240 protein-coding genes, 7 tRNA genes and 3 pseudogenes (1 of these 250 only partly in view) are annotated in these 218,991 nt (G+C 62.6%); 99 read left to right on the top strand and 151 right to left on the bottom strand.

Translation table 11 applies throughout. The features are described from left to right. The 33 genes from FJ428_RS25540 to rpsL all read right to left on the bottom strand — a co-directional run. Positions 1 to 292 carry the 5' end (the start) of a replication-associated recombination protein A gene (locus FJ428_RS25540; RefSeq protein WP_140632698.1) on the bottom strand. Its footprint begins 1,016 nt before the window's first position, so only the first 292 of its 1,308 coding nucleotides appear in the window; its start codon is at positions 290 to 292; its stop codon lies beyond the left edge, outside the window. 45 nt (positions 293 to 337) lie between these two features. Next, positions 338 to 1,828, bottom strand: a complete 1,491-nt coding sequence (locus FJ428_RS25535; RefSeq protein ID WP_140525519.1) for a DegQ family serine endoprotease — start codon at positions 1,826 to 1,828, stop codon at positions 338 to 340. Positions 1,829 to 1,989: 161 nt separating this feature from the next. Next, on the bottom strand, positions 1,990 to 2,421 hold the full coding sequence (rplQ, locus tag FJ428_RS25530; RefSeq protein ID WP_140501279.1) for a 50S ribosomal protein L17: 432 nt from the start codon (positions 2,419 to 2,421) through the stop codon (positions 1,990 to 1,992). Positions 2,422 to 2,464: 43 nt separating this feature from the next. Next, a complete protein-coding gene (locus FJ428_RS25525) occupies positions 2,465 to 3,475 on the bottom strand; it encodes a DNA-directed RNA polymerase subunit alpha (protein ID WP_023682599.1) in 1,011 nt (336 codons plus the stop codon). 101 nt (positions 3,476 to 3,576) lie between these two features. Next, a complete protein-coding gene (gene rpsK / locus FJ428_RS25520) occupies positions 3,577 to 3,966 on the bottom strand; it encodes a 30S ribosomal protein S11 (RefSeq protein ID WP_006205444.1) in 390 nt (129 codons plus the stop codon). Positions 3,967 to 4,122: 156 nt separating this feature from the next. Continuing rightward, positions 4,123 to 4,491: a 30S ribosomal protein S13 gene (rpsM, locus tag FJ428_RS25515; protein WP_006205445.1), complete on the bottom strand. Its 369-nt coding sequence runs from the start codon at positions 4,489 to 4,491 to the stop codon at positions 4,123 to 4,125. A 191-nt stretch (positions 4,492 to 4,682) separates the two neighbouring features. After that, positions 4,683 to 5,291, bottom strand: a complete 609-nt coding sequence (locus FJ428_RS25510) for an adenylate kinase (protein ID WP_140501277.1) — start codon at positions 5,289 to 5,291, stop codon at positions 4,683 to 4,685. Further along, positions 5,288 to 6,628 (bottom strand): preprotein translocase subunit SecY, encoded by a 1,341-nt coding sequence (gene secY, locus FJ428_RS25505; RefSeq protein ID WP_140501275.1) that lies wholly within the window; start codon positions 6,626 to 6,628, stop codon positions 5,288 to 5,290. Before secY ends, FJ428_RS25510 begins: the two co-directional genes overlap by 4 nt. Before the next feature lie 191 nt (positions 6,629 to 6,819). Further along, a complete protein-coding gene (gene rplO / locus FJ428_RS25500) occupies positions 6,820 to 7,293 on the bottom strand; it encodes a 50S ribosomal protein L15 (protein ID WP_140501273.1) in 474 nt (157 codons plus the stop codon). 22 nt (positions 7,294 to 7,315) lie between these two features. Continuing rightward, the gene (gene rpmD / locus FJ428_RS25495; RefSeq protein WP_006205449.1) at positions 7,316 to 7,513 is read right to left on the bottom strand and encodes a 50S ribosomal protein L30; all 198 of its coding nucleotides are present in this window, start codon (positions 7,511 to 7,513) and stop codon (positions 7,316 to 7,318) included. Between the two features lie 24 nt (positions 7,514 to 7,537). Continuing rightward, on the bottom strand, positions 7,538 to 8,101 hold the full coding sequence (gene rpsE, locus FJ428_RS25490) for a 30S ribosomal protein S5 (RefSeq protein ID WP_006333394.1): 564 nt from the start codon (positions 8,099 to 8,101) through the stop codon (positions 7,538 to 7,540). Between the two features lie 147 nt (positions 8,102 to 8,248). Next, positions 8,249 to 8,608 carry a 50S ribosomal protein L18 gene (rplR, locus tag FJ428_RS25485; RefSeq protein WP_140501271.1) on the bottom strand — a complete coding sequence of 120 codons (360 nt, stop codon included), beginning with the start codon at positions 8,606 to 8,608 and terminating at the stop codon, positions 8,249 to 8,251. 139 nt (positions 8,609 to 8,747) lie between these two features. After that, entirely contained in the window at positions 8,748 to 9,281 is a 534-nt protein-coding gene (gene rplF, locus FJ428_RS25480; protein WP_140501269.1) for a 50S ribosomal protein L6, read from the bottom strand. A 92-nt stretch (positions 9,282 to 9,373) separates the two neighbouring features. Further along, positions 9,374 to 9,772 carry a 30S ribosomal protein S8 gene (gene rpsH / locus FJ428_RS25475; protein WP_006205453.1) on the bottom strand — a complete coding sequence of 133 codons (399 nt, stop codon included), beginning with the start codon at positions 9,770 to 9,772 and terminating at the stop codon, positions 9,374 to 9,376. Between the two features lie 12 nt (positions 9,773 to 9,784). Beyond that, a complete protein-coding gene (gene rpsN / locus FJ428_RS25470; RefSeq protein WP_013895695.1) occupies positions 9,785 to 10,090 on the bottom strand; it encodes a 30S ribosomal protein S14 in 306 nt (101 codons plus the stop codon). Between the two features lie 27 nt (positions 10,091 to 10,117). After that, positions 10,118 to 10,696, bottom strand: a complete 579-nt coding sequence (rplE, locus tag FJ428_RS25465) for a 50S ribosomal protein L5 (protein WP_023717521.1) — start codon at positions 10,694 to 10,696, stop codon at positions 10,118 to 10,120. Continuing rightward, positions 10,689 to 11,003, bottom strand: a complete 315-nt coding sequence (gene rplX, locus FJ428_RS25460; RefSeq protein ID WP_006205456.1) for a 50S ribosomal protein L24 — start codon at positions 11,001 to 11,003, stop codon at positions 10,689 to 10,691. Before rplX ends, rplE begins: the two co-directional genes overlap by 8 nt. 12 nt (positions 11,004 to 11,015) lie before the next feature. Beyond that, the gene (gene rplN, locus FJ428_RS25455) at positions 11,016 to 11,384 is read right to left on the bottom strand and encodes a 50S ribosomal protein L14 (protein ID WP_006205457.1); all 369 of its coding nucleotides are present in this window, start codon (positions 11,382 to 11,384) and stop codon (positions 11,016 to 11,018) included. Positions 11,385 to 11,469: 85 nt separating this feature from the next. Continuing rightward, on the bottom strand, positions 11,470 to 11,709 hold the full coding sequence (gene rpsQ, locus FJ428_RS25450) for a 30S ribosomal protein S17 (protein ID WP_010909280.1): 240 nt from the start codon (positions 11,707 to 11,709) through the stop codon (positions 11,470 to 11,472). Between the two features lie 11 nt (positions 11,710 to 11,720). Continuing rightward, positions 11,721 to 11,921 carry a 50S ribosomal protein L29 gene (rpmC, locus tag FJ428_RS25445; protein ID WP_006205459.1) on the bottom strand — a complete coding sequence of 67 codons (201 nt, stop codon included), beginning with the start codon at positions 11,919 to 11,921 and terminating at the stop codon, positions 11,721 to 11,723. A 13-nt stretch (positions 11,922 to 11,934) separates the two neighbouring features. After that, positions 11,935 to 12,348, bottom strand: coding sequence for a 50S ribosomal protein L16 (rplP, locus tag FJ428_RS25440; RefSeq protein ID WP_027026963.1), 414 nt, complete (start codon positions 12,346 to 12,348; stop codon positions 11,935 to 11,937). A gap of 27 nt (positions 12,349 to 12,375) precedes the next feature. Next, complete coding sequence (gene rpsC / locus FJ428_RS25435; protein ID WP_140501263.1) at positions 12,376 to 13,104, bottom strand: 30S ribosomal protein S3; 729 nt, start codon at positions 13,102 to 13,104, stop codon at positions 12,376 to 12,378. After that, positions 13,104 to 13,493 carry a 50S ribosomal protein L22 gene (gene rplV / locus FJ428_RS25430; RefSeq protein ID WP_006205462.1) on the bottom strand — a complete coding sequence of 130 codons (390 nt, stop codon included), beginning with the start codon at positions 13,491 to 13,493 and terminating at the stop codon, positions 13,104 to 13,106. Before rplV ends, rpsC begins: the two co-directional genes overlap by 1 nt. Positions 13,494 to 13,495: 2 nt before the next feature. Then, positions 13,496 to 13,774, bottom strand: coding sequence for a 30S ribosomal protein S19 (rpsS, locus tag FJ428_RS25425; protein ID WP_006205463.1), 279 nt, complete (start codon positions 13,772 to 13,774; stop codon positions 13,496 to 13,498). A gap of 16 nt (positions 13,775 to 13,790) precedes the next feature. Continuing rightward, a complete protein-coding gene (rplB, locus tag FJ428_RS25420) occupies positions 13,791 to 14,624 on the bottom strand; it encodes a 50S ribosomal protein L2 (RefSeq protein WP_140501261.1) in 834 nt (277 codons plus the stop codon). A 22-nt stretch (positions 14,625 to 14,646) separates the two neighbouring features. Further along, positions 14,647 to 14,940 (bottom strand): 50S ribosomal protein L23, encoded by a 294-nt coding sequence (locus FJ428_RS25415; RefSeq protein WP_006205465.1) that lies wholly within the window; start codon positions 14,938 to 14,940, stop codon positions 14,647 to 14,649. Further along, positions 14,937 to 15,557: a 50S ribosomal protein L4 gene (gene rplD, locus FJ428_RS25410; protein ID WP_140501259.1), complete on the bottom strand. Its 621-nt coding sequence runs from the start codon at positions 15,555 to 15,557 to the stop codon at positions 14,937 to 14,939. Before rplD ends, FJ428_RS25415 begins: the two co-directional genes overlap by 4 nt. Next, the gene (gene rplC / locus FJ428_RS25405) at positions 15,557 to 16,285 is read right to left on the bottom strand and encodes a 50S ribosomal protein L3 (RefSeq protein WP_140501257.1); all 729 of its coding nucleotides are present in this window, start codon (positions 16,283 to 16,285) and stop codon (positions 15,557 to 15,559) included. Before rplC ends, rplD begins: the two co-directional genes overlap by 1 nt. A gap of 61 nt (positions 16,286 to 16,346) precedes the next feature. Next, positions 16,347 to 16,655 carry a 30S ribosomal protein S10 gene (gene rpsJ, locus FJ428_RS25400; protein ID WP_006205468.1) on the bottom strand — a complete coding sequence of 103 codons (309 nt, stop codon included), beginning with the start codon at positions 16,653 to 16,655 and terminating at the stop codon, positions 16,347 to 16,349. Positions 16,656 to 16,721: 66 nt separating this feature from the next. Beyond that, positions 16,722 to 17,897 carry an elongation factor Tu gene (gene tuf / locus FJ428_RS25395; protein WP_140515452.1) on the bottom strand — a complete coding sequence of 392 codons (1,176 nt, stop codon included), beginning with the start codon at positions 17,895 to 17,897 and terminating at the stop codon, positions 16,722 to 16,724. Positions 17,898 to 17,962: 65 nt separating this feature from the next. Continuing rightward, entirely contained in the window at positions 17,963 to 20,053 is a 2,091-nt protein-coding gene (fusA, locus tag FJ428_RS25390) for an elongation factor G (protein ID WP_140558709.1), read from the bottom strand. A 29-nt stretch (positions 20,054 to 20,082) separates the two neighbouring features. After that, positions 20,083 to 20,553, bottom strand: coding sequence for a 30S ribosomal protein S7 (gene rpsG / locus FJ428_RS25385; protein WP_008875664.1), 471 nt, complete (start codon positions 20,551 to 20,553; stop codon positions 20,083 to 20,085). A 65-nt stretch (positions 20,554 to 20,618) separates the two neighbouring features. Next, on the bottom strand, positions 20,619 to 20,990 hold the full coding sequence (gene rpsL / locus FJ428_RS25380) for a 30S ribosomal protein S12 (protein ID WP_006333356.1): 372 nt from the start codon (positions 20,988 to 20,990) through the stop codon (positions 20,619 to 20,621). A gap of 483 nt (positions 20,991 to 21,473) precedes the next feature. On the opposite strand from rpsL, the gene FJ428_RS25375 reads away from it, so the two are divergent. Together FJ428_RS25375 and FJ428_RS25370 are read left to right on the top strand one after the other, a co-directional pair. Beyond that, on the top strand, positions 21,474 to 21,755 hold the full coding sequence (locus tag FJ428_RS25375; RefSeq protein ID WP_140501636.1) for a transcriptional regulator: 282 nt from the start codon (positions 21,474 to 21,476) through the stop codon (positions 21,753 to 21,755). Between the two features lie 159 nt (positions 21,756 to 21,914). After that, entirely contained in the window at positions 21,915 to 22,841 is a 927-nt protein-coding gene (locus FJ428_RS25370) for a Gfo/Idh/MocA family oxidoreductase (RefSeq protein ID WP_140558708.1), read from the top strand. Between the two features lie 49 nt (positions 22,842 to 22,890). Here FJ428_RS25370 and FJ428_RS25365 read toward each other — a convergent pair whose 3' ends face one another. The 12 genes from FJ428_RS25365 to tuf (FJ428_RS25310) form a co-directional block, all read right to left on the bottom strand. Beyond that, positions 22,891 to 23,556 (bottom strand): O-methyltransferase, encoded by a 666-nt coding sequence (locus FJ428_RS25365; RefSeq protein WP_140671687.1) that lies wholly within the window; start codon positions 23,554 to 23,556, stop codon positions 22,891 to 22,893. An 85-nt stretch (positions 23,557 to 23,641) separates the two neighbouring features. Then, positions 23,642 to 27,838: a DNA-directed RNA polymerase subunit beta' gene (rpoC, locus tag FJ428_RS25360; protein ID WP_140501630.1), complete on the bottom strand. Its 4,197-nt coding sequence runs from the start codon at positions 27,836 to 27,838 to the stop codon at positions 23,642 to 23,644. A gap of 135 nt (positions 27,839 to 27,973) precedes the next feature. After that, positions 27,974 to 32,110, bottom strand: coding sequence for a DNA-directed RNA polymerase subunit beta (gene rpoB / locus FJ428_RS25355; RefSeq protein WP_140501628.1), 4,137 nt, complete (start codon positions 32,108 to 32,110; stop codon positions 27,974 to 27,976). Between the two features lie 267 nt (positions 32,111 to 32,377). Continuing rightward, on the bottom strand, positions 32,378 to 32,755 hold the full coding sequence (rplL, locus tag FJ428_RS25350) for a 50S ribosomal protein L7/L12 (protein ID WP_027146630.1): 378 nt from the start codon (positions 32,753 to 32,755) through the stop codon (positions 32,378 to 32,380). Between the two features lie 54 nt (positions 32,756 to 32,809). Beyond that, on the bottom strand, positions 32,810 to 33,328 hold the full coding sequence (gene rplJ, locus FJ428_RS25345) for a 50S ribosomal protein L10 (protein WP_140515456.1): 519 nt from the start codon (positions 33,326 to 33,328) through the stop codon (positions 32,810 to 32,812). Positions 33,329 to 33,735: 407 nt separating this feature from the next. Continuing rightward, positions 33,736 to 34,434 carry a 50S ribosomal protein L1 gene (gene rplA / locus FJ428_RS25340; RefSeq protein WP_140501624.1) on the bottom strand — a complete coding sequence of 233 codons (699 nt, stop codon included), beginning with the start codon at positions 34,432 to 34,434 and terminating at the stop codon, positions 33,736 to 33,738. A gap of 4 nt (positions 34,435 to 34,438) precedes the next feature. After that, complete coding sequence (gene rplK / locus FJ428_RS25335; protein WP_140501622.1) at positions 34,439 to 34,867, bottom strand: 50S ribosomal protein L11; 429 nt, start codon at positions 34,865 to 34,867, stop codon at positions 34,439 to 34,441. 175 nt (positions 34,868 to 35,042) lie between these two features. Further along, complete coding sequence (nusG, locus tag FJ428_RS25330; RefSeq protein ID WP_140501620.1) at positions 35,043 to 35,570, bottom strand: transcription termination/antitermination protein NusG; 528 nt, start codon at positions 35,568 to 35,570, stop codon at positions 35,043 to 35,045. A gap of 27 nt (positions 35,571 to 35,597) precedes the next feature. Next, a complete protein-coding gene (gene secE, locus FJ428_RS25325; RefSeq protein ID WP_013531408.1) occupies positions 35,598 to 35,801 on the bottom strand; it encodes a preprotein translocase subunit SecE in 204 nt (67 codons plus the stop codon). 399 nt (positions 35,802 to 36,200) lie between these two features. Then, positions 36,201 to 36,276, bottom strand: a tRNA-Trp gene (locus FJ428_RS25320). 211 nt (positions 36,277 to 36,487) lie between these two features. Next, positions 36,488 to 36,970: a group II truncated hemoglobin gene (locus tag FJ428_RS25315; protein WP_140564602.1), complete on the bottom strand. Its 483-nt coding sequence runs from the start codon at positions 36,968 to 36,970 to the stop codon at positions 36,488 to 36,490. A gap of 206 nt (positions 36,971 to 37,176) precedes the next feature. Continuing rightward, positions 37,177 to 38,352, bottom strand: coding sequence for an elongation factor Tu (tuf, locus tag FJ428_RS25310; RefSeq protein WP_140515452.1), 1,176 nt, complete (start codon positions 38,350 to 38,352; stop codon positions 37,177 to 37,179). A gap of 293 nt (positions 38,353 to 38,645) precedes the next feature. Here tuf (FJ428_RS25310) and FJ428_RS25305 point away from each other — a divergent pair, with 293 nt between their 5' ends. Continuing rightward, the gene (locus FJ428_RS25305) at positions 38,646 to 39,533 is read left to right on the top strand and encodes a DMT family transporter (RefSeq protein WP_140525525.1); all 888 of its coding nucleotides are present in this window, start codon (positions 38,646 to 38,648) and stop codon (positions 39,531 to 39,533) included. Positions 39,534 to 39,770: 237 nt separating this feature from the next. Here FJ428_RS25305 and FJ428_RS25300 read toward each other — a convergent pair whose 3' ends face one another. Then, positions 39,771 to 40,028: a GlsB/YeaQ/YmgE family stress response membrane protein gene (locus FJ428_RS25300; RefSeq protein WP_140525526.1), complete on the bottom strand. Its 258-nt coding sequence runs from the start codon at positions 40,026 to 40,028 to the stop codon at positions 39,771 to 39,773. Positions 40,029 to 40,157: 129 nt separating this feature from the next. Between FJ428_RS25300 and FJ428_RS25295 the strand changes: the two genes are divergently transcribed. Then, entirely contained in the window at positions 40,158 to 40,616 is a 459-nt protein-coding gene (locus tag FJ428_RS25295) for a YidB family protein (protein WP_140584198.1), read from the top strand. 83 nt (positions 40,617 to 40,699) lie between these two features. On the opposite strand, the gene FJ428_RS25290 is transcribed toward FJ428_RS25295, so the two are convergent. Together FJ428_RS25290 and FJ428_RS25285 are read right to left on the bottom strand one after the other, a co-directional pair. Then, positions 40,700 to 40,773, bottom strand: a tRNA-Gly gene (locus FJ428_RS25290). 90 nt (positions 40,774 to 40,863) lie between these two features. Next, positions 40,864 to 40,948, bottom strand: a tRNA-Tyr gene (locus tag FJ428_RS25285). Between the two features lie 197 nt (positions 40,949 to 41,145). On the opposite strand from FJ428_RS25285, the gene FJ428_RS25280 reads away from it, so the two are divergent. After that, the gene (locus FJ428_RS25280; RefSeq protein ID WP_140880444.1) at positions 41,146 to 41,991 is read left to right on the top strand and encodes an RNA methyltransferase; all 846 of its coding nucleotides are present in this window, start codon (positions 41,146 to 41,148) and stop codon (positions 41,989 to 41,991) included. 46 nt (positions 41,992 to 42,037) lie between these two features. On the opposite strand, the gene FJ428_RS25275 is transcribed toward FJ428_RS25280, so the two are convergent. The 3 genes from FJ428_RS25275 to gcl all read right to left on the bottom strand — a co-directional run bounded on the left by FJ428_RS25275 (position 42,038) and on the right by gcl (position 45,749). Beyond that, positions 42,038 to 42,925: a 2-hydroxy-3-oxopropionate reductase gene (locus FJ428_RS25275; protein ID WP_140880443.1), complete on the bottom strand. Its 888-nt coding sequence runs from the start codon at positions 42,923 to 42,925 to the stop codon at positions 42,038 to 42,040. Between the two features lie 223 nt (positions 42,926 to 43,148). Next, positions 43,149 to 43,946 carry a hydroxypyruvate isomerase gene (gene hyi, locus FJ428_RS25265; protein WP_140880442.1) on the bottom strand — a complete coding sequence of 266 codons (798 nt, stop codon included), beginning with the start codon at positions 43,944 to 43,946 and terminating at the stop codon, positions 43,149 to 43,151. A 21-nt stretch (positions 43,947 to 43,967) separates the two neighbouring features. After that, entirely contained in the window at positions 43,968 to 45,749 is a 1,782-nt protein-coding gene (gcl, locus tag FJ428_RS25260) for a glyoxylate carboligase (protein WP_140880441.1), read from the bottom strand. A 211-nt stretch (positions 45,750 to 45,960) separates the two neighbouring features. On the opposite strand from gcl, the gene bhcR reads away from it, so the two are divergent. Further along, positions 45,961 to 46,782: an HTH-type transcriptional regulator BhcR gene (gene bhcR / locus FJ428_RS25255; RefSeq protein WP_140493574.1), complete on the top strand. Its 822-nt coding sequence runs from the start codon at positions 45,961 to 45,963 to the stop codon at positions 46,780 to 46,782. Here bhcR and FJ428_RS25250 read toward each other — a convergent pair whose 3' ends face one another. The 4 genes from FJ428_RS25250 to FJ428_RS25235 all read right to left on the bottom strand — a co-directional run bounded on the left by FJ428_RS25250 (position 46,783) and on the right by FJ428_RS25235 (position 48,528). Then, positions 46,783 to 47,142 carry a hypothetical protein gene (locus tag FJ428_RS25250; RefSeq protein ID WP_140493579.1) on the bottom strand — a complete coding sequence of 120 codons (360 nt, stop codon included), beginning with the start codon at positions 47,140 to 47,142 and terminating at the stop codon, positions 46,783 to 46,785. A 215-nt stretch (positions 47,143 to 47,357) separates the two neighbouring features. Further along, the gene (locus FJ428_RS25245) at positions 47,358 to 47,663 is read right to left on the bottom strand and encodes a BA14K family protein (RefSeq protein WP_140517624.1); all 306 of its coding nucleotides are present in this window, start codon (positions 47,661 to 47,663) and stop codon (positions 47,358 to 47,360) included. A gap of 219 nt (positions 47,664 to 47,882) precedes the next feature. Then, positions 47,883 to 48,092 carry a hypothetical protein gene (locus FJ428_RS25240; RefSeq protein ID WP_140880440.1) on the bottom strand — a complete coding sequence of 70 codons (210 nt, stop codon included), beginning with the start codon at positions 48,090 to 48,092 and terminating at the stop codon, positions 47,883 to 47,885. Positions 48,093 to 48,360: 268 nt separating this feature from the next. Then, on the bottom strand, positions 48,361 to 48,528 hold the full coding sequence (locus tag FJ428_RS25235; RefSeq protein WP_140880439.1) for a hypothetical protein: 168 nt from the start codon (positions 48,526 to 48,528) through the stop codon (positions 48,361 to 48,363). A gap of 158 nt (positions 48,529 to 48,686) precedes the next feature. Between FJ428_RS25235 and FJ428_RS25230 the strand changes: the two genes are divergently transcribed. The 3 genes from FJ428_RS25230 to FJ428_RS25220 all read left to right on the top strand — a co-directional run bounded on the left by FJ428_RS25230 (position 48,687) and on the right by FJ428_RS25220 (position 49,457). After that, a tRNA-Thr gene (locus tag FJ428_RS25230) sits at positions 48,687 to 48,762 on the top strand. A 192-nt stretch (positions 48,763 to 48,954) separates the two neighbouring features. Then, a complete protein-coding gene (locus FJ428_RS25225) occupies positions 48,955 to 49,203 on the top strand; it encodes a hypothetical protein (RefSeq protein ID WP_140880438.1) in 249 nt (82 codons plus the stop codon). A 59-nt stretch (positions 49,204 to 49,262) separates the two neighbouring features. Continuing rightward, complete coding sequence (locus FJ428_RS25220; protein ID WP_140880437.1) at positions 49,263 to 49,457, top strand: hypothetical protein; 195 nt, start codon at positions 49,263 to 49,265, stop codon at positions 49,455 to 49,457. Between the two features lie 156 nt (positions 49,458 to 49,613). On the opposite strand, the gene FJ428_RS25215 is transcribed toward FJ428_RS25220, so the two are convergent. After that, positions 49,614 to 50,654 carry a hypothetical protein gene (locus FJ428_RS25215; protein WP_140880436.1) on the bottom strand — a complete coding sequence of 347 codons (1,041 nt, stop codon included), beginning with the start codon at positions 50,652 to 50,654 and terminating at the stop codon, positions 49,614 to 49,616. A gap of 474 nt (positions 50,655 to 51,128) precedes the next feature. Between FJ428_RS25215 and FJ428_RS30415 the strand changes: the two genes are divergently transcribed. Continuing rightward, positions 51,129 to 51,281 carry a hypothetical protein gene (locus FJ428_RS30415; RefSeq protein WP_181167388.1) on the top strand — a complete coding sequence of 51 codons (153 nt, stop codon included), beginning with the start codon at positions 51,129 to 51,131 and terminating at the stop codon, positions 51,279 to 51,281. 44 nt (positions 51,282 to 51,325) lie between these two features. Here the strand turns inward: FJ428_RS30415 and FJ428_RS25210 are convergent, their stop codons facing one another. From FJ428_RS25210 to FJ428_RS25175, 8 genes are all read right to left on the bottom strand, one after another. Continuing rightward, positions 51,326 to 52,285: an acyltransferase gene (locus FJ428_RS25210; RefSeq protein ID WP_140880435.1), complete on the bottom strand. Its 960-nt coding sequence runs from the start codon at positions 52,283 to 52,285 to the stop codon at positions 51,326 to 51,328. A 70-nt stretch (positions 52,286 to 52,355) separates the two neighbouring features. Further along, positions 52,356 to 54,131, bottom strand: a complete 1,776-nt coding sequence (locus tag FJ428_RS25205) for a sialate O-acetylesterase (protein ID WP_140880434.1) — start codon at positions 54,129 to 54,131, stop codon at positions 52,356 to 52,358. A 1-nt stretch (position 54,132) separates the two neighbouring features. Next, positions 54,133 to 54,351 carry a hypothetical protein gene (locus FJ428_RS25200; protein ID WP_140880433.1) on the bottom strand — a complete coding sequence of 73 codons (219 nt, stop codon included), beginning with the start codon at positions 54,349 to 54,351 and terminating at the stop codon, positions 54,133 to 54,135. Beyond that, the gene (locus FJ428_RS25195; protein ID WP_140880432.1) at positions 54,348 to 54,665 is read right to left on the bottom strand and encodes a hypothetical protein; all 318 of its coding nucleotides are present in this window, start codon (positions 54,663 to 54,665) and stop codon (positions 54,348 to 54,350) included. Before FJ428_RS25195 ends, FJ428_RS25200 begins: the two co-directional genes overlap by 4 nt. Then, a complete protein-coding gene (locus FJ428_RS25190) occupies positions 54,662 to 57,583 on the bottom strand; it encodes a hypothetical protein (protein ID WP_140880431.1) in 2,922 nt (973 codons plus the stop codon). Before FJ428_RS25190 ends, FJ428_RS25195 begins: the two co-directional genes overlap by 4 nt. Positions 57,584 to 57,756: 173 nt before the next feature. Then, positions 57,757 to 58,326 carry a DUF2569 family protein gene (locus FJ428_RS25185; RefSeq protein ID WP_140880430.1) on the bottom strand — a complete coding sequence of 190 codons (570 nt, stop codon included), beginning with the start codon at positions 58,324 to 58,326 and terminating at the stop codon, positions 57,757 to 57,759. A gap of 56 nt (positions 58,327 to 58,382) precedes the next feature. After that, complete coding sequence (locus FJ428_RS30410; protein WP_181167387.1) at positions 58,383 to 58,748, bottom strand: hypothetical protein; 366 nt, start codon at positions 58,746 to 58,748, stop codon at positions 58,383 to 58,385. Positions 58,749 to 58,945: 197 nt separating this feature from the next. Next, positions 58,946 to 59,560, bottom strand: coding sequence for a TetR/AcrR family transcriptional regulator (locus tag FJ428_RS25175; protein WP_140671697.1), 615 nt, complete (start codon positions 59,558 to 59,560; stop codon positions 58,946 to 58,948). A gap of 91 nt (positions 59,561 to 59,651) precedes the next feature. Here FJ428_RS25175 and FJ428_RS25170 point away from each other — a divergent pair, with 91 nt between their 5' ends. From FJ428_RS25170 to FJ428_RS25150, 5 genes are read left to right on the top strand one after another with little or no spacing between them, the layout of a single operon-like run. Then, a complete protein-coding gene (locus FJ428_RS25170; protein WP_140558699.1) occupies positions 59,652 to 60,743 on the top strand; it encodes a spermidine/putrescine ABC transporter substrate-binding protein in 1,092 nt (363 codons plus the stop codon). A gap of 9 nt (positions 60,744 to 60,752) precedes the next feature. Further along, a complete protein-coding gene (locus FJ428_RS25165; RefSeq protein WP_140517631.1) occupies positions 60,753 to 61,592 on the top strand; it encodes an ABC transporter permease in 840 nt (279 codons plus the stop codon). A 1-nt stretch (position 61,593) separates the two neighbouring features. Beyond that, positions 61,594 to 62,376, top strand: coding sequence for an ABC transporter permease (locus FJ428_RS25160; protein ID WP_140880428.1), 783 nt, complete (start codon positions 61,594 to 61,596; stop codon positions 62,374 to 62,376). Then, positions 62,373 to 63,437 (top strand): ABC transporter ATP-binding protein, encoded by a 1,065-nt coding sequence (locus FJ428_RS25155; RefSeq protein ID WP_140880427.1) that lies wholly within the window; start codon positions 62,373 to 62,375, stop codon positions 63,435 to 63,437. The genes FJ428_RS25160 and FJ428_RS25155 overlap by 4 nt, the downstream gene beginning before the upstream one ends. 2 nt (positions 63,438 to 63,439) lie before the next feature. After that, the gene (locus FJ428_RS25150) at positions 63,440 to 64,201 is read left to right on the top strand and encodes an MBL fold metallo-hydrolase (protein ID WP_140880426.1); all 762 of its coding nucleotides are present in this window, start codon (positions 63,440 to 63,442) and stop codon (positions 64,199 to 64,201) included. Between the two features lie 18 nt (positions 64,202 to 64,219). Here FJ428_RS25150 and FJ428_RS30405 read toward each other — a convergent pair whose 3' ends face one another. Then, positions 64,220 to 64,384: a hypothetical protein gene (locus tag FJ428_RS30405; protein WP_181167386.1), complete on the bottom strand. Its 165-nt coding sequence runs from the start codon at positions 64,382 to 64,384 to the stop codon at positions 64,220 to 64,222. 318 nt (positions 64,385 to 64,702) lie between these two features. On the opposite strand from FJ428_RS30405, the gene FJ428_RS25145 reads away from it, so the two are divergent. Next, a complete protein-coding gene (locus tag FJ428_RS25145) occupies positions 64,703 to 65,476 on the top strand; it encodes an NAD kinase (protein WP_140493621.1) in 774 nt (257 codons plus the stop codon). Between the two features lie 203 nt (positions 65,477 to 65,679). After that, positions 65,680 to 67,263: a DEAD/DEAH box helicase gene (locus FJ428_RS25140; RefSeq protein ID WP_181167385.1), complete on the top strand. Its 1,584-nt coding sequence runs from the start codon at positions 65,680 to 65,682 to the stop codon at positions 67,261 to 67,263. A 71-nt stretch (positions 67,264 to 67,334) separates the two neighbouring features. On the opposite strand, the gene FJ428_RS25135 is transcribed toward FJ428_RS25140, so the two are convergent. Together FJ428_RS25135 and FJ428_RS30905 are read right to left on the bottom strand one after the other, a co-directional pair. Next, positions 67,335 to 67,940: a hypothetical protein gene (locus tag FJ428_RS25135; RefSeq protein WP_140494984.1), complete on the bottom strand. Its 606-nt coding sequence runs from the start codon at positions 67,938 to 67,940 to the stop codon at positions 67,335 to 67,337. A gap of 155 nt (positions 67,941 to 68,095) precedes the next feature. Then, positions 68,096 to 68,227, bottom strand: a complete 132-nt coding sequence (locus FJ428_RS30905; RefSeq protein WP_263483010.1) for a hypothetical protein — start codon at positions 68,225 to 68,227, stop codon at positions 68,096 to 68,098. 54 nt (positions 68,228 to 68,281) lie between these two features. On the opposite strand from FJ428_RS30905, the gene FJ428_RS25130 reads away from it, so the two are divergent. After that, a complete protein-coding gene (locus tag FJ428_RS25130) occupies positions 68,282 to 68,866 on the top strand; it encodes an HXXEE domain-containing protein (RefSeq protein ID WP_210239750.1) in 585 nt (194 codons plus the stop codon). 102 nt (positions 68,867 to 68,968) lie between these two features. Here the strand turns inward: FJ428_RS25130 and FJ428_RS25125 are convergent, their stop codons facing one another. The 7 genes from FJ428_RS25125 to FJ428_RS25095 all read right to left on the bottom strand — a co-directional run bounded on the left by FJ428_RS25125 (position 68,969) and on the right by FJ428_RS25095 (position 76,580). Next, positions 68,969 to 69,619, bottom strand: coding sequence for an OmpA family protein (locus FJ428_RS25125; protein WP_140493627.1), 651 nt, complete (start codon positions 69,617 to 69,619; stop codon positions 68,969 to 68,971). A gap of 152 nt (positions 69,620 to 69,771) precedes the next feature. Next, positions 69,772 to 70,140, bottom strand: coding sequence for a GFA family protein (locus FJ428_RS25120; RefSeq protein WP_140493629.1), 369 nt, complete (start codon positions 70,138 to 70,140; stop codon positions 69,772 to 69,774). A gap of 126 nt (positions 70,141 to 70,266) precedes the next feature. Further along, entirely contained in the window at positions 70,267 to 70,638 is a 372-nt protein-coding gene (locus FJ428_RS25115; RefSeq protein WP_140493631.1) for a hypothetical protein, read from the bottom strand. A gap of 308 nt (positions 70,639 to 70,946) precedes the next feature. Continuing rightward, positions 70,947 to 71,366, bottom strand: a complete 420-nt coding sequence (locus FJ428_RS25110; RefSeq protein WP_140517633.1) for a GFA family protein — start codon at positions 71,364 to 71,366, stop codon at positions 70,947 to 70,949. A gap of 37 nt (positions 71,367 to 71,403) precedes the next feature. Continuing rightward, a protein-coding gene (gene prfB, locus FJ428_RS25105; RefSeq protein ID WP_140493636.1) for a peptide chain release factor 2 occupies positions 71,404 to 72,535 on the bottom strand; the annotation gives its coding sequence in 2 pieces (ribosomal slippage) (positions 71,404 to 72,468 and positions 72,470 to 72,535; 1,131 coding nt in all). A 124-nt stretch (positions 72,536 to 72,659) separates the two neighbouring features. Further along, on the bottom strand, positions 72,660 to 75,116 hold the full coding sequence (locus FJ428_RS25100) for a penicillin-binding protein 1A (RefSeq protein ID WP_140493638.1): 2,457 nt from the start codon (positions 75,114 to 75,116) through the stop codon (positions 72,660 to 72,662). 213 nt (positions 75,117 to 75,329) lie between these two features. Further along, positions 75,330 to 76,580: an N-acetylmuramoyl-L-alanine amidase gene (locus FJ428_RS25095; protein ID WP_140880425.1), complete on the bottom strand. Its 1,251-nt coding sequence runs from the start codon at positions 76,578 to 76,580 to the stop codon at positions 75,330 to 75,332. A 650-nt stretch (positions 76,581 to 77,230) separates the two neighbouring features. Here FJ428_RS25095 and FJ428_RS25090 point away from each other — a divergent pair. After that, the gene (locus tag FJ428_RS25090; protein ID WP_140880424.1) at positions 77,231 to 80,185 is read left to right on the top strand and encodes a ribonuclease E/G; all 2,955 of its coding nucleotides are present in this window, start codon (positions 77,231 to 77,233) and stop codon (positions 80,183 to 80,185) included. A 92-nt stretch (positions 80,186 to 80,277) separates the two neighbouring features. On the opposite strand, the gene FJ428_RS25085 is transcribed toward FJ428_RS25090, so the two are convergent. Together FJ428_RS25085 and FJ428_RS25080 are read right to left on the bottom strand one after the other, a co-directional pair. Continuing rightward, on the bottom strand, positions 80,278 to 81,207 hold the full coding sequence (locus FJ428_RS25085) for a glutaminase (protein ID WP_140880423.1): 930 nt from the start codon (positions 81,205 to 81,207) through the stop codon (positions 80,278 to 80,280). A 4-nt stretch (positions 81,208 to 81,211) separates the two neighbouring features. After that, positions 81,212 to 82,360, bottom strand: a complete 1,149-nt coding sequence (locus FJ428_RS25080; protein ID WP_140558692.1) for an aminotransferase class I/II-fold pyridoxal phosphate-dependent enzyme — start codon at positions 82,358 to 82,360, stop codon at positions 81,212 to 81,214. Positions 82,361 to 82,506: 146 nt separating this feature from the next. Between FJ428_RS25080 and FJ428_RS25075 the strand changes: the two genes are divergently transcribed. The 6 genes from FJ428_RS25075 (at position 82,507) to aat (ending at position 87,831) form a co-directional block, all read left to right on the top strand. Further along, the gene (locus FJ428_RS25075; protein WP_140522130.1) at positions 82,507 to 83,898 is read left to right on the top strand and encodes a M48 family metalloprotease; all 1,392 of its coding nucleotides are present in this window, start codon (positions 82,507 to 82,509) and stop codon (positions 83,896 to 83,898) included. Between the two features lie 62 nt (positions 83,899 to 83,960). After that, entirely contained in the window at positions 83,961 to 84,764 is an 804-nt protein-coding gene (locus FJ428_RS25070) for a DsbA family protein (protein ID WP_140522128.1), read from the top strand. Positions 84,765 to 84,909: 145 nt separating this feature from the next. After that, entirely contained in the window at positions 84,910 to 85,344 is a 435-nt protein-coding gene (aroQ, locus tag FJ428_RS25065; RefSeq protein WP_140522126.1) for a type II 3-dehydroquinate dehydratase, read from the top strand. A gap of 26 nt (positions 85,345 to 85,370) precedes the next feature. Then, a complete protein-coding gene (accB, locus tag FJ428_RS25060; RefSeq protein WP_140561025.1) occupies positions 85,371 to 85,832 on the top strand; it encodes an acetyl-CoA carboxylase biotin carboxyl carrier protein in 462 nt (153 codons plus the stop codon). Between the two features lie 10 nt (positions 85,833 to 85,842). Beyond that, positions 85,843 to 87,186 (top strand): acetyl-CoA carboxylase biotin carboxylase subunit, encoded by a 1,344-nt coding sequence (accC, locus tag FJ428_RS25055; protein WP_140493663.1) that lies wholly within the window; start codon positions 85,843 to 85,845, stop codon positions 87,184 to 87,186. Between the two features lie 27 nt (positions 87,187 to 87,213). Beyond that, positions 87,214 to 87,831 carry a leucyl/phenylalanyl-tRNA--protein transferase gene (gene aat / locus FJ428_RS25050; RefSeq protein ID WP_140517639.1) on the top strand — a complete coding sequence of 206 codons (618 nt, stop codon included), beginning with the start codon at positions 87,214 to 87,216 and terminating at the stop codon, positions 87,829 to 87,831. Positions 87,832 to 87,843: 12 nt separating this feature from the next. Here aat and FJ428_RS25045 read toward each other — a convergent pair whose 3' ends face one another. From FJ428_RS25045 to FJ428_RS25035, 3 genes are all read right to left on the bottom strand, one after another. After that, a complete protein-coding gene (locus FJ428_RS25045) occupies positions 87,844 to 88,227 on the bottom strand; it encodes a hypothetical protein (protein WP_140561024.1) in 384 nt (127 codons plus the stop codon). Positions 88,228 to 88,301: 74 nt separating this feature from the next. Further along, complete coding sequence (locus tag FJ428_RS25040; protein ID WP_181167384.1) at positions 88,302 to 88,859, bottom strand: DUF2155 domain-containing protein; 558 nt, start codon at positions 88,857 to 88,859, stop codon at positions 88,302 to 88,304. A 114-nt stretch (positions 88,860 to 88,973) separates the two neighbouring features. Further along, positions 88,974 to 89,372, bottom strand: coding sequence for an NADH:ubiquinone oxidoreductase subunit NDUFA12 (locus tag FJ428_RS25035; protein ID WP_140493670.1), 399 nt, complete (start codon positions 89,370 to 89,372; stop codon positions 88,974 to 88,976). 230 nt (positions 89,373 to 89,602) lie between these two features. Here FJ428_RS25035 and panB point away from each other — a divergent pair, with 230 nt between their 5' ends. Both panB and panC read left to right on the top strand, forming a co-directional pair. Next, positions 89,603 to 90,445 carry a 3-methyl-2-oxobutanoate hydroxymethyltransferase gene (gene panB / locus FJ428_RS25030; RefSeq protein ID WP_140631707.1) on the top strand — a complete coding sequence of 281 codons (843 nt, stop codon included), beginning with the start codon at positions 89,603 to 89,605 and terminating at the stop codon, positions 90,443 to 90,445. After that, positions 90,442 to 91,293 (top strand): pantoate--beta-alanine ligase, encoded by an 852-nt coding sequence (gene panC, locus FJ428_RS25025; protein WP_140880422.1) that lies wholly within the window; start codon positions 90,442 to 90,444, stop codon positions 91,291 to 91,293. Before panB ends, panC begins: the two co-directional genes overlap by 4 nt. A gap of 57 nt (positions 91,294 to 91,350) precedes the next feature. Here the strand turns inward: panC and FJ428_RS25020 are convergent, their stop codons facing one another. Beyond that, positions 91,351 to 91,845: a GNAT family N-acetyltransferase gene (locus FJ428_RS25020; RefSeq protein ID WP_140558684.1), complete on the bottom strand. Its 495-nt coding sequence runs from the start codon at positions 91,843 to 91,845 to the stop codon at positions 91,351 to 91,353. 4 nt (positions 91,846 to 91,849) lie between these two features. Then, positions 91,850 to 93,349, bottom strand: coding sequence for an Asp-tRNA(Asn)/Glu-tRNA(Gln) amidotransferase subunit GatB (gene gatB, locus FJ428_RS25015; RefSeq protein ID WP_140493678.1), 1,500 nt, complete (start codon positions 93,347 to 93,349; stop codon positions 91,850 to 91,852). A 279-nt stretch (positions 93,350 to 93,628) separates the two neighbouring features. Here gatB and FJ428_RS25005 point away from each other — a divergent pair, with 279 nt between their 5' ends. Next, positions 93,629 to 93,886 carry a YjhX family toxin gene (locus FJ428_RS25005; protein WP_140561018.1) on the top strand — a complete coding sequence of 86 codons (258 nt, stop codon included), beginning with the start codon at positions 93,629 to 93,631 and terminating at the stop codon, positions 93,884 to 93,886. Positions 93,887 to 93,930: 44 nt separating this feature from the next. Here the strand turns inward: FJ428_RS25005 and FJ428_RS25000 are convergent, their stop codons facing one another. After that, positions 93,931 to 94,362: a CBS domain-containing protein gene (locus FJ428_RS25000; RefSeq protein WP_140493682.1), complete on the bottom strand. Its 432-nt coding sequence runs from the start codon at positions 94,360 to 94,362 to the stop codon at positions 93,931 to 93,933. Positions 94,363 to 94,449: 87 nt separating this feature from the next. Further along, positions 94,450 to 95,208, bottom strand: a complete 759-nt coding sequence (locus FJ428_RS24995) for a rhomboid family intramembrane serine protease (protein WP_140522115.1) — start codon at positions 95,206 to 95,208, stop codon at positions 94,450 to 94,452. Between the two features lie 401 nt (positions 95,209 to 95,609). Here FJ428_RS24995 and FJ428_RS24990 point away from each other — a divergent pair, with 401 nt between their 5' ends. From FJ428_RS24990 to FJ428_RS24980, 3 genes are all read left to right on the top strand, one after another. Continuing rightward, a complete protein-coding gene (locus FJ428_RS24990; protein WP_140493687.1) occupies positions 95,610 to 96,242 on the top strand; it encodes a PAS domain-containing protein in 633 nt (210 codons plus the stop codon). Positions 96,243 to 96,361: 119 nt separating this feature from the next. Further along, on the top strand, positions 96,362 to 96,979 hold the full coding sequence (locus FJ428_RS24985) for a PilZ domain-containing protein (protein ID WP_140493689.1): 618 nt from the start codon (positions 96,362 to 96,364) through the stop codon (positions 96,977 to 96,979). Positions 96,980 to 97,172: 193 nt separating this feature from the next. Next, positions 97,173 to 97,781 carry a transglutaminase-like cysteine peptidase gene (locus FJ428_RS24980; RefSeq protein WP_140517647.1) on the top strand — a complete coding sequence of 203 codons (609 nt, stop codon included), beginning with the start codon at positions 97,173 to 97,175 and terminating at the stop codon, positions 97,779 to 97,781. 161 nt (positions 97,782 to 97,942) lie between these two features. On the opposite strand, the gene FJ428_RS24975 is transcribed toward FJ428_RS24980, so the two are convergent. Then, complete coding sequence (locus tag FJ428_RS24975; protein WP_140493693.1) at positions 97,943 to 98,470, bottom strand: gamma carbonic anhydrase family protein; 528 nt, start codon at positions 98,468 to 98,470, stop codon at positions 97,943 to 97,945. Between the two features lie 42 nt (positions 98,471 to 98,512). Next, positions 98,513 to 98,833: a hypothetical protein gene (locus FJ428_RS24970; protein ID WP_140522113.1), complete on the bottom strand. Its 321-nt coding sequence runs from the start codon at positions 98,831 to 98,833 to the stop codon at positions 98,513 to 98,515. Between the two features lie 102 nt (positions 98,834 to 98,935). On the opposite strand from FJ428_RS24970, the gene FJ428_RS24965 reads away from it, so the two are divergent. Further along, complete coding sequence (locus tag FJ428_RS24965) at positions 98,936 to 99,667, top strand: hypothetical protein (RefSeq protein ID WP_140880421.1); 732 nt, start codon at positions 98,936 to 98,938, stop codon at positions 99,665 to 99,667. 50 nt (positions 99,668 to 99,717) lie between these two features. Here the strand turns inward: FJ428_RS24965 and FJ428_RS24960 are convergent, their stop codons facing one another. Both FJ428_RS24960 and cysE read right to left on the bottom strand, forming a co-directional pair. After that, positions 99,718 to 99,921, bottom strand: a complete 204-nt coding sequence (locus tag FJ428_RS24960; RefSeq protein ID WP_019857879.1) for a DUF3126 family protein — start codon at positions 99,919 to 99,921, stop codon at positions 99,718 to 99,720. Between the two features lie 147 nt (positions 99,922 to 100,068). Next, a complete protein-coding gene (cysE, locus tag FJ428_RS24955) occupies positions 100,069 to 100,917 on the bottom strand; it encodes a serine O-acetyltransferase (RefSeq protein ID WP_140493699.1) in 849 nt (282 codons plus the stop codon). A gap of 124 nt (positions 100,918 to 101,041) precedes the next feature. Between cysE and FJ428_RS24950 the strand changes: the two genes are divergently transcribed. Further along, on the top strand, positions 101,042 to 101,647 hold the full coding sequence (locus FJ428_RS24950; protein ID WP_140558493.1) for a hypothetical protein: 606 nt from the start codon (positions 101,042 to 101,044) through the stop codon (positions 101,645 to 101,647). A 43-nt stretch (positions 101,648 to 101,690) separates the two neighbouring features. On the opposite strand, the gene FJ428_RS24945 is transcribed toward FJ428_RS24950, so the two are convergent. Genes FJ428_RS24945 through FJ428_RS24935 form a run of 3 tightly spaced genes read right to left on the bottom strand, consistent with a single transcriptional unit; the run spans position 101,691 to position 103,610 of the window. Continuing rightward, positions 101,691 to 102,458, bottom strand: coding sequence for an alpha/beta hydrolase (locus tag FJ428_RS24945; RefSeq protein WP_140558495.1), 768 nt, complete (start codon positions 102,456 to 102,458; stop codon positions 101,691 to 101,693). A 20-nt stretch (positions 102,459 to 102,478) separates the two neighbouring features. Continuing rightward, positions 102,479 to 103,042 carry a DUF192 domain-containing protein gene (locus tag FJ428_RS24940; protein WP_140522103.1) on the bottom strand — a complete coding sequence of 188 codons (564 nt, stop codon included), beginning with the start codon at positions 103,040 to 103,042 and terminating at the stop codon, positions 102,479 to 102,481. Positions 103,043 to 103,064: 22 nt separating this feature from the next. Continuing rightward, positions 103,065 to 103,610: a cold-shock protein gene (locus FJ428_RS24935; RefSeq protein ID WP_181167391.1), complete on the bottom strand. Its 546-nt coding sequence runs from the start codon at positions 103,608 to 103,610 to the stop codon at positions 103,065 to 103,067. 268 nt (positions 103,611 to 103,878) lie between these two features. On the opposite strand from FJ428_RS24935, the gene gloA reads away from it, so the two are divergent. Beyond that, entirely contained in the window at positions 103,879 to 104,319 is a 441-nt protein-coding gene (gloA, locus tag FJ428_RS24930) for a lactoylglutathione lyase (RefSeq protein WP_140880420.1), read from the top strand. Between the two features lie 129 nt (positions 104,320 to 104,448). Further along, positions 104,449 to 104,742, top strand: a complete 294-nt coding sequence (locus FJ428_RS24925) for a DUF2218 domain-containing protein (RefSeq protein WP_140522099.1) — start codon at positions 104,449 to 104,451, stop codon at positions 104,740 to 104,742. A 31-nt stretch (positions 104,743 to 104,773) separates the two neighbouring features. Here FJ428_RS24925 and FJ428_RS24920 read toward each other — a convergent pair whose 3' ends face one another. Both FJ428_RS24920 and ilvA read right to left on the bottom strand, forming a co-directional pair. Continuing rightward, positions 104,774 to 105,328, bottom strand: coding sequence for a DUF1697 domain-containing protein (locus tag FJ428_RS24920; RefSeq protein ID WP_140880419.1), 555 nt, complete (start codon positions 105,326 to 105,328; stop codon positions 104,774 to 104,776). Then, a complete protein-coding gene (gene ilvA, locus FJ428_RS24915; protein WP_140558502.1) occupies positions 105,325 to 106,581 on the bottom strand; it encodes a threonine ammonia-lyase IlvA in 1,257 nt (418 codons plus the stop codon). Before ilvA ends, FJ428_RS24920 begins: the two co-directional genes overlap by 4 nt. A 408-nt stretch (positions 106,582 to 106,989) precedes the next feature. Between ilvA and FJ428_RS24910 the strand changes: the two genes are divergently transcribed. After that, entirely contained in the window at positions 106,990 to 108,063 is a 1,074-nt protein-coding gene (locus FJ428_RS24910) for an alpha/beta hydrolase (protein WP_140637954.1), read from the top strand. A 142-nt stretch (positions 108,064 to 108,205) separates the two neighbouring features. Further along, positions 108,206 to 109,366 carry an alpha/beta hydrolase gene (locus FJ428_RS24905; RefSeq protein WP_140584166.1) on the top strand — a complete coding sequence of 387 codons (1,161 nt, stop codon included), beginning with the start codon at positions 108,206 to 108,208 and terminating at the stop codon, positions 109,364 to 109,366. A gap of 21 nt (positions 109,367 to 109,387) precedes the next feature. Here FJ428_RS24905 and ade read toward each other — a convergent pair whose 3' ends face one another. Further along, a complete protein-coding gene (ade, locus tag FJ428_RS24900; protein WP_140493720.1) occupies positions 109,388 to 111,199 on the bottom strand; it encodes an adenine deaminase in 1,812 nt (603 codons plus the stop codon). 185 nt (positions 111,200 to 111,384) lie between these two features. Between ade and FJ428_RS24895 the strand changes: the two genes are divergently transcribed. Further along, the gene (locus FJ428_RS24895) at positions 111,385 to 112,050 is read left to right on the top strand and encodes an outer membrane protein (RefSeq protein WP_140517657.1); all 666 of its coding nucleotides are present in this window, start codon (positions 111,385 to 111,387) and stop codon (positions 112,048 to 112,050) included. Between the two features lie 628 nt (positions 112,051 to 112,678). Then, the gene (locus FJ428_RS24890; RefSeq protein WP_140558505.1) at positions 112,679 to 112,969 is read left to right on the top strand and encodes a hypothetical protein; all 291 of its coding nucleotides are present in this window, start codon (positions 112,679 to 112,681) and stop codon (positions 112,967 to 112,969) included. A 172-nt stretch (positions 112,970 to 113,141) separates the two neighbouring features. Here FJ428_RS24890 and FJ428_RS24885 read toward each other — a convergent pair whose 3' ends face one another. Continuing rightward, positions 113,142 to 113,378 carry a hypothetical protein gene (locus tag FJ428_RS24885; RefSeq protein WP_140558506.1) on the bottom strand — a complete coding sequence of 79 codons (237 nt, stop codon included), beginning with the start codon at positions 113,376 to 113,378 and terminating at the stop codon, positions 113,142 to 113,144. 480 nt (positions 113,379 to 113,858) lie between these two features. On the opposite strand from FJ428_RS24885, the gene FJ428_RS24880 reads away from it, so the two are divergent. Further along, positions 113,859 to 114,158, top strand: coding sequence for a DUF1236 domain-containing protein (locus tag FJ428_RS24880; RefSeq protein ID WP_140880418.1), 300 nt, complete (start codon positions 113,859 to 113,861; stop codon positions 114,156 to 114,158). A 173-nt stretch (positions 114,159 to 114,331) separates the two neighbouring features. On the opposite strand, the gene FJ428_RS24875 is transcribed toward FJ428_RS24880, so the two are convergent. Both FJ428_RS24875 and FJ428_RS24870 read right to left on the bottom strand, forming a co-directional pair. Continuing rightward, positions 114,332 to 114,417: transfer RNA gene (locus FJ428_RS24875), tRNA-Leu, on the bottom strand. A 134-nt stretch (positions 114,418 to 114,551) separates the two neighbouring features. Further along, positions 114,552 to 115,130, bottom strand: coding sequence for an NUDIX domain-containing protein (locus FJ428_RS24870; RefSeq protein WP_140522089.1), 579 nt, complete (start codon positions 115,128 to 115,130; stop codon positions 114,552 to 114,554). 153 nt (positions 115,131 to 115,283) lie between these two features. On the opposite strand from FJ428_RS24870, the gene FJ428_RS24865 reads away from it, so the two are divergent. From FJ428_RS24865 to FJ428_RS24855, 3 genes and pseudogenes are all read left to right on the top strand, one after another. Beyond that, positions 115,284 to 116,387 (top strand): NADH:flavin oxidoreductase/NADH oxidase, encoded by a 1,104-nt coding sequence (locus FJ428_RS24865; RefSeq protein ID WP_140880417.1) that lies wholly within the window; start codon positions 115,284 to 115,286, stop codon positions 116,385 to 116,387. Positions 116,388 to 116,517: 130 nt separating this feature from the next. Then, positions 116,518 to 116,795, top strand: a pseudogene (locus tag FJ428_RS30980) (DUF982 domain-containing protein). Positions 116,796 to 116,825: 30 nt separating this feature from the next. Next, positions 116,826 to 117,065 (top strand): DUF2188 domain-containing protein, encoded by a 240-nt coding sequence (locus FJ428_RS24855; protein WP_140493732.1) that lies wholly within the window; start codon positions 116,826 to 116,828, stop codon positions 117,063 to 117,065. 107 nt (positions 117,066 to 117,172) lie between these two features. On the opposite strand, the gene FJ428_RS24850 is transcribed toward FJ428_RS24855, so the two are convergent. After that, entirely contained in the window at positions 117,173 to 117,469 is a 297-nt protein-coding gene (locus FJ428_RS24850) for a hypothetical protein (RefSeq protein WP_140494988.1), read from the bottom strand. A gap of 171 nt (positions 117,470 to 117,640) precedes the next feature. Next, positions 117,641 to 118,240 (bottom strand): NAD(P)H:quinone oxidoreductase type IV, encoded by a 600-nt coding sequence (gene wrbA / locus FJ428_RS24845; protein WP_140671730.1) that lies wholly within the window; start codon positions 118,238 to 118,240, stop codon positions 117,641 to 117,643. 174 nt (positions 118,241 to 118,414) lie between these two features. On the opposite strand from wrbA, the gene FJ428_RS24840 reads away from it, so the two are divergent. From FJ428_RS24840 to FJ428_RS24805, 8 genes are all read left to right on the top strand, one after another. Beyond that, a complete protein-coding gene (locus tag FJ428_RS24840; protein WP_140517664.1) occupies positions 118,415 to 119,158 on the top strand; it encodes a competence/damage-inducible protein A in 744 nt (247 codons plus the stop codon). Positions 119,159 to 119,239: 81 nt separating this feature from the next. Continuing rightward, positions 119,240 to 120,073 (top strand): universal stress protein, encoded by an 834-nt coding sequence (locus FJ428_RS24835; RefSeq protein WP_140493736.1) that lies wholly within the window; start codon positions 119,240 to 119,242, stop codon positions 120,071 to 120,073. A 113-nt stretch (positions 120,074 to 120,186) separates the two neighbouring features. Continuing rightward, positions 120,187 to 120,687, top strand: a complete 501-nt coding sequence (gpt, locus tag FJ428_RS24830; RefSeq protein WP_140493737.1) for a xanthine phosphoribosyltransferase — start codon at positions 120,187 to 120,189, stop codon at positions 120,685 to 120,687. Between the two features lie 209 nt (positions 120,688 to 120,896). Continuing rightward, on the top strand, positions 120,897 to 121,385 hold the full coding sequence (locus FJ428_RS24825) for an NUDIX hydrolase (protein WP_140493739.1): 489 nt from the start codon (positions 120,897 to 120,899) through the stop codon (positions 121,383 to 121,385). A gap of 107 nt (positions 121,386 to 121,492) precedes the next feature. After that, on the top strand, positions 121,493 to 121,804 hold the full coding sequence (locus FJ428_RS24820; protein WP_140493741.1) for a PilZ domain-containing protein: 312 nt from the start codon (positions 121,493 to 121,495) through the stop codon (positions 121,802 to 121,804). Between the two features lie 666 nt (positions 121,805 to 122,470). Further along, positions 122,471 to 126,238, top strand: a complete 3,768-nt coding sequence (locus FJ428_RS24815) for a vitamin B12-dependent ribonucleotide reductase (RefSeq protein WP_140880416.1) — start codon at positions 122,471 to 122,473, stop codon at positions 126,236 to 126,238. A gap of 6 nt (positions 126,239 to 126,244) precedes the next feature. Next, positions 126,245 to 126,445: a type II toxin-antitoxin system HicA family toxin gene (locus FJ428_RS24810; RefSeq protein ID WP_140517667.1), complete on the top strand. Its 201-nt coding sequence runs from the start codon at positions 126,245 to 126,247 to the stop codon at positions 126,443 to 126,445. Between the two features lie 4 nt (positions 126,446 to 126,449). Further along, complete coding sequence (locus tag FJ428_RS24805) at positions 126,450 to 126,656, top strand: type II toxin-antitoxin system HicB family antitoxin (protein ID WP_140880415.1); 207 nt, start codon at positions 126,450 to 126,452, stop codon at positions 126,654 to 126,656. Between the two features lie 50 nt (positions 126,657 to 126,706). On the opposite strand, the gene FJ428_RS24800 is transcribed toward FJ428_RS24805, so the two are convergent. Both FJ428_RS24800 and FJ428_RS24795 read right to left on the bottom strand, forming a co-directional pair. Next, positions 126,707 to 127,333 carry a hypothetical protein gene (locus FJ428_RS24800; protein ID WP_140517669.1) on the bottom strand — a complete coding sequence of 209 codons (627 nt, stop codon included), beginning with the start codon at positions 127,331 to 127,333 and terminating at the stop codon, positions 126,707 to 126,709. Continuing rightward, positions 127,326 to 127,847, bottom strand: a complete 522-nt coding sequence (locus FJ428_RS24795) for a hypothetical protein (RefSeq protein WP_140517670.1) — start codon at positions 127,845 to 127,847, stop codon at positions 127,326 to 127,328. Before FJ428_RS24795 ends, FJ428_RS24800 begins: the two co-directional genes overlap by 8 nt. A gap of 206 nt (positions 127,848 to 128,053) precedes the next feature. Here FJ428_RS24795 and FJ428_RS24790 point away from each other — a divergent pair, with 206 nt between their 5' ends. Continuing rightward, the gene (locus FJ428_RS24790; protein ID WP_224519152.1) at positions 128,054 to 128,392 is read left to right on the top strand and encodes a hypothetical protein; all 339 of its coding nucleotides are present in this window, start codon (positions 128,054 to 128,056) and stop codon (positions 128,390 to 128,392) included. A gap of 10 nt (positions 128,393 to 128,402) precedes the next feature. Here the strand turns inward: FJ428_RS24790 and FJ428_RS24785 are convergent, their stop codons facing one another. The 10 genes from FJ428_RS24785 to FJ428_RS24740 all read right to left on the bottom strand — a co-directional run bounded on the left by FJ428_RS24785 (position 128,403) and on the right by FJ428_RS24740 (position 137,166). Continuing rightward, on the bottom strand, positions 128,403 to 129,377 hold the full coding sequence (locus FJ428_RS24785; RefSeq protein WP_224519151.1) for a DUF3592 domain-containing protein: 975 nt from the start codon (positions 129,375 to 129,377) through the stop codon (positions 128,403 to 128,405). A gap of 173 nt (positions 129,378 to 129,550) precedes the next feature. Further along, a complete protein-coding gene (locus FJ428_RS24780; protein ID WP_140656016.1) occupies positions 129,551 to 130,633 on the bottom strand; it encodes a GH25 family lysozyme in 1,083 nt (360 codons plus the stop codon). Between the two features lie 172 nt (positions 130,634 to 130,805). Then, on the bottom strand, positions 130,806 to 131,588 hold the full coding sequence (locus tag FJ428_RS24775) for a phosphodiester glycosidase family protein (protein ID WP_140880414.1): 783 nt from the start codon (positions 131,586 to 131,588) through the stop codon (positions 130,806 to 130,808). A 132-nt stretch (positions 131,589 to 131,720) separates the two neighbouring features. Then, entirely contained in the window at positions 131,721 to 132,347 is a 627-nt protein-coding gene (locus tag FJ428_RS24770) for a transglutaminase-like cysteine peptidase (RefSeq protein ID WP_140880413.1), read from the bottom strand. Between the two features lie 209 nt (positions 132,348 to 132,556). After that, positions 132,557 to 133,429, bottom strand: a complete 873-nt coding sequence (locus FJ428_RS24765; RefSeq protein ID WP_140880412.1) for an undecaprenyl-diphosphate phosphatase — start codon at positions 133,427 to 133,429, stop codon at positions 132,557 to 132,559. A gap of 251 nt (positions 133,430 to 133,680) precedes the next feature. After that, a complete protein-coding gene (locus tag FJ428_RS24760) occupies positions 133,681 to 133,878 on the bottom strand; it encodes a hypothetical protein (RefSeq protein WP_140493757.1) in 198 nt (65 codons plus the stop codon). A gap of 244 nt (positions 133,879 to 134,122) precedes the next feature. Further along, positions 134,123 to 134,518 carry a GFA family protein gene (locus FJ428_RS24755; RefSeq protein ID WP_140564659.1) on the bottom strand — a complete coding sequence of 132 codons (396 nt, stop codon included), beginning with the start codon at positions 134,516 to 134,518 and terminating at the stop codon, positions 134,123 to 134,125. A 148-nt stretch (positions 134,519 to 134,666) separates the two neighbouring features. After that, positions 134,667 to 135,623, bottom strand: a complete 957-nt coding sequence (locus tag FJ428_RS24750) for an alpha/beta hydrolase (RefSeq protein WP_140880411.1) — start codon at positions 135,621 to 135,623, stop codon at positions 134,667 to 134,669. Positions 135,624 to 135,829: 206 nt separating this feature from the next. Next, positions 135,830 to 136,078, bottom strand: a complete 249-nt coding sequence (locus FJ428_RS24745) for a ParB N-terminal domain-containing protein (RefSeq protein ID WP_006206067.1) — start codon at positions 136,076 to 136,078, stop codon at positions 135,830 to 135,832. A 128-nt stretch (positions 136,079 to 136,206) separates the two neighbouring features. Then, a complete protein-coding gene (locus FJ428_RS24740) occupies positions 136,207 to 137,166 on the bottom strand; it encodes a LysR family transcriptional regulator (protein WP_140493763.1) in 960 nt (319 codons plus the stop codon). A gap of 135 nt (positions 137,167 to 137,301) precedes the next feature. Here FJ428_RS24740 and FJ428_RS24735 point away from each other — a divergent pair, with 135 nt between their 5' ends. The 9 genes from FJ428_RS24735 to FJ428_RS24695 all read left to right on the top strand — a co-directional run bounded on the left by FJ428_RS24735 (position 137,302) and on the right by FJ428_RS24695 (position 145,780). Continuing rightward, on the top strand, positions 137,302 to 138,084 hold the full coding sequence (locus FJ428_RS24735) for an ABC transporter substrate-binding protein (protein ID WP_140880410.1): 783 nt from the start codon (positions 137,302 to 137,304) through the stop codon (positions 138,082 to 138,084). 62 nt (positions 138,085 to 138,146) lie between these two features. Continuing rightward, on the top strand, positions 138,147 to 138,794 hold the full coding sequence (locus FJ428_RS24730; RefSeq protein WP_140880409.1) for an amino acid ABC transporter permease: 648 nt from the start codon (positions 138,147 to 138,149) through the stop codon (positions 138,792 to 138,794). A gap of 11 nt (positions 138,795 to 138,805) precedes the next feature. Continuing rightward, complete coding sequence (locus FJ428_RS24725; RefSeq protein ID WP_140561000.1) at positions 138,806 to 139,465, top strand: amino acid ABC transporter permease; 660 nt, start codon at positions 138,806 to 138,808, stop codon at positions 139,463 to 139,465. Further along, positions 139,462 to 140,226 carry an amino acid ABC transporter ATP-binding protein gene (locus FJ428_RS24720; RefSeq protein ID WP_140880408.1) on the top strand — a complete coding sequence of 255 codons (765 nt, stop codon included), beginning with the start codon at positions 139,462 to 139,464 and terminating at the stop codon, positions 140,224 to 140,226. Before FJ428_RS24725 ends, FJ428_RS24720 begins: the two co-directional genes overlap by 4 nt. Positions 140,227 to 140,234: 8 nt before the next feature. Next, positions 140,235 to 141,875: a N,N-dimethylformamidase beta subunit family domain-containing protein gene (locus FJ428_RS24715; RefSeq protein ID WP_140880407.1), complete on the top strand. Its 1,641-nt coding sequence runs from the start codon at positions 140,235 to 140,237 to the stop codon at positions 141,873 to 141,875. A 1-nt stretch (position 141,876) separates the two neighbouring features. Continuing rightward, positions 141,877 to 143,262 (top strand): aspartate aminotransferase family protein, encoded by a 1,386-nt coding sequence (locus tag FJ428_RS24710; protein ID WP_140880406.1) that lies wholly within the window; start codon positions 141,877 to 141,879, stop codon positions 143,260 to 143,262. A gap of 4 nt (positions 143,263 to 143,266) precedes the next feature. Beyond that, positions 143,267 to 144,196, top strand: coding sequence for a 3-keto-5-aminohexanoate cleavage protein (locus tag FJ428_RS24705; RefSeq protein WP_140880405.1), 930 nt, complete (start codon positions 143,267 to 143,269; stop codon positions 144,194 to 144,196). Positions 144,197 to 144,248: 52 nt separating this feature from the next. Next, complete coding sequence (locus tag FJ428_RS24700; RefSeq protein ID WP_140493779.1) at positions 144,249 to 144,755, top strand: GNAT family N-acetyltransferase; 507 nt, start codon at positions 144,249 to 144,251, stop codon at positions 144,753 to 144,755. Next, positions 144,752 to 145,780: a histone deacetylase family protein gene (locus FJ428_RS24695; RefSeq protein ID WP_140880404.1), complete on the top strand. Its 1,029-nt coding sequence runs from the start codon at positions 144,752 to 144,754 to the stop codon at positions 145,778 to 145,780. The genes FJ428_RS24700 and FJ428_RS24695 overlap by 4 nt, the downstream gene beginning before the upstream one ends. A 133-nt stretch (positions 145,781 to 145,913) precedes the next feature. On the opposite strand, the gene FJ428_RS24685 is transcribed toward FJ428_RS24695, so the two are convergent. Both FJ428_RS24685 and FJ428_RS24680 read right to left on the bottom strand, forming a co-directional pair. After that, positions 145,914 to 146,981, bottom strand: coding sequence for an aldo/keto reductase (locus tag FJ428_RS24685; protein ID WP_140880403.1), 1,068 nt, complete (start codon positions 146,979 to 146,981; stop codon positions 145,914 to 145,916). Between the two features lie 121 nt (positions 146,982 to 147,102). Beyond that, positions 147,103 to 147,570 carry a hypothetical protein gene (locus FJ428_RS24680; protein ID WP_140494990.1) on the bottom strand — a complete coding sequence of 156 codons (468 nt, stop codon included), beginning with the start codon at positions 147,568 to 147,570 and terminating at the stop codon, positions 147,103 to 147,105. Positions 147,571 to 147,958: 388 nt separating this feature from the next. Between FJ428_RS24680 and FJ428_RS24675 the strand changes: the two genes are divergently transcribed. Beyond that, a complete protein-coding gene (locus FJ428_RS24675; protein ID WP_140880402.1) occupies positions 147,959 to 148,123 on the top strand; it encodes a hypothetical protein in 165 nt (54 codons plus the stop codon). A gap of 58 nt (positions 148,124 to 148,181) precedes the next feature. Here FJ428_RS24675 and FJ428_RS24670 read toward each other — a convergent pair whose 3' ends face one another. Continuing rightward, positions 148,182 to 148,688, bottom strand: coding sequence for a DUF1993 family protein (locus FJ428_RS24670; RefSeq protein WP_140880401.1), 507 nt, complete (start codon positions 148,686 to 148,688; stop codon positions 148,182 to 148,184). A gap of 142 nt (positions 148,689 to 148,830) precedes the next feature. Between FJ428_RS24670 and FJ428_RS24665 the strand changes: the two genes are divergently transcribed. Continuing rightward, positions 148,831 to 149,868 (top strand): DUF1176 domain-containing protein, encoded by a 1,038-nt coding sequence (locus FJ428_RS24665; RefSeq protein WP_140522071.1) that lies wholly within the window; start codon positions 148,831 to 148,833, stop codon positions 149,866 to 149,868. 16 nt (positions 149,869 to 149,884) lie between these two features. Here FJ428_RS24665 and FJ428_RS24660 read toward each other — a convergent pair whose 3' ends face one another. The 7 genes from FJ428_RS24660 to FJ428_RS24625 all read right to left on the bottom strand — a co-directional run bounded on the left by FJ428_RS24660 (position 149,885) and on the right by FJ428_RS24625 (position 156,393). Further along, the gene (locus FJ428_RS24660; protein ID WP_140880454.1) at positions 149,885 to 150,733 is read right to left on the bottom strand and encodes an alpha/beta hydrolase; all 849 of its coding nucleotides are present in this window, start codon (positions 150,731 to 150,733) and stop codon (positions 149,885 to 149,887) included. 236 nt (positions 150,734 to 150,969) lie between these two features. After that, on the bottom strand, positions 150,970 to 152,580 hold the full coding sequence (locus FJ428_RS24650; protein ID WP_140880400.1) for a molybdopterin-binding/glycosyltransferase family 2 protein: 1,611 nt from the start codon (positions 152,578 to 152,580) through the stop codon (positions 150,970 to 150,972). Further along, positions 152,577 to 153,281, bottom strand: a complete 705-nt coding sequence (locus tag FJ428_RS24645; protein WP_140880399.1) for an XdhC family protein — start codon at positions 153,279 to 153,281, stop codon at positions 152,577 to 152,579. Before FJ428_RS24645 ends, FJ428_RS24650 begins: the two co-directional genes overlap by 4 nt. A 6-nt stretch (positions 153,282 to 153,287) precedes the next feature. After that, positions 153,288 to 153,626, bottom strand: a complete 339-nt coding sequence (locus tag FJ428_RS24640) for an XdhC family protein (RefSeq protein ID WP_140493798.1) — start codon at positions 153,624 to 153,626, stop codon at positions 153,288 to 153,290. Between the two features lie 57 nt (positions 153,627 to 153,683). Further along, positions 153,684 to 154,928, bottom strand: a complete 1,245-nt coding sequence (locus tag FJ428_RS24635) for a VWA domain-containing protein (RefSeq protein ID WP_140880453.1) — start codon at positions 154,926 to 154,928, stop codon at positions 153,684 to 153,686. A gap of 11 nt (positions 154,929 to 154,939) precedes the next feature. Beyond that, on the bottom strand, positions 154,940 to 155,869 hold the full coding sequence (locus FJ428_RS24630; RefSeq protein ID WP_140493800.1) for a MoxR family ATPase: 930 nt from the start codon (positions 155,867 to 155,869) through the stop codon (positions 154,940 to 154,942). Continuing rightward, the gene (locus FJ428_RS24625) at positions 155,866 to 156,393 is read right to left on the bottom strand and encodes a flavin reductase (protein WP_140493802.1); all 528 of its coding nucleotides are present in this window, start codon (positions 156,391 to 156,393) and stop codon (positions 155,866 to 155,868) included. Before FJ428_RS24625 ends, FJ428_RS24630 begins: the two co-directional genes overlap by 4 nt. 180 nt (positions 156,394 to 156,573) lie before the next feature. Here FJ428_RS24625 and FJ428_RS24620 point away from each other — a divergent pair, with 180 nt between their 5' ends. Then, positions 156,574 to 157,647, top strand: coding sequence for a branched-chain amino acid ABC transporter substrate-binding protein (locus FJ428_RS24620; protein ID WP_140522069.1), 1,074 nt, complete (start codon positions 156,574 to 156,576; stop codon positions 157,645 to 157,647). Then, the gene (locus FJ428_RS24615; RefSeq protein WP_140880398.1) at positions 157,647 to 158,666 is read left to right on the top strand and encodes a P1 family peptidase; all 1,020 of its coding nucleotides are present in this window, start codon (positions 157,647 to 157,649) and stop codon (positions 158,664 to 158,666) included. Before FJ428_RS24620 ends, FJ428_RS24615 begins: the two co-directional genes overlap by 1 nt. A gap of 11 nt (positions 158,667 to 158,677) precedes the next feature. On the opposite strand, the gene FJ428_RS24610 is transcribed toward FJ428_RS24615, so the two are convergent. Next, on the bottom strand, positions 158,678 to 158,932 hold the full coding sequence (locus tag FJ428_RS24610; RefSeq protein ID WP_140493808.1) for a DUF2171 domain-containing protein: 255 nt from the start codon (positions 158,930 to 158,932) through the stop codon (positions 158,678 to 158,680). Between the two features lie 138 nt (positions 158,933 to 159,070). On the opposite strand from FJ428_RS24610, the gene FJ428_RS24605 reads away from it, so the two are divergent. The 3 genes from FJ428_RS24605 to purB are packed head-to-tail and all read left to right on the top strand — an operon-like array spanning position 159,071 to position 161,684. Next, the gene (locus tag FJ428_RS24605) at positions 159,071 to 159,796 is read left to right on the top strand and encodes a DUF2259 domain-containing protein (protein ID WP_140880397.1); all 726 of its coding nucleotides are present in this window, start codon (positions 159,071 to 159,073) and stop codon (positions 159,794 to 159,796) included. Next, entirely contained in the window at positions 159,793 to 160,317 is a 525-nt protein-coding gene (locus tag FJ428_RS24600) for a hypothetical protein (RefSeq protein WP_224519150.1), read from the top strand. Before FJ428_RS24605 ends, FJ428_RS24600 begins: the two co-directional genes overlap by 4 nt. A gap of 59 nt (positions 160,318 to 160,376) precedes the next feature. Continuing rightward, a complete protein-coding gene (gene purB, locus FJ428_RS24595) occupies positions 160,377 to 161,684 on the top strand; it encodes an adenylosuccinate lyase (RefSeq protein ID WP_140762381.1) in 1,308 nt (435 codons plus the stop codon). 58 nt (positions 161,685 to 161,742) lie between these two features. Here purB and FJ428_RS24590 read toward each other — a convergent pair whose 3' ends face one another. Continuing rightward, complete coding sequence (locus FJ428_RS24590; RefSeq protein WP_140493814.1) at positions 161,743 to 162,555, bottom strand: VOC family protein; 813 nt, start codon at positions 162,553 to 162,555, stop codon at positions 161,743 to 161,745. A 244-nt stretch (positions 162,556 to 162,799) separates the two neighbouring features. On the opposite strand from FJ428_RS24590, the gene FJ428_RS24585 reads away from it, so the two are divergent. Continuing rightward, complete coding sequence (locus FJ428_RS24585; protein WP_140517696.1) at positions 162,800 to 163,354, top strand: alpha/beta hydrolase; 555 nt, start codon at positions 162,800 to 162,802, stop codon at positions 163,352 to 163,354. Between the two features lie 23 nt (positions 163,355 to 163,377). Here the strand turns inward: FJ428_RS24585 and FJ428_RS24580 are convergent, their stop codons facing one another. Next, entirely contained in the window at positions 163,378 to 164,151 is a 774-nt protein-coding gene (locus FJ428_RS24580; protein ID WP_140493818.1) for an HpcH/HpaI aldolase/citrate lyase family protein, read from the bottom strand. Between the two features lie 163 nt (positions 164,152 to 164,314). After that, positions 164,315 to 164,635, bottom strand: coding sequence for a DUF1476 domain-containing protein (locus FJ428_RS24575; protein WP_140880396.1), 321 nt, complete (start codon positions 164,633 to 164,635; stop codon positions 164,315 to 164,317). Positions 164,636 to 164,910: 275 nt separating this feature from the next. On the opposite strand from FJ428_RS24575, the gene purC reads away from it, so the two are divergent. From purC to FJ428_RS24550, 5 genes are all read left to right on the top strand, one after another. Next, entirely contained in the window at positions 164,911 to 165,705 is a 795-nt protein-coding gene (gene purC, locus FJ428_RS24570) for a phosphoribosylaminoimidazolesuccinocarboxamide synthase (RefSeq protein WP_127282327.1), read from the top strand. 69 nt (positions 165,706 to 165,774) lie between these two features. Further along, a complete protein-coding gene (gene purS / locus FJ428_RS24565) occupies positions 165,775 to 166,014 on the top strand; it encodes a phosphoribosylformylglycinamidine synthase subunit PurS (RefSeq protein ID WP_140517697.1) in 240 nt (79 codons plus the stop codon). 59 nt (positions 166,015 to 166,073) lie between these two features. Further along, the gene (gene purQ / locus FJ428_RS24560; RefSeq protein ID WP_140656050.1) at positions 166,074 to 166,742 is read left to right on the top strand and encodes a phosphoribosylformylglycinamidine synthase subunit PurQ; all 669 of its coding nucleotides are present in this window, start codon (positions 166,074 to 166,076) and stop codon (positions 166,740 to 166,742) included. A gap of 41 nt (positions 166,743 to 166,783) precedes the next feature. Beyond that, positions 166,784 to 167,194 (top strand): hypothetical protein, encoded by a 411-nt coding sequence (locus tag FJ428_RS24555; RefSeq protein ID WP_140517698.1) that lies wholly within the window; start codon positions 166,784 to 166,786, stop codon positions 167,192 to 167,194. Between the two features lies 1 nt (position 167,195). After that, positions 167,196 to 167,852 carry a Pr6Pr family membrane protein gene (locus FJ428_RS24550; RefSeq protein WP_140671745.1) on the top strand — a complete coding sequence of 219 codons (657 nt, stop codon included), beginning with the start codon at positions 167,196 to 167,198 and terminating at the stop codon, positions 167,850 to 167,852. Positions 167,853 to 167,870: 18 nt separating this feature from the next. Here FJ428_RS24550 and FJ428_RS24545 read toward each other — a convergent pair whose 3' ends face one another. Then, positions 167,871 to 168,116, bottom strand: coding sequence for a DUF1127 domain-containing protein (locus FJ428_RS24545; protein WP_140493830.1), 246 nt, complete (start codon positions 168,114 to 168,116; stop codon positions 167,871 to 167,873). Between the two features lie 94 nt (positions 168,117 to 168,210). Here FJ428_RS24545 and FJ428_RS24540 point away from each other — a divergent pair, with 94 nt between their 5' ends. The 6 genes from FJ428_RS24540 to FJ428_RS24515 all read left to right on the top strand — a co-directional run bounded on the left by FJ428_RS24540 (position 168,211) and on the right by FJ428_RS24515 (position 174,900). After that, positions 168,211 to 169,617, top strand: a complete 1,407-nt coding sequence (locus tag FJ428_RS24540; RefSeq protein WP_140880395.1) for a PLP-dependent aminotransferase family protein — start codon at positions 168,211 to 168,213, stop codon at positions 169,615 to 169,617. Positions 169,618 to 169,831: 214 nt separating this feature from the next. Next, the gene (gene purL / locus FJ428_RS24535; protein ID WP_140880394.1) at positions 169,832 to 172,063 is read left to right on the top strand and encodes a phosphoribosylformylglycinamidine synthase subunit PurL; all 2,232 of its coding nucleotides are present in this window, start codon (positions 169,832 to 169,834) and stop codon (positions 172,061 to 172,063) included. A gap of 49 nt (positions 172,064 to 172,112) precedes the next feature. After that, entirely contained in the window at positions 172,113 to 172,646 is a 534-nt protein-coding gene (locus FJ428_RS24530; protein WP_140583355.1) for a hypothetical protein, read from the top strand. Positions 172,647 to 172,768: 122 nt separating this feature from the next. Then, positions 172,769 to 173,002 carry a BolA family transcriptional regulator gene (locus FJ428_RS24525; protein ID WP_140493839.1) on the top strand — a complete coding sequence of 78 codons (234 nt, stop codon included), beginning with the start codon at positions 172,769 to 172,771 and terminating at the stop codon, positions 173,000 to 173,002. Between the two features lie 153 nt (positions 173,003 to 173,155). Continuing rightward, positions 173,156 to 173,491 carry a Grx4 family monothiol glutaredoxin gene (gene grxD / locus FJ428_RS24520; protein ID WP_013532137.1) on the top strand — a complete coding sequence of 112 codons (336 nt, stop codon included), beginning with the start codon at positions 173,156 to 173,158 and terminating at the stop codon, positions 173,489 to 173,491. A 140-nt stretch (positions 173,492 to 173,631) separates the two neighbouring features. Then, positions 173,632 to 174,900, top strand: coding sequence for a multidrug effflux MFS transporter (locus tag FJ428_RS24515; RefSeq protein WP_140493841.1), 1,269 nt, complete (start codon positions 173,632 to 173,634; stop codon positions 174,898 to 174,900). A 47-nt stretch (positions 174,901 to 174,947) separates the two neighbouring features. On the opposite strand, the gene FJ428_RS24510 is transcribed toward FJ428_RS24515, so the two are convergent. From FJ428_RS24510 to rpsD, 3 genes are all read right to left on the bottom strand, one after another. Then, positions 174,948 to 175,775 (bottom strand): inositol monophosphatase family protein, encoded by an 828-nt coding sequence (locus FJ428_RS24510; RefSeq protein ID WP_140522050.1) that lies wholly within the window; start codon positions 175,773 to 175,775, stop codon positions 174,948 to 174,950. Then, the gene (gene ttcA / locus FJ428_RS24505) at positions 175,765 to 176,658 is read right to left on the bottom strand and encodes a tRNA 2-thiocytidine(32) synthetase TtcA (RefSeq protein ID WP_140493845.1); all 894 of its coding nucleotides are present in this window, start codon (positions 176,656 to 176,658) and stop codon (positions 175,765 to 175,767) included. Before ttcA ends, FJ428_RS24510 begins: the two co-directional genes overlap by 11 nt. 129 nt (positions 176,659 to 176,787) lie before the next feature. Beyond that, positions 176,788 to 177,405 (bottom strand): 30S ribosomal protein S4, encoded by a 618-nt coding sequence (gene rpsD / locus FJ428_RS24500; RefSeq protein WP_140493847.1) that lies wholly within the window; start codon positions 177,403 to 177,405, stop codon positions 176,788 to 176,790. 482 nt (positions 177,406 to 177,887) lie between these two features. Between rpsD and FJ428_RS24495 the strand changes: the two genes are divergently transcribed. After that, positions 177,888 to 178,094: a hypothetical protein gene (locus FJ428_RS24495; RefSeq protein ID WP_140583357.1), complete on the top strand. Its 207-nt coding sequence runs from the start codon at positions 177,888 to 177,890 to the stop codon at positions 178,092 to 178,094. Between the two features lie 167 nt (positions 178,095 to 178,261). On the opposite strand, the gene FJ428_RS24490 is transcribed toward FJ428_RS24495, so the two are convergent. Genes FJ428_RS24490 through FJ428_RS24480 form a run of 3 tightly spaced genes read right to left on the bottom strand, consistent with a single transcriptional unit; the run spans position 178,262 to position 180,211 of the window. Continuing rightward, entirely contained in the window at positions 178,262 to 178,447 is a 186-nt protein-coding gene (locus FJ428_RS24490; RefSeq protein WP_140493851.1) for a DUF3008 family protein, read from the bottom strand. Between the two features lie 59 nt (positions 178,448 to 178,506). After that, on the bottom strand, positions 178,507 to 179,295 hold the full coding sequence (gene murI / locus FJ428_RS24485) for a glutamate racemase (protein WP_140493853.1): 789 nt from the start codon (positions 179,293 to 179,295) through the stop codon (positions 178,507 to 178,509). Then, positions 179,288 to 180,211: an RNA methyltransferase gene (locus FJ428_RS24480; RefSeq protein WP_140493855.1), complete on the bottom strand. Its 924-nt coding sequence runs from the start codon at positions 180,209 to 180,211 to the stop codon at positions 179,288 to 179,290. The genes murI and FJ428_RS24480 overlap by 8 nt, the downstream gene beginning before the upstream one ends. A 213-nt stretch (positions 180,212 to 180,424) precedes the next feature. On the opposite strand from FJ428_RS24480, the gene FJ428_RS24475 reads away from it, so the two are divergent. Further along, positions 180,425 to 181,636 (top strand): NADP-dependent isocitrate dehydrogenase, encoded by a 1,212-nt coding sequence (locus FJ428_RS24475; RefSeq protein WP_140493857.1) that lies wholly within the window; start codon positions 180,425 to 180,427, stop codon positions 181,634 to 181,636. Between the two features lie 87 nt (positions 181,637 to 181,723). Further along, positions 181,724 to 182,350 (top strand): glutathione S-transferase N-terminal domain-containing protein, encoded by a 627-nt coding sequence (locus FJ428_RS24470; protein WP_140880393.1) that lies wholly within the window; start codon positions 181,724 to 181,726, stop codon positions 182,348 to 182,350. A 153-nt stretch (positions 182,351 to 182,503) separates the two neighbouring features. Here FJ428_RS24470 and alaS read toward each other — a convergent pair whose 3' ends face one another. Both alaS and recA read right to left on the bottom strand, forming a co-directional pair. Further along, positions 182,504 to 185,170: an alanine--tRNA ligase gene (gene alaS, locus FJ428_RS24465; RefSeq protein ID WP_140880392.1), complete on the bottom strand. Its 2,667-nt coding sequence runs from the start codon at positions 185,168 to 185,170 to the stop codon at positions 182,504 to 182,506. A 303-nt stretch (positions 185,171 to 185,473) separates the two neighbouring features. After that, positions 185,474 to 186,571 carry a recombinase RecA gene (gene recA, locus FJ428_RS24460; RefSeq protein ID WP_010909075.1) on the bottom strand — a complete coding sequence of 366 codons (1,098 nt, stop codon included), beginning with the start codon at positions 186,569 to 186,571 and terminating at the stop codon, positions 185,474 to 185,476. A 282-nt stretch (positions 186,572 to 186,853) separates the two neighbouring features. Between recA and FJ428_RS24455 the strand changes: the two genes are divergently transcribed. Both FJ428_RS24455 and FJ428_RS24450 read left to right on the top strand, forming a co-directional pair. Next, positions 186,854 to 187,798, top strand: a complete 945-nt coding sequence (locus tag FJ428_RS24455) for a carbohydrate kinase family protein (RefSeq protein WP_140518330.1) — start codon at positions 186,854 to 186,856, stop codon at positions 187,796 to 187,798. A gap of 46 nt (positions 187,799 to 187,844) precedes the next feature. After that, positions 187,845 to 188,762, top strand: a complete 918-nt coding sequence (locus FJ428_RS24450) for a pseudouridine-5'-phosphate glycosidase (RefSeq protein ID WP_140518331.1) — start codon at positions 187,845 to 187,847, stop codon at positions 188,760 to 188,762. A gap of 126 nt (positions 188,763 to 188,888) precedes the next feature. Here FJ428_RS24450 and FJ428_RS24445 read toward each other — a convergent pair whose 3' ends face one another. Continuing rightward, positions 188,889 to 189,212 (bottom strand): TfoX/Sxy family protein, encoded by a 324-nt coding sequence (locus tag FJ428_RS24445; protein WP_140493867.1) that lies wholly within the window; start codon positions 189,210 to 189,212, stop codon positions 188,889 to 188,891. Positions 189,213 to 189,304: 92 nt separating this feature from the next. Between FJ428_RS24445 and FJ428_RS24440 the strand changes: the two genes are divergently transcribed. After that, positions 189,305 to 189,802: a GFA family protein gene (locus FJ428_RS24440; RefSeq protein ID WP_140583375.1), complete on the top strand. Its 498-nt coding sequence runs from the start codon at positions 189,305 to 189,307 to the stop codon at positions 189,800 to 189,802. 161 nt (positions 189,803 to 189,963) lie between these two features. On the opposite strand, the gene sufA is transcribed toward FJ428_RS24440, so the two are convergent. From sufA to FJ428_RS24405, 7 genes are all read right to left on the bottom strand, one after another. Then, on the bottom strand, positions 189,964 to 190,344 hold the full coding sequence (gene sufA, locus FJ428_RS24435; protein ID WP_006206001.1) for a Fe-S cluster assembly scaffold SufA: 381 nt from the start codon (positions 190,342 to 190,344) through the stop codon (positions 189,964 to 189,966). Between the two features lie 101 nt (positions 190,345 to 190,445). Then, positions 190,446 to 190,838 (bottom strand): SUF system Fe-S cluster assembly protein, encoded by a 393-nt coding sequence (locus FJ428_RS24430; RefSeq protein ID WP_140547766.1) that lies wholly within the window; start codon positions 190,836 to 190,838, stop codon positions 190,446 to 190,448. 5 nt (positions 190,839 to 190,843) lie between these two features. Beyond that, a complete protein-coding gene (locus FJ428_RS24425) occupies positions 190,844 to 192,079 on the bottom strand; it encodes a cysteine desulfurase (protein ID WP_140624753.1) in 1,236 nt (411 codons plus the stop codon). Positions 192,080 to 192,262: 183 nt separating this feature from the next. Beyond that, complete coding sequence (gene sufD / locus FJ428_RS24420; protein ID WP_140515796.1) at positions 192,263 to 193,531, bottom strand: Fe-S cluster assembly protein SufD; 1,269 nt, start codon at positions 193,529 to 193,531, stop codon at positions 192,263 to 192,265. Positions 193,532 to 193,556: 25 nt separating this feature from the next. Continuing rightward, the gene (sufC, locus tag FJ428_RS24415) at positions 193,557 to 194,312 is read right to left on the bottom strand and encodes a Fe-S cluster assembly ATPase SufC (protein WP_140624752.1); all 756 of its coding nucleotides are present in this window, start codon (positions 194,310 to 194,312) and stop codon (positions 193,557 to 193,559) included. Positions 194,313 to 194,338: 26 nt separating this feature from the next. Then, positions 194,339 to 195,856 carry a Fe-S cluster assembly protein SufB gene (gene sufB / locus FJ428_RS24410; RefSeq protein WP_140493879.1) on the bottom strand — a complete coding sequence of 506 codons (1,518 nt, stop codon included), beginning with the start codon at positions 195,854 to 195,856 and terminating at the stop codon, positions 194,339 to 194,341. Between the two features lie 185 nt (positions 195,857 to 196,041). Continuing rightward, entirely contained in the window at positions 196,042 to 197,205 is a 1,164-nt protein-coding gene (locus FJ428_RS24405) for a cysteine desulfurase family protein (protein WP_140880391.1), read from the bottom strand. Between the two features lie 241 nt (positions 197,206 to 197,446). Here FJ428_RS24405 and FJ428_RS24400 point away from each other — a divergent pair, with 241 nt between their 5' ends. Together FJ428_RS24400 and FJ428_RS24395 are read left to right on the top strand one after the other, a co-directional pair. Beyond that, a complete protein-coding gene (locus FJ428_RS24400; RefSeq protein ID WP_140493883.1) occupies positions 197,447 to 198,121 on the top strand; it encodes an alpha/beta hydrolase in 675 nt (224 codons plus the stop codon). A 15-nt stretch (positions 198,122 to 198,136) separates the two neighbouring features. Further along, positions 198,137 to 198,787, top strand: a complete 651-nt coding sequence (locus FJ428_RS24395; RefSeq protein WP_140556931.1) for an FMN-binding negative transcriptional regulator — start codon at positions 198,137 to 198,139, stop codon at positions 198,785 to 198,787. A 17-nt stretch (positions 198,788 to 198,804) separates the two neighbouring features. On the opposite strand, the gene FJ428_RS24390 is transcribed toward FJ428_RS24395, so the two are convergent. From FJ428_RS24390 to FJ428_RS24375, 4 genes are all read right to left on the bottom strand, one after another. Beyond that, entirely contained in the window at positions 198,805 to 199,473 is a 669-nt protein-coding gene (locus FJ428_RS24390) for a phosphatase PAP2 family protein (protein ID WP_224519198.1), read from the bottom strand. Between the two features lie 190 nt (positions 199,474 to 199,663). Next, a complete protein-coding gene (locus tag FJ428_RS24385) occupies positions 199,664 to 201,313 on the bottom strand; it encodes a glycosyltransferase family 39 protein (RefSeq protein WP_181167381.1) in 1,650 nt (549 codons plus the stop codon). A gap of 43 nt (positions 201,314 to 201,356) precedes the next feature. Further along, complete coding sequence (locus FJ428_RS24380; RefSeq protein WP_140493889.1) at positions 201,357 to 201,689, bottom strand: lipid-A-disaccharide synthase N-terminal domain-containing protein; 333 nt, start codon at positions 201,687 to 201,689, stop codon at positions 201,357 to 201,359. Beyond that, positions 201,682 to 202,416, bottom strand: coding sequence for a glycosyltransferase family 2 protein (locus FJ428_RS24375; RefSeq protein WP_140880390.1), 735 nt, complete (start codon positions 202,414 to 202,416; stop codon positions 201,682 to 201,684). Before FJ428_RS24375 ends, FJ428_RS24380 begins: the two co-directional genes overlap by 8 nt. A 299-nt stretch (positions 202,417 to 202,715) precedes the next feature. Here FJ428_RS24375 and tyrS point away from each other — a divergent pair, with 299 nt between their 5' ends. Continuing rightward, positions 202,716 to 203,969 carry a tyrosine--tRNA ligase gene (tyrS, locus tag FJ428_RS24370; RefSeq protein ID WP_140515784.1) on the top strand — a complete coding sequence of 418 codons (1,254 nt, stop codon included), beginning with the start codon at positions 202,716 to 202,718 and terminating at the stop codon, positions 203,967 to 203,969. A gap of 7 nt (positions 203,970 to 203,976) precedes the next feature. On the opposite strand, the gene FJ428_RS24365 is transcribed toward tyrS, so the two are convergent. Next, positions 203,977 to 207,366, bottom strand: coding sequence for a DUF3971 domain-containing protein (locus FJ428_RS24365; RefSeq protein WP_140880389.1), 3,390 nt, complete (start codon positions 207,364 to 207,366; stop codon positions 203,977 to 203,979). 95 nt (positions 207,367 to 207,461) lie between these two features. Between FJ428_RS24365 and FJ428_RS24360 the strand changes: the two genes are divergently transcribed. Together FJ428_RS24360 and FJ428_RS24355 are read left to right on the top strand one after the other, a co-directional pair. Then, positions 207,462 to 207,929 (top strand): peroxiredoxin, encoded by a 468-nt coding sequence (locus FJ428_RS24360; RefSeq protein ID WP_140631601.1) that lies wholly within the window; start codon positions 207,462 to 207,464, stop codon positions 207,927 to 207,929. Between the two features lie 159 nt (positions 207,930 to 208,088). Beyond that, the gene (locus tag FJ428_RS24355; protein ID WP_140631598.1) at positions 208,089 to 209,393 is read left to right on the top strand and encodes a M23 family metallopeptidase; all 1,305 of its coding nucleotides are present in this window, start codon (positions 208,089 to 208,091) and stop codon (positions 209,391 to 209,393) included. 36 nt (positions 209,394 to 209,429) lie between these two features. On the opposite strand, the gene FJ428_RS30400 is transcribed toward FJ428_RS24355, so the two are convergent. Next, the gene (locus FJ428_RS30400; protein WP_181165117.1) at positions 209,430 to 209,579 is read right to left on the bottom strand and encodes a hypothetical protein; all 150 of its coding nucleotides are present in this window, start codon (positions 209,577 to 209,579) and stop codon (positions 209,430 to 209,432) included. 167 nt (positions 209,580 to 209,746) lie between these two features. Between FJ428_RS30400 and FJ428_RS24350 the strand changes: the two genes are divergently transcribed. From FJ428_RS24350 to FJ428_RS24320, 7 genes and pseudogenes are all read left to right on the top strand, one after another. Continuing rightward, positions 209,747 to 210,910 carry an ROK family transcriptional regulator gene (locus FJ428_RS24350; protein WP_140631596.1) on the top strand — a complete coding sequence of 388 codons (1,164 nt, stop codon included), beginning with the start codon at positions 209,747 to 209,749 and terminating at the stop codon, positions 210,908 to 210,910. Next, positions 210,910 to 211,674, top strand: a complete 765-nt coding sequence (locus tag FJ428_RS24345; protein WP_140493903.1) for an ATP-binding cassette domain-containing protein — start codon at positions 210,910 to 210,912, stop codon at positions 211,672 to 211,674. Before FJ428_RS24350 ends, FJ428_RS24345 begins: the two co-directional genes overlap by 1 nt. A gap of 39 nt (positions 211,675 to 211,713) precedes the next feature. Further along, complete coding sequence (locus FJ428_RS24340) at positions 211,714 to 212,754, top strand: sugar ABC transporter substrate-binding protein (protein WP_140515774.1); 1,041 nt, start codon at positions 211,714 to 211,716, stop codon at positions 212,752 to 212,754. 105 nt (positions 212,755 to 212,859) lie between these two features. Next, positions 212,860 to 213,855: an ABC transporter permease gene (locus tag FJ428_RS24335; protein WP_140556947.1), complete on the top strand. Its 996-nt coding sequence runs from the start codon at positions 212,860 to 212,862 to the stop codon at positions 213,853 to 213,855. Next, positions 213,852 to 214,637, top strand: coding sequence for an SDR family oxidoreductase (locus FJ428_RS24330; protein ID WP_140631593.1), 786 nt, complete (start codon positions 213,852 to 213,854; stop codon positions 214,635 to 214,637). The genes FJ428_RS24335 and FJ428_RS24330 overlap by 4 nt, the downstream gene beginning before the upstream one ends. Positions 214,638 to 214,794: 157 nt before the next feature. Then, positions 214,795 to 214,998, top strand: coding sequence for a CsbD family protein (locus FJ428_RS24325; RefSeq protein ID WP_140880388.1), 204 nt, complete (start codon positions 214,795 to 214,797; stop codon positions 214,996 to 214,998). A gap of 379 nt (positions 214,999 to 215,377) precedes the next feature. Further along, positions 215,378 to 215,783 (top strand): annotated as a pseudogene (locus FJ428_RS24320) (methyltransferase); the annotation flags it as partial. A 178-nt stretch (positions 215,784 to 215,961) separates the two neighbouring features. Here FJ428_RS24320 and FJ428_RS24315 read toward each other — a convergent pair. Next, positions 215,962 to 216,038, bottom strand: a tRNA-Asp gene (locus tag FJ428_RS24315). Between the two features lie 216 nt (positions 216,039 to 216,254). Here FJ428_RS24315 and FJ428_RS24310 point away from each other — a divergent pair. After that, positions 216,255 to 216,330 (top strand) — tRNA-Val (locus tag FJ428_RS24310). Positions 216,331 to 216,356: 26 nt separating this feature from the next. On the opposite strand, the pseudogene rbsK reads toward FJ428_RS24310, so the two are convergent. From rbsK to ugpC, 3 genes and pseudogenes are all read right to left on the bottom strand, one after another. Then, a pseudogene (gene rbsK / locus FJ428_RS24305) lies at positions 216,357 to 217,286 on the bottom strand (ribokinase). 4 nt (positions 217,287 to 217,290) lie between these two features. Next, positions 217,291 to 217,743 (bottom strand): RbsD/FucU family protein, encoded by a 453-nt coding sequence (locus FJ428_RS24300; protein ID WP_140515764.1) that lies wholly within the window; start codon positions 217,741 to 217,743, stop codon positions 217,291 to 217,293. A gap of 27 nt (positions 217,744 to 217,770) precedes the next feature. After that, on the bottom strand, positions 217,771 to 218,820 hold the full coding sequence (ugpC, locus tag FJ428_RS24295) for a sn-glycerol-3-phosphate ABC transporter ATP-binding protein UgpC (RefSeq protein ID WP_140493922.1): 1,050 nt from the start codon (positions 218,818 to 218,820) through the stop codon (positions 217,771 to 217,773). Positions 218,821 to 218,991: the final 171 nt, after the last annotated feature.

Below are 218,991 nucleotides of genomic sequence, written 5' to 3'. Positions count from 1 at the left end.
ACACTTTCTTCAGGTCGGCTACGCCGGAGAAAACCGCCGAAATCTGCTCGAAGGCAAGGCTGGTTTCACCGGCAAGCAGGCGCGCCACCGTGGTCTTGCCGGTGCCGGGCGGCCCCCAGAAAATCATGGAGCCGAGCGAACCGGAATTAATCAGCCGGGTCAGCGCACCATCGGGGCCGGTCAGATGCTCCTGGCCGACGACCTCGCCAAGGTTTTTCGGGCGCAGCCTGTCTGCCAGCGGCCGGCCTGGCGGCGCCTTTTCCGGTTCATCGACACTGAACAGATCGGCCATGCACTTCTTTTTGGGTTTGGAGCGCGATCTCTTCAGCGATCGAGCTCAGTAACGCAACACCTGGCGCAGTATCTGCCCGCCGCGCTCGACGGTAAAGCGCCACCAGCGCGTATCCTGCTGGGAAGCCTGCGCCAGCGTCGCCGCCGTATCGATTGTCGTGCCGTTGACCTCGCGCACGATGTCGCCCGGCTGGAAGCCGAAATCGGCGGCCGGCGAATCGCGATTGATGTCGACCACGGTGACGCCCTTGATGTCGGTGCGCAGGCCGAGCTTCTGAGCCAGCCGCGGCGATAATTCCGCAACCTTGGCGCCCGAGAAGGGGCTGCGGCCATGCAGCGTCACCTCCGAGGGTTTTGCACCCTCGGGCGCGCGTTCCAGCGCGATGTCCATCGCCGCCTGCTGGCCTTTGGTCAGCACCGCGAAATTGGCCTTTGTACCGATCGACAGCGTCGCCATGCGATAGTCCAGTGCCTCGATGCTCTCGACCGGCTTGCCGTTGATCTGCAGGACGACATCGCCAGGCTTCAATCCGGCCTTGCCGGCCGGTCCGGACGCGTCAACGGACGAGACCAGCGCGCCGGCAGGCTTTTCCATGCCGAGCGATTCAGCGATCTGCGGCGTCACCGCTTCGAACTCGGCCCCGATGTAAGGCCGCTCGAAGAAATCGAGACCGGCCTTGGCGGCATCGGCGAAAGCGCGCACCATATTGGCAGGAATGGCAAAGCCGATGCCGATCGAGCCGCCGCTGCGGCTGAAGATGGCGGTGTTGATGCCGACCAACTGGCCGCCCATGTTGATCAGCGCGCCGCCGGAATTGCCGGGATTGATGGCAGCGTCCGTCTGGATGAAATAACCCGAATCCGAAACGCCTATATGGCTGCGGGCAAGTGCGGAAACGATGCCGCTCGTGGTGGTCTGCCCGACACCGAAAGGATTGCCGATGGCCAGCACCAGGTCACCGACTTCGAGCGCATCGGAATCGCCTATGGCGATGACCGGGAATGGCTTGTCCGATTCGATCTTGAGCACGGCAAGATCGAGCGTCTCGTCCTTGAGCATCACCTTGCTGGTGAATTCGCGCCCGTCGGCGGTCGCGACCTTCACCTCGTCGGCATTCTTGATGACGTGGAAATTGGTGACGATGACGCCACTCGGATCGACAAGCACGCCCGAGCCCAGCGAGGACTGCGCGCGCGGCTGCGCGCGACCGAAGAATTCTTCGAAGAACGGATCGCCTTCGAAGGGCGAAACGACCTTGGCCGTTTGCGAGGCATAGACATTGACCACGGCTGGCGCCGTCTGCTTGACCAATGGCGCGAACGACAACTGCACCTCCTCACGGCCGAACGGCACGCGCTTGTCGGGGCCCGAGGTGGCGTTTTCGCCCTCGACGCCGTGCAGCAGGTCGGTGAGCACGTCGGAGAGGCCCGGATCGGCTTTGGGGGCATCCTCGGCCAATGCCTGCCGGACTGTCGGCGTGGTTGCGAACGCCATAAAGGCGCAGAGCAGAACCAGGGACAGTCTTTTAGCGCGCATTGCGAATCCTCCGTGCGAGTTGGGGCGCATTGTCCCGACGAATGTGCAAAATGAAAGGCTAAGGCGATTAAATCGAATTATTTTGACGCAGGAGCAGCCGAGGCGGCCAGAATATGAAAAAGGGCCCGCAGGCCCCTTTAAATCATTTGAAAAGCGAAGCCTTAAGCGGCTGCGGCTTCCGCATCGGTGCCTTCGGCTTCGAGGCGGGCGCGGTCGCCGGCGCCCTTGGCCTCCGTGTCGCGGTCTACGAATTCGATGACCGCCATCGCGGCATTGTCACCGTGGCGGAAGCCCGCCTTCATGATGCGCAGATAGCCGCCGTTGCGGGTGGCGTAGCGCGGCGCGATGGTGTCGAACAGGCGCTTGACGACGCCTTCATTGCCGATCTGCGCGATCACCTGGCGGCGGGCGTGCAGGTCGCCGCGCTTGCCGAGCGTCACCAGCTTCTCGACGATCGGACGCAGGTCCTTCGCCTTGGGCAAGGTGGTGACGATCTGCTCGTGTTCGAGCAGCGACACGGCAAGGTTGGCAAACATCGACTTGCGATGGCTTATGCTGCGGGCGAACCGGCGGCCTTTAAATCCATGGCGCATGGCTCTTCTCCTTCATTCCGGGTTCGAGAAGCTCCTCGGAGCCTCAATATTGATCTTCGTAACGCTTGGCGAGGTCTTCGATGTTTTCCGGCGGCCAGTCCGGCACTTCCATACCGAGGTGCAGGCCCATCGCCGCGAGGACTTCCTTGATCTCGTTCAGCGACTTGCGGCCGAAGTTCGGGGTACGCAGCATCTCGGCTTCGGTCTTCTGGATGAGATCGCCGATGTAGACGATGTTGTCGTTCTTAAGGCAGTTGGCCGAACGCACCGAAAGCTCAAGTTCGTCGACCTTCTTGAGCAGCGCCGGGTTGAAGGCGAGCTCGGTGACGGCTTCGGTGGCGACTTCCTTCTGCGGCTCGTCGAAATTGACGAACAGGCCAAGCTGGTCCTGCAGGATACGGGCGGCGAAAGCCACCGCGTCCTCGCCCGAGATCGAACCGTCGGTCTCAATGGTCATGGTCAGCTTGTCGTAGTCGAGGACCTGGCCCTCACGGGTGTTCTCGACCTTGTAGGAGACCTTCTTGACCGGCGAATAGAGGCTGTCGACCGGGATCAGGCCGATCGGCGCATCCTCGGCGCGGTTGCGGTCGGCCGGCACGTAACCCTTGCCGGTATCGACAGTGAATTCCATACGGATTTCAGCGCCCTCGTCCAGCGTGCAGATGACGTGATCCGGATTGAGGATCTCGACGTCGCCCACCGTCTGGATGTCGCCGGCGAGAACCGCACCCGGGCCCTGCTTGCGCACAACCATGCGCTTGGGGCCGTCGCCTTCCATGCGGATGGCGATTTCCTTGATGTTGAGGACGATGTCGGTCACGTCCTCGCGCACGCCGGCGATGGACGAGAATTCATGCAGGACGCCGTCGATCTGTACGGCGGTGACTGCCGCGCCGCGCAGCGAGGACAGAAGCACGCGACGCAACGCGTTGCCGAGCGTGAGGCCGAAGCCGCGTTCGAGCGGCTCGGCCACCAGCGTGGTCAGCGTCTTCTTCTTCGACGAGAACTCGATCTTGTTCGGCTTGATCAGTTCCTGCCAATTTTTCTGGATCATGATGCTTTCCTTCCGTTGACCCGCCACCATCCAATCGTGGCGGGCGACCTGGAAAACCGCGGAGGAACGCTTCTGGCGTTCACGCGGCGTTCGGTAATTCCTTAAACGCGACGCTTCTTGCGCGGACGGCAGCCATTGTGCGGGATCGGGGTCACATCACGGATCGAGGTGATGGTGAAGCCAGCCGCCTGCAGGGCGCGCAGCGCCGATTCACGGCCGGAGCCGGGTCCGCAGACCTCGACCTCGAGCATGCGCATGCCGTGTTCCTGGGCCTTCTTGGCAACATCCTCGGCAGCCATCTGGGCGGCGAAGGGGGTCGACTTGCGCGAACCCTTGAAGCCCTGGGCGCCGGCCGACGACCAGGCGATCGAATTGCCCTGTGCGTCAGTGATGGTGATCATGGTGTTGTTGAAGGTCGAATTGACGTGGGCAACGCCCGACGAGATGTTCTTGCGTTCGCGACGGCGAACACGAGCGGCTTCCTTGGCCATGGTATTCCTTTCAGTTGATCTCTACACCGCCGTAATGCCAGCGGCTCCACCTTGGTAAGGGAGTGGGGAATAGGGCAGTAAGGGAGTAGGGAAAGTGCGACCCGATTGCCGGGCATTCCCTACTGCCTTACTCCCCTACTCCCTTACTGCCCTAAATTACTTCTTCTTGCCGGCGATCGACTTGGCCGGGCCCTTGCGGGTGCGTGCATTGGTGTGCGTCCGCTGGCCGCGAACCGGCAGCGAGCGACGGTGACGCAGGCCGCGGTAGCAGCCGAGGTCCATGAGCCGCTTGATGTTCATCGACACTTCGCGGCGCAGGTCGCCCTCGACCTGATAGTCGCGGTCGATCGTCTCGCGGATCTGCAGCACTTCCGCGTCGGTCAGCTGGTTGACGCGGCGCTCGGCCGGGATGCCGACCTTGTCGACGATTTCCTGGGCGAACTTCTTGCCGATGCCGTGAATGTACTGAAGCGCGATGACAACGCGCTTGTTGGTCGGAATGTTGACGCCGGCTATACGAGCCATGTTCTTCTCATCTCCATATGGGCCGGACGAGCCGGCGCTGTCTGCGTTGCCCCGCGTCCGGTGGAGGCCGGCCCTTGCGGGAGTTTCCTGGTCAAAAACGGCTGCCCCGCCCTTGCGGGCAAGCAAACTCCATGCCTGACAGGAAGACGGGCCGCCATACCCCAGCGGACCGCTTCAGTCAAGCACAATCGCTATTTGGCCGAGGCGGCCTCTTTCACCGTCGCCGCGAGCACGGCTTCGATCTCCGACGTCACGGCATCGATACCAGCCATGCCGTCCACGCTCTTCAGCCGGCGCTTGGCATAATAATAGCCGATCAGCGGAGCGGTCTTCTTGTAATATTCCCGCAGGCGCTCCTCGAACACCGCCGGATTGTCGTCCTTGCGCACCGGCTGACCGGCTGCCTTGGCCTCATCGGCGCGCTTGACGATGCGGCCGACCAGCGCCTTGTCATCGACGACAAGCTCGATGACGGTGTCGAGCGCGATGCCACGTTCGTCAAGCATCGATTCAACCGCATCAGCCTGCACCAGCGTACGCGGGTAGCCGTCGAGGATGAAACCATTGGCGCAATCGGGCTGGTCAATGCGCTCGGCCACGATGGCGTTGACGATGGCATCCGAGACCAACTCGCCGGCATCCATGACCGCCTTGGCGCGCTTGCCGACTTCGGTACCGGCCTGGACCGCGGCGCGCAGCATGTCGCCCGTGGAAAGCTGGGGGATGCCGTGTCTCTCTACCAGTCTTTGTGCTTGTGTCCCCTTGCCCGCTCCTGGCGGCCCAAGCAAAATCAACCTCATCTGGCTTTCTTCCCCCCGCGCAGCTTCGACTTCTTGATCAGGCCTTCATATTGGTGCGCGATCAGGTGGCCCTGAATCTGCGCAACCGTGTCGAGCGTGACACTGACCACGATCAGAAGCGATGTGCCACCAAGGTAGAATGGTACGCCAGTCGCCGAGATCAGGAACTCCGGCAGCAGACAGACCAGCACCAGATAGATGGCACCGACGACAGTGATGCGGGTAAGAACGTAGTCGATATAGTCGGCGGTGCGCTCGCCCGGACGGTAGCCGGGGATGAAGCCGGAGTGCTTCTTGAGCTGGTCGGCGGTGTCCTTCGGGTTAAAGACGATCGCGGTGTAGAAGAAGGCGAAGAACACGATCATCGCCGCGTAGAATAACATATAGAGCGGCTGGCCATGGCCGAGCGAGGCCAGGATGGTGCTGGCCCAGGCCGGCATGTTCGTCGTCTGCGAGAAGCCGGCGACGGTGGCCGGCAGCAACAGCAGCGACGAGGCGAAGATCGGCGGGATGACGCCCGACGTGTTGAGCTTGAGCGGCAGGTGGGAAGTGTCGCCCTGGAACATGCGATTGCCGACCTGACGCTTCGGATACTGGATCAGCAGACGCCGCTGGGCGCGCTCGAAGAAGACGATGAGCGCGATGACGACGATGGCCAGCACGATGATCGCCAGGATCAGGCCGGTCGACAGCGCTCCGGTGCGGCCGAGTTCCAGCGTGCCGGAAATGGCATGCGGCAGGCCGGCGACGATGCCGGAGAAGATGATCAGCGAAATGCCGTTGCCGATGCCGCGCGCGGTGATCTGCTCGCCGAGCCACATCAGGAACATGGTGCCGCCGACCAGCGTGACGACGGTCGAGATGCGGAAGAACATGCCGGGATCGCTGACGATGCCGTTGCCGCCTTCAAGCCCGACCGAAATACCATAGGCCTGCACCAGCGCCAGGAGCACCGTGCCGTAGCGCGTGTACTGGTTGATGACCTTGCGGCCCTGCTCGCCTTCCTTCTTCAGCGCTTCCAGCGACGGGATGACCGAGGTCATCAGCTGCATGATGATGGAAGCGGAAATGTAAGGCATGATGCCGAGCGCGAAGATCGCCATGCGTTGCACGGCGCCGCCGGCGAACATGTTGAACATGCCCAGCACGCCCTTGCTCTGCGAAGAGAAGGCCTGCGCGAAGGCATCGGGATTGATGCCGGGAAGCGGGATGTAGGTGCCGAGGCGGTAGACGAGCAGCGCGCCGACGGTGAACCAGATTCGTTTCTTCAGGTCCTCCGCTTTGGCGAAGGCTGAGAAATTCAGATTCGAGGCTAGTTGTTCAGCAGCCGAAGCCATGCCCGATTCTCCGCTTGGTCACGCTTGATGGCCCTAAGGTCAGGCGGCGCGTGTCACCGAAGCTCACGAGATAAGCTCCGGACTGTAAACATGCAAGCGGCCGCGTTGACGCGGCCGCCATATTGAACAGGTCGAAGCGCGATCGAAAGCAAAACCGGATCCGGCCTTGCCGAGCGCGCTTCAAATTGCTGTTACTCGGCGGCCGCCTCTTGCGGCAGCTTGACCGAACCGCCGGCCTTTTCGATCTTCTCGATCGCGGCCTTGGAGGCCCCGGCGACGTCAAAGGCGAGCTTCGCCTTGAGATCGCCGTCCGACAGCACGCGCACGCCGTCCTTCACGCGACGGATGACGCCGGCGGCTACCAGCGCCTCGGCCGTCACGGTCGCCTTCGCATCGAGCTTCTTGGCGTCTACAGCGGCCTGGATACGGGCCAGCGAGACGACGGTGAAGCTCTTGGCGAAGATGTTGTTGAAGCCACGCTTCGGCAGGCGCCGATAGAGCGGCATCTGGCCACCCTCGAAGCCGTTGACGGCGACGCCGGAGCGCGCCTTCTGGCCCTTGACGCCGCGACCGGCAGTCTTGCCGGAACCGGAGCCGATGCCGCGGCCGAGACGCTTCTTCGAATGCGTCGCGCCGTCCTTGTCACGCAGATCGTTGAGTTTCATCTTGCTTCTCCTGCGCCTGTGCTCAGCCCTCGTCCACGACGCGGACGAGATGCTGGACGGCAGCGATCATGCCGCGCACGGAAGGCGTATCTTCCAGCGTGCGCTGCTTGTGCATCTTGTTGAGGCCGAGGCCGACCAGCGTCGCGCGCTGTTCCTTCGGGCGACGGATCGGCGAGCCGATCTGCTCAACGGTGATGGTCTTGGTTGCTTTCTTGGCCATGGTCAAAATCCCTGGTCAGATCGACTATTCTTCAGCCGCGACGGCGGTGCCGCGGCGGGCCTGAAGGGTCGAATACTTGATGCCGCGCGCGGCAGCCACATCCTTGGGATGCATCTGGCTCTTCAGCGCGTCGAAAGTGGCGCGAACCATGTTGTAAGGGTTCGACGAACCCATCGACTTGGCGACCACGTCATGCATGCCGAGCGTCTCGAAGACGGCACGCATCGGGCCGCCGGCGATGATGCCGGTACCTTGCTTGGCGGCGCGCAGGAGAACACGGCCGGCGCCCCAGCGTCCCTCGACATCGTGGTGCAGCGTGCGGCCCGAGCGCAGCGGCACGAAGATCATGTCGCGCTTGGCCGATTCGGTTGCCTTGCGGATGGCTTCCGGCACTTCGCGCGCCTTGCCGTGACCGAAGCCGACGCGGCCCTTCTGGTCGCCGACGACGACGAGTGCTGCAAAACCGAAGCGGCGGCCGCCCTTGACGACCTTGGCGACACGGTTGATGTGGACGAGCTTGTCGACCATGCCGTCATCGCGTTCTTCACGATCGCGGCCGCGGCCGCCATCCCTACGTTCCTGTGCCATATCCTGTTCCTTGTTCTTTTCCGGAAGCACGGGTTGCTGAATGCCGACGCCTCATTGCGGGTCGCCGACGGTGAAAATCATCACTCCCTTGCATGATCCGTTTCGAAAAGTCTGCAACTTTCTGCCGACTTTCGGTCCGGATCAGGCTTAGAAGCTCAAGCCGCCTTCACGAGCCGCCTCGGCCAGCGCCTTGACGCGGCCGTGATAGATGTACGGGCCGCGGTCGAAGACGACTTCCTTGACTCCCGCCTTGGCGGCACGCTCGGCGATCAGCTTGCCAATCGCGGCAGCGGCAGCGGTATCTGCACCGGTCTTGAGCGAACCCTTGAGGTCCTTCTCGAGGGTCGAGGCGGCAGCGATGGTGTGGCCCTTGGCGTCGTCGATGACCTGGACGTAGATGTTCTTCGACGTGCGGTGAACCGACAGGCGCGGACGCTCGCCGGCGACCTTCTTGATCTGGCGGCGGACGCGCTGCGCGCGGCGCTGAGTGGCTTCCTTGGTACCCATGATGGTCTTCCTTGCCTTCAGAAAACGGGGGCCGCCCTGTGCGGTAGGCGAAAGCGCCTCCCGCGACCGCTCCCCGCGGCGTTACACTTCCTGGCTTGGCCCCTTCCGAAAAGTCTGCACCTTCCCGGGGCCAAACCCACTACTTCTTCTTGCCTTCCTTGCGGACGATCTTCTCGCCTGCATAGCGGACGCCCTTGCCCTTGTAGGGCTCGGGACCACGGTATTCGCGGATTTCCGCGGCCACCTGGCCGACCTGCTGCTTGTCGATACCGGCAACGGTGATTTCGGTCGGCTTCGGCACGGTGATGGTGATGCCTTGCGGCGTCTCGTAGACGACGTCGTGGCTGAAGCCGAGCGCCAGCTGCAGGTTCTTGCCCTGCAAGGCGGCGCGATAGCCGACGCCGGTGATCTCGAGCTTCTTTTCGAAGCCGTCCTTGACGCCCTGCAGGATGTTGACGATCTGCGTGCGCGACATGCCCCACTTGGAGCGGGCAGTCTTGGACTGGTCGCGCGGCTCGACAGCGATCTCGCTGCCTTCCATCTTGACCAGCACTTCGTCGTTGACCACGAACTTCAGCTCGCCCTTGGGGCCCTTCGCCGTCACGGTCTGGCCGTTGACGGTCGCGGTCACGCCCTGCGGCAGCGAAACGGGTTTCTTTCCAATACGAGACATTTTGTTGTCCTCGTCACTTCTCTTGTTTCAGGTCTCTGTCTTCGGAACGATCCGAAGACCGGATTCCATTTTTTCGGGATCACGCTGCCGGATCAGAAGATCTGGCAGAGGATCTCGCCACCGACATTCTGTTCGCGCGCTTCGTGGTCGGCCATCACGCCCTTCGGCGTCGAAAGGATGGCGATACCGAGGCCGTTGGCGACATGCGGGATCGACTTGGCCGAAACGTAAACGCGGCGGCCCGGCTTCGAGACGCGGGCGATTTCGCGCACCACCGGCGCTCCGTCGAAATACTTCAGCTCAATCTCGATTTCGGACTTGCCGTTGTCGAAATCGGTCTGGCTGTAGTCGCGGATATAGCCTTCAGCCTTCAGCACGTCGAGGACGCGGGTGCGCAGACGCGAGGCCGGCGTCGACACGCTCGACTTCTTGCGGCCATAGGCGTTGCGGATGCGGGTCAGCATATCGCCGAGAGGATCGCTCAATGACATGTTATGTCCTCCTTACCAGCTCGACTTGACCAGGCCCGGGATCTGGCCGTTATTGCCGAGATCACGAAGCGCGATGCGCGATACTTTGAGCTTGCGATAGTAGGCACGCGGACGGCCGGTGACTTCGCAGCGGTTGCGGATGCGGATCTTGGCCGAGTTGCGCGGCATGGCGGCAAGCTTGAGCTGAGCGCGGAAGCGCTCCTCCATCGGCTTGGACTGGTCCATGATGATCGCCTTCAGGGCAGCGCGCTTGGGACCGTACTGGTCGGCAAGCTTGCGGCGCCTGTTGTTCTTCTCGACTGAGCTGGTCTTTGCCATTTCAGATTTTTCCTTTTCTCGCTGCCGTTACTGGCGGAAGGGGAAGTTGAAGGCCTTGAGCAGTGCCCTGGCTTCGTCGTCCGTCTTCGCAGTCGTACAAACGATGACGTCCATGCCCCAGATCTGATCAACCTTGTCGTAGTTGATCTCCGGGAACACGATGTGTTCCTTGATGCCCATGGCGTAGTTGCCACGGCCATCGAAGCTCTTCGGATTCAGTCCGCGGAAGTCGCGGACGCGCGGCAGCGCGATGTTCACGAGGCGGTCGAGGAACTCGTACATGCGTTCCTTGCGCAGCGTGACCTTGGCGCCGATCGGCATCTTCTCGCGGACTTTGAAGCCTGCGATCGAATTGCGGGCGCGGGTGACGACGGCCTTCTGGCCGGCGATCATCGCCAGATCCTCGGCCGCGATCGAAGGCTTCTTCGAATCGCCGGTCGCTTCGCCAACGCCCATGTTCAGCACGATCTTGTCGATGCGCGGAACCTGCATCTCGTTGTCGTAGCCGAACTGCTCCTGCAAGGCCTTGCGGATGGTCTCGTTGTAGACCTGCTTGAGGCGCGGCGTGTTCTGGGCAGTCGCCTGCTTGGTTTGAGCCTTAGCCATTGATGACTTCTCCCGAGCGCTTGGCGACGCGCACCTTCTTGCCGTCCTTCTGGAAGATGAAGCCGACGCGGGTCGGCTTGCCATCCTTGGGGTCGGCCAGCGCGATGTTCGACAGCTGGATCGGCGCTTCCTTGGTGATGATCCCGCCCTCTTGGGACTGGGACTGCTTCTGGTGACGACGGATCATGTTGACGCCGCGCACCAGCGCGGTGTCGTCCTTCGGCTGAACCGACAGGACTTCGCCCGAACGGCCCTTGTCCTTGCCAGCCAGCACGACGACCTTGTCGCCTTTTCTAATCTTCTGCATTGGTCCGGCTCCTTACAGCACTTCAGGCGCGAGCGAGATGATCTTCATGTGGTTCTTGGCGCGGAGTTCGCGCGGAACCGGTCCGAAGATACGCGTGCCGATCGGCTCTTTCTTGTTGTCGACGAGAACGGCCGCGTTCTTGTCGAAACGGATCACGCTGCCGTCCGGGCGGCGGATGTCCTTGGCCGTGCGAACCACGACCGCCTTCATCACATCGCCCTTCTTCACGCGGCCGCGCGGGATGGCTTCCTTGATCGACACCACGATGATGTCGCCTACGGAAGCGTATTTCCGCTTCGAGCCGCCCAGCACCTTGATGCACATGACACGACGGGCGCCGGAATTATCCGCGACGTCGAGGTTTGTTTGCATCTGAATCATGACTGGCCGCCTTCTTCTTTTCTAACGGGACGGGTTCTTCACCCCTCCCCGGTCTGTCCAAAATTCGTTTGTTTACGCCCAGAGATCAGGCTTGGTCCGAAGACACGACGATCCAGCGCTTGTCCTTGGAAATCGGCTTCGATTCCTGGATGAACACCTGATCGCCAACCTTGTGGGCGTTGTTCTCGTCGTGCGCCTTGTACTTCTTGGTCATGCGCACGGTCTTCTTCATCACGGGATGCGTGAAGCGCCGTTCGACCTTGACGACAACCGTCTTCTCGTTCTTGTCGCTGACGACGGTGCCCTGCAGAATGCGCTTTGGCATGGTTTTCGTCCTTAAGCCTTCTTAGCCGCGGACTTTTCCGCAGCGATGGTCTTGATACGCGCAATGTCCTTGCGGACCTGCCTCACGCGCGCGGTCTTTTCGAGCTGGCCGGTCGCCTTCTGGAAGCGCAGGTTGAACTGCTCCTTCTTCAGGCTGGCCAGGTCGTCGGTCAGCTGGTCCTGGGTCTTGGTCCGGATGTCTTCGGCTTTCATGATCAGCCCGTCCTTATTCTGCGATGCGCTGTACGAAGCGCGTCCTGACCGAGAGCTTGGCCGCGCCGAGACGCAGTGCCTCACGGGCGGTTTCTTCATTGACGCCGTCGATCTCGAACATGATCCGGCCCGGCTTGACGCGCGCCGCCCAGTAGTCGACCGCGCCCTTGCCCTTGCCCATGCGGACTTCGGTCGGCTTCGAGGTGACCGGCAGATCCGGGAAAATACGGATCCAGACACGGCCGGCGCGCTTCATCTCGCGGGTGATCGCGCGGCGGGCCGCTTCGATCTCGCGCGCGGTGACGCGGTTCGGCTCAAGCGCCTTCAGCCCGAAACCACCGAAATCCAGGTTGGTGCCGCCCTTGGCGGTACCGTGGATGCGGCCCTTGAACTGCTTGCGGAACTTTGTGCGCTTTGGCTGCAGCATCGTTCTAACTCCAAATTCCTAAATGTCTCAGGCGTTTTCGCGACGACGACCGCGTTCGCGATCACCACCACCACCGCCATGCGCATGATCGCCCTCGGTCGCGCGGCGCTCCGAAGCCATCGGGTCGTGCTCGAGGATCTCGCCCTTGAACACCCACACCTTGACGCCGCAGATGCCGTACGCCGTATTCGCCTCGGCCGTGCCGTAGTCGACATCGGCGCGCAGCGTGTGCAGCGGCACGCGGCCTTCGCGGTACCATTCCATGCGCGCGATTTCGGCGCCGCCGAGACGGCCCGAGCAGTTGATGCGGATGCCTTCGGCACCGAGGCGCATCGCCGACTGCACGGCACGCTTCATGGCGCGGCGGAACGCGATGCGGCGCTCGAGCTGCTGGGCGATCGACTGCGCGACCAGGGTCGCGTCGATCTCCGGCTTGCGCACTTCGACGATGTTGAGGTGCGTCTCGGACTTGGTCATCTCCATCAGCTTCTTGCGAAGCTTCTCGATGTCGGCGCCCTTCTTGCCGATGATCAGACCCGGGCGCGCGGCATGGATGGTGACGCGGCACTTCTTGTGCGGACGCTCGATCACAACCTTCGAAATGGCAGCCTGCTTGAGCTCCTTCTCGAGGTACTTGCGGATCTTGATGTCCTCATGCAGCAGCTTGCCGTACTCGCCGGTGTTCGCGAACCAGCGCGAATCCCAGGTGCGGTTGATGCCGAGGCGAAGACCGATCGGATTGACTTTCTGGCCCATTATGCGGCCTCCCCTTTTTCTTCGACTTCACGAACGACGATCGTGAGGTGCGAGAACGGCTTCTCGATACGGCTGGCGCGACCACGGCCCCGGGCATGAAACCGCTTCATGACGATCGACTTGCCGACATAGGCTTCCGCCACGATCAGCGCATCGACGTCGAGGTCGTGGTTGTTTTCCGCGTTGGCGATTGCCGATTCCAGCGTCTTCTTGACCGTGCCGGAAATCCGCTTGGCCGAGAATTCCAGGTCGGAAAGCGCTGTCGCGACCTTCTTGCCGCGGATCAGCGCGGCAACCAGGTTCAGCTTCTGCGGGCTGATACGGATCGTGCGCAGTACGGCGCGCGCTTCGTTGTCAGCAAGCCTGCGCGGAGCTTTGGCCTTGCCCATGATTATTTCCTCTTCGCCTTCTTATCCGCGCCGTGACCGTAATAGGTCCGCGTCGGAGCGAATTCACCGAACTTGTGACCGACCATGTCCTCGTTCACCGAGACGGGAACATGCTTCTGGCCGTTGTAGACACCGAAGGTGAAGCCGACGAACTGCGGCAGGATGGTGGAGCGACGGCTCCACATCTTGATCACCTCATTGCGACCACCTTCACGAACCTTGTCCACCTTCTTGAGAAGGTAGCCGTCGATGAAGGGGCCTTTCCAAATAGAACGAGTCACTTGGCGTTACCTCTTCTTAGCTCTTGCGCTGATGGCGCGAGCGCAGGATGAACTTGTCGGTCGCCTTGTTGGACCGCGTCTTCTTGCCCTTGGTCGGCTTGCCCCACGGCGAGACCGGATGGCGGCCACCGGAGGTGCGGCCTTCACCACCGCCATGCGGGTGGTCGACCGGGTTCATGGTCACGCCGCGATTGTGCGGGCGCTTGCCACGCCAAACCGTGCGGCCGGCCTTGCCGTCGTTGATGTTGCCGTGGTCCGGGTTGGACACGGCACCGACGGTAGCCATGCAGGAGCCGTGAACGACACGCTGCTCGCCCGAGTTGAGGCGCAGGATCGCCATGCCCTGGTCGCGGCCGACGAGCTGGGCGTAACCGCCAGCCGAACGGGCGACCTGGGCGCCCTTGCCCGGCTTCAGCTCGATGTTGTGGACGATCGTGCCGACCGGCATCGAGGCCAGCGGCATCGCATTGCCCGGCTTCACGTCGACCGCTTCGCCAGCCACGATCTTGTCGCCTGCGGCAAGGCGCTGCGGAGCGATGATGTAGGACAGCTCGCCATCGTCATACTTGATCAGCGCGATGAAGGCGGTGCGGTTCGGATCGTATTCAATGCGCTCGACCGTGCCGACGACGTCGAACTTGCGGCGCTTGAAATCGATGATGCGGTACGAACGCTTGTGACCGCCGCCGATGAAGCGTGCAGTGATGCGGCCGTAATTGTTACGGCCGCCCGACTTGGTCAGGCCCTCGGTCAGACCCTTGACGGGCTTGCCCTTGTAGAGGCCCGAGCGGTCGACGATGACCAGCTGACGGGTGCTCGGCGTTATCGGGTTGAATTTTTTAAGTGCCATTGTCCTGTCCTCGCGGCCTTGCTCAGAGACCCGTCGCGACGTCGATCGACTGGCCGTCGGCCAGCGTCACTACCGCCTTCTTGACGTCGCTCTGGCGGCCGATCGTGCCGCGGAAGCGCTTGATCTTGCCCTTGCGGACAAGCGTGTTCACGGCCATCACCTTGACGCCGAACAGCGCTTCGACGGCGGCCTTGATTTCCGGCTTCGACGCCTTCTTGGCGACGTTGAAGACGACTTGGTTCTGCTCGGAAGCCATGGTCGACTTTTCGGTGATCGCCGGGCTGACGATTACGTCGTAGTGACGAAGGTCGGTCATTTAAAGCGCTCCTCGAGAGCCTCGACGGCGGCCTTCGAAAGGACCAGCGTGCCGCGGCGCAGAATGTCGTAGACGTTGATGCCCTGAATGGGCAGCACGTCGATGTTCGGGATGTTGGTCGCGGCCAGCTTGAAGTTCCGGTCGAGCTCGGCGCCACCAATCACCAGGGCGTTCGTCAGGCCCAGCGTCGCGAAATTCGCGATCAGCGCCTTGGTCTTTGCCTCGGTCAGCTTCAGCTCGTCGATGACGATGATCGACGCGCTCTTGGCCTTGGCCGAGAGAGCATGCTTGAGGCCGAGCGCGCGGACCTTCTTCGGCAGCTCGTGCTCGTGGCTGCGAACGACCGGGCCGTGAGCCTTGCCGCCGCCGCGGAACTGCGGAGCGCGTGCCGAATGGTGACGGGCGCGGCCCGTACCCTTCTGTTTGTACATCTTGGCGCCGGTGCGCGCGATCTCGGCGCGGCCCTTGGCCTTGTGCGTGCCCTGCTGCTTCTTGGCGAGCTGCCAGCGCACGACGCGCTGCAAAATGTCCTCGCGCGGATCAAGGCCGAAAATCTCCTCGGATAGTTTCACCTTGCCGGCGTCCTTGCCGCCCAGCGTTGTGATCTTGAGATCCATTATTCCGCTCCCTCTGTGGCCGGAGCCTCATTCTTCGTGCCCATACCGGCAGCAACTGGGCGGATCGCGGCGGGCTTCGGCGCATTGGCCGGAAGCGCCACCTTGGCGGCGTCGCGAACCAGGATCCACGCACCCTTCGACCCGGGAACCGCGCCGCGGATCAGGATCAGGCCGCGGTCGGCATCGGTCGAGACGATCTCGACGTTCTGCGTGGTGACGCGCGTGTCGCCCATGTGGCCGGCCATCTTCTTGCCCTTGAACACCTTGCCGGGGTCCTGGCGCTGGCCGGTCGAGCCGTGCGTGCGGTGCGAGACCGAGTTACCGTGGGTCGCGCGGCCACCACCCATGTGGTGGCGCTTGATGACGCCCTGGAAACCCTTGCCGATCGTCGTGCCGGTGACGTCGACCTTCTGGCCGGCGACGAAATGCTCGACGGTGATCTCGGCGCCGACATCGATCATGTTGTCGGCGGAGACGCGGAACTCGGCAAGTTTGGCCTTCGGCTCGACGGAAGCGGTCGCGAAATGGCCGCGCATCGCCTTCGACGTGTTCTTCACCTTGGCAAGGCCAACGCCGAGCTGAACGGCGGTGTAGCCATTCTTCTCCTGCGTGCGCTGCGCCACGACCTGGCAGTTCTCCATCTGGAGAACGGTGACGGGAACATGTTCCCCGGCATCGTTGTAGATGCGGGTCATTCCCACCTTCTTTGCAATCACACCTGAACGCATCGGTTCAATTCCTTTAGAGTTCCGGGCCAGGGGCACCGCCCCTTACCGCGCTCTCATTCCCTTAGAGCTTGATCTCGACGTCGACACCGGCGGCCAGATCGAGCTTCATCAAAGCATCGACGGTCTGCGGGGTCGGATCGACGATATCGAGCAGACGCTTGTGCGTGCGCATCTCGAACTGCTCGCGGCTCTTCTTGTCGACGTGAGGCGACCGGTTGACCGTGAACTTTTCGATCCGCGTCGGCAGCGGAATGGGGCCGCGGACGTTGGCACCGGTGCGCTTGGCCGTCGACACGATTTCGCGCGTCGAGGCGTCGAGCACCCGGTGATCAAACGCCTTCAGGCGGATGCGGATATTCTGTCCGTTCATGCGTCACTTCCTTGTTCTGGCGCGGCGCGGGCACCCGCGCCCGCGACAGATCGGTTTAAGTCCAAATTACTCTTTGATGGTGACGACGATGCCGGCACCGACGGTGCGGCCGCCTTCACGGATGGCGAAGCGCAGCTTCTCTTCCATCGCGATCGGCACGATCAGCTCGACGTCGACCGTGATGTTGTCGCCAGGCATCACCATCTCGGTGCCGGCCGGCAGCGACACGATGCCGGTCACGTCGGTGGTGCGGAAGTAGAACTGCGGACGGTAGTTGGTGAAGAACGGCGTGTGACGGCCGCCCTCGTCCTTGGTCAGGATGTAGGCTTCGGCCACGAACTTCTTGTGCGGCTTCACCGAACCGGGCTTGGCCAGAACCTGGCCGCGCTCGACACCTTCACGGTCGACACCGCGCAGCAGCGCGCCGATGTTGTCGCCGGCCTGGCCCTGGTCGAGCAGCTTGCGGAACATCTCGACGCCCGTGCAGGTCGTCTTGGTGGTCGGACGAATGCCGATGATCTCCAGCTCCTCGCCGACCTTGACCACGCCGCGCTCGACGCGACCGGTCACGACCGTGCCGCGGCCCGAGATCGAGAACACGTCCTCGATCGGCATCAGGAACGGCTTGTCGAGCGGACGGACAGGCGTCGGGATATAGGCGTCGACCTGAGCCATCAGCTCGCGGATCGCGTCCTCGCCGATCTTCTTGTCCGAATCTTCCAGAGCCGCCAGCGCCGAACCCTTGACGATCGGAATGTCGTCGCCGGGGAACTCGTTCTTGGTCAGCAATTCGCGAACCTCGAGCTCGACCAGCTCAAGCAGCTCGGCGTCGTCGACCTGGTCGACCTTGTTCAAGAACACCACGATCGACGGTACGCCGACCTGGCGGGCCAAAAGGATGTGCTCGCGGGTCTGCGGCATCGGGCCGTCGGCGGCCGACACAACCAGGATCGCGCCGTCCATCTGCGCGGCACCGGTGATCATGTTCTTCACATAGTCGGCGTGGCCGGGGCAGTCGACGTGGGCGTAGTGGCGGTTCTCCGTCTCGTACTCGACGTGAGCCGTCGAAATCGTGATGCCGCGCGCCTTCTCTTCCGGCGCCGCGTCAATCTGGTCATAGCGCTTGTATTCGCCAAAATACTTGGTGATCGCTGCCGTCAAAGACGTCTTGCCATGATCAACGTGGCCAATCGTGCCGATGTTCACATGCGGCTTGGTGCGCTCGAATTTACCTTTTGCCATGTGATGTCTCCATTCCTGCTCGCCCGTACGGGCTCTTAATTAAGTTGCCGCAGCACCCTGTCGGGTTACGCGTATTTCTTCTGGACTTCCTGGGCGACCGCGGTCGGGACCGGCTCGTAATGGTCGAACTGCATCGTGTAGGCCGCACGGCCCTGGCTCATCGAGCGCAGGTTGTCGACGTACTTGAACATGTTGGCGAGCGGCACCATCGCGTTGATGACGACTGCCACGCCGCGGGCTTCCTGGCCCTGGATCTGGCCACGGCGGCCGTTGAGGTCGCCGATGACACCGCCGACATAATCTTCCGGCGTCACGACCTCGACCTTCATGATCGGCTCGAGCAGCTGCACGCCGAGCTTCGGCGAAGCTTCCATAAAGCAAGCGCGGGAAGCGATTTCGAATGCGAGCACCGAAGAGTCGACGTCGTGGAAAGCGCCGTCGATCAAGGTAGCCTTGACGCCGATCATCGGGAAACCGGCAAACGGGCCGGAACCCATCTTGCTCAGCAGGCCCTTCTCGACACCCGGGATGTATTCCTTCGGCACAGCGCCGCCGACGATCTTGGACTCGAACACGAAATCCTCGCCCTCGGGGTTCGGCTCGAAGACGATCTTCACGCGAGCGAACTGCCCGGTACCACCGGTCTGCTTCTTGTGCGTGTAGTCCTGCTCGTGCCTGCGGGTGATCGTCTCGCGATAAGCCACCTGCGGTGCACCGACATTGGCCTCGACCTTGAACTCGCGGCGCATGCGGTCGACGATGATGTCGAGGTGCAGCTCGCCCATGCCGGAAATGATGGTCTGGCCGCTTTCCTCGTCGGTCTTGACGCGGAAGGACGGATCCTCGGCAGCCAGGCGATGCAGCGCGAGGCCCATCTTTTCCTGGTCGTTCTTGGTCTTCGGCTCGATCGCGATCTGGATGACCGGATCGGGGAATTCCATACGCTCGAGGATGACCGGATGAAGCGGATCGCACAGCGTATCGCCGGTGGTCGTGTCCTTGAGACCTGCGAGAGCGACGATGTCGCCGGCATAGGCCTCTTCAACGTCGGCACGGGAATTCGCATGCATCTGCAGCATGCGGCCGATGCGCTCTTTCTTGCCCTTCACGGTGTTGTCGACCGAGATGCCCTTGGTGAGCTTGCCCGAATAGATACGGGCAAAGGTCAGCGAACCGACGAACGGGTCGTTCATGATCTTGAACGCCAGCATCGACAGCGGCTCGTTGTCGTCGGCGTGACGCTCGATCTCGGCGTCGGTCTTGGCATCGACACCCTTGATCGCGGGCACATCGGCCGGCGACGGCAGGTATTCCACGACGGCGTCGAGCAGAGGCTGCACGCCCTTGTTCTTGAATGCCGAGCCGCAGAACATCGGGAAGAACTTGACCGCGATGGTGCCCTTGCGGATCAGCGCGCGGATCTCGTCATTCGACGGCATCTTGCCTTCGAGGTAGTTCTCAAGAGCCGTCTCGTCCATCTCGACGGCGGCCTCGATCATCTTCTCGCGGTATTCCTCGGCGCGAGCCTTGAGGTCGGCCGGGATCTCGACGACGTCCCAGGCAGCGCCCAGCGTCTCGTCGCGCCAGACCAGCGCGTTCATCTCGACCAGGTCGACGACGCCCTTGAATTCGGTCTCGGCGCCGATCGGCAGCTGCATGACGACAGCCTGCGCACCGAGGCGTGAGCCGATCATCTCGACCGAGCGGTAGAAGTCGGCGCCGGTCTTGTCCATCTTGTTGCAGAAGATCATGCGCGGCACGCGGTACTTGTCGGCCTGGCGCCAGACGGTTTCCGTCTGCGGCTCCACACCGGCATTGGCGTCGAGCAGCGCGATGGCACCGTCAAGCACGCGCAGCGAACGCTCGACCTCGATGGTGAAGTCGACGTGTCCGGGCGTGTCGATGATGTTGAAGCGGTGCATCTTGCCGTCACGGCCCTTCCAGAAGGTCGTGGTCGCGGCCGACGTGATCGTGATGCCGCGTTCCTGCTCCTGCTCCATCCAGTCCATGGTCGCGGCGCCGTCGTGCACTTCGCCGATCTTGTGCGACTTGCCCGTGTAATAGAGGACGCGCTCGGTGGTCGTCGTCTTGCCGGCGTCGATATGCGCCATGATACCGAAATTGCGGTAGTCTTCGATTTTATATTCGCGGGCCATCGTAACTGCCTCTCAGTCTCTTTCGCGCTTTACCAGCGGTAGTGCGCGAAGGCGCGGTTGGCTTCAGCCATCTTGTGGGTGTCTTCACGCTTCTTCACGGCGGTGCCGCGGTTGTTGGCCGCGTCCATCAGCTCGCCGGAGAGGCGGTCGACCATGGTGGTCTCGTTGCGGTTGCGGGCCGCGGCGATCAGCCAGCGGATGGCCAGCGCCTGACGGCGCTCGGGGCGCACGTCGACCGGAACCTGGTAGGTGGCGCCGCCGACGCGACGCGAACGCACTTCCACATGCGGCGCGACATTGTCGAGCGCCTGATGGAAAACGGTGACCGGCTCCTGCTTGGTCTTCGACTGGACCTGGTCGAGCGCGCCGTAGACGATGGTCTCGGCAACCGACTTCTTGCCGTCATACATGACGGCGTTCATGAACTTGGTGACGATCAGATCGCCGAACTTGGGGTCCGGATTGATCTCACGCTTTTCTGCACTGTGACGACGGGACATGGCTTTTGTCTCTCAATCTCTCATAGCCCGGCGCGCAGTCAAAAAAGCGCCGAAGCCGGAAAACCTTACTTCGGACGCTTGGCACCGTATTTCGAACGGCGCTGCTTGCGGTTCTTCACACCCTGCGTGTCGAGCACGCCGCGGATGATGTGGTAACGGACACCCGGAAGGTCCTTGACGCGGCCGCCGCGGATCATGACCACGGAGTGCTCCTGAAGGTTGTGACCTTCGCCGGGGATGTAACCGATCACCTCGAAACCATTGGTCAGGCGGATCTTGGCCACCTTGCGCAGCGCCGAGTTCGGCTTCTTCGGCGTCGTTGTGTAGACGCGCGTGCAGACGCCCCGCTTCTGCGGGTTCTGCTGCATGGCCGGGACCTTGTTGCGCTTCACCGGCGCAATGCGCGGCTTGCGGATCAGCTGGTTGACGGTAGGCATTAAACCCTCTTGTCTCTCAATTCCGTGTCTCGTGCCGGTCAAGGCTCGCTCAAAGCGCCATTTCCATACGCAAATTCGGGCCACAAACCGCGCCTTGCGGTCTTGCCCGAACAAATCGCAGAGGAAGCGGATACCGCTTCGTGCACGCCGGAAATGTCTTTTCGCTCGTAAAACGAACCCTGTTTGAGGCAAACTCCAAAGCGTGTCGCTTCGGAAGGGAGAGCCTCACATCGGTTCTGACTGGGCGGCTTCTACTCGCAAGCCCGCGTACCGTCAACCCCGGAGCGGCAAATATTGCATTGAAGCCGGGGCTTGGCAGCCATGCGTAAACCGCATGTAATTTTCTTTCGTAATTTTGCAAGGGCGAGGAAGAAAGTGCCAAGCCTTTAGCAAAGTGAATGGCTTTTGGCTGTTGCGCGGCGCGGCTTCATGCGAAAAAGCCGCATGAACAGTCAAAGCCCCTCGCCGCGAAGGAATCGGCCCGTGAACGACAACGAGGAACGCCCGGTCACCATCATCACTGGCCGGGTGTGGAAGAGAAAAGGCGGCAAGCCGGAAGGCGTGCACGTCATGCTGGTTGCGCCCGATGACGATTCGGCGGTGCGCCGTGCGCTCGAATCGCTGGCGGCGGAGGGTTACGCCGAAGCCGAGCTCGACCAGATCGGCGACATGGAGGGCGAGCCCGACGAGGAGCCGCATCTTTCGGCCTTCCAGGGGGCGCTCGAAGGCGAAGTGTCGATCGTGACCTTCGATGTGCCGATCTGAAAGCGTGCCGGCCCTCGCCGTTCGAATCGGCGCTGGAGCCTTCCAACGAGTGAAAGGCTGCAGCTCCGGCAAAGACGGAGTTGACCTTTCGGCTTCGGCTTGCCCGGGGCAAGTGTTCTGATAAGAAGCGCTCACCATTATCCAACAGACGGAGCGGCCGTGTCCCAGCCCATCAAGATAGGCATTGTCGGTGTCGGCAAGATCGTCCGCGACCAACACCTTCCGGCGCTCGCCAAGGACCGGGACTACCGGCTGATCGCCGCTGCCAGCCGGCATGGCAAGGTTGAAGACATCCATAATTTTCCCGATATCGAGACGATGCTTGGCGCTGTTCCCGAACTCGACGCCGTCTCACTCTGCATGCCGCCGCAATTCCGCTACGCTGCGGCGCGCACCGCGCTCGAGGCGAAGAAGCACGTGTTCCTGGAAAAGCCGCCCGGCGCCACGGTCAGCGAGGTCGAGGACCTGAAGGCGCTGGCGACGAAACAGGGCGTGTCGCTGTTCGCCAGTTGGCATTCGCGCTATGCGCCGGCGGTTGAAGCGGCGCGGACTTTTTTGGCCGCGACGCAAATCAAATCAGCGGCAATCGTCTGGAAGGAAGACGTGCGCCGCTGGCACCCGAACCAGGACTGGATCTGGCAGCCAGGCGGCTTCGGCGTCTTCGATCCAGGCATCAACGCGCTGTCGATCGCGACCTACATCCTGCCCGCCATGTACATCACCTCGGCCGCGCTCGACTTCCCGGAGAACCGCGACGCGCCGATCGCCGCCCAGGTCGCCTTCCGCGCGGCGAACGGGTCGGCGGTGACGATGGATCTGGATTGGCTCCAGACCGGGCCGCAGAGCTGGGACATTCTCGCCGATACCGATGCCGGCAAGATGGTGCTCTCGGGCGGTGGCTCGAAACTCGCCATCGACGGCCGCATTGTCCATGAAGAACCGGAATCGGAATATCCTGAACTCTACAGGCGTTTCGCCGAAATCGTGCGCGCCGGCACTTCCGATGTCGATCTCGCGCCCCTCCAGCATGTCGCCGACGCCTTCATGCTCGGCAAGCGCAATGTGGTCGAGGCGTTCTTCGACTGAACAGCGACTGTCGCCCGGATCGCGGATCCGGTCCGCCTATCGCAACAACTCAATCGACAATCGCTATGGCGAACCCGTCATAGCCCTTGGCGCCGACAGTCTGGATCGCGGTGCCGTCCAGGCGCTTGTCGCCGCCGATGAAGGAGAACGCCGCGCGTGCACCTTCGACGTTGGCGTCGCGACCATCCTCGTCGAGCACCGTGCCGTCGCGGATGACGTTGTCGCAGACGATGACCGTTCCCGAGCGCGACAGCCGCATGGCCCAGGAGAGGTAGTTGGGGTTGTTAGGCTTGTCGGCGTCGATGAAAACGAGGTCGAACGGCCCAGCGTCTTCGGCCCCCAGCGCAGCGAGCGACTGCAGCGCCGGCCCGACCCGCAGATCGACCTGTTCGGAAACCCCTGCCCGCTCGAAATTCGAACGCGCGACCTTGGCGTGGTGCGGATCGAGTTCGAGCGTCACGATTTTTCCGCCGGCCGGCAATCCCCGCGCCATCCAGATGGTGGAATAACCGCCCAGCGTACCAATCTCGAGCACCTTTTTCGCGCCGCGAATGCGCACCAGCAGCGAGAGCAGCTTTCCTTGCGTCGCCGAGACGTCGATCGCCGGCAAGCCACCGTCGCGGTTGGCCGCCAGGACCGCGTCGAGAACGGGATCCGCCTCGAAGAGCGAGGAAACGATGTAGTTATCGACAGCCGTCCAGGTTTTCATGCTCATCTGCCTTCCTCGATTGTTCGTTGAAACGAAAAAGCCGCCGGGTTGCCCCGGCGGCCTTGTTGCCTGAGATTTCGTGCCGCCGCGCTTACTGCGCGGCGGTTGTCATGTCGGCCAGCATCGGCTCGGCGACTTCGACACCGGAGGCCTTGCGGCGCTCGTCGATGATCAGTTCGTCGCGCGAGGTGGCGATGCGGCGGATCTGGCTCATCGTGCCGCCGGTACCGGCCGGGATCAGCCGGCCGACGATGACGTTTTCCTTCAAGCCCTGCAGCATGTCGGTCTTGCCGGCAACCGCGGCTTCCGTCAGCACCCTGGTCGTCTCCTGGAAGGAGGCGGCCGAGATGAAGGACGGCGTCTGCAGCGAGGCCTTGGTGATGCCGAGCAGCACCGGCTGGCCTTCGGCCGGCTTCTTGCCGTCCTCGATCAGGCGCTCGTTGACCTCTTCCAGCTCGATCACGTCGACGTGGTCGCCCGGAATATAGGTCGAGTCGCCCTGCGTGGTGATCTCGACCTTCTGCAGCATCTGGCGAACGATCACCTCGATGTGCTTGTCGTTGATCGACACGCCCTGCAGACGGTAGACTTCCTGGATCTCGTTGACGAGGTAGGACGCAAGCGCCTCCACGCCCTTGATCGCCAGGATGTCGTGCGGCGCCGGATTGCCGTCGAGGATGTAGTCGCCCTTCTCGATGACGTCGCCGTCCTGGAGATGGAACGGCTTGCCCTTCGGGATCAGGTATTCGACAGGCTCAAGCGTCGAGTCATGCGGCTCGATGATGATGCGGCGCTTGTTCTTGTAGTCGCGGCCGAAGCGGATTGTACCATCGATCTCTGCGATGATGGCGTGATCCTTCGGACGACGGGCCTCGAACAGCTCGGCAACACGCGGCAGACCGCCGGTGATGTCCTTAGTCTTGGCGCTTTCCATCGGGATACGCGCCAGGACGTCGCCAGGGCGAACCTGAGCACCCGGCTCGACCGAGAGAATGGCCTCGACCGAGAGCAGGAAGCGGGCATCGCCGCCCTTCGACAGCTTGCCGACCTTGCCCTTGGCGTCCTGAACGACGATCGCCGGCTTCAGGTCGTTGCCGCGCGGCGTCGAACGCCAGTCGATGACCTCGCGCTTGGTGATGCCGGTCGACTCGTCGGCCGTTTCCTGGACGGAAATGCCGTCGACCAGATCCTCGAACGCCACCTTGCCCTCGATTTCGGTGAGGATCGGGCGGGTGTAAGGATCCCATTCGGCGATGCGCTGGCCGCGCTTCACCTTGTCGCCATCGTCCACGAAGATGCGCGAACCATAGGTGACGCGGTGCGTGGCGCGCTCCTTGCCGGCCTCGTCGAGGATCAGCACCGCCATGTTGCGGCCCATGACCATCTGCTGGCCGTCCGAGTTGCGCACCACGTTGCGGTTGCGGATCTCGACCTTGCCCTCATAGGAGGCTTCAAGGAACGAGCTATCCACCACCTGCGCCGTACCGCCCATGTGGAAGGTACGCATGGTGAGCTGGGTGCCCGGCTCGCCGATCGACTGCGCCGCGATGACGCCGACGGCCTCGCCCTGGTTGACCGGGGTGCCACGGGCCAGATCGCGTCCGTAGCAGACCGCGCAGACGCCGACCCGGACTTCGCAAGTCAGCGCCGAGCGGATGCGGACCGACTGCACGCCGGCCTTCTCGATCTGCTCCACGTCGCGCTCGTCCATCAGCGTTCCGGCCTTGACCAGCAATTCGCCGGTCACCGGATGGTTGATGTCGTCGAGCGCGGTGCGGCCCAGCACGCGCTGGCCGACCGAAGCGACGACCTGACCGGCATCGACGATCGGCTGCATGGTGAGGCCCTTGTCGGTGCCGCAATCCACGGAGTTGACGATGCAGTCCTGCGCCACGTCGACCAGACGACGGGTGAGGTAGCCCGAGTTCGCCGTCTTCAAGGCGGTGTCTGCCAGGCCCTTGCGGGCGCCGTGGGTCGAGTTGAAGTACTCGAGCACGGTCAGGCCTTCCTTGAAGTTCGAGATGATCGGCGTCTCGATGATTTCACCCGACGGCTTGGCCATCAGGCCGCGCATGCCGGCGAGCTGGCGCATCTGGGTGGGCGAGCCGCGCGCACCGGAGTGCGACATCATGTAGATCGAGTTCATCGGCTTCTGACGACCATTGTCCTCGAACTCGACCGCCTTGATGCGGGCCATCATTTCGTCGGCGACCTTTTCCGAGCACTTGGCCCAGGCGTCGACGACCTTGTTGTACTTCTCGCCCTGCGTGATCAGGCCGTCATTGTACTGCTGCTCGTATTCCTTGGCCAAGGCCTCGGTGTCCGACACCAGCTTGATCTTGGTATCCGGGATCAGCATGTCGTCCTTGCCGAACGAAATGCCGGCGCGGCAGGCATGGGCGAAACCGAGCGCCATGATGCGATCGCAGAAAATGACCGTCTCCTTCTGACCGCAATGGCGGTAGACGGTGTCGATCATCTTGGAGATGTTCTTCTTGGTCATCTCCTGGTTGGCGGTCTCGTAAGGCACGTTGACGTTCTTCGGCAGAAGCTCGCCGATGATCATGCGGCCAGGCGTGGTGTCGTAGATCTTCGACACGACCTTGCCCTCGGCGTCGACCGAACGGAAGCGGCCCTTGATCTTGGCGTGCAGGGTCACCGCCTTGGTCTCGAGCGCGTGCTGGAGTTCGCCCATGTCGGCAAACACCATGCCCTCGCCCGGCTCATTCTGGTTGACGATCGAGAGGTAGTAGAGACCCAGAACCATGTCCTGCGACGGCACGATGATCGGCGCGCCGGAAGCCGGGTGCAGGATGTTGTTGGTCGACATCATCAGCACGCGGGCTTCCAACTGCGCTTCCAGCGACAGCGGCACGTGGACCGCCATCTGGTCGCCGTCGAAGTCGGCGTTGAAGGCCGTGCAGACCAGCGGATGCAGCTGGATCGCCTTGCCTTCGATCAGGATCGGCTCGAACGCCTGGATGCCGAGGCGGTGCAGCGTCGGCGCGCGGTTCAAGAGCACCGGATGCTCGCGGATGACCTCGTCGAGGATATCCCAGACTTCCGGACGCTCCTTCTCGACCAGCTTCTTCGCCTGCTTGACGGTCGAGGAGTAACCCTTCGCGTCGAGGCGGGCGTAGATGAAGGGCTTGAACAGTTCGAGCGCCATCTTCTTGGGCAGGCCGCACTGGTGCAGCTTGAGCTCCGGACCGGTGACGATGACCGAACGGCCGGAATAGTCGACGCGCTTGCCGAGCAGGTTCTGGCGGAACCGGCCCTGCTTGCCCTTGAGCATATCCGACAGCGACTTCAGCGGACGCTTGTTGGCGCCGGTGATGACGCGGCCACGGCGGCCGTTGTCGAACAGCGCGTCGACGGCTTCCTGCAGCATGCGCTTTTCATTGCGCACGATGATGCCGGGGGCACGCAACTCGATCAGCCGCTTCAGACGGTTGTTGCGGTTGATGACGCGTCGATAGAGATCGTTGAGGTCCGACGTCGCGAAACGTCCGCCGTCCAGCGGGACGAGCGGGCGCAGGTCCGGCGGAATCACCGGAACCACCTTCATGATCATCCATTCCGGACGGTTGCCGGACTCCATGAAGTTCTCGACGACCTTGAGCCGCTTCAGATACTTCTTCTGCTTCAGCTCGGACGTGGTCGAAGCCAGCTCCGAACGCAGGTCGCCGGCGATCTTCTCCAGGTCCATGCCGGCCAGAAGGTCATGAATGGCCTCGGCGCCGATCATGGCGGTGAAGCTATCCTCGCCATATTCGTCGACGGCGATCATGTACTCTTCCTCGCTGAGCAGCTGGTGCTCCTTCAGCGCGGTGAGGCCGGGTTCGGTGACGATGTAGTTCTCGAAGTAGAGGACGCGCTCGATGTCCTTCAGGGTCATGTCGAGCAGCGTGCCGATGCGCGAGGGCAGCGACTTCAGGAACCAGATATGGGCGACGGGTGCCGCCAGCTCGATATGGCCCATGCGCTCGCGGCGAACGCGCGACAGCGTGACTTCGACACCGCACTTTTCGCAGATGACGCCCTTGTACTTCATGCGCTTGTACTTGCCGCACAGGCACTCGTAGTCCTTGATCGGGCCAAAAATGCGCGCGCAGAACAGACCGTCACGCTCCGGCTTGAAGGTGCGGTAGTTGATGGTCTCCGGCTTCTTGATCTCGCCGAACGACCAGGACAGAATCTTCTCAGGGCTGGCGAGCGATATCCGGATGGAATCGAACACCTGCGCCGGCGCCTGGGGATTGAAGAGATTCATGACCTCTTGGTTCATGCCGTTCTCCTTTCGGGGTCCTCGAAAACCCCTTGCATCTGATGCGGGGCAAATGCCCGCTGAGTGGTCGGCCCACCGGCCGAAGAATTTGGTGCACCCGGTCGCGGGAGCCTCTCCCGCGACCGGGTGTCTTGTTTATTCCGCTGCGTCGGGCAGCCGAACCGGGGCTTCGTCGAGCTTGGTGTTCTCCAATTCGACGTTGAGGCCGAGCGACCGCATCTCCTTGACGAGAACGTTGAAGCTCTCGGGAATGCCGGCCTCGAAGGTGTCGTCACCGCGGACGATCGCCTCGTAGACCTTGGTGCGGCCAGCGACGTCGTCCGACTTCACCGTCAGCATTTCCTGCAGCGTATAGGCGGCGCCGTAGGCTTCCAGCGCCCAGACCTCCATTTCGCCGAAGCGCTGGCCGCCGAACTGCGCCTTGCCGCCCAGCGGCTGCTGGGTGACGAGCGAGTACGGACCGATCGAACGCGCGTGGATCTTGTCATCCACGAGGTGGTGAAGCTTGAGCATGTAGATGTAGCCCATCGTCACCTTGCGATCGAACGGCTCGCCGGTGCGTCCGTCATAGAGCTGCGACTGACCGCTGGTGTGCAGGCCCGCCTGCTCCAGCATGACGTTGATGTCGGCCTCGTGCGCGCCGTCGAACACCGGGGTTGCGATCGAGACGCCGCGGCGCATCTGCTCGCTCAGGCGAACGATGCTCTCGTCGTCATACTCGCGGACCGGCTCGTTGCGGTCGTTGGCGGGCATGAAGCTCTCCAGCGTCTTGCGCAGCGGCTTGATGTCGCCGGCAGACTTGTAGGCGTCGATCATCTCGCCGATCTTCCTGCCCATTCCGGCGCAAGCCCAGCCCAGATGCGTTTCCAGGATCTGGCCGACATTCATGCGGCTCGGCACACCCAGTGGGTTGAGCACGATATCGGCATGCGTGCCGTCCTCGAGGAAAGGCATGTCCTCGACCGGAACGATGCGCGACACGACACCCTTGTTGCCGTGACGGCCGGCCATCTTGTCACCCGGCTGCATCTTGCGCTTCACCGCCACGAAGACCTTGACCATCTTCATGACGCCCGGAGGCATTTCGTCGCCGCGCTGCACCTTCTCGACCTTGTCCATGAAGCGCTGTTCGAGTGCCTTCTTGGAATCGTCGTACTGGCCGCGCAGGGCTTCCAGTTCGCTCTGGAGCTTTTCGTTCTCCACGGCGAACTGCCACCACTGCGAACGCGGATACTCGTCGAGCGTGTCCTTCGACAGCGTCGAGCCCTTCTTGAAGCCCTTCGGTCCGGCGATCGCTTCCTTGCCGACGAGCACGTCGGAAAGGCGCGCGTAGACGTTGCGATCCAGGATCGCCTGCTCGTCGTCACGGTCCTTGGCGAGGCGTTCGATCTCCTCGCGCTCGATCGCCATGGCGCGCTCGTCCTTCTCCACACCGTGGCGATTGAACACGCGCACCTCGACGACGGTGCCGAAGGTGCCCGGAGGCATGCGCATCGAGGTGTCGCGCACATCGGATGCCTTTTCGCCGAAGATGGCGCGCAGAAGCTTTTCTTCCGGCGTCATCGGGCTTTCGCCCTTCGGCGTGATCTTGCCGACCAGGATATCGCCCGGCTGAACTTCGGCACCGATATAGACGATGCCGGCTTCATCGAGGTTCTTCAGCGCTTCTTCCGAGACGTTCGGAATGTCGCGCGTGATTTCCTCCGGTCCGAGCTTGGTGTCGCGCGCCATGACCTCGAACTCCTCGATGTGGATCGAGGTGAAGACGTCGTCGGCGACGATGCGCTCGGACAGGAGGATCGAGTCCTCGTAGTTGTAGCCGTTCCACGGCATGAACGCGACCAGCACGTTGCGGCCGAGAGCCAGATCGCCGAGCTCGGTCGAAGGACCGTCCGCGATGATGTCGCCCTTGTTGACCCGGTCGCCCATGCGCACCAGCGGACGCTGGTTGATGCAGGTGTTCTGGTTCGAACGCTGGAACTTCATCAGCCGGTAGATGTCGACGCCGGACTTGCCCGGATCGAGGTCTTCCGTGGCGCGGATGACGATACGCGTCGCGTCCACCTGGTCGACGATGCCGCCGCGGCGGGCGCCGATGGCGGCGCCCGAATCACGGGCGACGATCGGCTCCATGCCGGTGCCGACGAACGGCGCTTCGGCGCGCACCAGCGGCACGGCCTGGCGCTGCATGTTCGAGCCCATCAGCGCGCGGTTGGCGTCGTCGTTCTCAAGGAACGGGATCAGGGCCGCGGCCACCGACACCATCTGCTTGGGCGAAACGTCCATCAGGTCGACGTTTTCGCGGGGCGCCATCATCACCTCGCCGGCACTGCGGCAAATGACGAATTCGTCGACAAAGCGGCCATCCTTGTCGAGCTCGGCATTGGCCTGCGCGACATGGTGCTTGGCCTCTTCCATCGCCGACAGATAGACGACGTCATTGGTCAGCTTGCCGTCGACGATCTTGCGGTACGGGCTCTCGATGAAGCCGTACTTGTTGACGCGCGCGAAGGTGGCGAGCGAGTTGATCAGGCCGATATTCGGGCCTTCCGGCGTCTCGATCGGGCAGATGCGGCCGTAATGCGTCGGGTGCACGTCGCGCACCTCGAAGCCGGCGCGCTCGCGGGTCAGACCGCCCGGTCCAAGCGCGGAGAGACGGCGCTTGTGGGTGATCTCCGACAGCGGGTTGGTCTGGTCCATGAACTGCGACAGCTGCGAGGAACCGAAGAACTCGCGCACGGCGGCAGCCGCCGGCTTGGCGTTGATCAGGTCCTGCGGCATGACCGTGTCGATCTCGATCGAGGACATACGCTCCTTGATCGCGCGCTCCATGCGCAGCAGGCCGACGCGGTACTGGTTTTCCATCAGCTCGCCGACCGAACGCACGCGGCGGTTGCCGAGATTGTCGATGTCGTCGATCTCGCCCTTGCCGTCACGCAGTTCGACCAGCGTCTTGACCACGGCCAGGATGTCGTCCTTGCGCAATACACGCACGGTGTCCTCGGCCTTGAGTTCGAGGCGCATGTTCATCTTGACGCGGCCGACGGCGGACAGGTCGTAGCGCTCGCTGTCGAAGAACAGCGAGTTGAACATGGCTTCGGCGGTTTCGAGCGTCGGCGGCTCGCCGGGGCGCATGACACGATAGATGTCGAACAGCGCGTCCTGGCGGCTCTCGTTCTTGTCGACGGCGAGCGTGTTGCGGATGTAGGCGCCGACATTGACGTGATCGATGTCGAGGATCTGGATCTCGTCCTCGCCGGTGCCAAGCAGCACCTTCAGCGTCTTGTCATCGATCTCGTCGCCGGCCTCGAGGAAGATCTCGCCGGTGGCGTAATTGACGATGTCCTCGGCGAGATAGTTGCCGAGCAGGTCCTCGTCGGTCGCCTTGATCGCCTTCAGGCCCTTTTCGCCGAGCTGGCGGGCCTGGCGGGCGGTGATCTTCTTGCCGGCCTCGACAACGACCTCACCCGTGTCGGCGTCGACAAGGTCGCCGACGGCCTTCAGGCCGCGGAAACGATCGACGTTGAACGGAATGCGCCAGTGATCGCCGGCGCGCTTGTAGGTGATCTTGTTGTAGAAGGTCGACAGGATCTCTTCGCCGTCCATGCCGAGCGCCATCAGCAGCGACGTCACCGGAATCTTGCGGCGACGGTCGATGCGGGCGTGCACGACGTCCTTGGAATCGAACTCGATGTCGAGCCACGAACCGCGATAGGGGATGACGCGCGCGGCAAACAGGAGCTTGCCCGACGAGTGCGACTTGCCCTTGTCATGGTCGAAGAAGACGCCCGGCGAGCGGTGCATCTGCGAGACGATGACGCGCTCGGTGCCGTTGACGATGAAGGTGCCGTTCGAGGTCATGAGCGGCATGTCGCCCATGTAGACGTCCTGCTCCTTGATGTCCTTGATCGACTTCGCGCCGGTATCCTCGTCGATATCGAACACGATCAGGCGCAGCGTCACCTTCAGCGGCGCGGCATAGGTGAGGTCGCGCTGACGGCATTCGTCAACGTCGAATTTCGGTCCTTCGAACTCGTACTTCACGAACTCCAGCATCGAGGAGCCGGAAAAATCGGAGATCGGGAAGACCGACTTGAAAACAGCCTGCAGTCCCTCGTCCGGACGTCCGCCCTTAGGCTCGTCCACCATCAGGAACTGGTCATAGGACGCCTTCTGAACCTCGATGAGGTTCGGCATCTCCGCAACTTCCGGGATCTTTCCGAAGAACTTGCGTACGCGTCTGCGGCCATTGAAAGTCTGGGTCTGGGCCATCGTCGCTCCTTAGCTCTAAACTCGGGGCGAGCCTCGCCGCGGCTCGCCTTGCATCCGAACCGCCTGGGCAGCGGCTCTCTGTCTGTTCTCCGGCCCCATTACCAAACTACTTGGCGGCGGCCGGCTAAAACGGGAGAAAACCCGTTTCCTGAGGGCCGGTTTTCGGCCCTCAGGAAAGAGGTTTTCGTACATCTCGCGCTACGCAGCCTCCCCAGGTCACCCGAGGGGAGTGGCGGACGGCGCGAGACCGTCCGCCGATTGTTACGCTTACTTCAGCTCGACCTTAGCGCCGGCTGCTTCCAGCTGGGCCTTGAACTTGTCGGCGTCGGCCTTGGAAACGGCTTCCTTGACCGGCTTCGGAGCCGCTTCGACCAGGTCCTTGGCTTCCTTGAGGCCAAGGCCGGTGATGGCGCGGACTTCCTTGATGACGTTGATCTTCTGAGCGCCGGCATCGGTGAGGACGACGTCGAATTCCGTCTTTTCCTCGACCGGAGCAGCGGCAGCGGCAGCGCCGCCGGCAGCGGCAACAGCCACCGGAGCAGCAGCCGAAACGCCCCACTTTTCTTCCAGAAGCTTCGACAGCTCAGCCGCCTCGAGGACGGTCAGCTTCGAAAGGTCGTCTACGATCTTTGCGAGATCAGCCATTGTTGTATTCCTTCATAAGGTTCGAACGTGTGTTTGTGATAGCGAGGAACGGCCTCATGCCGCCTCGTCCTTCCGGGCGTAAGCGCCGATGACACGCGCGACCGAAGCCGCGGGCGCATTGACGATCTGGGCGATCCGGGTTGCCGGCGTGGCGATCATGCCAACCAGCCTGGCGCGCAGCTCGTCGAGCGACGGGAGTGTGGCGAGTGCCTTCACACCGTCGGCGTTGAGCGAGGTGGTGCCCATTGCGCCGCCGAGAATGACGAGCTTGTCATTCCCCTTGGCGAAATCGGACGCGACCTTCGGCGCCGCAATCGGATCCTCCGAATAGGCGACCAGCGTCTGTCCCTTGAACAGATCGATGATCGATGCGGAGTCCGTGCCCTGAAGAGCGATTTTGGCGAGACGGTTCTTCGCGACTTTAACGGTGCCACCGGCAGCGCGCATTTTCGACCGGAGGTCGTTCATTTGCGCGACGGTGATACCGGCATAGTGGGCCACGACCACTGAACCCGCGTTCGAGAACGCATCGTTCAGGCCCGTGACGAGTTCGCGTTTTTCCGCTCTGTCCACTGCCTATCTCCAGTTGACCCCCACCCTGCTAACGGGAACATTCCCATTCACGAGGACAGGCGTCGGGTTGCCTTTTGCCGGCCGGGCCATCCAGTAACGGATCTCCCGAACAGCGCTCGAGGATCCTGCCCCCTTTCGCCACATCGCCGGCAAGCCGGACGATGCGCAGACAAAAGGCAAACACGGTTCGAACCTTTCATTGGAGCGCTTGCTCCGTTGTCAGGTCTTCACCCGTCTCATGCAGGCCCACATGAATTAAGGCCCCCCTTTTCAATCAAGGCCGGGCCGCCTGCAATCTCGGACAGGATGTCCGGAAACCTTTCGGCTCCCGGTACCGGGCCCAGAACGATCCAGGCCCGGAATTCACTTACGGATCGGCCCGTTCAGCGGCCGATCCAAACGGTTAATCAGGACGCCGCGAGCGTCGAGACGTCGAGCTTGAGGCCCGGGCCCATCGTCGAGGTGACGGACACCTTCTTGACGTAGTTGCCCTTGGCACCAGCCGGCTTTGCCTTGGTCACCGCATCGGCGAAGGCGCGGACGTTTTCTTCCAGCGCCTTGACGTCGAACGAGACCTTGCCGACGCCGGCGTGAACGATGCCGGCCTTCTCGACGCGGAACTCCACAGCGCCGCCCTTCGATGCCTTGACGGCGGCCGCGACGTCGGTGGTGACCGTACCGACCTTCGGGTTCGGCATCATGCCGCGCGGGCCGAGCACTTTGCCCAGACGGCCGACGAGCGGCATCATGTCCGGCGTGGCGATGCAGCGATCGAAATCGATCGTGCCCTTCTGGACGATGTCGACCAGGTCCTCCGCGCCGACGATGTCGGCGCCGGCGGCCTTGGCTTCCTCGGCCTTGTCGCCACGGGCGAACACGGCGACGCGGACCGAGCGGCCGGTGCCGTTCGGCAGGTTGACCACGCCGCGGACCATCTGGTCGGCATGGCGAGGATCAACGCCGAGATTCATCGCGACTTCGATCGTCTCGTCAAACTTAACCGTCGAGCGATCCTTGAGCAGCTTCAGCGCGTCACCCAAGGTATAAGCCTTGTTGGGATCGATGCCTTCGCGGGTCTTCGATACACGCTTTGCAATCTTTGCCATGATCTCAGCCCACCACTTCCAGACCCATCGAGCGGGCGGAGCCCTCGACCATGCGCATGGCCGCCTCGACGTCGTTTGCGTTCAGATCCTTCATCTTCTGCTCGGCGATGGCGCGGACCTTGTCGCGGCCGATCGTGCCGGCCTTGACCTTGCCCGGCTCCTTGGAGCCCGACTTCAGGTTAGCGGCCTTCTTCAGGAAGTAGCTCACCGGCGGCGTCTTCATGACGAAGGTGAACGACTTGTCCTGGTAGTAGGTGATGACGACCGGAATCGGCGATCCCTTTTCCATTTCCTGGGTCTGCGCGTTGAACGCCTTGCAGAACTCCATGATGTTGATGCCGCGCTGACCAAGCGCCGGGCCGATCGGGGGCGACGGCGTAGCCGAGCCCGCGGCAACCTGGAGCTTGAGCTGGCCTGCAATTTTCTTAGCCATCTCTATTCCTGCCTTTGTCTATGCCGGCCCCTCGATCTGGGAAAACACCGGCTGTTGCAGTCTGGTGGTGCGGTTCCTGCGGCCGGCTAAAGCCGCATTTGCCTCCCACCGTTCTCAGGCCGCGCGTTGCCGCGCCGCCTCCCCTGACCACCGGAACGGCGCCAGGGATTTCGGATCAGCCTTTTTCGACTTGTCCGAATTCCAGATCGACAGGCACGGCGCGCCCGAAGATCGAAACTTCCACCTTGAGCCGCGCCCGCTCCTCGTCCACTTCCTGGACGAAGCCGTTGAAGGACGCGAAGGGGCCATCCGAGACGCGGATCGCCTCGCCGATCTCGAAAGTAACCGAGGGCTTCGGGCGCTCGACGCCTTCCTGCACCTGGTTCAGGATGCGCTGCGCCTCGGCCTCGGTGATCGGCACCGGCTTGGAGTCGCCCAAAAACCCGGTGACCTTCGGCGTGTTCTTGACCAGCGAGAACACGGCGTCGGTCAAGTTGGCCTTCAGGAGCACATAGCCCGGAAAGAACTTGCGCTCGGCGTCGACCTTGCGGCCGCGACGAACCTCGACGACCTTCTCGGTCGGCACGACGATCTGCTCGATATCGGCGGACAGGCCCTTCTGCTTGGCCTTGTTCTCGATGTCCTCGGCGACCTTCTTCTCAAAGTTCGAATAGGCGTGGACGATGTACCAGCGCGTAGTCATTTCACGACTTCTCCGTAATCGCCGGACTTAGCGTCCAATGCCCAGAATCTGTTCGACCGCGAGGCCCATGAGCTGATCGGCGGTGAAGAAAAAGATCATCGCGATCACAGCGAAAGCCAGAACCATCACCGTCGAGATCATCGTTTCGCGTCGCGACGGCCAAGTCACCTTGGCGGTCTCCGCGCGAACCTGCTGGAGAAAGACGAAAGGATTTGTGGTTTTCGAAGCCATATGCCGCTCTGTCTTCAAGACCCGTTGGCCGGGTCTCCTGGATGATCCCGCTGGCCGGGACGTGCCGCCTGGGTCCACTTTCGCGCCGAATCAGCGCAATCATTTCGCCCATGCAAATCAGACGCGTAAAGCCGGCTTCCCAGCTCCACGCGTCGCGTGTCTGTTTCGTCTACATAAAACCGATTCTTGATCCACGCAAGTGGCAAGTGTCCGCTTTATGACCAAACACCGCCTCGGAACCATCCAGTCGTTCCGTCCCGGCTATGGCGCCCTTATGCCTCAATCAGCTTAATATGGCAAGCCGGTCGTCGATTTTCAAAGGGCGGCCCGCAGAAATATCGTTTCTGACGGCCATTTAGGAAATGGCTGAGTTTTTGTTTGACGTGCCATTTCTTGAAATGGCACGGGCAGCAGGGCTCGAACCTACGACCTGCGGTTTTGGAGACCGCCGCTCTACCAACTGAGCTATGCCCGTACACGTGCGCCTCGGCGCAGCAGGGGCTTCCTAAAAGCTTCCGCGCGCTCTGTAAAGAGCGGTTTGCAAGCAAACGCGCCTTCATCCCCTTTCCCGGAAATCGGGATGGTCGACGACCAGCCCGCCGCCATCGATCTCCGGTTTCATGCTCGAGTGCGCCGGCATGCTGTTCGCGGAGATCTTGCCTGCCGGCCCGTGTATCCGTTGGACGCTATTTGGTGTCCGGGACCCGGTAAGGCCCGCCGGGCACGCCCCAGCCCCAGGCCGGCATCGGCTCGGTCTCCGGGTCGCACGTTTCGCCGAGATTGGAATTCATCCTGGCGAGCCGCGATCCCCACTCGACATAGCCCATGAAGGCGGAACGGAACTCCGGATCGTCAGGCAGCCCGACGGCATCCGCGGCATCGGCCAGCAGGTTGATCCAGCGGCGGCGCTGCTCCTCCGTCAAATGCTTGCCCAGGTGATGCATCACCATCTCGCGGTGGCCGCCGAATTTTTCGCTGTAGGTTTTCGGCCCGCCGAAAACCTCGCCGATAAAGGCCGCGACATGGGCGGGATGGTCGGGCGACATATGCTTGAACACCGGCCCGACGACCGGATCCTGCGCCACCTTGTCATAGAAGGTCTGCGTCAGCCGGTTGAGCGCTTCGCTGCCGCCGGCCCATTCGTACAGTGTCGGAACATCCTGGCTCATACTTGACCTCCGCCCAGCGCCGCCTGCAGCGACGATAGCGGAAAAATCGAGCAAGCCTCAACCTGCCTCGATGGCCAGTTCGATGACGCGGCTACCGTTCGACCGCGTGTCGGCCCCGGCATGCCAACGGCTGACCTTCGGTCGCCGACAAAAAGGGCGGCCCGAGGACCGCCCTTCCTTCTCGATCCGGCTGATGCCGGTGTCGATTACTCTTTGATGGTGACGACGATGCCGGCACCGACGGTGCGGCCGCCTTCACGGATGGCGAAGCGCAGCTTCTCTTCCATGGCGATCGGCACGATCAGCTCGACGTCGACCGTGATGTTGTCGCCAGGCATCACCATCTCGGTGCCGGCCGGCAGCGACACGATGCCGGTCACGTCGGTGGTGCGGAAGTAGAACTGCGGACGGTAGTTGGTGAAGAACGGCGTGTGACGGCCACCCTCATCCTTGGTCAGGATGTAGGCTTCGGCCACGAACTTCTTGTGCGGCTTCACCGAACCGGGCTTGGCCAGAACCTGGCCGCGCTCGACACCTTCACGGTCGACACCGCGCAGCAGCGCGCCGATGTTGTCGCCGGCCTGGCCCTGGTCGAGCAGCTTGCGGAACATCTCGACGCCCGTGCAGGTCGTCTTGGTGGTCGGACGAATGCCGATGATCTCCAGCTCCTCGCCGACCTTGACCACGCCGCGCTCGACGCGACCGGTCACGACCGTGCCGCGGCCCGAGATCGAGAACACGTCCTCGATCGGCATCAGGAACGGCTTGTCCAGCGGACGAACAGGCGTCGGGATGTAGGCGTCGACCTGAGCCATCAGCTCGCGGATCGCGTCCTCGCCGATCTTCTTGTCCGAATCTTCAAGAGCCGCCAGCGCCGAACCCTTGACGATCGGAATGTCGTCGCCGGGGAACTCGTTCTTGGTCAGCAATTCGCGAACCTCGAGCTCGACCAGCTCAAGCAGCTCGGCATCGTCGACCTGGTCGACCTTGTTCAAAAACACCACGATCGACGGCACGCCGACCTGGCGAGCCAAAAGGATGTGCTCGCGGGTCTGCGGCATCGGGCCGTCGGCGGCCGACACAACCAGGATCGCGCCGTCCATCTGCGCGGCACCCGTGATCATGTTCTTCACATAGTCGGCGTGGCCGGGGCAGTCGACATGGGCGTAGTGGCGGTTCTCCGTCTCGTACTCAACGTGAGCCGTCGAAATCGTGATGCCGCGCGCCTTCTCTTCCGGCGCCGCGTCAATCTGGTCATAGCGCTTGTATTCGCCAAAATACTTGGTGATCGCTGCCGTCAAAGACGTCTTGCCATGATCAACGTGGCCAATCGTGCCGATGTTCACATGCGGCTTGGTGCGCTCGAATTTACCTTTTGCCATAGTCTCTTTCCTTGGACGGCCTGGACCTTCAGTTCAGTCGAATGCGGGGCGATTAGCGACAAAGGCCAAAAAACACAAGCGTCTTTTGCCCGGGCGCCTTCTCACTCGGTCCGAACCCGTGATCCGATTGCGGGGATATGGCGCTGATATAGGAACGTGCCGCATGAAATGGAATGGCCTAAACCCCTGCGCAATCGCGCCGGCCTCCCGCGCCCCGCTCGTCGGTCGCTGTCGGATTTGTCGGCGCTTCATGGCCCATTGCGGCGGTGTTCCCACTCTGATTTCCTGCACCGATGCATTTCATCCCGACAGCCGTTCGCGGCCCCCTGTTCATGATCGTCTCGACCGGGTCGTATCTCATCAACGATACGATGATGAAGCTCGCCACGGCGGGCCTGCCGTCCTATGAAGTGCTGTTCCTGCGCGGCGCAGCGGCAGCGCTCTGGGGCTTTCCGCTGCTGCTTGCGCTTGGTTATGGCAAACAGATCCCGCTGATCTTCGACAAGCGCGTGCTGCACCGCAACCTGCTCGAACTGGCCGCCATCCTTTGTTACGTCGTGGCGCTCGCCAACATGCAGATCGCCGATTCCACCGCCCTCGGACAGGTCACGCCGCTCTTGATGCTGGTCGGCTCCTCCATCCTGTTCGGCGAGCGGATCGGCGGCCAGCGCATGGCGCTGATCGGTCTCGGCTTCATCGGCGCGCTGATGGTGGCGCAACCGACCATGCAGGGCATCTCGGTCTACGCCTTGCTGGCGCTCGGCAACGCGGCATTGTCGGCCGCGCGCGATCTCACCGGCAGGCGGGTTCCGGCCGAGGTGCCGGGAATGATCGTGGCGATTTCCGCCGTCGTCGTGGTGCTTATCGGCGCCGGTGCGGCACACCTGGTTTCAGAGCGCTGGATCATGCCCGGAGCACATCATTTGCTGCTCATGGCCGGAGCCGGGTTCTTCCTGATCTTCGGCCATTTCTTCATCTTCATGGCCTATCGCGTCGGGCCGACCAGCGCAGTGGCGCCGTTCTACTACTGCTTCACCGTCTGGGCGATGATTTCGGGCCTGCTGGTGTTCGGACAATTTCCCAACGCACTGGCGATCTGCGGCATCCTTCTGGTTGTCGGCAGCGGACTGGCCATCGTCTCGCTCGACCAGCGCAGGCGCCGGCTGACTGTCGTCGCCTAAGTCGGCTCCAGTTGCGGCCGATTATCGCCGGGGGTCTCGCCGCAAGCTCAACACGCTGTCCGCGATATCCTCAAGAGGGTCAGATAAGACGCGCCAGACGGCGCTCCGCGGTGGCAAACACCGCCGATGAAGGACAGGACGGGCGCATGACCCGAGTGCGGGATCCGGTTTCGGGGAAGCTCATGCACGAGCGGACAGGTAGAAATCCCATCCCGAACTATCGGAATGGGACTGGTGCTAAATCGGCCGCTTGCCGGCGAACTGGTGGTAGGCCCACAACACGACCACGGCGCCCACCACCGCGACGATCAGGCTGTATATGTTGAGACCGGTCACGCCCGACGCGCCGAAAGCGCTGAAGATCAGGCCGCCGACAATGGCGCCGACAATGCCGAGCACGATATCCATGATCATGCCCTGGCCGCTCTTGTTGACGATCTTGCTGCCAAGAAAGCCGGCGATGACTCCCAGAATAATCCAGCTGATGATTGACATTTTTCCTCTCCAATCCCCTGCCGCGTCCATCATTTTCATATGATTGTCAAAAGCTCAAGCCAGCTTGAAATTCCGCCCGATTGCGTCATTGTGACGATGGGACGGGCTTGGTTGACAAGGAGATCCACGATGGGACTGTTTGACAATGCCGTTCCGGGCGGCAACATCACCAAACCCCTGATGATCGCGCTTGGCGCGCTGTTGGTCGGAAAGATGCTCAGCGGCAGGAGTGCCGAACAGCCGGAGCAACCCCAAGCTCCCGTACCGGCCGAGCCCGGTGAAACCACGGCCGGCGATGGCGGCCTGCTTGGCGGACTGGGCGGCCTGCTCGACAAATTGAAGAACTCCGGCCACGGCAACGTCGCTGATTCCTGGGTCGGCACCGGCCAGAACCAACCGATCAACGCCAACGACCTGGGCAACGCGATCGGACCGCAGGTCATCCGCGAGATCGCGCAACGGACGGGGCTCGACGAGCAGGAACTGCTCAAGCAATTGAGCACGGCCTTGCCTGGCATCGTCGACAAGCTGACGCCGAACGGCCAGGTGCCCCAGCAACACCAGGTCGCGTCGGCCTTCAACAGCTGAAGCCAGTGGACAGCCATCCTCTGGAGCGCTGCGCGACCTGGCCGCGCAGCGTTTCAGCTTGCCGATGGCTGGGGTTGGAAATCTGGAGCGGGTAGCGGGAATCGAACCCGCATATTCAGCTTGGAAGGCTGCTGCTCTACCACTGAGCTATACCCGCGCCGTGCACTGAAGTACCGGATTCCAAGGAGAAGCGCCATGCGCTTTTCGCCTCCGATGCTTTCACGTTTCAGGGCTTCCGGGCCGGCAGTGGTGGAGAGGGTTGGATTCGAACCAACGTAGGCTAAGCCAACGGATTTACAGTCCGTCCCCTTTAACCACTCGGGCACCTCTCCAGTCTGCCGCCGGAGCCATGCAACGAGGCATTCTTGCCGATCCGGACCCGAGTATCACTTCTCCGAAATCAGCGAAGCGCCTTATGGCGGCAAGGTCAGTGGGTGTCAACCGCGTGGGAAGGGTTTTTCGATGTTGTTCGCCGGCTGCGGCGACGGGCCATATCCCTGGCCGCCGGAGACCGCTATAGAAGCCGGCCATGAGCAACAAGACCGGCACCCCGAAAGACACCCACTACGCCAAGCTGCGTCGTGCACACCGCGACGAGAAGAGCGGCGGCGCGCCGGCATTCCGGCCGCGCCAGCCCATGCCGCCGGGCGAGAACGCAGCCGACGGGCTGGTGCGGCTCTATGGCCTGCATACGGTGCGCGCGGCACTCGACAACCCGCGCCGCAAGATCCGGAAAATGCTGGTGACGCGCAATGCCGCCGAGCGGCTGGGACTGGCCGACCTCGCGGCCCTGCCCTTCAAGGCGGAGTTGGTCGAACCCAGGGACATCGACAAGATCACGGGTTCGGATGCCGTGCATCAAGGCGTGCTGATCGAGGCCGAGCCGCTGAAGCCCAAGCGCCTCGACGCTCTTGGCGACACAAAGCTGGTGCTGGTGCTCGACCAGATCACCGATCCGCACAATGTCGGCGCCATCCTGCGCTCGGCGGTCGCCTTCGATGCCGGCGCGCTGATCACCACGGCGCGCCACAGCCCGCAGGAATCGGGCGTGCTGGCGAAATCAGCCTCCGGCGCGCTCGAACATATCGACCAGATCGAGGTGAAGAACCTGGCCGACGCGCTCGCGCAACTGCACGAGGCCGGCTTCCAGACAATCGGTCTCGATTCGGACGGCCCGGCCGAACTCGAAACGAGCTTTGCCGGCGACAAGCTTGCCCTGGTGCTGGGCGCGGAAGGCAAGGGCCTGCGCCAGAAGACGCGCGAGACGGTGACGACACTGGCTCGCCTCGACATGCCCGGCGCCATCCGCTCGCTCAACGTGTCGAACGCGGCGGCGGTAAGCCTTTATGCGGCACGGAAATTCTTGAGGCAGTAGGGCAGTACGGCAGTAGGGTTTCCAAATCGGCCGGAACGGGCGGCTCCTACTGCCCTACCTCATGCCCGGCCATCCGCTCCAGCGCCCTGACCAGGGCCGAGTGATCCTCCCTGGCGCCGCCATTGGCGGTGCAGGAATTGAACAGTTGCTGGGTGGTCGACGTGTTGGGCAGGGAGACGCCGAGCGCCCTTGCGCCTTCCAGGGCGAGGTTGAGATCCTTCTGGTGCAGTTCGATGCGGAAACCCGGCGCGAAGGTGCGCCTGACCATGCGTTCGCCATGCACTTCGAGGATGCGCGAGGCGGCCAACCCGCCCATCAGCGCCTGCCTGACCTTGGCGGGGTCGGCGCCGGCTTTCGAAGCAAAAACAAGCGCTTCGGCGACGGCTTCAATGGTCAGCGCGACGACGATCTGGTTGGCGACCTTGGTGGTCTGGCCGACGCCGTTCGGTCCGACCAGGGTGATGTTCTTGCCCATCTTCTCGAAAACGGGCCTGGCGCGCTCGAACGCCCTCTCCTCGCCGCCGACCATGATGGTCAGCGATGCGGCCTTGGCTCCCACCTCGCCGCCCGAGACCGGCGCATCGAGATAGTCACAGCCCAGTTCGTTGATTTTTTTGGCGAAGACCTTGGTCTCGATCGGCGAGATCGAGCTCATGTCGATGACCAATTTGCCTTTGGAAAGACCTGATGCGACGCCGTTGTCGCCGAACAGCACCTCGGCCACCTGCGGTGTGTCGGGCACCATGGTGATGATGATATCGGCGGCCTTCGCCACGGCGGCATGGCCGGTGACCGACTTCAGGCCCCTGGCGACGAGATCGGCCCGCGGTTTGGAGCGATGGTCGCTGGCGATCACCGTGTAGCCGGCGTCCAGCAAATGTCCCGCCATCGGCGCGCCCATGATGCCAAGGCCGATGAAGCCGATGGTTTCCATTGTGGTTCTCCGTCTTGTTGAGGTTGCGTTCCTTCACGCCCCCCTCTGGCCTGCCGGCCATCTCCCCCACAGGTGGGGAGATTGGCAGTTTCGGCGCTGGCCCCAACTTTCCCGGTTCAAAATTTAGCGAAGCCGCCGGTGACATCCAACCTCCGCCCTTGGTGGGGGAGATGGCCGACAGGCCAGAGGGGGGCGTGAAGGAACGCGAGTTCGATTTCGACGGCTAAGCCGCGGCACTTCCCTGCCCGGCCAGCTCCCTTAACCAACCCAGCCCTTGCTCAGTTCCGGCCTTCGGCTTGTATTCCGCGCCGACCCAGCCGGAATAACCAATGCGGTCGATATGCTCGTACAGGAAGGGATAGTTGATCTCGCCCGTCCCCGGCTCGTGACGGCCGGGATTGTCCGCAAGCTGGATATGCGCGATGCGGCCGAGGTTTGCCTCTATGGTACGGGCGAGATCCCCCTCCATGATCTGCATGTGGTAGATGTCGTATTGCAGGAACAGGTTCTTCGAGCCGACGCGGTCGATCAGCGCCAGCGCCTGGTCGGAATAGTTGAGGAAGAAGCCTGGAATGTCGCGCGTGTTGATCGGCTCGATCAGCAATTTGATACCGGCCTGCTCCAGTTTCTCCGCCGCGAAGGCGAGGTTCTCGGCAAAGACATCCTCGAGCACCTTGCGGTCGACACCGGCGGGCGCGATGCCGGCCAGGCAATTGACCTGTGAGCAGCCGAGCGCCTGCGCGTAGGTGATCGCCTTGGCGATGCCCTGGCGGAATTCCGGCACTCGGTCCGGCAAAACGGCGATACCGCGCTCGCCCTTGCCCCAGTCGCCCGCCGGCAGGTTGAACAGCACCTGTGTCAGGCCGTTCTTCTTCAGCCGCGCGGCCACCACCTCGGGGGCATGGTCGTAGGGGCCTATATATTCGACGCCTTTGAAGCCCGCGCGGGCAGCTGCGTCAAAACGTTCGAGGAAGTCATGCTCGCCAAAGAGCATCGAAAGATTGGCTGAAAAACGCGGCATTCTTTTTGTCCTTCTTCCGTCCTAGTCGAGCATGACGATCGCTGTCGGGGCATCCTCTTGATGTTCGGCAAGGTCTTCGAATTCGGTGATCTTGTCGATCTCCGTGCCCATCGAGATATTGGTGACGCGTTCGAGGATGAATTCGAGCACTACGGGAACCTGATGCTCCTTCATCAGCCGCTGCGCCTCCTTGAAGGCACCGGCGAATTCTTCCGGTTTGCGCACCCTGACCGCCTTGCAGCCCATCGCCTCGGCAACAGCGACGTGGTCGACGCCGTAGCCGGCCTCGGGATCGTCCGATCGGTTGATATTCTCGAAAGCAAGGCTGACCTCGTAGTCCATCGAGAAGCCGCGCTGCGCCTGGCGGATCAGGCCGAGATAGGCATTGTTCACGACGACGTGGATGTAGGGCAGCCTGTGCTGCGCGCCGACCGCCAGTTCTTCGATCATGAACTGGAAGTCATAGTCGCCCGACAGCGCCACGATGGTGCGGTCGGGATCGGCGGCGCGCACGCCAAGGGCTGCCGGCAGTGTCCAGCCGAGCGGGCCGGCCTGGCCGCAATTGATCCAGTTGCGGGGCTTGTAGACATGCAGGAACTGCGCGCCGGCGATCTGCGACAGGCCGATCGTGGTGACGTAGGTGACGTCGCGCCCGAACGCCTTGTTCATCTCCTCATAGACGCGCTGCGGCTTGAGCGGCACCTGGTCGAAATGCGTCTTGCGCTTCATGGTCTTCTTGCGGCCTTGGCATTCCTTCGCCCAGCCCGACCAGTCGCGCAGTCTTCCGGCCGTTTTCCATTCGGTAGCGACGTCGAGCAGTATCTTCAGTGCGGCACCCGCATCCGAGACGACGCCGAGATCTGGTGCGAACACGCGGCCGATCTGCGTCGGCTCGATGTCGACATGGATGAACTTTTTTCCCTTGGCGTAGACATCGACCGAACCGGTGTGGCGGTTTGCCCAGCGGTTGCCGATGCCGAACACGAAGTCGGCCTCGAGCATCGTTGCGTTGCCGTAGCGGTGCGATGTCTGCAGCCCACACATGCCCGCCATCAGCCGATGGTCGTCGGGGATCGCGCCCCAGCCCATTAGCGTCGGGATGACCGGCACGCCCGTGATTTCGGCGAACTCGATCAACAGGTCCGACGCATCGGCATTGATGATGCCGCCGCCGGCGACGATCAGCGGCTTTTCGGCGGCGTTGAGCATCGCCAGAGCCTTTTCGGCCTGGGCGCGCGTCATCGCCGGCTTGAACGGCGCGAGCGGCTCATAGGCGTCGATGTCGAACTCGATCTCGGCCAATTGGACGTCGACCGGCAGGTCGATCAGCACCGGTCCCGGGCGCGAAGACCTCATCAGGTGGAATGCCTTCTGAAGCGCCATCGGCACGAGATAAGGCTCCATGACCGTGACCGCCCATTTGGCGACGGGCGACGCGATGGCGGCGATGTCGACGGCCTGGAAATCCTCCTTGTTCAGCCGCGCCCGCGGCGCCTGGCCGGTGATGCAGAGGATCGGGATGGAATCGGCTGATGCCGAATAGAGCCCGGTGATCATGTCGGTGCCGGCCGGGCCTGACGTGCCGATGCAGAGCCCGATATTGCCTGCCTTGGCCCTGGTGAAGCCTTCGGCCATGTGCGAGGCGCCCTCGACATGACGGGCCAGCACATGGCGGATCGTGCCCCTCGCCTTCAGGGCCGAGTAGAGCGGATTGATCGCCGCTCCCGGCACGCCGAAGGCGCAGGCGATGCCTTCCTTTTCGAGAACGAGAACCGCAGCATCGACAGCGCGCATCCTGGCCATTGTTCCGACCCTCCACAGGGTGATTGTTGGATAACCGAGAATGTCAGCAAGCCCGCTATTTTTCAATTTTTTCAGAATATTTTTTCATTTCTAAGAAACTGCCGTTGTCATTTGATTTCCTTTCTCTTTTTGTTTTTCAAATAGTGGCAATGCAGAACGCGTGAAAAACTTTTTCATTGTCCGTTCGGGAAAATCGGGCATGATGGCGTAAATGGAAACCGCTGAAAAACGCCAGCGCGGCCGGCCGCGCGCCTTCAACGGCCCGTCGGAAGCGGCTTCGGTGCAGTCGTTGGACCGGGCCTTGCGCATCCTGGCCATCGTTGCCGAAGGCAGCGGGCTGTCGCTGAGCGAGATATCGGCTCACAGCGGCCTGGCTGCCTCCACCGCCTACCGTATGCTGACGACGCTCGAAAACCACGGCATGGTCGAGTTCGACAGTTCGGACCAGCTTTGGTCGATCGGCGTCGAGACCTATCGGATGGGCGCGGCGTTCCTGCGCCGCCGCAAGCTGGTCGACCGCGCGCGCATCGTCATGCAGGAGCTGATGGAGAAAACCGGCGAGACCGCCAATCTCGGCGTCGCCGAGGACGATTGCGTGGTGTTCGTCAGCCAGGTCGAGACGCACCAGGCAATTCGCGCCTTCTTCCGACCGGGCACGCGGAGCCCTTTTCACGCATCCGGCATCGGCAAGGCGGTGCTGGCCCATCTCGAGCCGGAGCGCGTCGGAGCCATCCTGCGCAAGGCCGGCCTGCAGCGCTTCACCGACAGGACGCTGTCCGACATCCCTGCTCTCGCGCACGATCTCGCGACGATCAAGCTGCGCGGCTGGTCGGTCGATGACGAGGAACGGCATCCAGGCATGCGCTGCGTGGCATCAGCCATCTTCAACGAATTCGGCGAGCCGATCGGCGGAGTCTCGGTGTCGGGCCCGACGGTTCGGGTGACGCCTGAACGGCTGGCCGAGATCGGCCCGCTGGTGCACAGCGCCGCGGCCGAGGTGACCAAGATGATCGGCGGCGTGCAAACCGGATGATCAACCTGCTCCGGGCAACGCGCTTCTGCTCGCAAGATCGAAGAAATCGAGCAGGATCGCCATGCCGACACCGCAGGCGGTGAAGACAAGGCCGGTGATGAAGATCCGGTTGGCGCGTTCATAGGCGCTCAGCCGCAGGCACTTTGTGTCGAGCAGAAGCGACAGTGCCCGCATCTGCAAGGCGATGCCGGCCAGGATGGGCAGCACGGCGACGAGATGATAGGTCTGCCACGGGATCGGATTGGCGGCCCAATGCGTGATGAATCCCAGCGAAAACGCCAGCAGGATGCCGACGGCCGTGACCGTGCCGTTGCGGAAAATAATCTCGACCTGTTCCTCTTTCGGGTCCTGCTCGTCCAAGGATCACCCTCCCCCATATCGCCCGCAGATTATCGCCAAGCAGATTAGGCCTTCGGGAAATGCCTGTACATTGCCGATCGCATCGACAAAAGCCGATGACCGAGGGTTCAGGCGTCTCCGTGAAAGTCGGCTAATCCAACAGGTGTGCCGCCATCCAAGCGTAGAAAAGGGGCTCGCCTGAGCCCCTCTTCTGGTGCTGAACGGTGCTCCTCCTCTCAGAGACGGCAGTAATGGCGATAGCCGTCGTAACCGATGTAGGTGTCGGAGTCCGGATCGTAGCTCGAATAGCGATCGAAGCAGCGGCGGACGTGCCACGAGCCGCCGCCCTCGTCGACGTAGACGGTGCGGGGCTGGGCAAGCAGGCTGCCCAGGACAAAACCCCCGACGCCGGCGGCGATGCCGATGCCGAGGCCATGGTGGTGGTGATGCGAATGAGCCGCCGAGGGCTGAACGGTGCCGACCAGAGCGGTGGCGGCGACGGTGGTGGCGATGAGGCTGGAAACGAGTGCGCGCTTGAACATGATGATCTCCTTGCTTCGTTTGGAGAGGCGACCCATCCGCCTCTTGATCATCTGTCGTTCGGCACAAGAAAAAGGTTCGAATCTTTTTTGAACGTGAACCGAGGAGGTCGTGCTGACGGCGGCCTGCAAGGGCCTGGCTAGACATTGATCGCCCGCCCCTTTTGCCCAACGAAAAAAGGGCGGCCGAAGCCGCCCTTTCGGGAGAATTGGGTCCCTCCATCAAAGGAAAATGATCACCTTGCCGTGCTTGTGGTGATGATGGTTGTGGTGCTTCCACCAGAACTTCTTGAAGTGCTTCTTGTGATGGTGGTGGTGATGATGATGGTGGCCGTGCACGCCGTGGGCTGACGACGTGCCGACGGTGCCGGCGAGCGCGCCGGTGGCGACGAAGATGGCAACGAGGCCTGAGACGAGAGTGCGCTTGAACATGATGATCTCCTGGATCTTTTGATCGAGGCGACCCATTCGCCTCTGACCATCAGTCGGCGAGGCGCAGGAAAAGGTTCGAAAGGCCGAAGAAATGTTTTAGCGAGTAGCGAGTAGCGAGTAGCGAGTAGCGAGTAGCGAGTAGCGAATAGCGATAGCGATAACGATAGCGATAGCGATAGCGATAGCGATAGCGATAGCGATAGCGAAGCGGACCAGGAGGGATCTCGCCTGTCTACTGCCTATTGCCTACTCGCTACTGCCTACCCACTCACCCCATGCCCGTGACATGGCGCAGCCAGAAGGCGAGCGCGATGAAGCCGATGATGGTGGTGACGCCGGTCCAGTCGATATTGGCGTTCTTGACGCTCCTGATAAGCTTCACCAGCAGCATCCAGGCTATGACGACGATCGGCAGGATGATGACAAATCTGATCATGCGGCAGCCTCGCCCAAGCAATTGCACCTGCCGTAGAGATAGGAAGCGAATTGGCCGTTTTCAGGATGCCGTGCCTGTCGGCCGGCAGCGTTCATGAGCGCCTCAAAACCGACATTTGTCTTTACTGGCGCCGCAAATATGGCTAACCGGTGCCGCATGCCCTTGTAGCTCAGCTGGTAGAGCAGCGGTTTTGTAAACCGAAGGTCGCGGGTTCGATTCCTGCCGGGGGCACCACCCTTCGCTCGGTCCGTTCCGGACACATAGGTTACGGTTTATACCGGAGACATGGGTAACACTGTAGCGCGCAAAATCAGTTGGCACCTCCGCGCAACTTCATTTGGCACTAACTCCCTGTCCGAATCGCTGGCGAGGTGATACGGCGTCGAACGCAAAATGGACCCTCTTAAAGGTTGGCGGAGACCTGTAATGAACGAAGCTCAAATCCAAGACCTAGCTGCCCTGAAGATCATCGTTATCGCACTGATCGCGGAAGTCAGCGGCAAGGAGGCCAACTCGCTTGAGGCTCAGGCCATGGTTCACAGGATTAAGACGGCCTCACTGCGAACCGCCGACAACGTTACTATCTCAGTTGATCCGGGCCAGTCAGCTGAGGCATTCCGGGCGACGGTCAAACAAACAATCGGGCAGTATTTCGACGGTCTTAGCTTCAGCTAGGGCGCATGGCCATAGGCAACCCCCCTTGACGGATGCGAGCCCCAGCTCAGAATGCGAGCATGGCCGCTCAGCGATATGATCTCAGGAAAGAGCCGGATGGCACATGCACCGTGTTCGATGTCTTCACCGGGCAGCCTTACGAGCGGGGAGCCTTCGTGGCCGTGGGTCTGCCTATGGAAAGCGCTGATGATCTGACCGACCTGGTCAACGCCGTGGACAGGAAGCGGCGAGCCGACAGAGGCGACGTTCGGTAGCGCCATGCTCTGGTTTTCACCTCCTGTACCGGTCAAGACAAGGCGCGCCGGCATGACGCGCGAGGTTAGCAGCATCGAGGCGGCCGCCGAGGAACTCCCTTTGCGTTCCTGGCTGCGGCCAAGGCCAGCGGGATGCTGCGTGACAATCGGTAGGCATCACCCGTACTCCGGATGAAAATGACTTAGCTCAGTATTACCCCTGTTCAGCGGAACCAGCCGGGGCCTAAGCTCAGTGTCCCAATGTTTTATAATGGCGTGGTTGTGGTCGATGACCGCCTCTGCGGCGTCTGCAACCTGATCGCTAGTTGGAACAGGTTGACCCGTCAGCCTCGCCCAAGCGACGTTCACCTCATGAAGCGCCCGCACGTGGGCATTGTCGAAGGCGGGAAGGCCATATGCTTTGGCTTGGCGTCCGGCGCCAAATATCACGAAATTCGATCTTACAAGGGCCGGTGGATGGTGCTGTTCCATTGGTTCATCGCTGGCCGGCTCGATTGCCTCGGTGAGCCGCCAGAGTAGGAGGAGGCCGGTGGTGAACAACGCGTGCAAATGTTCACCCCCTTCCTCAAGGCCTTTGTTATATCCTTGGATCTGGTGAGCCTCGATGGCCGCCGTTAGCCACATGAGCATTGCACAATTGTCCGCATCCCATTCCATCGCTTGGAAGTCTAGGTTGGAAACACCTGGGACCGAATCTTGGTTTTCCTCCATCGCCAACAGCGGTTGGGAACTTTTCACCAAGTCAACGTGACCGTTCCTGATGTGTACGAACTCATGGAGAGCCACATATCTGGTCAGCATAACCGTAAGACGAAAAGCGAAGGCCAGCCGATCCGTTCCAATCACGTTGTCGAAGATCTTGCCCTGATTGTAGAGAGACATTGACGGACCGTTCGTACCCAGCCGGATGGGTTCACTTTCATAACGCCTGCCAACACCGGGAAAGATGCCAGGGTCCGAAAAGCACGCGATCAGCAGGTTCAAAATCCTAATCGGGATTCCGGTGTTGATGGCGACCACAGGTTGCCCGCACGAGATATCTGCCAGAGCATTCCATCGATCATCATCTACCAAACCGATAACAAGACGCGGCAGACTGGATACTATGGCGGACATCCCGGACGCGTCGGCAAGCAACGCCGCCTCAACTGCCCTAATCAGCATTGCCGTTCCGCCATCAAGCTCCCCGGTATCCACGGGAAGTCGCCCACTGGCTTTGCAATACCCCTTAAAGAATGCCGCCGCCCTGTTCCGTTGCTCTCTGTTTCGCTTAGCCTCACCCATTGTTCCCCTCTTCTGCCGAGTTTGATCATAGCTCCTTCATGAGGGCGGTTGATCCCGCAAGCTCCTTTGCGGGCCGGCCTTTTCCCACCTGGCAAGGTATACACAAGATCGACCTCCTGCACATCGAAGCCGGCGAACGCCTCGCGGATCGGCAAGCGCCGCCTGGCGGAGCGCCTGGTGGGGCGCATCGCGACCGTGCCTCATGCCACCTATCCTGTCTATCAAACGACGTGAGCCGGCCGGCGGCCGAACCGGGTCGACGGCTGTAAAATGGTCTTGAAGGGCCATTTAAGGGCTTTCGAGAATCAGTCACCGTGCCCGATGCCCAAACGGGCCGGGTGCGGCGGTTAAACTTCTTGGCTGCCGGGAGGGTTGAAGGAAATAGCGATGGAAACTCAACTGGAAGTCTGGAGCGGACGGCTGCTGAAACTATGGCAGGAATGGGCGCCCGCCATGGGCGTCGTTATCGCGATCCTGGTCTGCCTGGTCTGGACGGTCTATCTGCCGATCGTCGGATTGCGGCATCTCTTGGGGTACTAGACTAAAGGGCCGGGAATAGGGGCTTCCGTGACGCGGGATCATTGCTATTCGGCTGGCTGCGTCGCCAATGATCTAGCTTGCCCAGCTCTTATCGCATCCCGTATCCGCGCAACGGGCCTGTCGACAAGAAGTACGATCGCGCTCGACAGTGCGAGGATGAGCGGCAGACTCACCCAAAACAAATCCCAGCCCGGCTGCATGTTCATGAAAGTCGCTACGTGCCAGTGGCATAAAAATACAGGGTAGGCCAAGTCGCCTATCCACTTGTCATAGCGCTGCCAAGCGGAGAATTTTCGATCGCAGGCCAACAAGGCGTAGCCACTTAAAACACTGGCCCCGTAGAGTTTCCAAACGGCGAAACCGGTCATGTTCACGAACACGACCCATAGGACCAGGGCCCCGAACGCAATCCCAACATGCGCTCGATGCAGTTGCACCTTCACCGAACTCAAGGCAGCACCAAGTGCAAAGCAGAACGCCGGGCCGTAGTATCCATTGTATGCAGAAGTAACATCATTGCGCCACGACAGCCAAACGGCGATGACGATGCCGCAGGCCAGCCACAGGCGGATGTGCCGCACGGTCAAGATCATAGCCAAATACCAGGCCAGTTCCATGTTGAGCGACCAGGACGGCGGGATGAGCCGTATCGGATAGGCAGTCTCGTTAAGGGGCAGCAGGCCGAAAATCGATATCTGCCTGATCGCCGCATCGAACGAGTTCGGCACAGCTATCGCCGCGTTCAACGGGCTTCCACCGTGAAGAGCTATCCAAAGCCCGAGAAGGGCAACAGCCCAGTAGGCGGGATAGAGGCGCAGGGCCCGGTTCAAGACGAATGCAAGCGGCCGACCCCTATATGAGCCTTGGAGCACTCGAGCGATCAGATAGCCAGAAACGGTGTAAAAGCCAAACACGGCCAACATGCCCGGCTGGCCGGGATATTGCTGCACAAGGTGTGCGACAAGCACTCCGATGGCCAAAAGGAAGCGTAAGGCACCGATCATTTTAAGCTTTCGGCCAAGGCATCTAGAGCGAAAGTCGTAATGGCCATCGATGCCCGACGCAAGCCAAGCATCAACTGCCCTGCATCATTACCCAGTTTACCCCGTCGCTGACGAGCTTGACCCAGGCTCCGGCAGTGGCTCCGAGAATGCCGATATTCAACGTGCCTGAGTTCTTGCCAACGACATTTGCGGATGCCGACACAACGGCCTGCGCCTGTCGGTTCAAGAAGTTGAGCTCTCGCCCCAGAAACGTCGCCGGACTCGGCAACGTCACCGTCATCGCCGATGCCTTGTTGCAGATCAACCAGTTGTCGCTGTCTGCCACGGCAAAATCATCCGTCTTTGTGACTGGCACTCCCCGTGAGAAGCCCTTCAATATCTGCAAACCTTCGCCGTAGCCTGTAAGTATCTGGTTCAGCGTGGTGCTGCCATGAGGGGTAGCGTACAGCGAAAAAGCGGTCCCTTGCGCCGAGGCTGACCAATTCTCTATCGCGTAAAAAGTAAACCCACCGCGCGAGCTGCCGCTGTAGTTGGTGGCGTCGTAAGCGCCAAATATGCCCACGGACATAATTACATCACTGGCGAGCAATGCCGACCGTGCCGCTGGCGTGCCGTTTGCCCGGCGGCCAAGAAACTGAGCAATGCCCCCAAAACCGTCAAAAGTGACGCGCGATTGCACGCCATCAACGCCGCCGATATGCAACACGGTCCCGGCTGGCGGGGCCGGAAGTGGTGCAGCGTTGCCATTGATCGTGACCGCGCCGGTGAGCGGGTTGACATAGACCTTCTGCGCAACTGCCCGCCCAACTGCGAACGCCAGCTTGCCGGCTTGCTCATATCCGCTCGCATTGAGGTGGGTATAGCCAAACGTAGGATCCCAAAAGGCGACAGGCAGGGAACCGGTGTTGACGAACTTCCGAAACTCCGGCTCGATGGATGCCAGCAGGGCAAGCATGTTGTTGAACGCGTCCAGCGGCGTGCCGTAGACGATGCTGGTGCCCATGATCGTTATCGGCGTCGCATAGGGGAACCAGGTTTCGGCCCTGAACCGCGCGACAACGGTGTTGAAGTCGCTGAAATAGGTGGTGGACCCCGCCATGGCGTCCGATTCCCCCTGCCACCACAGGAAATTGTCGATCTTGGAGGCTCCGATCACGGCCAGCGCGGCTTCGATATTGTTCTTGCAGCAGCCGTACATGTCAGGTGCCGCCGCGCCGGCCATCCATTGCGCGATCGCCAGCGAGCCTTGCCCCACCTTGACCAAATAAACCGTGGCGAGCGGGTTCGCCTTAGCAACCTCGTTGGCATACGAATAATCGTAGCCCATCGTGGTGGCATCCATCGGATTGAATCCCGTGCCGATGTGCGTGGCCGCGTCAACAGCGCCGTCATGATTCCAGAGGTAGAGATTGGGCTGCGGCGTCCACGAATAGGCTGGGTGCCGAGCGGTGTTCGACTGGCCGGTACTCAGGATGACGATCGGCGCCACATCCGAGATGTCGCCGATGCCAGAGGCGAGGTCGCCGGTCAGCGCCGCCAGTTCCGCGAGGTTATCGTTCGAAAGCTCTTGGATCAGCGCCGCCGCCTGCGCCGGCAAGCGCGAGCCATCCGGCTGAAAGCGGATGCGGTAGGCGGAATTGACAAGCGACGCGCCCGGCCAGTCCTCGTCCAGCACCAGATGCGTGTCATCAGGCACGGACGCGATCACCACGCCGTAGCCGGCGCGCATGAACACATCGCCTGGTCTAATACCGGCAACCTTCCATGAGGTGCCGACGCCAGTTACAGCAGTGTCGCCAGCGTCGACGGACGCTGCCCCCGCCACCCAATCATCTACGACAGCCATGTCAATTCACCTTTGGCTTTTTGGACGCCGCTTCCACCGGCTCCGCCGTGGCAAGTTTGGCTTCCAGCTCGGCCACCCGCGCCTTCAGGTTCGCGTTACTCTGCGCGAGGAACAGGATCCGGTTCTTGGATGTCTTCGCCGCCGCATCCAGCCGCTCGACCTCCTCCTCCAGCGCGACTTGCATTGAGATCGTCACTTTCTCGGGCTCATTGGTTGTCATTTCGGGGTCTCCGTATCTGCGGTTTTCAGCTGTTCATTTTCCCGCTCGGCTTCGGATTGCATCTCACGGAATTTCAATGTCCGCAGCAGCCCAGCCTCAAGCGCATGAAGGACGATGGCGTCAGCATCCTCGGTGTCGATGCCGACTTTCACCGCGGCAACGATGCATGCCCGCCAGACCGGTTCCGGCAGGCCGGCGACGACAGCGCCGGCTCTTTCCACAACCATGCTTTTCAACCATTCGCGGGGCTCGACGACATCGAGCGCCAGGGCGGCGTATTGACCCTCTGTGATTTTGAGCGTGATCGTCTTCATTTCTTCCACCAGCTTGCCGTGATGCTTGCCGTAAGCGTGATGCCGGCGCCGCCGCCCAGCACGTGCTTCTCATCGATCCTGTAGGTAAAGGTTCCGGCCGGCGCGCCTGCGTCGAGGAACACGGGTTCGTAGGTTCCGGTGGCCGTCCAAACGACTCCTCGTATTACCGTGTCGACACCGGAGACCGTCCTGACAAGCTGGTAAGTGATCGTTCCAGAGCCCCCAGACCTCGTGCTGTTCATTTGAACAAACACCAGGACAGGTATACCGCCGGTGTTGTTTACCGTGATGGTGCACCTGGTAACAAAGCTAGCCTGATCGAAGCCGGTCGATGTGAAGAAGGAGTCCGTGTCCCAATCGGTGATAGCGTTGCCGGCGATCAGGTCGGTGATGACCGTGCCGTTCTGCAAGACCACGTTGGCATCGAGCGACTTCGCCGAAATATTGCCGGCCGTCAGGTTCCGGATGCGCGCGTTGGCGATGAAGGCGGTGCCGCTATCGAACAGCGCAGTGACCGCACCGCCGGTCATGATGACAAGCTGGTCGGTGTCCATGACGATGCGCGAGGCCGACGCCGTGGCCTCGAGATAGAACCCCGAGGAGTGGAACGTGCTACCCGACGTCACGCGGTTCTCAATGGCGGAGCGCGAGGACCAGCCGGCCGCCGGCGTGTAGCCCGTCCCCATTCGGAAGGTGGCGCCGGCCGAGACGTCGCCATAGCTGGCCTGCAAGGCGGTGATGGCCGAGGAATTGACGGCGATCGTGCCGCCTTGTGCCGTCACCGTCGTCGTGAGCGACGAGACGGCGATTGCGGTAGCGGCAACGCCGGTCGAAGGATTGTAGACCGTGTTTTGCAGGGCGGTGATCGCGGCGCCCTGCGAGGTGATGCTGCCGCCCTGTGCCGTCACAGTGGTTGCCAACGCCGACACGGTCGAAGCCGTTGCCACAACACCTGTCGACGGATCATTGACCGTGTTCTGCAAGGCAGTGATTGCAACGTTGGCAGAGGTGATCAGGTCACCCTGGACCGACGTCAGGCTTTGCAGAGTGGTCACGGCAGAATTGGTCACCTCCAGGCCGGTCGCAAGATCGGTCTGGGTCGTCTGAAGCGTCGTGATGTCCGTGACGATCGCCGAGCCCGGCCCGGTCGCGACCGTGATCTCTTCACGAAACAGCGCCACGGAATCGTCGGTGGTGGACCGCAGTTCCCGCCGCAGTTCCTGCTTGTCGGAAAAGCCGACGAGGAAGTTGCCGGCGCTGTTCGTCGACACCGCCTGCAATTGTTCAAGGACATCGCGAACCGCATTGCCGGTGAACGCAAGGAGGCCCTTAACGTCCTGCGCGAACTGGTCGAGGTCGATCGGGTAGAACGTGTTGCCGGTGACATCCGCCGTGGTCAGCCAAGGCGTGAAGGTCTTGAAGCGATCGGGAACCGTCGTGATCGTGGCCCTAGCCGTATAAAATACGCCAGGCGAGACGTTCTTCGAGGTGATGTAGATGCCGTCTTCGGGAGTGTCGCAGGTGTCCTGGTAGACCTGATCCGGAATATCGTCCCGGTAATAGAATATCCGGACGGCAATGATCGTGGGATCATTCGGCGGATCCCACGCAAAGCGAAGCGCGGGAACCTCCTGGCCGCCGGCACCGGCGATGGTCCCGACCTCGACCCTGAAATTCTGCACCGTGGTCAGGATCGACGGGTTGATCGGCGGGCTCGGCGGGACGACGATCGGGCCGGGCTCGATGTCGCCGTCGTCGTAAATGTCTGCGCCGGTTTCGGAGAGGCTAAGCGTGACCCTGAGGTGGTCGCCGCCATCCCATTTGTTGATCATCCACTCGCTGCCTTCGAGCGTGATCCAATCGCCCTCCGCCACCTTCAGGCCGACACGCCGGCTGACGGGGATGGTCTGCGTTCCGCCCTTGCGGTTCTGGCGATAGCGGATCGTCAGCAGGTATTGGGCGATGTCTGGGTCGGAGACCTGGAGGAAGTCGTTCGACGTGCCGCGCGGCGCCCCATCGGCGGCGATATCGGCATTGACGACGATCGGTTTGAGGCTTTCGGCCGCCCAGAATTTCTCGATCGAGGTGAACTGCCCGGAAAGCTGGTTGTAAAGGTCGTTCGCCGACTTGTCGTATTGTGTATCCGGCCGGGGCCGATCGAGCGGAATATCGTCGGCCGTGATCTCCAGCACCGGGATCTGCGGCGCGCCGGCGATGACGCCTGACAGGCCACGCCGGTTGACGGCATAGCCCGCCATGGCATCCTCGAACTCGGCGAGGATCTGTGTATGATCATCGTCCGAATTGACGAAGAGGCTGCACTGGTAGGTCGGCTTGGTGAGTTTCAGGAGCTCGACCTTGTGGCGGACCTTCAGGTGCTTGATCGCGTGCTGGAAGGTGCGCACCGGCGGCATGGGAACGGTCTTTTCAAGGCCCTTTGAAACCACCGTCAACGTGTCGCCGAATTCCGCCCGGCACTGCGTGCGAATGTCGTCGGCGCAAAGGTGCGGCCGATTGGCGATCTGTCCGAGGATGAACATGCGCACGGCGCCGCCATGGGCGCTTTCGAGCACGCCGGTTCCCTTCCGGGCCGCTGCCGGATCGTGTGCCAGCGCGTCGGCCCTTCCCTTGCGCTTCTCGTTCTGCCAGCGGGCGAGCGATCGCTTGGAGATCGAGGGGATGATGGCGCGGGCGAACTCTCCAACGGCGATCGAGCCGGCGTTATACTTGTCGGTGAAGACCTGCACGCGGGTGGCGTAGCCGAGTTGCAAGCCGCGGCTGAAATTCTCGAAGGCGGCGACGATCGCCAGGCGCGCGTCGCGCTCCTGCTTCGCCCGGCCGCTCAGGCTTGCGTCTGGATCCGGCTTAACGGGAACCGGCAGCGCGATCGGCTGCGAGTGCCGCTGGCGATAACCCATCTATCCGGAATGAACTGTCACCCATCTCTCGGGAAGGGCACTCTTCAAGCTTCGGGTGGCAGGCCACCCAGCCCGTTATAAGAACACCAGATCTCGCAAAACGAAGGAGTGTCCTCCGAAGCCTGTCGCAGGAGGACTGCTCATGCGAAGAGGCGAAACCCAGCGGACTTTCGCTAGGAGGCTGTCGCAACCTGGCCGGCTGCCACTTCGCCGCCGAACGTGTTCTTCACCCTGACGGACTTGTAGACGTAGGCGACCCAAGCCCCGGTGAGGATGAACGACAGGACGGGTGTCGCCAGCGCATCTCCAGCAAGGATCTGGCTCACCGGGACGCCCAGAGTTGATGAGATCAAGATCGTGTCCAGGACGAACACAACCGGTATCGCAATCCACTGAACCAGAAACAATTGTGGAAAGCGTCGGCTTCGCCGCAGCATCGAAATGAGCACAACCAGTTGAAGCGCCAGAAATGCCAGATTGAGGGCAACCTCGCTATAAACCGCAACCAGTCCATTTGGCAGGGGCATGAGTTGCCGGTAACCCTCGGCCGAATTGGCCAAGTCGGCGAGCGTGCGCAGCGGCGACAACACCTGGCCGATCGCCAGTAGCATAAGCCAGCCACCGAATCCTACAAGAGCCGCCGGGCCCTGTGACGGCTTCACGGCTGAGCGAACCGCAAAGAAAACAGGCACGCCGATGATCAGCAGTACGATCGCCCAATGCCAGATTGAAAACGTCCCCATTTACCATCTCTCCCCTTCGCCCGCCCCTATAAGTTGTAACAGATTTCAAATTCAACTCAAGAGGCGACTTCGCGTGCAATGAGGTCGGTGCCGAAGCGGCGACTTTCTCCTGCTGTCCTGAGTCTCGAGCCCCAACCCGGAACCAAACCCGGCCGGGGAGGGTTAACGACCGAAGGGACCGCAAACTCTGTAGCGGAACAATGATCGAACTCTTGGACATGGAACTGGCCCAAGCCAGGCAGCGAATTGGCCGAGCTGAACTTGCCCTCAAACGCGCGGAAGAAATGTTGGACCGAGACTGTGGCGTCGGCATCAATCTCGCGCTTTGCAGCAGGATAAGGTCCGCGCAGCAGCGCGTCACCGAAGCGCGAGAGCGCCTGACGAAGATCGATCCGACCGATCACTGATTTTACCTGCGTCACTGCGGCCGCGCGTCTGCTTTCCCTTCGGTCGATGCTTCGAAGGGATCGCTGGTTAGGCCAGCGGCTACGCTGTCAATCCCCGCAACATCAAGCCGCTAGGACGCGAGCCCTGCGGTGTAGACGGGCGCCGCCGTTGGCACTCATCGTCAGTCACGCTGGCAGCGGAAGCTAGTTTCATGCAGCGGTCGCTTCCATCCTCACACCCCGATCGCCGCCACCAGGATCCGGTTCTGCCGTCGGATCGCCGCGCGCAGTTCCGCTATCCTTGCCTCGTCGCGCTTCACGAACTCGATGAACATCATGTTCATGTTGTTGAAGACCAGCTCACCCACCGCCTGCCCGTCGATGTCGCGCCGCACCAGGCCGATCTCCTGCAGCCTTGCGATCAGGGCACGGATCTGTTGCGTCAGAGCGCGGTCGAGCGCCGTGTAGGCTTGGCCGAACGGGCTGTCGGGCAGTTGCGTCGAGATCGCCATCGCCTGGCGCCACATTTCCTTGCTGAGATAGTGCAAGGAGTGCTCGATATAGATGCCGATCAGCGTGTCCAGCGCATCGCCGACATTGGCCGGTGGGCTGTCGACCACGCCTCGCCCGGCATTCAGCACCTCGTTGACCTCCATGGAGACGATGGCGCCGAGGATGTCGCCCTTATTCTGGTAGTAATTGTAAATCGTCCCGATCGACACTTCGGCCTGGGCCGCGATCACCTCGATCTTGGCGCCTTCATAGCCGGCCTCGCGGAAAAGCTCGGCCGCCGCCTCGATGATGCGGCGGTGCCGGTCGGCCTTTTGCCTTGCCCTCAATCCACTCATACCGGCTGTCTGCCACAAAAACAGAATTGACTCAATTTTAGAATTGGTTCAACTTTTTGCAAGAAGCCACAAAGGCAAGGGAGAACACTCGATGTCCGCACGATCCGCAGCCAACAATCCGCTTTCAATCCTGAAGAGACATCTGGGCGCCGCTTGCGGCGCCACGGCGCTGGTGCTCTCAGCAGCCGGCGCCAGCCAGGCCGCCGATCTCAACGCCCTGATCTGGTGCGATCATGCCGACCCGGCGCTGCTGCAGCCCTTCGAAGAGGCCAACAACGTCAAGGTCAACGTCAAGGAATTCGAGGGCACCGGCGCGGGGCTCGCCATCGTCGAACAGTCGCAACCCGGCGACTGGGACGTGATGGTGATCGACAGCATCGACGTGCCGCGCGGCGTGGAAAAAGGCCTGTTCGAGCCGCTGCCGGAGGACAAGCTGCCGTTGGGCGACCTCTTTCCGCAGGTGAAGATGGACAACTCTACCGTGGTCGGCGGCAAGCGCTACGGCATCACCGAAAAGTTCGGCTACAACACGATCGGCTTCAACAAGACCAAGGTCGACCCGGCCGACATGCAATCCTTGGCGTCGCTGACAAGCGACAAGTACAAGGGCAAGGTCGCCATCTACGATTATTACCTGCCGGTCATCGGCATGGCGGCACTCGCCATCGGCAAGAAAACGGCTGAACTCACCGAGGCCGATCTTCCCGCCCTCAAGGCCGAACTGCTCAAGATGAAGGCCAACGCCAAGCTGGTCGGCGAGGTGACCGCCAGCCAGACAGCGCTCGCCACCGGTGAAGTCGATATTCTGGTCGGCGGCGGCGAATGGGTGACGGCGGGCCTGGCCAAGGAGAACCCGGCGCTGGACTTCTCGATCCCCAAGGAGGGAGCGGTGCTGTGGTCGCAGTCGCTGGCCATGTTCAAGGACTCCAAGAACAAGGACGTGGCGCTGAAATTCATCCAGTACATCATGAGCCCGGAAGGCCAGGCGCGGCTTGCCACCTCGTCCTGCTATTGGGGCATGCCGGCGAACAGCAAGGCGGCACTCACCGACGACCAGAAGAAGATCCTGCGCTTCGACGAGCAGCCCGAATTCCTTGCCCGCGCCCAGGCCTATCCGGCGCCGAATGCCGATCTCGACAAGAAGATGCAGGACATGTGGACCGAGATGCTGCAGGCGCAGTAGACGGCCGTCGTGAGCAGCACCGCGAACAAGGCCCTGCCCTGGGCGCTGGTTACGCCGGCGCTCGGCTGGACCTTGCTGTTCTTCGTGTTGCCTTTCATTGCCATGGGGCTTTCCAGCCTGACGTCGCATGAGGGCGGCGGCTTCACATCAGCCAATTACAGCCAGTTCTTCACCAATCCTGCCTATTGGCAAGCGATGGTGAATTCGCTGGAGGTGACGGCGATCGTCACCGTGGTCTCGGTGCTGCTCGCCTATCCTTTCGCCTGGATCCTGGCCGAACAGGTGCCGGAACGCTGGCAGCGGCTGGCGCTGATGCTGGCCGTGCTGCCGTTCTGGACGTCCTATGTCGTGCGCTCCTATTCCTGGCTTCTGGTGCTGGCGCAGAACGGCGTCATCAACCGGACGCTGACCGGCATCGGCTTGACCAGCGAACCGCTGCAGCTCGCCAATACGCGCTTCGCCACCGTGACCGGCTTCGTGCATTTCTTCGTCATGCTTTTGACGCTGACGATCTTCGCCAATTTGAAGCAGCTCAGTCCGAGCTACCGCAAGGCCGCCGCTGATCTCGGCGCCGGGCCAGTGCGCACCTTCCTGCATGTCATCCTGCCGCTGACCTTGCCCGGCATCATGGTCGGCGCCTTCCTGACCTTCGTGCTGTGCATCGGCGACTACATCACGCCGCAGATCCTCGGCGGCAACAACGAGCTGGTCATGCCGCAGCTGGTGATGATGCAGATCGGCCGGCGCGGCGATTTTCCGCTGGCCTCGGCGCTCTCGATCATCCTGATGGCGGTCGTGACCATCGCCTATCTCGCCTGCGCCCGCTGGCTGAAGATCGAGCGGGCCTGAGATGCGCCTGATCGTCCGAACCGCTTCCTGTCTCTACGCGATCGCCATCTATGCCTTCATTTTCCTGCCGGTGGTCGTGCTCGTGCTGTTCTCGCTGCAGGCAACCTCCTTTCCAATCCCGCCCTTCACCGGCCCGTCGCTGCGCTGGTACCAGGCCGTCCTGTCCGATGCGCGGCTGACCTCGGCGCTGGTGAACTCGCTGCTGGTGGCCGTCCTTTCGTCGCTCGCGGCCGTCACGCTCGGCTTCCTCAGCGCCTGGGCGTTCGCGCGCTTCGTGCTGCCGGGTTCGGCCCTGCTGCGAGGGTTGATCACGCTACCGCTTACCGTCAGCTATCTCATCATCGGCATGGGGCTGCTGGTGCTGTTCAACTGGGCCGGCGTGCCGAAATCGCTGATGGCCGCCGGCATCGGCCATGTCGTGATCAACCTGCCGCTCTGCTTCGCCATCGTGTACAGCCAGATGGGCGACCACCAGATCAACATCGAGCGCGCCGCGCGCGATCTCGGCGCGCCAGAATGGAAAGTGCTGCTCTTGATTACTGTGCCTGTCATGGCGCCGGCCATCTTCGCCGGCTTCTTCCTGTCGATGACCTTTTCCTGGGACGAATTCGTGATCTCCTTCCTGCTGACACGCTTCGAAACCACGCTGCCGGTCGAAATCTGGAATCTGCTGCGCTCTGGCCTCAACCCCAAGACCAACGCAGTCGGCTCGCTGGTGTTCGCCGTTTCCATCGTGCTGGTGGTGCTGTTCGAATTGACATTGCTGCGGAGGAAGCCGGCATGAGCGCGCCCCTGGTCGACATCCGCGGGATCTCGCACCGTTTCGGCCAGCTGGCGGTGCTGAAAGACGTATCGCTGCGGATAGAGCCCGGTAGCTACACCATCCTGCTCGGACCGTCAGGCTCCGGCAAGACGACGCTTTTGTCGATTTTGGGCGGCTTCGTCACACCGAGCGAAGGCAAGGTGTTCATCCGAGGCGAGGACTGCACCGCCGTTCCGCCGGCAAAGCGCCCGACAACGACGGTGTTCCAGGATTATGCGCTGTTTCCGCATATGAGCGTCGGCGGCAATGTCGGTTTTGGCCTGCGCATGCAAGGCGTCGATGGCGCGACACGCGCCGCGCGGGCGCGTGAGACGCTGGCGCTGGTCGGGCTGGATGCCGCCTTCGACAAGAAGCCGCACCAGCTCTCCGGCGGCCAGCGGCAGCGCGTAGCGCTGGCGCGCGCACTGGTGATCGAGCCGGCGGTGCTGCTGCTCGACGAGCCGCTCGGCGCGCTCGACCTCAAACTGCGCCGGCAGATGCAGGATGAGCTGAAAGCAATTCAGAAGCGCGTCGGCACCGCCTTCATCCACGTCACCCACGACCAGGAAGAAGCTATGGCGCTGGCCGACCACTGTGTTGTCATGAATGATGGCCGCATCGAGGACGAAGGGCCGCCCGAACGCGTGTATGCGCGGCCAAAGACACGCTTTTCGGCGACTTTCATGGGCGAGAGCACCATTCTTCGCGGAACGGTGGCGGAGATGATGGACAGGACAAGCACTGTCGCAACACAGGTCGGGCCGGTCTCGGCGTCCGGAGCGTTGCCGGTGGGATCGGCGGTTGCCTTGGCCATCCGGCCGGAGCACCTTGCCCTGGGCGCGACCTCAGGCGCCACAAAGCTGGGAAAGGCGCAGGTCAGCGACGTCGTGTTCCAGGGCAGCTTCAAGCGCGTGCTCGCGGTCTCCGCTGAAGACGCCACGCTGCAATTCATCGCCAAACTGCCTGCCACGTCCGCCATGCAGCCGGGCGACACGGTCTCGGTTTCCTGCGATACAGACAAGATCATCCTGCTGACGGATTGAACATGGGCATGCTTGCGGTCGTCGACGCACCTGACTGGTACGAAACCATCCGCATGGGCGACGGTGTCACGCTGATCCACGAGCCATGGATCAAACCGTTCTTCCGCTGTAATATGTGGCATGTGCGCGGTCGCGACCGCGACCTGCTGTTCGATACCGGGCTTGGCCATTTCAGCCTCAGGCGCCATGTGCCGCTGGTCAGCGAGCGCAAGCTCACTTGCGTCGCCAGCCACACGCATTTCGATCATATAGGCTGCCACCATGAATTTCCCGACCGCTGCGTGCACCGCGCCGAGGCGGAGATTCTGACCGATCCGCGCAACGAATGGACGGTGGCTGACCGCTACGCCAATGAAGAGATGTTCGATCGCCAGCCACAAGGTTGGGATACGGCGCGCTATCGCATCATGCCCGCCCCGGCGGACCGCCTGCTCGAACATGGCGATATCGTCGACCTCGGCGATCGCGCCTTCGAGGTGATCCACACGCCCGGCCATTCGCCAGGCGGCATCGGGCTGTACGAGAAGAAGACCGGCATCCTGCTTTCCGGCGACATCATCTATGACGGCCCGCTGATCGACGACGTCTACCATTCCGATATCGATGATTATTTGGGGACGATGTTTGCCATGCGCGGCCTCGACGTCTCGGTCGTGCATGGCGGCCATTTCCCGAGTTTCGGCAAGGTGCGCTATCGCCAGCTGATCGACGAGTATCTGGCACAGAAACGCCAGGCCGGCTGCCATCTGCAACCACGCTCCTAGCAGTCAGCTTGTTTTGACCTACAGCGCCCTTTGCGGACAAGGCATTCCGGCAGCATCGCCGCAGCGCGAGGCCGTGGGCAAGGGCCTGAGGCTTGTTTCTTCCGAGCGGCGCACCAGTTCGGCGAAGACAAGCGCGAAGCTTCCCAGCACGACGGAGATGATGATCAGGCGTGTTACCAGCAATATGTTGGTCCCGGCTGGCGCGTGTCCCCGGAATCGGGCTCGACTCTCGAAGGATTCACGCACGATCAAAAGTGCCACAGCGTCTTTCGTATCCTGAAAGGCATAAGATCGCTGTGGGCGCCCCCACGCCACCATGCCGGCTAACATGATCGATGCGGCTTTACGAGAGTTTAAGCCCGGCCTTAACCATCACATTGGCTCGTTCCCTGATATGATTCGCGACTGCCGGTTCGAACCGCACGTCTGCGGGCTCTCTTTGCACACAGGCCCGCCCATGCTACCCCGGCCCAGCCGCCAACCGGTCACCGTCGGGGAGCCATGAGCAAAGCCGCCAACAGCATCGCCTTCGTCTCGTCCGGCACGCCTGACGCCAAAGCGGCGCTGGAAAGCCTGTCGGCGCGCTATGGCCAGCATTCGGTCGCGGAAGCCGATGTCGTCGTGGCCCTGGGCGGCGACGGTTTCCTGCTGCAAACTTTGCGCGATACGATGGGAACCGGCAAAAAGGTCTACGGCATGAACCGTGGCACCATCGGCTTCCTGATGAACGAATATCGTTCCGGAGGTCTCGCCGAGCGCATCGCGGCCGCGGTCGCCGAAACGATCCGTCCGCTGGAGATGCAGGCCGTTACCTCGGATGGCGAAACCGTCTCGGCGCTGGCCATCAACGAAGTGGCGTTATGGCGCCAGTCCTATCAGACGGCCAAGATCCGCATCACCATAGATGACCAGGTACGGCTCGAGGAACTGAATTGCGACGGCGTGATGATCGCCACGCCGGCTGGCTCCACCGCCTACAATCTTTCGGCGCATGGGCCCATCCTGCCGCTCGACGCGCCGCTGCTGGCGCTTACCCCCGTCAGCCCGTTTCGCCCGCGCCGCTGGCGCGGCGCTTTGCTTTCCAACAAGGCAACCGTGCGCTTCGATATACTAGAGGCGGAAAAGCGGCCGGTGAACGCCGCCGCCGACCATACGGAGGTCAAGGCCGTAGCTTCCGTGACGGTGAGGGAATCTGCGACGGCGACCGCAACTTTGCTGTTCGATCCCAATCACTCCTGGAACGAACGCATACTGGCGGAACAGTTCCGTTATTGAGCCGATATTGAGCCGGCGCGCGGATAAGCGGCCGGATCAGACATAGTAATTAAGGTTACGACTTCACAATCGAGCCATTGCCGGCCGTTTGTGTTGACAAATCGCGGGCTTGCGCCTAGTTGCAGTGATGATCTTGCGGGCGCGCGGCGCCTGCCGCGACGGATGCCGTTGCGCTTCCCCGAACAGCCAAAGACAGCCAGAACTTGTCCTCAGACACCCAGACCGCTCAAGAAGCGTTGACTTTCGCGGACCTCGGCCTATCGCCGAAGGTCCTTTCCGCAGTCACCGACGCCGGCTACCTCAAGCCGACGCCGATCCAGGCCGGCGCCATTCCGCACGCGCTTCTGGGCAAGGATGTGCTTGGCATAGCACAGACCGGTACCGGCAAGACGGCCTCCTTCGTGCTGCCGATGCTGACACGACTGGAAAAGGGCCGCGCCCGCGCCCGCATGCCCCGCACGCTGATCCTGGAGCCGACCCGCGAGCTTGCGGCGCAGGTCGAGGAAAACTTCATCAAATACGGCAAGAACCACAAGCTCAACATCGCACTGCTGATCGGCGGCGTGTCGTTCGACGAACAGGACAAGAAACTGGAGCGTGGCGCCGACGTGCTCATCGCGACGCCCGGCCGCATGCTCGACCACCGCGAGCGCGGCAAGCTCTTGCTCAACGGCGTCGAGATCCTCGTCATCGACGAAGCCGATCGCATGCTCGACATGGGCTTCATTCCCGATATCGAGCGTATCTGCGAGATGATCCCCTTCACCCGGCAGACGCTGTTCTTCTCGGCGACGATGCCGCCCGAGATCACCAAGCTGACCGAAAAGTTCCTGCACGCGCCGGTGCGCGTCGAGGTTTCAAAGGCCGCCTCCGCCGCGACCAACATCATCCAGCGGCTGGTGAAGTCCGGTTCCAAACCCTGGGACAAGCGCGAGACGCTGCGCAACCTGATCAAGGCCGAGGATGCGGAGCTGAAGAACGCCATCATCTTCTGCAACCGCAAGATCGAGGTGTCGGAGCTGTTCCGCTCGCTGCTGAAATATGACTTCGACGCCGGCGCGCTGCATGGCGACATGGACCAGCGCGCGCGCATGCAGATGCTGGCCAATTTCCGCGACGGCAAGCTGCGGTATCTGGTCGCCTCCGACGTGGCCGCGCGCGGCCTCGACATTCCCGATGTCAGCCACGTCTTCAACTATGACGTCCCGATCCATGCCGAGGATTACGTCCACCGAATCGGCCGTACCGGCCGCGCCGGGCGCTCCGGAAAATCCTTCACCATCGCGACCAAGTCCGACACCAAGTACATCGACGCCATCGAACGGCTGATCGGCACCAAGATCGAGTGGCATGACGGTGACCTGTCGACGGTGGTGGCCAGCGAAGGCGAGGACGAAGCACCGCGCCGTGGCCGCGGTGCGCCGCGGCGCGCCGGCCGCAAGGACGACGACCGCAAGGACAGGGGCGAGCGCAAGAGAGGCGGACGCCAGGCCAAGCACGGCGAAGACGCGGCACCGGAAACCGTGCGCGAGGAACAGCCGGTCGCGACCGAGGAAACGGTCGCCGGCACTGGTGAGCGGCGCACGCGCAAGGACGCTATCCGCTCGGAAAATTCCGAGCGCAAGAGCTCCGCGGCGCGCAGCGAGCGACGTGCACCGGAGCGCGGCGACACCAGGCCGCAGCGCGATGACCGTCGCCCTGCCCGCAACCGAGAAGACGAAAACGACGCCACCGTTGGCTTCGGCGACGACATGCCGGCCTTCATGCGCATCGTCGCCAAGGGCTGACCGACGAGTGGTTCCAAGACAAGACGGCCATCCGGCTTGCCCTCCCGGCAAGCTCCTGGCTGGGCTGGCCGTTACATCGGCCCAGGCATCATCTTGGTCGGTTTCTCCAACATCGGAAACTCGGCCTTGTTGCATTTCACGTTCGGGTTCGTCGGACTGAACATGCCGTTCGGATTATCACCCAGCCAGGCGTGAAGATCGTAGTGGACGAACTCCCTCGGGATGAGCGGATAGTGTCCCTCCATCGGACCCATGAAGGTTTGGCCAAACAGCTTCGGTGGCTCTTTGACGTCCGGCGTCAGCGGCACAAGCCATTCCGCCCCGACCAGGCGCAGACCGTTTTTCGTCGGCTCGTAGATCAGCACATTGGGGCGCATCGGGTCGAGTTTTTGGCCGACACTTGGGACGTTGACGAAATGGATGCCCATGGCGCCTTTCGGGTAGTACATCGCTCCGGATATCTTTTCTCCGCTATAGTAGACGCAGCCGACCGTCGACAGATAAAGGTCGCGGACAGCCGCGGTGTAGTCCTCATATTTGGCGAGCGACTTTTTCAAGGCCTCGATGTCAGCTTTGTTGGCATCCTCGGCTCGAGCCGCCGCGACGCCCAACCATGCGCTTACAAGACCTGTTAAAGCGAAGACGCCGCAGCGCCCAAGGCTGGCTGTTCTTGTCATGCATTCCTCCCAGATTTTTTTGATCTGGCCGTGCAAGACCGAGGCTGAAAAAGAAAATGCTTATTGCGCGGCCAAGTGTACCGCCTCATCCCCTCCGGAACAGCGACGATGCTATTCCTTTCCATGGCTGCGGGAAAGCGGTTATTTAGGACTGGCTAATTCTCTGGCACGCCAATCTCAATCTGAGCGCGGCGGTCGCGGCCGGTGAAGCTGTTGCCGTCATCGCCGAGCGACACCACCGTTGGCTTCGGCGACGACACGCCGGCCTTCATGCGCATCGTTGCCAAGGTCTGATATCGTCGTGTGTTGCAAGGACGCGCGGCCTCGCCGAAGGTGGCGTGATGAAGCGTCTGGTGGAAGATTGGGTCTATGGTGGCGTGCTCGCCGGCCTCACCCTGTGCGTGGTGGCGATCGGGCTGGCTGCTCGATTGGAGACAGCCGAGCTCGCCGTCTTCCTGCTGATCCCGATTTACATGCTCCACCAATACGAGGAGCACGCCGAGGACCGGTTCCGGCTTTTCGTCAATAAGATGCTCGGCGGCGGGGCGCCGCTGCTTACCCGCTTCGATGTCTTTGTGATCAACGTACCGGGTGTATGGGGCATCTACTCCCTGGTTTTCACCCTCGCTGTCACGGTCAATGCCGGGATAGGGCTGATCGCCGCCTACACCACCCTGATCAACGCTTTGGTTCACGTCGCGCAGGCCATCAGGATGCGCAGCTACAACCCCGGGCTCATCACCGCAATTGTCTTGTTCGTACCCGCATCCATCTGGTCGATCCTGACGCTTTCCGGTTCGGGAACGGGCTTCCATATCCTTGGACTTGCGGTCGGGCTGCTCATTCATGGACTGATCGTTGCCCATGTCGTCCGGCGGCAGCGCCTGACCCAACGAGCGACGGTCGATAAGCCGACCTCACCGTAAGATCATGGAAGAACCCGGGGGCCGCAGGCCTGGCCGTCGGTCGCATTTTGCAAACAAAAACGGCCCCTTGCGAGGCCGTTTTTGCATTCTGATCGATGCTGCTCAGGTGAGCGGCGAAAGCTGGATCTCGACGCGACGGTTTTGAGCGCGACCCTCGGCGGTGGCATTGGACGCTACCGGACGGGTCTTGCCGAATCCCGTGACGGCGAAGCGGCGCGAATCGACGCCCTGGCCAGCCAGGTAGTTGGCGACCGCCAGCGCGCGGCGCTGCGACAGATCGAAATTATGCTGGTCGCCGCCGGTCGAATCGGTATGGCCGAACACGTCGACCGTGGTCTGCTTGAACTTCTTCAGCACCAGCGCGACCGAATTCAGCACCTGGTAGAAGCCGGGCTTCACCGCATCCTGATCGACGTTGAAGGTGATATCGGACGGCATATTGAGGATGATCTGGTCGCCGGAGCGGGTGACGCTGACGCCTGTGCCCTCCAACTGCCGGCGCAGTTCGGCTTCGTTCTGGTCCATGGTGGCGCCGATGGCGCCGCCGGCCAGCGCCCCGATGCCGGCGCCGATCAGCGCGTTGCGACGATCATTGCCGCCCGCAAGCAGGCCAAGGCTGGCGCCGGCCAAGGCGCCGAGGCCGGCACCGGCCGCCGTGTTGGAAATTTTCTGGTCGCCGGTATACGGATCGGTGGTGGTGCAGGCGCTCACCAGCACAGCCGTCGCCACGACGACGAGCACGGTCTTCTTCATAGGATTGTCCCTCTCCAAGTCACGCCTTGCGATGGCGCCAAATCAGCCCTTCGCGCGACTTGTACCATGAAATGCGGCGAAAAGCGGAACGGGAAAACACCGGCAACGGCTTTTCCCCGGGGCACGATTTTCCCGATTGGGCGTCCAGGAATCTACCAGAGATTCTTGCCGTCGATGGCCACCACTTCGACCTTGTCCAGGTCGAAATCGTCGAACAACCGCGAGTTGACGCTGATCTTGGGATTGTCGAAATCCGGCTCTCCGCTCGACCAGTCCGGTGTTTCGGTGAAGGTCCCGCAGCCGCAGGTGTCGCAAAAACCGTGCTTAACGGTCTTCGATCCCCACTGATAGAAGGAAACATTCTTCTGCGGCGTGAGGAGTTTGAACTGCGCAGGAGTGTAGTAGGCCCAAAGCGAGCCGCGTTTCGAGCAGAACGAACAAGTGCACTGCGTCAGCGTCTGCGGCGCTTGCGAAACCTCGAATATCGTCGCCTTGCAGTGGCAGCTTCCCTTGATGGTCATGGACGTCACCTCTCCCTTGTCCGCCGCCCGCAGGCAACGCAACACAAAGGAGCGGTCCTGGCAACCGTCCGTCAGCAGGCCCCCGCCCATCGCGGTCCGGGCCGGTCGCCGCTGCGCCTTTCGGGCTTAGTAGGAACGCGGCGGCACGAACAGGCAGATCGTCTTACCCGCGTCGAGACCCGCTTGATGCGCGCACCAGTGGAATTCGCCGTCCGGGCTGTCCTTCACACGCTTATCGGTCATGGGGACAACTTCCCCCGTGCCGGCGATCACATAACCCTCGGGTTTTTCCAAAACCTCGCCCGTATGGGCCGTGCGGCAATCGTAGTTAGCGCAGCATGCGAATGGATAGCTCCAACCCAGCGGCTTCGCCGCTGTAGGCTTGGCGTCGTGGGCGAAGGCAGGCGCCATCGGCAACGCAATCGCTGCGATTGCAAGCAGGCAGAGCATGAGTCGGCCCACCGCGGCCCGAGCCGATTTTGATGGGGCAGCAGACATGGAAGCGCTCCTTTCGACGAGCATCAAGCGTTTCGCTTGCCCGTTCCTGAAACGTGTCTTCCCAGCGGCCGGATCGTCAGCAGGCATTTCTGCCGCGCCCGGCCATAGATGCTTTTGTCTCCCCTCGACCATGGATGGTGGGCCGATTTGTGAGTCGGCGCAAGAAACCACTGCATGCCGATGTCGCAGGCTGAATGCCGCGCATCGGCAACAGAAAACAGGCGCCGTCTCTCGATTGGATAGGCAGGCACAACCATGCCCAGCAGACGGGATCGCAGATAACGAGATTCAGCGAGAGAAGTTCCGGCCTATTCGCCAGCAGGTCCTGTGATCACGTGTTCGTCATACTGCGGCAGGCCGTCGCTGATCGTGTACCATGGCGCCTTGGAACCGACGAAGATATGCTCGGTCGGGCGGATGCTCGGGTTGTCGACGAGCGTTCCCATCGCGACATGGACGAAGGCGCCCTGGCGCACGACCGAATAGAGCAGCGAACCGCACCGCTTGCAGTGCGCGTCATGGCCGTTGTCGTCGCCGAAGACCAGCAACATGTCGTGGCCCTTGGTCAGGACAAACTTGGCGCGTTCGATGCCCGCGAAGGGCTTGAAAGCCGAACCTGTCGTGCGCCGGCAGTTCGAGCAATGGCAATTCGCCGCGTACAGGAACTCGTCAGCGACCGCATAGTGCACCGCGCCGCAGAAGCACTTTCCAACAAGCTTGCGAGCCATCATCCAATCCAAATGTGTGGCACTGTAGGCGCCGGCCCTAATCCAGGTCCGCCACCGCTTCCCCAGCACCACCCTCGATGCGTTGCGACAGCGAGGCTTCCATGAAGTCATCGAGGTCGCCATCGAGCACGCTCGACGGGCTGGTGCTTTCGACACCTGTGCGCAGATCCTTCACCAGCTGATAGGGCTGCAGCACGTAGGAGCGGATCTGGTGACCCCATCCAATGTCGCTCTTCGATGCTTCGGTGGCGTTGGCGACGGCTTCGCGCTTCTTCAGCTCTTCCTCGTAAAGCCGCGAGCGCAGCATCTCCCAGGCCTTTGCCCGATTTTTGTGCTGCGAACGTTCGGCCTGGCAGGCGACCGCTATGCCGGTGGCGAGATGGGTAATGCGCACCGCCGAATCGGTGGTGTTGACGTGCTGGCCGCCTGAACCGGACGAACGATAGGTGTCGATGCGCACGTCGGATTCGGAAACGTCGATCTCGATCGTATCGTCGATGACGGGATAGACCCAGACGCTGGCGAAGGATGTGTGCCGGCGCGCGTTGCTGTCATAGGGTGAAATGCGCACCAGGCGATGGACGCCGGATTCCGTCTTCAGCCAACCATAGGCATTGTGGCCCTTGATCAGCAGCGTCGCAGACTTGATGCCTGCCTCTTCGCCGTCATGCACTTCCAGCACCTCGACCTTGAAGCGGCGGCGCTCGGCCCAGCGCGTGTACATGCGCAGCAACATCGAGGCCCAGTCCTGGCTTTCGGTGCCGCCGGCGCCTGCGTGGATTTCGAGATAGGTGTCGTTGGCGTCGGCTTCGCCCGACAGCAGCGTCTCGACCTGGCGGGCCTTCGCCTCGCCTTGCATCGAGCGGATCGCTGCCTCAGCCTCGGCAACGACGCTCTCGTCGCCCTCTTCCTCGCCGAGTTCGATCAGGCCGATATTGTCTTCCAGCGCCTGGGTCAGGCCCCTGACCGCCGCGATGCCTTCCTCGAGGCCCTGGCGCTCGCGCATCAGCTTCTGCGCTTCCAGCGGTTCGTTCCAGAGGCTGGCGTCCTCGGCGCGGACGTTGAGATATTCAAGCCGCTTTATGGCCTGATCCCAGTCAAAGATGCCTCCTCAGCAGGGTAATTGCCTGCCTGATCTCGTCGACAATATTCTGCGTTTCCGCGCGCATGGCCTGATGTTTTATCCTGTTGCTGAAAGTGACGCCTGGTCGGCGCGATACATAGGGACGGCGCCGCCGCCTGTAAAGCAAATTGGACCGGCCCAGGGCCGGCCCAATCCTGCATGCATACCCGTCAGTAGAGGCCGCCGCCGCCCGACTGGATGGCCTGGTTGGCCTGAGGCGACAGCGCGCCGCCGGAGGCATTGGACCCGTCAGCGCCCATGCCGATCACCCAATAGCTGTCGGCTGGCCCGGTGCCCGGCTTGAAGGCCTCGATGATGGTGCCGGGATCGCCCGAATTGGCCCGCATGCCGGTCTTGCGGTTGATGGCGACCAGATTCATGCCTTCGGGAACCTTGAAGTCGACATTGGGCGTGCCATCCAGCGCCACGCGCATGAAATCCTTGAAGATAGGAGCGGCGAGGCCGCCGCCGGTGGCGCCATGGCCAAGGCCGCGCGGCGTGTCGTAGCCCATATAGAGGCCGACGACGAGGTTTGGCGTGTAACCGATGAACCAGGCGTCCTTTTCGTCGTTGGTGGTGCCGGTCTTGCCGGCGATGTGGCGTCCGAGCTCGGCGATGGTGGCGCCGGTGCCGCGCTGGACGACGCCTTCCATCATCGAGGTGATCTGGTAGGCGGTCATCGGATCGAGAACCTGTTCGGAATTATCGACAAGCTCAGGTTCGGGCTGGTTCTGCCATTCGGCCGCGTTGCAGCCTTCGCAGCCGCGTTCGTCCTGCTTGAAGACGGTCTTGCCGTAGCGGTCCTGGATACGGTCGATCAATGTCGGCTTGATCGACTTGCCGCCATTGGCCATGATCGAATAGGCCGAAACCATGCGCATCACCGTCGTCTCGCCGGAGCCCAGCGCCATCGGCAAATACGGCGCCAGATGGTCATAGACGCCGAAACGCTCGGCATATTCGACGACCAGCTTCATGCCCATGTCGTTGGCGAGGCGCACAGTCATCAGGTTGCGCGACTTTTCGATGCCGGAGCGCAGGGTTGCCGGACCAGCGACCGTGCCGTCGTAGTTCTTCGGCGTCCAGGTCGTGTTGCCGCTCTGGATGGTAATCGGCCCGTCCATGATCACCGACGCCGGCGTATAGCCATTGTCGAGCGCCGCGGAATAGACGATCGGCTTGAACGAAGAGCCGGGCTGGCGCATGGCCTGGGTGGCGCGGTTGAACTCCGACTGCGCGTAGGAGAAGCCGCCGACCATGGCCAGCACGCGGCCGGTGTGTGGATCCATGGCGATCAGGCCGCCTTCCACTTCGGGGACCTGGCGCAGGCTGTAGGCGTCGTCGGAGCCTTCGTTCTTCTGGACGAAGACGACGTCGCCCGGCTTCAGCACATCGGCCGGCGACTTGGCCCTGACCGTCTTGCCGCCGACCACATGGCGCATGGCAAAGCCCATGTCTTCCTTGCTGACGGTGCCTTCGACGCGCTCCTTGACGATGTCGCCCGACGCCTGGCGTGCCGGCTGCAAGCCAATCGACAGGCCGGATGCCGAACTGTCGAGCACGACCGCGAGCTTCCATTCGGGAACGTCTTCCAGCCCCTTCACATTGCCCAGCGGCACACCCCAGTCGCCGGACACGTCGATCGTCTTTAGCGGCCCGCGGTAGCCGCGCAGCGTGTCGTATTTGATCAAGCCGTTCTGCATCGCCTTGCGGGCGATGAGCTGGATCTTCGGGTCGAGTGTGGTGCGGACGGACAGGCCGCCTTCATAGAGCGCGTTCTCGCCGTAGCGGGCGATGATCTGGCGGCGCACCTCCTCGGTAAAGTATTCGCCGGCGAACAGATAGGTGCCGTTGCGGCGCGGCGTGACGCCGAGAGGCTCCGCTTTGGCCTTGTCGCCTTCCTCGCGCGTAACGTAGCCGTTCTCGACCATCTGGTCGATGACCCAGTTACGGCGCTCAAGCGCGCGGTCGGCATGCTTGAAGGGGTGATAATTGTTCGGCCCCTTGGGCAGCGAGGCCAGATAGGCGGCCTCGGCCACGGTCAGCTCGTTCACCGACTTGTCGAAATAAGTGAGCGCGGCACCCGCCACGCCATAGGCGCCGAAACCGAAGAAGATTTCGTTGAGGTAGAGTTCGAGAATGCGGTCCTTGGAATAGGCCTGCTCGATGCGGAAGGCGAGGATCATTTCCTTGATCTTGCGCTCGTAGGTCTGGTCCGAGGTCAGCAGAAAATTCTTCGCCACCTGCTGGGTGATCGTCGAGGCGCCAACCTGACGCCTGCCCGAGCCGAAATTCTGCAGGTTGACGATGATAGCGCGGCCCAGGCCGGTCACGTCAATGCCGGGGTGGTTGTAGAAATTCTTGTCCTCGGCCGACAGGAAGGCCGCCTTGACGCGGTCGGGGATGGCCTGGATCGGCAAATACAGGCGCCGTTCGCGCGCGTACTCGGCCATCAGCGCGCCGTCCGAGGCATGGATTCGGGTGGTCACCGGCGGCTCGTACTTGGCCAGCACCTCATAGTCGGGCAGATCCTTGGACAAATGCCCGATATAGATGGCAACCCCCGCCGCGACCAGCAGGGCCAGCGTCGTGCCGATACCGAAGAAATAGCCAATGAGACGAATCATGCCCGCTCCAGTCCTTGGTTCGGGAATTTCCTAAACGAAGCCGCCTTCCGCGCAAGCATTCGAGCCGGTCCCAACCCGTAATCGAAAACCCATGTCGCTACCATGTGGGCAAAATACGGCAAGGCCGGATTTCGCGGCCGTGAGTCGGAAATAAAAGCGTCGGGTGTTGTCGCCGCGCAACGCTGCCTGTGGTTGCAGGCGTCGTCAGGCATTTCAGCCCCCGGTTCCCGTTCCGGCACGCGCGGAAGCGAACAGCGCGACGGCGTTGGTGATGCTTTGCGCCGCCTTGCCGCGCCAGTCGGCGTTGAGCAGTTGCGCCTCGTCCTTGGCATTCGAGAGATAGCCGAGTTCGACCAGCACGGAGGGGACGTCAGGCGCTTTCAGCACCTTGAATCCCGCGGAACGCTGCGGATTGTTGATGAGGCCGACGCTGGTCGACAACTGGCCGACCAGCGTGTGGGCGAAACTCATCGAGAAGGTATGGGTCTCGCGGCGGATCAGGTCGATCAGGATATCGGTGACTTCCTTGTTGTCGTCCTGGATCACCATGCCGGCGAACTGGTCCGAGAGATTTTCGCGATCGGCAAGCGCCTGCGCTTCCGGATCCGAAGCCTTGTCGGAAACGGTATAGACGGTCGCGCCACGGATGCCCTTGAGGCTGATAGTGTCGGCATGAATGGAGATGAGCAGGTCGGCCTCATGCTGGCGAGCGATGCGCACGCGGTCGTCCAGCCGCAAATATTCGTCGGTGTCGCGCGTCATGAAGACATCGTATCTGCCGACGGCGGCGAGCTTGTCGCGCAGTTCCGTGGCGAAAGCCAGCGTGACGTTCTTTTCGACGGTGCCGTTCAGGCCCTCGGCACCGCCATCGACGCCGCCATGGCCCGGATCGATGACGACGGTGAAGCGATGGCCCGGATTGGAGACCGGCCCGGTGCCGACCCGCCCGCCCTTGTCGGTCGAAACCGTGGAACCGGTGGTCAGCGCCTGATTGGCAAGGGCAGTGTCGAACTCGCGTTCGGAGGCCGCCGACATGTCGATGGCGATGCGGTAGCCCGCGCCGTCCTCGTTCTTGAGAACATCGAGCTTGTCGACCGCGAACGGCCCCTTGCCGGTGAGAACCAGCCGCGACACGCCTGCCTCCAACTCACCCAGGCGCACGCCCTTGACCAGCCCGCGAGGCTTCAAATCCTTGGCATCGATGGCTAACTTCGTATTCGCCAGATCGATGACCAGACGATTGGGCCCGCGCAAAAGGAACCATTTGACGTCGGGCTCACGGTCGAAATCCATGACGATGCGCATCTTGGTGGCATCGCCCGCCATCTTGTAACCGGTTGCCGTGAGCGGGGCATCGGCGGCGTTGGCGACCAACGAGATGGTCATCGACAGCAGGAGGCAGAAGATCGCGAGCAAACGGCCGCCGGCACGACTGCCCTTGTCTATGAAGCCTGCCAGTCCCATCTCTTTGCAGTCGCTCCCGGTTTGGCGCCAAGGCGCCCGGTCATGTAGTCGAAGTGCCGGTTAGGCCGCGAACTCGATTAACGATTGGTATCCAGAGAAGGTTAACCAAGCCTTTTCACGCGAGGCCCGGACCCGTGCTTACGTGGCGGAACCGCTTTTGCCGGCGTCGGAAATCGGGGTTGCCTTCCAACCCGCCAAATCATAAAAGCGATAGTGGATCACTGCAATCCTGGAACCGCCCTCCTCCGCAGCTTCCCGCTACAGGTGAGACGAAAGGCGGCTCCTTTCGCTCCATGCGAGAAGGGTTCAGGTGATCGCGACGAATTTCGCAGGTGTGCGCCCGTGGCGGGGGAATCGCCTGCGTGAGGAAAACGGCCGGGTTTGTCCCGCGCCGGCTCTGTATGAGCAAACAAGCTGGTCCGGTTTCCGGGCTTTGGTTCAAAAGGTTCTGCTGGTGACGATGGCTTCAAGCGCAATCATGGAAAGGTCCGCATCAAACCGCGCCAATATGGCTGCGGGCGGCACCGCCATGGCGCGCAGGCACCGTCCGGCGGACATTCAGACATCCGGCACCCACATTCATCCAGACACACAGCAGCGGCCCTTGCGCCGCAAGCTGCGGCTGACGGCTGCCGGGGGGAAACGAAATAATGCCCAACAAAATGCTGATAGACGCCTCCCACCCGGAGGAAACACGCGTTGTCGTCGTACGCGGTAATCGTATCGAAGAATTCGACTTTGAATCACAGGACAAGAAGCAGCTCAAAGGAAACATCTATCTCGCCCGCGTAACGCGCGTCGAACCCTCCCTTCAGGCAGCCTTTGTCGAATATGGCGGCAACCGTCACGGTTTCCTCGCCTTCAGTGAAATACACCCCGACTACTACCAGATCCCCGTCGCCGACCGTCAGGCGCTGCTGCGCGCCGAAGCGCAGGAAGCCGAGGACGAGGACGATGAGGACGGCGAAGGCGACGACCGCCAGAGCCGTGATCGCGGCCGGCGCGGACGCCGGCGCGGCGGCAAGGGCCGCGACCGCGCAGAACACAAGCGCGACGCGGGCGGGACCGATGCCGACGAGGCAACCGAAACGGCCGGCGAGGCAGGCGACGCCGACAATGGCAATGACGCCGTCTCGGAGAACATTTCCCACGGTTCGGAAACCATCGAACATGCGGCCGATATCCCGGAACAGGCCGCGGATGCATCCAATCATGGCGAAGCCTCTCCCGAGCAGAGCGACGAATCGTCCGGACAGGACGAAGGCGAGACCCGCGAGGGCGGCCCGACGTCGATCGCCGCCTCCGTCGACGCCGATGTGATTTCCGAACCCGTCCCGCTGACGGAACAGGGCAGTGAATCCAGGGACGATGATCGCGGCATGCTGGAAGAGGTTCAGTCTTCGCATCCGGACGATCACGAGGTCGAATCGGTCGGCGCCGAGGATGCCCTGGAGGAAGCGCGCAACCGCCGCAAGCCGATGCGCCGCCAGTACAAGATCCAGGAAGTGATCAAGCGCCGCCAGATCCTGCTGGTGCAGGTCGTCAAGGAAGAGCGCGGCAACAAGGGCGCAGCGCTCACCACCTATCTGTCGCTTGCCGGCCGCTATTCCGTGCTGATGCCGAACACGGCGCGCGGCGGCGGAATTTCGCGCAAGATCACCAGTGCTGTGGACCGCAAGCGCCTCAAGGAAGTGGTCGCCGATCTCGAAGTGCCGCAAGGCATGGGCGTCATCCTGCGCACCGCCGGCGAGAGCCGCACCAAGGCCGAGATCAAGCGCGATTATGAATATCTGATGCGGCTTTGGGAGAACGTGCGCAATCTCACGCTCCAGTCCACGGCCCCTGCCCTCGTCTACGAGGAAGGCAGCCTGATCAAGCGTTCGGTGCGCGACCTCTATAACAAGGACATCGACGAGATCCTCGTCTCCGGCGAAGAGGGCTACCGCGAGGCCAAGGACTTCATGCGCATGCTGATGCCGAGCCACGCGAAGGTGGTTCAGCCGTTCCGCGATACGACGCCGATCTTCGTGCGCAACGGCATCGAGGCGCAGCTTGACCGCATGCTGCAGCCGCAAGTGACGCTCAAGAGCGGCGGCTACATCATCATCAACCAGACCGAGGCGCTGGTCGCCATCGACGTCAATTCGGGCCGCTCGACCAAGGAGCACTCGATCGAGGACACCGCGCTCCACACCAATCTGGAAGCGGCGGAGGAAGTCGCCCGCCAGCTCAGGCTGCGCGACCTTGCCGGCCTGATCGTCATCGACTTCATCGACATGGAGGAGAACCGCAACAACCGTGCCGTCGAGAAGCGGTTGAAGGATCATCTCAAGAACGACCGCGCGCGCATCCAGGTCGGCCGCATCTCGCATTTCGGCCTGATGGAGATGTCGCGCCAGCGCATCCGCGCCAGCGTGTTGGAATCGACCATGAAGCCTTGCCCGCATTGCGGCGGCACCGGCCATGTGCGCTCCGATTCGTCTGTCGCGCTGATGGTGGTCAGGGCGATCGAGGAGTTCCTGCTCAAGGATTCGCGCAGCCACATCACGGTTCGCACGCCCGCGGCGACCGCGCTCTATGTGCTCAACCACAAGCGCGGCACGCTGGTGGAACTGGAAAGCCGCTTCGGCCTGACCATCACGCTCGAGGCCGACGACACGGTCGGTTCGCAGCATTATGCGATCTTCCGCGGCGCGCTGGCCGAAAAGCCTGAAGGCTTCGTCGAGGCACGCACCCTGCCGGCCTATGTCGAACCGGAAGAGCCCGAGGATGAGACCATCGTCGAGGAGGAAGACGAAGCACCGGCCCAGGCCGAACAGCCGCGTCAGCCGCAGCAAGGTCAGCACCAGCAGAGGCCCGGCGAAGAGGGCGAAGGCCGCGACCGCAAGCGCCGCAAGCGCCGCAGACGCCGCGGCGGCAAGGATCGCGATCGCGAGCATGGCCACATCGACGGCGCTTCCGTGTCCGCGCAGACCGACGATTTGTCCACGTCGGAAAGCCCGGTGAGCCGTGACGAGGCGGAAGCCGGCGACGAGGCTCCGGTCCCCGCGGTCGGAACTGCCGAAACGGCGGAAGCATCCGACGAAGGCCAGGGCAAGAAGCGTCGCCGCGGCAAGCGTGGCGGCAAGCGCAACCGGCGCGAGGACGGCGAAGGCGAGGCCGAGGCGAGCGCCGATGAAGCGACCGAACCTTCCGGGGTCGATGCTTCCGAAAGCGAGCCTGCGATCGAGCCGGTAACCGTCGTGGCTGCGGAAGAGCCGGTGGCTCCAGTGAGCGACGAGGCGACGACCGCCGAGAAGCCCAAGAAGCCGCGGCGCGCAGCCAAGCCGAAGAAGGCAGCCGCCGAGGCTGTCGCCGAGGAGCCGATCGCTGAACTGGCCGTTCCGGCACCCGCCGAGACGCCAGCCACGGCATCGGACGAGGCAGCGGCAGCGGTAGCGACCGCCGAGGAAACACCGAAGGCCCGTCCGTCGCGACGCAAGCCGGCGGCCATCGATGCGCCGGTCGTGCCGGTGGTTTCCTCGACCGTCGCCGAAGAGCCGGAAACCAAGACCGAAGAGAAGCCGAAGCGCGCCGGCTGGTGGCAGCGGAAAGGCTTCTTCTGAGATTTCAGCCCGTTGAACTGACTTCCTGAACAAAAAATCCCGCGCCGGTCGAAAGACGGCGCGGGATTTTTCATATCTGGTTTGCCGGAACGTTACGGCGCGAAGATCGACCAGTTCATCATCCTGGCGAGCTTTTCCAGGGCGATCGAGCCCAGCCTGGAATTGCCGTTGGCGTTGAGGCCGGGCGACCAGACGGCGAGCGAGGCGACGCCGGGCACGATGCCCAATATGCCGCCGCCGACGCCGCTCTTGCCCGGAATGCCGACGCGGAAGGCAAAATCGCCGGAGCCGTCATAGTGGCCGCAGGTCAGCATCATGGCGCCGATGCGGCGTGCCCGCTCGACCGACACCACGGAATGTCCGGTCGCCGGATTTTTGCCGCCATTGGCGAGGAACCGGCCGGCCATCGCCAGCTGCCGGCAGCTCATGGCGATGGCGCAATGATGGAAATAGACGCCGAGCGCCAGCTCCGGCGCATGATGAAGATTCCCGAAGGATTTCATGTAGTTGGCGAGCGCGAAGTTGCGATAGCCGGTGGCGCGCTCCGACGCCGCCACCTCGCGGTCGATGATGATGGTCTCGTCGTCAGCGAGGAACTGGATGAAGCGCAGGATCTCGCCGATCGCCTCGCGCGGCTGGTGGCCGGCAAGCAGGATGTCGGAAATGACAATGGCGCCGGCATTGATGAAGGGATTGCGCGGAATGCCGTTCTCATGCTCAAGTTGCACGATCGAGTTGAACGGATTGCCCGAAGGCTCGCGCCCTACCCGCTTCCACAGCGCGTCGCCGACATTGCCCAGCGCCAGCGTCAAGGTGAACACTTTCGAGATGCTCTGGATCGAAAAGGGCTGGTCGGCGTCGCCCGCCATCAGCACACGGCCGTCATTGGTGACGGCTGCGATGCCGAATTTCTTCGGATCAACCTTGCCGAGCTGCGGGATATAGGTGGCGACCTCGCCGCGATCGGTGCGTTCGGCCATTTCGACCGCGACTTCGGCCAGGGCCTGCTCGAGTTCCGGCATGGATCTACCTCAGCCAGCGTTCGATGCGCGCCAATGCCTCGACCATGTCGTCATGGCTGCCGGCATAGGAGAACCGCATGGTGCGGTGCCCGGCCTGGGTGTCGAAATCACGGCCGGGCGTGGCCGCGACATGCGCCTCGGCCAGCATCTTGCGGGCGAAAGCCATGCTGTCATTGCTGTGCCGGGTGACGTCGCAAAAGGCATAGAAGGCGCCATCCATCGGTGCGGCCAGCGGAAAGCCGAGCTCCGGCAGACGCTTCATCAGGAGCTCGCGGTTCCAGGCATAGCGACCCTTGACCGCTTCCAGCTCCTCGGTAGCGGCAAAGGCCTCGATTGCGGCGACCTGCGACAGTTCCGGCGGCGAGATGTAGAGGCTCTGCGCAATGCGCTCGATGGGCCGCACCAGCGCTTCCGGCAGCACCATCCAGCCGATGCGCCAGCCGGTCATGCAATAGTATTTCGAGAAGGAGTTGATCGCCGTGACACCGGTGCCAAAGGCGAGTGCCGTGGTGTCGGGCGCCGCATAGGCCAGCCGGTGGTAGATCTCGTCGGAGATGACGGCAATGCCGAGCGCCTCCGCCGTCCGGACCAGGTCCGCGAGATCATCGGCCGGAATGACCGCGCCGGTCGGGTTGGCGGGACTTGCGAACAGCACGCCCTTCAGCGGTTTTTCGCGATGCGCGGTCTCCAGGTGAGCGGCATGAAGATAGGCCGCGTCGCCGAGCTCTATCTCGATCACTTCGATGCCGAGCGCCGCCATGATGTTGCGATAGGCGGGGTAGCCCGGCGCTGCGATGGCGACCCGGTCACCAGGATCGAACATTGCCAGGAAGGCGAGATTGAAGGCGGCCGAGGATCCCGTGGTGACCGCGATCCGGTCGGGCGCGACATCAAGCCCATAGTGATCCCCATAGTGTTCCGCGATCGCCTTGCGCAATCCAGCCAGGCCCAGCGCATCGGTATAGCCAATGCGCCCGTCCTGCAAAGCCCTGGCCGCCGCGGCACGAACGCGGGCCGGAGCCGGATCGGACGGCTGGCCGACGGCCATGGAAATGACCGGCGCGCCCGTCGCTCTCAGCCGGTTCGCCTCGGCCAGCACATCCATGGCGTGGAAGGGTTCGACATTGCCACGGCGTGAGAGCGAAACGACCATTTTGACCTCGATCCGACGATTGAGCGCGCCACATCCTGGCGCATGCGCCGCACAAATGCCCGATTGGTGTGAGGATCACAAGTTGAGGAAGTTTTTCCGGTGCCGACTTTTCATCTTTCGCCCGCTCGTCTACCAGTGGACACGTCATGTTGAGCCGACCCAAATCGATGGTTGCCCGGGCAGCGCGCGTCGTTGCGACGCTTTCGCTTGGCGTCGCCGTCGCGGTGTCTGGTTCCATCAGCGCCTTCGCCCAGAACGTGCCGGTGGTGCGCGATGCCGAGATCGAGGCGCTGGTGCGCGACTACGCCCGCCCGATCTTCAAGGCCGCCGGTCTGGCGAATGACGGCATCGACATCGTCCTGGTCAACGACCAGAGCTTCAATGCCTTCGTCACCGGACGCCGGCTGTTCATCAACACGGGCGCCTTGATGGAAGCCGAAACGCCCAACGAGATCATCGGCGTCATCGCCCACGAGGCCGGCCACATCGCCGGCGGCCACCAGCAGAAACTGCGTGACCAGCTCGAGCGCGCCAAGACGATGGCCATCATCGCAACCTTGCTGGGCGCTGGCGCCATGGTCGCCGGGGCGACCACCAACAGCCGCGGACTTGCCGGCGCCGGCGTGGGCGTGGCGGCTGGCGGCGGCGAGATGGCGCAGCGCAGCATTCTCGCCTATCAGCGCACCGAGGAGATGACGGCCGACCGCTCGGCGATCACCTATCTCAACGCCACCGGCCAGTCCGGCATGGGCATGCTGAAGACGTTTCAGCGTTTCCAGACGGCCTTGTCGCTGTCGGGCGCGCAGGTCGATCCCTACCGGATCAGCCATCCAATGCCGCGCGATCGAATCTCCAACCTCGAAGTGCTGGTCAAGCAGAGCCCCTATCTCGACAAGGTCGATGCGCCGGCACTGCAATTGCGCCACGACATGATGCGGGTGAAGATCGCTGTCTACATGGAAGGCCAGGCCGCCGCGTCGCGGCTGATGCGAAAGATGCAGGGCAGCCTTGCCGCGCAGTATGGCGAGGCCCAATCGGCCTATCTTTTCGGCAACATCGCCACCGCACTCGCCAAGACCAACGCCTTGATCAAGGCCCAGCCCGGCAACGCCTATTTCCAGGAATTGCGCGGCGATATATTGATGAAGGCGAACAAGCCCAAGGAAGCTGCCGATGCCTACGCCAAGGCGGTCAGCCTCGACAAGGCGCGATCCGGATTGCTGCCGGTTTCGCTCGGCCAGGCGTTGATGGCGACGGGCACCCCAGACGCTCTGAAAAAGGCCGTGGTGCAGATCAACAACGGCTTGCGACGCGACAAGGAAAATTCCGTGGGATACCGCTATCTGGCGCAGGCCTATGGCGAACTGGGAGACATACCAGGCGCCGAGCTTGCCACGGCCGAGGGTCATTTCTATTCCGGTAACTACAAGGATGCGAAGATCTTCGCCATGCGAGCGCAGCAGCAACTCAAACGCGGCGAGCCGCGATGGATTCGCGCCCAGGACATCATAAACTACAAGCCGTCGGGCAAGGTATAATGAACCTTCCGGCCGTGCGCTGCGACGCAGCCAGGCCAGAAAACAGGCAAAGGAACGGAACGATGAAAAAGGCACTGCTGCTGGGCACCACGGGAGTTGCGATAGCCCTTGCCATGCTGGCGTTCGGTTTCGTGGCCGGCAGCCCGCAAATCGCGGAAGCCGGTGCGGCGCAACCGCTTCAGACGGCAGCGGACGATACCAAGATCGACCGCACCGAGGTCGAAGGTATCATCCGCGATTATCTCCTGAAGAATCCGGAAGTGCTGCTGGAAGTCCAGGATGCGCTCGAGGCCAAGCAGAAGGAAGAGCAGCGCATTGCCCATCTCGGCGTCATCAAGGGCGCCAAGGAGCAGATCTTCAACTCCTCCTTCGACGGCGTGGTCGGGAACCCGAACGGCAAGGTCACGATCGTCGAGTTCTACGACTACAATTGCGGCTTCTGCAAACGCGCCATCGAAGACATGCAGGCGCTGACCAAGGCCGATCCGGACCTGCGTTTCGTGCTCAAGGAGTTCCCGATCCTCGGCCCGGATTCGCAGAAGGCCAGCGTCGTTTCGATGGCCTTCCACCTGATGATGCCGCAGAAGTACGGCGAGTTCCACAATGCGCTGCTCGGCGGCCAGGGTCGCGCCACCGAGGCGGCGGCGATCAAGGTCGCGCTTTCGCTCGGCGCCGATGAAGCGACGCTGCGTGAAAAGATGAAGGACCCGTCCATCACCGAAGCCTTCTCCAAGACCTACGATCTCGCCAACAAGCTGGCGATCACCGGAACGCCGTCCTATGTCGTCGGCAACGAGGTCGTGTTCGGGGCGCTCGGACAGGAAGTCCTGGCGGAGAAGATCGAGGCGGCGAAAGCCGCGCTTTGATCGGCCGCGGGTTTTCTTCACGGGCGCATTTCCGCCTGTTGTGGACAGTGAAAGAACGCACTTGCGCTCTTTCCGCGGGCGTCTATGCCCATTATAGAGGGCCCAGCGCCGGTTTGACGCCGGTGCCGGAAAAGGTCGACATTTTTTGAAAACGGTTTTCGTCCTGAACGGTCCCAATCTCAACGCGCTCGGCAAGCGCGAGCCAGGCATCTATGGCGGCAAGACGCTTGCCGCCATCGCGGAGGACTGCAGAGAGGCGGGCGCGGCGCTCGGGCTCGAAATCGATTTCCGCCAGTCGAACCACGAGGGCGACCTCGTCGACTGGATCCAGGAAGCCGGCGACAAGGCCGTCGGCATCGTCATCAATCCCGGCGCCTATAGCCACACGTCGATCGCGATTCACGACGCCATCCGTTCCGTGGCGCCGCTGCCGGTCGCCGAGGTCCATCTTTCCAATATCCATGCGCGGGAACCATTCCGCCACGTCTCCATGGTCGCGCCGGTCGCTGTCGGCATGATCTGTGGCTTTGGGCCGCTCGGCTACACGCTGGCGCTGCAGGCGCTGGCCGCACGCCTATGACCGGCCAACAAACAGAAGGCTCGAAAATGTCGATAAAGAAGACCGGTGTTGACCAGCAGCTGATCCGCGACCTCGCGGGCATACTGAACGACACCAATCTCACGGAGATCGAAGTCGAGCTGGGTGACCTGAAGGTGCGCGTATCGCGGCAGGCGCCGGCGGTTCACGCGATAGCCGCGCCGCAGCCGGCCTTTGCGCCGGCGCCGGCGGCGCAATCTGCCACCGCAGCCGTTCCGGCCGCGGCCGACGTGTCGAAAAACGCCGTGGCCTCCCCCATGGTCGGCACTGCCTATCTAGCGCCCTCGCCGGATGCCAAGCCGTTCATCGAGATCGGCCAGAACGTCAAGGAAGGGCAGACGCTGCTGATCATCGAAGCGATGAAGACGATGAACCAGATCCCCTCGCCACGCGCCGGCACGGTGACGGCGATCCTGTTCGAGGACGCACAGCCGGTCGAATACGGCATGCCGCTCGTCGTGATCGAGTAGAGCGGCCCTAATGTTCCAGAAGATTCTCATCGCCAATCGCGGCGAAATCGCGCTTCGGGTGCTGCGTGCCTGCAAGGAGCTTGGCATCCAGACGGTGGTGGTGCACTCGACCGCCGACGCCGACGCCATGCATGTTCGGCTCGCCGACGAGAGCGTATGCATCGGGCCACCGCCATCGCGCGACAGCTACCTCAATATCCACCAGATCGTCGCCGCCTGCGAGATCACCGGCGCCGACGCCGTGCATCCCGGCTACGGTTTCCTGTCGGAGAACGCCAAGTTTTCAGACATATTGGCCGCGCACAACATTACCTTTATCGGTCCGACCGGCGACCATATCCGCATCATGGGCGACAAGATCGAAGCCAAGCGCACCGCCAAGCGCCTCGGCATTCCGGTGGTTCCCGGCTCCGATGGTGCGGTGACCGAGGAAAAGGAGGCCAAGCGCATCGCCGCAGAGATCGGCTATCCCGTGATCATCAAGGCGTCGGCCGGCGGCGGCGGACGCGGCATGAAAGTGGCGCATACCGAGGCCGACCTCGAAGTCGCCTTGCAGACGGCCCGCTCGGAAGCGGGCGCGGCCTTCGGCGATGACGCCGTCTATATTGAAAAGTACCTGCAAAAGCCGCGTCATATCGAGGTTCAGGTGTTCGGCGACGGCTTTGGCCGGGGCGTGCATTTCGGCGAGCGCGACTGCTCCTTGCAGCGCCGCCACCAGAAAGTCTGGGAAGAGGCCAACTCACCCGCCCTCAACGCCGAGGAACGCTCGCGCATCGGCGATATCTGCGCCAACGCCATCGCCGACCTCGGCTATTCCGGCGCCGGCACGATCGAGTTCCTCTACGAGAATGGCGAGTTCTATTTCATCGAGATGAACACGCGCCTGCAAGTCGAGCATCCGGTGACGGAGGCTATCACTGGCATCGATCTGGTGCATGAGCAGATCCGTGTCGCCTCGGGCGGCGGTCTTTCGGTCAAGCAGGAAGACATCCGCTTCCAGGGCCATGCCATCGAGTGCCGCATCAATGCAGAGGATCCGCGCACCTTCACGCCCTCGCCCGGCACGATCACCCATTTCCACACGCCAGGCGGCCTTGGCATCCGTGTCGATTCCGGCGTCTATTCAGGGTACAAGATCCCGCCTTACTACGACAGCCTGATCGGCAAGCTGATCGTGCACGGGCGCAACCGCGTCGAATGCATGATGCGGCTGCGCCGGGCGCTGGACGAATTCGTCGTCGACGGAATCAAGACGACGTTGCCTCTGTTTCGCGACCTCGTCGGCAACGCCGACATCGCCAATGGCGACTATGACATCCACTGGCTGGAAAAATATCTGGCCAAAGGCGAATAGCCCCGGACTTGCCGCTATAATGAAGCGATGACTCGCCCCTACGCGCCAGGCTATCGTATCCCGACCGACCTTCTGCTCAAGGCCTACGCCTCGGGCGTCTTCCCGATGGCCGAAAGCGCCGCCGATCCGGAAGTGTTCTGGGTGCGGCCGGAGACGCGCGGCATCATTCCGCTCGACCGCTTCCACACGCCGAAAAGTCTGAAGAAGGCGCTTCGGCGAAACCTCTTCGACATCCGTTTCGACTTCGATTTCGAGGCGACGATCGATGGCTGCGCCGAAAGGCGCGAGGAGCGCCGTTCCACCTGGATCAACGCGCCGATCCGCGAGGCCTATGTGCAGTTGCATCGCATCGGCCATTGCCATTCTGTCGAGGCCTGGCGCGAGGAGCGGCTGGTCGGCGGCCTCTACGGTGTCTCCCTGGGGAGGGTGTTCTTCGGCGAAAGCATGTTTTCCCGGGAAACGGATGCTTCGAAGATCTGCCTTGTGCATCTCGTCGAACGCCTGCAGGCGCGCGGTTTCGCGCTGCTCGACACGCAGTTCACCACCGAACACCTCAAGCGCTTCGGCGCAATCGACGTGCCGCGCGGCAAATACGAGAAGATGCTGGCCGACGCGCTGAAGGGTGAAGCGGTGTTTTTCCCCTGATGATCCAGCCCGTCAGCGGACCTTCGTTTCCAGCGGAGCCTGCGAATGGAACATCATCTTCCAGCCGTTGACGCGATGGACATAGCCGGTGCTGACCAGCGCCGCGTAGGCTTCGCCATTGCCCCTCACGGCATGCGCCTCATAGGCCAGGATGACGATGTCGCTGCCTGGTTCGACCACGCCTTTGAGATCGATCTCGAGATCACGCCATCGCTTGGGATCGGCGGCGGTTTCGGCGAGATCGGCATTGCTCATGGTCTGGGCCATCTGCGGAAATGCCACGAGGCACTCGGTGTCGGCATTGGCCGCGAAAAATGCCGAATCGCCTGTCCAGAAGCCCTTTTCGAGCTCAAGCAGTTCCTTGATGCTGGCGGTGATCCGCTTTCTGGCAGACATCGGAAAATCCTCCCGGCGCGCATCGTATGGCCGTCAGGGCCCCAACGCGTTGCCGTCAGGGCGGTTCCGAAGGATCAGTTGGCGTTGGTCGTAGGCGGTTCCGTGGCTTCCGGCTCGGTCGCAGCCGGAGCGGTCGTGGCATTCGGCTGGGCGGTATCGGACTTGGCCGCGTCGGTCTTGGCCGCATCGGGCGCTGGCACATCCGACTTCTGCTTGCAGGCCTTCAGCCAGACGTCATAGACGGCATGCTCGACGGCATTGAGACCAGGGCTTTCGGCAAACATCCAGCCGGTGAAGATGCGGCGGATCTTGCGGTCGAGCGTGATCTCGTCGACTTCGACAAAGGAATCGGTCTTCGGTTCCTCATTCTGCGGCCGGGAGTAGCAGACGCGCGGCGTCACCTGCAAAGCACCGAACTGCACCGTCTCGTCGATATAGACGTCGAAGGTGATGATGCGGCCGGTGATCTTGTCGATGCCGGCGAATTCGGCGACCGGGTTGGTGATTCGGTCCGCCCCCGGCGCCGGCGCGGCTGCGGGCGGCGTTGGCGAAGCGGCAAGTGCCGCGGTGCTAACGGTGAGCCCGGCGGCTACCATCAGTGCGCCCATCGATGTCAGGCTGGAAATGCTCATGCAGGGATACCGGTGGTTAGCGCCCGGGTGATTCTCTATCACAAAGGCTAGTCGCCGTTTTCTGATCAGCAAGCAGCTAAACACCAATTGTGGCGATAAAGGATCGACGCCCGCTTATGATCCGGGCGTCCAGGCGTCGTAGTCGCCGGTGACCTGCGGGCGGTGCTGGTTGGTCAGCACCGAGCCCTTCGGACGATAGGCTGAGGGCGAGCCGGTCAGGTTCGGTTGATGCGGTTTCTGCCAGTCGCGCGGCTTGTAATCGTCGCTCGGCGGCGCGACGTCGACGCGGTGATGAATCCAGCCGTGCCAGCCGGGCGGGATAGAAGAAGCCTCGGAATAATCGCGATAGATGACCCAGCGGCGCGTGCGTCCTTCGGAATCGACACCGCCTTCGTAGTAGACGTTGCCCACCTCGTCCTGCCCGACCTTCCTGCCGTGCCGCCAAGTGTGCAGGCGCGTGCCAAGCGTCTGGCCGTTCCACCAGGTGAAAAACTGCGTAAGGAAAGTCTTCATCTTCAAACCCTCGCGCCGATGGCGTCCGTTTCCTGCTTATGGCGTCAGCCCTTCGTGAAGGCAAGGGGCTTGCCGCCAAGAGGGCGCAAATGGCGCGCCGGTAAGGCGACACAAGCCTGTGATGCATTGCCGGCGCCGTATGGTGCTTGCCAAGCACCCTCAGCCTTTCTAAAGCTCTGCGCGCGCCCCGTGCGGGTATCCGGCCGACCGTTGGCCGAGGGAGGTGACGATTGGCCAGGAAATCGCCGACCGCCGACATTCGCATCGGCGCCGATGCCATTCGCCGCCGAAAGCGTGACGTGCCGATCGTCTGTCTCACCGCCTATACCTACCCCATCGCCCGCCTGCTCGACGAGCATGTCGATCTGCTCCTCGTCGGCGACAGCGTCGCAATGGTCCTGCATGGCCACAAAACGACGCTGGGCGCCTCGCTGGAGATGATGATCGCGCATGGGCAAGCGGTGATGCGCGGCTCGGCCAGGGCTTGCGTCGTCGTCGACATGCCGGCCGGCAGCTATGAGGATTCGGCGGCCCAAGCGGTTGCCTCGGCGCGGCGTATCGTTGGCGAAACCGGCTGCCAGGCTGTGAAACTCGAGGGCGGCGTCGGTATGGCCCGGCAGATCACCGCAGTCGTCGATGCCGGCATCGCGGTCATGGGCCATATCGGCCTGCTGCCGCAATCCGTCGAGAAGGATGGCGGCTACAGGATCAAGGGCCGGACCGACGAGAATGCGGCAGCGCTGTTTGCCGATGCGCGCGCCGTCGAAGAAGCCGGCGCCTTTTCGATGGTCATCGAGGGCACGGTCGAAGCGGTCGCGGCCGAAATCACCCGCCGCATCGCCATTCCGACTATCGGCATCGGCGCGAGTGGCGTTTGCGACGGCCAGATCCTGGTCATAGACGACATGGTCGGGCTCACCGTCGACCGCGTGCCGAAATTCGTCAAGGAGTACGCCGATTTGCGCAGCGTGGTCTCGCAGGCGGCCGCACGTTACGCCAGCGAGGTACGAGACCGGACATTCCCCGGTTCCGAAAATGTGTTTTCGGCCACCTTGGGCAAGGACAACCGATGAGCCGGCCCCTCGTCGTCGACACGGTCGCCGGCCTTCGCGCGCGGATCCGCGACTGGCGGCGCGACGGCCTTCGCGTCGCCATGGTGCCGACAATGGGCGCCTTGCACGAAGGGCACCTATCGCTGGTCAGGATCGCGCTTGAAAGAGCCGAGCGCTGCATCGTCTCGATCTTTGTCAACCCGACGCAGTTCGCGCCGAGCGAGGATCTCGACAAATATCCACGTCAGCTCGCCCGCGATCTCGACCAGCTGGCTTTGGCCGGAGCCGATCTTGCCTACACGCCTGGGGTTGGTGAGATGTATCCTGCCGGCTTTGCCACCAAAATCTCGGTCGGCGGTCCCTCCGCCGGGCTCGAATCGGATTTTCGACCGACTTTTTTCGAAGGCGTCGCCACCGTCGTGGCGAAGCTGCTCCTGCAGGCGTCGCCCGACGTCGCGGTCTTTGGCGAAAAGGATTATCAGCAATTGTGCGTCGTCAGGCAGCTCTGCCGCGACCTCGACCTGCCCGTCGAAATCATCGGCGCGCCGACGATCCGCGACGCGCATGGCCTCGCCATGTCATCGCGTAACGCCTATCTCGGTGAGGCCGAACTCCAGATCGCCCGCCGGCTCAACGTGATCCTGCGCAAGGCAGCCGCGGCGCTGGCGGCCGGCGCCGACCAGAACGGCGCGACAGGCGAAGCCAGCCGCGCCCTACTCGCGGCCGGCTTCCACAAGATCGATTATGTCGAAGCTCGCGAGAGCCGGACGCTGGCGCCGTGGCGCCGCGGGCACGAGGGCCGCCTGCTCGCCGCCGCCTGGCTGGGCAAGACCAGGCTGATCGACAATGTGGACGTCTCCACCACTTAGGCTGCGGCTCGACCGCTGAATTCGACCGCCGGATTGCGCACCCGAAAAGGTCCGCCGCTATGCGGCAAGCGGCCTTTCATAGACGAGGGCCGGGATAGCGGATTGGGCCGAACCGCAATTGTCGGTGCGGCCGGTCTGGACGAAGCCGTTCGCCTGGTAGAAGGCAATTGCGCGCGTGTTCTTCTCTTCCACTTCCAGCCGGATGGCGCGGGCCTCAGGGAAGCTTTCGATGATCTCGTCGAGAAGCATGCCGCCGATGCCCCGGCCCTGCAGGCGGGGCTGCACGTAAAGCTGCTTCAGCATGATCAAGCCGCCGCCATCGACCGCTTCGGCAAATGCCATGCCGCCAATGCGCTGGCCATCGTCGGCGACGAGGAACTCGCTGTTCGGCTTTGCCAGCCGCGCCGCGAGCGAGGCGATCGAATGCCACGCATCGGTGATCTCTGTCACCCGTTCGGCGCCGTAGATGGCGTCGTAAGTCGCATGCCAGGTCTCGACCAGCAGCGCCCGGATGGCGGCGAGGTCGCGATCCCCGGCGGTGCGCACGAACATGGCGTTACTCGATGCCCAGCTTGGCCTTGACCAGGTCATTGACGGCCTGCGGGTTGGCCTTGCCGCCGGTCGCCTTCATCACCTGGCCGACGAACCAGCCGGCCATGGTCGGCTTGGCGCGCGCCTGCTCGACCTTGTCCGGGTTGGCGGCGATCACCTCGTCCACCGCTTTTTCGATAGCGCCGGTGTCGGTAACCTGTTTCATGCCGCGGCTCTCGACCAGTTGGCGCGGGTCGCCGCCCTCGTTCCAGACGATCTCGAACAGGTCCTTGGCAATCTTGCCGGAGATGGTGCCATCCTTGATCAGGTCGATGATAGCGCCGAGCTGGTCTGGCGAAACCGGAGCGTTTTCAATGTCCTTGCCAGCTTTGTTCAATTGTCCGAGCAGGTCGTTGATGACCCAATTGGCCGCGAGCTTGCCGTCGCGGCCGGCGGCCACCTTCTCGAAATAGTCGGCGATCGGCTTTTCCGACACCAGGATCGAAGCATCGTAAGTCGAGAGGCCGAGCGAAGAGATCAATCGCGCCTTCTTGTCGTCGGGCAGTTCCGGCAACTCCTTGGCCAGCGCTTCGACATAGGCCTGGTCGAACTCCAGCGGCAACAGATCGGGATCGGGAAAATAGCGGTAGTCGTGCGCCTCTTCCTTGGTGCGCATCGAACGGGTTTCGCCCTTGACGGCGTCGAACAGCCGCGTTTCCTGGTCGATCGTGCCGCCATCCTCGATGATGGCGATCTGCCGGCGCGCCTCGAAATCGATCGCCTGGCCGATGAAGCGGATCGAATTGACGTTCTTGATCTCGCAGCGCGTGCCGAATTCGCCGCCCGGCCGGCGCACCGAAACATTGACGTCGGCGCGCATGGAGCCTTCGTCCATGTTGCCGTCGCAGGTGCCGAGATAGCGAACGATGGTGCGCAGCTTGGTAACATAGGCCTTGGCTTCGTCGGCCGAACGCATGTCCGGTTTCGACACGATTTCCATCAGCGCCACGCCGGAGCGGTTGAGATCGACATAGGACATGGTCGGATGCTGGTCGTGCATCGATTTGCCGGCATCCTGCTCCAGATGCAGGCGCTCGATGCCGACCTCGATGTCCTCGAACTCGCCCTGGCGGTCGGGCCCTACGGAGACGATCACCGTGCCCTCGCCGACGATCGGCTGCTTGAACTGCGAAATCTGGTAGCCCTGCGGCAGGTCCGGGTAGAAGTAGTTCTTCCGGTCGAAGACGGACTTGTGGTTGATCTGCGCCTTTAGCCCGAGGCCGGTCCGGATCGCCTGCTTGACGCATTCCTCGTTGATGACGGGCAGCATGCCGGGCATTGCGGCATCGACCAGGCTGACATTGGCGTTGGGGGCGGCACCGAACGACGTCGAAGCGCCGGAAAACAGTTTTGCTTCCGATGTCACCTGCGCATGGACCTCGAGCCCGATGATGATTTCCCAGTCGCCGGTGGCGCCGGGGATCAGGCGTTTCGCGTCGGGCGTGCGGGTATCGATGATGCTCATGGTGGCCTGCGTAGTAGAACGATGGAAACGTGCGTTTTGCACATCCTGATTTGCAACTTCGCTAGTGCAAACCGCCTCCCGAGACAAGCGTAAAGCCGCCCGCTGGCCTTTTCCGCCGCTTTCGCCTATAGGCCATCCATCCCAATGGAGAGTGGATGTCCACTTACGCTCAGTCCCGGTAAGGCCCTGACCTCATAGCGAGGCAGGGCAGAAAACCTGAAACCCCGCGCCGCGAAGCTTCGCGGCGGCGGCTTTTGTTGTTTTCCCGGAAACTCTCCCATGGATATTTCGCGTATTGAACAACGCGTTCTGCACCTGCTCGCGCAGGGCGGACGCATTGAGATCGAAAAAAGTGAGAAGAAACGGATCGCCTCCGTCAAATGCCTGACCCGCGACGGCTGGCACTACCCCGACGTCGATCTCGACCTGTTTCGGAAGCTGAAGCGCAAGAAGGCGGTTTCGTCGTCGGGCGGCGGCCCCTACCGCATCACGCGGCGCGGGCTCCAACTCGTCCGCTCCGAACTCGACAACAGGTAACTATCGCCCGCCGGCCGTTTGCGCGGCCGGCGGTTGCTTGCCGCTCAGGCGGTAGCAATATAGGCGCGGATTTCCTCAGCCTCGCGCTCGACATCCTCGATACGACGCTTGACCACGTCGCCGATCGAAACGATGCCGTCGAGCATGCCGTCCTTTTCCACCGGAAGATGGCGGAAGCGGCCCCGGGTCATGATCTCCATCACCTCGTTGACGGTGTGATTCTCGTTGCAGATCTTCACTTTCGGCGTCATCGCGGAACGAACGGCTATGTCGAGCGCGGCAGCGCCTTCCCTGGCGACGACGCGCACGATGTCGCGCTCGGACAGGATGCCGACGATCTTGCGGTCTCCATTGGTGATGACCAACGCCCCGATCCTGTGTTCGGCAAGGATGCGGATGGCTTCGCTCAGTTTTTCGTTCGGCCCGAGCGTCAACACGTCGTGGCCTTTTTGCTCGAGAATGGCCTTAACCGTCATGGCGTCCTCCTCTACTTTGCCAACCGGTTCCTGCCCTGACCGGCTTTCACGTAAGAGTGAACATCGTGCGCCGCGATCGGTTGCATTTCAAGTGCGGTGGTCGGTCGTCTCCCAATCGAGCGGCTGCCAACGCCTGTCGAACCAGCGCAAGCCGAAGAAGCCGGCGACAAAGCCGCCAATATGAGCCTCCCAGGCGATCTGGCTGTCGACGCCGGGGGCGAAGCCGACAAGGCCGGTGACAAGATTGATCATCATCCAAACGGCAAGGAAGATCATCACGCCACGCGAGCGCAGCACCATTGCGATCGGCAGCACGGGGCCGGCGAAAGCGGCTTTGCCCGCCGAACGATCCGTACGGAAGCCAAAGCGTGCCGCCGCTCCCATCATGCCCGATATCGCACCGGAAGCCCCGACCAGCGGCGCTTCGCCATATGGATGCATGGCCCAGAAAAGCGCCACTGAAGCCAGTCCCGTCGCGGCGAAGAACAACGCGAACCAGAACGCTCCGAGCCGATTGGCCAACGGCGAGCCAAAGGCAGCGAGCCAGACCATATTGATGGCGATATGCGCAAATCCACCATGCATGAAGGCATAGGTGAAGGGCCGCGTGAACAGGAACCAGTCGAAGCCGTATTGGCCGGTGTAGAGGACAGGGATGAAGGCCCCATCGTAAAGCAGTGTCATTTGCTGAGCATCACTCAGCACGTATTGCTGCAACAGGTAGATGGCCACGCAAATGGCGATCACCGCCAGCACGATCGGCGGCAGGTTGAAGATCGGCTCGCGACGCGGCTCGGGCTCGCGATCCGCCTGTTCTATTTCCGGTGGGCTTACAGGTTCACTCATGCGCACTAGCACTCGGTCCAGGATTCGTTGTTGCGAGCATCTAGACCACTGCCCGCCGGACCACAAAGGGCGAATCGCCGAGCGCGAATCAAAAGTGCCGAATCAAAAGAAAGCCGTCCAAGGTTTCCCTTGAACGGCTGTCGAGTCCCCTGTTCCCCCGAACTCTTGACTGAAGTGCTGCCGATCGTCGCGAAACGACCGCTTCTGGAGTGGTTTTTGTGTGCCACGCGGCTCGACCGGGCGCAACGTAAACCACTTGTTAACCTTAACGGCCCCGACCCGTGAACAAGTGTTAACGACGCTGGCACGCTTCCTGCTCCGCAACGCATGTAGGTCATCGGAGGGCGCCCTTCTGTTCACCGATGGGACATCAGACGACAGAATGCGCGGAGCTGCTTAGCATGAACCAGAACGGATCGATCACGCTGTTCCAGTATTGGAACCGCTTGCGTGATGGACGCCCAGCCCCGAAGCGCTCGGAAGTGGAGCCGGCCGATATCAAGTCGCTGCTGGCCGACACCTTCATCCTGGAAAGGGACACGCGTGGGCAAGCGGTGTTCCGGCTGGCCGGCACAAGGCTCTGCGCCTCCTATGGCCGCGAACTCAAGGGGTTCTCCTTTCCCTCGCTGTGGCGCGAGAAGGACCAGCGGCTGGTCTCGAAGCTGATCCATGGCGTGTTCGACCAGAAATCCGTCGTGCTGATCATGTTCGAGGGCTTCAGCCGCAACGGCCGTTCCAACAAGTTCGAACTGCTTGCCTTGCCGCTGGATGGCGGCGTCGAAAACCCGCGTTGCCTTGGCGTGATCAGCGCTGTGGAGAAGCCGTTCTGGCTGGGCGCCGACCCGCTCACGGACGCGTTGATCGATTCGATCCGTGTCATCGATCCCGAAAAAGAGTTGCTGGCGAGCCGGCCGGCGATCGACGTTCCCTCGCTTGTTCCCGCCGAACTGGAGGCGCCCGAAACCATCTCCGCGCTCGGCCGAGCGCGCCGCATCCGCCACCTCGTCGTCTTCGATGGCGGGCGCGAGGAATAGTTGACGATCCTACAGCCCCGCCTGCCCGTTTTTCCCCTTTGTTAACCCGCTTTGCTGTAGTTCTGGGATGAAGTCCCTGGCATCGGCGCGCGGGGATGCCAAACGGGGTGTAGGCAGTCATGAGGTCAGCGGCGGTCGACTACGCGCCGTCCCAAGCTGAGAGACGTAACTTTCAGCGCGTCCGGGTCAAGATATACGGGCGCTTCATGCTGGAAGACCGCACCGAACATCCTTGCCAGGTCGTCGATATGTCGCCGGGTAACGTCGCGTTTCGCACGGACCGCATCGGCATGCCCGGTGAAAAGGTCATCGCCTATGTCGACCATATCGGCCGCATAGAAGGCGTCGTCACCCGCACCTTGCAGGACGGTTTCGCAATGACGGTGATTGCGTCGGACCGCAAGAAGGACAAGCTCGCCGCGCAATTGACGTGGCTCGCCAACAAGCACGAGCTAGATCTGCCGGAAGACCGCCGCCACGAGCGCGTCGCCCCCCGCAACCCGACCAGCATCCTGCAGCTCACCGACGGGCGTCAGTACCAGTGCCGCATCATCGACCTGTCGCTCTCCGGCGCCGCGATCGAGATCGATGTCAAGCCGGCGATCGGCGTCCAGGTCATGCTCGGCACCATGCGCGGACAGATCGTGCGGCATTTCGAGGATGGCGTCGCCATCGAATTCGCCGTTATCCAGCGGCCTGAGACGCTCGATTCGGAATTCAACACGCCGCGCGCCTGACAAGGCCCAACAGCGTCCAGATCAAAACCGGCCGCGCGGCCGGTTTTTTGTATTTTACGACAACGATTGACCACTCAAAAGTTTCAAATTTGATACCTATTCTAGGGACGTTTTACTCAATATCTACTGCGCGCTTTTGCGTCGAATAAATCCACCTGTGGCAATGTCTCCCTCGAACGGGGAGACAAAAACAATGAAGAAAACGAGAGGCAAGCTGTTGCTGATGGCAATGGCGATGCAGCTTTCCGCTTGGGGATCAGCATATGCCGCGGGACCGGCCTATATGCACACCGGCGGCCGCACCACACAGCCTGTCGGACACTATGAATTCTGCCAGCGCATACCGGGCGAATGCAGCGAGCGGACACCCAAGGGGGCGCCGGTCGAACTGACCCGCAAGCTGTGGGCGACGATCCTCAGCATCAACAATTCGGTCAATACCCGCGTCAAGCCGCGCACCGACATGGAAAACAACGGCGTCGAGGAATATTGGGCCTATCCCGACAATGGCTATGGCGATTGCGAGGACTACGCGCTGGAAAAGCGCCGCGAGCTGATGGACGCCGGCGTTCCGGCCGGCAACCTGTTGATGACGGTCGCGCGCCAGCCGAACGGTGACGGCCACGCGGTGCTGACCGTGCGCACCAGCCTCGGCGAATTCATCCTCGACAATCTGGAAACCAAGGTCCTGTCCTGGACGGACACCGACTACACCTACCTCAAGCGACAGTCGGATACCAATTCCGGCGTCTGGGTGACGATCAACGACGGCCGCGCCGACGCGGTCGCCAGCGTCCGCTGAAGGCGTCGATCCGGCACGCGTGAACCAGAGACCAGGCGCTACGCATCAACGCGATGCGCCTAAGGAGAAACCCGGTCGAGTCCCCACCCTCCCCGTCCCAACGACCGGGTCTAAGGAGCCGGCCCCGTCCCCGGGCCGGCTCCGCCATTTCTGGCGGAGGCCTAGACCTTCTCCAAACCCGCCTTGAAGCGCCTGCCGTTGGCGACATAGTGCGCGGCCGAGGCCCGCAACCTTGCAATCGCAGCCTCGTCCAGGACCCTGATCGCCTTGGCCGGCGAGCCGACGATCAGCGAATTGTCCGGGAATTCCTTGCCTTCGGTGACCAGCGCGCCGGCGCCGACCAGCGAATTCTTGCCGATCCTGGCGCCGTTGAGCACGATTGCGCCCATGCCGATCAGGCTGTTATCGCCGATGGTGCAGCCATGCAGCATGGCGCGGTGGCCGATCGTGCAGCCTTCGCCAATGGTCAGCGGGAAGCCGGGATCGGTGTGCATGACCGTGTGCTCCTGCACGTTGGTGTCGGCGCCGATCACGACAGGTTCATTGTCGCCGCGGATGACGACGCCGAACCAGAAGCCGGCATTGCGGCCGATGCTGATGTCGCCGATCAGCGTCGCATCGGGCGCGATCCAGTTTGAGCCCGCATCCGCGAAGTTCGGTTCGGTGCCATCGATCGCATAAAGCGGCATTTCTGGTCTCCGATTCGTCTCAAGCCTGGAAGTCGAACGACCCTAGGTTGACACCTCCCAACACGCAACGGCCACAAGAACGATGCCGAGCGCCAGCGTCCAGGCGACCGCCGTGCAGCCACAGGAAATCAGCGCCACCGACGAAATGCGACCCTCGCGGCGGGCGTCCAAGGCATCGTTGACCAGCATGAACGGCCCGGCGCACGCCGTGGCGGCGAGCGAACGCAGTACGTGCGCGGAGGACACATAAGGCTCGGTGAACGCGACCTTGCGCCCGGCAACCAACTCCATCGCCGATCCGACCAGCCCGCAAGCCGTCAACCCGACAAGAAAAGCGAACGCAGTTAGCTCAACCGGGCCCATCTTTACCTTCCGTTTACCATGAAATCGCACAGTCGCTGGAAGGACTGCAAGAGCCGTGCCGTGCGATGCGTGCCGTCACGGGACAGGAATCCGGGGACAGAGATGAAGCAGGCAGCGATCGCCGACGACCCCCAATTCACCGTGGTCGATTCCACGCTGATGAAGCGGGTGTTCTACGCCTTCGCAGCACTCGCCCTGCTGTCGGTCGCAATCAGCCTGGGCGGCAAATGGTTCGGCCATTCGATCGCCATGGCCGGCTACACGGATGATGCGACGATGCGCAAGGTGGTGATCGGCAACAATGTCATCGCCGTGCCTGCCAACTTTATCCGTTTCGAACAGGCGCGGCGCGACGGCATCGCCTCGCGGCTCGACCTCTACCTGCGCTATCCCCAGATGGATGGCTACAGCGAAGCTGCCCGCGGCGATTTCAATCACACGGGGCCAGCCAAAAGCATCGTCTTCCTGTCCTTCGAACAGCAGATGATGTCTCGCGACATGAGCGGACGTTTCGGGCCGATCTACAGCGCGTTGATCGTGCAGCCCGGCACGGCAGGTCCGGGCGGCACGACGATTTACGGTTTCAACGCGAAATCAGGTTACCTCAACGAGGTGCTCGTTGTCGGCAACCGGCCCGGCAAGGACCCGTTCGTGGCCCGCTGCCTGAGTGGGCCGGCAGCCGAACAATCGCTGGCGCCTTGCGAGCGCGACATCCATGTCGGCGAGGATCTCAGCCTCACCTATCGCTTCCCGAAGGAATTTCTGGGGGATTGGCAGGCGCTTGACGCGGCAATCACCGCCGAGGCCGGGCGTGTCCTAAAGGCCGGACGTTGACGGGAAAGGCCGGTCGCGTTTGCGTCCGGCATCGCCATGGGATGCAAGGATCAGCCCAGATCGATGTCGAGGATCGCCATCGAGAAATTGTAGTCGCCGTCATCCTCGTCCTTGAAGACGATGCCGAGGAATTCGTCGCCGACATAGACTTCGGCCGAATCCTCCTTGCGCGGCCGTGCCTTGACCTCGAGCTTGGGATTCTGGAAGACGCGCTTGAAATAGGCGTCCAGCTTTCTGATTTCGTCAGGCTTCAACAGTCTTCTCCGATCATCGGGCTTGCTCGTTTGAACGGCGCTTCTGACACGTCGACGATGGCCATGTAAAGGCAAGCTCGCCGTATTGCACGGCAATCGGACCCGTCGACGCGAGCAGTGCGAAACTCCCCGACGCCCTCAGTAAAATTAGATGTCGAAGCTGACGACCTGGTCCATCGTCTGCGACGGCAGAAGCTGGTCCATCTGGCGCGACGGCTGGTCGCAGCCGGTCTCGCCGACGACGCGAGCCGGCACGCCTGCGACCGTCTTGTTATGCGGCACCGGCGACAGCACCACCGAACCGGCGGCGATCTTGGAGCAATGGCCGATTTCGATGTTGCCGAGAATCTTGGCGCCGGCACCGATCAAGACGCCACGACGAATCTTGGGGTGACGGTCTCCGCCGGCCTTGCCGGTGCCGCCGAGCGTGACACCGTGCAGGATCGACACGTCGTCCTCGATGACCGCTGTCTCGCCGACGACCAGGCCGGTGGCGTGGTCGATGAAGATGCCCTTGCCGATGCGGGCCGCCGGATTGATATCGGTCTGGAAAACCGAGGACGAACGGCTTTGCAGATAGAGCGCGAAATCCTTGCGCCCCTGGTTCCACAGCCAATGCGCCAGCCTGTGGGTCTGGATGGCGTGAAATCCCTTGAAGTAGAGCACCGGCATGATGAAGCGGTCGCAGGCCGGATCGCGGTCGTAATAGGCCTGGATATCGACACGCACGGTGGTCGGCCAATCCTTGTCGTCGGCCAGCATCGACTTGAAGGTCTGGCGGATGAGATCGGAACCTATGTCCTGGTGCGCCAACCGCTCGGCCAGCCGGTGGATGACCGCCTCCTCCAGGCTCTCCTGGTTGAGGATGGTCGAATAGAGGAAGGCGGCGAGCAGCGGGTCGCGATTGACCGCGTCCATCGCTTCGTCACGGATCGAGCGCCAGATCGGATCGACCGGCTGCAACGCGCTGTGTCGGGAAATGCTGATGCTGTTCATCGACGTCGTCCTGCCGCCTTGCCTAATATCGGGCCGCACATATAAGCCAGATCATAGCACGATTGAACTCAATTTTCCTTAGTGCTCTGTCAAATGGATTTGGTTCGCGGGAATTCAAGCCGCCATGGAAAATGAACTCTTGCTCGACAATGCCCTCAAACGCGAGCTTTCCGCCCACTATAAGGGACAGGATCGCCACTACCACAACCTTGCCCATATCGAGGCGATGCTGGCGCTCGCCGGCGAGTACCAGAAGCTGCTCGGCGATCCCGAGGCCGTCGAGGCGGCGATCTGGTTCCACGACGCCGTCTATGACAGCCGGGCCAAGGACAACGAGGCGCAAAGCGCAGCGCTCGCGGAAAAAAAGCTCGCGGGCCGCATCGACGCCCAGCGCCTCGGCTGCATCTGCGCCATGATCCTTGCCACCGCAACACACCAGTTGCCGGACTTCGAAGACACGGCCGCGGTGCGTGACGCCGCTCTTTTCCTGGACATGGACCTGTCGATCCTCGGCGCAGCGCCGGATGCATTCGATGCCTATGAGCGCGCGATCCGCGCCGAATATCAATGGGTGGAGGAGCCGATATGGCGGGCCGGACGTGGCGCGGTGCTGAACAGCTTCCTGACACGCCCGCACATCTTCCACAGCGAGGAATTCCGCCGGCGCTTCGAGCAGCAGGCTAGGCTGAATCTCACCCGGTCGCTCGAAGCGCTGCAAAAACCGGCGTGATATCGGGCTTGTGCCTTTCGGTTTATCGGGCTCTTACGCCGGGTCAAAGCGGATTTTCGGCGTAGAATTCCAGCACACGCCGCTTGAAGGTCTTGTCGCCGACGGCCAGCATATGGTCACGGCCTTCGATGTGGAAAGCCTTGGCGTTGGGCATCAGTGCGGCAAGTTCGTCGGGCGAGCCGCCAATGTCATCGGTGGTGCCGACGGCGATCAGCGTCGGCTGGGCGATCCGGGCAATTTCATCCTCGCTCAGCAACTCGCGAGAGGTGGCGATGCAGGCCGCGAGCGCCCGGCGGTCGCTGCGAGTCTGGTCGGCGAAGGCGCGAAACGAACGGCCGCGGGGATGAGTGGTCTTGGCCGGATCGTCGGCAAGAAGGGCTGCCGCGATCGGATCCCAATCGCCGACGCCGTCGATCATGCCGATGCCGAGACCGCCGAAGACCAGCGTCGCCACCTTGTCGGGATCCGACAGCGCCAGGAATGCCGCTATCCTCGCGCCCATCGAATAGCCCATGACATGGGCGCGCCCGATGCCGAGATGATCGAGCAAAGCAGCCGCGTCCGAGGCCATCCGGGCCGGGGTGTAATCTGCCTCTTCGTAGCTTTTCGATGACGAGCCGTGGCCGCGATTGTCCAGCGCAATGGCGCGGTAGCCGTCATCGTTCAGCGTCTTGAACCAGCCGGGCGAAACCCAGTTGACGTAATGGCTGGAGGCAAAGCCATGGATCATCAGCACAGGATCGCCCCGGCCCGATTCCGGCTGGCGGTCGAGGAAGGCGATATCGAACCCGTCATGGGAAAAAAACTGCATCGGCTATACTGCCCGCGTCCTCAACCGCCACCGCCGTTCGGCGCATCGCCATTGTCCGATGGCGGCACCTCGGGGCCTGATATGGTGCCAACGGCCGGATGGCGCACCAGGTCGCCATAATCGATACCGTTCCTGGCGGCGGTGCCCGCCTTGAGCTCAAGCACGAAGCGCACCGGCACGCCGGGCGAAATCAGCGCCTGGGATTGCGGCTCGCCGTGCTTGACCGCCCGGATCTTGCCATCCTGGCCGATAAAAACCAGGTCAAGCGGCATCGGCGTGTTCTGCATCCAGAAGTTGACCTGCTGCTGCATGTCGAAGACGAACAACATGCCGTGATCGTCCGCCATGTCCTGGCGATACATCAAGCCGGCCTCGCGTTCAGCATCGGTGTCGGCGATTTCGATGGAAAAGGAGCGATCTCCGCCTTTCGTCGCCACGACCAGCGGCGTCGGGTCCACCGGCAGGGTCATCACCCGGCTGTCGGCCGCCGTCGGTGCAGGCAAATAGAAATAGGCGCCCGCGGCGACGATGACGGCAGCCAGGACGCACATTGCGCCCGCCGTCAGCCAGTTCCTATGTGTCATGCGAAAATCCTCGGCAACCGCCCTAATGCGCGACCGGCAAGGTTCCCATATCGGGGTGGATTTCGGCAGCCATAAGGCCTTTGTCGCCGCGCCCGAAGCGGACAAGCACGACCTGCCCCGGCCGAAGCTCGGTGATGCCGTAGCGACGCAAGGTTTCCATATGGACGAAGATGTCCTCGGTGCCCTCGCCCCGGGTCAGGAAACCAAACCCCTTGGTGCGGTTGAACCACTTCACCAAGGCACGTTCCAGCCCGCTTTCGGGTGTCACCGAGACATGGGTGCGCTGTTCCTGCATTTCCGCGGGATGGACCGCTGTGGTGACATCCATCGAGAGAACCCGGAAAGCCTGCAATCCGCGCTCGCCCTGCTTGACGAGGCAGACAACGCGCGCTCCCTCCAGAGCAGTCTGGAAACCATCCCGTCTAAGGCATGTCACATGGAGGAGGATGTCGCCTGAAACGCCGTCATCCGGGAGGATGAAGCCATAGCCCTTGGCTACATCGAACCACTTGATGGCGCCGGATATTTCGGTCAGATCGACGGCATCGCCGCCTTCCTCGCGCTTCATGGCGTCGCCAGGGGTTTCGGACCGCCCCGTCAAAGAGGCTTTTTCCCCCATAAGAATGCCCCCTTTTTTCAAGAACACCGCAACTGATTCTTGACACCAGATTAACACTGCGGCTTCCGGTGAGTGCAAGACCTGACGTGCCTTTTTTCACGGTTCATTATGCGAATACCGGATTTGTTCTTTGGCGGCGCCGGCAGCCGCCTGGGATTTGCCCTTTGGACGGCCCACCCCTATGTTGCGCCGCAACCCAACAAGTCGAGGAAATCACATGCGCTATCTGCACACCATGGTTCGCGTCGCCGACATCGATGCTTCGCTCGATTTCTACTGCAACAAGCTCGGCCTGAAGGAAGTGCGCCGCTACGAGAACGAGCAGGGCCGCTATACGCTGATCTTCCTGGCCGCGCCGGAAGACGAGCAAAGCGGCATCGACGAGAAAGCACCGCTGGTCGAGCTCACCTACAATTGGGACCCGGAAGACTACAAGGGGGGCCGCAATTTCGGCCACCTCGCCTATGAAGTCGACGACATATACGCCACCTGCCAGCGGCTGATGGACAGCGGTGTCACCATCAACCGGCCGCCGCGCGACGGCAACATGGCTTTCGTCAAGTCGCCGGACGGAATCTCGATCGAACTTCTGCAGAAAGGTCCGGCGAGGGCAAAGGCCGAACCGTGGGCGTCGATGCCGAATACCGGAAGCTGGTGATCGATCACCTTTTAGAGCGGTCGGCAGCCGGCCTATGGCGGCGGGCGAGCTTGCGCCTATCTATCCGGCGATAGCGCCCGCTTCGAAAGCGGCCGCCGTTTCGTGCGTTTCACCCTCGGAGATCCCTTCATGACGATCAGCCATGCCGATGTCACCACCGCACATGCAAGCCGTTATCTGCAGCAATTGTGCAAACATTGGGCGCACAAATTCCCCGTGGAATTCGATCCCAACCATGGCGCCATCGACCTTTCGCTCGGCCGCACCATCATGGATGCCGATGGAGCTGCGCTGCACATCACCGTATCGAGCGACGACCCCGGCTCTATCGAACGCCTCGAAAGCGTCGTCGCCGACCACATCAAACGCTTTGCGTTTCGCGAGGAGCTGACGTTCGACTGGAAACGCGCCGAGGCGGCGTAGGCTCTTGTCTGCGTATTACGGCAGGCATTAATCAGCCGCCGCCGGGCTTGCCGGCCATCTCCAGCAGCGCCAGCACCGAGCGCCAGTTGCGCGCAGTGCCAGGTACCTTCAGTACGCGTGGGATCAGATTGGCAAACACCGATTTGCCCAGTCCGCCGGGTGCATGCAGGTAAAGCACGTCGCCCTTGATCTCGAACCGCTCCGGACCCGTACATTTTTCGGCCAGCCGCGCCGCCTCCTCGGCGGTAGGCGCGCGCTCCAGCGCATACGCGTGCAGCTTTGTCGGCTCCTCGGCAATCTCCGGATAGGGATTTTCCCTGACCAGCCGTTCGACCCAGCCGAGATCGCGCACCATGATGCGCGAATGAAAACCCCATTTCTCCTCGAAAGCCGCTTCGATCTGTTTGGTCAGCGTGGCGGCGTCACCTTCCTTGGCCCGGAACACCGCATTGCCGCTCTGCACGTAGGTAGCGACATCGCAAAACCCGAGATCCTCCAAGAACGCCCGCAACTCGGCCATCCTGACGATGCGGTTGCCGCCGACATTGATGCCTGAAAACAGGGCGATGAAGACGTTTCTGCTCATATGATGAACCCGGCCAATGTCTCGTTGTCGGTGATATCCTGATACTGGACGCCTTCGGCCTCGAAATTCGATTTCAGCAGGTCGAAATTGCGGCGATCCTTGGTTTCGATGCCGATCAGAACCGAGCCGAAATTGCGTGCCGACTTCTTCAGATATTCGAACCGGGCGATGTCGTCGTCCGGCCCCAGCATTTCAAGGAAGTCGCGCAGCGCGCCCGGCCGCTGCGGAAAGCGGATGATGAAGTATTTCTTCAGGCCCTCGAAGCGCAGTGCCCGTTCCTTGACGTCCGGCAGCCGTTCGAAATCGAAATTGCCGCCCGAAACCACGGCCACGATGGTCTTGCCGCGGATTTCCTTCCTGGAAAAATCCTTCAGCGCATCGATAGCCAGCGCGCCGGCCGGCTCCAGCACCACGCCCTCGACATTGAGCATCTCAATCATGGTCGCGCAGAGCCGGTTTTCCGGGATCAACCGCACCGTGTCGGCGGCGAAGTCCTTGAGGTGCCGCAGGGGCTCACGGCCGATTTCGGCGACCGCCGCGCCGTCGACGAAATTATCAACCTTGGCGAGTTTGAGCCGTTTTCCCGCCGCAAGGCTCTCGCGCAGGCTTGGCGCCCCTGCCGGTTCGCAAAAGACGAAGCGCGCCTCACGCCCCTGATCGGCGAAGTAGTGCGTCACCCCTGCGGCCAGACCTCCGCCGCCGACCGGCAGCATGACGATGTCGGGCATGCCCGCGCCGGGCATCTGGTGGGCGATCTCATAGGCGACCGTCGCCTGTCCCTCGATGATGTCCTTGTGGTCGAAGGGCGGCACCATATGAGCGCCGGCGCTTTCGGTGAATTCGATGGCGGCGCGATAGCAATCGTCGAAGAAATCGCCGACGAGCCTGATCTCGACGAAGTCGCCGCCGAACAGCCGCGTCTTGTCGATCTTCTGCTGCGGCGTCGTCACCGGCATGAATACAACGCCCTTTTTGCCGAAATGGCGGCAGACGAATGCAAAACCCTGCGCATGGTTGCCTGCGGAAGCGCAGACGAACAGTTCGGCCTGGTTGCCCTCGCCCAGGGCCTTGCGGAAGAAGTTGAAGGCGCCGCGGATCTTGTAGGAGCGCACCGGGCTCAGGTCCTCGCGCTTCAAAAGCACCCGCGCGCCGGTCTTCTTCGACAGATAGTCGTTCTCCTGCAGCGGCGTTTCCGGAAAGATCCGGCGGATCGCGGAAGCAGCGGTGGCAACACGGGAAGAGAAGCTGGTCATCGGAAAGCCACCTTGAACGCATGTCGTTTGGGAACGTCTATCATCGATTGGCCGCGGAACGACCGTTTGTCGCGAGCCTTGCCGCCGAGCAACCCGATTCCGTCTATTGCACAGGCGACCCCGTGAAACCATTGCCCCGTCACTCATGTTCCCAAGCGGTCGGCATTTAGTGACACATTTGCTGTCAGTTGGAGGCGATCGTTAATGTAATTCTTGAAATTCATGCGGGTGCCAAGCCCCGAAAGGGCCCGCCCTGATGCCAGTCTGGCTTTCGTGCAACACTGCGGCGGCGGTCGCGAGACGCCGACCGCTTTTCGGCTGGGCACGACTTACTTCCGCCGCACTTGCGCTGTCGGGGGAGACTTCGCGGAGGCGATTGGCCTTTCGGGCCGGAGTGGAATTTCAGACGTGCCGTTGAAGACGATTTTTGCCATTGGCCTAGCCTTGCTTGTCGCGGGTTGCGCGGGACAGCAGACTCAAGAGCTGCTCGGCAGCGCCATCGTGGCAGCGCCGGTGACCGAGATCGCCGGCAATCACAGCATCTTCATCGCCACCACGCGCAAGAAATCCGACGATCCGAACAAGGTCTTCGACGGCGAGCGATCGGCCACGCTGAACTACGCCCGCGTCAACGTCACCGTGCCCGGCATCCACCAGACCGGGCAGATCGAACGCCGCTCGCGCGGCAAATCGAACGATCCGGCCAAGTACTTCATGGCCTCCGAGGTCGTCGGCTACGACACCCAGCCGAAATTCGCCAGTGCGCTGAGTGCTGACATCGCGGCGCGCGGCGACCGCGTCATGGTCTTCGTCCATGGCTACAACACCGGCTTCGACGACGCCGTCTACCGCCTGACCCAGATCGTCCACGATTCCGGCTATCCCGGCACACCCGTGCTGTTTTCCTGGGCATCCGGCGCCAAGACCACCGACTATGTCTACGACAAGGAAAGCGCCAGCGCCGCGCGCGACCAGCTCGAGGTGACGTTGCGTATGCTGGCGCAGACCGGGGCGCGGCGCATCGATATCGTCGCCCATTCGATGGGAACCTGGGTGACCATGGAGACGCTGCGCCAGCTCGCCATCACCGGCGACCGTGATCTCGGCGGCAAGCTCGGCGACGTCGTGCTCGCATCGCCCGACATCGATGTCGACGTGTTCAAGAGCCAGATGCGCCGCTATGGCAAACCCAACAAGCCGTTCATCCTGTTGTTGTCCGATGATGACCGCGCGCTCCGGCTCTCCGGTCTGATTGCCGGCGCGCGGCCGCGCGTCGGCGACTACAAGGACGCCGCCGACCTTGCATCCTACGGCGTAACGGTCGTCGACCTCTCCAAGATCAAGGGAGCGGACAGTTTCAACCATACGAAATTCGCCGACAATCCCGCGCTGGTGAAGATGATCGGCCAACGGCTGCGCGAAGACGATGGATTTGCCAGCGACCGCGACGTGACCGACCGCATCAGCCTGCTCGGCCAATAGATGCATCGCCGCGGGTTCGCGTGGCCCGCTCGGCCTTGCGACAGAGTCGACCAACTTTGAACTGGACCGCGCCGGCCTCTGGCCTTATCGAAATATCCAGCGACGTCACGCGTTTGACGTCCTCCTTTGCGGGAGCCGGCGTGTGACGGTGCATTCGAAGAGTTTCGTCGTCATTGCGTTCACGCTGCTGGTCGCAGGCTGCGCCGGCCGAAACACGCACGATCTGCTGAACAGGACGACGGTTGCCGTACCCGCGTCCGACATCGCGGCCACCCACGAGATATTCGTCGCCACCACCCGCCAGAAGGCGACCAAGGACCCGCGGCAGGTGTTCGACGGCGATCGCTCCTTGACCACCAGCTTCGCCCGGGTCGACGTCACCGTGCCGAAAAGTCACAAGGTCGGCATGATCGAGCGTGTCCGGGGGTCTGCCAACAGCAATCCAGCCAAGGATTTCACCGCCAAGGATGTCGCGTTCTATGCGGATGCGCCGCAATTCGCCAAAGCGGTCGGTGCCGACATCGCCATGCGCGGCGACCGTGCGCTGGTTTTCGTGCACGGGTTCAACAATGGTTTCGACGACGGTATCTACCGGCTGACGCAGATCGCGCACGACACGAAATATCCGGGCACGCCGGTGCTGTTTTCCTGGGCTTCGAGCGGCAAGACGACGGGCTACATCTACGACAAGGAGAGCGCCAACGCGGCGCGTGACGACCTTGAGGCAACGCTCAGGATGCTGGCCAAGACGCGGGCTAAGAGCATCGACATCGTCGCCCATTCGATGGGAACATGGGTGACCATGGAGGCGCTGCGCCAGCTTGCCATCACCGGCGACCGCGATCTCGACGGCAAGCTTGGTTATGTCATCCTGGCCTCGCCCGACATCGACGTCGACGTGTTCAAGAAACAGATGATCCGCTACGGCAAGCCGGACAAACCGTTCGCCATCCTGCTTTCCGCGGACGACCGGGCGCTCAAACTGTCTTCCCTGATTTCGGGCGACAAGCCCCGCGTCGGCGACTATGGCGACGCGGCCGATCTGGCCAGCTATGGCGTGTCTGTGGTCGATCTCAGCCAGACCAAGGGTGGCGACCGGCTGAACCACGCCAAATTCGCCGACAATCCGATCCTGGTTCAGTTGCTCGGCGACCGGCTGCGGGCCCCGGCCGGCCTGGCGTCGGACGAACCTCCAGTGCAGCTCAACAATCTCGGCCAAGGCCTCGGCAAGGCCGTCGGCTCGGTTGCCGAGATCGTCATCACCACGCCGTTCAAGGTGCTGACGATCGCCACCGGCGGATGAGCGAAGCGACCGCAACTGCTCTTATACGAAGAGGTCGACCTTCTGGAAGGTCGTCACGTCGATCAGGCCGACATCGGAAATCCTGAGCTCCGGAATGACGACCAGCGCCAGCAGCGAGTGCTGCATGTAGGCGTTGTTCAGCGAGCAGCCCATCTGGCGCATGGCCTCGGTCAGTTTGTCGGCCTTGGCCGCGACGATTTCGGCCCGCTCGTCCGACATCAGCCCGGCGATCGGCATTTCGACCAGTGCCAGTTCCTTACCCTTGGAAAACAGCACGACGCCGCCACCGACCTCGCCCAGTCGGTTGACCGCCAGCGCCATATCCCGCTTGTTGGTGCCGACGACGATGATGTGGTGGGCATCATGCGCCACGCTCGACGCCATCGCGCAATCGCCGATGTAACCGAAGCCGGAGACAAAGGCATTGGTGACGCCGCCGGTACCCCTGTGGCGCTCGACCAGCGCGATCTGGCAGACGTCGTTGCGGCGATCCATGGCGACCAGCCCGTCCTCGACGGCGAGATCCGCTTCCAGCGCCCGCGTCGGTGCCTGATTTTCGATGACCCCGATGACCCGGACCCGGACTTCGTTCGCGCCGTTGGGTGCCGTGATGTCGAAATCGTGGGCCTTCAGCTTCTTGCCGAGCTTGACGGTGTTCTTCGCCGCCTTGGGATAGTCGTAGACCGGAATGTCGATGTCGAGCTTGCCGGCCTTGGCCAGCCTGACGCCACGCGCATAGACCTCGTCGATGGTCATTTCGGCGAGATCCGAGACGATCAAAAGGTCAGCCAGCCGCCCCGGCGCGATCGATCCGATCTCGCGCTCCAGCCGGAAATGCTGAGCGGTGTTGAGCGTCGCCATCTGGATCGCGGTCACCGGTTTCAAGCCCTGGCTGATGGCGTGGCGGACCACGCGGTCCATATGCCCCTGGTGAACCAAGGTGCCGGAATGGCTGTCGTCGGTGCACAGGATGAAATTGCGCGGATCGATGCCGCCCTCGGTAACCGCCTTGATCTGCGAGGCGACGTCGTACCAGGCCGAGCCCAGCCGAAGCATCGCCTTCATACCCTGGCGCACGCGGGCGATGGCATCTTCGGCGCGCGTGCCCTCATGGTCGTCCTCCGGGCCGCCGGCGACATAGCCATGGAACGGCAAGCCGAGATCGCGCGAGGCATAGTGCCCGCCGACGGTCTTGCCGGCTTTCACGGTCGCGGCGATCTCGCCCGACATCACAGGATCGTTGGCGGCGACGCCAGGGAAATTCATCACCTCGCCCAGCCCGATGATGTTTTCCCAGCCCATCGCCTCGGCGACGTCGGCGACCGTCAGTTCGGCGCCGGCATGTTCGAGCCCGGGGGCCGAGGGCACGCAGGACGGCATTTGGACATGCACGTTGATCGGCATGGCGACGGCCTCGTCATGCATCAGCCGCACGCCGGGCAGGCCGAGCACATTGGCGATCTCGTGCGGATCGATAAACATCGAAGTCGTGCCGTGCGGGATCACCGCGCGGCAGAATTCGGTCACCGTCACCATGCCGCTCTCGACATGCATGTGCGCGTCGCAAAGACCGGGCACCAGATAGCGCCCGCCGGCATCGACCACCTTGGTGCCCTGCCCGATGGCATGGCCGGCATTCGGGCCGCAATAGGCGAAGCGGCCGCCGGCAATAGCGATGTCGGTGCCGGCTACGATCTCGCCGGAGTGAACATTGACCCAGCGCCCGTTGCGGATGACGAGATCGGCGGGTTTCCTGCCCATGGCGACATCGACCAGATGCGTTGCCATTTCAGTCCATGGTCTGGGTTTGCTGCCCGACGGCGTGTTCGCCATGAAGCGACTCCTGTTTGCCCGACTGTGCCAAGCCGCCACGGTTTTGACCAGCCTCACACTTTCTCCCGATTGTTCCAAGACCGACGGAGAGCGTAAATCGGCCGCACAGAAATGCGATTCCGTTTTGCCGCAAATCGGGTTACCGTGCCTGCCAGGATCTTCCAGCTCTTCGTTCGGGCAGTTCGATGCGTCGCCTAATGCTTGCAAGTGTCGGTTTTCTTGCCGCTCTGGCCGCACCGGCTTTCGCAGCCGAACCTGTGGCCGATGTGCCGATGACCGCCCCCGGTTTCGACTGGACCGGCTACTATGCCGGCCTGCAAGGCGGTTATGGCTGGGGCAGTTCCGACATCTCGGGAACCGAGGGCGAGCCGTTTGCCGCCTCGCCAGACCTCGACGGCGGTTTCGTCGGTGGCCATGTCGCCGGTCTGTGGCAATTCGACGAGGCTGTGCTCGGCGCCGAAGCAGAGCTTAACTATTCCTCGGCAAAGGGCGCCGAAGAACTGGGTGCGGGAAATCTGCTCGGCACGGATGTCAAGTGGTTCGGTTCCATCAATGCCAAGGCCGGCTATGCGATGGATCGGTTCCTGATCTACGGCATCGGCGGCGTCGCCTTTGCCGGCATCGAAACCTCCCAAGATGCCGGTACTTCGTTCGACAACACGCGAACCAGCATAGGCTGGACGGTTGGGGCCGGCGTCGACTATGCGCTGACCGACAGGTTCGTCGTCGGGGCGCAGTATCGCTACTATGATTTCAGTAAGGAGCATTTTGATGCGCCGGACGATTTTCTCGATCGCGACCAGAATGTGAAGCTGAATACGGTCGGCATCAATCTGAGCTACAAGTTCTGAGCCCCATCGCCGCGCCCGGTCACCGGGCAGGATCATGCTCGATCTCGCATGGTCCGCGACGGCAATTCTACGGCAATTCCAAGGACTGAGGGGCCGGCGTCCCCAGTGGGCGGGGGGATGGGTTGGGCCTGGTAGACGCCGGCCTCGACGGATCAGATCCGCCGCGCAGACACCGTATCATTGCCTGCGGCGCGCGGAATTGCGTGATCGCACCAGTATCACCATGCCCGCTTGTCTGAACGTCACCGGCGCAGCACTTGATGCCGCGTGCCGTTTTTATGATCCTGCCCTCGCACGCAGGCGCGCGTCCGCCATCGCAGTACCCGCGCCCGATCGCGCAGTGAACACTCAAAGAATTGCATCGAGAAAAGAGCCATCGAACCCGCAAGTGCGGACGAAGGTCCAAGAACATCAGCAAGACCTTGGTCCGAATACCTACAGCAGAGGTCCGATCAGCTCTCCTGCAAGGAACGTACTCGCATTCCTTTCATTTGTTGAACGGGTGCAGCAATGGTCCTTCATGTGCCAACCCCCTGCTCAGTTCGCAGGCAGAAAGCTCAAATCGAGATCTCGTGCGGCTTGAGCTGTCGTGAAACTACCCCGAGGGATCTGGAATGGAGAAACACTTATGAAAGCGATTTTTCTGACAAGTGCCATGGCGCTCGTTTTCGTTGCAATGCCGGTTGTCGCTTCGGCGGCAGAAGCCGACGTCGTCATCAAAACCCATCGCCATCATCACCGTCACGTGGCAGTGATCAACGATCAGGGCCATCGCCTCCATCATCGGCGCCATGGCACGGTGGCTTTCTATGACCAAGGTCGCCGGCATCATCGCCGCGACACCGTCGTCATAACGGGCTCAACTGAACGCCGTCACCACCGGCGTCACCCAGTGGTGATCTACGACAGCAACGACTAATATTGTGCAATCCGGCCCGGCTGATCGCCAACCCTGCCGGGCCGTGCCCGCGAGCGGCGGACCGACAACAAGGGAAGGAAGCCAGGCGGGTCTTCCCTGTTGAAAATGAGTGCTTAATCGCAGCCCGGGTATGAGAGGCCGGTCGTGCTCTCCAGCTTGAGCTTCTGGTCCCTCAAGAGGGCGCCAGTAAAAAATAAGCGCCGGCGACCAGTGTCGATGTCAAACAAATCGCCATTGCCACGACCACCTTGGTCGCGAAGCGCTCAGCTCTCGCGCAAAGCGCGTCAGCAAAATCGTCGCTCTGGATACTTTTCAAGAGCGGCTTGGTGTCGACGCCAGCCATGTGATTGTCGTTGTCGGGGATTGTGACACGGTCACGGCCATCAGTTTTGATGGAACCAGGGGTCATGCTTTGCCTCACGAAGCGTCGGATTGACATCAGCCACCATTCGACGGAGCTGCCGGATTCGCCGATGCGGACGGCACTTTGGCTTTGGGAGCGTCAATCTTGACGCCGAATATTTTTTCCGCCTGCCAGAACAATGGCCACGGCAGCGCTGCCGCCAGAATTTACCACAGCGGGCCCGGCTGCCATGATCGGCCTCCAGTTGAAAATCATTAGCAAACGCAACGCACGCTTCCTACCGGCGGTTCCACTGCTAGGGCTTGGGTCCTATTGAACATGCGACCAAAGTCAGATCGTGGCGCGCAAAAGGCCCAAACCCACGGTTGTTTGGAACTCACGCGTCTAAGAGCGATTGCCTGACAGGCCATCGAACGATGGTTCCCCTGATCGATGGCCAGCATTGGGAGCCCTTGCCAACCCTGGCAATCCTTCGGGCGCCACCGCGCTTCGCGTCAAGCCCAACGAGAGAGAAAGGAAGCAACAATGAGAACCGATCTTACAACCGTCGTAGTGGGATTCCTGCTGCTTGCCGGCATCGGTGCCGCCGCCGCACAGGATGTGGTCATTCAGCCGCAGGACGAAACCGTCATACAAGAATACGTAAAGAAACAGCCTCTGGCCTCAGTCAAGATTCCCGGCGTCGAGCTCAACGTCGGGACCGCCCTGCCCGACACGGTCGAGCTTCATGAAATTCCCAACGTCAAATATCGCTACGTCGTCGTGGACAATCACACCGTCGTCGTGGATCCCGGCACACGCAAGATCGTAAAGATTATCCAGTGAGCGCTTGAACGCCACGATCCGTCGTTTCAGGTCGGCGGATCGTGGCAACGTTCGCCGAGGGCCCATAGCCGACGGCGCGCCTCGGCGCACGGTCGCCGAGCCGCCGCTAAGAGACCCGGGTGGCACCCGTTGGTGGCGGCTAGGCTCTGCAGAGCATTGAAGTAGAGTTAAGGTGGTGCGGACGACGGGAATCGAACCCGTACGATCAGAGATCGAGGGATTTTAAGTCCCTTGCGTCTACCAATTCCGCCACGTCCGCGCGCCTTTCGTTTCAACTACCTAGGCGATCTCGTCAATCGGGGCCATGCAGTCCCCAAAAAGCGTTGTGCAAAACACGTTCGTTTTCATTCGCCCCGCACCGATTCTTCGTCCCGCAGGGGCGACCGGTATCGGTCAAACAGCGATCGGATGGAGCTTCAGATGCTGGATCAGGATGATGGTCTTGGCGTCGATGATGCGGCCATCGGCAATGCCGGCCAGAGCCTCGTCGAGCGGCATTTCCAGCACCTCGATGTCCTCGCCTTCGTCCGCTGCGCCGCCACCGGCCGAAATGCGGTCGGCGGGCGAATAGAGGGCGGTGAAGAACCAGAGCCGCTCGGTGACGCTGCCCGGGCTCATATAGGGCGAAAACAGCCGCTCCACATGGTTCAGCCGATAGCCGAGCTCTTCCTCCGCCTCCTTGCGGATGCAGGTCTCCGGATCGTTTTCGTCGAGCAGTCCCGCGCAGGCCTCGACCAGCGGTTCGCGGTGGCCTGTGACATAGGCGGGATAGCGGAACTGGCGCACCAGGAGCACGGTTGAACGCTGGGGATCATAGGGCAGGATCACCGCGCCATCGCCGCGATCGTAAGTCTGGCGGATTTGTGTCTCCCATTGTCCGTCGCGGCGACGGTAGTCGAGGACGGTCTTCTTCAGAATCGCCCAGTCGTCGGATAGGATTTCTTCAGAACGGATGCGGATACGATCTTCCATCGGCTGCCTCCACGTTGCCCGGGAGGCGTAGCCGCGAACCGGCGTTCACGCAATCGGGGCAGCGGTTGGTCCAGTAAGCATTTCACTCTCTCGTGTGTGGCATGGCGGCGATCGATCGCCTAAATAGCGCATCCTATTCCCGGAGTTTCGTTCATGACCACATCGCTTTTCCAGCCGATCACGCTCGATGGCTTGAGCTTTCCCAACCGCATCGCCGTCGCGCCGATGTGCCAGTATTCGGCTGAGGACGGCTCGGCGAGCGACTGGCATCTCCACCACTGGATGAACCTGGCAATGTCCGGCGCCGGCATGGTCACGGTCGAGATGACCGATGTCGAGCGGCGTGGCCGCATCAGCCATGGCTGCCTCGGCCTCTATTCCGAAGACAATGAAGCCGCTGCGCGCCGCGCCCTGGACGCAGCAAGGCGCGTGGCCGCACCCGGCACCAAATTCGGCACTCAGCTTGCCCATGCCGGCCGCAAGGCCTCGAACCGCAAGCCCTGGGAGGGGGGCGGACCGCTGCAGCCGAACGAGGATCCCTGGCAGACCGTCTCGGCCTCGGCAATCGCCTACGATACCGGCTGGAACGTGCCGCGAGCGCTGGAGGAAGAGGAGATCCTCCAGCTCATCGAGCGGTTCGCCGAGTCGGCGAGGCGGGCCGAACGCGCGGGCTTCGACTTCATCGAGCTGCACGCGGCGCACGGCTACCTGATCTTCCAGTTCCTGTCGCCGCTCTCCAACCAACGCACGGACCGCTGGGGCGGCTCGCTGGAAAACCGCATGCGTCTTGTCGTCGAGATCGCCAAGGCGGTGAAAAAGGCAGCGCCAAAACTGATGCTGGGCGCCCGGCTGTCGGTCAAGGATTGGGTCGATGGCGGTTTCGACGTCGAGGATGCGATCGAAGTGGCGAAAGCGCTGAAGGCCGAAGGCGTCGCTTATCTCTGTTGCTCGAGCGGCGGCAATTCGCCCTTGCAGAAACTGCCCTCCGGCCCCGGCTATCAGGTGCATCTGGCGGAAGCCGTGCGCAGGGGCGCCGGCATCCCTACCCGCGCGGTCGGTCTGATCGACGATCCCAAGCAGGCAGAGGCGATCATCGCCGAAGGCCGCGCCGACATGGTTGCGCTGGCGCGCGCCTTCCTCGCCGACCCGCGCTGGGGGTGGCGAGCGGCCGCCACGTTCAGCGAGACGATCCATCCCGCGCCGCAGCTCGCGCGCTCGGTGACGACGATGCAGCACTGGATGAAGGCGGCGGGCTGAGCGACCCTTCCGAGAAGGGCGGAACGCGTCGTCGAACGACCGCGCAATGGAGCTTCCAAGGAGGTCTGGGACGTTTGGGCGCAGGCTGAGGACACGGTTGCAACCAAATTGACTGCTTTGCGTTGCGGCCATGATGGACAACAAGCCTTTTGAAACACCGGTCGTGGTCGAACTCGGCCATGTCGGCAAATATCGCCACATCCGCAGTACCAAGAGGCGGCGGAGTGCCTGATGACGGTTTGGCCGCTCAATCGCGGCCCCCGTCATCGTGATGCTCTCGACACTTGCCTCAAAGTGCTGGAAGGTTATCGTTCGACAGCGGATGCGCGCCGGGCCCTTATCGAAGCCGCCAGGGAATCGGAAGTGCTGGTGCCAGACGACAAGCTGTCCGACGACCGCCTGCATTGAGCGGACGGACCTTTAAACCGGAGGTTTTTGATGGCGAAGCTGACTTACAAGATAGTCGAGCATGACGGCGGCTGGGCCTACAAGGTCGGAGCGACCTTCTCGGAGACGTTTCCCACGCATCAGGACGCGTTGCGGGCCGCCGAGATCGCTTCAGCCGAGCAGCAGGTCGCGGGGTCGACGGACGGCATCCAGTACGAGGATGCCGACGGCAAATGGCATGAGGAACTGGCTGATGGACGCGACCGGCCGCAGACCGAGGTTTCCGACTGATCTTTCAGCCCAAAGCCCGATCGCCCCAAAGGCCGGCCGCCCCGGAGCGCCGACCGCGGACGTCGGGAGAGAAAACGTCCTACGGTCAGCAGGGAGCTTACGGCTGATTATTTGCCGCAGTACTGGTCATTGACGTTGCCTTGAGCATTGGCGTCCGGACCTGGAGTGTTGTGAGCACATGGGCCCATCCCACCGGTATTGCCTTGGGTGCTCAACCCGGAGCCGTATGCGTTGATGCTCCCGGTGGTGCTCTGGTCGATGGCTGATGAATCCTCATTGCCGAACAGCGACCAATTGTTCCACCAACTGTCATGGTTGTAATACCTGCCGTCAGTCGACTGCGCCATCGCCGATGTGGCAAGACCGGCCGTCAGAACGAATGCCGCGAAAAGCTTTTTGTACATTGGATCACTCCGTTTTGTCTTCGTCGCCTTGGGTGCGACACGGGGCAAACCAGTCATCAGCCGAATGGTTCCTTGAATTCGTTGTGAAGCGTCGGTGAAGCGACGATCCACGGCGTGGACCACAAGCATCGCCAGCAGGAGCAACGCCGGCAGGCACCGGCGGCACAACGATCAGCCGTGCAGCTTCGCGGCGATTTCGGCGACGCGCCCGCCCTGGAACTTCGCGCCTTCGAGTTCCTGCGCCGAAGGCTGGCGCGAACCGTCGCTGTCGCTTGTGGTGGTCATGCCGTAGGGCGCCCCCCCACGCACGACATCGTTGCCCATCTGAGCCTGATAGGCATAGGACAGGGGAACGATGATCATGCCGTGGTGCTGAAGCATGGCCTGGGTGCTGATCAGCGCCAGTTCCGCGCCGCCGTGCTGGGTCGCGGTCGAAGACATCACCGAGCCGATCTTGTTGATCAGCGCGCCCTTGCCCCATAGCGGGCCGGTCTGGTCGAAGAAGTTCTTCAGTTGCGCGCACATCATTCCGTAACGCGTCGAGGCGCCGACGATGATCGCGTCATAGTCGCTCAGTTCCAGCGGGCTGGCGATCGCCGCTTCCTGGTCGAGCTTGTAGTGGGCGGCCTTGGCGACCGCTTCGGGCACGAGTTCGGCGACGCGCTTGATGGTCACCTCGGCACCGGCTTCGCGAGCGCCTTCGGCTGCGGCCTTGGCCATCTGCTCCATGTGACCCCAGCTCGAATAGTAGAGAACAAGTACTTTGGCCATTTGCGTCTCCTTGACGTGATGATCCTCGCCCGCCCCAGCCACGCCAGGGTACTTAGGGCGCCAATATTCGGGGAATACCGCGTATGCGGGCACAGTTTGTTCACCGGTCGGATGGCATTGCCGCTGGCCGCGTGCCGCGCTATTTCAGGCGACCCGTTTTTGCCGGAGCCATCGATGTCCGAAATCGTTACCGCCGCCATGCTCGTCATCGGCGATGAGATCCTGTCCGGCCGCACCAAGGACAGGAATATCGGCCATCTGGCTGACATCATGACGGCCATCGGCATCGACCTGAAGGAGGTGCGCATCGTTCCCGATGAGGAAGACGAGATTGTCGCCGCGGTAAATGCGGTGCGGGCTCGCTATACCTATGTGTTCACAACCGGCGGCATCGGCCCGACCCATGACGACATCACAGCCGATTCGATTGCCAAGGCCTTCGGCGTGCCGTGCGAATACGATGCCAAGGCCTATGCCCTGCTGGAAGCAAGCTATGCCGCTCGCGGCATCGAATACACCGAGGCCCGCAAGCGCATGGCCCGAATGCCGCGCGGCGCCGACCATATCGACAATCCGGTGTCGGTCGCGCCCGGATTCCGCATCGGAAATGTCCACGTGATGGCGGGCGTGCCCTCGATCTTCCAGGCCATGCTCGACAATGTCGTGCCGACGCTGAAAGCCGGCACGAAAATGCTGTCGGCAGCGGTGCATTGCCCGTTCGGCGAAGGTCTCGTCGGCGGGCCGCTGGGCGAGATCCAGAAAGCGCATCCGGACACGATCATCGGCTCCTATCCGAAATACGGCGACGGCAAGTTCTGGACCGAACTGGTGGTCCGTGCCCGCAGCCAGCAGGCCCTGGACGCCGCGCGCGCCGATGTCGAGGCGATGGTGGCCGGCTTTGCCAGCAGCGCGAGCTGATCCGGTCCAGGCCGGAACCAAGCACAACGCGGCGACGTTTCCTTGCCGCGGGCGGATCGCTCGCAAAATGAGGGGATCACCATGCGCTTCAAGACCATCGTCGCCATTCTGCAGAACGAGCAGGACGCGGAGCGCGTGCTCGACTTCGCCATTCCGCTTGCCGGCCGCTTCCAGAGCCATCTGATCGGCATCCACGCCGAAGCGCTTCCGGTGCCCTACACGTCGGCCACCGGCTTTCCCGACACCGAGTTCCTGCAGGTTTCGGCCGACATGAACCGCGAACGGGCCGAAAAGCTGCGGGCCGCGTTTCTCAGGCATATCGAGAATTCCGGCCTGTCCTTCGAATGGCACAGCCTGGAGAGTTTTTCCGGCGACAGCGCCCTGACCGGCATTTCAAGCGTGCGTGCCGCCGACCTGATCATCGCCGCGCAGCGCGAGACGGGCGGCGATGCGAGCGCCGACGTCGACACACTGGTCTACGACGCCGGACGGCCGGTGCTGGTAGTGCCGCACCTGGGTCCGCTGATCACCACCTTCAAGCGTGTGCTGCTTGCCTGGAACGGCAGCAAGGAGGCCGCACGCGCCGCCTTCGATGCGCTGCCCTTCATCATCGAGGCCGACAAAACCGACATTCTGGTCATCGATCCGCCGGACACGCTCGATGAACGCCCCGAGGCCGCCGGAGCGGAAATCGCTTCCGCCTTGTCGCGTCATGGCGCCAGCGTGAGTGTCTCGGTGCAGAGATCGGGCGGCACCTCGGTCGACGAGGTGATCCAGACCAGGATCGCGGAGACCGGCGCCGATTTGCTGGTGCTTGGCGCCTACAGCCACTCGTGGCTGCGCCAGCTCCTGTTCGGCGGAGTGACGCGCTCCGTGCTGCGCACCGCGCCGGTGGCGGCTTTCCTGTCGCGGTAAGTTCACAGTGTCGTTTGCGGCCGCTCTTGCCAAGCGCGAGGTTTTCCAGTTACTTCCGCGCGCATTCCCCTGTTTTCTGCGCGCGACCGCGCGTGCTGCGGAGTGCGCGAAAGATGTCCCTTCCCGAAAAAGCCTTTCCGGTCTCCTGGGACCAGTTCCACCGCGATGCGCGCGCGCTCGCCTGGCGGCTTGCCGGCACCAACAAGGCGCAATGGAAAGCGATCGTCTGCATCACGCGCGGCGGCCTCGTGCCGGCGGCGATCATCTCGCGGGAGCTTGGCATACGCGTTATCGAGACGGTCTGCGTCGCCTCCTATCATGACTACAGCAGCCAGGGTCAGCTGCAGGTGCTGAAGGAGGTCACGCCGGCCCTGCTTGCCGACGACGGCGCGGGCGTGCTGATTATCGACGACCTGACCGACACCGGCAAGACGGCTGGCATCGTGCGCGCCATGATGCCGAAGGCGCATTTCGCCACCGTCTACGCCAAACCGAAGGGGCGGCCGCTGGTCGATACTTTCGTCACCGAGGTCAGTCAGGATACCTGGATCTATTTTCCCTGGGACATGGGCTTCACCTACCAGAAGCCGATCGCCGACGATCACGCCGGCTGATTCGCGGCAAGCAACCTGCTGCAAATCGAGCCGCAGGGAAGTCTCATCCACTAGGCAAAGGGTCTCGCGAGGCTGGCTGGCGCGCGGAAATCGGCGTCTATTGGCGAAAATCGGCCATCCTGATGAAAGTTTTTACTTTTATTGCCGATAATTAGCCGTAAGATTCGTGAGACGGCAAACGATTCTGGAGGCTGGGGCTAGCTTCTCCGATGCTGACGAGGCCAACGACGCACAACCATCTGGCCGAAAGGGTCCGGCGACTCTTCGGCACCGCGCCGTGCCGTCTGCAGGTAGCCGCCCTGCCCTGGCGCGAAACCGGAAACAGCGTCGAGATCATGCTGATTACCAGCCGCGATACCGGCCGCTGGGTGCTTCCGAAGGGCTGGCCTGAAGCCAGGGAGCCGCTTTGCGAAGCCGCGGCGCGCGAGGCTGTCGAGGAAGCCGGACTGCGCGGGACGATCTCGCATCTCGAGGCCGGCCGCTACTTCTACGCCAAGGCCCTGGCCTCCGGCGAGGAAGTGCCATGCGAGGTATTGGTGTTCCCGCTGCATGTCGACAAGGTCGCCGACCATTGGAAGGAAAAACGCTCCCGCACCCGCAAATGGGTCAGTTCGAGCGAAGCGGTGCGCATGGTCAACGAACCGGATCTTTGCCAGATCATCGCCTATTTCTGCGCCGACCCGCGTCGGTTTGCCTGAACCGGGACCGGCCGCGCCACCAAGCAGCTCGGACGGGGGCGCCTGCGGCGTGAATGCTTTTCTAATGAAGACGTAATAGGATCTGATCCGATCCTGGCGTTTTACCGATGACAAATCCCGCAAATCCCAATCCAGAGAGATCCGACGAGCACAAGCGCGAGCATCGCCAGCGCGTGCTCAAGGGCGGCACGATCATCACGGGCATCTCGAATTCGGAAGTTGGCTGCACGCTGCGCAATCAAAATGAAGGTGGCGCCGAACTCAAGGTTCCGCCCGAAGCAACGATTCCGGATCATTTCCTTCTCTATGTGCCCGTCGACGGCATCGGCTATCGATGCGAGGTCCGCTGGCGCCGCAACGGCCGGATCGGGGTGCACTTCACCGGAACCGAGCCGAAGCCCAGGACGCATTACGGCTGATCCGCGACGTCGGATGCGCCAGATGGTCTGTGCCTGGATCACGCCCCGGAGCCGTCGCGAAGCCTGACAAGCGCGTCTTTGTCCCCTCGGCCGGGGGCTACCGCGGCAGCTCCATTCTATCCCCGTTATCCACATGTGTGACACACAAGATGTTGAGGTCACAAAAGCTACGCAAACGAATCCTTGACGGCGCAAAACGAGTCGCCTTTTATAGGCCATGCGCTCCTGTTGAGAGCGCGACCGGAAAGTTCTGAGCCCGGTCTTTTTCCCGGATTATGTGCGTTTTTCCCCACATTTCCGCCTGTTTACGAGGCTGGCGGAAGCGTTGGGATTGTGGGGCGTGGGCGATAAAAGGGAGAATTGTCGGACTGGAATAAATTGTCTGTTAACACTATATTTAGTGTTTGCAGGCAGGTTCGACGCTAGATAATGTGAATTTCCCTCGAGTGAGGGAATCGGAAAAAATCAGTTTTGAGGGACCCGCGGGTTCGTCGGTGAGTTGGACAGGCGCTTCGCAAGAAGTTTGACCAGCAAGGCGGACGAAGACCGCGAAAATGGAGAGCCGGCCGTTTTCGAACGCCGGCAGACGGCGGACATGCGCGTTTCGCATTGGGAGCAGAAATCTCCTGACGAAAGCGCTATATATAGACAAAAGGGACCGGACCAATGCGCATCGAGCGTCGTTTCACCAGACAGGGACAATCGGCTTACGCGGAGATCGAATTCCGCAAGGCGCTCTCCGAGATCAAGAATCCGGATGGCTCGGTGGTGTTCCGCTTGGACAATATCGACGTGCCGGCGCAATTCTCCCAGGTCGCCGCCGACATCCTGGCGCAGAAATATTTCCGCAAGGCCGGCGTCCCCGCGCGGCTGAAGAAGGTCGAGGAGAACGATGTTCCCTCCTTCCTGTGGCGCTCAGTCGCCGACGAGGCCGAACTTGCCAAGTTGCCGGAAGCCGAGCGCTACGGGTCCGAGATCGACGCCCGCCAGGTCTTCGACCGGTTGGCCGGCACCTGGACCTATTGGGGCTGGAAGGGCGGCTATTTCAAGTCGGAGGAAGACGCGCGCGCCTTCCGCGACGAGCTTGCCTATATGCTGGCCACCCAGCGCGTGGCGCCGAACTCGCCGCAATGGTTCAACACCGGCCTGCACTGGGCCTATGGCATAGACGGCCCGAGCCAGGGCCACTTCTATGTCGACCCGTTCACCGGCAAGCTGACGAAGTCGAAATCCTCCTACGAGCACCCGCAGCCGCATGCCTGCTTCATCCAGGGCGTGCAGGACGACCTCGTCAATGAGGGCGGCATCATGGATCTGTGGGTGCGCGAGGCGCGCCTGTTCAAATACGGCTCGGGCACCGGCTCCAATTTCTCGCTGCTGCGCGGCGAGGGCGAAAAGCTGTCCGGCGGCGGCCGTTCGTCCGGCCTGATGAGCTTCCTCAAGATCGGCGACCGCGCCGCGGGCGCCATCAAGTCGGGCGGCACGACGCGCCGCGCCGCCAAGATGGTCATCGTCGACGCCGATCACCCCGACATCGAGGAATTCATCGACTGGAAGGTCAATGAAGAGCAGAAGGTCGCCTCGCTGGTGACCGGCTCCAAGATCGTCAAGAAGCATCTCGAAGCGATCATGAAGGCCTGCGTCAACTGCGAAGGCCATGACGACGACTGCTTCGACCCCGCCGTCAACACCGCACTGAAGCGCGAGATCAAGGCGGCCAAAAAGGACGCGGTGCCGGAGAACTATATCTACCGCGTCATCCAGTTCGCCAAGCAGGGCTACACCTCGATGTCGTTCAAGACCTACGACACCGACTGGGATTCCGACGCCTACCTCACCGTGTCGGGCCAGAACTCCAACAATTCGGTGTCGCTGAAGGACAATTTCCTGCGCGCCGTCGAGGATGATGCCGACTGGCATCTCACCGCCCGCAAGGACGGCAAGGTGCTGAAGACGCTGAAGGCCAGGGATCTCTGGGAAAAGATCGGCTACGCCGCTTGGGCATCCGCCGATCCGGGCCTGCACTTCAACACGACGATGAACGACTGGCACACCTGCGCATCCGCCGGTGCGATCCGGGCATCCAACCCGTGCTCGGAATACATGTTCCTCGACGACACGGCCTGCAATCTCGCCTCGATCAATCTGCTCCCCTACCGCAATGCCGACGGCACGATCGACATCGCTGCCTATGAGCATACGGTGCGGCTATGGACCATGGTGCTGGAAATCTCGGTCATGATGGCGCAGTTCCCGTCGAAGGAGATCGCCAAGCTCTCCTACGACTACCGCACGCTGGGCCTCGGCTATGCCAATATTGGCGGCCTGTTGATGACCTCGGGCATTCCCTACGATTCCGATGAGGGCCGCGCCATCTGCGCCGCGCTCACCGCCGTCATGACCGGCACCGCCTACGCCACCTCGGCGGAGATGGCGTCCGAGCTCGGCGCCTTCCCCGATTACGACCGCAATGCGCAGAACATGCTGCGCGTCATGCGCAATCATCGCCGCGCCGCCTATGGCGACAAGGACGGCTACGAGAAGCTGGCCGTCAACCCGGTGCCGCTGGTCGCTTCCGACCTCAAGCAGCAGGAGTTGGCGACGCACGCCAAGGCTGCTTGGGACCGCGCCATCGAACTCGGCGAGGAGCACGGCTATCGCAACGCGCAGGCGACCGTCATCGCGCCGACCGGCACGATCGGGCTGGTCATGGATTGCGACACAACAGGCATCGAACCCGACTTCGCGCTGGTGAAGTTCAAGAAGCTCGCCGGCGGCGGCTATTTCAAGATCATCAACCGCGCCGTGCCGGAAGCGCTGCGCACGCTGGGCTATTCGGAAAGCCAGATCGCCGAGATCGAGGCTTACGCCGTCGGCCATGGCAATCTCAACCAGGCGCCCGGCATCAACCCCGGCTCGCTCAAGGCCAAGGGCTTCACCGACGACAAGATCGCGGCGCTGAATGCCGCGCTGAAGTCGGCCTTCGACATCAAGTTCGTCTTCAACCAGTGGACGCTGGGCGCCGACTGGGTGAAGGAGACCTTTGGCTTCACCGACGAGCAGCTCAACGACTTCTCGTTCGAGATGCTGCCGGCGCTGGGCTTCTCCAGGAAGGACATCGAAGCCGCCAACATCCATGTCTGCGGTGCGATGACGCTCGAGGGAGCGCCCTTCCTCAAAGCCGAACACCTTCCCGTGTTCGACTGCGCCAGCCCCTGCGGCAAGATCGGCAAGCGCTCGCTGTCGATCAACAGCCACATCCAGATGATGGCGGCGGCACAGCCTTTCATTTCCGGCGCCATTTCCAAGACCATCAACATGCCGAATGACGCCACGGTGGAGGACGCCAAGAACGCCTACATGCTGTCGTGGAAGCTGGCGCTGAAGGCCAACGCGCTCTACCGCGACGGCTCGAAGCTCTCGCAGCCGCTCAATGCCTCGCTGCTCGCCGATGGCGAGGAGGACGAGGACGAGGCGATCGAACAGTTGGTCGCCGCGCCTGCCGCGCAGCGTGCGGTGCAGGTCACCGAAAAGATCGTCGAGCGCGTCGTGGAGCGTCTCTACCGCGACCGCGAAAAACTGCCGAACCGCCGCAAGGGGTATACGCAGAAGGCGGTCGTCGGCGGCCACAAGGTCTACCTGCGCACCGGCGAGTTCGACGACGGGCGTCTCGGCGAGATCTTCATCGACATGCACAAGGAAGGCGCTGCCTTCCGGGCGATGATGAACAATTTTGCCATCGCCATCTCGCTCGGCCTGCAATATGGCGTGCCGCTGGAGGAATTTGTCGAAGCCTTCACCTTCACCAAGTTCGAGCCGGCCGGCATGGTGCAGGGCAATGACGCGATCAAGAACGCGACGTCGATCCTCGACTACGTGTTCCGCGAACTTGCGGTCTCTTATCTCAACCGCCACGACCTCGCCCATGTCGACCAGTCGGATTTTGACAAGACGGCACTTGGCCGCGGCATCACCGAAGGCAAGGCCACGCCGTTCTCCAAGGGCCTTTATCGCGGTGCCTCGCCGGTCAAGCTGGTGTCGGGCGCCGAGCCTAAGGGATTTGGCGGGTCTGGCCCGGCCACGGCCCCTGCCCGCGTGGCGCCGACGGCCTTCTCTGGCTCCAACGTGCTGGCGCTGAAGCCGGCGAGCGACGAGGCCATCGCCTACAAGCGCGACTATGAGGAACGCGCCAGGGAACTGGTCGAGGACATCGCCGAGGAGGAAGCCGAGGCTTCGGGTGCCGAGGGGCTGTTCTCCAACGCCGCCGCGCACGAAGCCGCGGAAGCCAAGGCGCTCGCCGCCACCCGGCGCCAGCAATCGCTGATGCAGGGCTACACCGGCAACGAATGCTCGGAATGCCACAACTTCACCATGGTGCGGAACGGCACCTGCGAGAAGTGCGATACGTGTGGAAGCACGAGCGGGTGCAGCTGAGAGCTGATGCCGCCTCGGCTTACAGTCCGCGAAGTCATTCGCTTGCTGGAGACCGATGGCTGGTATCTGGTTGCAACCAAGGGCAGCCATCGCCAATATAAGCACAAGATAAAAGCCGGCCGCGTCACCGTGGCCGGCAAGTCGTCTGAAGAGGTTGCACCAGGGACATTGAACAGCATCCTCAAGCAGTCCGGGTTAAAGGAGTGACGACATGCGTTACGCTGTGGTGATTGAAAAAGCAGGAGATAATTTTTCTGCTTATGTGCCGGACCTGCCCGGCTGTATCGCGACCGGCGCGACGGTGCCTGAGGTGGAAAACGAGATTCGCGACGCAATACGCTTTCATATCGAGGGCTTGCGTGCCGATGGGTTGGATGTGCCCGAAAGTGTCAGCCTGGCAGAATATGTAGAGGCATAGAAGGCGCCGCTGCGATCCTTCCAATCCAGATCAGCCTCTGACCTCAGCACCTATTCCGCCGGCAACACTCGCAGCGTCTGCTCATCAAACAGCGGCTCGTCCTGGCCAATCCGGACAAACAGCAGCTTTTGCGCCGCACCCGCCGGTATCTCGAAATACTGGATGCCATCGGGCATCTCGCCCCAGTCGCCGCAGGGCGGTTCGGGGACCTCGTTGGGGTCGGCAAGTGCCTTCAGCTCTTTCGCGTAGGCGGCGTCGGGGCTGAATGTATAGCGTTTGACACCGGCGGGCACGGTTCCTTCCGTGTAGGGGGCGAGCACGCAGCGTGCGCCGACGGCGTTGTCGGTCTTTTCCAGGAACAGCCGCTGCAACGCGGCTTCGGCAGTTTCGCCGGGCTTGATGTCGAATACCTCAACCAGAGGATCGGCCGCGCCGCCATCGCTGTATTTGACGGCGAGCGCCTCGCCTGCGAACTCAAAGTGGATCTGGCGGAAACCGAAATCGCAGCGCTGCACCCAGGCGGCGAGCCCGACGGTTTTGTCGGTCAGCCTTTCCCAGGCGCATTTGTCGATGGGCGGGCGCGACGGCGCCGGTTCATCCGCTCGTGCCACGGCCGATATTGCCACGGACGCAAACAGGGCGCTGCCCCAGACGATCGATATCATGGCGCTATTCATCGCTGCATCCTGTCAAAGTGAAGACATCCCACGCCGAGCCACCGGGGTTGGCGTTGGCGAAGTCGACCCAATCGGTGAAAGCCACGCCGAAATCCGGCAGCAGCAGCCCTTTCGGCGCCGGCGTCGCTTCGCGCGAGTTCAACTGCTCGGCGCCGCCTCCGGTCAAGGCATAGACTTGGCCCTCCCATATCCTGCACAGGCCGCTGCCGTCCTGCAGCCCCGCTTCGCGGTCATCGTCGGTGCAGGGATGGCGGATGGTGCCGAGCGGCAACGAATTCCTGCCGTTGGTCCAGGTGATATCGGCCGGGAGGCGGATATCGGTCTTGGGCACGGCCAGCGAAAACACCTGCGCCGTCAGTGCCGCCGGCTCATTGGCGAGCGGCCGGAATTGCATGACCGCACCGGAGCGCTGCTCCCGATAGGTGGCATGGCTCAGCAAGCATTCCCCGGCGTTCGCCACCTGCATCGAACTGAGCAGACCCGCGAAGACGAAGGCCAGTTTACGGGTGATCATCAAATGTCCCTGGGAAAGCGTTGTGAAAGCCAAATGCTGGCCGCATACCGTCCCGCACAGTCGCATCATCCACGCAAAAGCATAAGCGAAATCCGGAACGGCTGCATTGTCGGCTCCTTGGACGAAAACTTATCTCTCGCAACCCAACAGCCTGTATGGTCGAGCGCACTGATCGAGGGGTGGTGATGCGACGTTTGGTGATTACGATGGCAATGTCCGCATTCGCGACTGGTGCTGCGCTGGCGGCGTCGCCCTATGTCGGGACTTGGTCCAGCGACCGACTGAACTGCCACGCGGCCGCCGACATCCAACGCCAGACCGTCTACTCCGTAGACCGAGCGGCCCTGTCGCTGCCCGAGTTCGGCTGCGAGCACGCGTCATTTCGCAAGTCGCCGACCGGCTGGGTGGTACATGCTAGCCGGTGCTACGGATCGTACCCGTCACTGGAGGAGCCCTTCACTCGTGTCATCCATATCGAGAGGCATGGCGCCACGATGCGGTTCACCTGGCCTGGCTTCGACAGCGGACTTCTTGTGCATTGCTGAGGCGTTCGCGTCAGACCAGCCCGACCAGAAAAGCAGCGCTGCCGAGAAAGCCAACCGAACAGACCCACAGCACCCACAATCCGAGCACCCTGCATTCGAGCACCGCCGAAGCAGGGTTGGCGGGGTCATAGTGCACGTCCACCTTGGTGCCCTCGACATAGCGCCGCGCCTGAGCCCCGACGAGGCCTGGCAACGAAGCCGTCACGCTGGCGCCGAAAGCGACGCGATCGGCACTGTATCGCTGGCCGGCGACGCCATAGCTGTAGACGATGCGGGATTTGAAAACAGTACGCCAGGGCCGATAGCTCCCGGTCCGCTCGCGGGTTTTGATCGCCTGCAGGCCCGACGCGTCGATGCGGCCGACGGCGACCGGCCATTTTGCCGCCTGCTCGGCCATCGATTTCTGGACGAAGCCCATGCGCAGGACAAACAGGCCCATGAACAGCAACAGAGCCGCCGCACCGACATACTGCGGCTTGGGCAAATACGGGCCGATCGCCTCCAGGACACCGCCGACGGAAAACACCAACACCAGGGCGCCGACCACCAGCCCGGCGGAAAGCTGCACCATGAATTTGAAGGCGCCCTCCGGCATGGTGCGCTCGATCACGGCCTTGGCCGGATCGACAGGGTTATAGAAGACGGTCACGGCTGCGCCGCGGGGAAATCGCGCAAGGGTTTCGGCGACTTCGAAATTCCCCAGATTTTCCTGCACGCTGTAGTGCGAACTCTGAAATGTCTTCTTATCCACCTTGTACTCGAAGGTGATCGCCGGAAAATTGCGGATCTCGGTGGAATCGCTGCTGTCAGACCCGGAGCCGGAGCTTCGGACCTCGCGCGCTTCGACGCGCGAGGAGATGATCTTTCCCGGCGCCGGCAACCAGCGGCTGACCGCTTTGACCTCTCGCCATTTCAGGAAAGTGACGATCGACAGCCCGCCGGCGACCGCGCAGGCAAAGCCGACCAACAGAAATTTGAGTTCCAACTCATCTCCCCCGGAGTTCAGGAGCCCGCACATAGACATCATGACGACGGCAATGTCTTGCTTATTCGCTGAAACGGCCGAAGCCTCCGCGGATGCTCATCATCGTCTCCCATTTGCTGGCCAAACCGGCGGAGACCTGGGAGAGCGAAGCACGCCAAGCCTGATGGCTTGTTTCAATCCGCGTCGGCCACCATCTGCCGGCCGCCGGCCCAGGCGCGCCATTGCCGTTCGTCGCCGTGGAAGACGTTGAGGTCGATGCGGCCGGTTACGCCATGCGACAGGCCGGAGCCGGAATATTGCCAGAACAGCCATTTGCGGCCGGGATAGACTTTTGAGGGGTGCTGTGCCACGGCGCGCAGCCAGAACGAATAATCGAGGAATTCGCCGCGAAGATTGTCGCGGTAGAAATCGGGTGCGGTGTAGATGATGGGCCGCTGGCCGTAATGGCGTTCAAGCTTGTCCATGAACACCTGCATCTTCTCCAGCACCTTTTCGCGCGACGGGCGCCGCTTGCAGCTGGATTCGCCGTTCCATTCGACGTCAATCACCGGCGGCAAGGCGCCCTCGACCCTGGGCACGTTGCGGATGAACCAGTCGGCCTGCTCGCCGGCGGTGCGGCACCAGTAGAAGAAGTGATAGGCGCCGCGCTTCAGCCCTGCGGCGTCGGCGTTGCGCCAATTCCTGGTGAACATCGGATCGAGATGGTCGCCGCCGTCGGTCGCCTTGATGTAGGCGAAGTTGGCGCCTTGGGCGCGCAGCTTCTCCCAGTTGACGTTGCCTTGCCAGCGCGACACGTCGACGCCATGCACGGCAAGGTGGCGGGGCGAGGAGCGGCCGAAATTGATCGGCTTGGCATCGCGAAAGCCGTAGCGCGTGACAGGCCCGGCCAGCATCGGCGGTGCCGCCCGTGACAAGAGCTTCGGCGGCGATACAAGCGCCGCCGGCTCGACGACCGGCGGCTCGACGCTGTCCGGCAGGTCGGGCGCCGGAAACGCCACCGTCTCTTCCTCCGCCAGGCCATAGGGCCGGACATTCTCGTCCACCGGCGTGGCTTCCGCCACCCTCCGTTCGGCTGCCATTCTCCGTTCGGCCTTGGTCACTGGGGCGGATGCGATCGGCGCGCTTGGTCGCACCACCGAGTTGGTGATCTCGTTCGACGGCTTCTGGATGTCCAGCGCGTCCATGCCGGATGTCGACGAGCAGCCGGCAAGGCACAGCGTTGCGATCACGAAACTGACGGCGCCTGGTAACCGCATCTGGACCTGTACTCAAACACAACAGACCGAAGGCAACGGCCGACGGACAAACCAGGTCTAGTTATGAACGAGAAATTACCAATAAAGATTGAATCAAGTTTTTAAGCATGTTCGGCACGGTTGCGGGTGTGGGCCGTGCGCGACGACAAGCGCAATCTACGCCTGCCCCATCCTATCGCCTGAAGACGCCGATCATCGGCCCCAGGTTCCAGTAGTCGTCATTGCGGCCGATGGCCGGCGCGAGCAGGCTCGATATCGACCCGTCGAGGAACAGCGCATTGTCGCAGCCGAGCCCGTCGCGAAACAGGCGCGCGAATGCATGGAATGTCACCGTGCCATTCGAAATGGCGAAGACGACGACGCCGTCCTTTCGCACCCCGACACCGTCGCGCGTCTTGCGCGAGGTGCTGTCGGCCCGGAATTTCTGGTGCAACTTGCCGTTGATCACCAGCATCGGCCCGGACTGCGTGGCATAATCGGTGGGCGGACGCTTCTTTAGGAAATCCCTTGTCGCGCGGACCGCGGCCTTGCCGTCGCTGATGTAGAAAATACCATTGGGCTGGAGCGAAAAATTGCCTCTTCCCGACCCGACCTTCGCTGAGGCCAGTTCCTGCCCGCGCTCGACATACAGGCCGACCGGCGCGAGATTTGGATGGTACATTCCGGCATTGATGGCGAACAGCATCGTGCGCCCGGCCCGCCGCTGGGCATCGTCGAGATTGTGCAGCGAGTGATAGGGCTTGCCGGCCGGATCCTTCCAGAACAATTCGATCCGATATTGCCTGGGATCGACCTCGCAGACCAGGTAGCTGGTGGCCTCGAACACGAGGTCGCGGCACGGCGGCAACGAGGCGAACCATTGGCCGACCCCCATGATCGCCGCCGCCGACGGCAGCGCGATCTTGATCAGCGCGAGCAGTAATGGCGCGGATTGGAGGACAGTCAAAAGATCCATGCGCGCACCGGATTTCCAGTTCCAACGAGCCGCCGCCAGCATTCGCCGGCACGACGCAAGAACGGTCCCAAGCGGGAATGGATCAAACGGCCAAGGTCGAAGTGCGGCTGCCGACGCAAGACATCGGCGACATCATTGAACAGAGCTGACGAGCCGCTCGTCGCCGCCAAGGATGGAAACCCAGCGACCGCTGTTGTCGCTCGCCTGTCTCTTCAGGTAGCGATAGCCTGTCTGGTTCCAGAGGCGAACCTTGTCGCTGAGATTGTCGAGGACGAAATCGCCCTTGTCGGTGCGCACCGTAAGCACGGCGTGGCCTTCGCCGTCCGGCTTGCGCACCACCGTCATCAGCAGATTGGCAATGGCAATGCCGGCGGCCTGGAGTTCGCGCTGCTTTTCAAGCGCGTAGTCTTCGCAGTCGCCAAACCCGTTATCGGGGTAGGCCCACCACTCATCCTTGCCGTAATTGTCCATGTCGCTCATCGGCTTGACGCGGGTGTTGACCGAGAGATTTACGGCGGAAATTTCCCGCAACAGCTGGCCGGTCATGCTCTCCGGAGCGTTGGCGGGCGAGCGGATGGAGCATTCGGCAGAATGGACCTTGCAAAAGTCATAGTGCCCGATCGGCTGGGAGGTTTGCCCGCCGATGGTCATGGAAAGCGGTCCCGCATTCGCCAAACCCGCGGCCGAACAAAAAGCCGTCAGCGCAAACGCAAACCCCAAACCCCTCGCCTTGCGGCGCAAACCCACCGAGGATGCCATACGGCCCCACCCATCTATTTTTGTTAACAGAACGTTAAAGATGGATTTTGCCTGGAGTCAATGAAGGCGGCCGATCACATCTTTGTCGATCGACGCATGCCCGACCGGGGTTGCGCCGAAGCAACACCGGCTCGCACGTTCCTGGGGTTGCCTTTTAGTCCCTTGTCTGAAGCCGGCGGAAAACCTCTGCGCGCTTTTCCGGAATTGCTTCAAGCAAGCCATCCCATCGCCAGGCCCAGCAGCAAGGCGATGCCGAGCACGCCGCGATAAATGACGAAAGGCCAGGCTGAGAAGCGTTCCAGCACGCGCATCAGGCCCCATATGGCGAAGAAGGCGGATAGCGAGGCGACGACCAGGCCGACTGCGAGGATCGACCAGCCATGGGCATCGAGATGCGCCTTGTGCAGTTCCCAGAGCTCCTTGAGACCAGCGAGTGCAATGGCCGGCAGCCCAAGAAGGAATGAAAAGCGCGCCGCTTCTTCCCGCTTGAAGCCGAGCCCCAGTGCTGCCGTCAAGGTCGAACCGGACCGCGAGACCCCCGGGATCAATGCGCCGATTTGGGCGATGCCGACGAGCAGCGCATCAGCCATGGACGCCTGGGCCATGGTGCGCGCATGGCGGGCGCGGAGTTCGGCCAGCGCCAGCAGGAGTGCCATGACGATGCAGGCCCAGCCGATCACCCCGAGGCCGCGCAGCGGCGAATTGCAGGCGTTGAGAAGGCCAGACAGAGCCACGCCGGCGATGACGATCGGGATCGTCGCCAGCACGATCCAGAGCGCCAGCCGGAAATGTCGGTCGGCCAAATCGCGCCGTTTCAAGGCATTGACCGAACCGGACAGGATGTCCCTGACATCGTTCCAGAAGTAGCTGATCACCGCGGCGAGGGCCGCAAGCTGCATGGCGGCGGAGAAAGCGGAGCCGGGATCTTGCCAGCCCAGCACCGCCGGGACGACGCGCATGTGGGCGGTCGAGGAAATCGGCAGCAGTTCGGTGATGCCTTGCACCAAGCCGAGAAATGCGACCTTGGCGTAGCCCAGGCCGACAAAGCCCATGTCCATGCCTTGCATGCAGCTGCCGGCCATGTCGAATTCCATATATGAGAGATCGAGTGCGCTGAAGACGACCGCTGGCGATCGGCCCGGGCAAGCCATACCGCCATGGGCCGGAAAATCAATTTACGGATTTGTGAACTGGCGCCCGGGAATGGGTCACCGAGTGCGGAAGGCGTGTCGAATATCAACACCGCGCCGCCTCGGCGCGCTGGCAGCGCCAGGCAGTGTCCAGACCGGGCCGGCGGGCCGGTCTGCAAAAACTGGAGGAAATCACGATGCGATCAGGGGCACAGCCAGAGTTTCTGGCACGCCCTGGCGATCACGTGCGCCGGCGGGACAACCGGCTCCTCGACGGAAGGCCGACGCGCCCGTTCGAGCAGCATGCGCACCTGTTCCGGGCGCACACGATCGCGCTCCATCACAAGCAGGACCATCGGATCGCTCAAAAGCTCGTCCAGGGTACTGATGCTGTCGTTCATCCGTCGTCTCCTCGAATGCCGGCCCGCACCGGTTAAATAGGGAGACAATGATGGCTCGCCAATGACGCTTTGCCGGCTTTCGCGTGACTGTTTCGGTTATTTCGTGACTGTTTCGATTAATTTTTGTCACGGTCACGTAATTTCACCCTTCTGTTGGCCCGCTTCATCCGGCACAGCTCATCGGTTTCGGCGCTCAAGCGCCGATCCACCTTCTTTCATAAGGCGGGAAGGGAGGCCGGAGGCCTCAGGCAGGCGGCGCGCCTTCGTGCTGCGGCAAGCCGTCATCGAGCACCACCCAGGGCTGCTTGGAGGCGGTCCAGATGTGCATCTGCGGCTTGAAGACGGACGGATCGTCGAGTGACCCGGTGGTGACGCCTATAATGCCGGCGGCATCGCGCCGCGAAAACATCGTCGTACCGCAGCTTGGGCAAAACCCGCGTTTAATATCCGGCGAGCTGTTCGCGGTCGCCAACGGCCCTTCGACCGTCACATCGTCGATGCGAAACAGCACACGCGCATTGAAGGCGGCGCCGATCGCCTTTTGACAAAGCCGACAATGGCAGATGCGTTCGTTGACGGGCTCGACGTCGGCGCGATAACGCACCGCCCCGCACAGGCATCCGCCCTGATAGTTAGCCATTGCCGTATCCATTCCCGAGAAGATTTGATGCGAGACTATCGAGGCCGGATATCGGGTCAATTCAAAAGCATTGATACGATCCCATCGACTGCAGCGATAAAACTGCCGGCCGCCTCGAGGGAGACCGCCGGCAGCCAATGCCGGCAAGCTATTCGGTTTCGCCGACCACCTCGTCCCAGCTCTTCACCTTGGTCTCGCCGTTGAGGAACGGCAGCGCGGCGGCCGTCAGCTCTGGAGCGAAGAAGACGTCGTAGTGGGTGCGATTGGGCAGGATCGCCAGGCGGTTCCGCGACAGGTTTTCACGCATCCAGCCCGCGTCCTTCAAACCACCGCCGAGCATCTGGTAGAACTTGATCTCGTGCTCGGGCTTGTACATGTCGCTGTCGCCGTAGGCCAGCATGACCGGCATCTTCAGCTTGGGAACATCGGCCGAGTAGTCGTAGTTCTGGCGCATGAAGTTGCCGAGCGTATCGAGCAGCTTCGGGAACTCCTCGGGATGCGGCGCCACGGCGACGTAGGATTTGTACATCGGCGTGTCCTTCATGAAATCGGCCGCTGCCGCGCTCACTTGCGCCTGCTGCGGGCGCATCTCGTCATAGAAACCGTCGGCGGCATAGCCGGTCGAGACCAGCACAAGCCGGCGCACCGTTTCGGGGTGCTGGACGGCCATCCGGAAGGCGACACCGCCGCCCAGAGAATAACCCATGACGTCGACCTCGCCGTAACCAAGCCGTTTGACGATATCAGCCATGTCGTCGCCCATCGCCTCCAGCGTGAACGGCCGGTCGCCAAGCGCGGTGCGGCCATGGCCTTGCAGATCGATGGTGATGACAGTGCGATGTTCGGCAAGCTTCGGCAGAATGGGGGCGAACATGTCCGCTGTGCCGAGACCGCCATGCAGCAGAAGCAGCGGCTCGCCTTTGCCGTGGACGGCATAATAGTAATTCAGGCCGTTGATCGGCAGCAGGCCGGATTTTTCAGGCTTCGGCGGTGTCTTCGCTTCGGTCATCATGGCAGATTTTACCTCTTTTGCGTTGGTGATGCCCGGACAGGCGAGAAGCGCCGCGGCCGAAGCAAGAATGGCGAAAAGCAGGGCTTTGGACATATCAATCTCCTCCAGTCTGTCCGTGTGTCGGTGCGTTCTTGAGCTGGCTGGTGCATCGGCCCCAACCCGCGCGAAAACCGATCGAGAATATTGGTCTGACCGGCTTCCGTCCCAAGGACGAACCAGCGAAATGCAAACCGACATCATCAAGGAGAAATTCTGGGGCTTTCCCGTGGATGGGGACCAACGGCGAAATCGAGGACGCGTCAGTGGCGCTTGGCTTGCACCAGATAGGCATCGATCTCGGTCTCGCCGAGCCACTTGGCCGCTTCCAGCCGATGCAGGCCTTCTACCAGGATATGACGCTTGCCGTCGTGACGGACCTGGATCGGCATCTTCATGCCATTTTCCAGAATGTCCTCGGCGAGATGACGGACCGTCTCGGGATGCAGCGTCTTCTTACGCGCCGTCGGCACGTAGATGTCGTCGACCTTGACCTTCTGCACTCTGAGCATGTCGACCCCCCGGGCGGAACGCCGCCTTGTCCTGAGATAGTCGCTTTGTTGACGAGGGCCAAGGGCGTGGCGACGAATAGGGCGGAGGCAACCGGGTTTGTCTGCCGCCGCGCAGTCGATATTGCGTATCAGCCTTTGTAGATACGGTCCTCGAGCGGCGTCTCGGCAATCAGCGCCTGCAGCCCTGATAGCAACGCCTTCTCGGCGCGGTTCATCGCCTTGTCCGGATTGACCAGCAGGAAGATATCGATGGCCGGCGGCGCATCATAGGGCGGCAGCCGCCACAGCGCGCCGTCGGCCACATCGCGCCGCGCCACATGCAGCGGCAGCGGGCCGATGCCGAGCCCGGCGACGATCATGCGCCGCACCTCCTCCAGGCTCGACGAAACGCCCACGACATCGGCGTTCAGCCGTGCTTCGCTACGCAACAGTGCGACCGGCCGCAGCGCATCCGAAATATGGTCGGTCTGGAACGATACTGACGGCTCGTCGCGGAGATCGGCGAGCGTCAGTCCGGTTTGCCCATAGAGCCTGTGCCGCGGCCCGCAAAAGAAGCCGAAGAACTCGCGATAGACCATGTCGTATTGCAGCGCCGGATCGCGCTGGCTGACCAGGCAGACGCCAAACGAAGCACGGCGCTCCCTCACCTGCTTGGCCACTTCGGTGCTTGCCGCGACCGAAATGGTGATGCTGGCGCGCGGATAGTTGCGGTGGAATTCCGACAGCGCCCGATCGAACAGCGGCGAGACCACATGGCTGGCGGTCGCGATCATGACGTGGCCGGTGACATCGTCGCTGATGCCGCGCATCAAGAGCGGCAGCTGCGATATGGTGCCGAACACCTCGATGCTCTGCTCGTAGAGAAGCCGTCCAACCTCGGTGAGCTCGAAGCGCGTCGCATCGCGTTCGACCAGCCGCCGGCCGACCCGGTCTTCCAGCCGCCGCAGCGCATTGCTGACGCTTGGCTGCTTGAGGTTCAGCCTCTCGGCGGCACGCGTGATGCTCTTCACCTCCGCGATGACGACGAATGTCCGCAAAAGGTTCCAGTCCAGATCCCAGACCAGCCGTTCGGGGCGCGGCAATGCCATTCCTGATATCTATGCTCCCTATTTCCATTATCTATTTGCGCAATGCTACCGCAAAGGCAATCATTGCCGTCAGGAGTGCGCCCCAACGCCTCCCAAGAACAAGCCTTCGCGCTCCATCCAGAGGACAGGTTTCAAATGAACAAGATATTTTCCGGCATTGCCGTCGCGGCGCTGCTGTTTGCGTCTTCCTTCGCTAACGTCTCGGCCAGGGCCGATGACCTCGAGAAGGTCAAGGCGGCGGGCGAATTGAAGATTTCCATGAGCGGGCAGTATCCCCCCTTCAACTTCGTCAACGACCAGAACGAGGTCGTCGGCTTCGACGCCGATATCGGCAAGGCCATCGCCGAGCGTATCGGCGTCAAGGGCACCATCATCACGACCGCCTGGGACGGCATCATCGCCGGCCTGCTCGCCAACAAATACGACACCGTGGTCGGCTCGATGACGATCACGCCGGAGCGTGAGAAGGTGGTCGATTTCGTCGGCCCCTACTATCACGCCGGCCGTGCGGTTTTCGTCAACCAGGATTCCAAGGTGCAGAGCCTCGACGAACTTAAGGGCAAGACCCTTGGCGTGACGCTCGGCGAAACACATGAGAAATGGGCGCGCCAACAGGGCGGCTGGGACATCCGCACCTATAAGGGGCTGCCGGAATTGCTGCTTGAGCTGAAGGCGGGCCGCGTCGACGCCATCGTCGTCGACAACATTCCGGTCATGGTCGCCGTCAAGGAGACCGGCGAGAAGGTACGCAAGCTCGACACGCCGGGTATCGAAGGCGGCAGCGTCGCCATCGGCATCGCCATCCGCAAGGACAATCCCGAGCTCAAGGCCGCCATGCAGAAGGCGCTGGACGGCATGATGGCCGATGGTACCTACGAGAAGATATCGATGCACTGGGTCGGCAGCGACATCCGCTAACTTCGCCAGGCTTCGGCGGTCCAGGCCGCCTGAAGCCGAAAGCCACTGCGCCGGGCCATTCCATGGATTTCTCCTTGATGCAGCGCGTCTTCCCGTTCTTCGTGGAAGCCGCCTTGGTGACGCTGGAACTGACAGCGCTGGCCCTGGTTCTGGGGCTGGCCGTGGCAGCACTGGCCGCGACCGCAAGAATGTCGAGATCGGCGGTCCTGCGGGCCATCGGCACGCTCTATGTGAGCCTGTTCCGTGGCACACCGTGCCTGATCCAGCTCTTCGTGCTCTATTTCGGCGGTCCGCAGATCGGCATCAATCTGGATCCGTTCGCGGCCGGCGTGATCGGCCTCGGCCTCAACATCGGCGCCTATATGGCGGAGTCAATCCGAGGCGCGGTGGTGGCGGTCGACCGGGGCCAGACGGAGGCGGCCCGCACAATCGGATTCGGCCGGTCCCAGACCTTGCGCAAGGTGGTGCTGCCGCAGGCCGCCCGGCTGATGATCCGCCCGCTTGGCGTCAACACGGTCGCGCTGTTGAAAGGCTCGGCCCTGGTGTCCACCATCTCGGTCGTGGAATTGACCTACACCGCGCAGCGCTTCATCGGCTCCACCTACAAGCCGTTCGAAATCTTCGGCGTCGCGGCCCTGCTCTACATGATCATGGTCTATGCCGTCGCCCGCATAGTCGAGATGCTCGACAAACGCTTCGCGATCGTCTGAGGCAGAACACGATGCAAGGCCTGGATTTCACAGTCATCGCGCCCTACTGGGATCTTCTGCTGACCGGCGCCTGGTGGACATCAGTGCTGACGGTCTCGGCGGGAGCGCTCAGCTTCGTCGGCGGCATCTTCTTTGCCGTGATCGTACTTTACGCGCCGGCAATCCTGGCCTACCCCGTACGCGCCTTCATGTGGGTATTCATGGGCACGCCGCTGCTATTGCAGCTCTTCCTGATCTATTTTGGCCTGGTGCAGGTCGGCATCGACATCCCTGCGCTTGCGGCCGGCATTGTCGGCCTTGGACTGCATTTTGCCGTCTACAATGCCGATGTCATCCGCGCAGGCATCGTGGCCGTCGATGTCGGCCAGACGGAAGGCGCGCGCAGCATCGGCTTCGGCAAGTGGCAGACGCTGCGCCACGTCGTGATACCGCAAGCCATCCGCAACACGGCGCCACCGATCGGCAGCAATTTGATCGCGCTGTTGAAGGAATCCTCCATCGTCTCGGTCATCGGCATTGCCGAACTGGTTCACTCGGCGCAACTGGCAATCAGCGAAACGTTTCGCCCTTTCGAATTCTACATCACTGCCGCCGCGCTCTACTACATTCTCAACCTCGTGCTCGAAGCGGCCCTGCATCGGTTCGAAAGACATGTGGAGGTTTCCCGATGAGCACGCAGCGGCCAATGGTCGAGGTCCGCGGCGCACGCAAATCGTTTGGCGCCGTCGAGGTCCTCAGAGGTATCGACCTGTCGGTCGAACGTGGGCAGATCGTCGCCATCATCGGCCCGAGCGGCTCCGGCAAGAGCACGCTGCTGCGTTCCATCAACCATCTCGAGGGTTTGAACAGCGGTGAGGTCTGGCTGGACGGCCTGCAGGTCAACCAGAAGCTGCATGGCCAGGCGTTCGAAAGGCACATCAACAAGGTGCGCCAGCAGATGGGCATGGTGTTCCAGCACTTTAACCTGTTCCCGCATTTGACCGTGATCGAGAACATCACGATGGGGCCGGTGATCCTGAAAAGCATGCCGAAAGCCGAAGCTCGTGCGCTGGCGCTTGAACTGTTGTCCAAGGTCGGGCTCTCCGACAAGATCGACGCCTATCCCTCGCGTCTTTCGGGCGGGCAGAAGCAGCGCGTGGCGATTGCCCGCGCGCTGGCCATGCAGCCCAAGGTGATGTTGTTCGACGAGGCCACCTCGGCACTCGATCCGGAGCTGGTCGATGAGGTCAACGCGGTGATGAAGCAGCTTGCCGCCGAGCACATGACCATGCTCATCGTAACGCACGAAATGCGCTTTGCCGGCGAAGTGGCCGACAGGGTGCTGTTCATGGATGGCGGCATGGTGGTGGAAGAAGGCCCGCCGGGCGACATCTTCCGCGCCCCGCAAAAAGAACGCACCCGCACCTTCCTCAAAAAATACCTTTCCGCCTGAGTACGACGATGACCAGATTGACCACTGAATTCCCCGATTTCGGACTGACGCCGGAGCAGCGCCGGCACGCAGTGCGCGGCCACTATTATGAGTGGCCGGGCATGGATGGCGAGCGCGGCGAAATCTGGTGCTATAGCGACCGCTTTTCCTACCGCGCCGGCGAGACAGTGACGCTGCATGTCAGCTCGACGGCTCCGTCCTTCAGCATGACGATCGTCCGCGACGGCGGCACCGAGACAAAGGTGTTCGAGAAGTCCGGCATTGCGGCGCGTTGGCAGGAAAGTCCAGACCAGTGCTCGGCCGAAGGCTGCGGCTGGGAAGCCTCGTTCGAATTCAGCGTCGGCAGCGACTGGCCGTCCGGCGCTTACCGGGTGACGCTGACTGCTGAAGGCCGCGACGGCAAGCCGATCCAATCCCATCATCTTTTCATCGTCGCGCCCCTGCCCGGCAAGAAGCCAGGCCGTGTGCTGCAGGTGGCGGCGACAGGCACCTGGCTCGCCTACAACACCTGGGGCGGCTCCAATCACTACCAGGGCATCACCGGGCCGGACCGTAACGAATATTCTCCGATCGTCTCGACGCAGCGCCCCTGGTGCCGCGGCTTCGTCGTGCTGCCCAAGGAGGCGCCGCGTGTGCCGTTGGAAGTCGCGGTGCCGCCGAAGACAGTGCCGCGCTATCCACACATGGAATGGGCGCTCGCCACCGGCCATTCGAAGAAATACGCATCGTCGGGCTGGGCGAGCTATGACAGCCACTTCTTCCGCTTCGCCGAACGGGCGGGCTACGCCGTCGATCTCGCCAGCCAGCACGATCTGCATTTCTCGCCCGACATTCTCGATGGCTACGACTGCGCCGTCTTTGTCGGCCATGACGAGTACTGGACCTGGGAAATGCGCGATGCGGTCGACAGCTACGTCGAACGTGGCGGCCATGCGGCGCGCTTCGCCGGCAACTTCATGTGGCAGACGCGGCTGGAGGATGAAGGCCGGCGGCAGGTCTGCTACAAATACCGCGCCCGAGCCGAGGACCCCGCCTATCGCGGCGGCGACGTCACCCGCGCCACCAATTCCTGGGAGGCGCCCGGGATCGGCCGGCCGGGTTCGGCGACCTTCGGGCTCAACGCCACACGCGGCCTCTATGCCGGATGGGGCGGCTGCGCGCCACGCGGCGTGCGCGGCTTTCCCGTGTATCGGCCCGAGCACTGGGCCTTTGCCGGAACCGGCATCTACTATGGCGACCTGCTTGGCGCCGACAGCCATGTCTATGGCTATGAGGTCGACGGGCTGGATTTCGAAATCCGCGGCGGCCTTGCCTACCCGACCGCGACCAGCGGCGCACCGGACGGCTTGCAGGTTCTCGCCGTCGGCATGGCCAGCCAGGTCGAGGAAAGCGCCGATATCCCGATCGAGGATCAGTTTCTCACCGACGAGGATGGTCGCTTCAGCGCCGAGACGCTGTTCGGCGATCGGAGCGACGCCAATCTGGAAAAAGTCAAACGCGGCAACGGCATGATCGTCAATTTCCCGCGCGGCAAGGGCGAGGTCTTCCACGCCGGAAGCTGCGAATGGGTCGCCGGCCTGCTGAGGCAGGACCCGATGGTCGAACGCGTTACCCAAAATGTCCTCGATCGTTATCTCGGAAAGTCCTGACATGTCGAAAGCCCAGACCGCCGCCCCGGACACCGAAGCCCGGCGCCAATCGCATCTGTTCTATCTCTCCAGCCTGCGCCGGCCGCTGATCGACCGTGCCGAGGGCATCTATATGTGGACGCAGGACGGCCGCCGCTTCATCGACGGATCAAGCGGCCCGATGGTCGCCAATATCGGTCATTCCAACCGCAATGTGCTCGACGCCATGAAGCGGCAGATGGACCGCGCCACCTTCGCCTACCGGCTGCATTTCGAGAACGAACCGGCAGAAGAGCTGGCGCGTGAGCTGGCCGGCAAGCTGCCCGAAGGCATGGATCGCATCTTCTTCGTCTCAGGCGGCTCGGAAGCGACCGAATCCTGCATCAAGCTGGCGCGGCAGTGGGCGGTGGCCACCGGCCAGGCCAGCCGCTGGAAGGTGATCACGCGCTTCCCCTCCTATCACGGCGGCACGCTGGGTTCACTGTCGATCACCGGCGACTACGCGCTGGCCGAGACCTTCACGCCAATGATGCGGGTGATGCCGACCGTGCCGGCACCGGCGGCCTGGCGCGACCGCAACAATCTCTCGATGGAACAGCGCGGTCTCCGCTATGCCGACATGCTGGAGGAGAAGATCCTGGCCGAGGGGCCGGAGAGCGTGGTCGCCTTCATCATGGAACCGATCGGCGGCGCGGCGACAGCGGCGCTTGTCGCGCCGGACAGTTATTATGGGCGCATCCGCGAAATCTGCGACCGCTACGGCATCCTGCTCATCCATGACGAAGTGATGAGCGGCGCCGGCCGCACGGGAAAATTCCTCGGCGGCGACCATTGGAACTGCAAGCCGGACATCGTCGCGCTATCAAAAGGCCTGGGATCGGGTTACGCGCCGCTCGGCGCGCTGGCGGCGCCGATGCGGCTGGTGCAGCCGCTGCTCGCCTCCGGCGGCTTCCAGCACGGCCATACCTATGCCGGCAATCCGCTCGCCTGCGCCGCAGGGCTGGCCGTGCTCGGCGAAATGGACCGCCTCGACCTGATCGCCAATGCCGCCGCCATGGGCGATGTGCTGATGGACGGATTGCGAGAGCTAGCCGAGCGCTTCCCGTTCATCGCCGACGTGCGCGGCAAGGGCCTGCTCACCGGCGCCGAGATGCTTGCCGATCCCGAAACGCTGCGGCCGATCGACCAGAGCAGGAAGGCGACGCAGCGCCTGCTCGACCTCGCCTATGAGCGCGGGCTGATCATCTACGGCCGCAAGGTCAAGGGCGGTGTCGACGGCGACAATTTCATGGTCGCACCACCGATGATCGTCACCAGCGAGCAGGTCGGCGAGATCATCTCCATCATCGGCGACTCGCTCGAAGTCCTGGCTGCCGAACTCGACCTTCCGGTCGAAGGCCGGGGATAAAACAATGGCGCCGAGAAAGGTCATCATCACCTGCGCCGTCACCGGCTCGGTGCATACACCGTCCATGTCGCCTTATCTGCCGGTAACGCCGGACCAGATCGCGGCGGATGCCATCGCCGCGGCCGAGGCCGGCGCCTCGATCCTGCACTTGCATGCCCGCGACCCAAAAGACGGACGGCCTACGGCCGATCCGGACGTGTTCATGCAGTTCCTGCCGCGCATCAAGCAGGCGACGTCGGCGGTGATCAACATCACAACCGGCGGCTCCTCCCTGATGACGCTGGACCAGCGGCTGGCGGCACCTTTGCGGGCCGAGCCCGAAATGTGTTCGCTCAACATGGGCTCGATGAATTTCGCGCTGTTCCCGATGCTCGACAAGCCAAGGGAATGGCAACACGAATGGGAACCGAAGTTGCTGGAAGCCACACGCGACACGATCTTCAAGAATACCTTCGCCGACATGGAGGGCGTTCTCGAGAGACTGGGCAAGGGCTGCGGCACGCGTTTCGAATTCGAGTGCTACGATGTCGGCCATCTCTATTCGCTGGCGCATTTCCGCGACCGGGGGCTGGTGTCGGGGCCGCTGTTCATCCAGTTCGTGCTGGGTATTCTTGGCGGCATTGGCGCCGATCCGGACAATCTCATCCATATGAAGCGCATCGCCGACAGGCTATTCGGCGACAGCTACCAGTTCTCGGTGCTGGCCGCGGGCCGCCACCAGATGCCGCTGATCTCTATCGCCGCGGCCATGGGCGGCAATGTCCGTGTCGGGCTGGAAGACAGTCTCTACGATGGCCGCCAGTTGGCGAAATCCAATGCCGATCAGGTGCGCCGTATCCGTGGCATTCTCGATGGACTGTCGCTGGAGGTTGCCACGCCGGCCGAAGCACGCGACATGCTGGCGCTGAAGGGTGGCGACAGGGTAGCGTTTTAATGCGACTGGCTGAGATGATAGTGCTCCGTCACACCTTGGCTCCCTGCTTGCCATGACAAGTCCGGAAAAAATCCTCCTCCGCCCCGGACGAATCGAAGACGTCGAAACCATCCATGCCGCAATTCTGAAGCTCGGCACCCATATCGGCGCGCCCGAAGAAATCGTCTCAACGCCAGACGATCTCAGGACCTGGGGCTTTGGCGAAAGACCTGCCTTCTCGACCCTGATCGCCGAAGTCGATGGCGAATTCGCCGGACTGTGCCTCTATTTCCCGATCTTCTCGACCTGGATGGGGCGGCCCGGCGTCTATGTGCAGGACCTCTATGTCGAGGACCGGTTTCGCGGCCGCAGGATCGGCGAGCGCCTGCTGCGGCGCGTCGCGGCCGAGTGCCGCAAGCAAGGCGGCGCTTATCTCAGATTGTCCGTCGATACCGACAATGAGAGCGCAAAGGCCTTTTATGAACGGCTGGGCATCGCCTGGTCGAGCTACGAGCAGACGCAGAAGATCATCGGCGACGCTTTCTTCGCCTTTGCCGACGCGCCGGAGAAAAAAGAATGAAAGCCTTCTACGCGCAGGAGCAGAAGCGCCACGACCCCAAGGCTTTCCTTTCCAGCGGCGCCCCGCAGCCCAATCCGGAAAAGCCGGAGCGCGTCGAGAGATTGTTAGCAGGCGCAAAATCGGCCGGCTGCACGATCGAGCGGCCGCGCAATCACGGACTTGGTCCGGTCGCGGCGGTGCACACGCCCGAATATCTCGATTTCCTGGAGCATATCTACACGCGTTGGCAACGCATCGAGGGTGCCTCGGCGGAAGTGATCCCCAACATTCACCCGATCGTGCGCAACGGCTCCTATCCGGCCTCCGCGGTCGGCCAGGCTGGGTACCACATGGCCGACACGGCCTGCCCGATCTCTGGCGAGACCTGGCAAAGCGCGCTGTGGAGCGTCTGGAGCGCGGTCGAGGCGGCGGAAGCGGTGATGGCGGGCGCGCCGGCCGCCTATGCGCTTTGCCGCCCGCCCGGTCACCATGCGTTCGCCGATGTCGCCGGCGGCTTCTGCTTCATCAACAATTCGGCTGTGGCGGCGCAGGTACTGCGCAAACAGGCGGCACGCGTGGCGATCCTTGACGTTGACCTGCATCACGGCAACGGCACGCAAGGCATTTTCTATGCGCGGCCGGACGTGCTCACCGTCTCGCTGCATGCCGATCCGGTGCGGTTTTATCCGTTCTTCTGGGGACATGCCGACGAGCGCGGCGAAGGCCCCGGCCTCGGCTATAATTTCAACCTGCCGCTGCCACGCAAATCCGCCGACGCGGCGTTTCTGGAAGCGCTTCAGGTGGCGTTCCAGCGCATCCGCGCCTTCGCGCCCGACGCGCTGGTCGTGGCGCTCGGGCTCGACGCGTTCGAGGGTGATCCGTTCGGCGGGCTTTCGGTGACGACGCCAGGTTTCTCGCGCATCGGCGAAGCCATCGCCAAGCTCGGCCTGCCGACGGCAATCGTCCAGGAAGGCGGCTATCTCTGCGACGAACTCTGTGACAACCTCACCGCTTTCCTGACCGGGTTCGGCACCAAGGCACGCTGACAGGTCGAGCTGCGCCTGCGATCTCTATCGGTCAGAGCGAGAGCGGGAAATTTTCCACGCAATGTTTCGATCGGAAAATCCACCATCGTCTCCATCCCGCTGTTATTCCCCGACAATTCAACTTCCGAGTCGATCAAGGACAGGGATTGCCGACCCGCTGGTGAATGGCGTCGATCGCCTTCTGCATCTCTTCGGTCCAGACGACCTCCACTGAAGACAGCGCCATTTCCAGCTGCGAAATGGTCGTGGCACCAATGATGTTCGACGTGACAAAGGGCCGGCTCGATACATAGGCGTTGGCGAACAGCGCCGGCTCCAGGCCGAAGGAGCGCGCCAGCTCGTTGTATTCAAGCTGCGCCTCGGCGGCATTGGGCGTCTCGTAACGCTGGCCGCGGTTGAAGAGCTGCGAGCGCGACCCCTGCGGGCGCGCGCCGTGATCGTATTTGCCCGAGAGATAGCCCTGCGCGAGCGGCGAATAGGCAAGCAGCGAGACCTCTTCGCGATCGCAGACTTCGGCGAGGTTCACCTCGAAGGTCCGGTTGACCAGATTATAGGCGTTCTGGATCGAGGCGACCCGTGGACCAATAGCTTTGTCAGCCTCTGCAATGAAGCGCATGACGCCCCAGGAACTCTCGTTGGACAGGCCGAAATGGCGGATCTTTCCGGCCTTCACCAGGTCATCGAAGACGGCAAGCGTCTCCGCGATCGGCGTTTCTCCGGTCGGCGCCCCGACGGAATCAGCGCGGCGCGCCACGGCCCCGACGCGCGTCGGATTGGCGCCCCAGGGTATGTCCCGCTCCGGCCAGTGGATCTGGTAGAGATCGACATAGTCCGTGCCGAGCCTGGCCAGGGACTTGTCGACGGCATCGAAGATATCGGCGCGCACCAGCTGCGACGGCCTGTCGCCGCGAAACCAGCTGTTTGCGGTGCGACCGACGACCTTGGAGGCGAGTATCACCTTGTCGCGGTTGCCCTTTGCCTTCATCCAGCTGCCGATGATCTTCTCGGTCCGCCCTTGCGTCTCCGCCTTGGGCGGGATCGGGTAGAGCTCGGCAGTGTCGATGAAATTCACCCCGCGCGAAAAGGCCAGGTCCATCTGGGCGTGGCCGTCGGCTTCGGTGTTCTGCTGGCCCCAGGTCATCGAACCGAGGCAGATCTGGGTGACAAGAAGATCGGTCCGACCGAGACGGCGTTTGTGCATGGAAGTGTGCTCCGGCGGGAAAAGCTTGCGCGGCTGCGCGGGGAAGGAATTTTCATCCTACAAGAAAGCAGAGGCGCTCTCCAAGCCTCGGCAAACCGACTTTTGCGTGAACCAGACTGCGCTAGCGGCGAGCCCCTGCCAGGGCGCGCCGCTTGGCCTCGTCGATCAGCATGTTAGCCACCTGCATGCGGATCATGGCGCGCTGGCGCAGGTGCGGCGCGACGCGATCAGGATGGTTCGAAAAGGCGAAGCTGCGGCGCATGCGGCCAAAATCGGCTACAGCCTTAGGCGTGTCCAATCCCAATTCCACGGCAATCGATTCGGGATCGATCGGCGGCAGTTTTTCTTCGGGCCTCGTCTCTTCACCCGCAAGTGCCAGCTTCGCATGATCGAGCAGAGCCGCGAATTCTGCGGCGAGATCCGCGCCTGCCTCGCGATATTCCGTGGCAAATCCGCTGCCAGAAACCTTGATGCGGCCGGAATGGAGCTCGTCGGCGACGGAAAGATAGTCAAACGGAATCGACGGGCGAGTGGCGGCCTCTTCGCCTCCCCCGTCCTTGTCGGAGGCAACGAAGAGATCATCGAGCAACGAAGCGAAATCCCGCTTGGCGCTGGTAACGATGTCAGCCTCCCCAGTCTCACGGTGTGTCCGAGACATCCACCTTAGGGTCCGCTCGTTAAAAATGCATGCCGCCGATTTTAACAATTGAAAGCGTTGACGAGACTGGACCGCAGCCCCGTCACTCACAAAAAGCCAGGCCGCACTTTCGGCAGTCCGCAATTCGCGGAAGCGGCGAGGAAAAACCGGCCATCTGCCAGCGAGAGGGATACGATTCGCGATCTGCGAAAGTTTCAGGCGATGCAGGATCATGGCAGAAAAATTTTGCAGAGCATGGCAGGCATGCAAATGCTGCACTGCACAATCGTCACGAATCCCCTATATTCGGACGCTGGGAGGTCCAACAGGGGCCTGGATTATGGGGTTCTTCACTGAAATGTTCGCGCGGCCACGGCCGCAGGAACATCTGCGTTATCGTGCCGCGCTCGCGCTGCTGCATTCCATGAGCAATGGGGACCGCGCCGACATCGGCATCAAGCCCGCCGATTTCCCGCGCATCGCCCGCGAAATGTCCGTTCGCTAGTTCGGCCAGCCAGGGATATTCCGGCTCCGGACGGGCAACGTCTTGACGACGTGATCCGTCAACGCGAGCCCAGGAACGTTGCCTTGCCCAGCGGCACGCCATTATGGCGAAGAATGTCGTAGGCGGTGGTGAGGTGGAAATAGAAGTTGGGCATGGCCAGATGCAGGAGATACTGCAAACCGGCCATCGAGACCTCGCGCCCGCCGAGCCTGACCTCGACAATCCGCTCGTCCGAACCTTCCAGATCGGCCGCGGAGAACGTCGCCAGATGGTCAAGCGTCTTGGCGATGCGCGCATGCAAATCGGCAAAGCTCGCCTCGTTGTCCTCGTATTTGGGAACCTCCCGGCCGGCGAGCCGCGATGGGGCTCCCTTGGCATGGTCGGTGGCGATCTGCACCTGCCTGGTCAAGGCGAACATGTCGGGCGCCAGCCGCGCCGTCAGGAACACCTGCGGGTCGATCTTGCGCTCGCCGGCGTTTTGTTCGGCCGTAGACAGCACGCTGGACAGCGCTTTCAACCGGGCCGAAAACACAGCCACCGATACTTCATACATGGATAGGGTCACGCAATAATCTCCCGGGGCAGTTGAAGCGCCGCGAGCGCGAACTAGCGCCTTCCCGGGCGATTCTTCAAGCGATACCCGCAAGGCGTCACCACGTCGCCGCAATCACCGTGGTAGAATCTCCGTTACCGCGTGGAGATTCCCGATGAGACACGCTTTTCTCGCAGCGACTGCCTTGTTCTCCCTTGCCTCGATCGCCCAGTCGGCACCTGCCGACGAGGCGCCCTACGTCGATGACAGGTCGAGCGCCGAGGCAGTTGTCCGCTCGCTCTACAGTGCCATCAACCGGCATGAATTCGCACGTGCCTGGGGTTATTATGGCGATACCAAGCCGGCCAAGGACTTCGACAGCTTCGTCAAGGGCTATGACGGTACCGACAAGGTGGATGTCAGGACCGGCGCCGTATCCAACGAGGGCGCGGCAGGCAGCATCTACTACAGCGTGCCGGTCGCCATCCAGGCAACCGACAAGAAGGGCGAGGCGAAGGTCTTTGCCGGCTGCTACACGCTGCGCCAGGTCAATGCCCAGATTCAGGCGCCGCCATTCCAGCCGATCTTCATCGACAGCGGGGCGCTGAAGCCGTCGAGCGCGGATTTCGAGGAGGCTGTGCCCGCTAGCTGTGGCGACGGCCCGCCACCTCCGAAAAAGGATGCAGCGCTGGAGCAGGCCAAGAAGGCTTTCCTGGCCAGCTATAGCGACCAATGCGACAAGGATCTCGCGGCCAAGGAGCCGGAGATTTTTTCCATCAAATACAGGGACAAGGATGCGGCGGCCGGCGATCCCGACAAGGAAACGCGCCTGTTCCATTTTTCCTGCTCGGCGGCCGCCTACAATGAAAGCTCGATCTACTACATGACCGACGAGGCGAACGGCGTCAGGCAATTGCAGTTCACCGAACCGGAGATGGACATCCGCTACGTGAACAACGACAGCGAAGGCAAGGTCGAATCCATGCACATCGTCGGCTTCCGGACCACTGGCTGGGCGACCAATTCCAGCTACGACCAGGACGCCCACACGATCACCACCTTCAACAAGTGGCGCGGCGCGGGCGATGCCTCGTCAGCAGGCACCTATCTGTTCCGCAACGGCGATTTTTCGCTCGTCCAGTACGACGTCGACGCTTCCTACGACGGCGAGGAGAACCCGCAGACGGTTGTCGACTACAACACCGCTCCTTGAGCCGTGCGGCGTCTGATCAGGGCGCCTTCGACAGCATCCAGTTCAACGCGCCGCGCCAGTCGACCATGCGGATGGGGGTGCCGTGCGTGCCCGTCTCGAAGCGCACGAAGCGGGTCGGATAGGCTTTCGATTTGGCAATGATGGACCGGAAGAAGGATTCCTGGTTTGCCACGGGAAAGACCACGTCATGGCTGCCCTGACCGAAGAAAACCGGCACGTGCCGCCTGAAGGCTGGGCTGGAGAAGAAACTCTCGTCCCAAAGCGAGCCAAGCAGCAGAAGCCCGTCGATTTGCCCGCCCGTGTCCGTGCGGGCGGCAAGCTTCCAGCACAATGCGCCGCCCATCGAGCCGCAGGCGACGAAGATCTTCGCGCCCGGCGACTGTTGCGCATAGTGATCGATCAGCGCCGCGACCTGTGCCGCGCCCTTGTCGCCGAAATCGGGGAAGTCAGGGCTGAGATAAAGGCCGCCATTGCCTGCCATCAGGTTTTTGATGCGGTTGAAATTGCCGCCGAAGGTGAAGTCATCGATACCTTGCTTGCGGCTGCCGCCCTGCCCGTGCAGGTAGAGCACGATGACGGAAGCCCCTTGCGTCTTGCCTACGGCGATGTGCCGGACGTCGCCGGCATCGGTTTTCAACAGCAGATCCTGCTGCACCTTGCGCACACCGGTATCGGTATACTGCGCATGCACGCGCTTTTCCGGCACCTCGTCGCGCCGGTTGATGTCGCGCATCTCGCGGTAGTCGATCACCGTGTAGTCACCGTTGGTGTCTGACGAGAGCGTAGCGGGATAGGCGAACAGATCGTCCTTGAAGGGTTTTAGTTGGAGAGCAGAGGCCTGGGCAGCAGAAAACAGGAAGAATATCGAAATCAGAAAGGCAGGGAACGTGAGCACCCCCCTCTGGCCTGCCGGCCATCTCTCCCTCAAGGGGGGAGATTGGATATCATTTCGGCTTTCGCCAATCTCGAAGGCCGGCAGAAGGGCACAGCCACCGAAACTGGCAATCTCCCCCTTTGAGGGGGAGATGGCCGGCAGGCCAGAGGGGGGTGCGACGGTACGATTAGCCATGCCCAAGGCATGCGTTTTTCGACTTCGCTTTGTCAATCCTGCAGCACGCCGCCGGCGCCCTCAAGCGCCTCGCGGGTGTCGACATCGACGGATGCGCCCTCGCCGATCTCTACATCGACGACGTCAAGTCCTCCGGCCTCGACTAGGTGGCGTGCGCCGGTATCACCTTCGAGATGGGCGACAGCCGGGAACAGCGAGCGCGGCAGAAGTACCGGGTTGCCGCGTTTGCCAAGGTGCGAGGCGCGGACGACCAAATTGCCTCCCGCCCCGCGAAACGCATCGATCAGCCGGTCGAGATCGCCGGTCGAGACACCCGGCATGTCTCCGAGAACGATCATCGCACCGGCGGCATCTCCCGGCAGATAGGCCATACCGGCTTTCAGGGAGGTGGAGAGCCCATCGGCAAAATCGGGATTGTCGGCGAAAGTCACGTCCAGGCCCGATAACGCGCCGCGCACCCGCTCACGCTGGTGGCCGGTAACGACGATCGTGCCCGAAGCTTTCGAGGCGAGCGCACGCTCTGCTGTACGGCGGACCAACGGTTGGCCGTCGAAAAGCGCCATAAGTTTGTTCGGCCCGCCCATGCGGCTCGAACGGCCTGCCGCCAAAAGCACGATCCCGACCTTGAGCCGGCTTACGGCCGGCAGCGGTTCGCGCGGCTGCGGGCGTGTCGGGATTTCCATCAGCAGGCCGCCGACGCCCATACCGGCGATGTCGGTCGCCGTTACGTCGAGGCCGGCGATCAGCCGGTCGAGCACCCAGTCGAAGCCATTCTCCTTGGGGCTGCGGGCGCAGCCCGGCGCGCCGATGATCTGCTTGCCGGCGAGCCTGCCGAGCACCAGTAGATTGCCGGGGTCGACCGGCATGCCGGCGCGGATGACAGTACCGCCCGCTTCCTCGATCGCGGCCGGAACGACGTCGGCGAAATCGCTCATGGCCGAAGCGCCGAAGATCACGACAATATCGTTATCGCGCGCCAGCGAGGCGGCCGCCTCGGCAACCGGCGCAACCTCGTGCGGCGTGCGGCGCTCGGCCGTCAGCCGCCCGCCCGAACGCGCCAGCCGTGCCTCGGTGACGCGCAACGTCTTATCGAGCACGCTCGGCTTGACGCCCGGCAAGACGGTCTGGATGACACCGACACGAATGGGCCGATAGGCATTGACGGCAAAGATCTCGCCGCCGGCGCAGATTTCCAGTACGGCATCGACCAGCGCCGACCCGACGGCGAAGGGAATGATCTTCACGGTTGCCACCATCTGGCCCTTTTCGACCGGCGCATGCTGGCCAAGCGTGGCGATGGTGATGGTTGGATCGACGGCATTGATGGCGTCGATCATCGCGCTGTTGACGGTGAAGACGCCAGCGGCTTGGGCATGGAGGTTGACCCGCCCGGTCGCGGCAGGCTTGGCCTCTACGTTGCGGTGGCGCATACCGGTCGCGATCCGTTCGGCGGCGGCGTCTTCGCCCAGATCGCCGGGAGAAAGCACGGCCGCGACGACTTCGCTGATGCCCGCCGCTTTCAGCACCCCGACATCCTCTGCGCTCAGCCGATGCGCTTTGCGGAAACGTCGCTCGCCGACCGTCGTCGCGTGCGCAAGCATGACGCCTTCGGCCTGTTCGATAGGAACCGGGCCGAATTTCACGCCGCGGCGTCCCTGGCTTCAAGGCCGCGCGAACGAAACGCGTGAATGACCTGCGCCAGCACGGCGACGGCGATCTCGGCGGGGCTGGCCGCGCCGATGTCGAGACCGATCGGCGCCCGGATGCGGGCGATCTGCTCGGAACTGGCGCCCAGTGCCAGCAGGCGCTCGACACGCTTGGCATGGGTTTTCCTGCTGCCGAGCGCCCCGACATAAAAGCATCTGGCGTCGAGCGCCGCTTTCAACGCGAAATCGTCGATCTTGGGATCGTGGGTGATGGCAGCGACTGCCGTGTAGCTGTCGAGTGGCTGTCGTTGCAGGACCTCCTCAGGCCATTCGGCGTGCAAAGCGACATCGGGAAAGCGGTCCGACGTGGCAAAAGCCGTGCGCGGATCGATGATCTCGACTGGATAGCCGGCGATCCTGGCCATTGGCGCCAGCGCCTGGCTGATATGCACGGCACCGATCACCACCAGGCGAGGATGCGGCAGATGCGCGTTGAGAAAAAAGGTCCGCCCTTCCGCTTCGACGGAGCCGGAATTCCCGGTGCGGAACGCCTTGCTGATCGCGGCACCGAGATCGCCGGCGACCGGATCGCCCTCGCGCACGACACGGTCGCGGCCGTCACCAAGATCGGTGACCAGGATCGCGGCGCGGCGCGCGCGGCGCTCGGCGTTGAGTGTTTTCAGCGCATAGGGATCCATCGAAGATCAGCCTAGCCTTTCCACATACACTTTGATGCGGCCGCCGCAGGAAAGGCCCACCTGCCAGGCGGTCTCGTCGGCGACGCCGAATTCCAGCATTCTGGGCTTGCCGGTGCCGATGACGTCCATGGCATCCGTCACCACGGCGCCTTCGACACAGCCGCCCGAAACCGAGCCGTGGAAATTGCCGTCGGCGTCGATGACCAGATGGCTGCCGGCCGGGCGTGGCGCGGAACCCCAGGTCTCGACAACGGTCGCGATGGCGACATCCTTGCCGTCCTTCATCCAGCCTTCCGCGATGATCAGCGGGTCACGGGCCTCGTCGAGATAAATGCTGTCGCTCATCGTTGCTTCTCTCAGGGTCTGTTTTTCCCGGAAATATGTGTCTTCAGCAGCATATGGCTACGCGGCGCGCCTCGCGCCACCCTCCATCCATCGCCGCGGATCGACGGCATATCCAGGCTTCCGGTCCAGCGAAGCGCAGAGATCGGCAAGCGCGTCGAGATTGTGCACGGCACGGAATTCATCGACATGCGGCAGCATCGCCCTGACGCCGCGGGCGCGCGCCTGGAAACCGTCGAAGCGCAGCAAGGGGTTCAGCCAGATCAGCCGCCGGCAGGATTTGTGCAGACGCTCCATTTCCTCCGACAGGCCGTCGACCTCGTCTCGCTCCAGCCCGTCGGTGATCAAAAGCACCACCGCGCCCTGTCCTAGCACGCGCCGCGACCATATCAGGTTGAACTCGGCCAGCGTGTCGCCGATGCGCGTGCCGCCCGACCAGTCCTTGACCGCGGTGGAACAGTCGGCCAGGGCGGCGTCGGGATCGCGATGGCGCATCTGTCGGCTCAGATTGGTGAGCCTGGTGCCGAAAACGAAAGTGTGCACGCGCCGGCGCTTTTCCGTCAGAGCATGCAGGAAATGCAGGAAGATGCGCGTGTACTGGCTCATCGAACCGGAAATGTCGGCAAGCACGACCAACGGCGGATACACTTCGCGGAGCGAGCGGAATTTCGGCAGGATCAGTTCGCCCCCAGTGCGTGCGGCCGAGCGCATCATGGCACGCGGATCGATGCGGCGACCGTGCGAATCGGCCTTGAAACGGCGCGTCCGCACCATATCGAAGGGCAACCGCAGTTCGGCGATCGCTTTCCTGGCGTCGGCCATCTCGGCGGCATTCATCTGAGCGAAATCCTTGGCCCTCAGCACCTCGTTGCCGGAGAAAGTAAAGCGCGCGTCGACCTCGATCTCGGGGATTTCCTGCGCCGGCTGGTTCCTGCTGTGGCCTGCGAACATGGCCTGGCTGACACGGCTTTCGGCCGCGCGTGGCTTCTGCTTCTCCATGGTATCGGGCGCCACCGGCGATAGCATCGCCAGCATCTTTTCGATCAGCTCACGCGACTTCCAGAATAGCCGGAAGGCCTCGTCAAAGATGGCATGGTCCTCATGCCGCGACACCAGCACGGCATGCAGCGTCCAGTAGAAATCGTCGCGCGCGCCGATGCCGGCGGCAAGTACCGCCTCGATGGCATCCTTGACCGAGGCCGGACCGACGCGCATGCCTGATTTGCGCAAGACACGGGCGAAATAGACGATGTTGTCGGCGATGTGACCGTCGACAGTCGCCTCCCTGGGTTCCGCGCGAGGCATGGCCATGAGCCCTACTCCGCCGCCGAAAGCTCGGCCTTCACCTCGTCGAGGATACGCCGGCCTTCGCCCTCGCCGATGCGGGCAATGTCGTCCTGGTATTTCAGCAGCACGCCGATCGTGTCGGAGACGGTTTCCGGGTCGAGCGCGACCTTGTCGAGTTCGGTCAACGCGCCGGCCCAGTCGATGGTCTCGGCAACGCCCGGCATCTTGAACAATTCGATCTGGCGGAGCTTCTGAATGAAGGAGACCACCTCGGCCGAAAGCCGGCTGTTCGCCTGCGGCACCTTGCGGCGCACAATCTCCAACTCCCGCTCGGCGCTGGGATAATCGACCCAGTGATAGAGGCAGCGCCGCTTCAGCGCGTCATGGATTTCGCGGGTGCGGTTGGTGGTGATGATGACGATCGGCGGCTCCTCCGCCCTGATCGTGCCGAGTTCGGGCACCGTCACCTGGAAATCGGAAAGGATCTCGAGCAGGAACGCCTCGAACGCCTCGTCGGTACGGTCGAGCTCGTCAATCAGGAAAACCGGGGCGGCGCCGGCCTTGCCGGTCAGCGCATCGAGCACCGGACGGCGTATCAGGTATTTTTCCGAGAAAACGTTGCGCTCCATGTCGGAGCGGTCGACCTTGCCGGCCGCCTCCTCCATGCGGATCTCGATCATCTGCGCGGCATAGTTCCACTCATAGACGGCGGACGAGACGTCGAGACCTTCATAGCATTGCAGACGGATCAGCCGGCGGCCGAGCGCCTCTGCCAACACCTTGGCGATCTCGGTTTTGCCGACGCCGGCCTCGCCCTCGAGGAACAGCGGCCGCTTCATGCGCAGCGACAGGAAAAGCACGGTGGCCAACGACCGGTCCGCCACGTAGTCCGCGCCGGTCAAGAGATCGAGCGTCTCGTCGATCGTCCGCGGCACGGGGCGCGGTTTTAGCTCGGTCATTCCTTCTCCGTGGACGCCTCTGCCCCGCTTTCCAAAACGTGGTAGCCGCGGGCGTGATAGATCAGCGGCCGCAAATTATCGCCCATGCGCAGGCCTGTCACCTTGCCAAAAAGCACACGATGGGTGGCCAGGTCCTTGGTGTCGATCAGTTCGCAGTCGAACACGGCGAGCGCGCCCTTCAAGGTCGGCGCGCCGGTGGAGATCACATCCCACTCGCCGAGCGCGAAACGTTCCTCGACCGGCAGGCCGGTGATGCCGGAAAAGCCGATCGACAGCGGCTCCTGGTGCGAGGCAAGCGTGTTCAAGGCAAACCTGCCGTTTTTCACGAACGGCTCGTTCTTGGGATTTTCACGGTTCAGGCAGACCAAAATGGTCGGCGGCGTATCGGAAACCGAACAGGCGGCGATGACCGTCGCGCCACGCTTGCCGGCCGGCCCGTCGGTGGTCACCACATGGACGTGACCGGCAAAATGGCTCATCGCGTCGCGATAGGCCTGCGGTCCTATGTCGTTCTTCTTCAACACCGGAGATTTTCCATAGCCTGAACCCTACCGCTATATATGGCTAGATATGACATGCCACAAGCGAAGTGCTTGGCCCATATCCCGAAATTCGCGTGTTGCGCCAAGACCGGGCAGCCTTTAGGTCTTGGCGGGAGTGGCGCCGGGACCATCCGGGCTCGCTTGGAGGAAGTCTTCGACAGGATGCGACCCGGGGCAACGATATCTGCCGCGCTGGCCTGGCTGCTGCTAACCGGCGCCGCCAACGCCCAGACGCTGCTCGTCGGCGTTGCCGCGCCGCTCTCCGGATCCTCGGCGATCCTTGGCAGGCAGATCGAAGCCGGCGCCGAAGTGGCGGCCCAGGCGAACGGCATCGAGCTCAAGACCATCGACGATGCCTGCACGGCCGATGGGGGGGCCGCGGCAGCCCGGGAATTCGCGACCGCCAAGGTCAATGTCGTCGTGGGATTTCTCTGTACGGAAGCGATCGAGGCGGCGATGCCGATCTTGAAGGACGCAGGCATCGCCGTCATCACCGTTGGCGTGCGAACCGAAAGCCTGACTGACCGTCGTCCCAAGACCGGCTGGCCGGTCTACCGGCTCGGACCGAGGGGCGACGACGAGCGCAATGCCGTCGCCAACACCCTTACCCGGCTTTGGCAGAACGAACTGTTCGCCGTCATCGATGACGGCACCATCTACGGCCGTGAGATCGCCGAGACGTTGCGGGCGGCGGCCGAACAGGCGGCGCTGAAGCCGGTGTTCGTCGATACGTTCCGGCCGCAGCTCGACAACCAGATCGGTCTGATTGGCCGGCTAAAGAAGGCCGGCGCAACCCATGTCTTTGCCGGTGGCGACGGCGACGACATCGCCATCATGGGTCGCGACGCCGCGCAACTCGACGCCGGCATCGTATTCGCCGGCGGCGAGAACCTGCGCACGCCGCCCGGAGCGGTGCCCTATGCCACGGGAACACTGATGATCGCTCCCCCCGAATGGGCCGATGTCGCCGATCCCAAGGTGTTCAAGGCGTTCGCCTCGCAAAAGATCGTGCCGGACGGCTACACGCTGCCGGCTTATGCGGCGGTAGAAACCGCCAAGGCGGCGATGGCGGAAGCGGCAAGCTCCGGCAGGCCCCTTGCGGAAGCGCTCATCGGGCATGATTTCACCACGGCGATCGGGCCGGTGCGCTTTGATGCGAAGGGCGACCTCAGCCGGAATCCGTACCGCGTCTTCCGGTTCGATGGCGCCCGCTTCGTACCGCTGGAAAGCAACTGATGTTTCGCACCGGCCCGCGCAACCTGATCACCGATGTCGCCGGTCTCAGCGTCGGCAATGCCTCCGATGCCCGACTGAAATCCGGCGTGACGACGGTCCTTTGCGACGAACCGGCCGTAGCCGGCGTCCAGATCCTGGGCGGTGCGCCGGGCACGCGCGAGACGGACCTGCTCGAACCCCACAATTCGGTTGAGACGGTCCATGCCGTGGTGCTGTCGGGCGGGTCGGCTTTCGGCCTCGACGCAGCGTCCGGCGTACAGGCAGCACTGCGCGAGCGTGGCATCGGCTTCGAGGTCGGCGGCTTTCGCGTGCCGATCGTGCCGGCGGCGATCCTGTTCGACCTGCGCAATGGCGGCGACAAGGACTGGGGCCGCTATCCGCCATACCGCGACCTCGGTTACGAGACGGTGCAGGCCGCCGGTTCGGATTTCCAGATCGGCACGACCGGCGCCGGCACCGGCGCGCTGACCTCCGGTCTCAAGAGCGGGCTTGGCTCGGCTTCGACGCTGCTTAACAATGGCGTCACCATCGGCGCGCTGGCGGCGGTCAATCCGATCGGCTCGGTGACCATCAGCCGAAGCCGCCATTTCTGGGCGGCTCCGTTCGAGATCGGCGATGAATTCGGCGGGCTTGGCTATCCCTCGCCAATGCCGGACGACGCCAAAAGCATCCTCTTGAAGTTTCGCGACAAGACGTTCACGGGCAAGGCGGATGCCGGCGGCAACACCACCATCGCCGTTATCGCCACCGATGCCGTTCTCACCAAGGCCGCCGCAAAGCGCCTGGCCATGTCAGCGCATGACGGTTTCGTGCGGGCCATATGGCCGACGCACACGCCGGCCGATGGCGATCTGGTCTTCGCGCTGGCGACCGGCAGGAGCGGTATCCGGCTCGAAGCCGACGCGGCAATCGACCTTTATGCCGCGGCAGGCGCCACGATGGCGCGCGCCATCACGCGCGGCGTTTTCGCCGCGACGCCCGCCGAGGGCGATCTGTTTCCGGTCTGGTCTTCGCGCTGACTTATACGCGATCAGGTGGGGTCGGACTTTTCTTCCTCGAAAGTGACCGCGACGTCGGAATTCGCCGACAGCCAGACCTTCTTTCCCTCGACCTCCGCGACAAGGCTCAGGGGAATGAAATGATGGTGCCCCTTATGCGTGCCCATACCGCTGTCGGACTTGGTCAGCTTGATCCGCTGCCCCTCGACTTTGTCGACCGTGCCGACATGAACGCCATCGGCACCGATCACTTCCATATGCTCACGAATTTTGCTGGTGTCGGTCATGGTGGTTCTCCATTGGGACTGCCGACAATAACAGACGAGGCCGCGATTGGATGCATGGCGCTTGCTTTATCGGGCAGCGCGACGCCGGTATCTTGTCGTGATAGGGAATGGCGATATCGTTGGCCGGCGGAAAACCTCATGCAAAACCTTCTTCTGTTTGCCGTTTGCCTGCTTGCGCAGTTTTGCGCAGTCGTCGCCGCCCGGGCCGGGGATGTCGCCGAGCTTGAAATCCTGGGCTTCACCAAGGACGGCGGCATCTTCGCGTTCGAAGAATATGGCGTGCAGGATGGATCGGGATTTCCCTACGCCAATCGCTATTATATCGACACCAGCAACGACAGCTTTCTCCAGGGAACGCCTATTCGCGTCCGGCTCGACGACGAGAACGCCACGTTGACGGCGGCTCGTATTCAGGCCCGCGAGAAGGGCGAAGCGGTCGTCAGCCAGGCGGAGTTGGCCGCGAACAAGGGCATCACCGCAGGCTTCAACCCGGTAACGGAGATGTCCGCCGACCCGCATCGGATGGCGGTCAATCCGCGTCCGATCTTCTCGCCAGTCGACCAGCCGCTCGAGTTCCGGCTGGACGAGATCGGCATGAACGAGACTAAGGGCTGCGAGAGCCAGGGTGAGATCAATGGCTTTCGGCTGCTGCGCGTCGAGGCGCAAGCCGGCGGTACGACGAAGCTGTTGCACGAGGACAAATCGATCCCCAAGAGCCGGGGTTGCCCGAGCGGCTACCGCATCGGAGCCGTGCAGACATTTTCGATGGACAATCCCAGCGCCTATGCGGTGCTGATCGCGGTGCGCCAATATGGCTTCGAAGGCCCGGACTATCGCTGGATCGCGGTGACCGGCCGCCCGTGACACCGCTCGTCCACCCCGCCAGGCGTCATCGCGCCCTGGGCCGCCTCCGCGGCGCCATACCAACGCCGGGCACGGCGCTGCTCGGCGCGCTGCTTTGGGCCGCCACGATGGGCGCCAGCGCGCTCCTCAACCTGTTGCTGGAAAGTTGGGTGACGCCAGATAAAATCCGCACCGTGACGCTGCTGTTTGCAGGCGGCGGCGCTCTGGCCTTTCCTGTTGGCCTGTTCGCGGCACGGCTGGTCTCGCGCGGAAGGAGCTGGGAAGTCGCCTTCGCGGCGGCATTCGTGGGTCTCGCCGCCGCGACGATCGGCCTGACCGCCGGGCTGTATGCCCTGCAATACCGGTCCTACTATGCCGCATGGCATGCACCTACCTTCACCCTCACCTGGGGGCTTCAGTTCGTCTTCACGATGGCGGTGGCGCTCTACCAGTTCGTGGTGCTGGGCATCAGGCTCTATTTCCCGATCGGGTTCCTCGCCTTGTTTGCCGCCAGCCTCTGGTTTGCGCGGCGGCGGCGTTGAGCATTTTGTCCGCCTCTGTTAGGACGCGGGCAAATTTCTCGACACGTCAGGACTGACCGATGATCCCTCGCTACTCCCGGCCGGAAATGGTGGCCATATGGTCGCCCGAAACCCGGTTCCGCATCTGGTTCGAGATCGAGGCTCATGCCTGCGACGCGCTGGCCGAACTCGGCGTCATCCCGAAACAGGCGGCGAGGACCATCTGGGAAAAAGGCAATGCCGCGAAGTTCGACGTCGATGCGATCGACGAGATCGAGCGCGTCACCAAGCACGACGTCATCGCTTTTCTCACCCATCTCGCGGAATTCGTCGGACCCGACGCCCGCTTCATCCATCAGGGCATGACATCCTCGGACGTTCTCGACACGTGTTTCGCGGTGCAGCTCACGCGTGCCAGCGACATGCTGCTGGCCGACATCGACGCGCTGCTTGCGGCGCTGAAACGCCGCGCCTTCGAGCACAAGGATACCGTCACCATCGGCCGCAGCCACGGCATCCATGCCGAGCCGACCACCTTCGGCGTCAAGCTGGCGCAAGCCTATGCCGAATTTTCGCGCTGCCGCGAGCGGCTCGTGCATGCTCGCGAGGACATAGCCACCTGCGCCATTTCGGGAGCGGTCGGCACCTTCGCCAATATCGAGCCTTATGTCGAAGAGCATGTCGCGGCAAAGCTCGGGTTGAAGCCGGAGCCGGTATCGACGCAGGTGATCCCGCGCGACCGCCATGCCATGTTCTTTGCCACGCTCGGCGTCATCGCATCGTCGGTGGAGCGGCTGGCGATCGAGATCCGGCATCTGCAGCGCACCGAGGTGCTGGAAGCCGAAGAGTATTTTTCGCCTGGCCAGAAAGGTTCGTCGGCGATGCCGCACAAGCGCAACCCGGTGTTGACCGAGAACCTAACCGGCCTTGCCCGCATGGTGCGCTCCTTCGCGCTGCCGGCGATGGAGAATGTGGCGCTCTGGCACGAGCGCGACATTTCGCATTCCTCCGTCGAGCGCATGATCGGGCCGGATGCGACGGTGACGCTGGATTTCGCGCTGGCGCGGCTGACCAGCGTCATCGACAAACTGCTCGTCTATCCCGACAACATGCTGAAGAACATGAACAAGTTCCGCGGCCTGGTGCATTCACAGCGCGTGCTGCTGGCATTGACGCAAGCCGGCGTCTCCCGTGAGGATGCCTACCGGCTGGTGCAGCGCAATGCCATGAAGGTGTGGGAGCAAGGCGCTGATTTTCTTGAAGAACTACTGGCCGACAATGACGTCACCGCCGTCTTGCCGGAAGCCGAGATCCGCGAGAAATTCGACCTGGGCTACCACACCAAGCATGTCGACACGATCTTCCGGCGGGTGTTCGGAGAGGCCTGAGGGGCTTTCCTTCTCCCCGTCGCTACGAGGAGAAGGTACCGCAGGACGTAACTGCCGATCACGCTTTGCCGGGAACGGTCCTGATCACCGTGCCCCACGGATCTTCGCGGGTCGTTTCACTGGCCACGTTGTCGGACCGCATCTCGACCCAGGCAAGGCCTGACCGGGTCGGATCGCGGCGGCCGGCGCCGGCGCTCTGCCACGCATTGGCGCCGATATGATGATGGTAGTGGCCTGACGACAGGAACACAGCCTGGCCGCCATACTTCGCCACCGTGTCGAAGCCGAATTCCTGGTTCCACCAGGCTTCCGCCTCTTCCGGCCGGCCGACGCGCAGGTGGACGTGGCCGACAATGCTGTTTTCAGGCGCTCCCTGCCAGCCCGCGTCGCCCGCCGGCACTTCGGCGACGACCGAAGGAATGTTCAGCCGTTCGGTCGCCATCGCGATCTTGTCGCCGTTCCACGTCCAGTCCTGCGGACGGCGATCGGCATAGATCTCGATCCCGTTGCCCTCGGGATCGGTGAGGTACAGCGCTTCGCTGACCAGATGGTCCGAAGCGCCCTCTATGGCGATCTTGTCTGATATGGCGTGGTTGATCCAGCGGCCGAGATCGGCACGGCTGGGCAGCAGGAAAGCCGTGTGGAACAGGCCGGCGCTGCGCGGATCGTCAGGCTTGGCCGAGGCGTCCGGCTCCAGCACCAACAGCGGACGGTTGGCGGCGCCCAGGGTGATCGCGCCATCGGCGCGGCTCAATTCCTGCAAGCCGACAACAGCGCGATAGTAGGCCGCTAGGCTTTCGGCGTCGCGCGCCTTCAGCCCGACCCGGGCAACGCTCACCGGCGTGGTGGCGGCAAAGGGCAGTTCGCTCATGATTGTCTCCGTTGCGGCGACGCTTTGGCATAAACCCCGAGGTCAGGAGCCCGGCGCCGGCGATCATTGTACATCGTGTCAGCACCAAATGCGGTCCTTCACGGCTGTTTCTTTCCAGAGGACAAATCGGCGATCGTGATCGTTCACACAAGACAGCGAAAAGCGAACATGGTGTTCACCATTGCAAGCAGGAGCGCGTCCATCGACGGTTGCATGAGGCAATCACGCTCGCTATCTCAGCGCCATGAAAGTCAAAGACGCAGATATTCTCATCATCCCGGGCTACACTAACTCCGGACCCGAGCACTGGCAGACCCGCTGGCAGTCAAAGCTGTCGACCGCGCGGCGCGTCGAGCAGGCGGAATGGTCGAAGCCCGTGCGCGATGACTGGACGGCGAGCGTGGCAAAAGCGGTCAATGAAGCCGAGAAGCCCGTCGTCCTCGTCGCGCATTCCCTTGGCGTTGCCGCGGCGGTGCAAGCCGTCCCGCAGTTTCGCAAGCCGGTCGCCGGCGCATTCTTCGTGGCGCCGCCCGATGTCGCCAATCCGGAGGTACGGCCAAGGCACCTGATGACGTTCGGCCCCTACTCGCGCGAGCCGTTGCCCTTCCCGTCCATGGTGATTGCCAGCCGCAACGATCCGTTCTGCGCCTTCCACGTCGCCGAGGACATTGCCGGCGCCTGGGGATCTCTGTTCATCGATGCCGGTGAAGCCGGTCACCTCAACACCGATTCAGGCTTCGGCCCATGGCCCGAAGGTTCGATGACCTTCGCCAAATTTCTCACCGAACTGAAGGCCTGACGACCCCGACCGGATCGCGGCTCTCAGCCGCCGATCGAATCCTTGATGCCTTTCAACAGCGTCTTCGCCCCTAGTGAAATCAGCGCGTGCTCGGACCCTGTGGCCAGCAGGCGGTAGCCCATCGCCACGACGCGGCCGGCGATGGCCGGTTCGATGACGTAGATCGCCGCATGTTTGCCGGCCTTGCGGGTACGCTCGGCGATCGAACCCACCGTTTCCATCATGCTTTCGAGCGTCGAATTGACGGTCGTGCCGTTCGACCAGGCAATCGAGAAGTCCGATGGCCCCAGGAAAATGCCGTCGATACCGGGTGTATCGAGGATGCCGTCCAGCGCATCGAGCGCCGCCCGCGTCTCGACCATGGCGAAGGCCATGGTGCGCTGGTTGCTGTCGCGCAGCCATTCGGCATGATCACCCTTGCCATGGCGTGGGAAGGCATAGGTGGGGCCCCAGGAGCGCTCGCCCACCGGCGGGTATTTCATCGCCGCAGCGAACAGTTTTGCATCCGCCACCGAGTTGACCATCGGCGCAATCACCGCCTCGGCGCCGAAATCGAGCGCCCGGCTGGCCATGTCGAAACGGCCGACGGGAATACGCACCAATGCCGGCTTGCCGGTGGCAAGCACGGGCGCCAGGCCGCGCAACACGCTGTCTTCATGATGGCCGCCATGCTGCATGTCGAGCGTGACCGCATCGAAGCCCTGCCTGGCAAGGATTTCGACGGTCAGCGCGTCCGGCACGCCTGACCATGCGGTGACCAGCGTTTCATCGGCCGCAAGGCGGGATTTCAGGGACATCGGCTCTTTCCTCGCTAAGGATCGCAGTTTCAGCCGGAAACGACGGGAAACGCAAAGAAAAACCGCCCGGCTGGGCCGGGCGGTCGATTGGTCCAGTCATTCTTTTGCCGCAGGTTCCGTCGCAAAATTGTGGGACATTTTTGCGGAACCTGCTTCGGCCGGATCAGGTGTTCTTGATCTGCTCGATGGCCTGCGCCATCAATTCGTCCATGGTGCGGCGGATCTGATGGTCCGACTGGCTGACGCCGGCAGCGTCGAAATCCTTGCGGATCTTGCGGAAGACGTCGTGATCGCCGGCTTCCTCGATATCGGAAACAACCACTTCCTTGGCGTAGGCACCGGCCTCGGCGCCGGATTTCCCGAGCTTTTCCGCGGCCCACAGGCCGAGAGCCTTGTTGCGGCGCGCCGACGCCTTGAACCGAAGCTCCTCGTCGAACACGAATTTGCGCTCAAAACCCTCTTCGCGATCCTTCATGTTGCTCATGGCGTCCCTCCGATGGAAATCGATTCGCTGGCATTGATGAATATGTGATGGCGAAGCACAAACCAAAAGGCTGGCGGCCGGTCAATACGCTTCGTGGCTTGCTGCGCTGCGGCATTTCGGTCCCGAAAGCAGTTGATTGAAAGGATTTGCCGATTGAGCAAACAAGGCGATTACGATAGACACCGGCATTGAACGCCACCGTCGCCACACTAATTTAGGCAGACGGACAGGAACTGGTCGCTTGCCGCCTGCCCGCAAATCCAGAGAAAAATCAAATGAAAAATCGCCGCCGCATTTATGAAGGCAAGGCCAAGATACTTTATGAAGGCCCTGAGCCCGGGACGCTGATCCAGTTCTTCAAGGATGACGCAACCGCGTTCAACAAGAAAAAACACGAAGTCGTCGATGGCAAGGGCGTGCTTAACAATCGCATTTCCGAGCACATCTTCAATCATCTCAACCGGATGGGCATTCCGACCCACTTCATCCGCCGGCTCAACATGCGCGAGCAGCTGATCAAGGAGGTCGAGATCATCCCGCTCGAAGTGGTGGTGCGCAATGTCGCCGCCGGTTCGCTGTCCAAGCGCCTTGGCATCGAGGAGGGCACGGTCCTGCCCCGCTCGATCATCGAATTCTATTACAAGGCCGATGCGCTCGACGACCCGATGGTCTCTGAAGAGCACATCACGGCCTTCGGCTGGGCGAGCCCGCAGGAAATCGACGACGTCATGGCGCTGGCCATTCGCGTCAACGACTTCCTGTCCGGCCTGTTCATGGGCGTCGGCATCCAGCTCGTCGATTTCAAGATCGAATGCGGACGCCTGTTCGAGGGCGACATGATGCGCATCGTCGTCGCCGACGAGATCTCGCCCGATTCCTGCCGGCTGTGGGACGTGGCGACGCAGGACAAGCTCGACAAGGACCGTTTCCGCCGCGACATGGGCGGCCTCGTGGAGGCCTACCAGGAAGTCGCCCGCCGTCTCGGTATCATGAACGAGAACGAGCCGCCGCGTCCAACCGGACCGGTGCTCGTCGCGTCGAGCGAGCCGCCGAAGGGCATGAAGCACTAATTGCCAGCAACGGGCTTGCCGGAAACGGCAGGTCCGGCGCAGACCGATACCGATCATTCAGGAGCATCGATGAAAGCCCGTATCACCGTAACCCTCAAGAACGGCGTGCTGGACCCGCAAGGCAAGGCGATCGAGCATGCGCTGTCGGGGCTAGGTTTTGACGGCATCGGCTCGGTGCGGCAGGGCAAGGTGTTCGACGTCGAGCTCGCCGGGACCGACAAGGCCAAGGCCGAGGCCGATCTCAAGGCCATGTGTGACAGACTGCTGGCGAATACGGTGATTGAGAACTATAGTGTGACGCTTACCTGAGGTTGTGCCGGAGGCACGGGTGCCCCAACTTGCCGAAACCAGAGGCCTTACGAACCAAAATGAAATCAGCCGTCGTCCTCCTGCCTGGCCTTAACCGCGACCGCGATATGATCGCGGCGCTGACCAAGATTTCCGGTAAGGCGCCAGCCACGGTCTGGCAGACCGACACCGAAATCCCGGATGTCGACCTGATCGCCATTCCCGGCGGCTTCTCCTTCGGCGACTACCTGCGCTGCGGCGCGATCGCGGCGCGCAGGCCGGTGATGCGGGCGGTTGCTGAAAAGGCGGCCAAAGGCGTCATGGTCATCGGCGTCTGCAACGGTTTCCAGATCCTGGTCGAGGCCGGCCTGCTGCCGGGAGCGCTCATGCGCAACTCCTCGCTCAAATTCGTCTGCCGGCAGGTGAAGCTCGAGATCGCCAACGCCAACACCATGTTCACCCGCCGCTACCAGCCGGGCCAGATCATCCGTTCGCCGGTGGCGCATCACGACGGCAACTACTTCGCCGATGCCGAGACGCTTGCACGCCTGGAAGGCGAAGGCCAGGTGGTGTTCCGCTATGCGGACGGCACCAACCCCAACGGCTCGATCAACGACATCGCCGGCATCATCAGCAGCCAGGGCAATGTGCTGGGCCTGATGCCTCATCCCGAGAACCTGATCGAAGCGGCACATGGCGGCAATGACGGCCGGGCGTTGTTCGAAGGCGCGCTCGGCATCGCCGCCTGATATCTTCCGAAATTCTTTCAGAACCTGGGGGCGGCCTGACGATGAGACTGACGATTGCTCGCTTTGCTCTCCTGGCTGCCGCCGGCCTTGCGCTGGCATCCTGCCAGTCGGGTCCGAAGAGCGCTCCGCCGCCTTCCGGCAAGAGCGCGGCGCTGCTGGCCATGGAACAGGTGGCGATCTCCGCCCACAAATGCTGGATCGCCAGCAAGGACCCGGCCTTCAAATCCTACCAGATGGCCAATGAGCTGAATTCGTTCAGCGGCACGCCGCGCTTCCTGCTGGTGCCGGCCAAGCATTATGGCGGCAAGCCGCTGCTGGTGGTGCAGGCGCAAGGCAATTCGAGCCGTGTAGACGTGTTCGGTCCGCTGATGGCCGAGCCGCTCGGCGCGCGCATCGGCTCCGACATCGCCCGCTGGCAGGCCGGGAATCCGGCCTGCGCCGCCGCCGCGTAAGATGGGCCGGCTGCTGCAGGTCGCGGGTCTGGTCGCAGGGCTGGCCGGTCTTTTCCTGCAGTTCTCGATCACCGTTCCGGCCTCGATGGAAGCCGGCCGCGGCCTGATCGGTTCGGTCGTCTTCTACTTCAGCTTCTTTACCATCCTGACCAACATCGGTGCGGTGCTCGTCCATGCGTCGCTGCTGTCGCCCGCCGGCCATGCCTGGTTTCCGGCCTTTGCCGGAGCGCGGATGCGGGCAGGCGTCGCCGTCGCCATCACCGTGGTCTTCATGGTCTACGCCACCGTGCTGGCACGCCTCTGGCAGCCGCAGGGCCTGTTCCTGCTGTGCGACGTGCTGCTGCACTATGTGACGCCTGCACTGTTCGTGCTGTGGTGGCTGGCCGCCGGTGCCGACGGCAAGACGCGATGGCGAGACGTTTCCTGGTGGATGCTCTATCCGCTCGCCTATCTGGCCTATGCGCTGGCGGGGGCGTCCATAACAGGCGAAGTGCCCTACCCGTTCCTCGATGTCGCCAGGTACGGCATCGCCAGCGTCGCCATCGCCTCGCTGGCCATCACCGCCCTTTTCCTGGCGCTGTGCGTTGGCGCCGTGCTTGCGGACCGCGGCCTGTCGCGGATCAGGGCGCCAGTTGTGCAGCCACGCCAGCAGGATTGAACACAGCATCGCGCCTGTTCATTCCCAGAATGGCCTGATCCCTTCGCGATGGGCGTCGCAGCGGGAAATGCCGATGTCCTTCAACTGGTCGTCGGTCATGTCCAGCAAGGCGAGCCGGCTGCGCCTGCGCTCCAGCAGGCCGTCGATCCAGCGCCCCAGCGATTTGACCATACGCACGATGCGGCTGACAAAGCCGCCGCGGTCCACAGGTCGCGCGGCGAACAATCCTGCGGTTGTCTGGCTGATTGTCTCGATTGTATCCATCTTCGCTCTACCAAAGCTGCAAATTGCACTCTTTTATTCCACACAACGCATGTGAATTGACTCATCGTTCGACGCAATATACAAAATTGTCACCATGACAAATTGGCTTCCCGACCTCACGGCCAGCTCCGGCCCGCTTTATCAGCGCCTTGCTGACAGCATTGAGTCAGATATCGACCGCGGCGTGATCGACGCCGGGGCAAAGCTGCCACCGCAGCGGGATCTCGCCTATGACATCGGCGCAACCGTCGGCACGGTCGGCAGGGCCTATCAATTGCTGCGCGAGCGCGGGCTGGTCAGCGGCGAGGTCGGGCGCGGCACCTATGTCCTCGGCCGGCAGAACGCGAGGCCCGACTTCATAGCGCCGGACGCGCAAGGCACGCGCGACATCGATGCGCCGCGCGGCAAGCTGCGCTTCGACAGCACCGCGGCGCCCGATGTCGGCCAGGGCGCCATCGTCACCGAAGTGCTGTCGCGCACGGCTTCGGATCATGCGCATGAGATTTCGAGCTACACGCGGGATTTTCCCGAGCGCTGGTTCGAGGCCGGCGCCAGTTGGCTGTCGCGCAACTCGTTTCGACCGAGCGCCGATACGATCGTGCCGACGCTCGGTACCCATGCCGCTGTCATGGCGGCGATCGCCGCACTGACCACGCCCGGCGATTACGTCGCCTTCGAGCACCTGACCTATTCGCAGATTTCGCGCAGCGCCGGCCTGATCGGTCGTCGCACGGCGCTGGTGGCATCGGACCATCAGGGTCTCGACCCCGACGATTTCGAGCGCGTCTGCGCGCAAAAGCATCCGAAGATGATCTTTCTGATGCCTACGGTGCAGAATCCGACGCTGGCGATCCTGCCGGCAGCGCGACGTGAGGCAATCGCGCGGATCGCGCGTGAATACAATGTCGTCATTATCGAGGACGATCTTTACGGCGGCCTGACCGAAGATCCGACGCCAATGCTGGCCGACTATGCACCCGAGCGCACCATCGTCGCAGGCGGCCTGTCGAAATCGGTAGCGGCCGGCGTTCGCGGCGGCTGGCTTTCCTGCCCGCCTGCTTATCGCCATCGCATCCGTGTTGCCCATAAGATGATGACCGGCGGCATGCCTTTCCTGCTGGCCGAGGTGAATGCCCGGCTGGTGCTGTCGGGCCAGGCCGCGGACATACGCAAACGCGCCATCGCCGAAATCAACGCCCGCACCGCCATCGTGCGCGAGACTTTGGCCGGCTTCGAATTCAAGTCGCGGGACAATATACCCTTTGTCTGGCTGACCTTGCCCGACCCCTGGCTTTCCGGCACGTTCAAGAACGCCTGCCTCGAGCACGGCGTGCTGATCGACGACGAAGACGAGTTCAAGGCGGGCCGTTCCGAGCAGGTCTTCCACGGTGTGCGCTTCGGCATTTCGCAGCCGAGGCAGCGCAAGGACATCGCGGACGGCGTTGCGGCGATCCGGAGGCTCCTCGACGAAGGCCGCGCCGGCTACGACAGTTTTTCCTGATCCGCATCGCCTTGGAGCGCCGGCGGTTCAGGATGCCTCCAGGCAAGACCCGAGGCGCATCGGTTGAGTCCGGTCCGGTGGGACGCGCGTTCAAGGCGCCGTGGCTTTCTCCGGATTCAGCCACTTTTCGTCGGTCCATGGGTGTATCGGCCGCAAAGCTTGCGATAAGAGGAGACTCAAAATCCCAAGCTCCCACGGATAAAAACCGCCGCCCATGACCATTTCCAATTCCGTGCCGATCACGCCCGAGCTCATTGCCGCGCACGGGCTGAAGCCAGACGAATACCAGCGCATCCTCGACCTCGTCGGGCGCGAGCCGAGCTTCACCGAACTTGGCATCTTCTCGGCGATGTGGAACGAGCATTGCTCGTATAAATCCTCGAAGAAATGGCTGCGCACGCTGCCGACGACCGGCCCGCGGGTCATCCAGGGACCGGGCGAGAATGCCGGCGTGGTCGATATCGGCGACGGCGACTGCGTCGTCTTCAAGATGGAGAGCCACAACCACCCCTCCTTTATCGAGCCCTACCAAGGGGCGGCGACAGGCGTCGGCGGCATATTGCGCGATGTCTTCACCATGGGCGCGCGGCCGATCGCGGCGATGAACGCCTTGCGCTTCGGTGCTCCCGATCATCCCAAGACCAAGCACCTGGTGGCGGGAGTGGTTTCCGGCGTCGGCGGCTACGGCAACTCCTTCGGCGTGCCGACGGTCGGCGGCGAGGTCAATTTCGACGCCCGCTACAACGGCAATATCCTGGTCAACGCTTTTGCCGCGGGTCTTGCCAAGACGGACGCGATTTTCCTGTCGGAGGCCAAGGGCGTCGGCCTGCCGGTCGTCTATCTCGGCGCCAAGACCGGTCGCGACGGCGTCGGCGGCGCCACCATGGCCTCGGCCGAATTCGACGACAAGATCGACGAGAAGCGCCCGACCGTGCAGGTCGGCGATCCCTTCACCGAAAAGTGCCTGCTTGAAGCATGTCTCGAACTGATGGCGTCCGGTGCGGTCATCGCTATCCAGGACATGGGTGCTGCCGGCCTTACCTGCTCGGCGGTCGAGATGGGCGCCAAGGGGGATCTCGGCATCGAGCTCGAGCTCGACAAGGTTCCGGTGCGCGAGGAGCGCATGAGCGCCTACGAGATGATGCTGTCGGAAAGCCAGGAGCGCATGCTGATGGTGCTGCGCCCCGAAAAGGAAAAGGAGGCCGAGGCGATCTTCCACAAATGGGGGCTCGACTTCGCCATTGTCGGCAAGACGACCGACGATCTGCGCTTTCGCGTCCTGCATCAGGGTGATCAGGTTGCGGACCTGCCGATCAAGGATCTCGGCGACAAGGCACCGGAATATGACCGTCCGTGGATCGAGCCGAAGAAGCCGGCGCCGCTTGCGGCCAATGACATTCCGCAGGCCGATGTCGCCGACGCACTGCTGAAGCTGCTCGGCGGCCCTGACCTGTCGTCGCGCCGCTGGGTGTGGGAACAGTACGACACGCTGATCCAGGGCAATTCGCTGCAGCTTCCCGGTGGCGATGCCGGCGTGGTGCGGGTCGAAGGCCATCCGACCAAAGCGCTGGCTTTCTCGTCGGACGTGACGCCGCGCTATTGCGAGGCCGATCCCTATGAGGGCGGCAAGCAGGCGGTGGCCGAATGCTGGCGCAACCTGACCGCCACCGGCGCGCTGCCGCTGGCCGCCACCGACAATCTCAATTTCGGCAATCCGGAACGGCCGGAGATCATGGGTCAGTTGGTCGGCGCGGTGAAGGGCATTGGCGATGCCTGCCGCGCGCTCGGCTTCCCGATCGTTTCGGGCAATGTCTCGCTCTACAACGAAACCAATGGCCAGGGCATCCTGCCGACGCCGACCATCGGCGGCGTTGGGCTGATCGCCGACTGGTCGAAGATGGTGCGGGCCGGCTTCGCTGCGCAAGGCCAGATGATCCTGCTGGTCGGCGCGCCGGCCTCATGGGGCACGCATCTCGGCCAATCGGTCTACTTGCGCGACATCCACGGCCGCAGCGACGGCCCGCCGCCGCCGGTCGACCTCGACCATGAAAAGCGTGTCGGCGACCATGTGCGCGCCCTCATCGCGTCCGGCATCGTCACCGCGGCTCACGACGTTTCCGACGGCGGCATTGCGGTCGCGCTGGCCGAGATGGCGATGGCATCAGGCATCGGCGCGACCGTCCCCGGACTGGCCGGCACCGATCCTATTCCGGTTTGGTTCGGCGAGGACCAGGGCCGCTATCTCCTGACGGTGTCAATCGATCCAGACAGTAAGGACTGGGACGCGATCCGCAAACAGCAAAGCGAACTCGCCATTTTCGCGCCCTGGATCGGCTCGACCGGCGGCGACACGCTGAAACTCGGCGAGGCACGGGCGATCCCGCTCGGCGAATTGACCGCCGCGCACGAAGGCTGGTTCCCGCGCTTCATGGATCAGGCCATTTGAGCAGAGCGTGATCCCGAAAAGTGGGAACCGATTTTTTTCGGAAAAGATCATGCTCAACCACAGGAAACTGGCCGTCCGGGCACTGCTTACAGTCGTCTTCTGGCCATCGCTGTTCTTCTTCTGGTTTCTCGGCCCGTTCGTCTTTTTCCTGCTGTCGACGACATCGAGCGAGGTCTGTGCCCGGTTGGAAACACGCGCGGAGTTCCTCGCCGCGGCCAACGACACGCTTCCGATGCTTGGCCTGCAAAACCTTTTCTATGCAGTTCCGCTTGTCTGCCTGGTGCTTTGGAGCCGGCTTCTGCCGGACCGGGCACGGACAAGGCACATCTTCACCTGCATAAAACTTTTCGCCGTTGCGGCCGCATTGGGGGCACTGTGGGAGTATGGCTCCTCGCTGGCCTGCGATGGCTACGGCCAGCCGTTCTTCTCGCCCGTCTGGCGGATGACCGCCTACCTGCCGATTGCCAACCTGGCGATCAACCTTCCCCTCTATGTGCTGACCTTCAGCCTTGGGCGGACCTTCTCGACGCCCGAGGACGACCCCGCAGACGACGCCGGCGGTCAGAGCGAGGACGCGTCGTGAGCCACAATCGCGCTGGGGCTGGACGGAACGGCTTCAATCCCGGCCGGAAAGGCTTTAGGTTCACTCCGACTCTCATCGCACGGGCAGCCATGCCGCAGCCCGCCCGAAAACAGGAACTTGCCATGGCAATGGATGCCCGCGACATCGAAAAACTGATCAAGGAGGGCATCCCGGATGCCAGGGTGACCATCCGTGACCTTGCCGGCGACGGCGATCACTATGCGGCCGAAGTCGTGGCCGAGAGCTTTCGCGGAAAAAGCCGCGTGCAGCAGCACCAGATGGTCTATGACGCGCTGAAGGGCAATATGGGCGGCGTGCTGCACGCGCTGGCGCTGCAGACGAGCGTGCCGGACTAGGGGCTTCCAACGCCAAAGTCGCTTGGCCCAAAACGCCGCATCTTTTGCGCCATTCAGGCCACGACGCCGCTAAAGTCTTGTTTCGGGCAACCTATGGGTTTATCTGAAGGAAAAGCTTCGAGCCTGACTCCCACAGGCGGGAAAGGATATTCCATGAGCGGCATCAACGACTACATTGACAACGAGGTGAAGGGCAACGACGTCGTGCTTTTCATGAAGGGCACGCCCGGTTTCCCGCAATGCGGATTTTCCGGCCAGGTTGTCCAGATCCTCGACTATATCGGCGCCGACTACAAAGGCGTGAACGTGCTGGATTCGGCCGAGCTGCGCCAGGGCATCAAGGAATACTCCAACTGGCCGACGATCCCTCAGCTCTACGTCAAGGGCGAATTCGTCGGTGGCTGCGACATCGTGCGCGAAATGTTCCAGGCGGGCGAGTTGCAGACATTCCTTGTCGAGAAGGGCGTGAGCGTCAAAGGCGCCGCCTGATTTCGGTTGGGCATGTCGCCGTCGACATGCCCTGAGCACGGGGCAGCCCCGCCTCGGCAATTTTGCGTCCGGGACCCGGACCAGGACGAGCCAATGCGCCGGGCCACCGGCGCGTTTTCGTTTGAGAGATCGGACTTGCCGTGGACCAGCAGACGTCAGCACCGCAATCGGCAAGCAAATTGCCCATTCCGCGCTGGGAGTTCATCGCGCTGTGCGCAGCGCTGATGGCGCTCAATTCGTTGGCCATCGACATCATGCTGCCGGCGCTGCAGCAGATCGGCGCCTCGCTTGGCGTCGAGAACGAAAACCACCGGCAATATGTCATCACCGCCTATATTCTGGGTTTTGGCGGCGGACAGCTGTTTTTCGGACCGCTCTCGGACCGATTCGGGCGCCGTGCGCCGCTTGTCGCCGGCCTGATCATTTATGTGGCGGCGGCCGCCGCGGCCGCCATATCGCCAAGCTTTGAAACGCTTCTACTTTGCCGGGCCGTGCAAGGCATCGGTGCGGCCGCGACCCGCGTCATCGCCGTCTCGATCGTGCGCGACACGTTCGATGGCCGGCGCATGGCCGAGGTGATGTCGCTGATCTTCATGGTGTTCATGGCGATCCCGGTGATTGCTCCCGGCATCGGCCAGTTCATCATGCTGTTCGCGACCTGGCATTTGATCTTCGTCACCATGGCCGTCGGCGCGCTTGTCGTCTCGGCCTGGTCGCTGCTGCGCCTGCCCGAGACGCTACATCCGGAATATCGCCGGCCATTGACCGTCAATGCCATTGTCGGCGGGTTCCGCATCGTGCTGACCAACCGCGTCGCGATCTGCTATGCCTTCGCCAGTACGTTCATCTTCGGCGCCATGTTCGGCTTCATCGCCTCGGCGCAGCAGATTTATGTCGACATATTCAATGTCGGCGAATTGTTTCCGGTCATCTTTGCCGGCGTTGCCGGCGTGCTCGCCTTCTCCAACTATCTGAACTCGCGTCTTGTCGGCCGCATCGGCATGCGCCGCCTGTCGCAGAGCGCGCTGCTGTTGTTTCTGGTCATCAGCCTGGCCTGGCTGGTCGTTTCGCTGGAAATGAAGATGCCGCTCTGGCTGTTCGTCACCTTCTTTGCCTGCGCCATGCTCCCTTTCGGTGCGCTCGGCGCGAATTTCAATGCCTTGGCTATGGAGCCGCTTGGTCAGCTGGCCGGCACGGCCTCGTCCATCCTGGGCTTCATGCAGACGTTTCTCGGCGGCATTCTCGGCACGCTGATCGGCCAGGCTTTCAACGGCACGGTGACGCCATTGGCCGCCGGCTTCTGCAGCGTCTCGGTCGCAGCCCTGCTGATGATCTTCATCGCCGAACGCGGCAAGATGTTCCAGCCGCAGAATCAACCCGTCTCGGGGCACATTGCCGATCTGCATTGAATTGTCGCCTTTGCGGCGCTCGGCTGGGTAATCGAATTGGCAGCCGGCTATTGCGCCCAGAGTTCGCTGCGCAACTCGCGCCAGCTTTCCCGGTCGGGTGCGACAAGCAGGCCGCCGCCGACATGCGACGGTAGGTAGGCACTGGCGTCGAAACGCGCGGCGTGGCCGCCGGCCTCGGCATGAATCAGGACACCGGGCAGATGGTCCCACGGCATCAGCTTGTTGTAGACGACGAAATGGGCATGGCCGCTGGCCAGCAGGCGATATTCATGCGCGGCGCAGCGATAGGCGAATTGCGACAGGATTTTCGTCTGGTTGCGCGCCAGCCGCGACCGCTCTGGTTCGGCCATGTACTGCCAGGAGACGGAGCCGGTCATTCCCGAGATCGGCACGGGCGCCGCGACACGCACTTTTTCCAGGTTGCCATGCGCGTGCCTGATATGGCTGCCGGCGCCCCTGGCGCCGATCAGCCAGTCCTTGCCGACCGGATCGTGGATGATGCCTGCGACGGTCTCACCCCGGACCACGACACCCAGCATGACGCCGAACAACGGCACGCCGGAAGCGAAATTGAAAGTGCCGTCCACCGGGTCGATGGTGAAAGCCAGATCGGCATCGCCAAGACCGTCGAGCAGCGCCGGATTGTCGGAACAGGCTTCCTCGCCGACAATCATGGCCGTTGGGTAGCGCTCACGCAGCTTGGCGGTGATCAGCCGCTCGGCACTGACGTCGGCTTCCGTCACCAGGTCGGCGGCCGACGTCTTCTGGCGGACGTCGCCGCCGCCCAACCGGCGAAAGCGCGGCATGATTTCGGCTTCGGCTGCTTCGGCCAGGGTGCTGGCCAGCCAGTCGATCGCGGTATCGTCAAATGTCATCGGAAATGTCTTGCCTGCTGGAGAGCGTTTCATCGAGTGCGGCGAAATCGAACAGTTTCCTGTCGAGCAGATGCGACGGCCTGGTGTTGGACAACGCACGCAGCATCGTGTCCTTGCGCCCGGGCATGCGCTTTTCGATATCGTCGAGCATGGCCTTCATGGCGTTGCGCTGGAGACCTTCCTGGCTGCCGCAGAGATCGCAAGGGATGATCGGGAACCGCATCGCCGCGGCGAGCTTTTCCAGATCGATTTCGGCGCAATAGCTCAGCGGCCGCAGCACCATGACGTCGCCCTCGTCGTTGAGCAGCTTTGGCGGCATGGCGGCGAGACGGCCGCCGTGGAACAGGTTCATGAAGAAGGTTTCGAGAATGTCCTCGCGATGATGGCCGAGCACCAGCGCCGAGCACCCCTCCTCTCGGGCTACGCGATAGAGATGACCACGCCGCAGGCGTGAACAGAGCGAGCAATAGGTGCTGCCCTGCGGCAGCTTGTCGGTGACGACGGAGTAGGTGTCCTGGTATTCGATGCGGTGTGCAATGCCGTGGGCATTGAGGTAATCGGGCAGGATGTGCTTGGGAAAGTTCGGCTGGCCCTGGTCGAGATTGCAGGCCAGCAGCTCCACCGGCAGCAGGCCGCGCCATTTGAGGTCCAGCAGCATGGCAAGCAGGCCGTAGGAATCCTTGCCGCCCGACAGGGCCACCAGCCAGCGCTCGCCTGGCCTGACCATCGAAAAATCCTCGATCGCCTGGCGGGTCAGCCGCAGCAGCCGCTTGCGCAATTTGTTGAACTCGACCGAAGACGGCACATCGGCGAACAGCGGGTGAAAACCGCCTTCGATGTCGGCGGCCTGCTCAAGCGATTGAGCGTCTGGCAGCATGTTCATGGCGTCGGTTCCAAATCCTGGAGCAACGAACGTTCGGAGCTTCGTTGCCGCCCGGATTAGCGGACATGGCCGACAAAGAAAAGGCCGCCTCGATGGGCGGCCCCTTCCGGTCTCGCAAAAAGCCTTCGCTTAACGCGAATAGAATTCGACGACGAGGTTCGGTTCCATCTGGACGGCGAACGGAACGTCCGCCAGGCCCGGGATGCGCGAGAAGGTCGCGGTCATCTTGTTGTGATCGGCTTCGATGTAGTCCGGCACGTCGCGCTCGGCGAGGCCGACCGATTCCAGGACGATCACCAGCTGCTTCGACTTTTCACGCACTTCGACGACGTCGCCCGGCTTGCAGCGGTACGAGCCGATGTTGACGCGCTTGCCGTTGACGTTGACATGGCCGTGGTTGACGAACTGGCGGGCGGCGAAAATGGTCGGAACGAACTTGGCGCGATAGACGACCGCGTCCAGACGCGACTCGAGCAGGCCGATCAGGTTCTCCGAGGTGTCGCCCTTGCGGCGATCGGCCTCTTCATAGACCTTGCGGAACTGCTTTTCCGAAACGTCGCCATAGTGGCCTTTCAGCTTCTGCTTGGCGCGCAGCTGCAGGCCGAAATCGGAAAGCTTGCCCTTGCGGCGCTGGCCGTGCTGGCCGGGGCCGTATTCACGCTTGTTGACCGGGGACTTCGGGCGGCCCCAGATGTTTTCGCCGAGACGGCGGTCGATCTTGTACTTCGCGGATTCGCGCTTGCTCATCGCATTCCCTTTCAAAACAACATAACCCGGAGCCTCATGGTCCGGGTGAAGGAAACGCGCCCTCCTCTGGCCTCCGTTTTCGAGACCTGACAGGGTTTTTCCACGCAACGCGGCGAAAAACCCACGGGACACGTCAGTTCAAACAAGACCTTGGAAAACAGACTGGTTTCCGTCGAGGTCTTGCGCATGCAAAACAAACCACCGGGCGTTGCGGCCCGGTGTTGGGAGCGCTGTTAAACAGAGATTTAACCGCTGTCAAGGTTCCAACTGGCGCCGCCCCGCGACCATCTACGATTTTCAGTGTTGTTGTTCAATGCGGTGTCGCATCCGGCGGGAGGTTGTCGCGCCCGCGGTATTAGAACAATTCCCGGAAAGCGCTAGCGGTTTCTACCCGGGATTGTGTAAAAAATCGGAGCGGGGCGGCGATTCCCTGAAGCTGAACCGCTCCAGGAAGGGACTTGAGCAGAGGAGCCCGAATTCGGATGAAGAAGTTCTTTCTAAGCCTGACTGGTGCGACGGTGTTGGCCGGATCGATGGCCGTCATCACGCCGGAGCCGGCGATGGCCAGGCATTGGCAAGGTCACCGGCCTCATCAGGTATGCCGGATCGTGGTCAAGAAGCGCGTCGTCTGGCGCCATGGTAACCGCCATGTCATTCGCCAAAAAGTGCGACGCTGCCACTGGCGCTAAGCTGCCACCGGCGCTAACAGCTGCCACTGGCGCTAACAGCCGCCACTGGCGCTGATTACGTCGGCCATTGACCAGACAATAACACCAAGGCCTGCGACCCCGTCGCGGGCCTATTTCTTGCCATTGGACGAGCCCTTCACAAAGGGCGTTGCCAAATGGCGCTTCCCTCAGTGCTTCTTTTTCTCCGGCAGATCCTTGCGCTTGGTTTCGGCGAATTCCTCGAGCTGCTTTTCGCTCATGGATTCGTACATCCCTTTGGAAGCGCCTTTGAGCTCGCTCTTCTTGGTCTCGCCGCGCTTGGCCGACAATGCGGCGCCGGCGGCCTTCTGCTGGGCTTTCGAGGTGGCAGGCATGGTTTTTCTCCCTTCATTGCCTGGGAGAAAACGAAACGGCCTCGCCAATGTTCCGGAAATCAGGCGACCGCCAGTCCAAAGCCCTGCATCAAACGGCTGGTGGCAAAATCCGCCTTGCCGGACGTGAAGACCGCGATGTCCGGCTCACCATGCGGCAACGGCCCATTGACCGGCGACAGCAGCGACATCGCCCGCCGGGCGATCGCTTCGGCAGGATCGATCCAGTCGACCGGCCAGGGTGCGGTCTTGCGCATGCGGTTGACCAGAAAAGGATAGTGCGTACAGGCGAGCACGGCGATGTCGGTGCGCATGCCGTCGCGCTCGATGAAACACGGGGAGATCTCGGCGCGCACGGCTTCCTCGTCGACGAACCCTTCGCGCATATAGGCTTCGGCCAGCCCCGCCAGGCGGTCGCTACCGACCAGCCGGACATGGCACTTCTGCGCCCATTTGCTGATCAGGTCGCGCGTGTATTGCCGTTTCACCGTGCCCGGCGTCGCCAGCACGGAGACGAGGCCGGAGCGGGTACGCTCCGCCGCCGGCTTGATCGCAGGCACGGTGCCGACAAAGGGATGGCCGGGAAATCTCTCGCGCAACGCATCGATCACCAGCGTCGAGGCGGTGTTGCAGGCGATGACCGAGATGGCCGGGGCGAACCGGTCGAGCAATTTGCCGAACAGGTCGAGAATATGGACCCGCAGCGCCGGTTCCTCCCAGGCGCCAAAGGGGAAGGCGGCATCGTCGGCGATGTAGACGAAGCGGCGGTCGGGCATCAGCACGCGCGCCTCGCGCAGCACAGTCAGCCCGCCAATGCCGGAATCGAACATCAGGATCGGCTGATCAGTCATTGTCGGTTCCCTTGCCGCCGAGCGGCGGCGCGGCGTTGTCGTCGTCATCGGCCACCTGACGATCCGCATTGGTCTTGCGGCCGGGACCGCCGGCGCGCGCCGCTGCCGGAAGCCGCCTTGGATCATCTCCCGGAGAGCCGTCGCCGCGCGGCATCGCCGGCGAGAACCTGTCCAGCGACGAGATGATGCCGCGCAGCACCTTGAGCTCCGGCTCGGCAAATCCCGCCCGGGTCAATACGGCGCGCAGATTGTCAACCATCTTCGGCTTCTTCGGCGCCGGCCGGAAATAGCCGCGCGCTTCGAGTGCGCCTTCGAGATAGGCGAACAATCCGTGCAGTTCTTCCTTGCTGGCCGGCTTCATGTCCGGACCCGTAAAGTTGGTCTTGGTCTCGTCCTCGAGGCCGGATTTCATCCACTCGTAGGACATGAGAAGCGCGGCCTGGGCGATGTTAAGCGAGGAGAAATCGGGATCGACCGGAAAAGTGACGATCTCGTCGGCGAGGCCAACCTCGTCATTATAGAGGCCGAAACGCTCGCGGCCGAACAGGATGCCGGTTCGCTGACCCATGCCATGGCGAGCCCGGAGCACCCTGCCCGCCTCGACCGGCCCGCGCACGGGCTTGAAGCCGTCGCGTTGCCTTGCGGTGGTCGCGAAAACGAAATTCAGGTCGGCCATCGCCGTGGCGAGATCGTCGAAAACCTTGACGGCATCGATGACATGGTCGGCGCGGCTGGCCGCCGCCCGCGCCTTCTCGTTCGGCCAGCCGTCGCGCGGGTTGACGAGGCGAAGTTCGACCAGGCCGAAATTGGCCATGGCGCGCGCAACCATGCCGATATTCTCGCCGAGCTGCGGCTCCACGAGGATGATGGCGGGGCTGGCGACTGAAGCGGTATCGGAATCTTTGGTGACGGGCATGATTGTCAATGAACTGCTGTTTGCGGCATTTCAGCGTCCCCTGCCATATTCGGCCGCGAAAATGAACCATTCGCAAATGGCGGGGCGATCGCTTCGCTTTCGTGACCGATCGTCGTTTGCGCGGCCAAAAACGCTTTGATATAGGAGCGCATCCCCGGCCGAACGCCACGCGGGCAAGGCCGTCCCATTTCCCAGCAACGAGGCATTCTTTCCATGGCGAAGATCAAGGTGGCGAACCCGGTCGTCGAACTCGACGGCGACGAGATGACCCGCATCATCTGGCAGTTCATCAAGGACAAGCTGATCCACCCTTATCTCGACCTCAAGCTTGAATATTACGACCTCGGCATCGAGCATCGCGACGCCACCAACGACCAGGTGACCGTCGATTCGGCCAACGCCATCAAAAAATACGGCGTCGGCGTGAAATGCGCGACCATCACGCCCGACGAGCAGCGCGTCGAGGAATTCAAGCTGAAGAAGATGTGGAAGTCGCCGAACGGCACCATCCGCAACATTCTCGGCGGCACCATCTTCCGCGAGCCGATCATCATGAAGAACGTGCCGCGGCTGGTGCCCGGCTGGACCAAGCCGATCATCGTCGGCCGCCACGCCTATGGCGACCAGTACCGCGCCACCGATTTCCGTTTTCCCGGCAAGGGCAAGCTGACGATCAAGTTCGTCGGCGAGGATGGCCAGGTGATCGAGCACGACGTGTTCGACGCGCCCGGCGCCGGCGTCGCCATGGCCATGTACAACCTAGACGAATCGATCCGCGAATTCGCCCGCGCTTCGCTGAACTACGGCCTGCTGCGCAACTACCCGGTCTATCTCTCGACCAAGAACACCATCCTCAAGGCCTATGACGGCCGCTTCAAGGATATTTTCCAGGAGGTCTACGAGGCTGAGTTCGAGGCCGAGTTCAAGTCCAAGAAGCTGTGGTACGAGCACCGCCTGATCGACGACATGGTGGCCTCCAGCCTGAAATGGTCGGGTGGCTATGTCTGGGCCTGCAAGAACTATGACGGCGACGTACAGTCCGACACGGTGGCGCAGGGGTTCGGCTCGCTCGGCCTGATGACGTCGGTGCTGATGACGCCGGACGGCAAGACGGTGGAAGCGGAAGCCGCGCACGGCACCGTGACGCGCCACTATCGCCAGCACCAGAAGGGCGAGGAAACCTCGACCAATTCGATCGCCTCGATCTTCGCCTGGACCCGGGGCCTCGCCCATCGCGCCAAGCTCGACGACAATGCTGAATTGAAACGCTTCGCGGAGACACTCGAAAAGGTCTGCATCCAGACCGTCGAATCCGGCTTCATGACCAAGGACCTGTCGCTGCTGATCGGCCCCGACCAGCCCTGGCTTTCGACCACTGGTTTCCTGGACAAGATCGACGAGAATTTGCAGAAGGCGATGGCGTAAGCACCCGCGGGTTCAACATGCCGAAGGCTCCGGAAGGAGCCTTCGCTTTTTTGGGCCAACGAAAATCGAAAGCAAAGGACTGGCAACATGGCCAAACCGGTCCTCTACGGCGCCGACTACAGCGTTTACGTGCGCATAGCGCGCATGGCGCTGGAGGAGAAGGGCGTCGACTACGAGCTTGTGCCGGTCGATGTGTTCGCCGCCGAGGGCATCCCCGGCTGGTATTTCGAGCACCACCCGTTCGGCCGCATCCCGGCCTTCGAGCATGACGGTTTTCGCCTGTTCGAGGCCAGCGCGATTGCGCGCTATGTCGACGAGGCGTTCGACGGGCCGCCTTTGCAGCCGAAGGATCCGCGCGGCCGCGCGCGGATGAACCAGATCATCGGCATGCTCGACGCTTATGGCTATCGGGCCATGGTCTGGGACGTCGCCGTGGAGCGGCTGGAGAAGGCGTCGCCTGACGAAGCGCTGATTGTCAGCGGATTACGACAAGCAGGAACGGTCCTTCAGGCGCTCTCATCATTGAGATCCCCGGGGCCGTGGTTGCTCGGCAATCAACTGACGCTCGCCGACCTGCATGCGGCACCGATCATCGGCTATTTCGTCAAGGTGGCGGAAGGGCGCAAACTGCTGGCTCGCTTTGCCGACATACAGGACTGGTGGGATTGTATTGCTAAACAGACAAGCTTTGCCAGGACTGAAAAGGCCAGCTGATCTGCGACAGCGCCGCACAGCGACATTCGATTCAGGTCAATGATTTCGCGGACAACCGATCATTGATGTCAGCGTCGCCCCTCATGAGGGGGCGGCGCGAACCTCAAAGGGAAGCAACCGGCCTGGAGCGTTGCCTGCCAATTCTGCAATGAATCACGCCGCCTCCAGCGCCGCCCTCACCGCAGCAATCGCGTCGTCGGCCTTCGAGGCATCGGGGCCACCGGCCTGCGCCATGTCGGGCCGGCCGCCGCCGCCCTGCCCGCCGAGTACTGCGGAGGCGACGCGCACCAGGTCGACGGCGCTGAAGCGGCCGACGAGATCATCGGTGACAGCGACCACGACGCTCGCCTTGTTGTCCTCGCCCGCACCGACAAACACGACCACGCCGGAGCCGAGCGAGCTTTTGCCGGCATCGGCGAGCGGCTTCAGATCCTTCGGCGAGACACCGGAAACCGACTTGCCGAGGAAGCCGACGCCCGCGACGGTCTCGTTGGCGGCCGGCGCGTCAGCGGGCGACCCGCCGCCCAGCGCCAGCTTCTTGCGCGCTTCGGTGAGCTCCTTCTCGAGCTTCTTGCGCTCTTCGAGCAGGGCTTCAACACGCGCCGGCACGTCGGCCGGCGAGATTTTCAGTGTTGCGGCGGCCGCCTTCAGCCGCCGGTCCTGTTCATCGAGATGCTTGCGCGCGGCCTCGCCCGTCAGCGCCTCGATACGGCGCACGCCTGAGGCGACGGCGCTGTCGGACACGACGCGCACCAGGCCGATGTCACCGGTTGCCCTGACATGCGTGCCGCCGCAAAGCTCGACCGAATAGGGGCGGTTGGCCTTGGCGCCATGTAGGCCCGTGCCCATAGACACGACGCGCACCTCATCGCCGTATTTCTCGCCGAACAGCGCCATGGCGCCTTCGGCAATGGCATCGTCGACCGACATCAGGCGCGTGATCACCGGGCTGTTCTGCACCACGATCTCATTGGCCATGCGCTCGACCTCCTCGAGTTCCGAGGGCGAGATGGGCTTGTTGTGCGAGATGTCGAAGCGCAGGCGCTCGGGCGCGACCAGCGAGCCCTTCTGTGCGACATGGGTGCCCAGCACCTCGCGCAGCGCCTCATGGATCAGATGCGTCGCGGAATGGTTCGCGCGGAGCCTGGAGCGCCTCGCATGGTCAACCTTCAGCTCGACGGCGGCACCCGTCCTGGCAGTGCCGCTGACCACCTTGCCGAGATGCACGAACAGCCCGTCGGCCTTCTTCTGCGTATCGGAAATCTCGATCGAGAAGCCTTCGCCTGAAATGGTTCCGGTGTCGCCCATCTGGCCGCCGGATTCGGCATAGAACGGCGTCTGGTTGACGACTACGGCTACCGCTTCGCCCTTGCCGGCGCTGTCGACGGTCTTGCCGTCGCGGACAAGCGCCTGGATAATGCCTTCCGCCTGCTCGGTCTCGTAGCCGAGGAATTCGGTAGCGCCGGATTTTTCGCGCACCGGGAACCAGACCGCTTCCGTCGCCGCCTCGCCGGAACCTGCCCAGTGCTTACGCGCCTCGGCCTTCTGCTGCTCCATCGCATTGGTGAAGCCGGCAAGATCGACCGAGATGTTGCGCTGGCGCAGCGCATCCTGCGTCAGGTCGAGCGGGAAGCCGTAGGTGTCATAAAGCTTGAAGGCCGTCTCGCCGTCCAGCATATCGCCGGCGCCGAGCTTTTCCGTCGCCTCCGACAGCAAACCGAGACCGCGCACCAGCGTCTTGCGAAACCTGGTCTCCTCAAGCTTCAGAGTCTCGGTGATCAGTTGTTCGCCGCGCACCAGTTCCGGATAGGCCTGGCCCATCTCGCGAACCAGCGCCGGCACCAGCTTCCACACCAGCGGCTCGTTCGCACCGAGCAGTTGCGCATGGCGCATGGCGCGGCGCATGATGCGGCGCAGCACATAGCCGCGGCCTTCATTCGATGGCAGCACGCCGTCTGCGACCAGGAACGACGACGAGCGCAGGTGATCGGCTATGATGCGATAGGATGCGACGGTCTCGGCGTCGGGACTGCGGCCGAGCGCGGACGACGCCGCATCGATCAGATGGCGGAACAGGTCGGTCTCAAACACGCTTTCCACGCCTTGCAGGATGGAGGCCATGCGCTCCAGGCCCATCCCGGTGTCGATCGACGGCCGCGGCAGGTCGATGCGCTCGTCCTTCGTCACCTGCTCGTACTGCATGAACACCAGGTTCCAGAATTCCAGGAACCGGTCGCCGTCCTCCTCCGGGGTGCCGGGCGGACCGCCCCAGATGTGCTCGCCGCGATCGATGAAGATTTCCGAGCATGGCCCGCACGGCCCGGTGTCGCCCATCGCCCAGAAATTGTCGGAGGTCGGGATGCGGATGATGCGATCATCGGAAAAGCCGGCGATCTTCTTCCAGAAGCCGGCCGCCTCGTCGTCGGTGTGGTAGACGGTGACGAGCAGCTTGTCCTTCTTAAGCCCGAACTCCCTGGTAATGAGGTTCCAGGCCAACTCGATGGCGCGCTCCTTGAAATAGTCGCCGAAGGAGAAATTGCCGAGCATCTCGAAGAAGGTCAGGTGGCGCGCGGTGTAGCCGACATTGTCGAGGTCGTTGTGCTTGCCGCCGGCGCGAACGCTTTTCTGGGCGGTCGTGGCACGCGAATAGGGCCGCTTCTCCAGGCCGGTGAAGACGTTCTTGAACTGCACCATGCCGGCATTGGTGAACATCAGCGTCGGATCGTTGCGCGGCACAAGCGGGCTCGACGCCACGACCTCGTGACCCTCCTTGCGGAAATAGTCGAGAAATGTCGACCGGATCTCGTTCACGCCACTCATGAATGCTGCCTTTTCGAGAGAGCCGCCGGCCGGACCGGCGGAAAATGGGCTCTGCTTTAGAAGATGGAGCTGGCCTTTTAGCCGCCGCTTGGCACCCTGTCCAGAAACACGCAAGCTGGCCAATTCGCGGTTCGCCAGCCGCTCAAAACGGAAACCGCCGGCACGGGGCCGGCGGTTCGAAACGCAATACTACAGAACTCGATTACATAAGCTCAAGTTGATGAACCGGGATTATGGCCGAACTCGGGCCGTAAACCGAACGCTAGATCGCGCCAGCGAACGCTAGATCGTGCCGACGAGCGCTTACATCGCGCCGGCTTCATCCTCGAAGCCATCATCGCCACCTTCGGAGCCGCCATTCTCAAGGAATTTTTCGGCGATCAGTCCGGCGTTCTGCCTGAGCGCAAGTTCGATCTCGCGCGCCGTATCGGGATTGTCGCGCAGGAACAGCTTCGCGTTCTCGCGGCCCTGGCCGAGACGCTGCGAATTGTAGGAGAACCAGGCGCCCGATTTCTCGACCACGCCGGCCTTGACGCCGAGATCGACCAGCTCGCCGGTCTTCGACACGCCTTCGCCGTACATGATGTCGAACTCGACCACCTTGAAGGGCGGCGCCAGCTTGTTCTTGACCACCTTGACGCGGGTCTGGTTGCCGACGACCTCGTCGCGGTCCTTGACCGAGCCGATGCGGCGGATATCGAGACGCACCGAGGCGTAGAATTTCAGCGCATTGCCGCCGGTGGTGGTTTCGGGCGAGCCGAACATGACGCCGATCTTCATGCGGATCTGGTTGATGAAGATGACCATGGTGTTGGAGCGCGAGATCGAGGCGGTCAGCTTGCGCAGCGCCTGGCTCATCAGGCGGGCCTGCAGGCCGGGCAGCGAATCGCCCATCTCGCCCTCGATTTCGGCGCGCGGCGTCAGCGCCGCGACCGAATCGACCACCAGCACATCGATGGCGCCGGAGCGCACCAGCGTATCGCAGATCTCAAGCGCCTGCTCGCCAGTGTCGGGCTGCGAGATCAGGAGGTTTTCGAGATCGACGCCGAGCTTGCGGGCATAGACCGGATCGAGCGCATGCTCGGCATCGACGAAGGCGCAGATGCCGCCCTTCTTCTGGGCTTCCGCCACCGTGTGCAGCGCCAGCGTCGTCTTACCCGAGCTTTCCGGCCCGTAGATCTCGATGATGCGGCCGCGCGGCAGGCCGCCGACGCCAAGCGCGATGTCGAGGCCGAGCGAGCCGGTCGGCACGGTTTCGATCTCGACGACCTGCTCGTTCGCGCCGAGCCGCATGATCGAGCCCTTGCCGAAAGCCCGCTCGATTTGCGACAGCGCCGCATCCAGAGCCTTTGATTTGTCCACTGCCTTATCCTCTACAAGCCGCAAGCTGTTCTGAGCCATGATACATCACCCCGTAGTCGTCAATGAAGGCCGGACAATCCGTAATCCTTGGTTATTTGTACCTTTTTTGTTCTCATTTGGCAAGAGGGATCAAGCATTTGAAAAATAAGCAACATCCTGATTTGTTCTTTTTTTGTCTCAGGATTCGGCTCCAACATGGTCCGAATATTAGGCCAGGCTGGTTCGCCATGCCGGCCTCACGAATCGCTGGCTGTTGCCTGCGAAGCTCCGTCGCACAGCATGGCGCTTGTGCGTGACCGCCAACAAAGGTCATATCGGCGCATGGTGAGATCTCCAAGAGTCCTGGCGGTGGGCGGCGCCCATATCGACAGGCGCGGCCAGGTGTCCGGCGCTTACGTGCCGGCTGCCTCCAACCCGGGCACGATGCGCGAGGACGTTGGCGGCGGCGTCTTCAACGCATTGCGCAGCACGGTGCGGCGAGGCGTCTCGGGCTCGTTGCTGTCGGTGCGCGGCGGTGATGCCGCCGCCGACACGGTTTCGCGCGCCATCGCCGAAGCAGGCATTGCCGACCTGTCCGCGGTGTTCCTCGACCGCACGACGCCGAGCTATACGGCGCTGATCGACCGCGAGGGCGAACTGCTCGTCGGCTTTGCCGACATGGCGCTTTATGAACTGGCATTTGCAAAGCAGATCCGCCGCTCCAGGGTGAGGGAGGAGATCGCCGCCGCAGATGCCGTCCTGTGCGACGCCAATCTGCCATCGGCGGCTCTGGAGCGGCTGGTGTCGCTTGCCGCCGGCAAGCCCGTGTTCGCCATTGCCATTTCACCGGCCAAGGTCGTGCGCTTGACACCGGTGCTCGGCGGCCTGGCCGTCGCCTTCATGAACAGGCGCGAGGCGGTGGCGCTTGCCGGACTTGACGATGCCGCCTCTCAAAAAACTATCCTCGACGGGCTGAGAAGCGCCGGCCTCGACAGCGCGGTGGTCACGGCGGGCGGCGGCCCGGTGCTGGGCTTCGACCGCGACGGCAGCTTTGCCGTCGTCCCGCCCCCTCCAAGAAAGGTCGTGGACGTCACCGGCGCCGGCGATGCGCTTGCCGGCGCGACGGTCGCCGCCCTACTGCGCGGCATGCCCTTGCGCGCGGCGTTGCGCGAGGGCGTCGCCGCCGCGACGCTGGCTATTGAAAGCGCGAGCGCCGTTCCCGATTTCACCACGGCGACTTTCGCGCAAGCGCTGGCTCTTGTGCCCGAAGAGCAGAAAATGGCATGAGACCGGCATCCGAAAGGATGCGCCGCACTTCGGATTGGAGATCCAGATGACCCCAGACACCGCCCGCGCCTTCATCGATGTCCACGCGCCGGTGGCGCAAGCCTTGGCCGCCGGGAAGCCCGTGGTGGCGCTGGAAAGCACCATCATAACCCACGGCATGCCCTACCCCGACAATGGCGCCATGGCGGCCGACGTGGAAAGGATCATTGCGGACGGCGGCGCGGTGCCGGCGACGATCGCCGTGGTGGCGGGCCGCATCAAGATCGGCCTCTCCGACGGAGAACGCGAATCGCTCGCCATGACCGGCGACGCCATGAAGCTCTCTCGCGCCGATCTCGGCTTCGCCGTCGCGCAAGGGCGCACCGGCGGCACCACGGTTGCCGCCACAATGATCGCCGCGCATATGGTTGGGATAAAGGTGTTCGCCACCGGCGGCATCGGCGGCGTGCACAAGGGCGCCGAAAAAAGCTTCGACATTTCCGCCGACCTCGATGAGCTGGCGCGCACGCCCGTCATCGTCGTCTCGGCTGGGGCCAAGGCCATCCTCGACATCGAAAAGACGCTGGAGGTGCTGGAGACCCGCGGCGTGCCCGTGATCGGCCATGGCTGCGAGACCATGCCGGCCTTCTGGTCGCGGCAGTCGCCGTTCCGCGCGCCGCTGACCTTGCACGCGCCGGAAGAGATCGCGCATTTTTACAAGACGCGACAGGCGCTGGGCCTGAGCGGCGGCATGCTGATCGCCAATCCGGTGCCGGAGGATCACGAAATCCCGGCCGGCGAGATGGCCGGCTACATCGAGGCCGCCCAGAAGGCCGCCGAGGCGCTCAACGTTACCGGCAAGGCGGTGACGCCGTTCCTGCTCTCCAAAATCCTCGAACTCACCGGCGGCCGGAGCCTGAAGACCAACATCGCGCTGGTCGAAAACAATGCTCGGCTGGCAGCGCGAATTGCCGGGGCGCTGTAGGACGCCGGAAATACGAGCGGCGGCACCACGGCTACTCGCGACCACCGAGTTCCGTCACGCCCTCCTCTGTCCTGCTGGACGTCTCCGAGAAAGTCTGCACTGCCTCATCGCCCCGAGGTCCTAGCGTTATTTTCCCGCCCGCCGCCCCGCCTCATAGGCCCGCCGCGCCCATACCGCCATCTCGTCGGGGTCGTCGAAGGCACTATCGGGAATACTCCAATAGGGCATCGCCACCAGCTTGCCGTGGCGAGACCCGGTGTAGGTCCACTGCGCGCAGCCGGCGGCCTCGAAGTCGGGCGCGCTTTGCTCGTCCGCTTTCAGCATCAATTCGCCGCGCAACACGATGGCGACGATGACGCCGTCGGCATAGATGCCCTTGCCGCCGAACAGTTTGCGGATGCTGACCGGGCCCAGGCTCTGGAAGAGTTCTTCTATGCGTTCATTGTCCATGCGCGGATCATGTCACCGCGATCCGGCCTTGTCATCGCCGCAACCAAAACCATGCTGACAGGTTGAAAGGGGATCGACCGGAGTTTCCCGTCATGCCTGTCCTGCTCAAAGGCTCCTGCCGCTGCAATGCCGTTCGTTTCGAGGTGGAAAGCCACACGCCCGTGCCATTCATGCTGTGCTACTGCTCGATCTGCCGCAAGCAGCAGGGCGGCGGCGGTTTTGCCATCAATCTCGGCGCCGACTACGAGACGATGACCATCCGCGGCAAGAGCAGCCTCGGCGTCTATCGGGCCGAGATCGAGGACGACGAACATCCGCATTGCGAAATCTCGACCGGAGAGCGCAATTTCTGCCGCAAATGCGGATCGGCGCTGTGGCTCTACGACCCGACCTGGCCGGAACTCGTCCATCCCTTCGCCTCGGCGATCGACAGCGACCTGCCGAAACCGCCAAGCAAGGTGCATCTGATGCTGAAATACAAGGCCAACTGGGTCGAGCCCGATGTCGGGCCGAGCGACAAGGTGTTCGACGTCTATCCCGAGGAATCGATCGCCGACTGGCATAAGCGGACCGGGACGTGGGTGGAGTGAGTGTCTTCGCTGCGTTCTAAGGGAGGTGAGGAGTGGTCTGCGCAGCAGGCGGGAAGCCAATTGCGCGGCTTTTCGAATGACGAACGCCGGCAGCGGGGCTATCGCTGCCCCTCATCCGGCCCTGGGGGACACCTTCTCCCCGTAAACGGGACGAAGGAAGGTCAGGCGGAGGCGCGTGCTTCTGCCAGCGCCTTGAGGTCGGCCGGCTTCAGTTCGACGGATTCGCCGCAGCCGCAGGCCGAGCTCTGGTTCGGGTTGCGGAAGGTGAAGCCGGTGCGCAGCGTCGTCTGCTCGAAATCCATCTCGGTGCCGAACAGGAAAAGTGCTGCTTCCGGCGCGACATAGACATGGGCGCCGTCGCGCTCGATGTGGTCGTCCTTGGTATTGGGTTCGGTCACCAGGTCGACCGTGTATTCCATGCCGGCGCAACCGCCCTTCTTGATACCGAGGCGAATGCCATGCGCATTCTCACGCGTGGCAACGATCTCGCGCACCCGGTCGGCGGCCTTTTCGGTCATCGTGATGACGGCAAAGCGTCCCATCTTTTTCCTTCTCCATTCCATGCAGGTTCAAGGCCTGCCGAATGATTCCTCACCTAAAATGGTGAAGTTTTACCACTGGCGCAAGTGTGCCGGACTCAAGGTCAATACCAGCCCACCGCCACCTGCGCCTCTTCCGACATGCGATCGGGCGACCAGGGCGGGTCGAATGTCATGTTGACCTCGACGCCCGACACGCCTTCGACGGCGCCGACGGCGTTCTCAACCCAGCCCGGCATCTCGCCGGCCACCGGGCAGCCGGGCGCGGTCAGCGTCATGTCGATCTTGACCGAACGGTCGTCCTCGATGTCGATCTTGTAGACGAGGCCAAGCTCGTAAATATCGGCCGGGATTTCCGGGTCGTAGACCGTCTTCAGCGCCGAGACGATGTCGTCGGTCAGCCGCGCCAGTTCGTCGGCGGGAATTGCGGAGGCGGAAACCACCGCCTTAGCGGCCGCGTCGGGAACAGCGTCGGTAGCTGTGCTGGCATCTTCCATTATCGTCACCCGAAAAACTTGCGCGCTTTTTCCAACGCATCAGCCAAAGCATCGACTTCGGCTCGCGTATTATACATGCCGAACGACGCCCTGCATGTGGAGGTTACGCCGAAGCGTTTCAACAGGGGCTGGGCGCAATGGGTGCCCGCGCGCACAGCCACGCCTTGCCGGTCAATCACCATCGACACGTCATGGGCATGAATGCCTTGCAGCTCGAACGAGATGATGGCGCCCTTGCCGGGCGCGTCGCCGAAGATGCGCAGCGAGTTGATGGCGCGCAGCCGCTCGTGCGCATAGTCCTTCAAATCGGCCTCGTGCGCGGCGATGCGCTCGCGGCCGATCTTTTCCATGTAATCGAGCGCGGCGCCGAGCCCGATCGCCTGGACGATCGGCGGCGTACCGGCCTCGAAGCGGTGCGGCGGGTCGTTGTAGGTGACGATGTCTTCGGTCACCTCCTCGATCATCTCGCCGCCACCCATGAACGGACGCATGCGCTGCAAGATGTCCTTCTTGCCATAGAGCACACCGATGCCGGAGGGACCGTAGACCTTGTGGCCGGTGAAGACGAAGAAATCGCAGTCGAGGTCCTGCACGTCGATGGGCATATGGACGGCGCTCTGGCTGCCGTCGACGAGCACGGGAATGCCGCGCGAATGCGCGATGCGCACGATCTCCTTGATCGGCGTCACCGTGCCCAGCGCGTTCGACATCTGCGTGATGGCGACCAGCTTTGTGCGGCCGGTCAGTCGCTTCTCGAATTCCTCGATGTGGAAGACGCCGAGATCGTCGACCGGCACCCACACCAGTTTGGCGCCCTGCCGCTCGCGGATGAAATGCCATGGCACGATGTTGGAGTGGTGCTCCATGATCGACAGCACGATCTCGTCGCCCTCGCCGATATTGGGCATGCCATAGCCATAGGCGACCGTGTTGATCGCCGATGTCGTGTTCGAGGTGAAGACGATATTGTCGGTGCTCGGCGCATTGAGGAAGCGGCGAACCGTCTCCCGCGCCTTCTCATAGGCGTCGGTCGCTGCATTGGACAGGAAGTGCAGGCCGCGATGGACGTTGGCGTATTCCTGGGCATAGGCGTGCTGGACCGCGTCGAGCACCGCCTGCGGCTTCTGCGCCGAGGCGCCATTGTCGAGATAGACGAGAGGTTTGCCGTAGACTTCGCGTGACAGAATCGGGAAATCGCGGCGGATCGCCTCGACGTCGTAGGTTTCGACTTTCTGGTCCATCATAAGCTCTCTTGAGGCACCGCCTCATTCCGTGCAACGCCCCTCATCCGTCTCGGCGCTTCGCGCCGATCCACCTTCTCCCACAAGGGGAGAAGGTCAGGCGCTCTTCCTTCTCCCCTTGTGGGAGAAGGTGGCCGCGAAGCGGCCGGATCAGGGGTGTTCGCCGGAGCGAGCCCTATCCACTCATCCATGCGCCGCAAACCAGCCGTCGAGCCTGGTCTCCAGGGCCTCGACGATCACCTCGTCGTCCAGTTCCTCGATCACCTCGGCGATGAAGGCCTTCACCAGCAGACCACGGGCGCTCTTCTCGTCGATGCCGCGCGCCATCAGGTAAAACAGATGGTTGTGGTCGATCTCGGTGACGGTGGCGCCATGACCGCAGACCACGTCGTCGGCGAAGATTTCGAGTTCCGGCTTGGTCGAGAACTCGCCGTCGTCCGACAGAAGCAGCGTGTTGCAAGCCATTTTGGCGTTGGTCTTCTGCGCGTATTGATGGACGTTGATGCGGCCCTGGAAGACGCCACGCGCCTTGCCGGTCACGACATTGCGGATCACTTCCGTCGACGTGGTGTGCGGCACCGCATGATCGAGCACCATGGTGGTGTCCGTGTGGGCGTCGCCGGCCAGCAGGTTGATGCCGCGCAATTGGAAGTCAGCGCCCTCGCCCGTCGTCTTCACAACGACCTCCTGGCGCACGAGCTTGCCGCCGGCGTTCATGACGAACAGCGTCAGCTTCGCATTCTTGCCGATATGAGCCTTGAACTGCGCCAGATGCGTTGCCGTGTCCGGCTGCTCCTGGATGATCAGCCACGTCACCTCGGCGCCTTCGCCGAGCACGAGCTGGCTGACCGAGCTGACAAGGGCCGCGCCCTCGCCGGCCTGGCGTTCGACGATCACAGCCTTGGCGTCGGCGCCGGCGCGCACGGCCAGGCGTACATGCGTCTGGCCGCCGGCCTGCAGGTTTTGCAATTCGATCGGCTTTTCCACTTGGGTGCCATCGGCGATGTCGACGAAATAACCGTCGGCGACGAAAGCCGTGTTCAACGCCCCGATGGCATCGTCGCTGCCGTAGGGATCGAGCCCAGGCGCGATGCTGCCGTCGGTCAGTTTCTCCGACAGGCACTGGACGCTGACGCCTTCGATTGCGGGCGTTTTGGCGCTCGACACGCCGTTGAGAAGCGGCAACACGGTGGAACCTTCAACGACTGGCGCGATGGCTTTGGCCACGGCCGTCGGGTCGAAGTCCGGCACCGCATTCAGCAGCCGGCGCAGGTCGGTGTAGTGCCAGGATTCGATACGCCGGGTCGGCAGTCCGTGCTTCACCGCCTCGATGGCGTCGTCGCGCTTCAACATCACCGCGCCGTCGCCCGGCAGCAGCGACAACCGTTCGCCGAAAGCGTCGATCAACGCTGTTTCGGCCGGTGTCCGCTGGGGTTGTGTGTGCATGTTCATCAGTTTGACCTTGCCTTCTGGCATCTCACGCGGCTTCACCGATCACGCCGGCATAGCCATTGGCCTCGAGGTCGAGCGCCAGCGACTTGTCGCCGGACTTGATGACCTGGCCCTTGTAGAGCACGTGCACGGTGTCGGGCACGATGTGTTCGAGCAGCCGCTGATAGTGCGTGATGACGACAATGGCGCGCTCGGGCGAGCGCAACGCGTTGACGCCATCGGAAACGATCTTGAGCGCATCGATGTCGAGCCCGGAATCGGTCTCGTCAAGCACGCAGAGCTTTGGCTCCAAAAGCTTCATCTGCAGGATCTCGGCGCGCTTCTTCTCACCGCCGGAGAAGCCGACATTGAGCGGCCGCTTCAGCATGTTCATGTCCATGTTGAGCGAGCCGGCGGCTTCCTTCACCCGCTTCAGGAATTCGGGGATCTTCAGCGGCTCCTCGCCGCGCGCCTTGCGCTGCTCGTTCATGGCAACCTTCAGGAACTCCATAGTCGCCACGCCCGGTATCTCCATCGGATACTGGAAGGCCAGGAAAATCCCCGACGTCGCGCGCTCGGCCGGATCCATTTCGAGGATCGATTGGCCGTTGTAGAGGATATCGCCCTCGGTGACCTCGTAGTCCTCGCGGCCGGCGAGGATGTAGGACAGCGTCGACTTGCCCGAGCCATTCGGCCCCATGATCGCGGCGACCTCGCCGGCTTTTACCGAGAGATTCAGGCCGCGGATGATTTCGGTGCCGTCATCGACGATGCGGGCATGCAGGTTCTTGATCTCAAGCATTCTTTTCTTCCTGAATATCTGTCCGGTCAGCCGACCGAGCCCTCGAGCGAAATCCCGATCAGCTTCTGTGCCTCGACGGCGAATTCCATCGGCAGCTGCTGGATGACGTCCTTGACGAAGCCGTTGACGATCAGCGCGATCGCTTCCTCCTCCGGAATGCCGCGCTGCATGACATAGAACTTCTGGTCCTCGGAAATCTTCGACGTCGTCGCCTCATGCTCGAACTGCGCGGTCGCGTTCTTGGCTTCCATGTAGGGCACCGTATGGGCGCCGCACTGGTCGCCGATCAGCAGCGAGTCGCAATTGGTGAAGTTGCGCGCATTGGTCGCCTTGCGGTGCGCCGAAACCTGGCCGCGATAAGTATTCTGCGAAAAACCGGCGGCGATGCCCTTGGAGATGATGCGGCTCGACGTGTTCTTGCCGAGATGGATCATCTTGGTGCCGCTGTCGACCTGTTGATAGCCGTTCGACACGGCGATCGAATAGAACTCGCCGCTGGAATCGTCGCCGCGCAGGATGCAGCTCGGGTATTTCCACGTGATCGCCGAGCCGGTCTCGACCTGCGTCCACGAGATCTTCGAGCGGTGGCCACGGCAATCGCCGCGCTTGGTAACGAAGTTATAGATGCCGCCCTTGCCCTCGGCGTCGCCGGGGTACCAGTTCTGCACCGTCGAATATTTGATCTCGGCATCGTCTAGCGCCACCAGTTCGACGACCGCCGCATGGAGCTGGTTCTCGTCGCGCTGCGGCGCCGTGCAGCCTTCGAGATAGGAGACGTAGGCCCCCTCCTCGGCGATGATCAGCGTGCGCTCGAACTGGCCGGTGTTCTTCTCGTTCATGCGGAAATAGGTCGACAGTTCCATCGGGCAGCGAACGCCCTTGGGCACGAAGACAAACGAGCCGTCGGTGAAGACGGCCGAATTCAGCGTCGCATAAAAATTATCCGACGTCGGCACGACCGAGCCGAGATATTTCTTCACCAGTTCCGGATGCTCGCGGATGGCTTCCGAGATCGAGCAGAAGATGACGCCCGCCTGCGCCAGTTCCTTCTTGAACGTGGTGACGACGGATACCGAATCGAACACGGCGTCGACGGCGACGCGGCCGGACTTGTAGACATTGTCGCTGGCTTCCTCGAGCTCGGACGCATCGGTCTTCTGCACGCCGGCCAGGATCTCCTGCTCCTTCAGCGGAATGCCGAGTTTCTCGTAGACCTTCAAGATCTCCGGATCGACGTCGCTGAGCGAGCTCGGTCCGGGCGTGCTCTTCGGCGCCGCGTAGTAATAGATGTCCTGGAAATCGATCTTGGGATAGTTGACGCGCGCCCAGGTCGGCTCTTCCAGCGTCAGCCAGCGCCGATAGGCTTCCAGACGCCATTCCAGCATCCAGGACGGTTCGTCCTTCTTCGCTGAAATGAAACGGATGATGTCTTCGCTCAGGCCCTTGGGGGCCTTGTCGACAGCGATTTCGGTCTGGAACCCGTATTTGTATTGGTCGACGTCGATCTTTCGGACCCGATCGATCGTGTCCTGCACAGCAGGCATATGCGTTCTCCATCCACGCCGGGGTCAAGGCCCGACAGTTTTCAAACTATGGCACCGCCGGATAAGCACCCAAGGAGCACCCGCGGCGGCGTAAGTTTCATATAGTGCGCCTCGGCCGGAAATTCACCCGGCCAGCATGAAACGCACGGCTCTACCAGGCCGAAAGGCCCAAATTCGTCCAACCGCTACGCGGCCTTCTCCTTGCCCACCCGACGTGCGGCGATTTCTGCCAACGCCAGGCGGAACGCCTCGACCTCCTGCGCGCCGGTCGCCGCGCCGATCGACACGCGCAACGCACCCGGACTGTCACCTTGACCCATGGCCTTCAGCACATGGCTCGGACCGACTTTACCCGACGAGCAGGCGGAACCCGCCGACAGCGCCACACCGGCCAGGTCGAAGGCGATCTGTACCGTTTCGGCCTTGGCGCCGGGAATAGCGAAGAATGTCGTGTTGGCAAGCCTCGGTGCGCCGGTTCCGAAGATTTCCACGTCCGGTATCAACATTTTAACGATGGCCTCGATCTCGTCGCGGCACCGACGCAGGGCGTCGATGGCCTCCAATCCGATGAGAGCCTCCCGCGCCGCCGCGCCAAATCCCGCAATGCCGGGCAGGTTCTCGGTGCCGCCGCGATGGCCCTTTTCCTGGCCACCGCCGTTGATGAGCGGCTTCGGCATCATCAGATCGGCAGCGGCGACGATGGCGCCGACGCCCTTGGGGCCGCCGATCTTGTGCGACGACAGTATCAGATAGTCGGCGTAACCCGCCGAAATGTCGATTGAAATGCGCCCTGCCGCCTGAACCGCGTCTACGACGAGGACACCGCCGACCGACTTTACGATTTCGGCGATACGATCGACCGGCTGGATGACACCAGTCTCATTATTGGCGGCATGGATTGCCACCAGCGGCAGGCCGGCGGCCTTATCGTGCGCGGCAAGCGCGTTTGCCATTGCTTCGAGGTCGACAATTCCATTGGCGTCGACGCCGATCCGCGTCACCTGCGAGGCCGGGAAGGACCCGCCGTTCAACAGGCAGGGGTGGTCGGCTTCGCAGATATAGAGATGGCTCATGCGGATGATCCCGCGCCCCATCCGCCAATCGGGCGTCAGCAGCGTCGAGGCGGCTTCCGTGGCGCCTGACGTGAACACGACATGCCCAGCCTTGGCCTTCACCAATTCCGCCACATCACGCCTTGCAGTTTCGATCAGGCGACGCGCCGCACGCCCCTCGGCATGGACCGATGATGGGTTGGCGGCCACATCGAGCGCCGCGACCATAGCCTCGCGTGCCGCTGCAAGCAGCGGCGCACTGGCATTGTAGTCGAGATAGGCGCGCATTCCGGCCATTTTCTTCCAGTTGGTCCCGTCAGAAGCCATTCCACCGAGATATCGCGTTATTTCCTTGAAATTCCAAGGCAAGCCGTCCTATTTACGCGGCTTGCGGCGCGGGCAGCCGGACGATTGCGTTCCGGCCACCCAGTTTTGAACAATTCTAAACTAGCTTCTATGAAGACGCTCGCCCTGCGTCAAGGCCAGAGGAAGGTTCTCCGGGCGCCGCGCATTCTTATTACCCAAGTTGGAGTATTTCATGCCTGAGGTCATTTTCACCGGTCCGGCCGGTCGTCTGGAGGGTCGCTACCAGCCCTCGAAGGAAAAGAGCGCGCCGATTGCCATTGTCTTGCATCCGCACCCGCAATTCGGCGGGACGATGAACAACAAAATCGTCTACGACCTCTTCTACATGTTCCAGAAGCGCGACTTCACCACGCTGCGCTTCAATTTCCGCGGCATCGGGCGCAGCCAGGGCGAATTCGATCACGGTACCGGCGAATTGTCGGATGCGGCCGCCGCACTCGACTGGGTGCAGTCGCTGCATCCGGATTCCAAGAGTTGCTGGGTTGCCGGCTATTCGTTCGGCTCGTGGATCGGCATGCAGCTTTTGATGCGCCGGCCCGAGATCGAAGGCTTCATCTCGGTCGCGCCGCAACCCAACACCTACGACTTTTCCTTCCTGGCGCCCTGCCCCTCCTCGGGGCTCATCATCCATGGCGACGCTGACAAGGTGGCGCCGCCGAAGGACGTGCAAGGCCTGGTCGACAAGCTGCACACGCAAAAGGGCATCACCATCACGCAGAAGACCTTGCCCGGCGCCAATCATTTCTTCGCCAACGATGCCGAACTGCTGATCGAGGAATGCGCGGATTATCTCGATCGCCGGCTGGCCGGCGAATTGTCGGATCCGCGCCCGAAGCGGCTGCGCTAAGGACGGATAATCGCAATGTACCAGCCTCCTCATTTCCAGGAAACACGGCCGGACGTGCTGCACGGGCTGATCCGGGCACATCCACTCGGCCTCTTGGTTTCCAGCGGACCCGAGGGGCCGGTCGCCGACGCCATTCCGTTCCTGATCGACGCCGATGTCGGGCCAAACGGCAGGCTGCGCGCACATCTGGCTAGAGCCAATCCGCAATGGCGGCTTATCGCCGACAATCCGGCCTCGACGGTGCTGATCGTCTTCCAGGGTACCGACGCCTATGTGACGCCGTCCTGGTACGAGACCAAGCGCGAGACCGGCAAGGTGGTGCCAACCTGGAACTATGCCATCGTGCAGGTGCGCGGCACCGCGAAGGTGATCGATGATCAGGACTGGCTGGCGCGGCAGATCGCCGACCTGACGGCTTCGCAGGAAGGCACGCGTGAGGCGCCATGGGCGGTAACGGATGCGCCTGCCCCGTTCATTCAGTCGCAGATCAAGGGCATCATCGGGCTGGAGATCGAGATCGGCGAAATCCATGGCAAATGGAAGGTCAGCCAGAACCGTCCCGTCGCGGATCGCGCAGGCGTTGCGCACGGGCTTGAAAGCGAGACGGCAAATTCGTCCGACATGGTGAACCTGGTAAGGTCCTATGGCGGACTGAACGGCGACTAAATCCCAGGCTCGATGAATCAGACGGCCGTTCGGCTTGTTCGACCGATCAGCCGAAACGTCTGCTTGCGCACCGGCAATCCCGATCGTGTCGGGCTGAAGATGAAGCCGAGCCGGGCAAAGACCAGTCCGCAAACCAGCGCGAAGGCAAAGCCAAGACCAAAGCCGGCGACGGTATCACTCGGATAATGCGCGCCGACGAAGACCCGCGTCGAGGCGATGCAGGCCGTGATCGGCAAGGCGATGTACCAGCGCCGCGGGAACAAAAGCAGCAGGATGCCGAACACGGCCCCCATGGTCGTGGCGTGACCGGACGGGAAACCGGCAAAGCGCGCATCGAAGGCGAAGGGACGCAGCGAGAGCACGCCGAGATCCTGAAAATAGAGCGGACGCGCCCGGCCGACCGCATATTTCAGGACATTGACCAGCAGGCCGGACAGGCCGATGGCGCTCAACGCAAGGAACGCCAGGCAGGTCCAGTTGTAGACGAGCATCAATGACCGCCGCGACAGGCTTCGCCAGTCCGTCAGATTGGCCCCTATGAGCAAGAGTGCCGGAGGGATGAGATACCAGCCGCCTAGGCCGAACTGCGTCAGGAACTCGGCAAGCCGGCCGAAGCCCGCCGACCACCGGCCGTGCAGCAGTCCCGCCGGGGTGTCGAGGCCGACGAATGCCGCTGCCGTGAGCAAAATCCAGGTTGAGATCCAGAGCGGCCATAGGATTCTGGGATACGAAGCGGAACGAGCGGCGAAGCGCCCTCTGACGATCCGCAGCGTGTCGCGGAAATTTCCAACGGACCGACGCACCACCGCAGCGGGCGCAATGGAAACGGAAGGGCGCGGTTTCACCAGCATTGAAAACCCGATCCCATTGTCGAACTCATTGGGCGATACGGTAGAGGCCGAGCGACATTTTGTCTCCCGATGAAAAGTTGAGCCCGTCGATCGTCGTAAGATGGCTCGCCGCCTTGCCTTGCCCCGCCAGCAATCCATCGAGTTTCTGCTCATCCTCGACCGGCGCCAGCCCCAGCGCGCAGGCGGGGTCGGCAAGCAGATGCTTTGCCACGCCATCGATGTCGGTCAGTATCGTTTTCGTGCCCACCAGGAACACAAGGCTCGGCTCGTGATACCGCGCCGACGCCAGCACCGAGGTGTCGCAAGGCTTGTAGACGCGCACAGCCTGGTCGATCGCCGGGCTCAGCCATATCGGCTTCAAGGACGGGGCGATGACACCAAACAGCAACCCGTAGGCGATGCCCGCACAGGCGGCGACGGCGCCGATACGGGCAAGCGGCACTTGCAGCTGTCGCGAGAAGGCCAGGTAGCCGGCGCCGAGCGCTGATGCGGCCGCCGGAATGCTCCACCACGAGAAAGTGTGGGTGAGATAGATCGGGGCGCCTACACAGACCGCGGCCAGGCCGAGGCTGACCACGACCAGGCCGAAGGCAGTCGACCACCACAACCATTGCTGCCAGCGCCGGAGCGGCGCATTGGCTTCCTGCGGCTGCAATGTCAAAAGCCAGCCGATCAGCAGCGCCATGCCGGGATAGGCCGGCAGCACGTAGTGCGGCAGCTTGGTCGGAATCAGTTCGAATACCAGCCAGAAGGGGATGTACCAGGCGAGGCAGAAGCGCAGCCTGACATCGTCGCGCAGCCGGTTGAGGGCTTGCAGGCCGGCGCCGACGGCGATCAGGCCGAACGGCCACATGAACAGCGAATAGGTCAACATGTAGAAGCCGGGCGGCAGGCCGTGCGATTCCTCGCCCTGGGCGACCTTGCCGAGCATATCCTTGCCGACGGCCTGCTGGAGGAAGGCGCCGTGGCTTTTCCAGGTGATCAGGGCGAGCCAGGGCAACACGATCAGCACGACGAGCAGCAGGCCGCGCCCCACCTTGAGCTTCGACAGCCAGCGCCCGTCGCGTTCGAATGCAAACAAGACAGCGATGGTGAGCGCCGACAGCAGTGGGGCGATCGGCCCCTTGATGAGGATCGCGGCCCCTTGCGCCAGCCAGAATATCCACCACAGATGGCCGGCGACGGGCTCGTTGCGGCGCGATGCCAGGTAAATCTGCGCCAGCGCGCCCTGCGCCGCCACGCAGCAGGCCAGCAGCATCGCATCGGTCTTGGCGTCGCGGCCCTCGAAGGCGGTGGCGAAGATCGCCGCCATCACCAGGCCGGCGGCGATGCCGGCACTGGCTCCGAAAAGCCTGGTGCCCGTCCAGGCGATGCCGAGAACGGCCAAGGCGATGCCCAGCGTCGACACCAGGCGGTAGACCCATATTGGTGCGGCGGCGCCCTTGCCGCTCAGAGCCACGGCCGCGGATTGCAGCCAATAGATGCCGATCGGCTTCTGGTAGCGCGAAGCGTCCTGAAAGCGGATGTCGACATAATCGCCGCTCTCGACCATCTGCTTGGTGGCCTGGACGAAGCGCGGCTCGTCACGGTCCAGCGGCGGCATGGACGCAAGTCCCGACACCGTCATCACCAGGCTGAACAGGAAAAGAAGGATGTAGTTCCTGTTCAGCGCCATATTCCAGCCTCTCCGACTATTCTTCCCTGATGCGCAAAGCCGCTCAATCGACCTTCGTCATCGCCGCCTTGCGTTCATTGGCGATCAGCCAGAGATTTCTGATGTAGATGAACAAGCCCATGCCCTGGCCGGCGATGAACACCGGATCCTGCCGCTTGATGGCATAAATCAGCAACAGACCTCCGCCGAACAGCGAGAAGAACCAGAAGGCGATCGGCACGACGCTTCGCTTGGCCTTTTCCGATGCGAGCCACTGCACGACGAAGCGCATGGTGAAAAAGAACTGGGCGACGAAGCCGAGCAGGATCCACGCGTTGAACTGTTCGATGAAGACCCGGTGGATCCAGGTCACCAGTTCCTGAAGCACGTTAACCATGCATGATTTCCTCTACTTTTGGCATCCGGCGACGCCTGCGGCGCAGCCACCAGACGCCGCAGAGATCGAGCACGCCCTGCAGGCCACGGTCGAAAATTCCGTAGTTCGACTTGCCGTGGCGGCGGGAGCGGTCGACGACGTCGCAATGCACGACATGGTATCCTTCCTGGATGACCAGCGCCGGAACGAAACGATGGGTGCCGTCGAAGAACGGCAGCTTGCGCAGGATCTCGGTGTGGACCGCCTTCAGGCCGCAGCCTGTGTCGCGCGTCTCGTCATGCAGGATGGCGTTTCTCAGCCAGTTGGCGAACCGCGATGCCAGTTGCTTGACCTTGCTGTCGCGGCGCTTCAGGCGCTGCCCTTGCGCGGCGCCGTAGCCGGGCCCGGCCCGCCGCAAGGCGTCGACCAGCATGGGAATGTACTGAGGATCGTTCTGGCCATCGCCGTCGATCGTGGCGACGATGCTTCCGCGCGCCGCCCAGGCGCCGGAGCGTACCGAGAGGCTCTGGCCGGCGGATTTCTCGTGCCGCAATTCCCTGACTGGAAACGGGCGAAGTGCTGCCTGCCTGGCGAGAACGGCTGCGGTTTCGTCGGTCGAGCCGTCGTTGACGATGATCAGTTCGAAGTCGCGCCCGGTCATCGCCGCCTCGATCTCATCGATCAGCAGCGGCAGGTTTGCCGCCTCGTTCCTGCAAGGAATGACGATGGATATCAATGCGTCCGGCATGTCGCGTGGGGCTCTGTCGTCGGATATGGCATTGGGTGGATGCCGTGCGGTGCCGCTTGAGGTCGTGGGCTGCAAGGACCTTTTGGCGCGCGCCTCATTACGCCAGCACAAACAATGAAGCAAGCATCCGCGCCGAGAGGCGGCTTGCGGCGTTTCAACAACAAGTGATTGCCAAGCCCCTGGTCGAAGTGCGATCGGGCGCAAAACCGGAATCCACTTTTGCTGATCGCGCTTGGGTGCTAAACGCGCGCTTTCACATACGCCCGCGCCGGACGGGCGGACGCTTCGGGAAAGAAAAAATGCCTGCCTTCAAATCCGATTTCCTGCGCACGATGAGCGAGCGCGGCTTCATCCACCAGACTTCGGATGATGCCGGGCTGGACGATCTCTTCGCCAAGGAGACGGTGACGGCCTATATCGGCTTCGACGCGACCGCCAAGAGCCTGCACGCCGGCTCGCTGATCCAGATCATGATGTTGCACTGGCTGCAGCAGACCGGCCATCGGCCGATCGCCTTGATGGGCGGCGGCACCTCGATGATCGGCGACCCTTCCTTCAAGGACGAGGCGCGCAAGCTTCTGACCCCGCGCGACATCGACGACAATCTCGCCGGCATCCGCCGCAATTTCATGCCGTATCTCAAATTCGGCAGCGGCCCGAATGACGCGATCATGGTCAACAACGCCGACTGGCTGATGGAGATCAACTACGTCAATTTCCTGCGCGACGTCGGCCGTCACTTTTCGGTCAACCGCATGCTGGCGTTCGATTCCGTCAAGCTGCGGCTCGACCGCGAGCAGTCGTTGTCCTTCCTCGAATTCAACTACATGATCCTGCAGGCCTACGACTTCGTCGAGCTCTACAAGCGCCTCGGCTGCCGTCTGCAGATGGGCGGCTCCGACCAGTGGGGCAACATCATCAACGGCATCGATCTCGGTCGCCGCATGGAGGACGCGCAGCTTTATGCGCTGACGACGCCGCTGCTCACCACCTCGTCGGGCGCCAAGATGGGCAAGTCCGCCACGGGCGCGGTCTGGCTCGATGCCGAGATGCTCTCGCCTTACGAATTCTGGCAGTATTGGCGCAACACCGAGGACGCCGATGTCGGCCGTTTCCTGAAGCTCTACACGACGCTGCCGTTGGACGAGGTGGCGCGCCTGGAGAAGCTCGGTGGGTCCGAGATCAACGAGGCGAAAAAGATCCTCGCCACGGAGATCACCGCGTTGCTCCATGGTCGCGGCGCCGCCGAACAGGCCAGCGAAACCGCACGCAAGACCTTCGAGGAAGGTGCCCTCGCCGAGACGCTGCCGAGCGTCGAGGTTGAAAACGCCAAGCTCGAAGCCGGCGTCGGCATCCTGGCGCTGCTGGTGACCGCCGGGCTGGCGGCGTCCAACGGCGAAGCGCGGCGGCATGTGCAAGGCGGTGCGGTGCGGCTCAACGACCAGCCGGTCAGCGATGACCGCCGCACGGTGACGCTTCAGGATTTGAGTCCGGAAAACGTCGTAAAGCTTTCACTCGGCAGGAAAAAACACATTCTGGTGCGGCCGGTTTGAGGCCCCTTCACCGGTACTCGAAGATCGACCTGAATATCCCCGGCGCGATCACCGAGAGCGGGTTGATGTCGAGCAGCGGCTTGTTGGCGTTGCCCTTGAGCCGGTAGGTCACGCCGATCAGGCCGCGGTCGCGGCCATTGCCCAAAAGCGCGCCGACGATGGGCAGTTCGCCGAAGATGCGGTTGAGGCCGTAGACCGGCATGAAGGTGCCGGTCATGTCCATGTTGTTGTTCTGGTCATAGAGCGTGCCCTGGAACGTCGTGCCGATGCGGGGACCGCGCAGCACGCCATTGGCCAGCCTGAGATAGCCGCTGCCCTTCTCTATCTCGGCGTAGCCGCGTTCGAACTGTACCCGCGAGGTATCGAGCTTGCCCTTGACCGCCTGATTGAGGCTGCGGCTATCGCCTGCCGGGGTGGTCGAGACGATGGACGCGAGCTTCGGTTCGTTGACGACGAAGAAGTTCGTCGTGTCCACCTTGCCCTTCATCGGCCCGTCGCCCGCTCCCGACAAGGCCAGGGCAATCGCCCCACCTTCCATGTGCTCGTAGATGTTGAGGAATCTGAGTATCGCACCGGCGTCCGCCGACTGTACGTTGAGCGAGCGTCGGCCGGCGCTGCTCGTGTTGCTGATGGCTATGGCGGCTCCCGAACTTGCAGTGGCGCTGACCTTCAGCCCGTTCACCTTCGAACCGGCCGCGCTGTAGTCGAGCTTGAGGTTGGACAGTTGCTCGTCGTGGAAACCGGTCAGCCGATCGACGTCGGCGCTGACGGAAATCGCGTCGGCGCCCGTCGTCTTGGTCGCGGTGTCGACGTCGGAGGTGAACTGCTTGATCAGCGAGCGGGCATCCAGGGCGTTGCCGCTGATGTTGACTGCATAGCCCCTGCCCGATCGCTTGACGGATACCGCCACGTCGTCGCCCCGGTTCAGCGCGACTTTGCTGAACTTTGCCGACGACAGGGCCCCGTTGACCAGCACGATGTTGCCGTCGACGGAAAATGTCTTGCCGCCGAGGTCGAAGTCGGACAGCGTCGTGGTATCGCCGGACGTGGTCATGACGAATGTAGCACTTGCGGGAATCCCTGCCCCCTTGCTCCATCCGGCCCAGGGGATGTCGAGCCTGGCATTGGTCAGGTCGGCCGAGACGTTCTGGTTGCCGTCGCCGCTTTTGTCGATCGCGACTTTCACGGTTCCGCCCAGCAACGGGGCCAGCCCCGGCATGGCGGCGGCGCGGATCTTGTCGTCGAGCACCAGGGCCACCTTGCGGCTGCGTGCCGGTCCGCCATTCTCCAGCGGCTCGATCAGGTCGAGTTCGGCCGGAATGCCGTTCAGGGATGCCTTGGCGGAAATCACAGCCTTTTCAGGGTCGACCGTGACGGAACCGTCGGCATCCGTGACGCTCTGGCCTTCGAACGGCTTGGCCAGTGAAAGCCCGCTGTAGTCGAGCGATACCAGCCAATCGAGCTTCGAGCTGTCGACGCCGGATTGCAGCGGAATATCGGCCCTGACATGGCCGGTGACGCTGCCGGACAGGTCTTCGGGCAGGAAGCCGACATGGCGCATGGCATTGATCGGCTCGTAGGAGGCAAGTTCAGCGACCGCGGACGCTTCGCCGGCAACGTCGATGTCGAGCGCGCCGACGACCGGCGGGCGGTTGGCCGCCTTGACGGTCAGCGTGCCGTTGCTGGCCGCCACGGTGCGGCCGCTGGGCATGAAGACGGTGCCAGAGGACAGGGAGATATCGACGTCATTGCCGTGGAAGGCGACGACGCCGACGGCATCGCGTATCGGCGGGATGCGGCCAGCCGTGTCGAAACGCGATCCTTCGATCTGGAAGCGGCCGAACACCTCGTCGGCGGAAAGCGGCACGCCATTGCCGAGGCGATCAGGCACCACCTGGAATTGAAGATTGGCATCGACGACGCGGCCGCCGAACAGATTGTCCAATACCCAGAGCCGCGCGTTGCGCGCCGAAAACCATGGCCAAAGCTGCTTGACGTGCGAGACCGGCATGTCGTGCACGTTGAGCGCCAGATTGATGCCGGGAGCCTTGCCGTCAACGAACTGCACGGCCGCGGTTCCAAGGACCTCGCTGGAAGCGGCCGACCGGACTGCGATCTGATCGGCTACCAATTTATGGCTTTTGGTCTGATAGACGCCGGCGATGCGGGCAAGGAAGGTGAGCGCAGGCTCCGGCGATTCCGAAGGCGCCAGCGTCGAGCCGTCACTGGTCAGATCGTATCGGTAGGCCGGCTCCTCTCCAGCGGCGCCGGTCGCGGGCCTGGGCCCGATCGAGCCGGCGAAATCGAAGGTCGAGCGGCCGGTCTTCAGCAACAGCCTGTCCACCTGGATCTTGTTGCTGCCGCGGACGAGCGTGGCGCCGAGATCGACATCGGCCGACAACAGGCCACGCGTGCCGAGATCAAGCACCGATCCCCTGGACGACAGGGCAGCCGTCAGCCGCGACGCGGTGTCGTCGGCCCCCTGCGACCCTTTGAGCGTCACGCTGAGCGCCCCCAACTTGCCGCCGGACGCCATTGCGCCGCTTTCGCCGCCGTCTTCGGCGATGCCGACGGTGGCATCCAGCGACATCACGCGCCGGGTCTCGGCATCGCGGCTGGCGGATGCGGCGACGGTCACCGCCTTGCCGTCGACATTTGCCTGCGAGGAGAACTCCATGCCGCCTGTCCCCGACTGCAGGACGACCGCGTCGGCGACGGTGATCAACCTGACCGCCTCGGTGTCGGGCAAGACGAATGCCACATTGTGAAGATCGATACGGTGCAGCGATTCCTCGCGCACCGCATCGAGAGCGTGATTGATGTTGGCAAAGAGCGCATCGGACAGTTTTTCGGGATCGATCAGCCCGTCCCGATTGCGCAGTTCGGCCGTCCAGTCGCCGCCCGACGGCATCGCCGCGGTAACGATGCGCGCATCGGAAATCCTGGCGCTGGTCAGCCGCACCTCGCCTCGAAGCAGCGGCAGCAGGCGGATGCCGAAACGCACCCTGCCCGCATCGGCCATGGGTTTACCGTCGCTGGCCTTCAGGCTGACGTCGCTCACCTGGAGCGCGACGAAGCTCGAACTGTCGAGGGTGATGCGGGCGGGCCCGACCGCAACATCGACATCGACGCCCGCAAGCTTCTCGATGGCGGCCTCCGCCTCGACGCGCAGCCGGTCGGCCCCTATTCCGGAGACACCGATGAGATAGACAGCCACCGCCGCCAGCAGCACCAGCGCAACGGCGCCGGCAAACAGCCGCGATAGGATACGAAAGCCGCGGCCGATCGCCGCCTGGCCGAGCGGCGGAACGCGGCAAGCCGATGGCAAGGCGCCCAGGTCGGTGATTTCATCCCGCCTGAACCTGATCTTCTCGTGCTGCGGTTGCTCCTGATCCACGCAATTTTCCGTTCTACGAACTCGCTCGTGGACGAATCCCCGCTCGACACTATATCGGTGTGGCTTCGCGCGTAACCTCAAACAAGGGCATGGATATGGCTGACCTCAATGTGGGCGATCCCGCGCCGCAATTCGAGTTGCCGCGGGACGGCGGTGGTTCGCTCAGCCTGGCCGGCTTTGCCGGCAGACCTGTCGTCCTCTACTTCTACCCACAGGACGACACCAGCGGCTGCACCGCCGAAGCGATCAGCTTTACGCAGTTGAAGCCGGAGTTCGAGAAGGCCGGCGCCGTCGTGATCGGCCTGTCGCCCGACAGCGCCAGGAAGCACGACAAGTTCAAGTCGAAATACGATCTTACCATCGACCTTGCCTCCGACGAGGAGCGCAAGGTGATCGAGGCCTACCACCTTTGGGTCGAAAAATCGATGTATGGCCGCAAATACATGGGTGTCGAGCGCGCGACGTTCCTGATCGGCCGCGACGGGCGCATCGCCAGGATCTGGCGCAAGGTCCGCGTCAAGGGCCATGCCGAGGAGGTGCTGGAAGCTGTGCGGGCGATTTAAGGGGGCGCCTCCGCGCCCTTGTTTTCACAAAGCGACGCGAAGCAACCCCATGCTCGCTTTGCGGGCAATTCTTGCCGGCGTCTTGCTTCGGCAAAGCTTTGTTAACCTTAATAATGTGTAGTCGGGCTGTCGTGGTGTCGTAAACGAAAGCTTGGTCCCGTGAACGCAACCGGTCAGTCCGCGATCTTTGGCAGGCGCAAGGAACCGCATACAGTCATCATCGCCCGCGGCAGCGAGATCAGGCACTTCACGATCCGGCCCTGGCTGGTTGTATTTCTCGGTTCGGCGCTGGCGGCGATCGCCATCGGTTACCTGCTGGCCACCTCCTATCTCGTGCTGCGCGACGACCTGATCGGCGCCACCACCGCGCGCCAGGCCCGCATGCAGCAGGCTTACGAAGACCGCATCTCGGCGCTTCGCGCCCAGGTCGACCGCATCACCAGCCGGCAGTTGCTTGACCAGCAATTGATGGAAACCAAGGTGAGCGAGCTTTTGGAGCGCCAGACGCAGCTCAGCCAGCGCCACGGCCGCCTCGGCCCGCTGCTCGACCGCGCCGAAAATGAAGTCGGCGCAGCGACGGCCGAAGATCCGGCAGCGCCGGCAAAGCCTGACAAACACGCCGAAGTGACCGGCAGCATCGCCCAGCCTGCTCAAAGCTACGCGCTGGCCAGCCTCGGCGCCGCCACTGGCACCGCCGACACCAGGCCGTTCTCCCTGTGGGCGACCCGCTCCGATCCGCTGCCGAACGATTCGGCCGCCGATCGTGCCGACAAACTGTTCATTTCGATCAACAAGTCGTTGAAATCCATCGAGAACGACCAGCTCACGCGCATCAGCATACTTGCTGACAACGCCTACAAGAATGCCGACGCCATAACCCAGGCGCTCGAGGCGGCCGGGCTGCCGGTCGACAGTGATTTCGGCAAGAACGAAAGCGATGTCGGCGGACCGCTGATCCCGCTCGACAGCTCGATGTTTTTCGACAGCAAGGTCAAGGAACTGGACGAGGCGCTGGACACGCTCGATCAACTCAAGAAGGAAGCACGCCGGCTGCCGCTCGCCAATCCCGCACCCGGTCATTCCGTCACCAGCCCGTTCGGCGTGCGCACCGACCCGATCCTCGGCACGGCCGCCCTGCATTCGGGAATGGACTTCAGGGCGCCGATCGGCATGGCGGCCAAGGTCACCGCGCCAGGCGTGGTCACCAAGGCCGGCTGGAATGGCGGCTATGGCCGCATGGTCGAAGTCGATCACGGCAACGGGTTTGCCACGCGCTATGGACATCTCAGCGAAATCGACGTGACCGTGGGCGAAAAAGTGGATGCCGGCGCTGTCATCGGCAAGACCGGCAGCAGCGGTCGCTCGACCGGCCCGCATCTGCATTACGAAGTCCGCCACAATGGCGAAGCGATCGATCCTTTGCGTTTCCTCACGGTCGGCAAGAAGGTCGCGCAGTATCTCTAACGCACGGGCCCAGGCCGCCGCCATCCCGCGCCGTCCTCATTGCTTTTTCGCATCCTTGTCGCCGTTCAGGGCTTTTCCCTTTCGGGGCGACCGCAAATTGTCGAAGCCCATATAGTGGTCGGTATCAGATGTGTTCCATCTGCCGCCCAGGCAGATGATGGCAATGGCCGCGGCGAAGATCAGCAAGACATAAATCTTATCCATGTCCCGCTATCTAGCGCGCGGTGATCAGCCGGACACCGGCCGGCTTTTCCGCCGTAGCGGGCGCGTCCCTCAAATGCGGTGCATTTTTGAATTCCATTTGACTGAATAAATATTTGGTGCCAACCTTGCCTCAACCGGGGACGCAAGGCATGGCATTGCGAGGGACCAATCAGGAGTTCGGGCGGCCGTACAACCGACGCATCGTGCTCGAATCGATCCGCCGGTACGGCCCCATCGCCAGGGGCGATATCGCCAGGCATGTCGGCCTCACCGTTCAAACCGTATCGACCATCGTTCGCGAACTGGAGGAGCAGGGTTACGTCCTGTCCGTACGCGAGGAGCCGAAGGGCCGTGGCCTGCCACCGGCGACGCTGCGCATCAATCCCGAGGGCGGCTATGCCGTCGGCATCCACCTGACGCCGCTGGGGATCGACGCGGCGCTGATCAATCTCAGCGGTGACGTGATCGACAGCTTGCACCGCGAGGCCCCCAACGCGACGCCCGATCATGCGTTCGACCAGGTCCGCGCCATGGTCCGCGACCTGACCGGAACGCGCGCCGCGGGCCGCGTCATCGGCATCGGCATGGCGCTTCCCGGCCCGTTCGGCGTGGACACGATGAGCTTCATCGGGCCGACCACAATGGCCGGCTGGAAGGACGTGGCGCTGCGCGAGCGGCTGACGGCGGCGACAGGATTGCCGGCCTTTTTCGACGGCGACATGGCTGCGGCCGCCATGGGCGAGCGCCTCTACGGCATCGGCGCCCAGCATTCCGAATATTACTATCTCTATTTCGGCGTCGGACTTGGCAGCGCCATGATGCATGACGGCAGCGTCCTGCGCGGCGCCTGGGGCAATGCCGGCGAGATCGGCCATATTCCCGTCGTTCCCAATGGCGAGCTTTGCCCGTGCGGCAATCGCGGTTGCCTCGAACGTTATGTCTCGCTCGAAGCGCGAGGGCGCTGGAAGGGCAGCGATGCCGATTGGGTCGCCGAGGTCGGCCCGATCTTCCGCAACGCCATTGCCATCATCGAGAACCTTTTCGACCCCGAGACGGTCGTGCTCGGCGGGCTGGCGGCGCCGGACCTGCTCGAACGCCTGGCGAGATCGGCTGCGCCTCTGCACAATTCGGTTTCGGCCCGCAAGGACCGCAAGACGCCACGCATCGTCGTCGCCGGCGGCGGCCAGCAAGCCGTGCTGCGCGGCGCGGCCGCATTGGCCGTCTCTGGCGTGTTGTCGCCACGCTTCGGCCAGATGTTCACCGCCGGGCGCGAACGCGGCCGCGATATTCTGACAGCCAGGGAGGTTGCCTGATGAGCGAACCCTTGCTGGTGCTCGACAACGTCACCAAGAACTACGGCGCGATCCAGGCGCTGAAGGGTATCAGCTTCTCGATCGGCAAGGGCGAGGTGGTCGCGTTGCTGGGCGACAACGGCGCCGGGAAGTCGACGCTGGTCAAGATCATCGCCGGCGGCCTGGAGCCCACCTCCGGCCGCATGCTGTTCGAAGGCAAGGAGTTCCTTGCCAAATCCCCCGCCGAGGCCAAGGCGGCGGGCATCGAGACCGTCTATCAGGACCTGTCGCTGTGCACCAATGTCGACGTGGTGGCCAATTTCTTCATGGGCCGTGAGATCACGCGCAAGGTGCTCGGCATTCCAGTGCTCGACGAGCGGGCGATGGAGGCCGTGGTCGGCAAGGCGCTTGCCAGCGCCGGCACCCGTATTCCGTCATTGCGCACCAATGTCGAGCATCTCTCGGGCGGGCAGCGGCAAGCCATCGAGCTCAACCGCTTCGTGCACTGGGGCGGCAAGCTTGTGCTGCTCGACGAGCCGTTCGCAGCGCTTGGCGTCGAACAGACGCGGCGCGGCCTCGACATGATCCGCCAAGTGGCGAACCAGGGCATCGGCGTCGTCATCATCACCCACATCATGCAGCAGGCCTTCCAGGTCGCAGACCGGATCGTGGTGATCCGGCAAGGCGTCGTGGCCGGCGATGTCGCACGCAACAAAACAAGTCCCGATGCGGTGATCAACATGATCACCGGGGAGACGCTTGCCGGTGCCGGACCGGCGGGCTGAGGGACAAAAGAGGGGTCCGGCACTAGAGGAGCCAACGACATGAAACGAATACTTCTTTCTGTCCTAGGTATCCTGGCACTGGCAGTTGCCACGCTCACGCCGGCATTCGCCCAGTCCAAGGGTACCGTCTACTACATGGTGCCGACCTTGCTCGATGAGTTCCAGACCGGCTCGGTGAGCGCGCTGGAACTGTTCCTGAAACAGGTCGGCTACGAGATGAAGACGCTGAACGCCGACAACAAGACCGACGCCCAGCAATCGCAGATGAACGACGTCATCGCGCTGAAACCGAAGGCGATCATCCTGGCCGCCGTCGACTTCAACGCGCTGAAGCCGTCGATCGAGGCCGCGCGCGCGGCCGGCATACCTGTCGTGGAATTCGATCGCCAGATCACCTCCACTCCGTCCGACTTCACCTCGGTAGCCGGCACTGTCGAGATCGGCCACGTCGCCGCCGAACAGGCCGAAGCGCTGCTGAAGGCCAAGAACGGCGCTGTGAAGGGCAAGATCCTGCAGGTGCTCGGCGACCCCGGCGATCCCTACACGCTCGACATCCAAAAGGGCTTTGAAGAGAAGATGAAGGCGTTCCCGGACGTCAAGATCATCTCGCTGCCGGCCATGCAATGGGAGGCCAGCAACGCCGGCACCATCGTCGCCGACCAGATGCTTGCCAACCCCGACATCGACCTGATCTTCAGCCACGCCGCGCATCTTTCGGTCGCCGCCGTCGCCTCGCTCGAGGCCGCCGGCAAGAAGCCGGGCGACGTCATGCTGATGAGTTCGAACGGCGCGCCGGTCGGCCTCGACCTGATCCGCAAGGGCTGGCTCAACGTCGAAGTCGAACAGCCGCTCTACGCGCAGGCCGCGGCCGTCGCCATGTTCATGGACAAGGTCGTCAACAAGCAGGAAATCAAGCCCGGCGACTATGACGTGCTTGGGCTGAAATCAGTGGTGACCAAGGAGGCCTGGGGCCCGAACATCAAGATCCCGGGTGCCGCGATCACCAAGGAGAACGTCGACAATCCAGCCTTCTGGGGCAACCAGAAGCCGCCGACGGACACCGTTAAGCCCGTCGAATAAACCTTCCCCAGAACGGCTCCGGGCCACCCGCCCGGAGCCGCCCTGCCCGGCAGAATTGCCCGGCATAGAGCCGCCGCGGCATTCGAACCCAAACCGGATCAGCCCATGAGCCCCCGCACCCGTCAAATCCTCGAGTTCGTCCTCGATAATCTCGTCTGGTTCATGCTGGTCTTCGTGCTGGTGGTGTTCTCCCTTTTCATTCCCAACTATTTCCAGCTCGGTATTTTCGCCAACATCATCGAAGCCTCCAGCGTGCTAGGCGTGATGTCGATCGGCCTGGCGCTTGTCATCATCGCCGGGCACATGGACCTGTCGGTCGAATCGGTGGCCGCGCTCAGCGCCATGGTGGTCGGCATCCTGTTCTGCTCTTCGGGCATCGGCTTCGGCGTACAGTTGCATCCGGACTGGCTGATGGTGCCGGTCTCGCTGCTGCTGGCGCTTGCCGTCGGCGGCGTCATCGGCGCTTTCAACGGATTCCTGGTCGTCAAGGTCAAGATGAGCGCCTTCATCATCACGCTGGCCTCCTACATCTGGGTGCGCGGCCTGGTGCTGGTCATTTCCGGCGGCCGCTCGGCGCAGGATCTGGCGCCTGCCATCCGCTGGTTCGGCATCCAGCGGCTGATCGGTCTGCCGCTCACCGCCTGGATCGCGATTGCCTGCTTCGTCGTCTTCTCGCTGATCATGGCCAAGACGCCTTTCGGCAGGCATCTGGTGATGATCGGCGGCAACGAGACGGCGACCTTCCGCGCCGGCATCCGCGTCAACCGCAACCTGATCATCGCGTTCGTACTTGCCGGCGCCATAGCCGGCCTTGCCGGCTGGCTGCTCGCCATCCGCACATCGGGCGCCACCGCCAATCTCGGCGTCGGCCTGCTGTTCAACGCCTTTGCCGCCGTCGTCATCGGCGGCGTCAGCCTGAAAGGCGGCGTCGGCACCTTACCCGGCGTCTATGCCGGCGTGCTGCTTTTGTCGGCCATCAACACGGCGATCAATCTGATGGGCCTGCCCGCCAACTTCACCCAGGTCATTCACGGCCTGCTGGTGCTGGCGGCGGTCCTGCTCGACGCCTTCAAGCAAACCATTCGCCAGAGGCTCGCATGACCGTAGGGCCAGAGACCGGAAGACTGTCGGGCAAAGTGGCGCTGATCGTCGGCGCCGCGCGCGGCATCGGCAAGGGCATCGCCCAACGTTTCGCCGAAGAAGGCGCCAGGCTTGTGCTTGCCGACACCGAGATCGAGGTGGGGCGAGCGACCGCCAGTGAACTTGACGCCGCCTTCATCGGCACGGACATCTCGCTTTTGGCCGATGTCGAGGCCGCCGTCGCGCTGGCGCTCGCGCACCATGGCCGCCTCGACATCATCGTCCAGAACGCCGGCATTTATCCCTGGCAATTGCTGGAGAACACCAGCCCGGACGACTGGGATCGCGTCATGGCGGTCAATCTGCGCGGCAGTTTCAATGCCGCTCGCGCCGCACTGGTGCCGATGAAGGCGCAGCGCCGCGGGCGCATGCTGTTCACCTCCTCGATCACCGGACCGCACGTCACCAGTCCCGGCCACGGCCACTATTCCGCGACCAAGGCAGGCATAAACGGGCTGATCCGTTCGGCGGCGCTCGAATTCGCCGGCTACGGCATAACCGTCAACGGCGTCGAACCCGGCAACATTCTCACCGAGGGAATGGAGCTTCACCGGGGTGCTGCCTTCATCAAGAACATGGAAGACGCCATTCCGCTCGGCCGGCTGGGCAGCCCGCGCGACGTCGCCAATGCCTTCCTGTTCCTGGCCTCCGACGATGCCAGCTACATCACCGGCACCACGATTGTCGTCGATGGCGGGCAATTGCTGCCGGAGGGGAGCGACTTCAGGCTGGCGCCGCCGTGAACAACGCGTGAGGGGAACAAGAAAGCCGGCGCACATCATCACTGATGCCAAGCGCAGCCGCAGCGTCCCCGCTGGCGGTGATCGGCGGGGATTTGGCCCACCGGAACCTCATGGCGATACACCCGTTCTTCCATGTGTGATTCAGGAGATAGCCACAATGGATTGGAACCGCGTCGAAGGAAATTGGAAGCAGGTCAAGGGTAAAGTCAAGGAGCAGTGGGGCAAGCTCACTGATGATGATCTCGACCGCATCGCCGGCAAACGCGATCAGCTTGAGGGCATTATCCAGGAACGCTACGGCATCGAGAAGGATCGCGTACGCCGAGCCGTCGACGACTGGTATAGTCGGCAGGGCTGGTAGATAGCAGAGCTGCCAGGGGAGGCGTCTTTGCCGAGAGCCGTTATGCCAGCGGTCGGCGGGCTCTCTCCGCCTTCCCGGTCATCGGCATAATGGCGCTCCGGCGCGCAAAAAGGCACAACGTCTACACCTACAAGATCTGCGGCCAGAAAGCCGATATGCGCTACCTACGCCGGTGGATGAGCAGCCGGATCATAGGCCCTTGAGATCGGCTGGAACTCGCCCATGTCGCGCAGATGTTCCGTTATCGCGGAATATCGAACCATAAGGTTTTCCGTCATTATACTTCCTGGCGGACCCCAACCCGCCTGGCCGGCGTCCTGCAAGTCGGGTTTACCCCACCCGCCCCCAAAAAAGGGCGCCGGCCACCTCCGCTCGGCACGGCGCGCGCCTTGCGTGGATGGTGTGGCAGAATCAGGAGAATAACGAGTGGTCTGGTGCCATTCGGCAAACCTTTGGCCCCCGGAACTGCGGTTTCCGCAGATGCCCGCAAACCGTATTCACTTGGCGATCCCACCCTCGCTACAGAACTTCTGGGCACGACAGGCTTTGTTTCGATCGATTTCATCGACGTGCGGGAACCGGTCTTCTATGTGCCAGACGTCGATAGAGCGTTTGATGCGATCATCGACCTTTAACTTGTAAAGGACGCGCTCGCGCGAACCGATGAGGCGGCCGACAAGGCATTGCTGCGCCTGCGCGATCTACTGGAGGCGCATATGACCAGCGAGGGCGTACTCTTCGACTCGCGCGCGTGGATCATCACAGCTCATACGGCGACAAGGTGATTGGCTCTTGCGGCCTTGATCGTCCGGGAACGCTTTCACTGTGTGGATGTTTTTAACAAGCAGGCCGCGGAGCCACGTCCCAGATCCGCAAGGTCTGGGTTATCCCCGGCAAGAAAACATTTTGACATTCGACGTCGACATTTCTCCCAAGCCAAGGGTTTGTTTCCCCTAGGAGAAATGGCGCGAGTGACGGGGCTCGAACCCGCGACCTCCGGCGTGACAGGCCGGCACTCTAACCAACTGAGCTACACCCGCGCATTGACGAGCACGTGTCAGCCGTGTTCGTCGTTGGGCGCTGGATAAGGGGTTCGCCACCGGGTGTCAAGCGCACGAAACCATCATAACATCAAACTGGAGAAGGTTTTTTGACAGCCGGCGTTTTGTTCGCAAATACGGCCCGCAACCACGGCGTCCCACACTCATTTGGCCTTGCGAAGCTGGTCCCGACCGCTTAAAGGTCCGGCCCGGAGCGGGCGATTAGCTCAGTTGGTAGAGCGCTTCGTTTACACCGAAGATGTCGGCGGTTCGAGCCCGTCATCGCCCACCATTCAGGCGCCTTTCATTCAAAACGCCTCAGCCCCTTGCCAGCAGCGCCTCGACCTCGTGCAAGTCCGGCATGGACGGCGCGGTGCCTGGCCTCGTCACCGAAATGCCCGCAACGGCGCAAGCAAAGCGCACGGCTTGCAGGGGCTACATCCCACGCGACAGCGCGGCGGCCAGGCCGCCATTGAAGGCATCGCCGGCTCCCGTGGTCTCGACCACCGGGCCGGCGCTGACGGCGGCGACATGTTCGGACCGATCCCTCGTGTGCAGCAATGCGCCTTTCTCTCCCAACGTGACGATGACGGCGCCGGCGCCCTTTTCGAGCAGCTTGCCGGCGGCTGCGCGGGCGTCATCGACCGAGGCGACCTTCATGCCGGTCAACTCCTCCGTCTCGGTCTCGTTGGGCGTGAGGTAGTCGCAGAGCGAATAGATGCGGTCGGGGAGCCTGGCCGCCGGAGCCGGGTTGAGGATGGTCGTCACCCCTGCCCCGCGCGCGATCTCCAACGCCCGCAGCGCCGCCTCGATGGGCTGTTCGAGTTGCGTCACGAAGACGCCGGCACCACGAATCAGGGCGGCATTGGCCTCGATGTCGTCGGGCGAGATCAGCATCGCCGCGCCGGGGCTGACGATGATGGCGTTGTTGCCGGTGCCCTCCTCGACGAAAATATAGGCAGCGCCCGTATAGCTGTCGGGCGTGTCGATCACGGCATTCTTCACGCCGGCGTCCTTCCAGGTGCGCTTGGCCATGTCGGCGAAGGCATCGACGCCGAGGCGCGTGAGGAAGGTTGCATCGGCGCCGAGCTTACCGGCCGCAACCGCCTGGTTCGAACCCTTGCCGCCGGGACCGAGGGTGAAGGACGTTCCGAGGATCGTCTCGCCCATGCGCGGCTGCCGCGCGGCGCGATAGGCCGTGTCGGCGACAAAGACTCCGAGGATGACGATCGGCTTGCCGGCCAGCATGCCGCTACTCCGCATCCGGCGGGACCACGCCCTTGCGGAAGGCAAAACAGCCGTAGAAACGGCGCTCGCCGGTCTGGATGACGCAGTAAGCCTGCTTGGCGCGCTCGTAGAAAGCGTAGCGCTCGACCGGCAGCATCGGCCATGGCTTGCCCTCGGCGGCGTCGATCTCCTTTTGCACTTCCTGCTGGACGGGCGGGATCTCGTCCGGCTTGCCGACGATCTCCATGCGCGCGGCCGAATCGTCGACGAACGTATCCAGCGGGTAGAGCGACAGCACCGCCTTCACGACTTGCGCCGCCGGCGCGTCGATGCGCAGCAGCCGCCCGAGCGCCGTCTGGCGCGCCACCGAATCGGAGGGGAAGTTTGTGTCGGCGATAATCAGGTCGTCGCCGTGTCCCATCGCCCGCAATGCCTGGAGCACGTCGGCATTGAGGAGCGGATTGATCCCTTTGAGCATGATATTCCTCGTGAAATGAGTTTGAGATCAGAGACGCCTGCCGGTCTCGGCATCGAACAGATGGATGTGGTCGAGCCGCGGCCTGAGCTTGAGCGTATCGCCGGGCTTGAAGTCGTGGCGTTCGCGGAACAGCGCCACCATCTCGCCGTCCCCGAAACGCAGGAAGACCAGGGTTTCCGAGCCAGTCGGCTCGACCACCGAAATCTTGGCAGGCACGCCATCGGCATGAATCTCGAGATGCTCCGGCCGCACGCCATAGACGACGGCGCGCCCTTCCTCCACGGCGCTGCCGGGCGTGACCGGGAACAGAGCGCCGGCGATGTCGACACCGCCCTTGCGCGCGACGCCCTTGAGCAGGTTCATCGACGGAGAGCCAATGAAGCCGGCGACAAACAAGTTGGCAGGCCGGTCGAACAGTTCCAGCGGTGCGCCGACCTGTTCAATGCGGCCGTCGCGCATCACCACGATCTTGTCGGCCATGGTCATGGCTTCGATCTGGTCATGCGTGACATAGATGGTGGTGGTCTTCAGCCGCTGGTGCAATTCCTTGATCTCGGTGCGCATCTGCACGCGCAGCTTGGCGTCGAGATTTGAGAGCGGCTCGTCAAACAGGAACACCTGCGGGTTGCGCACGATGGCGCGGCCCATGGCGACGCGCTGGCGCTGGCCGCCGGAAAGCTGCCGGGGATAGCGTTTCAGATAAGGGTTGAGGTCGAGGATGTCGGCGGCGCGCTTGACCCGCTCGGCAACCACGGCCGGATCGGTTTTGCGCAGCTTGAGCGCAAAGGCCATGTTCTGCTCGACTGTCTTGTGCGGATAGAGCGCATAGTTCTGGAACACCATGGCGATGTCGCGCTTGGCCGGCGGCAAGTGGTTGACCACACGGTCGCCGATGGCGATCGTGCCGCCGGAGACGGTCTCCAGCCCCGCCACCATTCTCAGCAGCGTGGACTTGCCGCAACCCGAAGGACCGACCAGCACCACGAATTGGCCGTCAGATATATCGACGCTGACTTCGTGCAGAACCTTGACGGTTCCAAACGCCTTGGCCACTTTGCTGATCGCGACTTGAGCCATATCTCCCCCATCGGCTCCATTGCCGTATGCGCAGAAGCTAACCAACGCGACCTGCCAGGGCAAGCCGGTCTCTTCCCGACAAAACCCGGTCTCGTGTCGGTAGCTAATCAAGTTGTCCGGTTTGGTAGCACATGATCTGTCCGCTTCTGTTTTGGCGTCGAAGCGGTTCAC

It is taken from the genome of Mesorhizobium sp. B2-8-1 (assembly GCF_006440955.1).
GTDB lineage: Bacteria > Pseudomonadota > Alphaproteobacteria > Rhizobiales > Rhizobiaceae > Mesorhizobium.
This window is presented reverse-complemented; position numbering and strand designations above follow the sequence as displayed.

Excerpts from the sequence above, each read along its gene's own strand:
- FJ428_RS24965 (WP_140880421.1), top strand. The coding sequence starts at position 98,936 with ATGAAGCAGGCAGCGATCGCCGACGACCCCCAATTCACCGTGGTCGAT.
- FJ428_RS24725 (WP_140561000.1), top strand. The coding sequence starts at position 138,806 with ATGCAAGGCCTGGATTTCACAGTCATCGCGCCCTACTGGGATCTTCTG.
- FJ428_RS24375 (WP_140880390.1), bottom strand. The coding sequence starts at position 202,416 with ATGCCGGACGCATTGATATCCATCGTCATTCCTTGCAGGAACGAGGCG.
- FJ428_RS24810 (WP_140517667.1), top strand. The coding sequence starts at position 126,245 with ATGCCGCCTCGGCTTACAGTCCGCGAAGTCATTCGCTTGCTGGAGACC.
- FJ428_RS24550 (WP_140671745.1), top strand. The coding sequence starts at position 167,196 with ATGGGCCGGCTGCTGCAGGTCGCGGGTCTGGTCGCAGGGCTGGCCGGT.
- hyi (WP_140880442.1), bottom strand. The coding sequence starts at position 43,946 with ATGCCGCGTTTTTCAGCCAATCTTTCGATGCTCTTTGGCGAGCATGAC.
- FJ428_RS25095 (WP_140880425.1), bottom strand. The coding sequence starts at position 76,580 with ATGGGACTGGCAGGCTTCATAGACAAGGGCAGTCGTGCCGGCGGCCGT.
- FJ428_RS24750 (WP_140880411.1), bottom strand. The coding sequence starts at position 135,623 with ATGTCCAAAGCCCTGCTTTTCGCCATTCTTGCTTCGGCCGCGGCGCTT.
- FJ428_RS25135 (WP_140494984.1), bottom strand. The coding sequence starts at position 67,940 with ATGACAAGAACAGCCAGCCTTGGGCGCTGCGGCGTCTTCGCTTTAACA.
- rplB (WP_140501261.1), bottom strand. The coding sequence starts at position 14,624 with ATGGCACTTAAAAAATTCAACCCGATAACGCCGAGCACCCGTCAGCTG.
- FJ428_RS24380 (WP_140493889.1), bottom strand. The coding sequence starts at position 201,689 with ATGGTTAACGTGCTTCAGGAACTGGTGACCTGGATCCACCGGGTCTTC.
- FJ428_RS24525 (WP_140493839.1), top strand. The coding sequence starts at position 172,769 with ATGGCAATGGATGCCCGCGACATCGAAAAACTGATCAAGGAGGGCATC.
- rpsG (WP_008875664.1), bottom strand. The coding sequence starts at position 20,553 with ATGTCCCGTCGTCACAGTGCAGAAAAGCGTGAGATCAATCCGGACCCC.
- gpt (WP_140493737.1), top strand. The coding sequence starts at position 120,187 with ATGTCCCTTCCCGAAAAAGCCTTTCCGGTCTCCTGGGACCAGTTCCAC.
- FJ428_RS25110 (WP_140517633.1), bottom strand. The coding sequence starts at position 71,366 with ATGGCTCGCAAGCTTGTTGGAAAGTGCTTCTGCGGCGCGGTGCACTAT.
- ilvA (WP_140558502.1), bottom strand. The coding sequence starts at position 106,581 with ATGACCAGCTTCTCTTCCCGTGTTGCCACCGCTGCTTCCGCGATCCGC.
- FJ428_RS25085 (WP_140880423.1), bottom strand. The coding sequence starts at position 81,207 with ATGCCGGAACTCGAGCAGGCCCTGGCCGAAGTCGCGGTCGAAATGGCC.
- rplC (WP_140501257.1), bottom strand. The coding sequence starts at position 16,285 with ATGCGTTCAGGTGTGATTGCAAAGAAGGTGGGAATGACCCGCATCTAC.
- FJ428_RS25510 (WP_140501277.1), bottom strand. The coding sequence starts at position 5,291 with ATGAGGTTGATTTTGCTTGGGCCGCCAGGAGCGGGCAAGGGGACACAA.
- FJ428_RS24805 (WP_140880415.1), top strand. The coding sequence starts at position 126,450 with ATGCGTTACGCTGTGGTGATTGAAAAAGCAGGAGATAATTTTTCTGCT.
- FJ428_RS25225 (WP_140880438.1), top strand. The coding sequence starts at position 48,955 with ATGAACGAAGCTCAAATCCAAGACCTAGCTGCCCTGAAGATCATCGTT.
- sufA (WP_006206001.1), bottom strand. The coding sequence starts at position 190,344 with ATGGGACGCTTTGCCGTCATCACGATGACCGAAAAGGCCGCCGACCGG.
- rpsQ (WP_010909280.1), bottom strand. The coding sequence starts at position 11,709 with ATGCCAAAGCGCATTCTGCAGGGCACCGTCGTCAGCGACAAGAACGAG.
- FJ428_RS25200 (WP_140880433.1), bottom strand. The coding sequence starts at position 54,351 with ATGACAACCAATGAGCCCGAGAAAGTGACGATCTCAATGCAAGTCGCG.
- FJ428_RS24975 (WP_140493693.1), bottom strand. The coding sequence starts at position 98,470 with ATGCCGCTTTATGCGATCGATGGCACCGAACCGAACTTCGCGGATGCG.
- FJ428_RS24495 (WP_140583357.1), top strand. The coding sequence starts at position 177,888 with ATGAAGAAGTTCTTTCTAAGCCTGACTGGTGCGACGGTGTTGGCCGGA.
- panC (WP_140880422.1), top strand. The coding sequence starts at position 90,442 with ATGAGCCGGCCCCTCGTCGTCGACACGGTCGCCGGCCTTCGCGCGCGG.
- FJ428_RS24990 (WP_140493687.1), top strand. The coding sequence starts at position 95,610 with ATGAACCAGAACGGATCGATCACGCTGTTCCAGTATTGGAACCGCTTG.
- purL (WP_140880394.1), top strand. The coding sequence starts at position 169,832 with ATGACCATTTCCAATTCCGTGCCGATCACGCCCGAGCTCATTGCCGCG.
- FJ428_RS25275 (WP_140880443.1), bottom strand. The coding sequence starts at position 42,925 with ATGGAAACCATCGGCTTCATCGGCCTTGGCATCATGGGCGCGCCGATG.
- rpsH (WP_006205453.1), bottom strand. The coding sequence starts at position 9,772 with ATGTCATTGAGCGATCCTCTCGGCGATATGCTGACCCGCATCCGCAAC.
- secY (WP_140501275.1), bottom strand. The coding sequence starts at position 6,628 with ATGGCTTCGGCTGCTGAACAACTAGCCTCGAATCTGAATTTCTCAGCC.
- rpsD (WP_140493847.1), bottom strand. The coding sequence starts at position 177,405 with ATGAGCAAGCGCGAATCCGCGAAGTACAAGATCGACCGCCGTCTCGGC.
- FJ428_RS25005 (WP_140561018.1), top strand. The coding sequence starts at position 93,629 with ATGGATATTTCGCGTATTGAACAACGCGTTCTGCACCTGCTCGCGCAG.
- sufD (WP_140515796.1), bottom strand. The coding sequence starts at position 193,531 with ATGAACATGCACACACAACCCCAGCGGACACCGGCCGAAACAGCGTTG.
- gloA (WP_140880420.1), top strand. The coding sequence starts at position 103,879 with ATGCGCTATCTGCACACCATGGTTCGCGTCGCCGACATCGATGCTTCG.
- purS (WP_140517697.1), top strand. The coding sequence starts at position 165,775 with ATGAAAGCCCGTATCACCGTAACCCTCAAGAACGGCGTGCTGGACCCG.
- alaS (WP_140880392.1), bottom strand. The coding sequence starts at position 185,170 with ATGAGTGGCGTGAACGAGATCCGGTCGACATTTCTCGACTATTTCCGC.
- FJ428_RS24890 (WP_140558505.1), top strand. The coding sequence starts at position 112,679 with ATGAAAGCGATTTTTCTGACAAGTGCCATGGCGCTCGTTTTCGTTGCA.
- FJ428_RS24745 (WP_006206067.1), bottom strand. The coding sequence starts at position 136,078 with ATGCTCAGAGTGCAGAAGGTCAAGGTCGACGACATCTACGTGCCGACG.
- accB (WP_140561025.1), top strand. The coding sequence starts at position 85,371 with ATGTCGATAAAGAAGACCGGTGTTGACCAGCAGCTGATCCGCGACCTC.
- FJ428_RS25115 (WP_140493631.1), bottom strand. The coding sequence starts at position 70,638 with ATGTCTGCTGCCCCATCAAAATCGGCTCGGGCCGCGGTGGGCCGACTC.
- rplX (WP_006205456.1), bottom strand. The coding sequence starts at position 11,003 with ATGCAGAAGATTAGAAAAGGCGACAAGGTCGTCGTGCTGGCTGGCAAG.
- FJ428_RS25245 (WP_140517624.1), bottom strand. The coding sequence starts at position 47,663 with ATGTTCAAGCGCGCACTCGTTTCCAGCCTCATCGCCACCACCGTCGCC.
- FJ428_RS25100 (WP_140493638.1), bottom strand. The coding sequence starts at position 75,116 with ATGATTCGTCTCATTGGCTATTTCTTCGGTATCGGCACGACGCTGGCC.
- FJ428_RS24730 (WP_140880409.1), top strand. The coding sequence starts at position 138,147 with ATGGATTTCTCCTTGATGCAGCGCGTCTTCCCGTTCTTCGTGGAAGCC.
- FJ428_RS24865 (WP_140880417.1), top strand. The coding sequence starts at position 115,284 with ATGACCACATCGCTTTTCCAGCCGATCACGCTCGATGGCTTGAGCTTT.
- FJ428_RS24840 (WP_140517664.1), top strand. The coding sequence starts at position 118,415 with ATGTCCGAAATCGTTACCGCCGCCATGCTCGTCATCGGCGATGAGATC.
- FJ428_RS24995 (WP_140522115.1), bottom strand. The coding sequence starts at position 95,208 with ATGAGTGAACCTGTAAGCCCACCGGAAATAGAACAGGCGGATCGCGAG.
- FJ428_RS24705 (WP_140880405.1), top strand. The coding sequence starts at position 143,267 with ATGGCGCCGAGAAAGGTCATCATCACCTGCGCCGTCACCGGCTCGGTG.
- rplQ (WP_140501279.1), bottom strand. The coding sequence starts at position 2,421 with ATGCGCCATGGATTTAAAGGCCGCCGGTTCGCCCGCAGCATAAGCCAT.
- FJ428_RS24795 (WP_140517670.1), bottom strand. The coding sequence starts at position 127,847 with ATGATCACCCGTAAACTGGCCTTCGTCTTCGCGGGTCTGCTCAGTTCG.
- FJ428_RS24340 (WP_140515774.1), top strand. The coding sequence starts at position 211,714 with ATGAAACGAATACTTCTTTCTGTCCTAGGTATCCTGGCACTGGCAGTT.
- FJ428_RS24450 (WP_140518331.1), top strand. The coding sequence starts at position 187,845 with ATGACCCCAGACACCGCCCGCGCCTTCATCGATGTCCACGCGCCGGTG.
- FJ428_RS24620 (WP_140522069.1), top strand. The coding sequence starts at position 156,574 with ATGCGACCCGGGGCAACGATATCTGCCGCGCTGGCCTGGCTGCTGCTA.
- FJ428_RS24700 (WP_140493779.1), top strand. The coding sequence starts at position 144,249 with ATGACAAGTCCGGAAAAAATCCTCCTCCGCCCCGGACGAATCGAAGAC.
- FJ428_RS24720 (WP_140880408.1), top strand. The coding sequence starts at position 139,462 with ATGAGCACGCAGCGGCCAATGGTCGAGGTCCGCGGCGCACGCAAATCG.
- FJ428_RS25075 (WP_140522130.1), top strand. The coding sequence starts at position 82,507 with ATGTTGAGCCGACCCAAATCGATGGTTGCCCGGGCAGCGCGCGTCGTT.
- FJ428_RS24950 (WP_140558493.1), top strand. The coding sequence starts at position 101,042 with ATGGAAAATGAACTCTTGCTCGACAATGCCCTCAAACGCGAGCTTTCC.
- rplA (WP_140501624.1), bottom strand. The coding sequence starts at position 34,434 with ATGGCAAAGATTGCAAAGCGTGTATCGAAGACCCGCGAAGGCATCGAT.
- FJ428_RS24695 (WP_140880404.1), top strand. The coding sequence starts at position 144,752 with ATGAAAGCCTTCTACGCGCAGGAGCAGAAGCGCCACGACCCCAAGGCT.
- FJ428_RS24350 (WP_140631596.1), top strand. The coding sequence starts at position 209,747 with ATGGCATTGCGAGGGACCAATCAGGAGTTCGGGCGGCCGTACAACCGA.
- FJ428_RS24580 (WP_140493818.1), bottom strand. The coding sequence starts at position 164,151 with ATGTCCCTGAAATCCCGCCTTGCGGCCGATGAAACGCTGGTCACCGCA.
- sufB (WP_140493879.1), bottom strand. The coding sequence starts at position 195,856 with ATGCCTGCTGTGCAGGACACGATCGATCGGGTCCGAAAGATCGACGTC.
- FJ428_RS24800 (WP_140517669.1), bottom strand. The coding sequence starts at position 127,333 with ATGAATAGCGCCATGATATCGATCGTCTGGGGCAGCGCCCTGTTTGCG.
- gcl (WP_140880441.1), bottom strand. The coding sequence starts at position 45,749 with ATGGCCAGGATGCGCGCTGTCGATGCTGCGGTTCTCGTTCTCGAAAAG.
- aat (WP_140517639.1), top strand. The coding sequence starts at position 87,214 with ATGACTCGCCCCTACGCGCCAGGCTATCGTATCCCGACCGACCTTCTG.
- FJ428_RS25365 (WP_140671687.1), bottom strand. The coding sequence starts at position 23,556 with ATGAGCATGAAAACCTGGACGGCTGTCGATAACTACATCGTTTCCTCG.
- rplF (WP_140501269.1), bottom strand. The coding sequence starts at position 9,281 with ATGTCTCGTATTGGAAAGAAACCCGTTTCGCTGCCGCAGGGCGTGACC.
- FJ428_RS24470 (WP_140880393.1), top strand. The coding sequence starts at position 181,724 with ATGGCCAAACCGGTCCTCTACGGCGCCGACTACAGCGTTTACGTGCGC.
- FJ428_RS24825 (WP_140493739.1), top strand. The coding sequence starts at position 120,897 with ATGCTGACGAGGCCAACGACGCACAACCATCTGGCCGAAAGGGTCCGG.
- grxD (WP_013532137.1), top strand. The coding sequence starts at position 173,156 with ATGAGCGGCATCAACGACTACATTGACAACGAGGTGAAGGGCAACGAC.
- FJ428_RS25300 (WP_140525526.1), bottom strand. The coding sequence starts at position 40,028 with ATGTCAATCATCAGCTGGATTATTCTGGGAGTCATCGCCGGCTTTCTT.
- rpsE (WP_006333394.1), bottom strand. The coding sequence starts at position 8,101 with ATGGCACAGGAACGTAGGGATGGCGGCCGCGGCCGCGATCGTGAAGAA.
- ttcA (WP_140493845.1), bottom strand. The coding sequence starts at position 176,658 with ATGAACATGCTGCCAGACGCTCAATCGCTTGAGCAGGCCGCCGACATC.
- FJ428_RS25080 (WP_140558692.1), bottom strand. The coding sequence starts at position 82,360 with ATGGTCGTTTCGCTCTCACGCCGTGGCAATGTCGAACCCTTCCACGCC.
- FJ428_RS24300 (WP_140515764.1), bottom strand. The coding sequence starts at position 217,743 with ATGCTCAAAGGGATCAATCCGCTCCTCAATGCCGACGTGCTCCAGGCA.
- rplP (WP_027026963.1), bottom strand. The coding sequence starts at position 12,348 with ATGCTGCAGCCAAAGCGCACAAAGTTCCGCAAGCAGTTCAAGGGCCGC.
- FJ428_RS25235 (WP_140880439.1), bottom strand. The coding sequence starts at position 48,528 with ATGATCAGATTTGTCATCATCCTGCCGATCGTCGTCATAGCCTGGATG.
- purB (WP_140762381.1), top strand. The coding sequence starts at position 160,377 with ATGATCCCTCGCTACTCCCGGCCGGAAATGGTGGCCATATGGTCGCCC.
- FJ428_RS25160 (WP_140880428.1), top strand. The coding sequence starts at position 61,594 with ATGCGCCTGATCGTCCGAACCGCTTCCTGTCTCTACGCGATCGCCATC.
- FJ428_RS24635 (WP_140880453.1), bottom strand. The coding sequence starts at position 154,928 with ATGCCTCGCGCGGAACCCAGGGAGGCGACTGTCGACGGTCACATCGCC.
- rpsM (WP_006205445.1), bottom strand. The coding sequence starts at position 4,491 with ATGGCTCGTATAGCCGGCGTCAACATTCCGACCAACAAGCGCGTTGTC.
- FJ428_RS24710 (WP_140880406.1), top strand. The coding sequence starts at position 141,877 with ATGTCGAAAGCCCAGACCGCCGCCCCGGACACCGAAGCCCGGCGCCAA.
- rpsC (WP_140501263.1), bottom strand. The coding sequence starts at position 13,104 with ATGGGCCAGAAAGTCAATCCGATCGGTCTTCGCCTCGGCATCAACCGC.
- FJ428_RS24395 (WP_140556931.1), top strand. The coding sequence starts at position 198,137 with ATGTACCAGCCTCCTCATTTCCAGGAAACACGGCCGGACGTGCTGCAC.
- FJ428_RS25525 (WP_023682599.1), bottom strand. The coding sequence starts at position 3,475 with ATGATCCAGAAAAATTGGCAGGAACTGATCAAGCCGAACAAGATCGAG.
- fusA (WP_140558709.1), bottom strand. The coding sequence starts at position 20,053 with ATGGCCCGCGAATATAAAATCGAAGACTACCGCAATTTCGGTATCATG.
- FJ428_RS25240 (WP_140880440.1), bottom strand. The coding sequence starts at position 48,092 with ATGTTCAAGCGCACTCTCGTCTCAGGCCTCGTTGCCATCTTCGTCGCC.
- FJ428_RS25210 (WP_140880435.1), bottom strand. The coding sequence starts at position 52,285 with ATGATCGGTGCCTTACGCTTCCTTTTGGCCATCGGAGTGCTTGTCGCA.
- FJ428_RS24545 (WP_140493830.1), bottom strand. The coding sequence starts at position 168,116 with ATGGATACAATCGAGACAATCAGCCAGACAACCGCAGGATTGTTCGCC.
- FJ428_RS24615 (WP_140880398.1), top strand. The coding sequence starts at position 157,647 with ATGTTTCGCACCGGCCCGCGCAACCTGATCACCGATGTCGCCGGTCTC.
- FJ428_RS24850 (WP_140494988.1), bottom strand. The coding sequence starts at position 117,469 with ATGTACAAAAAGCTTTTCGCGGCATTCGTTCTGACGGCCGGTCTTGCC.
- FJ428_RS24575 (WP_140880396.1), bottom strand. The coding sequence starts at position 164,635 with ATGAGCAACATGAAGGATCGCGAAGAGGGTTTTGAGCGCAAATTCGTG.
- FJ428_RS24790 (WP_224519152.1), top strand. The coding sequence starts at position 128,054 with ATGGCAATGTCCGCATTCGCGACTGGTGCTGCGCTGGCGGCGTCGCCC.
- FJ428_RS25185 (WP_140880430.1), bottom strand. The coding sequence starts at position 58,326 with ATGGGGACGTTTTCAATCTGGCATTGGGCGATCGTACTGCTGATCATC.
- FJ428_RS25190 (WP_140880431.1), bottom strand. The coding sequence starts at position 57,583 with ATGGGTTATCGCCAGCGGCACTCGCAGCCGATCGCGCTGCCGGTTCCC.
- FJ428_RS24935 (WP_181167391.1), bottom strand. The coding sequence starts at position 103,610 with ATGAAGCGCGAGGAAGGCGGCGATGCCGTCGATCTGACCGAAATATCC.
- FJ428_RS24760 (WP_140493757.1), bottom strand. The coding sequence starts at position 133,878 with ATGAACGACAGCATCAGTACCCTGGACGAGCTTTTGAGCGATCCGATG.
- FJ428_RS25045 (WP_140561024.1), bottom strand. The coding sequence starts at position 88,227 with ATGTCTGCCAGAAAGCGGATCACCGCCAGCATCAAGGAACTGCTTGAG.
- rpmD (WP_006205449.1), bottom strand. The coding sequence starts at position 7,513 with ATGGCCAAGAAAGCAACCAAGACCATCACCGTTGAGCAGATCGGCTCG.
- FJ428_RS24540 (WP_140880395.1), top strand. The coding sequence starts at position 168,211 with ATGACAAATTGGCTTCCCGACCTCACGGCCAGCTCCGGCCCGCTTTAT.
- FJ428_RS25145 (WP_140493621.1), top strand. The coding sequence starts at position 64,703 with ATGAGCAAAGCCGCCAACAGCATCGCCTTCGTCTCGTCCGGCACGCCT.
- rplK (WP_140501622.1), bottom strand. The coding sequence starts at position 34,867 with ATGGCTAAGAAAATTGCAGGCCAGCTCAAGCTCCAGGTTGCCGCGGGC.
- rplR (WP_140501271.1), bottom strand. The coding sequence starts at position 8,608 with ATGGGTACCAAGGAAGCCACTCAGCGCCGCGCGCAGCGCGTCCGCCGC.
- FJ428_RS24400 (WP_140493883.1), top strand. The coding sequence starts at position 197,447 with ATGCCTGAGGTCATTTTCACCGGTCCGGCCGGTCGTCTGGAGGGTCGC.
- bhcR (WP_140493574.1), top strand. The coding sequence starts at position 45,961 with ATGGAAACCGCTGAAAAACGCCAGCGCGGCCGGCCGCGCGCCTTCAAC.
- FJ428_RS25000 (WP_140493682.1), bottom strand. The coding sequence starts at position 94,362 with ATGACGGTTAAGGCCATTCTCGAGCAAAAAGGCCACGACGTGTTGACG.
- FJ428_RS24945 (WP_140558495.1), bottom strand. The coding sequence starts at position 102,458 with ATGCAGTTTTTTTCCCATGACGGGTTCGATATCGCCTTCCTCGACCGC.
- FJ428_RS24330 (WP_140631593.1), top strand. The coding sequence starts at position 213,852 with ATGACCGTAGGGCCAGAGACCGGAAGACTGTCGGGCAAAGTGGCGCTG.
- FJ428_RS24440 (WP_140583375.1), top strand. The coding sequence starts at position 189,305 with ATGCCTGTCCTGCTCAAAGGCTCCTGCCGCTGCAATGCCGTTCGTTTC.
- purC (WP_127282327.1), top strand. The coding sequence starts at position 164,911 with ATGAAAAATCGCCGCCGCATTTATGAAGGCAAGGCCAAGATACTTTAT.
- FJ428_RS24430 (WP_140547766.1), bottom strand. The coding sequence starts at position 190,838 with ATGGAAGATGCCAGCACAGCTACCGACGCTGTTCCCGACGCGGCCGCT.
- rpsL (WP_006333356.1), bottom strand. The coding sequence starts at position 20,990 with ATGCCTACCGTCAACCAGCTGATCCGCAAGCCGCGCATTGCGCCGGTG.
- FJ428_RS24345 (WP_140493903.1), top strand. The coding sequence starts at position 210,910 with ATGAGCGAACCCTTGCTGGTGCTCGACAACGTCACCAAGAACTACGGC.
- FJ428_RS25130 (WP_210239750.1), top strand. The coding sequence starts at position 68,282 with ATGAAGCGTCTGGTGGAAGATTGGGTCTATGGTGGCGTGCTCGCCGGC.
- FJ428_RS24985 (WP_140493689.1), top strand. The coding sequence starts at position 96,362 with ATGAGGTCAGCGGCGGTCGACTACGCGCCGTCCCAAGCTGAGAGACGT.
- FJ428_RS25175 (WP_140671697.1), bottom strand. The coding sequence starts at position 59,560 with ATGAGTGGATTGAGGGCAAGGCAAAAGGCCGACCGGCACCGCCGCATC.
- FJ428_RS24335 (WP_140556947.1), top strand. The coding sequence starts at position 212,860 with ATGAGCCCCCGCACCCGTCAAATCCTCGAGTTCGTCCTCGATAATCTC.
- FJ428_RS24820 (WP_140493741.1), top strand. The coding sequence starts at position 121,493 with ATGACAAATCCCGCAAATCCCAATCCAGAGAGATCCGACGAGCACAAG.
- FJ428_RS25205 (WP_140880434.1), bottom strand. The coding sequence starts at position 54,131 with ATGGCTGTCGTAGATGATTGGGTGGCGGGGGCAGCGTCCGTCGACGCT.
- FJ428_RS24735 (WP_140880410.1), top strand. The coding sequence starts at position 137,302 with ATGAACAAGATATTTTCCGGCATTGCCGTCGCGGCGCTGCTGTTTGCG.
- FJ428_RS24775 (WP_140880414.1), bottom strand. The coding sequence starts at position 131,588 with ATGGATCTTTTGACTGTCCTCCAATCCGCGCCATTACTGCTCGCGCTG.
- FJ428_RS25305 (WP_140525525.1), top strand. The coding sequence starts at position 38,646 with ATGCATTTCATCCCGACAGCCGTTCGCGGCCCCCTGTTCATGATCGTC.
- FJ428_RS25295 (WP_140584198.1), top strand. The coding sequence starts at position 40,158 with ATGGGACTGTTTGACAATGCCGTTCCGGGCGGCAACATCACCAAACCC.
- sufC (WP_140624752.1), bottom strand. The coding sequence starts at position 194,312 with ATGCTTGAGATCAAGAACCTGCATGCCCGCATCGTCGATGACGGCACC.
- FJ428_RS24675 (WP_140880402.1), top strand. The coding sequence starts at position 147,959 with ATGGGGTTCTTCACTGAAATGTTCGCGCGGCCACGGCCGCAGGAACAT.
- FJ428_RS24480 (WP_140493855.1), bottom strand. The coding sequence starts at position 180,211 with ATGCCCGTCACCAAAGATTCCGATACCGCTTCAGTCGCCAGCCCCGCC.
- rplL (WP_027146630.1), bottom strand. The coding sequence starts at position 32,755 with ATGGCTGATCTCGCAAAGATCGTAGACGACCTTTCGAAGCTGACCGTC.
- accC (WP_140493663.1), top strand. The coding sequence starts at position 85,843 with ATGTTCCAGAAGATTCTCATCGCCAATCGCGGCGAAATCGCGCTTCGG.
- FJ428_RS25035 (WP_140493670.1), bottom strand. The coding sequence starts at position 89,372 with ATGAAGACTTTCCTTACGCAGTTTTTCACCTGGTGGAACGGCCAGACG.
- FJ428_RS24530 (WP_140583355.1), top strand. The coding sequence starts at position 172,113 with ATGCTCAACCACAGGAAACTGGCCGTCCGGGCACTGCTTACAGTCGTC.
- FJ428_RS24835 (WP_140493736.1), top strand. The coding sequence starts at position 119,240 with ATGCGCTTCAAGACCATCGTCGCCATTCTGCAGAACGAGCAGGACGCG.
- ade (WP_140493720.1), bottom strand. The coding sequence starts at position 111,199 with ATGGCGAACACGCCGTCGGGCAGCAAACCCAGACCATGGACTGAAATG.
- FJ428_RS25040 (WP_181167384.1), bottom strand. The coding sequence starts at position 88,859 with ATGAGCATTTCCAGCCTGACATCGATGGGCGCACTGATGGTAGCCGCC.
- FJ428_RS24445 (WP_140493867.1), bottom strand. The coding sequence starts at position 189,212 with ATGGACAATGAACGCATAGAAGAACTCTTCCAGAGCCTGGGCCCGGTC.
- FJ428_RS24630 (WP_140493800.1), bottom strand. The coding sequence starts at position 155,869 with ATGACCGAGCTAAAACCGCGCCCCGTGCCGCGGACGATCGACGAGACG.
- FJ428_RS24610 (WP_140493808.1), bottom strand. The coding sequence starts at position 158,932 with ATGACCGACACCAGCAAAATTCGTGAGCATATGGAAGTGATCGGTGCC.
- FJ428_RS24685 (WP_140880403.1), bottom strand. The coding sequence starts at position 146,981 with ATGCACAAACGCCGTCTCGGTCGGACCGATCTTCTTGTCACCCAGATC.
- FJ428_RS24645 (WP_140880399.1), bottom strand. The coding sequence starts at position 153,281 with ATGGATCCCTATGCGCTGAAAACACTCAACGCCGAGCGCCGCGCGCGC.
- FJ428_RS24780 (WP_140656016.1), bottom strand. The coding sequence starts at position 130,633 with ATGCGGTTACCAGGCGCCGTCAGTTTCGTGATCGCAACGCTGTGCCTT.
- FJ428_RS25170 (WP_140558699.1), top strand. The coding sequence starts at position 59,652 with ATGTCCGCACGATCCGCAGCCAACAATCCGCTTTCAATCCTGAAGAGA.
- FJ428_RS24640 (WP_140493798.1), bottom strand. The coding sequence starts at position 153,626 with ATGAGCGACAGCATTTATCTCGACGAGGCCCGTGACCCGCTGATCATC.
- cysE (WP_140493699.1), bottom strand. The coding sequence starts at position 100,917 with ATGAACAGCATCAGCATTTCCCGACACAGCGCGTTGCAGCCGGTCGAT.
- rpsK (WP_006205444.1), bottom strand. The coding sequence starts at position 3,966 with ATGGCCAAGGAAGCCGCTCGTGTTCGCCGTCGCGAACGCAAGAACATC.
- wrbA (WP_140671730.1), bottom strand. The coding sequence starts at position 118,240 with ATGGCCAAAGTACTTGTTCTCTACTATTCGAGCTGGGGTCACATGGAG.
- FJ428_RS24475 (WP_140493857.1), top strand. The coding sequence starts at position 180,425 with ATGGCGAAGATCAAGGTGGCGAACCCGGTCGTCGAACTCGACGGCGAC.
- FJ428_RS24920 (WP_140880419.1), bottom strand. The coding sequence starts at position 105,328 with ATGAGCAGAAACGTCTTCATCGCCCTGTTTTCAGGCATCAATGTCGGC.
- secE (WP_013531408.1), bottom strand. The coding sequence starts at position 35,801 with ATGGCTTCGAAAACCACAAATCCTTTCGTCTTTCTCCAGCAGGTTCGC.
- FJ428_RS24605 (WP_140880397.1), top strand. The coding sequence starts at position 159,071 with ATGCAAAACCTTCTTCTGTTTGCCGTTTGCCTGCTTGCGCAGTTTTGC.
- FJ428_RS25020 (WP_140558684.1), bottom strand. The coding sequence starts at position 91,845 with ATGTTCGTGCGCACCGCCGGGGATCGCGACCTCGCCGCCATCCGGGCG.
- murI (WP_140493853.1), bottom strand. The coding sequence starts at position 179,295 with ATGACTGATCAGCCGATCCTGATGTTCGATTCCGGCATTGGCGGGCTG.
- FJ428_RS24940 (WP_140522103.1), bottom strand. The coding sequence starts at position 103,042 with ATGACACATAGGAACTGGCTGACGGCGGGCGCAATGTGCGTCCTGGCT.
- FJ428_RS25280 (WP_140880444.1), top strand. The coding sequence starts at position 41,146 with ATGAGCAACAAGACCGGCACCCCGAAAGACACCCACTACGCCAAGCTG.
- tuf (WP_140515452.1), bottom strand. The coding sequence starts at position 17,897 with ATGGCAAAAGGTAAATTCGAGCGCACCAAGCCGCATGTGAACATCGGC.
- FJ428_RS24665 (WP_140522071.1), top strand. The coding sequence starts at position 148,831 with ATGAGACACGCTTTTCTCGCAGCGACTGCCTTGTTCTCCCTTGCCTCG.
- gatB (WP_140493678.1), bottom strand. The coding sequence starts at position 93,349 with ATGAGCATCATCGATACCCGCACGCCCGACGCGAAACGCCTGATCCCC.
- rplN (WP_006205457.1), bottom strand. The coding sequence starts at position 11,384 with ATGATTCAGATGCAAACAAACCTCGACGTCGCGGATAATTCCGGCGCC.
- FJ428_RS24590 (WP_140493814.1), bottom strand. The coding sequence starts at position 162,555 with ATGAGCGAACTGCCCTTTGCCGCCACCACGCCGGTGAGCGTTGCCCGG.
- rplO (WP_140501273.1), bottom strand. The coding sequence starts at position 7,293 with ATGAAACTCAACGATCTGCGTGACAAGGACGGCGCGACGCATTCGAAG.
- FJ428_RS24855 (WP_140493732.1), top strand. The coding sequence starts at position 116,826 with ATGGCGAAGCTGACTTACAAGATAGTCGAGCATGACGGCGGCTGGGCC.
- FJ428_RS25220 (WP_140880437.1), top strand. The coding sequence starts at position 49,263 with ATGGCCGCTCAGCGATATGATCTCAGGAAAGAGCCGGATGGCACATGC.
- FJ428_RS24510 (WP_140522050.1), bottom strand. The coding sequence starts at position 175,775 with ATGACATTTGACGATACCGCGATCGACTGGCTGGCCAGCACCCTGGCC.
- FJ428_RS25120 (WP_140493629.1), bottom strand. The coding sequence starts at position 70,140 with ATGACCATCAAGGGAAGCTGCCACTGCAAGGCGACGATATTCGAGGTT.
- FJ428_RS24770 (WP_140880413.1), bottom strand. The coding sequence starts at position 132,347 with ATGGCATCCTCGGTGGGTTTGCGCCGCAAGGCGAGGGGTTTGGGGTTT.
- nusG (WP_140501620.1), bottom strand. The coding sequence starts at position 35,570 with ATGACTACGCGCTGGTACATCGTCCACGCCTATTCGAACTTTGAGAAG.
- tuf (WP_140515452.1), bottom strand. The coding sequence starts at position 38,352 with ATGGCAAAAGGTAAATTCGAGCGCACCAAGCCGCATGTGAACATCGGC.
- FJ428_RS24755 (WP_140564659.1), bottom strand. The coding sequence starts at position 134,518 with ATGGCTAACTATCAGGGCGGATGCCTGTGCGGGGCGGTGCGTTATCGC.
- FJ428_RS25415 (WP_006205465.1), bottom strand. The coding sequence starts at position 14,940 with ATGACCGACCTTCGTCACTACGACGTAATCGTCAGCCCGGCGATCACC.
- FJ428_RS25070 (WP_140522128.1), top strand. The coding sequence starts at position 83,961 with ATGAAAAAGGCACTGCTGCTGGGCACCACGGGAGTTGCGATAGCCCTT.
- FJ428_RS25315 (WP_140564602.1), bottom strand. The coding sequence starts at position 36,970 with ATGAGCCAGGATGTTCCGACACTGTACGAATGGGCCGGCGGCAGCGAA.
- FJ428_RS25125 (WP_140493627.1), bottom strand. The coding sequence starts at position 69,619 with ATGAAGAAGACCGTGCTCGTCGTCGTGGCGACGGCTGTGCTGGTGAGC.
- FJ428_RS24815 (WP_140880416.1), top strand. The coding sequence starts at position 122,471 with ATGCGCATCGAGCGTCGTTTCACCAGACAGGGACAATCGGCTTACGCG.
- FJ428_RS25150 (WP_140880426.1), top strand. The coding sequence starts at position 63,440 with ATGGGCATGCTTGCGGTCGTCGACGCACCTGACTGGTACGAAACCATC.
- FJ428_RS24425 (WP_140624753.1), bottom strand. The coding sequence starts at position 192,079 with ATGGACCAGAAAGTCGAAACCTACGACGTCGAGGCGATCCGCCGCGAT.
- FJ428_RS24885 (WP_140558506.1), bottom strand. The coding sequence starts at position 113,378 with ATGACCCCTGGTTCCATCAAAACTGATGGCCGTGACCGTGTCACAATC.
- FJ428_RS24385 (WP_181167381.1), bottom strand. The coding sequence starts at position 201,313 with ATGGCGCTGAACAGGAACTACATCCTTCTTTTCCTGTTCAGCCTGGTG.
- rplE (WP_023717521.1), bottom strand. The coding sequence starts at position 10,696 with ATGGCTAAGGCTCAAACCAAGCAGGCGACTGCCCAGAACACGCCGCGC.
- FJ428_RS24895 (WP_140517657.1), top strand. The coding sequence starts at position 111,385 with ATGCGTCGCCTAATGCTTGCAAGTGTCGGTTTTCTTGCCGCTCTGGCC.
- recA (WP_010909075.1), bottom strand. The coding sequence starts at position 186,571 with ATGGCTCAGAACAGCTTGCGGCTTGTAGAGGATAAGGCAGTGGACAAA.
- rpoB (WP_140501628.1), bottom strand. The coding sequence starts at position 32,110 with ATGGCCCAGACCCAGACTTTCAATGGCCGCAGACGCGTACGCAAGTTC.
- rplV (WP_006205462.1), bottom strand. The coding sequence starts at position 13,493 with ATGGGCAAGGCCAAAGCTCCGCGCAGGCTTGCTGACAACGAAGCGCGC.
- FJ428_RS24765 (WP_140880412.1), bottom strand. The coding sequence starts at position 133,429 with ATGGCCGGCAGCTGCATGCAAGGCATGGACATGGGCTTTGTCGGCCTG.
- FJ428_RS24740 (WP_140493763.1), bottom strand. The coding sequence starts at position 137,166 with ATGGCATTGCCGCGCCCCGAACGGCTGGTCTGGGATCTGGACTGGAAC.
- rpsJ (WP_006205468.1), bottom strand. The coding sequence starts at position 16,655 with ATGAACGGACAGAATATCCGCATCCGCCTGAAGGCGTTTGATCACCGG.
- FJ428_RS25090 (WP_140880424.1), top strand. The coding sequence starts at position 77,231 with ATGCCCAACAAAATGCTGATAGACGCCTCCCACCCGGAGGAAACACGC.
- tyrS (WP_140515784.1), top strand. The coding sequence starts at position 202,716 with ATGCCTGCCTTCAAATCCGATTTCCTGCGCACGATGAGCGAGCGCGGC.
- FJ428_RS24490 (WP_140493851.1), bottom strand. The coding sequence starts at position 178,447 with ATGCCTGCCACCTCGAAAGCCCAGCAGAAGGCCGCCGGCGCCGCATTG.
- FJ428_RS24555 (WP_140517698.1), top strand. The coding sequence starts at position 166,784 with ATGAGACTGACGATTGCTCGCTTTGCTCTCCTGGCTGCCGCCGGCCTT.
- FJ428_RS24455 (WP_140518330.1), top strand. The coding sequence starts at position 186,854 with ATGGTGAGATCTCCAAGAGTCCTGGCGGTGGGCGGCGCCCATATCGAC.
- FJ428_RS24870 (WP_140522089.1), bottom strand. The coding sequence starts at position 115,130 with ATGGAAGATCGTATCCGCATCCGTTCTGAAGAAATCCTATCCGACGAC.
- FJ428_RS24325 (WP_140880388.1), top strand. The coding sequence starts at position 214,795 with ATGGATTGGAACCGCGTCGAAGGAAATTGGAAGCAGGTCAAGGGTAAA.
- ugpC (WP_140493922.1), bottom strand. The coding sequence starts at position 218,820 with ATGGCTCAAGTCGCGATCAGCAAAGTGGCCAAGGCGTTTGGAACCGTC.
- FJ428_RS25535 (WP_140525519.1), bottom strand. The coding sequence starts at position 1,828 with ATGCGCGCTAAAAGACTGTCCCTGGTTCTGCTCTGCGCCTTTATGGCG.
- rpmC (WP_006205459.1), bottom strand. The coding sequence starts at position 11,921 with ATGAAAGCCGAAGACATCCGGACCAAGACCCAGGACCAGCTGACCGAC.
- FJ428_RS30415 (WP_181167388.1), top strand. The coding sequence starts at position 51,129 with ATGGAAACTCAACTGGAAGTCTGGAGCGGACGGCTGCTGAAACTATGG.
- FJ428_RS24585 (WP_140517696.1), top strand. The coding sequence starts at position 162,800 with ATGAAAGTCAAAGACGCAGATATTCTCATCATCCCGGGCTACACTAAC.
- purQ (WP_140656050.1), top strand. The coding sequence starts at position 166,074 with ATGAAATCAGCCGTCGTCCTCCTGCCTGGCCTTAACCGCGACCGCGAT.
- FJ428_RS24925 (WP_140522099.1), top strand. The coding sequence starts at position 104,449 with ATGACGATCAGCCATGCCGATGTCACCACCGCACATGCAAGCCGTTAT.
- rpoC (WP_140501630.1), bottom strand. The coding sequence starts at position 27,838 with ATGAACCAAGAGGTCATGAATCTCTTCAATCCCCAGGCGCCGGCGCAG.
- rpsN (WP_013895695.1), bottom strand. The coding sequence starts at position 10,090 with ATGGCAAAGACCAGCTCAGTCGAGAAGAACAACAGGCGCCGCAAGCTT.
- FJ428_RS24715 (WP_140880407.1), top strand. The coding sequence starts at position 140,235 with ATGACCAGATTGACCACTGAATTCCCCGATTTCGGACTGACGCCGGAG.
- FJ428_RS24970 (WP_140522113.1), bottom strand. The coding sequence starts at position 98,833 with ATGGGCCCGGTTGAGCTAACTGCGTTCGCTTTTCTTGTCGGGTTGACG.
- FJ428_RS24405 (WP_140880391.1), bottom strand. The coding sequence starts at position 197,205 with ATGGCCGGAATGCGCGCCTATCTCGACTACAATGCCAGTGCGCCGCTG.
- FJ428_RS25155 (WP_140880427.1), top strand. The coding sequence starts at position 62,373 with ATGAGCGCGCCCCTGGTCGACATCCGCGGGATCTCGCACCGTTTCGGC.
- rplD (WP_140501259.1), bottom strand. The coding sequence starts at position 15,557 with ATGGATCTCAAGATCACAACGCTGGGCGGCAAGGACGCCGGCAAGGTG.
- FJ428_RS24360 (WP_140631601.1), top strand. The coding sequence starts at position 207,462 with ATGGCTGACCTCAATGTGGGCGATCCCGCGCCGCAATTCGAGTTGCCG.
- FJ428_RS24880 (WP_140880418.1), top strand. The coding sequence starts at position 113,859 with ATGAGAACCGATCTTACAACCGTCGTAGTGGGATTCCTGCTGCTTGCC.
- FJ428_RS25195 (WP_140880432.1), bottom strand. The coding sequence starts at position 54,665 with ATGAAGACGATCACGCTCAAAATCACAGAGGGTCAATACGCCGCCCTG.
- FJ428_RS24980 (WP_140517647.1), top strand. The coding sequence starts at position 97,173 with ATGAAGAAAACGAGAGGCAAGCTGTTGCTGATGGCAATGGCGATGCAG.